Below are 227,309 nucleotides of genomic sequence, written 5' to 3'. Positions count from 1 at the left end.
AGGCGTAGCAGATATCGTCGGCAGCCTCCATCAGGTACACCAGCGGATGGCGTGCCCAGCGTTGCTCCTCGAGCTGCGGCAGGCCCAGCTTGCGTGCGATCTGCTCGAGCAACGGCAGCTCGCTCTGATAGCTGCCGAACTTGTGCTTCTTGTAGCCCAGGGCATCGGCGTGACGCGAACTCCACGGGTATTTAAGGTAGGTGCCGAGGGTGGCGTAGGTCAGCCTGGTACCGCCATCGAACTGGTGATACTCCAACTGTGTGAGCACCCGAAAGCCCTGCGCATTGCCTTCGAAATTGAGAAAGTCAGCGCGTTGCTCGTCGCTCATGCCGTCCAGCCAGCCGCGACCTGCCGCCTGCTGAAACCAGGAGCGGATCGCGTCTTCGCCAGAGTGGCCGAACGGCGGATTACCGATGTCGTGGGCCAGGCAGGCCGACTGCACGATCATGCCCAGGTCGCTTGGCTCGCACCAGGCCGGCAGCTCGTCGCGCAAGGTCTCGCCCACACGCATGCCGAGTGAGCGGCCGACGCAGCTCACTTCCAGCGAATGGGTCAGGCGGGTATGAATATGGTCGTTGCTCGACACCGGGTGGACTTGAGTCTTGCGTCCAAGCCGGCGAAACGCACCGGAAAAGATGATCCGGTCGTGGTCCTTGTGGAAGGGACTGCGCCCTAGTTCCTCAGGGCTGTACAGGGCCTTGCCCAGGCGCTCACGGGTTAGCAGGGTATCCCAGTCCAATGCTCGCTCTCCGATCGGATAATCGCCATAGCTTCAGGGTAGCGCTGCGCCTGCGCAAGGGGCAGGCGCAGCCGCTGCTAGCGGCGTCGACCGTTGTGCAGGAACAGTCTGGCCAAGGGCAGCAACGTGCCGCCCAGGCGCAGCAAGCGGGTAAGGCCACCACCGCGGGCACCCTTGCCAGTCAGAAAGCCCATCAAAACCACGCCGGCAATGCCCCATAACGGCGCATGCTTGATCCCCAGCCCTTGCTGCACAGAGCTACCTATGCCGCGCAGGCGACGGACTGGCTCGAGCAGTTGCGCCGATTCCTGGCGGATTTCCTGGCGGTGCATTTCGAGGCGCAGACGCAACAGCGCCTTGCGCAGCTCGCGCGGATTACGCGTATTGGGAAGTTCAGGCAGGCTCATGGCAACAGTCGCTCCCGATCCTTGGCAAGCTCCTCAAGTGTGGAGCTGAACGGTGAAGACTCATCGAATACCGCAGCTTTCAGGCGAACAGCGCAGTACAGCGTGGCGAGGCAGTAGAACACGCACAGACCGATGATCCCGGCCAGGCGATAACTGTCCCAGACCAGTACCAGCAGCAGACCAGACAATGCCGACAGCAACAGCAGGGCAAATACCAATGCCATGCCTGCGAACAGCAGCAGCTTCAAGGTACGGCCTTTCTGCTCCTGCAGCTCGATGCCGAACAGCTCGATGTGGCTGTGCAGCAGGCCAAGCACGGCAGCGCCGAGGCGCTTGCCGGTTGCGCCAGTGGAGGCGTCATTTTCCATGAAGTTACCTCAGCGGCGATTGGCCAGCAGCCCGATCAGCAGGCCGACACCTGCAGCAATGCCGATAGCCTGCCAAGGGTTTTCCTGGACATAGGCTTCGGCTTGAACAACCGCCTCCTGACCGCGGGCGCGCACCGATTCCTGAGTCACCTGCAGGTTGGCACGAGCCTCTTCGAGGCGCGCATGGATCTGTTCGCGCAATTCGTCAGCCTGATCACCCGCCAGATTGGCCGTGTCCGCCAGCAGCCGCTCGGTGTCGCGTACTAGCGCCTGGAAGTCAGCCATCAATATCTCTTGAGCATTCTTTGCCGATTTGCTGGCCATTGGGTCTCTCCCTGTTTAGGTATGTGGATAATTCGAGTGATGGCTGTTGTGAAGGTTCACTGCAGTTGCTGGTATGGCGTTTGCTAAGTGTTTGTTAAGTATTGGGGCGTGCCCGCAGCGGCTGCGACGATTTCGCGCATCACGTCTGCACATACCGATAAACCTTAACCCAATCCACGACAAACCCAAGAAAAAACCACGCACGTTCCGCCAGGCCTCACCAGAACAGGGCAGCGGGGCGGGCACCGATTCGGTGCAGGGATGCCGGTTCTTGAACTGTCATGGTGCCTTTTTCAGCAGGTCTGCCAACTTCATGGAAAACACCCACAGCGCAATGGACTCTCTGGTCCACGGTTCCAACACGCTTTTCTTACTGATGGGCGCCATTCTGGTGCTGGCGATGCATGCCGGTTTTGCCTTTCTGGAAGTAGGTACGGTTCGCCACAAGAATCAGGTCAACGCACTGTCGAAGATCCTCAGCGACTTTGCCATTTCGGCGCTGGTGTACTTTTTCGTCGGTTACTGGGTTGCTTATGGGGTGACCTTCCTGCAGCCGGCAGCGACGCTGGCCAGCGATCATGGCTACGCCTTGGTGAAGTGCTTTTTCCTGATCACCTTCGCAGCGGCCATTCCCGCGATCATCTCCGGCGGCATCGCCGAACGTGCCCGCTTCGCACCGCAGTTATGCGCGACAGCGCTGATTGTGGCGTTCGTCTACCCGTTCTATGAAGGCATTGTGTGGAACGGCAATTTTGGCTTGCAGGACTGGCTGCAACAGCGCTTCGGTGCGCCGTTTCACGACTTCGCTGGCTCGGTGGTAGTGCATGCCATGGGCGGCTGGCTGGCCCTGGCAGCGGTGTTGCTGCTTGGCGCACGGCGTGGGCGTTATCGCGACGGGCGACTGATCGCCTTTGCTCCCTCGAGCATTCCGTTTCTCGCGCTGGGCTCTTGGATCCTGATCATCGGCTGGTTCGGCTTCAACGTCATGAGCGCGCAGAGCCTGCAAGGGATCAGTGGCCTGGTGGCGATCAATTCGCTGATGGCAATGGTGGGCGGCACCCTGGCAGCGCTGCTGGCCGGGCGCAATGACCCAGGCTTTCTGCACAACGGTCCGTTGGCTGGGCTGGTGGCGGTCTGTGCCGGCTCCGACCTGATGCATCCACTTGGCGCGCTGCTCACCGGCGTAGTGGCGGGTGGGCTGTTCGTCTGGTGTTTCACCGCTGCGCAGAACCGCTGGAAAATCGACGACGTTCTCGGCGTCTGGCCACTGCATGGCGTTTGCGGTGTGTGGGGCGGCATCGCCTGCGGGATCTTTGCCCAGCCGAGCCTGGCTGGCCTGGGCGGGGTGAGCATGATCAGTCAACTGATCGGCAGCCTCGGCGGTGTACTCGTGGCATTGACCGGTGGCCTGGTCGTGTATGGCTTGCTCAAGGCTACGCTGGGCTTGCGTCTGAGCCATGAGCAGGAGTTTCAGGGGGCAGACCTGTCGCTGCATCGAATTGGTGCCACCAGCCAGGATTGACGCGTGCGGGCTGGACTTTACAATAAGTCCACCTCTCCATTGTGCGCAGGCCCGCCATGCTTCCGGAATGCCAACTGCTGGGCACCCTTGGGTGCCACCTGTGCGAAGTCGCCGAAGCCGTGCTGATGCCATTCGTCGAGTGTGGCCTGCTGGTGGAGTTGGTCGATATCAGCGAGCAGCAGGCCTTGTTCGAGCGCTATGGATTGATCATCCCGGTGCTGCGTCGGTGCGATTCAGGCGATGAGTTGCATTGGCCGTTCGATAGCGAACAGGTGGTGGCTTTCCTCCGGTAATGATCGCACCAGCGGCGGCGCGTCCCTCGTGTGCAAACCTGTGTGGTGACAGATGATCGGCCCTGGCCCGCCATGAGCGAGCCTTGCCATCAGCCACGCAGAGGTCCGTGATGTTCATCACCCCCCACTTCACGCTAGCCGAAATGACCGCTTCCAGCACAGCAGCGCTTGCAGGTCTGGATAACACGCCGCCACCCGCGGCGTTGACGAACCTGGGCCTGTTATGCGGCGTACTCGAGCAGGTGCGTAGTCTGCTCCAGGTGCCACTGACGATTACCAGCGGCTTTCGTAGCCAGGCGCTCAACCAGAAGGTCGGCGGCACAGCGCAAAGCGCTCATGTACTGGGGCTGGCGGCTGACTTCACGGCTTTGAACATTCCCGCACGCCAAGTTGCAATACGGATTCGCGACAGTGACGTCATATTCGATCAGTTGATTCTCGAGTTCGACAGCTGGGTCCACCTGGCTGTCTCGATCGAGCATCCACGCCGTCAGATACTGACTATTCAACGAGGCGGCGGCTACCTACCGGGCGTCGTCTGACAACGCCTGCCATTTGACGAAAGCCGGAACAACTTCGTATGCTGTATATAAATACAGTATCAGGGTGGAGCGATGCTCAATGTCGAGCAACTGAAATACAGCATCAACAGGATGGCGCCCGAGCGTGTAGCCGACGCCGTTCTGGAGCTGCGTCTCGAGGGCCTGGTCACGGATGACCGGACGCCCTTTGGCAAGGTCCACTTCAATACCTGCTTCGCTGAAGTCGAGGCGTTGTTTCAACGGGCCGGTTTTCACCGAGCGCTGGATGTCGTCGGCTATCAAGGCCTGGTTTATGCGCTGTACGATCCTGGTCGCTGGGACGCCGTGCAGGTACTGCGCTGGCTCAAGGTGCGCTGCGAGACGGCCGAAGCTGGCTGAGCCGCAGGCCATCGGTGATAATGCCGGCTTACTGACTGCCTGAGCCTGACATGAGCGCACCTTTCGATCCCGCACATCAACAAGCCAGCACGGTGTGCCTGCCGCCTGGCGAGTGGAAGACGGTGCTTGATTGCTTGTGTGAGCACTTCAAGGCGATTGATCGCGAGCAATGGCTTGACCGTTTTGCTCGCGGTCGGGTGCTGGACGCTGAAGGGCGTGCAATCGGCGCAGATTTGCCTTACCGACGCGGCATGCGCCTGCATTATTTTCGTGAAGTGGCCAACGAGAAACCGATCCCGGTGCACGAATCGATTGTGCACATGGACGAGCACCTGGTCATCGCCGACAAGCCGCACTTTCTGCCGGTGACGCCCACAGGCGAATACGTCGAGCAGACTTTGCTCCGTCGGCTCATCCGCCGGCTGGGCAACCCGCACCTGGTGCCCTTGCATCGCATTGACCGGCATACGGCAGGACTGGTCATGTTCTCGGCCAACCCTGAGACCCGCAGCGCCTATCAGCGCCTGTTCCCCGAACGGCGTATCGACAAGCAGTATCAGGCGATTGCCGCTGCACTGCCTGAACTCGACTTCCCGCTGGTGCGACGCAGCAGGTTGGTGCACGGCGAACCGTTTTTCCGCATGCACGAGGTCCCCGGCGCAGAGAACAGCGAGACGCTGGCGCATGTGATCGAGAAAAATGGTGATTGCTGGCGCTATGGCCTGTCGCCGGTAACCGGCAAGACCCACCAGTTGCGCGTGCACATGGCCGCGTTGGGGGCGGGCATCTGCAACGACCCGTTTTACCCGCAGCTGCAGGCGGTCGAGGATGACTATCAGCGGCCCTTGAAACTATTGGCGCAGAGCCTGCGCTTTGCCGATCCGCTGGACGGCAGCGAGCGCTGTTTCGAAACGCGGCTGGCGCTGGACTGGTAAACGGCCGTTACCGCAGGTTCCCCAGCGATAACGGCTCCGTCAGCACATCAACGGTTGAAGCGCTCCACCAGTGAGTACTGAGTCCCCGCCGTGCCGGTCAGCTCTTCGCTGAGCAAAGCCGAGTGCTGTGCTTGTTCGGCGGTTTCGTCAGCAAGGCTGGCAATGGTGCTGATGTTGCGGCTGATTTCGTCAGCCACGGCGGTTTGCTCTTCGGTTGCCGCTGCGATCTGGGTCGCCATGTCGGTGATATTGGCCACTGCTTCGCTGATGCCGATCAGCGCCTGATCCGCTTCCATAACCCGGGCAACGCCTTCCTGCGCCTGGCGATGGCCACTTTCCATGGTCAACACGGCGCTGCTGGCCGTCTGTTGCAGCTTGGCAATAAGGCCGTGGATCTGCCCGGTGGATTCGGCAGTGCGTTGCGCCAGCTGGCGCACTTCATCAGCCACCACGGCAAAACCGCGGCCCATTTCGCCGGCGCGGGCGGCTTCGATGGCCGCGTTCAAGGCCAGCAGGTTGGTCTGATCGGCAATGCCTTTGATCACATCGACCACGCCGCCGATCTCGTCGCTGTCCTTGGCCAGTTGGGTCACGGTCTGCCCGGTTTCGCCGACTGCGGTGGACAAGCGAGCAATGGCCTCGCGGGTCTCCCCGGCGATCTGCCGGCCCTGGCTGGTCAGGCGATTGGCTTCCTGGGTGGCATCGGCAGTGCGCTGCACGTGATTGGCAACTTCCTGGGTGGTCGCGGCCATCTGGTTGACGGCAGCTGCGACCTGCTCGGTTTCTACCCGTTGGCGTTCCAGGCCCGATGAGCTCTGGTGAGCCAGGACATCGGACTGACGCGCCTGATCGCTCAGGTGTTCGGCGCTGTCCTGCAAGCGAGTCAGGCAGGTTTTCATCCGCGCGTCCTGGCTGAGCATGGCCATCTCAAGACGCGCCTGTACGCCGCGGCTGTCGGTGTACATCTGCGCGATGAGCGGGTCGGAGGTGGTTTGCTCAGCCAGACCGAGCAGGCGCTTGAGGCCGCGTTGCTGCCAGCTCAAACCGAGCAGGCCCAACGGTACCGACAGGCCGGCGGCGAGGGCGAAGCCCCAGGAATGGCCCAGCCAGTTGCCGATCAGGAAGCCGACCTGGCTGACCAGAATGAACGGCAGCCAGTCTTGCAGCACCGGCAGCCAGCGGTCGCGGCGAGGGATCGCCGACTTGCCCTGGTTGAGGCGCTGGTACAGGCCTTCGGCACGGCGAATCTGTTCAGCGGTAGGTTTGACCCGCACCGATTCGTAACCGACTACCTGGTTGTTGTCGAAAATCGGCGTTACGTAGGCGTTGACCCAGTAATGATCGCCGCTCTTGCAGCGGTTCTTGACGATACCCATCCACGGCAGGCCTTGCTTGAGGGTCTGCCACATGTGGGCAAACACTGCTGCGGGGACATCGGGGTGGCGGACCAGATTATGCGCAGCGCCGATCAATTCCTCGCGTGAGAAACCGCTGATTTCGACGAAGGCATCGTTACAGTAACTGATCACACCTTTGGCATTGGTGGTGGAGATCAACCGCTGTTGGGCAGGGAAAGTCCGTTCTCTCTGGGTAATCGGCTGGTTGTTACGCATGGCTGCTCGGTCCGCAAGGCTTTCCATGGCTATCGGCATGGCTGCGGTTTTATTGAATGATTATTTAACCAGCGGCGGGCGAGAGAAGGGGCGCAATGCGCCCCTGGGTTGATGAGATGGCGATCAGCTGGCGATCAGTTGCCGCAGCACATAGTGCAGAATGCCGCCTGCCTTGAAGTACTCGACCTCGTTGAGGGTGTCGATCCGGCACAGCACCTGGATGTCCTGTTGCTCGCCGTGTTCACGGTGGATGCGCAGGGTCAGGGTCATGCCCGGGCGGATCTGCGCGTCGCTCAAGCCGAGGATATCGATGCGTTCAGTGCCGGTCAGGTTCAGCGTCTTGCGGCTGTCACCTGCCATGAACTGCAAAGCCAGCACGCCCATGCCGATCAGGTTCGAGCGGTGAATGCGCTCGAAGCTCTCGGCCAGCACTGCTTTGACCCCGAGCAGGTTGGTGCCCTTGGCTGCCCAGTCGCGGCTGGAACCAGTGCCGTATTCCTGCCCGGCAATCACCACCAGCGGAGTACCTTCGGCCTGATAACGCATGGCGGCATCGTAGATCGAGAGTTTTTCACCGCTGGGCACGTGCACGGTGTTGCCGCCTTCTTCGCCGCCGAGCATCTCGTTGCGGATGCGGATGTTGGCGAAGGTGCCGCGCATCATTACCTCATGGTTGCCGCGGCGCGAGCCATAGGAGTTGAAGTCTTTGGGCTGCACGCCTTTGTCGCGCAGATAGCGACCGGCAGGGCTGTCGGCCTTGATGTTGCCGGCAGGGGAGATGTGGTCAGTGGTGACCGAGTCTCCGAGCAACGCCAACACACGGGCCTGCTGAATATCAACGATCTCGGGCAGCGCCCCGCCGATGTCCTCGAAGAATGGCGGGTGCTGAATGTAGGTCGAGTCAGCCTGCCAGACATAGGTTGCCGCTTGGGGCACTTCGATGGCCTGCCATTGTTCATCGCCGGCGAATACTTCGGCGTATTCCTTGTGGAACATCGCGGTATCGACCTTGGCTACCGCATCGGCGATCTCCTGCTGGCTCGGCCAGATGTCGCGCAGGTACACCGGCTGGCCATCTTTGCCGACGCCCAATGGTTCTTGGGTGAGGTCGACGCGCACACTGCCAGCCAGCGCGTAAGCCACCACCAAGGGTGGCGAGGCCAGCCAGTTGGTCTTGACCAAGGGATGCACCCGGCCTTCAAAGTTGCGGTTGCCCGAGAGCACCGAGGCGACGCTCAGGTCAGCGGTGCCGATGGCCGTTTCAATAGCTTCATCGAGCGGCCCGGAGTTACCGATGCAGGTGGTGCAACCGTAGCCGACCAGGGCAAAACCCAGTTGGTCGAGATATGGGGTGAGGCCGGCAGCATTGTAGTAATCGGTGACGACCTTGGACCCAGGCGCCAGCGAGCTCTTGACCCAAGGCTTGCGGCTCAAACCCTTCTCGATCGCCTTCTTCGCCACCAGACCGGCGGCCATCATCACGCTGGGGTTGGAGGTGTTGGTGCAGGAGGTGATCGCGGCAATCACCACCGCGCCGTCGCGCAGGGTGTAGTTCTGGCCTTCGTGGCTGTAGTCGATCTGCCCGGTCTGGTCGGCATTGCCCACTGCAACGCCACCACCACCTTCGCTCTCGAGCCGGCCGACTTCCTTGGTGGCAGGTTTGACCTGCAGCTTGAGGAAGTCATCGAAGGCCTGGCTGACCTGACCCAAAGCGACCCTGTCCTGCGGCCGTTTCGGGCCGGCCAGGCTGGCTTCCACGGTGTCCATGTCGAGCCCCAGGCTGTCGCTGAACAGTGGCTCCTGGCCTGGCATGCGCCATAGGCCCTGGGCCTTGCAATAGGCTTCGACCAGGTCGACCGTGGCTTGTGGCCGGCCTGACAGGCGCAGGTAGTCGAGGGTCACCTGATCCACCGGGAAGAAACCGCAGGTGGCGCCGTATTCCGGCGCCATGTTGGCCAGCGTCGCGCGGTCGGCCAAGGGCAATTCGGCAAGGCCGTCGCCATAGAACTCGACGAACTTGCCGACCACGCCTTTCTTGCGCAGCATCTGCGTGACGGTCAGCACCAGGTCGGTTGCAGTGATGCCCTCGCGCAGCTTGCCGGTGAGCTTGAAGCCAATCACTTCGGGGATCAGCATCGACACTGGCTGGCCAAGCATGGCTGCCTCCGCCTCGATGCCGCCCACGCCCCAGCCAAGTACACCGAGGCCGTTGATCATGGTCGTGTGCGAATCGGTGCCGACCAGGGTGTCGGGGAATGCGTAGACCTTGCCGTCTTCCTCGCGGGTCCAGACGGTGCGGCCGAGGTATTCCAGGTTGACCTGGTGGCAGATGCCGGTACCCGGTGGCACCACACTGAAATTATCGAACGCATTCTGGCCCCAGCGCAGGAAGGCATAGCGCTCGCCGTTGCGTTGCATTTCGATATCGACGTTTTGTTCGAAGGCATCGGCGCTGGCGTAGCGGTCGACCATCACCGAGTGGTCGATGACCAGGTCCACGGGCGACAGCGGATTGATCCGCTGCGGGTCACCACCGGCCTTGGCCATCGCCGCGCGCATGGCTGCCAGGTCGACCACGGCCGGTACGCCGGTAAAATCCTGCATCAATACCCGGGCAGGGCGGTACTGGATCTCGCGGTCGGAGCTGCGCGTGTCCAGCCACTGCGCCAGCGCCTTGAGGTCGGTGCCGGTGACGGTCTTGCCGTCCTCCCAGCGCAACAGGTTTTCCAGCAGGACCTTGAGCGACATCGGCAGGCGTTGCAGTTCGCCTAGCTGCTGTGCGGCTTCGTCGAGGCTGAAGTATTGATAGGCGCGGTCGCCTACCTGCAGGGTCTTGAGGGTGTTCAGGCTATCGAGCGAGGGCATTGCCAACTCCTTCTGCGCCGGTGCCCGGCCTCTTGTGCATGCCGGTGTCACCGCTCTGAATAGGTCCGCACGGCACGGACCTGGCTGAGTAGTCAGGTTAGGCCGAAATTGCGGCCATGACCCTGTACTGGACAGGCGGGGCATGTCGCTGGTTCCGATCTTCCTTTATCATCGCCGCCGTGCCGGTGCGTGTTGTGCGCTGGATCAAGGCTGACGATCGCCGTCAGCGATGTGGAGTGACAAATGAATACCCTGTTCATGCATTGCCGGCCTGGTTTCGAAGGCGAGGTCTGCGCCGAAATCAGCGAACACGCCGCCCAGCTTGGGGTGGCCGGCTATGCCAAAGGTAAAGCGCAGAGCGCCAGTGCCGAGTTCGTCTGCAGCGAGCCGGGTGCCGCCGAGCGCCTGATGCGTGAACTGCGCTTCGACAAACTGATCTTCCCTCGCCAATGGGCGCGTGGTGAATTTATCGAGTTGCCCGAAACCGACCGCATCAGCGTGTTGCTCGAGCATCTGGCAGCGCTGCCGGTCGCCGGCAGCCTGTGGCTGGAGGTGCTTGATACCAATGACGGCAAAGAGCTGTCGACGTTCTGCCGCAAGTTCGAAGGGCCGTTGCGCAAGGCTTTGGAGAAGGCTGGCCGGTTGGTCGAAGACGCTCAGCGGCCGCGCCTGTTGTTGAGCTTCATCAGTGGTCGACGGGTGTTTGTCGGCCTTGCCGAAGCGGACAACTCGGCGCTGTGGCCAATGGGCATTCCGCGCCTTAAATTCCCCCGCGAGGCGCCCAGCCGTTCGACCCTCAAGCTGGAAGAGGCGTGGCATCAGTTCATCCCGCGCGATCAGTGGGAAGAGCGTTTGCAGGATGACATGACCGGTGTCGACCTGGGTGCCTCACCGGGTGGCTGGACCTATCAGCTGGTCAAGCGCGGCATGCTGGTTACCGCGATCGACAACGGGCCGATGGCCGAAAGCTTGATGGACACCGGCCTGGTGCAGCACCTGATGGCCGATGGCTTCACCTGGAAGCCCAAGCACACCGTGGACTGGATGGTCTGCGACATCGTCGAAAAGCCTGCGCGCAGTGCGGCCTTGATCGAGACGTGGCTGGGCGAGGGCTTGTGCCGTGAGGCGGTGGTCAACCTCAAATTGCCGATGAAGCAGCGCTACGCCGAAGTCCGGCGCCTGCTGGACCGCATCGAAGCGGGCTTCAAGGAGCGCAAGATCAGGGTCTCGATCGCCTGCAAGCAGCTCTATCACGACCGCGAAGAAGTCACCTGCCATTTGCGCCGGCTTGACCTCAAACCGCGCAACACGCACGGCTGAGGCTCTGCCGGGATCAACGCTTGCCGAGAATTTCGCCGAGCTTGTCCGGCCGTGGTGCGCCTTGCTGACTTTGCAGGCGGCCTTGCGCGTCCTGGTAGAAGATCGCCGGGGTTGCCGATAGGCCGAGTTCTTCCATCACCGCCAGGTTGCTGTCGAGCTGTTGCTGGACGCTCTCGGGGATCTTGTCCAGCGCCTTGAGGGTGCTGGCCTTGCCAGAACTCTCGTGCTGCAGCAGGGCCTTGGCTGGGTCCTTGGCGGCCAGCAGGGCTGCCGATTTGCCTGGGCTGTCTTCACGAATGATGCCGACCATGATGTGCCGCAGCTGCACCTTGCCAGACTCGACCCACGGCCGTGCCTGCTGCCAGAACATGTTGCAGTAGGGGCAGTTCGGGTCGCTGAACAGGTAGACCGTGCGCGGTGCATCGGCTTTGCCATCGGCAATCCACGCCGACTTTTCCAGCTTTGCCCAGATCGCCTTGCTCATCGGCGCATAGACCAGTTTTTCCAGTGGTTCAGCGCTCAGATCCTGGCCTTGCTCGTCAAACAGGCTGCCGACCAGCACATGCTTGCCGTCTGGTGTGAGATACAGGGCAATACCGTTGTTCTGGTACTCGGCTGCGTAGCCACGCATACCGTCTGGAGCGGCGAAGCTGCCCTTGATCACGGCGCCCTTGGCCTGCAGTTGCTGGATGGCCTTTGGCAGTTCTTCGGCCTGCAGCAAGGGCGCGGCGAGCAGAGCGAGGGTCAATGGCAGGAGTGCGGTCAAACGCATGTCAATTTCCTTTTGCAGCGGAGGCGGGCACATCGTCCCGCTCGAATGATTGCAGCGCGTGGCTCAGGCTGGCCCGGGACAGCTCGCCCAGGTGGCTGCCGACCAGCCTGCCGTCGGCGCTGTAGAACAGGGTGGTGGGCAAGGCCATCGAACCGACCCGTTGGGCCAGTTGGCCAGCGCCGTCGAACAGCACATGGGTCAGACTGAGGCCGGTGGTAGCAAGAAAGGTGCTGACGTTTTCCGGGGTTTCCCCTTGGTTGACGAACAGGAAAGTCACGTGTGGGTATTCGTGCTGGGCCTGTTGCAGCACCGGCATCTCGCGCCGGCAAGGCGGGCACCAGGTCGCCCAGATATTGATCACAAGTGGCTTGCCGCGGTAGTCGTGCAGCGCCATCGACTGGCCACTGGCGGTGCGCAAGGTCAGCTGCGGCAGCTCGGTGCCCTTGCTGTACAGGTGGCTGCCCAGGCTGGCCAGCACCCAGAACACACCGCCGCTGGCCAGCGCCCAGCCCAGCGGCCGGCGCAGGCCGGGTTGGCGCCAGCCCTGCCAGAGGGTGCCGAGCACGATCGCCAGCAAGCCGCCCCAGAGCAAGAAGCCGCCATCGCGGATATCGATGATCTGCAGCAGCTCATCGCGGTACATCGGCCAGTAGGCAAGCACGAAGGTCACGCGTGCACCCAGTACCCCCAGCAAGAACAGGTTGAATAGTGCCGACTCCGGGCTCTGGCCACCACGTCGGGCGACGGCCCAGCCAACCACGCAGGCAATCGCCAGCGCCGCCAGCATCAGCAGATGGTTCAGGGCCATGGTCAATGGCCCGAGGGTCACGCTCAGCATCAGCCTTGGCTCCTTGTCTGTGCCCAGTGTTGCAAGAATGTCGCCGCGTCGACTTCACCGGTGATGCGCCGGGGGCGGCGTTCGTCACCCTCTGGGCCGATCCAGATCAGGCTCGGTGGGCCCGGTACCTTGTAGTGTTGCAGCAACTCGCGACTGGCTTGCGAGTCAGCGGTGACATCCAGCCGTAGCAGGTGCACACCGGCCAGGCTGGCTTGTACATCAGCGCGAGCGAAGACTTGTTTCTCCATGACCTTGCACGACACGCACCAGTCGGCATAGTAGTCGACCAGCACCCACTGGCCACGGGCCTTGGCGGCTTGCAGTTCGCGTTGCAGGTCCTGCGGCTGGCTGACGGTGATGAAGGCGTCTTCGGTTTTACCCGCTGAGCTTGGCGCACCGGCGGTAAACGGATGCAGCGGCTGCCATAACTCGCTGCCACCAGCAGCGGCGCCCACCAGCAGCAGGCTACCCCACAGCGCGCCGAGCAGTGGCAGCACGCGCAGCGCCGGCAAGTGCTGCAGTGCGGGCCAGGCGGCCCAGGCCAGGGCAATCAGCCAGCTGCCGGCCAGACCCAGCAGTAGAGGCGCTGGCAGCAAGCCGCGGAGGGTGTACAGGGCCATGGCCAGGAAGACAAAGCCAAACAGGCCCTTGACCCGGTTCATCCAGGCGCCGGGGCGCGGCAGGAAGCGGTTACCGAGGGTGACCAGCAACAGCAGTGGCACGCCCATCCCCAGGCCAAGGCTGAACAGCACCAGAGCGCCTTGCACGACATCGCCGCTCTGCGCGATATACAGCAGTGCACCGGCCAGCGGCGCGGTCATGCATGGACCCATCAACAGCCCGGACAACGCGCCGAGCAGGGCTGCACCGTACAGGTTGCCACCGCGGGTGCCCTGGCCGGCCCGGTCGAGGCGGTCGCGCACGGCGACAGGCAATTGCAGCTCGAAGGCGCCGAACATTGGCAGCGCCAGCAAAATGAACAGTCCCGCCAGGCTGCCGAGCAACCACGGTTGCTGCAGCCAGGCTTGCAAGCTGGCGCCCAGCAGTGCGGCGATCACACCCAGTGCGGCGTAGACCAGAGCCATGCTCAGTACATAGACGCCCGCCAGCAGCCAGCCGCGGCGAGCGCTGGCGCCGTTGCCCAACACCAGCCCGGCCAGGATCGGCAGCATGGGCAGCGAGCAGGGGGTAAAGGCCAGCAGCAGCCCCAGGCCAAAGAACGCCAGCAGGCCCCAGGCCAACTGGCCCTGCTGCAGATCACTTGCCAGCGCCTGGTCATCCGCCTGGCCTGCGCTCGTAGCAGGCGTGCTGCCGCCAAGGTCGATAACGGTGGTTTGCGGCGGGTAACACAGGCCAGCGTCGGCACAGCCCTGCCAGCCCAGTCGCAGCTGGCCACTGGCCGTCGCCGGGATCAGCAGCTCAAGCTCGCTGCGGTACACCGCACTGTCACCGAAGAATTCATCGTGATGGTTGAGTGCCGCTGGCAGCGGCGGGTGCTGCGTTGCATCCAGGCCGTCGAATTTCAGCCGCTTCTGGTACAGGTAATAGCCGTCCTTGATTTGAAACTGCACGCGCAGTTCGCCTGACGGCAAGCGCTCATGGGTGAGCATGAACGCCTGTTCCACCGGGAGAAAGTCAGGCTTGACCTCGAATGGATTGGCCAGCAATGGCCCGCTCATGAAGAATGTCAGCAGCAACAGAAAAACGCGCATGTCTGGGCCTTGGCAGTGCAGAAGAATGGCCATGCTGGATTGGCCTGATTAACCGAGGGTTAACCCGGTCCTACACGGGCCGTCCTACAGCCAGGCGCAGGCGACTAATCCATCCGCACAGTCCATAATCCTGACTTAATCAGGCCATGGCGCAATAGCTCATCGCCTATTGGAGATTGACCATGCACGTACTGCTCTGCGAGGACGACGACCTGATCGCCAGCGGCATCTGCGCCGGGCTTACCGCCCAGGGCCTGACCGTGGATCGGGTTGCCAGTGCCTCGGCCGCCCGCGCGCTGCTGCAGGCGGCACAGTTCGACGTGATGATTCTCGATCTTGGCTTGCCTGACGAAGACGGCCTCAAGTTGCTACGGCGGCTGCGCCAGCAGGGCGAGAGCTTGCCGGTGCTGGTACTGACCGCCCGCGATGCGATCACCGATCGCGTCGCCGGCCTTGAGGCGGGCGCCGACGACTACCTGCTCAAGCCGTTCGACCTGCGCGAGCTGGCGGCGCGCCTGCACACCTTGCTGCGGCGCATGGCCGGGCGCGCAGTGAACATGATCGAGCACGGGCCGCTGCGCTACGACCCGAGTAGCTGCGAAGCCTATCTGGGCGACCAGCCTGTTGACTTGTCCCGGCGTGAACAGGCGCTGCTGCAGGCACTGCTGCAGAACAAGGGGCGGGTGCTCTCCAGTGAACAACTCAAAGACTGCGTCTACGGCTTCAGCGATGAAGTCGAGAGCAATGCCCTCAACGTGCATATCCATCACCTGCGGCGCAAGCTGGGCAACGGCATTGTCGAGACCGTGCGCGGCCTCGGTTATCGGCTGGGCCCGGCGCAGGTGCCCGCACCATGAGCCTGCGTGTACGCCTGTCGCTTATTCTGGGCAGCGCCTTCATCGTCATCTGGGCGCTTGCCGCGGCCTGGATGCTGCGCGACCTGCGCCAGCAGATGATGTTCTCCCTTGACCAGCGCCTGGTGGCCTCCGCGCGGATGGTTGCCGGGCTGATCGACCAGTTGCCCCAGCCCCTGGCGGGCAAGGGTGAAGAAACTCGCTTTGCCGCTGACCAGCTCAGCGTGCCGGATGGCATGGCCTGCCAGGTCAGTTCGCTGCGCGGCGAGATCATCGCCAGCAACCACAAGCACGAAGGCACCATGGACGACCAGTACAGCGGCTTTCGTGACCAAACCATCGACGGTGCAAGCTGGCGCACGTTCACCTACCACCGCGGTGATATCCGCATCACCACGGCGGACCGCCATCAAGAGCGCGAGGCGCTCAATCAATCGATCCTGCTGGCGGCTTCGGCACCGGTGCTGATGGCCTTGCTGGGCAGCCTGGGCTTGTTGTGGATCGGTCTGGGCAAAGGGCTGGAGCCGATCAATCGGATCCGCGATGCGTTGCGCAAGCGTCGTGTCGACAGCGTCGAGCCGCTGCAGGTCAGTGGTATACCGAGTGAACTGCAGCCGTTGGTGGAAACCCAGAATCAGCTGTTCCAGCGCATCGCCCAGACCCTTGAGCGCGAGCGGCGCCTGACCGACGACGCTGCCCATGAGCTGCGCAGCCCGCTGACCGCGATCAAGACGCACCTGCAGGTGGCACGCATGACCGACGGCGCCGTACGCGAGCAGGCACTCGAGCACGCCGAGCAGGGCACCGACCGCATGCACCGCACTCTTGAGCAGTTGCTGATGCTGGCGCGGGTCGAGGGCAGCCTGTCGTTTGACGACGGGGTGCAGTGCACTGCCGAGCAAGTGGCGCGCCAGGCCGTGCAGGATGTCGGCGCCGGTGACAGTCGGCGGATCACCGTACGCCTGCCGCAGGACGCCACCGAGGTTTACCTGAGCATGCCCGGCCCGCTGGCGGTGGCGGCCTTGCGCAACCTGCTCGACAACGCACTGCGCCATGGCGGTGATGCCGCCGTGGAGCTGGAAGTGCAGATGGCCGACGGCCAGGCCGGGTTCCTGGTGCGTGACCATGGCCCGGGCATCAGCGCAGGCGATTTGCAGCACATGACCGAGCGTTTCTGGCGCAACAGCCAGAGTGGCGGCTGCGGCCTGGGCCTGGCGATTGTGCAGGCGATTGTCCAGCGTTGTGCCGGCAGCCTGCGCTTTGACAGCCGCAGCGATGGTTTGCGGGTTTGGCTGCAGGTGCCGACTCGGGCGGACAACTGAGTTTGCCGGCGGCGCCTTGGCCTGGGTTGGCCCAGGCGCAAAATGTTTGTAAATCCGTGACGGGCTGAAGCGTATTTCAAGCGATGCCACCTTTCGCTTGCAAGGGACTCTTCAATGTCGACCGCTTCCAGCCTTGCCCAGATCCTGCCGCTTGCCACGCCGCAGCCGTTGTATGAATTCGCCGAATCACCGTTGCTGCTGCGCCAGCAGCAGCAGGAGTCCAATGCGCGCAGCTATCCGCGGCGGATTCCGCTGGCGCTCAAGCGCGCCCGCGGGATCTATGTCGAGGACGTCGAAGGGCGGCAGTTCATCGACTGCCTGGCCGGGGCCGGTACCCTCGCGCTGGGCCACAATCACCCGGTGGTGGTGGCGGCGATCCAGCGTGTGCTGGCCGATGAACTGCCCCTGCATACGCTCGACCTGACCACACCGGTGAAGGACCGCTTTGTCCAGGACCTGTTTGCCATTCTGCCCGAAGCCTTGCGGCGTGAGGCGAAGGTCCAGTTCTGTGGCCCGACCGGCACCGACGCGGTGGAAGCTGCGCTGAAACTGGTGCGCACGGCGACCGGTCGCAGCACGGTGCTGGCGTTCCAGGGTGCCTACCACGGCATGTCGCAGGGGGCGCTGAGCTTGATGGGCAGCGTCGGGCCCAAGCAACCGCTGGGCGCGTTGCTGGGCAACGGTGTGCAGTTCATGCCGTATCCGTATGACTACCGTTGCCCGTTTGGCCTCGGCGGTGCCGCAGGCGTGCGCGCCAACCTGCATTATCTGGAGAATCTGCTGCTTGACCCGGAGGGCGGCGTGCCGCTGCCGGCAGCGGTGATCCTCGAAGTGATACAGGGCGAGGGCGGCGTGATCCCGGCCGATATCGAATGGCTGCAGGGCGTGCGGCGCATCACCGAGCAGGCTGGTGTGGCGTTGATCGTCGACGAGATCCAGAGCGGCTTTGCCCGCACCGGCAAGATGTTTGCCTTTGAACATGCCGGCATCGTGCCGGACGTGGTGACCCTGTCCAAGGCGATTGGCGGCAGCCTGCCGTTGGCCGTGGTGGTCTATCGCGACTGGCTCGACACGTGGAAACCGGGCGCCCATGCCGGCACCTTCCGTGGTAATCAGATGGCCATGGCGGCGGGCTCGGCAGTCATCGACTATTTGCTCGAGCATCGCCTGGCAGACCACGCCGAGGCCATGGGCCAACGTCTGCGTGGCCACCTGCAGCAGTTGCAGCGCAGCTACCCGCAGCTTGGCGATATCCGCGGGCGTGGCCTGATGCTGGGCGTCGAGCTGGTCGAGCCGAATGGGCCACTCGACACCCGCGGGCATCCGCCGGTGGCCCGCGAGCTGGCGCCGAAGGTGCAGCGCGAGTGCCTCAAGCGCGGTCTGATTCTCGAACTCGGCGGTCGGCATGGCGCAGTGGTGCGCTTCCTGCCTCCACTGATCATCACTGCCGAGCAGGTCGACGAGGTCGCGCAGCGCTTTGCCGAGGCCTTGCAGGCTGCGCTGGGGAGCTGCGGCTAATTCGCCGAAAAGGCGTCGAGGATGGTTCTGGGGGCGGGCTTGAGCGACAATGGTCGGCCATTCACGGAGTAGCCCATGACCGATTACACCCCCGACGCCGTCCTCGACGCCAGCGGCCTGAACTGCCCGGAGCCAGTGATGATGCTGCATCAACAGGTGCGCGCACTGGCTGCCGGCGGCCTGCTCAAGGTCATCGCCACCGACCCGTCGACCCAGCGTGACATCCCCAAGTTCTGCACCTTCCTCGGCCATCAGTTGCTTGAGCAGCAGGAACAGGCTGGCACTTATCTGTATTGGATTCGCAAAAAGGCCGATTGAGCCGCGCTGGATCGCGCCCGGCGCAGGGCCTACACTGCGGGCCCCTGACAGGAGAGCGCCATGCTGATAGTTGCCGACGAAAACATCCCGCTGCTCGACGCGTTTTTTGCCGGATTCGGCGAGATCCGCCGCTACCCTGGCCGCAGCATCGATGCTCAGTGCGTGCAAGATGCCGACGTGCTGCTGGTGCGCTCGGTAACCGATGTCAATCGGCAACTGCTGCAAGGCAGCAAGGTCGGCTTTGTCGGTACCTGCACCATCGGCACCGATCACCTGGATCTGGACTACTTCGCCGAGGCCGGTATCCGCTGGAGCAGCGCCCCGGGCTGCAATGCCCGGGGCGTGGTCGACTATGTGTTGGGCAGCCTGCTGACCCTGGCCGAGCTCGAGGGTGAAAACCTCGCCGAGCGGGTCTATGGCGTGGTCGGTGCCGGGCAGGTTGGTGAGCGTCTGGTACGGGTGCTGCATGGCCTGGGCTGGAAAGTACTGGTGTGTGACCCACTGCGACAGGCGGCGGAAGGCGGCGATTTCGTCAGCCTCGATCGCGTGCTCGAGCAGTGTGATGTGATCAGCCTGCACACTCCGCTGCAGCGCGACGGCGAACACCCCACCTGGCACTTGCTCGGCGCCCCGCAACTGGCGCGGTTGCGCCCGGGCGCGTGTCTGATCAACGCCAGTCGCGGGCCGGTGGTGGATAACCAGGCGCTGCGTGAGTTGCTGCTGCAGCGCGACGATCTGCACGCGGTCCTGGATGTGTGGGAGGGTGAACCTCAGGTTGACCTGCAACTGGCCGACCTGTGCACGCTGGCGACGCCGCACATTGCCGGTTACAGCCTCGACGGCAAGCAGCGCGGTACGGCGCAGATCTATCAGGCATTTTGCCAGTGGCGCGGCGTGCCGGCGCCTGTGCAGTTGGCCGATCTGCTGCCGGAACGCGACCTGGTCCAGATAGAGCTGAATGCGGCCAGTGATCCGGCCGTGGCCTTGGCGACGGTCTGCCGAGCAGTTTACGACCCGCGCCGCGACGATGCCGACATGCGCCGTAGCTTGAGCGAGGATCCGATCGAACAGCGAGCAACCTTTGACCTGCTGCGCAAGCATTACCCCGTGCGCAGGGAAATCGAAGGGTTGGCAGTGAAGGTGTGCGGCGAGTCGGCGCAGTTGGCGCAGATGATCAATGCGCTGGGGGCGGTTCTGGTTTAGCCAGTAGTGTAGTAAAGCAGGGGCCGCTTGGCGGCCCCAATCCAGCCCGCGCAGCGCTCAACTAGCTAACTGAGCGCCACGCTGCTGTGATCCAATCAATTCTTCTCGGCAAGCGCCACTCGGCTTTTTTCCAGCTCTTCACACGCTTGTTTGATCATCTCAGGGGTAATTGCCACTTCGCGGCCCTGGTCGTCGATGATCGAGCCGCAAATCGGCTGCGGTTGCGCTTGCTGGTTGGCGTGCGTTTCACTGTGCTGCTGCATGTGCTGTCTCCTCATCAGGTTCAAACCAAGCCTATCCACGGGTCGTGACTGGCGTATGACATTGTCTGTGCCGCCACGACTGCTCTAGTCCAACAGAAAGCTCGGCAAAGCTCCACCAGCACTTTAGAACCATAAGCTATTGCTACTGTGCTCTGCTGTGCTGGCCAATGGCATGTCCTTTTCTGCGATCCTGACAACCGCTGCAAAGTTCAGCCTGTGCAGATGGATGGTAGGCTTGCTGCTTCTTCGCCTGAATGATCTGAGTCATGACCGAACCTGTCTCCTCACGTCAGCGCCGCGCCTTGCGCCTTAGCTGGCGGTTTCTGCGTCCCTACCGCAAGCAGGCGGTACTGGCACTGCTGGCGCTGGTCGTCACCGCTGCGATCACGTTGTCGATGGGCCAGGGCATTCGCCTGCTGGTCGATCAAGGCTTCATGACCGGTTCTGCGCACCAGCTCAACCAGACCCTCGGCTTGTTCATGTTGCTGGTGCTGGCACTGGCGATCGGCACGTTCAGTCGCTTCTACCTCGTGTCGTGGATCGGCGAGCGCTGCGTGGCCGATATCCGCCGCGCCGTGTTCGACCACCTGGTCGGCCTGCATCCGGGCTTTTTCGAGGACAACCGCAGTTCGGAAATCCAGTCGCGGCTGACCGCTGACACCACCTTGTTGCAATCGGTGATCGGCTCGTCGTTGTCGATGTTCCTGCGCAACGCCTTGATGGTGATTGGCGGCGTGGTGTTGCTGTTCATCACCAACCCCAAGCTCACCAGCATCGTCGTGCTGGCACTGCCGCTGGTGCTGGCGCCGATCCTGTTGTTTGGCCGACGGGTGCGTAGCCTGTCGCGGCAGAGCCAGGACCGGGTCGCCGATGTCGGCAGTTATGTCGCAGAGACCCTCGGCCAGATCAAGACCGTGCAGGCTTACAACCACCAAAACCTCGACCGTGAACGGTTTGCCGACACGGTCGAGGCGGCCTTTGATGTGGCGCGGCAGCGGATTGCCCAGCGGGCCTGGCTGATCACGCTGGTCATCGTGCTGGTGCTCGGCGCTGTCGGGGTAATGCTCTGGGTGGGCGGCATGGACGTGATCGCCGGGCGTATCTCCGGTGGCGAGCTGGCCGCATTCGTGTTCTACAGCCTGATCGTCGGCAGCGCGTTTGGCACCCTCAGCGAGGTGATCGGCGAGCTACAACGCGCGGCTGGGGCGGCAGAGCGGATCGCCGAGTTGCTGGCAGCGCAGAGTACGATCCTGCCGCCGGCGCTGAGCGCGGGCCTGGCCAACCCGCGCGCCAGCGGTCGCATCGAGCTGCGCGAGGTGCGCTTTGCCTACCCGTCGCGGCCGACCGTGGCGGCGCTCGATGGCCTTAGCTTACTGATCGAACCGGGCCAGACCTTGGCGCTGGTTGGTCCGTCCGGCGCCGGCAAGTCGACGTTGTTTGACCTGTTGCTGCGTTTCTATGACCCGCAACAAGGCAGCATCCTCCTCGATGGCCAGGCATTGACCAGTCTCGACCCACTGTTGTTGCGTAGCCAGTTCGCGATGGTGGCGCAGAACCCTGCGCTGTTTCGCGGCTCGGTTGAGGCCAATATTCGCTATGGCCGCCCCGATGCCAGCTTCGCCGAGGTGCAGGCCGCGGCCCGCGGGGCGCATGCCGAGGAGTTTATCCAGCAGCTGCCGCAGGGTTATCAGACCTTGCTTGGGGAAGGCGGGGTCGGCTTGTCCGGTGGTCAACGCCAGCGCCTGGCGATTGCCCGGGCGCTGCTGGTGGATGCGCCGATCCTGTTGCTCGACGAAGCCACCAGTGCCCTCGACGCCCAGAGCGAGCACCTGATCCAGCAGGCGCTGCCCACGCTGATGGCGGGCCGTACTACCCTGGTAATCGCGCACCGCTTGGCCACCGTGCAGCATGCTGACCGCATCGCGGTGATCGACAAGGGCCAGATTGTGGCGGTGGGCAGTCATCGCCAGTTGATCGAAGAAAGCCCACTGTATGCGCGGTTGGCGCAGTTGCAGTTCACCTCGAGCTGAAATTGGAGGCACGTCGCTGATCTGTCACATTTCTGTAGCAATGGCCTGAGACTATCTGCCTCAGCGTAAGTGCTCGACCTGGCTGCTATCGACTGATGGCAGCTTTTTTTTGCCCTGCGAACGAGGACATGGATGTCTGTCGTGGTGCTGCCTGCAGCGCCGTTTTCTTCTCTCCTTGTTCTCGAGACCCGCATGTTGCGTACATCCCTTCGCGTGCAAATTCTCTCTCTGCTGGGCGGCAGCCTGATCGCCATGCTGCTGATCGCGCTGGTTTGCTTCCAGTTCCTGTCGTCTAGCGTGCGCAGCTATGCCGAGCTGGTCGATGGCCCATTGCGCGCGTCACAGTTGATCGACGAGGCCAATCTGCAATTCAAGATCCAGGTGCAGGAGTGGAAGAACGTGCTGCTGCGCGGCCGCCAACCGGCCGAGCTGGACAAGTACTGGCAACAGTTTCAGAGCCGCGAGCAGCAGGTGCAGAGCCTGCTGGCGCAGTTGCTGGCAGACAGCGATGGCGAGCTTACGGCGCCACTGCGCCAGCTGCGCGACAGCCATCGCCAGTTGGGCCAGGCCTACAGCAAGGGGCGTGAGGCGTTTCTGGCCGCCGGCGGTGACCCGGTGGCAGGCGATGCGGCGGTCAAGGGTGTCGACCGCGCCGCCAGTGAGCAGATGAGCGCGCTGGTCGAGCAACTGCGCAGTGAGGCCCGCGAGCGTGCGGCGATCATCAATGACAGCGCCCAGCGTACCGTGTGGATCGGTCTGCTGGTCATGCTCGGCTCAGCCATATTGGTGGGGTTGCTCAGCCTGTGGCTGGTCAACCGCAGCCTGATCGAGCCAATCCGCCAGTTGATCGACTACGTGGCCCAGCTCAGCCAAGGACGTTTCGCCGCCCGCGTTGATGATCGCCGTAAAGATGAGCTCGGGCGCCTGGCGCGTGCGGCAAATACCTTGCGTGATTTTCTTGCCGAGACCATCGGCCGGCTCAAGGACAACGCCGAAGAACTGGAAGGCGCCAGTGGCCAGTTGCGCAACCTTGCCGGCGACATGGCGCGGGGCACCCAGGATCAGTTCCAGCGCACCGATCAGGTGGCCACGGCCATGCATGAAATGTCGGCGACTGCGCAGGAGGTCGCGCGCCATGCTGCCCAGGCCGCCCACGCTGCCGACGATGCCGATCACAGTGCCCAGGCGGGCGAGCAGGTGATGCAGGCAACCATCGAGACCATTGCCGGGGTCAACCGCGAGATTGCCGGTACCGCTGCAGTGATTCGCGACCTGGAGCACGACAGCACGCGCATTGGCAAAGTGCTTGAAGTCATCCGCGGGATCGCCGAACAGACCAACCTGCTGGCACTCAATGCCGCGATTGAAGCGGCGCGTGCCGGAGAGGCCGGGCGCGGATTTGCCGTGGTCGCCGATGAAGTACGCAGCCTGGCCCAGCGCACGGCGGCTTCGATTGCCGAGATCAATCAGATCATCGACGCGGTGCAATCAGGAGCGGTGGAGGCGGTCAAGGCGATCGAGAGCGGCCAGCGGCGCAGCGAGGAGGGCGCCGAACAAGTCCAGCATGCGGGGCAGATGCTGCAGCGGATTACCCAGGCGGTCGAGGCGATTCGCGATATGAATCGGCAGATTGCAACGGCAGCCGAGGAACAGACCAGCGTGGCCGAGGACATCTCGCGCAACTTGATCGAAATCACCCGCATCGCCACGGCCAATCAGCAGGCGGTCGAGCATACCGAGCAGGCTGGGCAGCGTTTGCATGGATTGTCCGGGCAGTTGGGGCAGGTGACGGCGCGGCTGGGGGTGTGAACTTTGTTCGACTCAGAATTGCCGGGGCCGCTACGCAGCCCTTTCGCGACACAAGGCCGCTCCTACGCCGACCGCGTATTACCTGAATGCGCGGTCTCTGTAGGAGCGGCCTTGTGTCGCGAAAGGGTCGCGTAGCGGCCCCAGCGATTTAGCATTAGCGCAGATCAGAGCTCTTTGACAGTACGAACCTGATCTTTATTGATGCGGGTACGCTTGCCGTCAAGCTGCTCGATTTCATAGAAGCCGGAATCGTCGTCATAGCTTGGAGTATCTACCGCCTGAATTTCGCGGCCGTCGTTCAAGGTGATCACGGTTGGCGAAGCACAGCCGGCGAGGGCGCCGAGGCCAAGTGCAAGAATAAAGGCGGGAAGGGTCCGTTGAATCATCGTGTTTCTCCTGTCGATGGTGCTTGATGGTTTTATGACGCGGTGTGTCCGCGCAAGTTCCTCAGCCAGTGCAGCATAGTCACAGCAGGCTGACATTGACCGAGAACAAGCGTCGCGTTCGGCGCTGTGCGGGCTGTGATATAACAGGCGCCATCTTCTTCCTTCCCTGCGCTGGAGCCCCCATGAAAGCCAAGGTAGACACCCCGTTCGTGCCGCTGAACATTGCCGTGCTCACGGTCAGCGATACCCGCACTTTTGAAACCGACACCTCTGGCCAGGTGTTCGTCGACCGTCTCACCGAGGCTGGTCACCAATTGGCCGCGCGGGTGCTGCTCAAGGATGACCTGTACAGGATTCGCGCTCAGGTTGCGACTTGGATTGCCGACGACCAGGTGCAGGTGGTGCTGATCACCGGCGGTACCGGCTTCACCGGCCGTGACAGCACGCCCGAGGCGGTCGCCTGCCTGCTGGATAAACAGGTCGATGGCTTTGGCGAATTGTTCCGGCAGATATCGCTTGCCGACATCGGCACCTCGACCGTCCAGTCCCGGGCCTTGGCTGGTCTGGCCAATGGCACGCTGGTGTGCTGCCTGCCGGGCTCGACCAATGCCGTGCGCACCGGCTGGGACGGCATTCTTGCCGAACAGCTCGACGCGCGTCATCGCCCGTGCAACTTTGTCCCTCATCTGAAGCAGGCAGCGGCCTGTGACAGCCGTGGTTGAACCCGCCCCAAGCCGGCCATTGATGCCGGTCGAAGAGGCCCTGCAACGCCTGCTGGCCTTGGCCGAAGCTGCGCCAATCAAGGACACCGAGTGGGTTGCCTTGGCGGCCGCTGAAGGCCGCGTGCTGGCCACCGAGCTGGTGGCCGCACTGGACCTGCCGCCCTGGCCGAACAGCGCCATGGATGGCTACGCCCTGCGCCTGACCGATTGGCACGGCGAGCCGCTGGCGGTCAGCCAGCGGATCTTTGCCGGGCATGCGCCGCAGCCGCTCCAGGCCGGGACCTGCGCGCGGATTTTCACCGGCGCGCCGCTACCTGAGGGCGCCGACTGTGTCGAAATGCAGGAAAACGCCCAAGTGCTGGATGACGGCCGGGTAACCTTCAGCGAGCCGTTGCGGGTGGGCCAGAATGTTCGTCCGCAGGGCCAGGAAACCCGCGTTGGCGAGCAGGTCATGAGCGCTGGCACTCGGCTTGGGCCGATTGAACTTGGCCTGGCGGCGACGCTTGGGCATGCGCGCCTCGAAGTGGTGCGCAAGGTGCGCGTGGCGCTGCTGTCGACCGGTGACGAACTGGTCGAGCCGGGTTTGCCCCTGGGGCCGGGGCAGATCTACAACAGTAATCGTCGCCTGCTCGCCAGTTGGCTGCAACGTCTGGGCTGCGAAGTGGTCGATGCCGGTATCCTGGCTGACGACCTGCAACTGACCCGCGACTGCCTGGCGCGGTTGGCTGACGTCGACCTGATTCTTTCGACGGGCGGGGTTTCGGTAGGCGAGGCTGATTATCTCGGTATCGCCCTGCGTGAAGCCGGTGAGCTGGCGCTGTGGAAGCTGGCGATCAAGCCCGGCAAACCGCTGACCTTTGGCCATTATCGCGGTGTGCCGGTGATCGGCTTGCCTGGCAACCCGGCCTCGACCCTGGTCACCTTTGGCCTGCTGACGCGACCTTATCTATTGCGTCGCCAGGGCGTGGCAAATGTCACGCCGCTGCAGTTCAGCGTGCCAGCCGGCTTCGATTGGCCCAAGGCCGGGACGCGCCGCGAGTACCTGCGCGCCCGTATCGAAGACGGCCGCGTGCGCATTTACCAGAACCAGAGTTCGGGTGTGCTGCGCAGCGCGGCGTGGGCTGAAGGTCTGGTCGAAGTGCGCGAAGGCAGCACCCCGCAACAGGGCGACAACGTCAGTTTCATCCCCCTCAGCGAACTACTTGGCTGAGCGCCTCAGAATCACCGCCGCTGGCGCTGGGGCGGTGCTTGGCAGCGTCTGGGTCAAGCGCGTGTGCACGCTCTCCAGCTGCTGCGCGACGACGCTCCAGTCATGCCGCTGGCGGGTGAACTGGCGGCCGCTTTCGCCCAGCTGACACATCCGCCACGGCTGGTTGAGCAACTGGGTGATCTGCAACGCCAACTGGCCGCTGTCATCGCTGCCCAGGTAATGCTCGCCGTTGTTGACCGCCAGTCCCGACACACCCTTGCTGGTAGTGATCACCGGCAGGCCGGCTGCCATGGCTTCGAGAATCTTCACTTTGGAGCCGCCGGCATACCGTAGCGGGGCAAAAAACAGCGCGGAGCGGCGCTGCAGTTCGCGCAGGTCGGGGCGGTAGCCGATCCATTCGATACGCGGGTCGTTCCAGTGCAGCTTCCAGCTCGCTGGCAGGGCATGCCCGGCAATCGCCAGGCGCACGGCGGGGTTGCTCAGCCACACCTGCGGCAGGATTTCTTCCAGCGCCCACTCGATAGCCTCGAGGTTGGCGCCATACTCGAAATTGCCGACAAACAGCAGGCGCTGACTGTGCGCGGCGGGGCGCACCTGTTCGAAGTAGTCGCAATCAACGCCGTTGACCACTACATTGACCGGCCGGCCGCTGATCTGGCTGATCAACTCGGCATCATGCGGGCTCACCGCGACCACCTCCGAGGGCTGGCGCAGCACCCGCTGCTCCCAGCGCCGGTAGCGCCAACGGTCGAATGCGTTCAGAGGCCTGAGCCACAGCGGCAGGCGGTCGTGACAGGCCGCACCCATCACCGACTCCAGCGTGTGTTCGCTGAGCATGTAGGGCAAGCCGCGGGCCTGCAGAGCTTTTTCGAAGGGCTGAAAGCTATAGCTGTGCTCGATCTGGATAACATCCCAGGGCTCGTCCAGCAGTTGTTCGAACTGATGACGCAGGGCAGGAGCCAGGCCATGGATGATCGCCCGCATGGGGTAATCGATGATCGGCGAAGCAAGCAGGTTGAGTGGGCTGTGCAACGCGCGCCTGGGCAGCACGATCAGGCGCTCGAGCAGGGGTTCAAGGGCAGTGCGGGCGGCGTCGCCGAGGGGCACCTTGGACTGCACCAGCAAGGTAATCCGGTGACCACGCTGCGCCAGTTCGCGCAGCAGGTGGTATTGCCGGGTCTTGCTGCCACTGGTGGTTGGCCAGGGCAGGTAGGGCAAAGTCCAAAGTATGCGCATCGCCCCAAATCCTCGCTGACGGTTGGGTCATGGATGGCAAGGCACGCCCGCACAGGTTCAGCCGATGGCGGCTTCTTCCGGGACGCGTCCGTAGATATCAGTAAAGCGCACGATGTCGTCTTCGCCCAGATACTCGCCGCTCTGCACCTCGATCATCACCAGATCGATCACCCCCGGGTTGGTCAGGCGGTGGGTACGGCCTGGCTTGATGAAGGTCGACTCGTTGGTGTCGAGCAGGAACTCTTCGTCACCGTTGGTCACGCAGGCCATGCCACTGACGATGATCCAGTGCTCGCTGCGGTGATGGTGCATTTGCAGCGACAGCGATTCGCCGGGGCGGACCATGATCCGCTTGATCTTGAACCGCGCACCTTCCTCGAGGATGGTGTAGGTGCCCCATGGCCGGGTCACGGTCCGGTGCAGGCGATAGGCTTCGTGGCCCTGGCGCTTGAGCTGCTGGGCGATGATCTTGACTTCCTGGCTGCGCGCCGCATCGGCGATCAGCAGCGCATCGGGGGTGTCGATGATGATCAGGTTGTCCAGGCCCACGCCGCCGACCAGACGCCGCGGCGAGTCGATGTAGCAGTTGCTCACATCATGCAGTACGGTCTCGCCATTGGCGTAGTTGCCCTGAGCGTCGGTCTGGCGCAGTTCGCGCACTGCTTCCCAGCTGCCGATATCGCTCCAGCCCAGCTCGCACGGTACCACTGCAACCTGGCTGGAGCGCTCCATCAACGCGTAGTCGATGGAGATGTCCGGCGCCAGAACGAACGTGTCCGGGTCCAGTTCTACCTGAAGGGCACGCTCACCTTGTTTGCTGACGCTCTGCTCAAGGCAATGGGCGACGGTTTCCAGCACCTCGGGCGCGTGGGTCTGCAACTCGCGCAGCACGGCGTCGACGCGCAGGCAGAACATGCCGGCGTTCCACAGGTGGCGGCCGCCGTCCAGGTAGGCCTGAGCGGTCGCGGCGTCCGGTTTTTCGACAAAGCGTGCGACCTTGTACGCGCGCTCACCCAATGTCTCGCCTTGCTCGATATAGCCAAAGCCGGTTTCAGCACGGCTGGGCAGCAAGCCGAAGGTGCTCAACCAGCCGTCATGGGCGAGCTGGGCCGCTTGGGCGACCGCTTGTTCGAAGGCTTGGATGTCTTCGATCAAATGATCTGCCGGCAAGATCAGCAGCAGACTATCCTCACCATACTGCTTGGCGCAGTGCAGCGCGGCGGCAGCGATGGCCGGCGCAGTGTTGCGGCCACATGGCTCGAGAATGAAGTCCAGCGCGACATTGAAGCTGTTGACCCGGTTGTATTCATCCTGGGTGCGGAACAGCACGTCGCGGTTGGTCACTGTCAGCACGCGCTCGACACCCGGCAGGGCGCTGGCACGCACGAAGGTCTTCTGCAGCAGGCTTTCACCATCGGCCAGGCGCATGAACGGTTTGGGCATGGCTTCACGGGAAACCGGCCACAATCGGGTGCCGGCACCGCCAGCAATGATGCAAGGGATCAGAACGCTCATTATCACAGCCTCGAAGCGGGGGCGCTGAGGGCAGCGCGATCAAAGGGACTTCGCCATAAACTCAGGCGATCTGTCAGATGTACGGCGAGGCAATAAGTCAAAAAACCGACATTTATTAGCGGCATCCTCCGTGATGGCCAATTATTTGTCGATGATGCGCTTGCTCGCGCCGGCTTTCAATGGCATTTGTGTTAAACCCGCTTATTTTCTGACGCAAGCGCTCTTTGTATGCAGCAATTTGCCCTCGGCCATGGTCGAGATTGGGATAGGTATTTTTGCGGAGTGGAACGGATGAGCGAGCGCAAGGCGATGTTGGTGCTGCATGGCAAGCAAGCCATGAACGAGGATGTCAGAACCGCTGTGGGCACCATGCGCGAGCAAGGCTGGCAGCTGGATGTGCGCTTGACCTGGGAGGGCGGCGACGCCCAGCGGCTGGTCACTGAAGCCCTGGCAGCAGGGTACAGCCACATCATCGCCGGTGGTGGTGATGGCACCCTTCGCGATATCGCCGAAGCCATGGGCCTGGCCGCGACACAGGCCAGCCTGGTGCTGCTGCCACTGGGCACTGCCAATGACTTCGCCAAAGCGGCCGGAATACCGCTGGAGCCAGCCCAGGCGCTGGCCTTGCTGGACCAGCCCGCACGCGCCATCGACCTGGGGCGGGCCGGTGATCAGTTGTTTCTGAACATGGCTACTGGCGGCTTCGGCAGCCAGGTCACGGCCAACACTTCCGAGGACCTCAAGAAAGTCCTGGGCGCAGCGGCCTACTTGTTTACCGGGCTGTCGCGCTTCAGTGAGCTGCAGGCCGCTGCAGTCGAGCTGACCGGGCCGGATTTTCACTGGCAAGGCGATGTGCTGGCGTTGGGTATCGGCAATGGCCGCCAGGCCGGAGGTGGGCATGAGCTGTGCCCCGAGGCGCTGGCTGACGACGGCCTGCTCGATATCGGCATCTTGCCCGCACCGCAGGAGGTGGTCGGTGCGCTGAAAGAGCTGATCGGTGGTGAGGGCTTGTACGTGCGCGCGCGCCTGCCGTGGGTCGAAATAAAAAGTGCGCAGGGGTTGGATATCAACCTGGATGGTGAGCCGATGCACGGCGAAAGTCTGCGCTTCGAAGCCGTCCCGGCAGCACTGCGTGTGCACCTGCCAGCCGATTCGCCGTTGCTCAGTCGTCCAGGCTGATGATCTTCTCGCGCACGGCAAACAGCACCAGGCCTGCGACGTCGTAGATCTGCAGGCGCTTCATGATCTGGGAGCGATGGGTCTCCACGGTCTTGATCGACAGGCCCAGGCCGCCGGCTATTTCCCGAGTTGATTTGCCGCGTACGATCAAGCGCAGGATTTCCAGCTGGCGTGCAGTGAGGTTAAGTCGGTCGTTGATGCTTTGGCGGCTGTTCTGCGCGCGCAGCAAGGCCTGGTTGATCACGGTGTGAGCGATCGCTGGGCTGAGATAGCGTTCATCCCCACGCAAGGCGCTCAGCGCCTGCTCCAGTTCAACAGCGCTGGTGTCCTTGAGCAAGTAGCCATGCGCACCGCATTCGAGCGCACGCATGATCAGCTCCGGATCAGTGTGCATCGACAGAATCAGTACTTTGCAGGGATGACCGCTGGCACGCAGTTGGGTCAAGGCGTCAAGGCCGCTGGTAGAGCGCATGGAGATATCCAGCAGGACGATGTCCGGCTGCAGCTGTTCGACAAGCGCGTTGAGCTGGCCGCCGTCATCCGCTTCACCAACCACCGTATAGCCAGCGATGTCCGCCACGAGCGCGCGCACCCCCGCGCGAATGAGCGAATGGTCATCGACCAGAAGTAATCTACAGGTCATGGCTGGCAAAGGTCCTGGCGCGTTCTTGAGTGCGGGCTGGCCACGGCAGCATGGCCTCGATGCGGGCGCCCCGTCCCGGTTGGCTGTACACGCTCAGGCTACCGTGCAACGCGCGGGCGCGTTCATGCATGCCGGCCATACCGCGCTGACCGGCCGCAGCCGGATCGCTGTTGGGGATGAATCCGCAGCCGTCATCCTCGATGGTCAAGGCCAGCCCCGCAGCGGTGCGCTGCAACTGCACCCGCAGATTGCGCGCGCTGGCGTGGCGCAGCATGTTGGTGACAGCCTCCTGGGTGATGCGAAACGCAGCCATGCTGATGTCATCGTTGATCCCGGTCAGGCGCTGTTTGCACTCCAGGCTCCACTGCACCTCGCTATCGTTCAGCGTGCGCAGCAGGTGCTCGCGCAGGCTGGCTTCCAAGCCGAGGCTTGCCAGCTGGCGCGGATTAAGCAGGGCGGCAACATCACGCACGCTGTTCAAGGCCTCATCCAGGGTGCTGCGCAAGCTGCTGGCATGGCTCAGCAGCTCACTTGGCAGGCGCCGCTGGAGCCAGTCCAACTGCAGCTTCGCTGCTGTGAGCAATTGGCCGATATCATCATGCAATTCACGGCTCAGACGCTGGCGTTCGTTCTCCTGGACCTTGAGCATGCGCTCGGCCAGTTCTGCGGGGCGCAGGCTGATCGAGCGGGCCCACTGGTGCCATTGCCAGGCGGCGCCAAGCAGGGCCGCCATCTGCAGCAGGATCAGGCCGATCGGCATCGGCAAGGCTTTTACGTGCAGTGCCACGTTAGCGCTCAGTGATGCCACGCATAGCGCTGCGGTCGTCCAGCGCGCCACGGCGCTGCGAGAGCAGTGGCGCGGGGTAAGATTCAAACGTGGGAACATAAATTGGAAAGCCACTGAGTTAATGCTATTGGAGGCCTTGCACGTGTCTAGTCAGCGGCTTTGGCGTCCTGCTCACAATCAATTAAAAGCATCTGTTCAATTGACGGCTATCTGCATGGGCTGCATTCATTGGCGCGCATGGTATCACTTAAGTTGTGTTTGGTCGCCTTGCTCAGGGGTCTCAAACCGCCGTATTCACGGGCTCAAAACTATCTGGCCGGGTCTGGCATAACTATCAAAAAGCCAGCATTGGCGAGTGCGTGCATAATCGAGCACTGCAACTAACGACTATTACTCAAGCGGCCAGTCGGAACTTGCCAAGTGTCTGGCTGATAAATACAGCTTGATTGACTTAGTTGCAGACGAATGCCGAACTTACTGTACGTTTGGCGGTGATTCCGATGGCGACCTGGCTGACCCTTGCAGGGCGCTGGCCAGATCATCCAGAAGCACTGCCTGCTCGCTGCGGTCCAGGTTCAGTTGTCCGGTTTGGGCATCGACCAGCTCCAGTTGCCAGTCCAGCAGGTTGAGGCAGGCTTCGACTGCCGGCAGTGCTGTGCTATGCAGGTGTCGCTGGCCGCAGGCAGGTGCGAGCAGATGGTGCAGGGCGGAGCTGTAGTGGGCGACCTCGTCAAGGCCCAGTTGCTCGGCGCGCTTGGCCAGCTTGGTGAGGGTGTCGTTGAGGCACCGGCAGGCATCTGGATCATTGTCGATCAGTTGCAGGTGTAGCAGGCACTCCTGCGCCTGGCTCAACAAGCGCTGTGCATCCCGCAGGAATTCCGGCAGCTCGGCGCCGGGCGGCACGCAGCTATCCATCCTGAGCCTCCAGCACGGTGGGCTGGAGCGGGCTGGGCAACACCGAAACGATTGCTAGCAAAAGCCTGACTCCATTCATGCAATGAGAATGGCGTCACATTAATGGCTAATGGATATCGCGAACATCAGGTTAGGCCTGATTGCGGCATAGGGGAAACCCTGAGGGGCGTTGCTGGTTACGCCGCCCTAACAGGTGTTGCTGAAAGTGTCGAAGCAGTAAAGCATGATGGTAAAGTGATATCAATCGCCTGGTCTGGATTTGCTGACGAGGGTCAAGCTGCCGGTTTACCCGCCGATACAGAGCAGATGATTACATTTTCCCGATACGCGCCTGGGGGCTTCCAATGGCTGGCATTCTCGACACTGTAGACCAACGTACGCAACTGGTAGGTGAGAACCGCCTGGAAATCCTGATGTTCCGTCTGGCGGGCCGTCAGTTGTTCGCCATCAACGTGTTCAAGGTGCAGGAAGTGCTGCAACTGCCCAAGTTGACCTTGATGCCGCAGCGTCATGCTTATGTGTGTGGGGTGGTCAACCTGCGCGGGCAGACCTTGCCGGTGATTGACCTGTCCCAGGCGATTGGCATGCGCCCGCTGCAACCAGGCCCGGACAGCACCATCATCGTCACCGAATACAACCGCTCGGTGCAGGCGTTTCTGGTCGGCGGTGTCGATCGCATCGTCAACATGAACTGGGAAGCCATCATGCCGCCGCCGACCAGTGCCGGTCGCCAGCATTATTTGACGGCGATCACCAAGGTCGAAGAACAGTTGGTCGAGATCATCGACGTCGAGAAGGTGCTGGCCGAGATCGTGCCGTACAACGCCAAGGTGTCCGGCGACAAGCTTGCCGATCCGGTACTGGCCAAGGCGCGCGGCCGCGAGATATTGCTGGTCGACGATTCCACCGTGGCCTTGGCGCAGTTGCGCGATACCTTGTCGCAACTGGGCGTAAAACTGCATGTGGCCAGCGATGGCCTGAAGGCCTTGCGCATGCTCAAGGCCTGGGCAGATGCCGGTGAAGACCTGTGTGAAAAACTGCTGATGATTTTCACCGACGCCGAAATGCCGGAAATGGACGGCTACCGCCTGACCACCGAGATCCGTAGCGATCCGCGTCTGCGTGGCCTGTACGTAGTGCTGCATACCTCGTTGTCGGGTAGCTTCAACGAGTCGATGGTGAAAAAAGTCGGCTGTGACAACTTCCTGTCCAAATTCCAGCCAGACCGTCTGGTAGAGGTGGTGCGGCAGCGCCTGATGCTTGATCACGCGCCGGCCTGATACCTGCACGCGTCCTGCTGGGTATAAGCTAGGCGTTTTTGCACTGGCATGAGGCGGGCAGGGATGTTTGTAAGTGAGTTGTATCGGTATCCGGTGAAGTCGTGTCGGGCGCAAAGCCTGCAGGCCTCGCCGGTAGGTCTGCTCGGCCTGGAAGGCGACCGCCGCTGGCTGGTGGTAGAGGAGGGCAACGGACGCTTCCTGACCCAGCGCGCCTGGCCACTGCTGAGTCAGCTCAGTGCCACGGTCGCTGCCAGTGGTGATCTGCTGCTGGAGACGCCAGGGCAGGCACCGCTGCTGGTCGCCGTGCCGGCGGACGACGAAGACTTGCGCGGTGTGACCATCTGGCGCGACACCTTGCGCGTGCCAGACGCAGGCGACGCTGCTGCGCTGTGGTTGAGCCAACTGCTCGGCAAGCCGGTGCGGCTGGTGTATTGCCCCGAGCCGCGCGCGCGTTACCTGCCCAGCGGCTATGGCTTGAACAGCGACCGTGCGGCGTTTCCGGATGGCTTTCCGTTGCTGCTGATCGGCCAGGGATCACTGGATGAGCTGAGCCGGCGGGTTGGCCGGGCGATGGAGATGCTGCGTTTCAGGCCCAATCTGGTGGTGCAGGGCAGCGCAGCGTTTGCCGAAGACGGCTGGAAGCGGATCCGCATCGGTGCGCTGACTTATCGCATCCTCAAACCGAGCGTTCGTTGCATATTCACTACCCTTGACCCGCACACGGGCGAGCGCAGTGCTGACCGCGAACCGCTGGCCACCCTGAAGACATTTCGTGAGCGTGACGGCGATGTGCTGTTCGGGCAGAACCTGGCGGTGGATGGGCCGGGTGAGATTGCCGTGGGCATGCCGGTAGAAGTGCTGGAGTAAGCCGCCAGCTCAAGCCCGCTGCAGCCGATGGCAGCGGGCTTGAGCTTAGGGTGGCTCGATTACATGTCGTCGAAGTAACGCTCGTGCCAGTCCACCAGCGGCTGCGGTGCATTGAGCTTTTGCCCGTAGATCACCGAGTACGACAGCACGTTCTGCACATACTGGCGGGTTTCATCGAACGGGATCGACTCGACCCAGACATCGAAGCTCAAGTGCTTGGCGCCTTTGAGCCACTGCCTCACGCGCCCTGGCCCGGCATTGTAGGCGGCCGATGCCAGCACCCGATTGCCGTTGAATTGACCATGTACCTGGCTCAGATAGGCGGCGCCGAGCTGGATGTTCTTGTCCGGGTTGAGTACCTGGGCCGGTGACGCCAACGGGATGCTGAACTTGCGTGCAGTCTCCTTGGCGGTGGCTGGCATCAGTTGCATCAGGCCGCTGGCGCCCACCGGCGAGCGAGCGTCTTCCATGAAGGCGCTTTCCTGGCGGGTGATGGCAAACACCCAGCTGGAGTGGAGGCCGCGGACCTTGGCTTCGCGCACCAGGGTGTCGCGGTGCGCCATCGGGAAGCGAATATCCAGGTCGTCCCAGTACTGCGCCTGGCTGATGGTGCGAATCGCCGGGAAGTACCAGCGCAGGTCGTAGGCCAGGCGGGCCTGGGCGACCATTTCGTCGCGGTTGAAGTGGCGGCTGACGTGGTACCACTCGCGGCGGCCCTCGACGATCTGGCCGCGGGCATGGAATTCCAGTGCGCGGCGCACGCCCGGGGTGTTGCGCACCTTGTTGACCAGCTGCGGGCTGAGCACCAGCGGTTTGTTGTTCAGCTGGTAGGGCGTCTGCACCCGATCTGCGGCAAGGAAGCCATAGAAGTCACGCTCACGCGCGACCGCTTTGTACAGCAACGGGATCTGCGCATTGTTCGGCTGTGCCAGTTCCAGGCTGCGCGCCTGCCAATAGCGCCAGCGGCTGCTGGCGGCCAACTCCTGCGGCAGGCGCTTGGTCAGCTCGTAGGCATCTTCCCAGCGGCCCAGGCGCAGCAGCAGGCGCAGGCGCCATTCGCTGACGGTGTTGTCCCGCAGCTCCGGATCGTAACGGGTCATCAGGTCGAGCGCGCGCGGGTCGTAGCGGCGAGCCAGGGTCAGGCCGATCTCGCGGGCGATGGCAACCTTTTCGTCGCGCGAGAAATGCATGCGCTGGGCATAGTCATCGAGCAGCGCCATGGCCCGCTCGGGGTCCTGGCGTGCCAGCCGGCGCAGGCCTAGGCTGACCACGTCGGACATTGCCTCGTTGACCGGGGTGAAACGCGACGGCTGGTTGAGCAGCTCGGGCTTCTGCGCCACATCGATCAGCAATTGGCCCTGGGGGGCGAGGGTGGTCAGGGTCTTGACCAGATTGTTCGCCAATGGGTAGTTGCGCGCCTGTGCGGCCAGTTTGGCTCGCTCCCAGCGCCTGGCTTCGGTGAGCTGACCCTCGGCCGCCCACATCGCAAACAGCGTGTCACACGCAGCAGGTTGAGATTTGCCCACGTTCCACAGCTTGGCAGCGCTGGCAAAGCCTTCGGCGCGTTTGCCGGTGCTGAGCTGGTACTGGCCGTTGATGCAGTCCAGCTCGGTGAAGTTGAGCTTGGGATCGTAGTACTTGGCGAAGGTGGCCCACTCGCCGCGCTCGGACAACCAGCGCAACCAGCGCAGTTTCATCCAGTTGGCTTGTGGCAGGTCGCCGTGCTGGGCCAGAAAACCCTCGATCTCTTCGTTGCTGGCGCTCTTCAGGCGAGCAGTGAGTTCGTCGTACGCCAGATACGGGGTCAGTGGATAGTCACTGAGGGCCTGCGAGTAGCGCAGGTAGGGACCTTTGTCGCCCTTGGCCAGGGCGCGTTTGGCTTCGTCGTAGTACTGACGCTGCTGGCTAAGGTCGATGGCCTGTGCCGCACTCGTGGTGGCGGCAGTCAGCAGCAGGCATGAAGCAATCTGTAACAGGCGGCTGCGCATGATACGTCCGGGCAGTTGAACCATGGGAAAGTGACGGCGGTGCCAGCACTGTTGTATGGCGTTAGCTTAGCCGGTTGCCGGCTACCGGCGAAAGCACTGCGGTTAGATCGGGGTGTTATCGGCGACCGGATATCGCAAAGCCTTGATACACACGCTGACTTAGTGCTGGCGAGGGTCAAGTCAGGTAGAATACGCGCCCAGTTTTTGGAGATGATCATGACCCTGCTCAAATTAAGCGATGTGTCCCTTGCATTCGGCGCGATGCCGCTGCTGGACAAGGTTTCCTGGCAGATCGCCCGAGGTGAGCGGGTGTGCATCATCGGCCGCAACGGTACCGGCAAGTCGAGCATGCTGCGCCTGATCAAGGGCGAGCAAAAGCCTGATGACGGCTCGGTCTGGCGCGCACCCGCGCTGAAAATCGGCGAGCTGCCGCAGGAACTGCCGGTGGCCGACGAGCGGACTGTGTTCGACGTGGTCGCGGCTGGCCTGGACGGCGTAGGCGAGCTGCTCGCGCAGTATCACCACCTTAGCCAGAACATCCATAACGACGAAGATCTGGACAAGCTCATGCACGTCCAGCACGAGCTCGAAGCGCGCGATGGCTGGCGTTTGCAGCAAGTGGTCGACAGCACCCTGAGCCGCTTGCAGCTACCTGCCGACAAGACCCTGGCCGAGCTCTCCGGTGGCTGGCGTCGCCGTGTGCTGTTGGCCCAGGCGCTGGTTTCCGAACCTGACCTGCTGCTGCTCGATGAGCCAACCAACCACCTGGACATCGGTGCGATTGCCTGGCTGGAAGAAGCCTTGAGCGGCTTTGGTGGCGCGGTGCTGTTCATCACCCACGACCGTTCCTTCCTGCAAAACCTGGCCAACCGCATCCTTGAACTGGACCGCGGTGGGCTGATCGACTGGAACGGCGACTACGCCAGCTTCCTGGTGCACAAGGAAGCCGCGCTGGCGGCCGAAGAGACCGCCAACGCGCTGTTCGACAAGCGCCTGGCCCAGGAAGAAGTGTGGATTCGCCAAGGCATCAAGGCCCGCCGCACCCGTAACGAAGGCCGCGTGCGTGCGCTCAAGGAGCTGCGCGTCGAGCGTGGTGAGCGCCGTGAGCGTCAGGGCAAGGCCAACATCCAGATCGACACCGCGGAAAAATCCGGGAAGCAAGTGATGCTGCTGGAGAACGTCAGCTTCTCGCACCCGAACGGGCCGATGCTGGTCAAGGACTTTTCCATGGTCCTGCAGCGTCAGGATCGGATTGGCCTGCTCGGCGCCAACGGTACCGGCAAGACCACCCTGCTCAAACTGATGCTGGGTGACTTGCAGCCGACGTCGGGCAAGGTCGAGAGCGGCACCAAGCTGGAAGTGGCCTATTTTGATCAGATGCGCCACCAGCTCGACCTGGAAAAGACTGTCATCGAGAACCTCGCCGAGGGGCGCGACTTCATCGAAATCGACGGCCAGAACCGTCACGTGCTGAGCTACCTGGGCGACTTCCTGTTCAGCCCGCAGCGTGCCCGGACGCCGGTCAAAGCCTTGTCCGGAGGTGAGCGTGCGCGTCTGCTGCTGGCCAAGCTGTTCAGCAAGCCTGCCAACCTGCTGGTGTTGGACGAACCGACCAACGACCTCGATGTGGAAACCCTCGAGCTGCTCGAAGAAGTCCTGTGCAACTACAAGGGCACCGTGCTGATGGTCAGCCACGACCGGGCCTTCCTCGACAACGTGGTGACCAGCACCCTGGTGTTCGAAGGCGGCGGCAAGGTTCAGGAATACGTCGGCGGCTACGAAGACTGGATCCGTCAGGGCGGCTCGCCGAAGCTGCTGGGCGTCACCGAAAGCAAGGGTGGCAAGTCCGAGCTCAACAGCGCCGTGGTCGAAAAGGCTGCCGATGTGGCCGCGCCAGTTGCTGCTGCACCGGTAGAGGCGAGCAAGAAGAAGCTCAGCTACAAGCTGCAGCGTGAGCTGGAGGCGTTGCCAGGGCAGATCGACGTGATCGAGAAAGCCATGGCCAAGCTTCAGGAAGAAGTGGCTTCGGCGAACTTCTACCAGCGCCCGATCGGCGAGACGTCCGAGGTGCTGGCCAAGCTCGAGAAGCTACAGGGCGAGCTGGATGTTCTGGTCGAGCGCTGGGCAGAGCTGGAAGGCTAAGCGGCCATCAGCCATCGCGGGGTTGCCCGCGATGGCGTCAGTGCATTTTTCAGTCTTTCTTCAGCAGGCGTACTGCCAGCACATCACACGGCGCGCCGTGCAGCACATCGTTGGCGGTGGAGCCTAGCAGCAGCGCCAGGCCGTGGCGACCGTGGCTGCCGACCACGATCAGGTCGCACTTCTGATCCTTGGCCAACTGGTGGATTTCCTGGCGCGGCTGGCCGTAGACCAGGTGCGAGTCACCCCGGTTGATATCCGGGTACTTGTTGAACAGGCGATCCATGCGTTCCTTGGCCTGGTCGAACTGCTGTTGCTGCAGCTGCGACAGGTCCATCGGTACGTCGCCGCCAAAGGCCATGGCCATCGGTTCGACGATATGCACCAGCGATACCTTGGCGCCGCTCGCCGAAGCGATTGCCTTGGCGCGCTTGATCACCGGATCGCATTCTTCGGTGAGGTCGACAGCGACCAGAAGATGTTCGTAGGACATTGGAGGTGCTCCTGACAATCGCGATAGTAGAAGTATGGTCGCTTTGTGGCGGTTTACCGTGAAACCTGGCTAACCAGCTCATTTGCAACGCTTTATGGGATCTACAGATATGACGGTATGGCTGGTGGTGTCAATCCTTGCGCTGATTCTCAGCCCACTTGCCTGGCTGCGTCCATCACGCAAACAGAGCGAGCAGATGAGCCTGCGCCTGGCCGGCAGGCGCATTGGCCTGGCCATGCAGTTGGCGCCGCAGCAGTGGCCGCACTGGCTCGAACAGCAGCCGCCGAGCCCGTGCCCGCAGTACCATCGGCCGCGGCGCAAGGGCCGGGATGACTGCTGGGCGTATTGGCAGGTCAGCCCTGGGGTGTGGTGGAACAAGTGGCGTGAGGCCTGCGAAGATCCGCGCCTGGCCAAGGCCTTGGCGGTGTTGCCGGGCAATGTCTACATGATTGAAGCCACCACGCAAATGGTTGCCCTGTACTGGGGCGAGCGCGGTGATGAATCTGTGTTGCAGAACATTGCGCAAACCCTCGAAGACCTCGCTTAACCCTTCGTAACGACATCGCGGGGCACCCCTGCCGATCCGCCACCCATGCTCAGGTGGCGGATCGGCAGGGGTGCCCCGCGATGCGTTCTGCTGCCGCAGAAAGGCCAGGCAGGCCGGGATACTTTGCTTGCGAGAGTGACTATAGCCTGCCGCAGCCTGCTGCGCAGTTTTTGCCGGGTGCCTGGCGCAGCTTCTGCTGCCCGCCAAGGGCTTATCGCTGGCATGAATGGCTGGCGATCACTGTCATCAAGGTTGATACCTAGTCGCTACAAAATGACCGGAAAGTCGCGTTTTCACCTCCTCAGGGAGGATTTGACAACGCCGACCTTTTCGGAGAATGTGTGCGTACCCAAATCAAACGGGCGTATGAATTGAGCGTTTGTATGTTGCGCCGTTCATGCCAATCCCGACTATCGCGCTGACGGGTGTGCCTGACCAAGCCGCTGTTGTGACAGGGTTTAGCCAGCGTCCGGCGTGTACAGTTTAGCTTCCATATCGTGGAGATCAGTTGATGATTTACGAAGGTAAAGCCATCACGGTTAAGGCTCTTGAAAGCGGCATCGTCGAACTGAAGTTCGACCTCAAGGGTGAGTCCGTCAACAAGTTCAACCGCCTGACCCTGGACGATCTGCGTCAGGCCGTGGCCGCCATCAAGAGCGACGCCTCGGTCAAGGGCGTCATCGTCAGCAGTGGCAAGGATGTGTTCATCGTCGGCGCCGACATCACCGAGTTTGTCGACAACTTCAAGCTGCCCGAGGCCGAGCTGGTCGCTGGCAACCTGGAAGCCAACCGCATCTTCAATGATTTCGAAGACCTCGGCGTACCTACTGTTGCTGCGATCAACGGCATCGCACTGGGTGGCGGCCTGGAAATGTGCCTGGCAGCTGATTACCGGGTGATGTCCAGCACCGCCAAGATCGGCCTGCCGGAAGTCAAACTGGGCATCTACCCAGGCTTTGGCGGTACCGTGCGCCTGCCGCGCCTGATCGGCTCGGACAATGCCATCGAGTGGATTGCCTCGGGCAAGGAAAACCGCGCCGAAGACGCCCTCAAGGTTGGCGTCGTTGATGCCGTGGTCACCCCGGAGCTGCTGCAGGCTGCAGCGCTGGACCTGATCAAGCGGGCCATCAGCGGTGAACTGGACTACAAGTCCAAGCGCCAGCCCAAGTTGGAAAAACTCAAGCTCAACGCCATCGAGCAGATGATGGCCTTCGAAACCGCCAAAGGTTTTGTTGCCGGCCAGGCCGGGCCGAACTACCCGGCGCCGGTCGAAGCGATCAAGACCATCCAGAAAGCCGCCAACTTCGGTCGTGACAAAGCGCTGGAAGTGGAAGCTGCAGGCTTTGCCAAACTGGCCAAGACGCCCGTCGCTGCCAGCCTGATCGGCTTGTTCCTGAATGACCAGGAGCTCAAGCGCAAGGCCAAGGCGCACGACCAGATCGCCAATGACGTGAAGCAGGCTGCCGTACTCGGCGCTGGCATCATGGGCGGTGGTATCGCCTATCAGTCGGCGGTCAAAGGCACCCCGATCCTGATGAAGGATATCCGCGAGGATGCCATCCAGCTGGGCCTGAACGAAGCCTCCAAGCTGCTCGGCAATCGTGTCGAGAAGGGTCGCCTGACCCCGGCGAAAATGGCCGAGGCGCTCAATGCGATTCGCCCGACCTTGTCCTACGGCGACTTCGCCAATGTCGACATCGTGGTCGAAGCTGTAGTCGAGAACCCCAAGGTCAAGCAAGCCGTTCTGGCCGAAGTCGAAGGTCAGGTCAAAGAGGACGCGATTCTCGCCTCCAACACCTCGACCATCTCCATCAACTTGTTGGCCAAGGCCCTCAAGCGTCCGGAGAACTTCGTCGGCATGCACTTCTTCAACCCGGTGCACATGATGCCGCTGGTGGAAGTGATCCGTGGCGAGAAGTCCAGCGAAGTGGCCGTGGCCACCACCGTTGCCTATGCCAAGAAAATGGGCAAGAACCCGATCGTGGTCAATGACTGCCCAGGCTTCTTGGTCAACCGCGTACTGTTCCCGTATTTCGGCGGCTTTGCTCGCCTGGTCAGCGCCGGTGTCGACTTCGTGCGCATCGACAAGGTCATGGAGAAATTCGGCTGGCCAATGGGTCCTGCGTACCTGATGGACGTGGTCGGCATCGACACCGGCCACCACGGCCGCGACGTCATGGCCGAAGGCTTCCCGGACCGCATGAAGGACGATCGCCGCACCGCCATCGATGCCTTGTACGAAGCCAAACGCCTGGGCCAGAAGAACGGCAAGGGCTTCTATGCCTACGAGACCGACAAGCGCGGCAAGCCGAAAAAGGTTGCCGACGAGAGCGTGCTCGAAGTGCTCAAGCCGATTGTCTTCGAGCAGCGTGAAGTCAGCGACGAGGACATCATCAACTGGATGATGATCCCGCTGTGCCTGGAAACCGTCCGCTGCCTGGAAGACGGCATTGTCGAAACCGCAGCCGAGGCCGACATGGGCCTGGTCTACGGTATCGGCTTCCCTCCCTTCCGCGGTGGTGCATTGCGCTACATCGACTCGATCGGGGTTGCCGAGTTCGTCGCCCTGGCTGACCAGTACGCCGACCTGGGGCCGCTGTACCACCCCACCGCGAAGCTGCGCGAAATGGCCAAGACCGGCCAGCGTTTCTTCAACTGAGCGCCCAACGAGTTAGAGCGAGAGTATTGATATGAGCCTGAATCCAAGAGACGTGGTGATTGTCGACTTCGGTCGGACCCCGATGGGTCGTTCCAAGGGTGGCATGCACCGCAACACCCGCGCCGAAGACATGTCGGCGCACCTGATCAGCAAGTTGCTCGAGCGCAACGACAAGGTCGACCCGAAAGAAGTCGAGGACGTGATCTGGGGCTGCGTCAACCAGACCCTTGAGCAGGGCTGGAACATCGCCCGCATGGCCTCGCTGATGACCCAGATTCCGCACACCTCGGCGGCGCAGACCGTCAGCCGCCTGTGCGGCTCGTCGATGAGCGCACTGCACACAGCTGCCCAGGCGATCATGACCGGCAACGGTGACGTATTCGTCATCGGCGGTGTCGAACACATGGGTCACGTCAGCATGATGCACGGTGTCGATCCCAACCCGCACATGTCCTTGCACGCTGCCAAGGCCTCCGGGATGATGGGCCTGACTGCAGAGATGCTCGGCAAGATGCACGGCATCAGCCGCGAACAACAGGATGCTTTCGCCGTGCGCTCGCATCAGTTGGCGCACAAGGCCACGGTCGAGGGCAAGTTCAAGGACGAGATCATCCCGATGCAGGGCTATGACGAGAATGGCTTCCTCAAGGTCTTTGACTTCGATGAAACCATTCGTCCGGAAACCACCCTCGAAGGCCTGGCCTCGCTCAAGCCTGCGTTCAACCCCAAAGGTGGTACCGTCACTGCCGGTACCTCGTCGCAGATTACCGATGGCGCTTCGTGCATGATCGTCATGTCCGGTCAGCGCGCCATGGACCTGGGCATCCAGCCGCTGGCGGTGCTTCGCTCGATGGCGGTGGCCGGTGTCGACCCGGCTATCATGGGTTACGGCCCGGTGCCTTCGACGCAGAAAGCGCTCAAGCGTGCCGGTCTGAGCATGGCCGATATCGACTTCATCGAGCTCAACGAAGCCTTCGCTGCACAGGCCCTGCCGGTGCTGAAAGATTTGAAAGTGCTCGACAAGATGAATGAGAAGGTTAACCTGCACGGCGGCGCCATTGCCCTGGGTCATCCGTTTGGTTGCTCCGGTGCGCGAATTTCCGGCACCTTGCTCAACGTCATGAAGCAGAATGGCGGTACCCTCGGCGTCGCCACCATGTGTGTCGGCCTGGGCCAAGGCATCACCACTGTCTTCGAACGCGTCTGATCGCGGCGCAAGACAGCAGCCGGGGCCATGTGCCCCGGTTTTTGTTTTTTACAGGATTTATCACGAGGGTCAGCAACATGCACATACAGCCAGGCGTGTACCGGCATTACAAAGGGCCTGAGTATCGTGTGTTCGGCGCAGCCCGCCATTCTGAAAGCGAAGAGTGGATGGTGTTCTATCAATGCCTGTATGGTGATTACGGGCTGTGGGTGCGACCCTTGGCAATGTTTGTCGAATCGGTCGAAGTTGACGGCGAGCAGGTCCCGCGCTTTGCTCTGGTCACGGCCGAGGAGGGGCGTTTTGGCCCGTCCGAACAGGCCAGCGGTTAGTCGAGCGCGCTTGACCTGACCCTGTAGCCACTATATATAGCGGTGCCGCGTGCGGCACCTGACGCGATTTTTAATTTTCAGATTCAGGAATACACCGATCCATGGGCAAATCGCTGGTCATTGTGGAATCCCCGGCCAAGGCCAAGACCATCAACAAGTACCTGGGCAACCAGTACGTGGTGAAGTCGAGTATCGGCCACATCCGTGACCTTCCCACCAGCGGTTCGGCCAGCGCCAGTAAGGAGCCGGCGGCCAAACGTGGCAAGGCAGCTGCGGCTGAGGCACCGGTACTGACGCCGAAAGAAAAGGCTCGCCGCCAGTTGGTCTCGCGCATGGGTGTCGATCCGGACGCTGGCTGGAAAGCCAAGTACGAGATCTTGCCCGGCAAGGAAAAGGTCATCGAAGAGCTGCGCCGCCTGGCCAAAGATGCCGACACCATCTATCTCGCGACCGACTTGGACCGCGAAGGGGAGGCAATCGCCTGGCACCTGCGTGAAGCCATTGGTGGTGATGACACCCGCTACAAGCGCGTGGTGTTCAACGAGATCACCAAAAAGGCCATCCAGGAGGCGTTCTCGCAGCCAGGTGAGCTGGACATCAACCGGGTCAACGCCCAGCAGGCGCGGCGCTTCCTCGACCGTGTGGTGGGCTATATGGTCTCGCCACTGCTGTGGTCGAAGATTGCCCGTGGCCTGTCTGCCGGCCGTGTGCAGTCGGTAGCGGTCAAGCTGGTGGTCGAGCGTGAGCGCGAGATTCGTGCGTTCAACCCGGAAGAGTACTGGGAAGTACACGCCGACCTCGGCACCGCCAAGGACGCCAAGGTCCGCTTTGAAGTAGCGCGCGAGAAGGGTGAAGCCTTCAAGCCGCTCAACGAAGCCCAGGCCATGGCTGCCCTGGATCAGCTCAAGTCGTCGAGCTACACCGTCGCCAAGCGTGAAGACCGGCCGACCAGCAGCAAGCCGTCGGCGCCGTTCATCACTTCGACCCTGCAGCAAGCGGCGAGCAATCGCCTCGGCTACGGCGTGAAGAAGACCATGATGATGGCCCAGCGTCTGTACGAAGCCGGCTACATCACCTACATGCGTACCGACTCGACCAACCTCTCGGCCGATGCCGTGGAAATGGCCCGCAGCTACATCGAGCGCGAGTTCGGCAAGCAGTACCTGCCGGAAGCGCCGATCGTCTACGGCAGCAAGGCCGGCGCACAGGAGGCGCACGAAGCGATTCGTCCGTCCGATGTGGCGACCCATCCAAGCAAGCTGACTGGCATGGAACGCGATGCCGAGCGCCTGTACGAGCTGATCTGGCGCCAGTTCCTGGCCTGCCAGATGCCACCCGCGCAGTACCTGTCGACCAGCGTTACGGTCAAGGCCGGTGACTTCGAGCTGCGCGCCAAGGGCCGCATCCTCAAGTTCGACGGTTACACCCGCGTCCTGCCGCAGCAGAGCAAGCCAGGCGAAGATGACGTGCTGCCTGAGATGGGCCAGGGCGAAGTGCTCAAGTTGATCAAGCTTGATCCAAGCCAGCACTTCACCAAGCCGCCAGCGCGCTTCACCGAAGCCAGCCTGGTCAAGGAAATGGAAAAACGCGGTATCGGTCGCCCGTCGACCTATGCAGCGATCATTTCCACCATCCAGGATCGCGGCTACGTCACCCTGCACAACCGCCGCTTCTACTCCGAGAAGATGGGCGACATCGTTACCGAGCGGTTGTCCGAGAGCTTCTCCGACCTGATGGACTACGGCTTCACCGCCGGCATGGAAGAGAACCTCGACGACGTCGCCCAGGGCGAACGTGACTGGAAAAACGTACTCGACGAGTTCTACGGCGATTTCAGCAAAAAGCTGCAAACCGCTGAGTCTCCCGAGAACGGCATGCGCGCCAACCAGCCGACCATGACCAACATCGCCTGTAAGGAATGTGGCCGGCCAATGATGATTCGTACCGCCTCTACCGGCGTGTTCCTCGGTTGCTCGGGTTATACCCTGCCGCCGAAAGAGCGCTGCAAGGCGACCGTCAACCTGGTGCCCGGCGACGAAATCGCCGCGGACGACGAGGGTGAGTCCGAATCGCGCGTGCTGCTCGGCAAGCACCGTTGCCCGATCTGCGCCACGGCGATGGATGCCTACCTGCTGGACGAGAAGCACAAGCTGCACATCTGCGGTAACAACCCGGATTGCGTTGGCTACGAAATCGAGCAGGGCAGCTACCGGATCAAGGGCTACGAAGGTCCGAGCCTTGAGTGCGACAAGTGCGGCAGCGAAATGCAGCTCAAGACCGGCCGTTTCGGCAAGTTCTTCGGTTGCACCAACCCGGCCTGCAAAAACACTCGCAAGCTGCTCAAGAACGGCGAAGCAGCGCCACCGAAGATGGACAAGGTGGAAATGCCTGAGCTCAAGTGCGAGAAGGTCGATGACACCTACGTGCTGCGTGACGGTGCCTCGGGCTTGTTCCTGGCGGCCAGCCAGTTCCCGAAAAACCGCGAAACTCGCGCGCCATTGGTGAAAGAAATCATCCCGCACAAGGATGAGATCGATCCCAAGTACCACTTCCTCTGTGAAGCGCCTGCCAAGGATCCAGACGGTCGCCCGACCGTGATCCGCTACAGCCGCAAGACCAAGGAGCAGTACGTGCAGTCCGAAGTTGACGGCAAGCCGACCGGTTGGAAGGCGTTCTACGACGGCAAGGCCTGGAAGGTCGAAGACAAGCGCTGATCCGGCGCCGCAGCACCTGCGCGGGGCAAGCCCGCTGTTGTGTCCTCAGGGTGAGGCGCAGCAGCAGGCTTGCCCCGCGCTGCTTTTGCGCTAGCGGCTTTTGTGCTTGCGAGAGTGCCCGGCGATAGCTGAAACTTGCTGATCGCCACGCTGCCCTCAGGAGGCCAACCGCCATGGCCCAGGAACTCTATACCCGCACCAACCAGAAACTGTTCTTCGCCGGCCTCGCGCTGGAGTCCATGGCCAAGGCTGAGCAAAGCCAGGCCATGAACGCCCAGGGGCTGGTGCAGGCTGAGCGCGAAGCGGCGCAGTTTCATCTATACGGTGCGCTGCTTGGGTTATGTCACGAAATCGCCGGCTTCTACCGCCTGCCGCAAGCGGGCGCTGCTCGCGCTGAACAGCTACTGGACGCCGAAGTGCTGGCCGGCATGGCCATCCCGGAGTTGGCCGAGCTGATCGAACTGGCAGACAATCGGCAAACCTGGCTGGCGCAGATGTTGACCGCTTATGCAGATTTGTTCCGACCACCTGTCGCGAAAAAAACCGCTAAAACTGACGTCACCCAGCCGTTGATTCAGGCCATCAACCTCGACGAGCCCGAGCAGCCTGCGCTTTCGCGGGCAGAGCTCGAGCAGTGGCGGAGCAATTTGAAAGACCTGGCCAGGCGCTTTCGTGATGCGTTGAGTGAGTGCTGAGCAGGCACTTGGCTGGTACAATGCTCGCCTTTCGTGGAGAACAGCCTTTTATGTCGACGTCCTTTCTTGAAATTGTAGAGTTGCCTGATGGCCGGATCGAGCTGCGTCGCGCCGAAGATGAAGGCTCATTGGTAACCCTGGATTTCTCCGAGGACGCCAAGGTGTTTTTGCAGGGTCAACACGTCGAAGTGGCCAAGGCCATGCTCAGCGTCGGCGTGCAAATGGCTGGCAAGCTGGTGGAAGGCGAGTTGGAGCGTGACGAAGGGCCGCGCGTTCTGCACTGAGTAGTGCCAGTCCCCTACACGATCACGATGAGAACAGGCGAAGCCTGAACATCAGCCGAGGCGGATGTTCAGGCTTTGTGCGTTTCCGACCGTGGCGGCGCGGATCAGCTGCTGACGCAGGGTGACATTGAGGCTACCCAGCCAGCTGACTACGGTATGGCTGTGGCCCATGCGCAGGGCTTCGCAGGTGAGCTGCAAGGCGCTTTTGTTGCTGCTGGGGTGCAGCAGCAGAATGCGCTCGCGGTTGAGCCCGGCATCGCGCAGCCAGGCCTGGGTCAGGCTGGTCGGCGGGGCGATCAGCGTCAGCCAGCGCGCATCCACTTCTTCGCTCAGGTCGCGCAGTACCGGCGCCAGCAGGCTTTGGCAATGTCCCGGCGCACCGCGCAGGGCCAGTTCGCTGAACCGCTCGGGGTCGCTGTTTTTTTGCCGTGCCTGGGCGCTGGCCTTGAGGCCAGGTAGCACCGGTTCGGCCAGAAACGCTTCGAATAATGGCAACTGAATTGACTGCGGTACGTGGATTGCTTGCTGCATGACGCCTCCTGGATCAGCGACGAATGACGCCGACGCTCAAGCCCTCGATCACCAAGTCCTGTTGCTTGAGGTCGACTTCGATCGGGGCAAATTCGGGGTTCTCGGCCATCAACCAGACCTTGTTGCCTTCACGCTTGAAGCGCTTGACGGTGACTTCGTCGCCAATGCGTGCGACCACGATCTGGCCATTGCGTGCTTCGCGGCAGGTATGCACGGCCAGCAGGTCGCCGTCGAAGATACCGACGTCCTTCATGCTCATGCCGTGTACGCGCAGCAAGTAGTCAGCGGGCGGGTGAAAGAAGGTCGGGTTGATGTTGCACGACTGCTCGATATGCTGTTCAGCCAGGATCGGCGCACCGGCAGCGACGCGGCCAATGATCGGCAAGCCGCTCTCTTCGGCCTTGGCTTCGTGGCCAGGGATGCGAATGCCGCGGGACGCGCCCGGAGTCATCTCGATGGCGCCTTTGCGCGCCAGGGCCTTGAGGTGTTCTTCAGCGGCGTTGGGCGACTTGAAGCCCAGCTCCTGGGCGATCTCCGCGCGGGTCGGCGGATAGCCGTTGTCGTCGAGGCAGCGTTTGATGAAAGCCAGGATTTCGGCTTGGCGTGGCGTCAGTTTCAACATGGCGATCGCTCTGTCTTTTTATACAGTGACTGGGATTATATACAGTAGAAGGCTGGCTGCAAGCATCTTGCCGCAGAAGATGCTCGGACTGACGCACGGCGTGGCCTGCAGCTCTGCACGCGAGGCTGTGTTTTAATGGCGACCGGTGAGTCAGCCAACCTTGACAGATAGAAGCCTGAAACGTATGTTTCAAACAACTGTTTGTCAGGCCCCCACCCCGGAGTAGCGAGTAGTCATGGCCCAATCGGAAACCGTTGAACGCATTCTCGATGCTGCCGAGCAGCTATTCGCGGAAAGGGGGTTCGCGGAAACCTCGTTGCGCCTGATCACCAGCAAGGCTGGCGTCAACCTCGCAGCGGTGAACTACCACTTCGGCTCGAAAAAGGCGCTGATCCAGGCGGTCTTCTCGCGCTTCCTCGGGCCGTTCTGCGCAAGCCTTGAGCGTGAACTCGAGCGCCGCCAGGGCCGGCCGGAACTCAAGCCGAGCCTTGAAGAGCTGCTGGAGATGCTCGTTGAGCAAGCGCTGGTGGTGCAGCCGCGCAGCAATAATGACCTGTCGATCTTCATGCGCCTGCTCGGCCTGGCGTTCAGCCAGAGCCAGGGCCACCTGCGCCGCTACCTTGAAGACATGTACGGCAAGGTGTTCCGCCGCTACATGCTGCTGGTCAATGATGCCGCGCCGCGTATCCCGCCGATCGAGTTGTTCTGGCGGGTGCACTTCATGCTTGGCGCGGCGGCGTTCAGCATGTCCGGGATCAAGGCCTTGCGCGCTATCGCCGAAACCGACTTTGGTATCAACACCTCGATCGAGCAGGTCATGCGCCTGATGGTGCCGTTCCTCGCAGCCGGTATGCGTGCCGACAGCGGCGTCACCGACCAGGCCATGGCTGCCGCGCAACTGCGCCCGCGCAGCAAGACCAGCCCTGCTGGCACGCCGGCCAAAGCCTGAACCGGCACTGGCGCGTGGGCACAGGCTTCGCAGATAATTCACTGCACGACATTCCCTGAAGGACTTTTCATGACTGCCAGCCTGCAAGGCTCCCTGATGATCGACATCGCCGGTACCTGGCTGACTGCCGAGGACCGGCAGTTGCTGCGCCAGCCTGAAGTAGCTGGCCTGATCATCTTCGCCCGCAATATCGACAGCCCGCGCCAGGTGCGTGAGTTGTGTGCGTCGATTCGGGCGATCCGGCCTGACCTGATTCTGGCTGTCGATCAGGAGGGCGGGCGCGTGCAGCGCTTGCGTCAGGGCTTTGTGCGCCTGCCGGCCATGCGCGCGATAGCCGACAACCGCAATGCCGAGTACCTGGCCGAGCAATGTGGCTGGTTGATGGCCACTGAAGTGCTGGCGGTCGGTCTGGACCTGAGCTTTGCGCCGGTGCTCGACCTTGATCACCAGCGCAGCGCAGTGGTTGGCAGCCGCGCCTTCGAAGGCGATCCGGAGCGGGCCACGCAACTGGCCGGCGCGTTCATCCGCGGCATGAACTCAGCCGGCATGGCTGCCTGCGGCAAACACTTCCCGGGGCATGGTTGGGCCGAGGCCGACTCGCACGTGGCCATCCCCACCGACGAGCGCAGCCTCGAGCAGTTGCGTCAGGCTGACCTGGTGCCGTTCACCCGCCTGCGCGGTCAGTTGGCTGCGGTCATGCCCGCGCATGTGATCTACCCGCAGATCGACAATCAGCCTGCTGGCTTCTCGCGCCGCTGGTTGCAGGACATTCTGCGTGGCGAGCTGGGCTTTACCGGGGTTATCTTCAGTGACGACCTGTCGATGGCCGGTGCGCATGTGGTCGGCGATGCCGCCAACCGGATCGAAGCGGCCTTGAGCGCCGGCTGTGACATGGGCCTGGTGTGTAATGACCGGGCCGCGGCAGAGCTGGCTTTGAGTGCAGCGCAGCGGCTTAAGGTCAAGCCTTCGCCACGGGTTGCCGGCATGCGCGGGCAAGGTTTTGCCAGCACCGATTATCGCCAGCAGCCACGCTGGCTGGAGGCGCTTGGCGCTTTGAAAGAAGCACAGTTGATCGACTGAACAAATGCCGAGCTGACCTAGGTGACAGGTCAGCCCGGCTCACCTAACGGCTGCGCTTGCCCGGCAGCGGCGCGAACAGCGCTTCAATCTCTTCATCACCCAGACGCCACTGGCCGCTATGGCCGCCATCGAGCAGGCCGGCGGCGAGTGCTGCCTTCTCTTGCTGCAGCAACTGAATCTTCTCTTCGACGGTACCGCGAGTGATCAGCTTGTAGACGAACACTGGTTTGTCCTGGCCGATCCGGTAGGCACGGTCGGTCGCCTGGTTTTCGCTTGCCGGGTTCCACCATGGGTCATAGTGGATCACCGTATCCGCGGCGGTCAGGTTGAGCCCGGTGCCGCCGGCCTTGAGGCTGATCAGAAACACTTCGCTGTCACCCTGCTGGAACTGCTGCACCGGTGCGCGCCGATCGCGAGTGTCGCCGGTCAGCAGGCTGTAGCGGATGTCACGCTTGATCAGCTCCTGCTCGATCAGCGCCAGCATTGAGGTGAACTGGGAAAACAACAGGACCCGGCGGCCTTCGCTGAGTAACTCTTCGAGCATCTGCAGCAGGCTGCCCAGCTTGCCCTTGTCGGCTTGATTACCCTTGCTCTCGACACTCTTGACCAGGCGCAGGTCGCAGCACACCTGGCGCAGCTTCAGCAGGGCATCGAGAATCACGATCTGGCTGCGTGCTGCGCCGTTACGGGCAAGTTCGTCGCGGACCTTCTTGTCCATCGCCACCCGCACCGCCTCGTAGGTGTCGCGCTGGGCGTCGCTGAGCTCGACCCAGTGCACCATCTCGGTCTTGGCTGGCAGCTCCTTGGCCACCTGCTCTTTGGTACGACGCAGCAGGAACGGGCGAATGCGCCCAGCCAGGTGGGCCAGGCGGTCCTGATCGCCGTGGCGCTCGATGGGGGTGCGGTATTCCTGATTGAAGCGTTTGCTGTCGCCCAGCCAGCCGGGCATGAGGAAGTGAAACAGCGACCAGAGCTCGCCGAGGTTGTTTTCCATCGGCGTACCGGTCAGGCACAGGCGCTGGCCTGCCTGCAGCTCGCCGACGGCGACGGCGGCCTTGCTGGTGCTGGTCTTGATGTTCTGCGCTTCATCCAGCACCAGCGTGTGCCAGTGCTGCCCGCGCAGCTGCTCTATATCGCGCGGCACCAGCGCGTAGGTGGTCAGGACCAGGTCGTATTGGTCAAGGCTGGCGAAGTGCTTGCTGCGCGCCGGCCCATGCAGGGCCAGCACGCGCAGGTCGGGGGCAAAGCGCTGAGCTTCGTCGATCCAGTTGGGGATCAAGCTGGTCGGCATCACCGCCAAGGCTGGCTGCAGCAGGCGTCCATGTTGTTTCTCCAGCAGCAGATGGGCGAGGGTCTGCAGAGTCTTGCCCAGGCCCATGTCGTCGCCCAGAATCCCGCCTGTGCCGATCTCGCGCAACGCCTGCAGCCAGTTCAAGCCCTGTTGCTGGTACGGGCGCAGGGTGGCGTTGAGCGCGAGCGGCGGCTCGACCTGGATATCCCGTGCATCGCGCAGGCGCCGGCCGAGGCCGCGCACGTGCTCGCCGCCTTCCCACAGCAGCGGCATGTGTTCCATGTCGCTCAGGCGCGCGGCATCGGCGCGGTCCAGGCGCAGCGCCGGGCCGCCTGCATGTTCATGCAGGTACAGCTCGCCGAGGGTCGCCATCACGGCCTTGATCCGGCCATAGGGCAGGGCAACGCGCAGCGGCGGGCTATCGAGGCGGCCGCGGTTGAGGTCCAGCAGCAAGTGCTCATCGTCACCGCGCCGGGCCAGTTCGCTGGGGCGCAGCATTTCCGGATTGCTGCGCAGCAGTTGCAGCACGATCGGCAGCAGGCTGTGACGCTGGCCATCGACAACGATGCCCAGCTCAAGGTCGAACCATTCGTGGCCAGGCGCTTCGTCGACGCTGGCGTACCAGTCTTCGACCTCCTGCAAGTTGAAGGCAAAGTCGCGGTGCACATCGATGTGCCAGCCGGCCTCACGCAGGCGCGGCAAGCCGTCGCGGGCAAATGTCAGCCACGCTTCGTCGTCGGCAAGCTGATGCATGTCGCCGGCACTGTCGGGCAACGCTTTGCTTTGCCGGGTGGCCAGCTTGAAACCCAGCTCGCGCAGGGTCTTGCGCATGGCTTGCTCGGCCTGTGGCTGACGGCGGATGCGCTGGCTGGTGGCGCCAACCAGGCGGGTCAGGGGCTTGTCGTCGTTGCCGATTGCCAGCACGCCGTCGTAGTCGAACGCCAGTGCGGCGCGGTGTTGCATCTGCCGCTGCATGCGCCCGGTCTTGGGCGTGTAAGCGCTGAACTCGAGGCTGCCCAGGGTCAGGCGCGGGGTCGGCTGGATATCTTCGAGCAACTGCTGCTTGACCTGGGTCGGGGTCGGCACTTGATGGTTGAGGGCGTTGAGCTTGTGACTCAGCGGCACTACCAGATGCTCGGGTACCGGTGGTGCCAGTGACAGTTGCAGGGCTATATGCGGGTCGAGTGAGTGGCTGACACGGCCAATTTCACCGGCGCGTACATCCAGCCAGAACAGCGGCGCCAGTGCCAGCACGAACAGCTTCTCCTCGCCGCTGAACCAGCTGCCGCAATAGGTGGCGTCGCTCTGGCGCACCCAGCGGAACTCGGCCTCGCGTTCCGGGCCCTGGCGCAGCAGTGGTCGGTCGTCGCTGTACAGGACGCGGCCGGTGTCCAGTGCGCGCTGCAGCAATTCGCCGCCTTCCTGGCCTTTGAGTGCGTAGCCGCGGTCCTGGCCGTAAGGGATGTTCTGTCCATTCAACTGGCGCAGGATGCGCAGGTCTTCAGCTGTGACGAAGCGCGGCGTGTCATACAAAAAGTCATACAGCGACTGCACCCGGCTGAAGCGCAGGCCACGCTCATCGTCGGTGCCTTTGCGCACGCGCAGGCTGCAGCTGCGGTCTTCATGGAGTACCAGCTGATAGCAGACCATCCGCCCGCGTTTGTCATCTGCGCCGAGGCTGACGGTGGCCGGTTGCTGCATTCCTTGCAGCCAGTGCTGTAAATGATGGGGCAGGGCGTCGCTTTCAGCCGGCGCGCTGCTGTCGAGCAGGGCGAACAGCACCGCAGCAAAGTGCTTGCAGTTCTCTCTGACCGGGCACGAACAGTGGCCGCGCACATGGCACTGGCCAGCTGCCGCAGTGATGAAAATGCGCTGGGTATAGATGCCGCTGCCGCTACCGCGACAGGTGGCTTCAATCCGCGTGTCGTCATGGTCGAGGATCTGTACCCGGTCTTCTTCGGCGTAGCGCTGGCCGCGTTGCAAAACCGCAGCGGAGAAGGCGCGTTTCCAGCTGATGTTGCTGCGCACCAGGGCGACTGCGTCGGAGGTCACGGTGTCACTGCTCCATCATCTCCGGAGTCATCTCCGGCAGTTTGCGCGCGCCGACAGGTGCGACCTTGAGCAGAAGTGCCAGGTGGCCACCGTCGAGGAAGGTCAGCTGGCCGCTTTTCATGTTGCGATTGCTCTGCTGGAAATGCTCGCTGCGCAGCACGTTACCGTTGCCATCGAGCTGGTTGACCCAGAAGCTCGCCTGCACGGCGATGAAGCGGCCGTCGGCCAGGCTCAGGTTGCCCTCGATCGGGAAGTGACCGAACTGCTGCTCGCCAGCGCCCAGAGCAATGCTGCTGGGCTCGCTGCCGAGTTGTTGCTGCCAGGCCTTGTGCAGCAGCACGGTGTAGCTCGGCGTGGCCTCGAGGCGGGTCGCTTCGTCGGTCAGCACCGGTGGCCGTTCGGCTTCCTTGCTCAAGCGCGGCGCGCCGGCGCGCCAGTCTTCCGGGGCGAACTGGCTGGTCACCGCCGGCACATCGTTTTGCCGCACCAGCAGCATTTCCACCTGATACAAGCCATCAGCAAACGCCGTCGGCGCACACAGCGTCAACAGCAAGGTCAGGCAACGAATGGCACGCATGTAACTTCCTTCAAGCAGGCTGTGGGGTGAGGCGCTCGAACAGCGCCTCCACGGTATTGAAGCGTTCTTCCGGGCGTTCCATCGGCACCAGGAAGCGGAACTGGGTAGCGCCTTCGAACTTGTAGCGTTTGGGCTGGCCCTGGATCAGCTTGATCAGGGTCAGCGGGTCGACCGGGGTCTCGGCTTCGAATTCGATCTTGCCGCCGTTGGGGCCGCCGTCGACTTTCTTGATGCCGAGTTTTTCGGCCTGCAGCTTGAGCAGGGTGATGCGGATCAGGTTCTTGGTTGGCTCCGGCAACAGGCCGAAACGGTCGATCATCTCGACCTGCAGGTCCTTGAGGCCTTCTTCGTCGGCCGCCGAAGCGATGCGCTTGTACAGGATCAGCCGCGCATGCACATCGGGCAGGTAGTCTTCCGGGATCAACGCCGGCAGGCGCAGGTTGATTTCCGGGCCGCCGCCAAGCGGTTGTTCCAGGTTTGGCTGATTGCCCTTGCGGATCGCCTTGACTGCGCGTTCGAGCATTTCCATGTACAGGGTGAAACCGACTGCCTGGATCTGGCCGCTCTGGCCATCGCCAAGCAACTCGCCGGCGCCGCGGATTTCCAGGTCGTTGGTGGCCAGCACGAAGCCGGCACCGAGGTCCTGAGTGTTGGCAATCGCCTCCAGGCGTTTTTCGGCGTCGCTACTGACCTTCTGCCGGGCAGGGGTGAGCAGGTAGGCATAGGCCTGGTGGTGGCTACGGCCAACCCGGCCGCGCAGCTGGTGCAGCTGGGCCAGGCCGAATTTGTCGGCGCGCTCGATGACGATGGTGTTGGCGCTGGGCACGTCGATACCGGTTTCGATGATGGTCGAGGCGATCAGCACGTTGAAGCGCTTGTGGTAGAAGTCGCTCATGACCTGTTCCAGCTCGCGTTCGCGCATCTGCCCGTGGCCGATGCCGATGCGCGCTTCAGGTACCAGTTCGGCGAGGTCGGCGGCGCACTTCTCGATGGTCTTGACGTCGTTGTGCAGGTAATACACCTGGCCGCCACGCAGCAGTTCGCGCAGTAGAGCTTCCTTCACCGTGCTGTTGTTCTGCTCCATGACGAAGGTGCGCACCGACAACCGGCGCGCCGGCGGGGTGGCGATGATCGACAGGTCGCGCATGCCGGCCACGGCCATGTTCAGGGTGCGCGGGATCGGCGTGGCGGTCAGGGTGAGGATGTCGACTTCGCTGCGCAGGGCCTTGAGCTGCTCTTTTTGCCGCACGCCAAAGCGGTGCTCTTCGTCGATAACTACCAGACCGAGGTCTTTGAAGCGCACGTCATCCTGCAGCAGCTTGTGCGTGCCGATCAGGATGTCGATCTTGCCCTCGGCCAGATCGGCAGCAGCAGTGGCGATGTCCTTGGCCGACTTGAAGCGGCTCATCACTTCGACGGTTACCGGCCAGTCGGCAAAGCGGTCGCGGAAGCTGTTGTAGTGCTGCTGGGCGAGCAGGGTGGTCGGTACCAGTACGGCCACCTGGCGGCCGCTGTGCACGGCGATGAATGCCGCGCGCATGGCCACTTCGGTCTTGCCGAAGCCGACGTCGCCGCAGACCAGACGGTCCATCGGCTTGGCAGCGAGCATGTCCTCGCGCACCGCGTCGATGGCGTTCTGCTGATCGGGTGTTTCCTCGAACGGGAAGCCGGCGCTGAAGGTGGCGTAATCGGCTGCAGGATCGGCAAAGGCATAGCCCTTGCGTGCGGCGCGACGGGCATAGATGTCGAGCAGTTCGGCAGCCACGTCGCGGACCTGCTCGGCAGCCTTGCGCTTGGCCTTCTGCCAGGTTTCCGAGCCGAGCCGGTGCAGCGGCGCCAGGGCGTCATCGCTGCCGGTGTAGCGGGCGATCAGGTGCAGGTTGGCGACCGGCACGTACAGCTTGGCGTTCTCGGCGTACTCAAGGGTGAGGAATTCGGCGGCCTGGCCGTCGATTTCCAGTGTGGCCAGGCCCAGATAGCGGCCGACCCCGTGATCGATATGCACCACCGGTGCGCCTTCGCGCAGCTCGGTGAGGTTTTTGATCACCGCATCGTTGGCCGCCTCGCCGCGCTTTTCGCGGCGTCGGCGCTGCATCACGCGCTGGCCGAACAACGGGCTTTCGGCGATCAACGCCAGTGCCGGGTCGTCCAGCAACAGGCCGTAGTCGAGCGGTGCGATGGTGATCGCCAGGCGCTCTTTGCCGGTAATGAAATCGGTCCAGCCGTCAACGGTCTGCGGGCGCAGCTTGAGCCGTTCGAGCAGCTCCAGCAGCACTTCGCGGCGGCCGGCAGATTCTGCAGTGAACAGCACCCGGCCCGGGAACTGCTCAAGAAATGCCGACAGTGCCGCCAGGGGTTGATTGGCCTTGGCTTCGATGGCCAGGTTGGGCAGCTCGCGCGCCGGGAAGCTCTGCCGGCCAGCGCCGGGTTCGAGGTCGTCACTGCTGACCACCACGCGCGGCCACTGCTTGAGGCGGGCAAAGCAGTCTTCCACTGGCATGAATAGTTCAGCCGGCGGCAGCAGTGGTCGGGTCAGGTCGCCGCGGCGGTCTTCATAACGCCCGCGCACGTCGTTCCAGAAATGCTCGGCAGCCTGCTCGACGCCGGGCATCGAGAACACCTGGGTGTCAGCCGGAAGGTAGTCGAACAGTGTCGCGGTTTCTTCGAAGAACAGCGGCAGGTAGTACTCGATGCCGGCCGGGATGATCCCGCTGGCGAGGTCCTGGAAGATCGCGCTGCGGCGAAAATCCACGTCGAAGCGCTCGCGGAAACGTGCCTTGAAGCGGGTGACTTCTTCCTTCTGCATCGGAAATTCGCGTGCCGGCAGCAGGCGTACCGATTCGACCTTGTCGATCGAACGCTGGGTCTCTGGATCGAAGGTGCGCAAGGTCTCGATTTCGTTGTCGAACAGGTCGATCCGAAACGGCAGCTTGCTGCCCATCGGGAACAGGTCGATCAGCGCGCCGCGCACGGCAAATTCGCCATGCTCGTAGACCGTGTCGACGCAGCGATAGCCGCTGGCTTCGAGGCGGCTGCGCATCTGCTCGACATCGATGGTCTGGCCGACGTCGAGGACCAGGCTGCTACCGAGCAGAAAGCGCGTTGGCGCCAGGCGGTGCAGGGCGGTGGTGATCGGCACCACAAGAATGCCGTGGTCCAGCTCCGGCAGCCGGTACAGGCTGGCGATACGCTGCGAGATGATGTCCTGATGCGGCGAGAACAGATCGTATGGCAGGGTTTCCCAGTCGGGGAACGGCAGCACCGGCAGGTCCGGGGCAAAGAAGCGCAGCTCCTGCTCGAGACGGTCGGCGGCCTGGCTGTCGGCGGTCAGCAGCAGGGTAAAGCGCCGGGCGCCACTGGCGGCCTCGGCGATGGCCAGGCTGAGGGCGGCACCGGGCAAGTTGCCCCAGGTTTGTTTGCCGGCCTGGGCCGACAATTGCGGTAAGCGCAGAACTGACACGGGAGAATGCACTCCAAGCGTTGCGGCAAAGAGGTCGATTGTACCGACGCCGGTGCCAGCTGTCAGGCTCGCGAGGGCTCAAGCAGCGGTGTGCAGCGTTAACGACAGGCGCTCATTGCTCGATACGCCGTGGGGCGTCATAATGTAGCCCCTTTTTTCTACCCCTACATGTGGAAGGTTCCCGTGACTCAGAAGCCCGACCAGTGTCTTGGTGAGTGGATTGATCGTGAAGCTTTGGCTGAAGCCATGATCCCGCTTATCGGTCAGCTCTACCGCAACAACAATGTGGTGAGCTCGATCTATGGCCGTAGCCTGATCAACCGTTCGGTGATCTCGATCCTCAAGGCGCACCGCTTTGCGCGTCACCGTCAGACCGACGAGACCGAACTGTCTGTCCACGAGACGTTCCCTTTGCTCAAGGCGATGAGCGAGCTGAAACTGGGCGCCGCTTCGGTCGACCTGGGCAAGCTGGCCAACAAGTTCAAGCTTGAAGGCAATGGCCGCAGCGCCGAGCAGTTCGTCCGCGAAGAACTGGCCGACGTGGTTGGTCAGCAAAACGTTTCGGCGCGCAAGGGCACCGACGTCGTGCTGTACGGCTTCGGTCGTATCGGCCGTCTGCTGGCACGCATCCTGATCGAAAAAACCGGTGGTGGCGACGGCCTGCGTCTGCGCGCCATCGTTGTCCGCAAGGGTGCTGAAAACGACCTGGTCAAGCGCGCCAGCCTGCTGCGTCGTGACTCGGTGCATGGCCCGTTCGATGGCACCATCACCATCGACGAAGCCAACAACACCATCACCGCCAACGGCAACCTGATCCAGGTTATCTACGCCAAGAGCCCGAGCGAAGTCGACTACACCCAGTACGGCATCAAAGATGCGCTGATCGTCGACAACACCGGTGTATGGCGTGACGCCGACGGCCTCGGCCAGCACCTGGCATGCCCAGGCGCTGCCCGCGTGATCCTCACCGCACCTGGCAAAGGCGCGCTGAAGAACATCGTGCACGGCATCAACCACGGTGAAATCAGCGCTGATGACAAGATCATCTCCGCGGCTTCCTGCACCACCAACGCCATCGTGCCGGTGCTCAAGGCAGTCAACGACAAGTTCGGCATCATCAACGGCCACGTCGAAACCGTTCACTCGTTCACCAACGACCAGAACCTGATCGACAACTTCCACAAGGGCAGCCGTCGTGGCCGCGCCGCGCCGCTGAACATGGTCATCACCGAAACCGGTGCTGCCACCGCCGCTGCCAAGGCGCTGCCTGTGCTCAAGGGCAAGCTGACCGGCAACGCGATCCGCGTACCGACGCCGAACGTGTCCATGGCCATCCTCAACCTGAACCTCGAAACCGGCACCAGCCGCGAAGAGATCAACGAGTACCTGCGCCAGACCGCGATGCACTCCGAGCTGCACAAGCAGATCGACTACGTCAACTCGCAGGAAGTGGTTTCGACCGACTTCGTTGGCTCGCGCCACGCCGGTGTGGTTGATGCTGAAGCGACCATCTGCAACGAAAACCGTGTTGTCCTGTACGTCTGGTACGACAACGAATTCGGTTACAGCTGCCAGGTAGTGCGCGTGATGGAAGACATGGCCGGGGTCAACCCGCCAGCCTTCCCGCGCTGATCCGCCGATAGCGTTGTTTTGCTGATTTTGGGGCTGCTTTGCAGCCCTTCGCGGGTGAACCCGCTCCCACAGATAGCCGCGATCCTGTGGGAGCGGGTTCACCCGCGAAGGGCCGCAAAGCGGCCCCATTGCTTAACTGATGGGCATTCGGCCGCCTCACGCAGGCGTGCTTGCCACGATATGTAGTGAAGGCAAAATTCGCCTACGACGCGACCAAGGGTTAATGTGCGCGGCGTTCCCGCTTGATTAGACTGCACCCGAATTTTTCCATGGCGCCGCGGCGACATGATCGCGCCCCGCGGCCAACCGGCCGGCGGGCCAGTTTTGAAGGAGTACGCATGGCTGTCTACAACTACGACGTAGTGGTGCTGGGTTCCGGCCCGGCCGGAGAAGGTGCGGCAATGAACGCCGCCAAAGCAGGGCGCAAGGTGGCGATGGTCGATAGCCGTCGCCAGGTTGGCGGCAACTGCACCCACCTGGGCACCATCCCGTCCAAGGCACTGCGTCACTCGGTGCGGCAGATCATGCAGTTCAACACCAACCCGATGTTCCGTGCCATCGGCGAGCCGCGCTGGTTCTCGTTCCCGGACGTGCTCAAGAGCGCCGAGAAGGTGATTTCCAAGCAGGTCGCTTCGCGCACCGGCTACTACGCCCGTAACCGCGTCGATGTATTTGTCGGTACCGGCAGCTTTGCCGACGAGCAAACCGTCGAAGTGGTCTGCGCCAATGGCGTGGTCGAAAAGCTGGTGGCCAAGCACATCATCATCGCCACCGGTTCGCGCCCGTACCGCCCGGCTGACATCGACTTCAACCACCCGCGTGTGTACGACAGCGACACCATCCTCAGCCTCAGCCACACCCCGCGCAAACTGATTGTCTACGGCGCTGGCGTGATCGGTTGCGAGTACGCCTCGATCTTCAGCGGCCTGGGTGTACTGGTCGAGCTGGTCGACAACCGTGGGCAGTTGCTGAGCTTCCTCGATTCGGAAATCTCCCAGGCACTGAGCTACCACTTCAGCAACAACAACATCACCGTGCGTCATAACGAAGACTACGAGCGGGTCGAAGGCCTCGACAACGGCGTGATCCTGCATTTGAAGTCGGGCAAGAAGATCAAGGCCGACGCCTTGCTCTGGTGCAACGGCCGTACCGGCAACACCGACAAGCTGGGCCTGGAGAACATCGGCATCAAGGTCAACAGCCGTGGCCAGATCGAAGTCGACGAAGCCTACCGCAGCACCGTGCCGAACATTTATGGCGCCGGTGACGTGATCGGCTGGCCGAGCCTGGCCAGTGCCGCCCACGACCAGGGCCGCTCGGCAGCGGGCAGCATCGTCGACAATGGCAGCTGGCGCTTCGTCAACGACGTGCCGACCGGGATCTACACCATTCCCGAGATCAGCTCGATCGGCAAGAACGAGCAGGAGCTGACCCAGGCCAAGGTGCCGTACGAAGTCGGCAAGGCATTCTTCAAGAGCATGGCGCGTGCGCAGATCGCCGGTGAGCCGCAAGGCATGCTGAAGATCCTGTTCCATCGCGAGACCTTGCAGATCCTTGGCGTACACTGCTTTGGTTACCAGGCCTCGGAGATCGTGCACATCGGCCAGGCGATCATGGATCAGCCGGGTGAGCGCAATACCCTGAAGTACTTCGTCAACACCACCTTCAACTACCCGACCATGGCCGAAGCCTATCGCGTAGCGGCCTACGACGGTCTCAACCGGCTTTTTTGAGCGGCTCCGACCGGTGGCCTGAGCCGGTCGGGGAGCTCGGTTTCAATCCTACCCAAGGGTGGTCTTGGCCAAACCGGGAAAGTCTGTAATCAGGCTGTCAGCGCCAAAGTCGGCGAGTCGGCGCATCAGTGCTGGCTCGTTGACCGTCCATACCGACACGTGCAAACCCTGGCGCTGTGCCTTGATCAGGCGCTCGGGAGTGCATAGCGTCCAGTTCAGGGCGAGCATCTGGCAGTTGTAGTTCTGCGCGACCTTCAGTGGGTCGAGCCAGGCATATTCCGCCACCAGTCCACGCGATACATCCGGCACCAGCTCAACCGCAGCGCTGAGCACTTCACGCGAGCTTGAGGTGATGGTGACCTTGTCGAGCAGGCCATATTGCTGCGCCAGCTCACGGATGGCCAGCACGGTGCTGGCGGCGCGGGTGCGCGACGCGCTTTTGACCTCAAGCTGCCAGTGCTCGAATGCGCATTTCTCGAACAGCTCTTCAAGCCGTGGAATAGGGCAGGGCTGTACATGGCCGGGGCCGCCGGCACGGGCGTCATAGGTGGTCAGGTCAGCGGCGCTGTGCTCGACCACCTTGCCGCGGCGGCCAGTGGTGCGCTTGAGTGTCGGGTCGTGGATCACCATCAGCTGGTTGTCGGCCGACAGGTGCAGGTCCAGTTCACAGCGATTGACGCCGTGCTCCAGGCACTGACGGAAGCTGGTCAGGGTGTTTTCAGGTGCTTCGCCCTTGGCGCCGCGATGGCCGTAGATCAGGGTCACGTTCGTTCCTTCAAATCAATAAGAGCGGAGCTCAGGAGGCGGGGTCGTTCTGTTCCAGTGCCTGCCGACGTTGCTGTTGCTGGCGCTGCAGGATATACCGCGCCAACAACTGGCGCTGGGCGTCGGTCATGTCGGTGAATTCGGTGCCGACTTCATAGTCGCCGCCGGGGCGAGCGTCGCAGTGGGTAACCCGGCCGCGCAGCAGCAAACCGTGGGCGCGGGGCATCAACACCATCTTGACCTTGACCCGGGTGCCGGCGGCGATCGCGCTGGTCTGGCTGAACTCGATGCCGCCCTCGGAGAGGATCACCCGATGCGGTGCGCCGATCTCGCCGAGCAGGCTGTGCGCGACCACTGCGCTGAGCAGGTCGAGGCGTTTGTTCTGGGCCCGTAAAAACGCCGCCAGGGTGCGGTCCTTGTCGCTCAACTGGCGCAGCAGATGTTGCGATTCAAAGTCCGACAGATGCAGTTCGCTGAGCAGGTTGAACAGCGGCGAATCATCCTGCAACAGTTCTGGCTCCAGGGCCTCAGCCGCGCTCAGCGGGGTGATTTCCAGTGCGATCCTGTCTTCGATGCGGTAGTATTCGCGGCGATCTTCATCGTCTATTGTCGTCATGGCGAACCCAAGGTTACGGCGGTGGTCCGAGTGTAAAGCCGCCGTAGGCGCCTCGCCACAAGGACGTTCCCTTTCATCCGAACAAGCCCCGACATGTTCAGACCTCTTTTCGTATTTATTGGTACTCGCTACACCCGTGCCAAACGCCGCAACCATTTCGTCTCGTTCATTTCCCTGACCTCGATGATCGGCCTCGCCCTGGGCGTGGTGGTGATGATCGTGGTGCTCTCGGTGATGAATGGCTTTGACCACGAGATGCGTACCCGCGTGCTTGGCATGATCCCTCACGCCACGCTTGAGAGCGGCCAGCCGATCAATGATTGGCCTGCCCTTGCTCAACAAGTAAAGCAGAATCCACAAGTCGTGGCGGTCGCGCCCTTCACCCAGATGCAGGGCCTGCTGACCTTCGATGGCAAGGTCAGCAAGGTGCTGCTCAACGGTATTGATCCTGCGCGTGAGCGAGAGGTGTCGATCATCGACAACTTCATCCGCGAAGGCAGCATCGACAAGCTGGCGCCGGGCGAGTGGGGCATCATGATCGGCGACAAGGCCGCGGCCAAACTGGGTGTCAAGGTCGGTGACAAACTGACCTTCGTGGCGCCAGAGGTCAGCGTCACGCCCGCGGGCATGTTCCCGCGCATGAAGCGCTTCACCGTGGTCGGCACCTTTCATGTCGGTGCGGGCGAGATCGACGGCTTCCTGGGCTTGACCAACATCGCCGACCTGTCGCGCCTGCACCGCTGGAAAGCGGATCAGGTGCAGGGCCTGCGGCTGAAATTCGACGACCTGTTCGAAGCCCCGCGCGTGGCCTGGAGCATCGCCCAGCAGTTGGGCGAGCAGGAGTTCTACTCGCGTGACTGGACCCGCACCCACGGCAACCTGTATCAGGCTATCCGCATGGAGAAGGCGATGATTGGTCTGCTCCTGCTGCTGATCGTGGCGGTGGCGGCGTTCAACATCATTTCGACCCTGGTGATGGTGGTCAATGACAAGCGCGGCGACATCGCCATTCTGCGCACCCTGGGCGCTACGCCTGGGCAGATCATGGCCATATTCATGGTCCAGGGTACGGTGATCGGCGTGGTCGGCACCTTGATTGGTGCGGTGGTTGGCATTCTCGCAGCGCTCAATGTCAGCGCAGCGATTGCCGGCATCGAGAAGCTGATCGGGCACAAGTTCCTCAACGCCGATGTGTACTTCATCGACTACCTGCCTTCGCAGATCATCGCCCAGGACGTGTGGATGGTCTGCGGCGCGGCATTGATCCTGAGTTTCCTCGCCACCCTGTATCCGGCCTGGCGTGCGGCGCGCACCCAGCCTGCAGAGGCGCTACGTTATGAGTGAGTCGCGCATGAGTGATAAAGCCGTTCTGAGTTGCCGCAACCTGGGCAAGTCCTACGACGAGGGCCCGGAGTCGGTGCAGGTGCTGGCCAATCTGCAGCTTGAACTGCTGCCGGGTGAGCGGGTGGCGATTGTCGGCAGCTCCGGTTCCGGCAAGAGTACCTTGCTCAACTTGCTGGGCGGCCTCGACACGCCGAGCCAGGGCAGCGTGTGGCTGGCTGGCGAAGAGTTGTCGGCACTGGGCGAGCGCGCCCGTGGCCTGCTGCGCAACCGTGCGCTGGGCTTCGTGTATCAGTTTCACCACCTGCTGGCCGAGTTCACGGCGCTGGAAAACGTGTGCATGCCGCTGCTGATCGGACGCACGCCGATCCCGGAAGCGCGCGAGCGTGCCGAGGCCTTGCTCAAGCGAGTCGGCCTCGGCCATCGCCTGAGCCACAAACCGGCCGAGCTGTCCGGTGGTGAGCGCCAGCGTGTGGCGATCGCCCGCGCTCTGGTCAATCGGCCGGGGCTGGTGATGCTCGATGAGCCGACCGGCAACCTCGACCATCACACTGCGCAGGGCATTCAGGAACTGATGCAAGAGCTTTCCAGCTCATCGCGCACTGCGTTCCTGGTGGTGACCCACGACCTGAGCCTGGCGCGGCAGATGGATCGCGTGCTCAAGCTGGAAGATGGCCACCTGGTGGCGATCTGAGTCGACTGCCCGGGGTGGAATGATCCACCCCGCAACTTTTGTTCATTGGGTGTTCTCGTACATGTTCAGACCCTTGCCCTTGTTCATCGGTGCTCGCTACACCCGTGCCAAGCGCCGCAATCACTTCATCTCGTTCATCTCGATGACTTCGATGATCGGCTTGTCCCTGGGCGTGCTGGCCATGATCGTGGTGCTGTCGGTGATGAACGGCTTCCAGCGCGAAATGAGCTCACGCATTCTTGGCCTGGTGCCGCATGCGAGCATCCTTGGCGCGCAGCCGCTGAGCGACTGGCGCAGTGTGGCTGACGCAGCGCTGAAGAACCCGGCAGTGGTCGCTGCGGCGCCGGTAACCGAAATGGAAGGCATGCTCTCGTACAAAGGCGCGATGCAGCCGATTCAGGTCAGCGGGATCGAGCCGGCCGAAGAGGGCAAGGTGTCGATAGTCGGCCAGCATATCGTCCAGGGCGCGTTGCAGGATCTGGTCCCGGGTGAATACGGGGTGGTGCTCGGCGAGCTGACGGCGCGGCGCTTCCGGCTCAACACCGGTGACAAGCTGACTTTGATCGTGCCGGAGATCAGCAAGGCCCCGGGTGGTATCACGCCACGCATGCAGCGCCTGACCGTGGTCGGCATCTTCAAGGTGGGTGCCGAGCTGGATGGCTCGCAGGCTTATATCAACGTGGCCGACGCCGCCGAGATGCAGCGCTGGGCGCCGGGCAGCGTGCAGGGCGTGCGGCTCAAACTTCAGGACCTGTACGCGGCGCCGCAGGTGTCCAAGGCCATCGCCGGGCAGTTGGGCGATGCCTACCACGCCGATGACTGGTCGCACACCCAGGGCAGCCTTTTCAGCGCCATGAAGATGGAAAAGACCATGATCGGCTTGCTGCTGATGATGATCATCGCGGTGGCGGCGTTCAATATCATCGCCACCCTGGTGATGGTGGTGAACGACAAGGGCGCGGATATCGCCATCCTGCGCACCATTGGCGCCACGCCGATGCAGATCATGGGCACCTTCATGGTTCAGGGCAGCTTGATCGGTGTGGTCGGCACGCTGATTGGCGGGGTGCTGGGGGTAATTGCGGCGATCAACGTGAGTCAGATCGTTGGCTGGCTGGAGCGGGTCAGCGGCCAGCACATCTTCACCTCCGATGTGTATTTCATCAGCAGCTTGCCTTCGCAGTTGCAGTGGGGGGATGTGCTGATGATCTGTACGGCGGGCTTGGTGATGAGCTTCCTGGCGACTGTGTATCCGGCTTACCGGGCTTCGCAGATCGAGCCGGCTATGGCATTGCGTTACGAGTAAGGGCGGCGTTGGTATCTTTGGGGTCGCTGTGCGGCCCCTTGCCGAAATCAATCACAAACCGCGTCCATCCTGCTTCGCACTCCACCTGAATCCCGCCACCATGGGCGAGGACGATCGAACGGGTAATTGCCAGGCCCAGCCCGGCGTGCTCAGCGCCTCCTTCGGCCCGTGCCGAATCCCCGCGGTAGAATCGATCAAACAAGCGCTGCGCAGCCGCTGCTTCAATCGCCACACCGGTATTGGCGACCGTAACTTGCCCTCCAGCTTGTAAGCCCACCTTCACCACGCCACCTACTCCAGCAAACCGCAGCGCATTTTCCAGCAAGTTGGAAAACGCCCGCCGCAACATCTGCCGATCGCCCTCGATCACCAGCTCACCCTCGCGGAGCAGGGTCACTCCAGTGTCCTCAGCCAGAGGCGCGTAATACTCCAGCAGTGCATCCACTTCCGAGGCAAGGTCCAGCACCTGCTGTTCTGGCACCAGCAGGCCGTGCTCAGCCTTGGCCAGGTAGAGCATGTCGTTGACCAGCTGCGCCATCCATTGCAGCTCCTCAAGGTTGCCATGCAAGGCCTCGCGATATTCGTCCAGGCTGCGTGGGCGGGTTAGCGTTACCTGAGTGTGGGTCAGCAGGTTCGACAACGGCGTGCGCAGTTCATGGGCGATGTCCGCGGAGAACGCCGACAGCCGTTGAAACGCATCGTCCAGCCGCTGCAGCATGGCATTCATGCTTTCTGCCAGCTGAGCCAACTCCTCGGGCATCTGCGCCACTGGCAGACGTGTGGTCAGCGAACGAGCGTTGACGCTCGCCGCCACCGCGCCGATCTGGCGCAACGGGCGCAAGCCGCGGCGTACCGCCCAGGCGCCGAGCAATGCCGTGGCCAGTGCCGACAGACCCACCGTTAGCCAGATCAAGCGCTGCATGCTCTGCAAGAAGTGCTGGTGATGGGTGATGTCGAGCAGCACGGTCAGTTGCGGTGACTGTGGGTCATGCTCGATCAATGGCGCCGACAAGCCGCGATAGTCGACGCCGCCGGCCTGCAGTGTCTTCAGTTGTGCAGACTGGTTGGCATCGGGCAAACCTGGCCGGCTTTCGAACCAGGCTTCGCCCGTGCCGCTGCTGATGCGCAGTGCGACATCGGTCTGGAGGTTGAATTGGCTCCGTAGCTCGGGGAGCCTGTCGACTACCTGCCGCCGTGTCTGGAGACCGGTAAGTTGCTCGCGTAACTGCGTCAGGCGAGTGTCGAGCAGCTGCTCATCCAACTCGATGAAATGCTGCTCGCTGGCTTGGGTGAAGAGCACGCCGGCGCCAAGCGAAACCGCCGCGGTACAGGCAGCAAACAGCAGAGCGAGGCGGCTGCCGAGGGATATCCGGCGCATCAGTCCTGGCGCTCTTCGAGTACATAACCCATGCCACGCACCGTGTGTATCAGCTTGCTGGCGTGACCGTCGTCGATCTTCAGCCGCAGCCTGCGGATGGCCACTTCGATGACGTTGGTGTCGCTGTCGAAGTTCATGTCCCACACCTGCGAGGCAATCAACGACTTGGGCAGCACCTCGCCCTGACGGCGCAATAGCAATTCCAGCAGGGCGAACTCCTTGGCGGTGAGGTCGACGCGCTGGCCGGCACGCTCGGCGCGGCGGCGGATCAAGTCCAGGCGCAGGTCTGCCAAGGCCAGGGTGGTGTCCTGCACCCCGGCGCCGCCTCGGCGCAGCAAGCTGCGCACGCGGGCCAGCAGCTCGGAGAAGGCGAACGGCTTGACCAGATAGTCGTCTGCGCCCAGTTCCAGGCCATGCACGCGGTCCTCCACAGCGTCGCGGGCGGTGAGGAACAATACTGGGGTGGCGAGCCCTGCCTGGCGTACCGCCTGCAGAATCTGCCAACCGCTGCGGCCTGGCAGCATCACATCAAGAATCAGCAGGGCATGATCGCCGGTCAGCGCCAGGTGCAGCCCGGTTTCACCGTCGGCGCTGAGCTCGCAGGCAAAGCCGGCCTCGGTGAGGCCTTGTTGCAGGTATTGGCCAGTCTTGACCTGGTCTTCGACGATCAGCAGTTTCATCAGGTTTTTGCGTCGGTCAGGGAGTAGTGGAAATGATACGTGACGAACCCGCTCTCAAGCCAAGCTGACAAAGTTGTAATCTTGCGGTCAGCCAGTTGCCAGCTGCGCCAGCCCAGAGTGGCACGCCATTGCCGTCATTATCGGAGTAGATATGAAACACCTGTTCATCGCCGCTGCCTTCGCGCTGTTCAGCACGTCGGGCTGGGCTGACGCCGAGCACACCAGCTTCGCTTTCGGTGAGCCAGCGCCAGCGGCCAAGGCCACTCGCACGGTTGAGGTGGTGCTCAAGGACATCGCCTTTGAGCCCAGCAGTTTGCAGGTCAAGGCCGGCGAGACCGTGCGTTTCGTGCTGATCAACCAGGGCCAGTTGCCCCACGAGTTCAACCTGGGCGACAAGGCCATGCACGCAGAGCATCAGAAACAGATGGTGGCGATGCAGGGCAAACTGTTCACCGGGGGCATGGATCACAGCCAGATGGGCCATGGTGAACACGGCCACGACAGCGGCAACACCGTGCTGCTGCAGCCTGGCCAGCGCGGTGAGCTGACCTGGACCTTCCGTAGCGCTGCGCCGATCGAGTTTGCCTGCAACGTGCCGGGGCATTATCAGGCCGGGATGGTCGGGCCGCTGACCATCGAGTGAGTTCGGACCCAAGGCGGGCTGCAAAACCGGTAAACTGGGCGCATCCGTTTTTTCCAGGTCCTGACCATGCATCCCGCTGCCGAAGACTCTCCGCTGGGTAAATCCAGTGAATACATTGCAACCTACACCCCGTCGCTGCTGTTCCCGATTCCGCGCCTGGCCAAGTGGGCCGAGCTCGGTGTCAGTGGCGACGCCCTGCCGTGGCAGGGCGTTGATTACTGGAACTGCTTCGAGCTGTCCTGGCTGTTGCCGTCCGGCAAGCCGGTGGTGGCCATCGGTGAGTTCGCCATCCCGGCACAGTCACCGAATATCATCGAATCGAAGTCGTTCAAGCTGTACCTCAACTCGCTTAACCAGACAGCCTTTGCCAGCAGCGCTGAGCTGCAGGCTTGCCTGGAGAAAGACTTGTCTGCCGCTGCGGGCGCGCCGGTGACGGTGCGCGTGCGCAGCCTGGCAGAAGTGCAGAGTGAAGGTGTAGTGGCATTGCCTGGGGTGTGCATTGACGAACTCGATGTCGCGATCAGCAACTACGAGCAACCGCAGCCGCAACTGTTGCAGTGCGATTCAACCCAAGTAGTGGAAGAGACGGTGCACAGCCACCTGCTCAAGTCCAATTGCCCGGTGACGGGCCAGCCTGACTGGGGCACGGTGGTAGTCAAGTACAAGGGCCTGGCGCTGGATCACGCCAGCTTGCTGACGTATCTGGTGAGCTTCCGCCAGCACGCTGACTTCCATGAGCAGTGCGTCGAGCGGATCTATCTGGACCTCAAGCGCTTGCTGCAGCCTGAGCACCTGACGGTGTACGCGCGGTACGTGCGTCGCGGTGGGCTGGATATCAACCCGTACCGCAGCACCGGGCCGATCAGCCCGCAAAACCTGCGTCTGGTTCGGCAGTAATAGTGGGCCGACGGGGCACATGAGTGCCGCGTCGGCCCCGCCTGATTCAGATGCCCATGCTGTGCAAGCTGTTGGCGATGTTGCGCAGCGTGGCGGTGAGGTCGGGGTGGGCCACCTCGAAGCGCTCGACGGCGAGGTTGACGCCGTCGACCAGGTTGGTGTCCTGGGTGGCTTCTTCCAGTTTGATCTGCGCCTCGATCTGTTGCATCAGGCTGTGCAGGTTGTCGCGCTCTTCCAGCGTGAGCGGCGGGTTGCGATCCAGTTGATCGCGCAGGCTATCGAGCTGCTCTTGCAATTCGCGGGCAGGCATCAGGTGTTCTCCCTCTATGACTTGGCAAAGCATGGACCTCGGCCATTGGGCAAAGGTTCGCGCATGCCTCAAGCGTAATCCACTCGCCACGGCTTTGCATGATCCGCGTCAAGCCGCCTGTATCAGGGTTTTTCACCTTTGCGGCGGCGTTGGGCGATATCTGCCAGGCACGGTTGTAGCGCTTCCAGATGATCGATCACCGAATGCGCGCCGAGCCTGAACAGCTCAAGGGTGGCCTTGCCGCGATTCGCTTGCTGGTCTTGGGCGGTCATCGCCTGCCAGCGCTTCGACGAGGCCTCGCAGCGGGGGCTGCATGCCGCCAGGCCGATAGTCCACAAACCGGCTTTGAGCGCAGATTCAAGCAAGCGCGGATCACCGCTGACCAGCACGCTGCCATCGAGCTTCGCGCTGTTGAGCTGCATCAGCGCCTGCCAGCAGGCATTCGGTGCCGGCCAGGGCAGGGAAGGGGTCGAATGCCCCGGCAGCCAGCTCGGCAGCATCCTGGTCAATGACTCGCCGGTGCCGGGCTCATCCAGCCAGATGCAAGGCACCTGCTGGCTGTGCAGGTCAGCCAGCATGGCCAGCGCGCCAGGCGCTGGCGCAGATACGTCATTGGCGGTTTCCACCAGGCAGCCACGCAGCCCGAAAAGCACAGCGGTGAAGGCGGGTGCGTCGTGCATGGCAACTTCCCTGAAAATAGTCAGACTAAGTAGCGACTGTTACACGTAGATGACGTAGCAACAGTTACTAACAAAATATCGAGCAATACTCAGCGAAGCTGTTTATCAGCCGTCGACGCTTTATACTGTCGCCCAAACTCAGCAGAGCAAACGCGCATCTGCGACCGTGAATCTTGATGGAGAAACATCTATGCATAGGATCGGCGCCAGTGTGATCGAGCGAATCACCCAGGCCTGTGTCTGCGCCAGTCTGTTGCTGGCGCCCGTGGCTGCTACGCAGGCAGCTACCGAAGAAGATCCCTGGGAGGCGGTCAATCGGCCGATCTTCCGGTTCAACGATACGATCGACACCTATGCATTCAAGCCGTTGGCCCAAGGCTATCAGGCGATCACCCCGCAGTTCGTCGAAGACGGCATTCACAACGTCTTTCGCAACATCGGCGATGTCACCAACCTGGCCAACAATATTCTGCAGCTCAAGCCCCACGCTGCTGGCGTCGACACTGCCCGCTTGATCGTCAACACCACCTTCGGTATTGGCGGCCTGTTCGATGTGGGTACCCGCATGGGCCTGCAGCGCAACGACGAAGACTTCGGTCAGACCCTCGGTTACTGGGGCGTCGCAAGTGGCCCCTACGTGGTCATTCCGCTGCTCGGCCCGAGCACCGTGCGTGACGGCCTGGCCAAGTACCCGGACAGCTACACCAAGCCGTACCGCTACATCGATCATGTACCGACCCGCAACACGACGCTGGGGGTAGACCTGGTTGACACCCGTGCCAGCCTGCTCTCGGCTGAAAAGCTGATCAGTGGCGACAAGTACGTGTTCATCCGCAACGCCTACCTGCAGAACCGCGAGTTCAAGGTCAAGGATGGCGAAGTCGAAGACGACTTCTGAATTCGGGTAGCTGGGGCTGCAAAGCAGCCCCAAAGCTGGGTCCGCAACGGGCCTTGCGACCATCCATCGGGTTACCTCAAACACATTTCTTATAACTACCAGCAATTTGCCAAACGCTGTGTAATCAAGCCGACTCGCGCATGCTTGAAACCCCCGGCGGATGGGAGTACCGTCTGCGCCTGACAGGGCACCTCTGCTGTTGCCGGACAAGGGTTCTTGTCCTACAACTCTATAGGTAGAGCAGCCAAACAGTATTCCAGTAGTGATAGGCGCAATTGCGACGATCCTACGCAAACCTAATCCGGCGCCGTTCGCCCACATGCAGAAAACCAGTGCAACGCTGCTGATTATCGATGACGACGACGTGGTCCGTGCGAGCCTCGCCGCGTATCTCGAAGACAGCGGCTTCAGGGTCCTCCAGGCCGGCAATGGCCAGCAGGGGCTTCAGGTCTTCGAACAACACCAGCCTGATCTCGTGATCTGCGATCTGCGCATGCCGCAGATGGGCGGCCTTGAGTTGATCCGTCGGATCAGCGAAGTGGCCCCGCAGTTGCCGGTGATCGTGGTGTCGGGTGCCGGTGTCATGAGCGACGCTGTCGAAGCTCTGCGCCTGGGCGCTGACGATTACCTGATCAAGCCGCTCGAGGACCTGGCAGTGCTGGAGCACTCGGTGCACCGTGCGCTTGACCGTTCGCGCCTGCTGGTCGAAAACCAGCGCTATCGCGACAAACTGGAAACCGCCAATCGCGAGCTCGAGGCCAGCCTGCACCTGCTGCAGGAAGACCAGACCGCAGGGCGCCAGGTGCAGATGAACATGCTGCCCGAGAGCCCGTGGGTAGCCGGCGAGTTCTCCTTCGAGCACCAGATCATCCCGTCGCTGTACCTGTCGGGCGACTTTGCCGACTACTTCCGCGTGGATGAGCGGCGTATCGCATTCTATCTGGCCGACGTATCCGGCCATGGTGCGTCGTCGGCGTTCGTGACCGTACTGTTGAAATTCATGACCACCCGCCTGATGTTCGAATTCAAGCGTGGCGGCAAGATGCGCGATTTCAAGCCTTCGGAAGTTCTCAGTCACATCAACCGTGGCCTGATCAACTGCAAGCTGGGCAAGCATGTGACCATGGTCGGTGGCGTCATCGACGAAGACACCGGCCTTTTGACCTACGCCGTCGGCGGCCACCTGCCAATGCCGGTGCTGTATACCCCAGAGCACACGCGCTACCTCGAAGGCCGCGGCTTGCCGGTGGGGTTGTTCGAAGAAGCCACCTATCAGGATCTGGTGGTCGAGTTGCCTGCGCAGTTCAGCCTCAGCCTGATGTCGGACGGTATTCTGGACCTTTTGCCCGGTAACACGCTCAAAGATAAAGAGCTTGCGTTGCCGGAGATCGTCAAAGCAGCAGGGGGTAGCCTGGATGGGCTGCGCCAACGTTTCGGATTGGCTACGCTTGGGGAGATGCCGGATGATATCGCCCTATTGGTGTTAAGCAGGAACCTTCAATGAGTACCGGTAGAATCCAGTTCGCCGAGCAAAGCGGTACCTTTGTACTGAAGTTTGTCGGTGAAGTACGCCTGACCTTGTGTTCGGCTTTGGATGCGACGATCGAGAAAATCTTCACTGCGCTGAATTTCTCGGCCATCGTCATCGATCTGACCGAAACCGAAAGCATCGACAGCACCACACTGGGGCTGTTGGCCAAATTGTCCATTCTGTCCCGGCAGAAGGTGGGTCTGTTGCCGACCGTGGTCACTACCAATCCGGATATCTCGCGCTTGCTGCAGTCGATGGGTTTCGATCAGGTGTTCAACATTGTGGGTCGGCCGATCCCCTGCCCAGAGTGCCTGACCGACCTGCCGTCGCAAGACCAGAGCGAAGAGGTTGTACGCTCCAAGGTGCTTGAAGCACACCGCATCCTCATGGGCCTGAACGACTCCAATCGTGAAGCCTTCCATGACCTGGTCAGCGCGCTCGAGCGCTCCTGAGCCTCGACTGCGGTGCACTGATCACCGCAGCCGCTCACTGATCGCGCAAGAACTCATTAGCCTCTGAACCATCCGCATTGAGCTGGAACACCCGCTCTGGCTGGCCGTCAGCGGTGAAAAACACCTGCCCCAGCCCCGCGCTGTTCCACAGCCGCTCGCCGGCCTTGCTGCGGCTCGGCAGGCGTGGTGCGACTTCCATCAGGCGCCGCTTGGTAAACCAGTTCAGGGGCGAGCGCGGCGAATACAGCCAGCGGTTGAGCCGATCAAGCACATCCAGCAAACGCTGCGGAAACTGGTTCTTGATGCCGCTGCTGGTGACCTGCCACAGGTGCGGGTTGTGCTGGCGATGGCGGATCATCACTTCATAGACAAACGAATAATGCACGTCGCCTGACAGCACCACGTAATGCCCCGGGGTGCGCGAGTGGCGGAAGATATTCAGGATGACCTGCGCCGCGCCGCGGTGCGCCATCCAGTTTTCAGCGTCGACCAGCAGCGGATAACCCAGCCAGCTGAACACCCGCTGCACCGCCTCGATCAGCTTGACGCCGAAGATCGGCGCCGGTGACACGATGATCGCCGAAGGGTGGTCAAGCAATGCCTGCTGCAGCTCGCACAGCGCTTCCCAGTCGAGCAGGCCAGAAGGCTTGCTCAGGCTGTTCTCGCTACGCCAGCGCCGGGTGCGGGTGTCCAGCACCAGTAGCGGCGGAGTGGTCGGCAGGCTGAACTGCCAGCCCTGAAAGCGCAGCAGTTCGCCAATCAGTGCATCCTGCGCTTGCTTGGCCAGATGTTGCTCGGCCAGGCTGCAGTACTGCTCCAGCAGTGGCGCGCAACTGTCCGGGTCGTTACCCCAGCCCTGGCAGAGCAGGTAGCCGAGCAGGGCATTGCCGATGATCCGCCGCGAGAACGGATGGCCATAAGCGGTCTCCTCCCACTGCGCCGACAGGTTCCAGTCATCGGTGATGTCGTGGTCATCGAAGATCATCAAGCAGGGCAGGTGCGCCATGACCCGAGCGACCCCGCCGAGCCCTGCGGTAAAGCCCTCGATCAGCGGCAGCTCTTCCTGATAGCGCGCCTGGCGCTTGTCGGTCAGCCCCGCCGGCATATCCATCTGCACCAGGCTCCAAGGCGTTGGTGACCACACCAGCAGATACATCGCCATCACCTCGGCGAAGGTCACCAGATGGTTGTCAGCGTTGCTGGAGGAGAAGATCGGCTTGCGCTTGCCGCCAAAGAAGCGCTCACGTAGGGTCTCGTTACCTTCCTGTGCGGGCAGCAGATCGGCGCGGTGGTAATAACAGGCAGGGTGGCCATAGAGCTCGGCGCTGTCAGCGACCAGCGCACCTTCCAGGCTTTCCTCGAACAACCGCAAACGCTCGATCAAACTGTGAATCGCACGCAGCATCGGCCCGGCGACATCGTCGGCGTAAACCTGGTCGCCGGTCATCATCAGTAACGCAGGCCGCTGCTCCGGATTTGGCTTCGCTTGCAGCAAACGGTCGGCGCAGAGCAGGCCGTCGGCCGCCGGGTGATGAGGCTTGCGGCAGGAGCCATGCAGCAGTTGGTCGATGCGCTCACGCAGCACCAGGCTCGGTCGGCTGGCGCCGGGGTAGAGCAGGTGCGGCGCCCAGCTGGCAATGCCTTCGCCCGAATCGAGCAGCAAGTCGTATTCGAGGGCCACGTCAAACGGCAGCGCGGTGTCGAAATGGATATCCAGCAGGTGGATAAAAGCCGACCTGCCGATGGGCACGGTCTGGCAATTAATCTGAGCAGTGACACCGGGGTGTTCAAGGACGAAGTCCAGCTGCAGCGGTTGCGATCCAACCAGCCAGATTGCCAGGCGCCGAGGCTCCAGGCGGCGCAGTACCGGGCCAGCGAGGACAAGGGGTAACGATTCGGGGGAGGGCGTCATCGACAACTCAACAGCTCGGTCAAGCCGGGGATTATCTCACAGGCAAAAAAATGGCGGAAAATGCTCGGCATTTCCCGCCTGTTGCTTACGCGCAGATTTGTATCAAGCCTTGTCGGCCATCAGCGCTTCCAGCTTCTCCTGATCGCGGGCGAACTGGCGAATACCCTCGGCCAGCTTCTCGGTGGCCATGGCGTCTTCGTTCATCGCCCAGCGGAACTGGCTTTCGTTCAGCTGCTGCTTGGCTTCACCGGCATTGCCAGGCTTGAGGATGCGCGGCAGCTCGCCGTGGTCTTCGCTCAACTGCTGCAGCAGCTCGGGGCTGATGGTCAGCCGGTCGCAGCCGGCCAGATGCTCGATCTGGCCGATATTGCGGAAGCTCGCGCCCATCACCACGGTGTTGTAGCCGTTGGTTTTGTAGTAGTCGTAGATGCGGGTTACCGACTGCACACCCGGATCATCAGCGCCGACATATTCTTTGCCGGTGCTCTTCTTGTACCAGTCGTAGATACGCCCAACGAATGGCGAAATCAGGAATACCCCAGCGTCGGCACAGGCCTGCGCCTGAGCGAAGGAGAACAGCAGGGTCAGGTTGGTCTGGATGCCTTCCTTCTCCAGCTTCTCGGCAGCACGGATACCTTCCCAGGTCGACGCCAGCTTGATCAGCACCCGATCACGGCCAACACCGGCTGCGTCATACAGCGCAATCAGTTGGCGCGCCTTGGCCAGCAGCGCATCTTCGTCAAACGACAAGCGCGCATCGACCTCGGTCGAAATCCGCCCCGGGATGACTTTAAGGATCCCGCTACCTACCGCTACCGAGAACTTGTCACAGGCAAGGCCAACATCGCCTTTGGCATCCGCCTTCACCTGCTTGAGCAAGTCGGCATAGCCAGCAATACCAGCAGCCTTGAGCAATAGCGAAGGGTTGGTGGTGGCATCTTCCGGCTGCAGCCGGGTGATGGCATCCAGATCGCCAGTGTCGGCGACCACGGTGGTGAACTGCTTGAGTTGTTCCAGCTTGGAAGTCATGGCGTGCTCTGTCCTGTGCAATGGCTCGACATTACCCGAGCCCGGAGCAGCGCTCAAGGGGCGTCAGGGCAGGCCGAGCATGCCCCTCGTGAAATAGCGCGAAACCTTGATCAGGCAGGGCCAATTACGATGGGCGGCGGGTTAGCTCAGGGGACGACGGCGAACCGCAGCCCCAGCGCTGAAGAAAGTGTGCACGTTCGAGTCGTAGCCGTGCTCAGGGTTCCATCCATTCCCGCCCAACGGCTCAACGGCCCTGCAGCAGCTCGGCCGCCTGATCCAGCACCGCCAGCGGTTGGTCGGTCTTGTGGATGTCTGCAGACAGCAACTGCCGGAACCGCCGCGCCCCCGGGAAGCCTTGGCCGAGGCCGAGGATATGCCGAGTGATGTGATGCATCGCACCGCCGCTTTCGATGTGCGCGACGATGTAAGGCCGCAGGCGCGCCATCGCCTCGCTGCGGGTGACTACCGGCGCGGTGCTGCCAAATAACTGTTGGTCGACCTCGGCCAGCAAGTACGGGTTGTGATAGGCCTCGCGGCCGAGCATCACACCATCGAAGGTCTGCAGATGAGTGCGGCATTCATCAAGCGTCTTGATACCGCCGTTGAGGATGATTTCCAGGTCGGGGAAGTCGGTCTTCAGCTGCGCGGCAACGTCATAGCGCAGCGGCGGGATATCGCGGTTTTCCTTGGGCGAGAGGCCCTCGAGAATCGCGATCCGCGCGTGTACGGTAAAGCTGTGGCAGCCGGCGTCACGCACCTGACCAACGAAGTCGCAAAGCTCGGCGTAGCTGTCGCGGCCGTTGATGCCGATCCGGTGCTTGACCGTGATCGGCGTGGATACCGCATCGCGCATTGCCTTGACGCAATCGGCTACCAGCGCCGGGTGGGCCATCAGGCAGGCGCCGATCATGTTGTTCTGCACCCGGTCGCTTGGGCAGCCGACGTTGAGGTTGACCTCGTCATAGCCTGCTGCCTGCGCGAGTTTTGCGCAGGCGGCCAAGTCGGTCGGATTGCTGCCGCCGAGTTGCAAGGCGAGCGGGTGCTCGGAGACGTCATGGCGCAGGAAACGGTCGGCGTCGTTGTGCAGCAGGGCGCCGGTGGTGACCATTTCGGTGTAGAGCAGGGTGTGCTGGGAGAGCAGGCGCAGGAAGTACCGGCAGTGGCGGTCGGTCCAGTCCATCATCGGTGCAACGCTGAACCGGCGGGACGGCTCAGGGCGCTTGGTTTGTGGGTTTGAGACTGATTCTAGGGGCATTCTGGTCTACGCATGTCCGTACCATTTCTACGAGTAGGCGCCTTGTTATGACAGCGGAGAGAGCGGTTCCACTTCTGGGCGCGCCGGCTCCGTCGAGATGGCAACAATGAGAGCAAGTAATAAGGCTGACGGATCGGTTAGCTGCATCGCCCTTACCAGCCTGAAAGGATGCCGTAGTCTACCAAGAAGCCCGCAATTTCGCCCGCGATCACCCTGATAGGCTCGAACGAGGCGACTAGAGGTGAAGTGATTACGAAAAATGGCATGTGCGCCCTTGGCAGTTCAAAGGGCAGGAGCAAGCATCCGATCGGATGGGTGCCATATGACTTACATCAGCCGTTTATGGCGGGAAAAACGAGCGGGGATTGATGGCAACCCACGCGGGCTGCCATCTGTGCGTACCTTATTTCCCTTCAATCGCCGCAGCGATAGCGTCATTGAAGGCTGGAATGTCCTTCGGCGTCCGTGAAGTAATCAGGGTCCAGCCATTGGCCTCGCACTGTTTCACCTCAGCATCGACCCAACCTTCAGCCCCGGCATTTTCAAGGTCAAGCCTAACGCTAGGGTACGAGGTGAGGGTCTTGCCCGGAATAACCCCGGCATTGATCAACACCCAAGGGCCATGGCAGATCGCAGCGATCACCTTGCCCGCATCGGCGAACTCCTTCACCAGGCGCTGAGCGTTCTCGTCCAATCGCAGCGTATCGGCATTGACCGTGCCGCCTGGAATCACAAGCGCATCGAAGTCTGCCGCTTTGAGCCCAGCCAGAGCGGTCTGGGACTCGACGGTGCGATCCTTCTCGGTGTCGCCAACGAACGTCTGCGTTGTGCCGCCCTCGCTCGACCCGTGGGTGACTTCCGCACCCTGAGCCTTCAGCGCTTCCAGCGGTTTGACCAGCTCATCGCGTTCGATGCCGGTGTTTGCGGTGATGAACAGTACCTTCTTGCCTGCCAGTTGATTACTCATGGTGGTCTCTCGGTCCTCTCGATCAAGGTGGTGGAAATGGTTCGGTCGGTGCTTTTCCCCGACGCGTAAAAATGGGAGGGCAGGGCGGTTTCGAAAGTTCAGCTGGATTCACGCGGGTGCCAGGTGCGCCTGACTCAAGCGGTGTCGATCTAAGGTCAGAGGCATGCGACGGACGATCATTGGTTGCTCCGCTCTGAAGGGCATTCCCTCAAGGGCTCTGCATTTATCTGAATTTTTGTCTGGCTTGAGATTGCTGGGGCGCGCAGCGCCCCCGACGACCTCACGACAAGTGCAATTTCAGAACACCTCAAAAGGGATGGCTCTACAGGCGGGCTGGACCAAACTGCAGTAATGTACGATGGATTTCGTATGTATACGGGCGTCGCGACGTGCCATTCAGCGACGGCCAGGGCCAGGCGCAAGATATTCTTGTGGGCGTCTGCAGCGGCTGCGAAACCGTGGTGGCGATTCCGCCGCAGTCCACGCCGGCGCAAGCTTGTGTATCTCGCGGTTTGATTCAATCTCAGCTCGGTCGATATGACGCGTGTCTTATTTTGTTTCATATCGGACCTACGTCCTACGTGAATTAATCAGATTTTCGCTCTTCCCTGTAGTCCATTTCCGAATCATCCTATTACCGCCTTTGGGCCATTGCGGTGGTTTCTCTGAGCTTCTAGTCTCGCCCTGTCGCTGCCAAACCTGCGACCGGGCCTGCAAGCTCGAAGATGAAATCCCACCTCCGAAACACTGTTGTGCTCAGGCATGTCAGTGTCCTCGGTCAATGGTGGCTACGTATGGGAGATCTTCGGATCTGCCGGTTTTCTCATCTTCCGGTCTTGCAGACCTGTACGTAGCTGCCACCCATCAAATGCAAGTGGTGACGTGGTGGTCCAATCGTCCAAAGATGAGATCACACCATGATTAAAATCGTCCCCGACCCACCCCATCCCAACTCCCTCCACGCCCTCGAAGACACCCTGATCCAAGCCGCAGATTACGTCCTGTGCGCACTGACGGTGGCCCATCAATCTGCCTTGCTCCTGCCGCGCACGCCCGGCTCGATCATGATGCTGACCATCATGCATGAGCTCGAAACCGCCCGAGCTTTAGTGGATACGGCTCTCACGCAGGTACAGCGCTTCGATGAGCCGACCAAGCCGACGTTGCACTGAATCAGCCAAGCCGGAGGATTGCATATGGATAATGAACCGCTAGACCGCATCGGCAGGCTGGGCTTGACAGTCGGCACAGCGACTTGCCTGGAAGGTGCCATTATGGGCAAGCGGCTGTTTCGGGTAGAAGCGGGTAACTGTTGTGACCACGCCTTGGCGCAGGCATCGGTGTTGATGGATAGCGCCCGTAAGGCCTCGTTTATTGGCGTCATGGACAATGAGCCTGCACTGGTTTGGGCCTCTCATTTTCTTGGTGAAATGGCTAAAGCGCTGATGGATGATGCGCATATGGGCATTAACAGAAACTCTTGAAGGGAGCCCTTCAAGGTATTTGTCGGGCAGAAATTTGGGGGCGCTGTGCGCCCCTTTCGCGACACAAGACCGCTCCTACAGTGACCGAGTAGCGCTATCGGTCATCGCGTCGGTTTCAGGATACGTCTGGTCGCTGGCGCACATCCCTGTACTGGCAGGAGTGCCATGCTGTCAGGATGCCCTCGACGCCAGTGCACGTAGATGCGCGGCCGTGGGCAAGGAGGTGTCCGGCGACCACGCAACCGTGACGTGGCCGGTGCGCCGCAGCAGAACACGTCGGGCGCAGGTATTGCCTGCGCTCGCGACGCCGAGGTCCGCTGTATGCCTGATGAGACGCTTGACCTGCCCGTGATCCAGCGTGTGCTGGATCACCACCGTGAGACCCCCGGCGCGCTGTTGCCGATCCTGCATGCGATCCAGGCCGGCGTTGGGTATATCCCCGATGCCGCCGTGCCGGATATCGCCCATGCACTTAACCTCAGCCAGGCTGAGGTGCGCGGGGTGATCACCTTCTACCATGACTTCCGTACCGCGCCGCCAGCGCGGCATATCCTGCGCCTGTGCCGGGCCGAATCCTGCAAGAGCCGTGGCGCCGAGACGCTGGCGGCGCAGTTGCGCGAGCAGTTGGGGCTGGATGATCACGGCACCAGTGCCGACGGCGCGGTAAGCCTGCGGCCGGTGTATTGCCTGGGGGCCTGCGCCTGTTCGCCAGCGCTGGAACTGGATGGCCAGGTGCATGCGCGGCTGACGCCGGAGCGCTTGAGCGCACTGGTCAGCGGCTGCCTGCAGGAGGTGAAACCATGCTGAAGCTCTTTGTTCCCTGCGACTCGGTGGCGCGTGCAGTGGGCGCCGATCAACTGGCCGACGCGCTCAGCGCCGAGGCGCAACGGCGGCAGGTCGAGGTACAGATTCAGCGCACCAGCTCGCGCGGGCTGTACTGGCTGGAACCGTTGCTTGAGGTGGAAACCGCTGAGGGCCGGCAGGGCTTTGGGCCCGTGGCTGCCGAAGATGTCACGGGCCTGTTCGATGCGTTGACGGCGGCGCCGGCTGAGCATCCGTTGGCGCTGGGCCTGGTCGAGCAGATCCCGTATCTGAGCAGTCAGCAGCGTTTGCTGTTCGCCCGTGCCGGCATCACCCGGCCGCTGTCGCTGGAGGATTACCGCAACCACGGCGGCTTCGAAGGCCTGGCCAAGGCTGCGTTGCTGGAGCAGGCAGAGGTGGTCGCGGCAGTGCTCGATTCCGGCCTGCGCGGGCGGGGCGGCGCGGCGTTTCCGGCGGGGATCAAATGGCGCACGGTGCGCGATGCTCCGGCGGTGCAGAAGTACGTGGTATGCAACGCCGACGAGGGCGACTCGGGGACGTTTGCCGACCGCATGCTGATGGAGGGCGATCCGTTTCTGCTGATCGAAGGCATGATCATCGCCGGCCTGGCGGTGGGTGCCAGCAAGGGCTACATCTACGTGCGTTCGGAATATCCGGATGCGGTCCACGCGCTCAACGAGGCGGTGTTGTTGGCCCGTGAGGCGGGCTATCTGGATACCACCGGTAGCGGTGTGGCGTTCGACCTGGAGGTGCGGGTCGGCGCTGGCGCGTATATCTGCGGTGAAGAAACCGCTCTGCTCGAATCTCTCGAAGGCAAGCGCGGCATCGTCCGCGCCAAGCCGCCACTGCCGGCGCTCGAAGGCCTGTTCGGCCAGCCGACGCTGGTGCACAACGTGCTCACCCTGGCCTCGGTGCCGATCATCATGGCCAAGGGCGCGCAGTTCTATCGCGACTTCGGCATGGGCCGTTCGCTGGGCACCTTGCCGTTCCAGCTGGCGGGCAACGTGCGCTATGGCGGTTTGGTCGAGCGCGCATTTGGCTTGACCTTGCGCGAGCTGGTCGAAGGCTACGGCGGTGGCACTGCCAGCGGGCGTCCGCTGAAAGCCGCTCAGGTCGGCGGGCCATTGGGCGCTTGGGTGCCGCCGAGCCAGTTCGATACGCCGCTGGACTACGAAGCGTTTGCCGCGCTTGGCGCGATGATCGGCCACGGCGGTGTGGTCGTCGCCGATGACACCCTGAACATGGCCAACATGGCGCGCTTTGCCTTGCAGTTCTGCGCTGAAGAATCCTGCGGCAAGTGCACCCCGTGCCGGATCGGCTCGACCCGTGGCATGGAGGTGGTCGACCGCTTGATCGCCAGCAGCGACCCGGCCTACCGCGCCGACCAGGCCAACCTGCTGCACGACCTGTGCGACACCATGCAATACGGCTCGCTATGCGCCATGGGCGGGATGACTTCATACCCCGTGGCCAGCGCCCTCAAGCACTTCCCTGCCGACTTCGGTCTGGCCAGCCCGGAGGCCGCCCAATGATCAATTATTTCGACCCTGCCAGTGATGCCGACCTCGGCACCCCCGCGCGTGAAAGCCAGGTGCAGGTCAGCCTGAATATCGACGGCCGCGCCATCAGCGTGCCCGCTGGCACCTCAGTGATGCGCGCCGCCGCGTTGCTCGGCACCAACATCCCCAAACTGTGTGCCACCGATACCCTCGAAGCCTTTGGCTCGTGCCGCATGTGCATGGTCGAAGTCGACGGCATGCGCGGTTACCCGGCGTCGTGCACCACACCGGTCACCGAGGGCATGGTGGTGCGCACGCAGACGCCACGCCTGGCCGACCTGCGCCGCAATGTGATGGAGCTGTACATCTCTGACCACCCGCTGGACTGCCTGACCTGCTCGGCCAACGGCAACTGCGAGTTGCAGACCGTGGCTGGCCAGGTTGGCCTGCGTGAGGTGCGTTATGGCTACGAAGGCGCCAACCACCTTGCCGACGCCAAGGACCTGTCCAACCCATATTTCAATTACGAACCGAGCAAGTGCATTGTCTGCAGCCGTTGTGTGCGCGCCTGTGAAGACATTCAGGGCACCTTTGCTCTGACCATCACCGGTCGCGGTTTTGACTCGCGAGTAGCGGCGGCTGGCGGTAGCGACTTCCTCACCTCCGAGTGCGTGTCGTGCGGCGCCTGCGTGCAGGCCTGCCCAACCGCAACCCTGACTGAAAAAAGCCTGGTCGAACTGGGCCAGCCAGAACGTGCGGTGATCACCACCTGCGCCTATTGCGGCGTGGGCTGCTCGTTCCGCGCCGAGATGAAAGGCGACCAGCTGGTGCGCATGGTCCCGGACAAGAACGGCGGCGCCAACCACGGCCATGCCTGTGTCAAAGGCCGCTTCGCCTGGGGTTACGCGACCCACCCGGACCGCATCACCAAACCAATGATCCGCAAGCACATCGACGACCCGTGGCAAGAGGTCAGCTGGGACGAGGCGGTGACCTACGCAGCCAGCGAGCTGCGCCGCATTCAGCTCAAGTACGGGCGCGACTCGATCGGCGGCATCACCTCCAGCCGCTGCACCAACGAAGAAGCCTATCTGGTGCAGAAACTCGTGCGCACGGCGTTCGGCAACAACAACGTCGACACCTGTGCACGGGTCTGCCATTCGCCGACCGGTTATGGCCTCAAGCAGACCTTGGGCGAATCCGCTGGCACCCAGAGCTTTGACTCGGTGATGCAGGCCGACGTGATCCTGGTGATCGGTGCCAACCCAACCGACGCGCACCCGGTGTTCGGCTCGCAGCTCAAACGCCGCCTGCGTGAAGGCGCCAAACTAATCGTCATCGACCCTCGGCGGATCGATCTGGTCGACTCGCCGCATGCCCGCGCCGAGCTGCACCTGCAACTGCGCCCCGGCACCAACGTGGCCATGCTCAACGCACTTGCCCATGTGATCGTTACCGAAGGGCTACTTGATCAGGGCTTTATCGATGCCCGCTGTGAAGGGCCGGAGTTCGCTCGCTGGCGCGACTTTGTCAGCCTGCCGGAGAACTCCCCCGAAGCCCTTGGCCCGACCTGTGGCGTACCGGCCGAGCAGATCCGTGCGGCAGCCCGGCTGTATGCCGGCGCTGGCAACGCGGCCATCTACTACGGCCTCGGCGTGACCGAGCACAGCCAAGGCAGCACCGCAGTGATGGGCATCGCCAACCTGGCTATGGCTACTGGCAACATCGGCCGTGAAGGGGTAGGGGTGAACCCGCTGCGTGGGCAGAACAACGTCCAGGGCTCGTGTGACATGGGCTCGTTCCCGCATGAGCTGCCGGGTTATCGGCACATCTCCAACGCCACCGTGCGTGCCGAGTTCGAGCAGGCCTGGGGTGTGACCCTGCAGCCTGACCCAGGTCTGCGCATCCCCAACATGTTCGAGGCGGCGCTGGATGGCAGCTTCAAGGCGCTGTACTGCCAGGGCGAAGACATCGCCCAGAGCGATCCCAACACCCAGCACGTGACGGCCGCGCTGCGGGCGATGGAATGCGTGGTGGTGCAGGATATCTTCCTCAACGAGACGGCCAAGTTTGCCCATGTATTCCTGCCGGGCAGCTCGTTCCTTGAAAAAGATGGCACCTTCACCAACGCCGAACGGCGTATTTCGCGGGTGCGCAAGGTCATGCAGCCGTTGGCCGGCAAGGCTGACTGGGAAGGCACCATGGCCCTGGCCAACGCCCTCGGCTACCCGATGAACTACCGTCATCCGTCAGAGATCATGGACGAGATCGCCCGGCTGACACCGAGCTTCCACAGCGTCAGCTACAGCGAGCTGGAGCGTCACGGCAGCCTGCAATGGCCGTGCAACGAAGCCGCGCCAGACGGCACGCCGACCATGCACATCGACCAGTTCGTGCGCGGCAAGGGCCGCTTCATGCTGACTGGCTACGTGCCCACCGACGAGAAGGTCAACAGCCGTTATCCGCTGCTGCTGACCACTGGCCGCATCCTCAGCCAGTACAACGTCGGCGCGCAGACACGGCGTACCGAAAACGTCGCCTGGCATGCCCAGGATCGGCTTGAGATTCACCCAAGCGACGCCGAAAGCCGCGGCATTGTCGAAGGCGATTGGGTCGGTATTGGCAGCCGCGCCGGGCAGACGGTGCTGCGCGCTCAGGTCAGTACCCGGGTTGCGCCGGGGGTGGTGTACACCACCTTCCACTTCCCCGAGTCGGGCGCCAACGTCATCACCACCGACAACTCCGACTGGGCCACCAACTGCCCCGAGTACAAGGTTACGGCGGTAGAAGTGGTGCGTGTATCGCAGCCGTCGCAATGGCAGCAGCGTTATCAGGCGTTCAGTGACGAACAACGGCGCCTGCTGCAGGAGCGGCGCAACAGCGAGCAACAGGAAACTGCCGAGGTACGCCGATGAGTGTCGACAGCCTGGTCAAGATGGCCAACCAGATCGCCCACTACTTTGACAGCGAGCCCAACCGGACGCTGGCGGTGCAGGGGGTACGCCAGCATATTCACAGCTTCTGGACCCCGCTGATGCGCAAACAGATCGTCGAGTGGATGCAGGCACATCCCGACGAAGGCGTGGACGATCTGGTGCGTGAGGCCCTCGCGGAGGGTTGACCAGAGGAGGCAGGCAGCGGCGTCCAGCCGCTGCCTTCTGCCTAGAACAGCGTTCCTTGCACTGTTTCCAGCACCAGCAACTGGGCACCTTCATTGCGCATGTTGCCTACGTCTTTGCTGACCGCAAACCACTCGAAATCAGCCACCGGCAAGCACTGCTCACGGGCCAGCCGTTCAGCCTGCTCGGCGGGTAGTTGCGGGTCGAGCCAGGCCCGTGCCTGCTCCGGCGCCAGCACCAATGGGCGGCGGTCGTGGATATCGAGCATGCCCTCATCACTGGCCGCGGTGATGATCACGAAGCCATCGCCCTCGTTCGGCTCAAGCCCGGCTTGCACCTGCGCCAACGCCGCCATGAAAATAGGCGCCCGGCTTTTCAAACGGATGAAATACGGCTGCTTGCGCTTGGGGTCGGCCGGGTCGACCACCCATTCATACCAACCATCGGCCATCACCAGTGCCCGGCCTTGCGGCCACAGCGGTTGAAAGAACTTGCCGGTAGTCACCGTCTCGACCCGTGCATTGATCGGCGCTGGGCGTTTGCCGGTGGCCCAGAACGGCGCCCAGCCCCAATGACACGGGTCGATGCGCAGGCCGTCGGCGGCGTTGTGCAGGATCAGTACACGGCTGCCCGGGGCGACGTTGTAGCGGTCGATCGGCACGTTGTCGTAGCCACTGATGACATCCTGCTCGGCGTCCAGCTCACGCAGATAATCGGCCAGGCCTTGCGACTGAACAAAGCGTCCGCACATTGCAGGTCTCCCACTTGTCGAAATTTCCTACGCCGAAATTGACCAAAGCCGTGGCGCCCGATTAACTGTATATCCGTACAGTTTAATTGCAAGGCGTGCCCCATGACTACCATCCTTGGCCCCATCGCAGCCAGCGCAGGCGCGCTGTCACGCTATCTGTTCAGCGTGCCGGCAGGCTTTCCCTCGCCTGCGGCGGACCACATGGAGCAGCCGATCTCGCTGGACGAACTGTTCAACCTGCGCGCGCCGCATATGTACCTGGTGAGAATAGACGGCGACAGCATGCAGGACGCGGGCATCTTCGATGGCGACCTGGTGCTGGTCGATCGCTCGATCGAAGCCCAGCACGGCCATGTGGTGATCGCCGCCGTCAATGGCGAGCCATTGTGCAAGCGGCTGCACAGGGTTGGCCGGCAGGTGGTGCTGCGCTCGGACAACCCGCGCTTTGCCCCGCGGCATATCCTCGAGGGCGACGAGCTGGCGATCTGGGGCGTGGTCACCTTCAGCGTGCGCAGCCACGATCCCAAGGCTTGAGTTCAAGATCGGGCACGCCAGAGTGCATTGAATTGGGTGGTGAAACTCTGGCTCATCAACTCGCGGCGCATCTCCCAATCCGGTGCCGCTGGCACACTGGCCGCGCGCATGGTGCCCGAGCCCCAGCGCCCGTTGATGTCATCCATCACCTGCATCAGGCGATCACAAGTCGGCGATTGTCTGGGGGCGAACAGGTCATCTGAAAACCCCCCCGGTTGGCACAGGTCCATCAACAACACCTCGGCCTTACTGTAGCGAAAGCCTGGGCGAAAGATCGTGCCTACCGCCTCCAGCGCCATGCGCGTAAGCAGCCGTACGTCGTCGGTGGGGTAGGGCAGTTGCACCACTACGCCGCTGGCGTACTTGGCTTCTTCGGGGTTGAACATGCCGGTGCGGATGCTCACCCGCAGCTTGCGCGCCAGCGAGCGTTGCGCGCGCAGTTTCTGGGTGGCGCGCATGACGTAGGTCGCCACCGCCTGCCTGATCGGCTGCAACTCGCTGACCCGCTCGCCGAACATGCGGCTGCAGCAGATTTCCTGGCGCGGCGGCTCCTGCGCCTGCAGTTCCAGGCAGGGCGTGCCGGACAACTCGCGGGCGGTTTTTTCAACTACCACGCTGAACTGCTTGCGCAGGCTCCACGGGTCGGCCTGAGCCAGGTCCCAGGCGCTGCGGATGTTCAGCGCGGTCAGGTGCGCCGCCATGCGCGGGCCGATACCCCAGACGTCTGAGGCCTGGCACTTTTTCAGCACCCAGTCGCGCCGTACCGGGTCGCGCATGTCGTAGACCCCGCCGGTTTGCGCGGTCCAGCGCTTGGCTGCGTGATTGGCCAGCTTGGCCAGGGTCTTGGTACCGGCGATGCCGACCCCGACGGGAATGCCGGTGTGCTTGAGAACACGCTCGCGAATGTCGCGGCCCAGTTGCTCGAGATCGCCAGGCACGCCGCTGAGGTCGGCGAAGGCTTCATCGATCGAGTACACCTCGGTGGCCGGGACCATGCCTTCGATCACCGTCATTACTCGCTGGCTCATGTCGCCATACAGCGCGTAATTGGAGGAGAACGCCACCACGCCGTGACGGCGCAGCACATCCCGCACCTGAAAGTACGGCTGGCCCATCTTTACCCATTGCTTGGCCTCGGCGCTGCGGGCAATGACGCAACCGTCGTTGTTGCTCAGTACCACGATCGGCGTGCGTACCAGGTCGGGGCGGAACACCCGTTCGCAGCTGGCGTAGAAGCTGTTGTTCTGGGGCTTGCGAAGAGTTAGGAGAAAAGTATCATCCTGCCAACATATTAGAAATCGCTTTGTTTAAGCGCTGTTGGAGGAAAGAGATGGAGTTGCTTCGGGCCACTGAGTCCTTGGTGATAGGAGGTCGTCCATACCCTGGATTCCCGATCTTGCTGTGGGACACCATGGCTAGTTGTGTGCACGCGAACGAGTTTATGCGCCACTATCTCCTCCGAGGAGCCATAGGATCTAAGAAGTCTTGGCCAAGCACGGGGCGTGCTTTATACGACTATTTCAGCTTCCTCCAGGCGCACGAACTCGACTGGCAGGATGTAGATCGAGGTGAGGCCAAGAGCATAGTCGTGGGCTACCGGGATTACTGCTTGGTAGAGTGTCAGTTGGCACGTTCTACCACCCGCCAAAGGCTCCATTATGTGTGCAAGTTCTACGAGTTTGCTCAGCGCCAGGGATGGGTGAGCAAGCTGCCGTTCGGACTTGAGGAGCGGAAAATAAATGGCGAGTCAGGTTTTCTGGCTCACGTTGCTGCCAATGGTGGAAAAGCACTGGTGAACGACATCATGCCCGTGAAGCACCGAGTGCTGCCCAAATTTCTCAGCATGAACGAGATTAAGGCGCTGCTGGCAGAAGCAGAGAATCTGCATCACCGAATGATGATCCGCCTGGGTCTTCATACTGGGCTGAGGCGGGAAGAAATCGCATCTTTTCCCTTGTCCTATGTCTTCGATCCCGACAAGGCCGGCAAATCTGAGCGAAACATTAGGATTCATCTCGATCCGCAAGATGGTAGCGGTATGCGCACCAAGGGGAGCAAGCCGCGTGAGATTTACATCAGTCGGCGTTTCCTCATGGAGCTCCATCGATACGCAGTGCAAGTTCGTGGTGAGCGGGCTTCGCTGACCCATAACCAGCACAAACCATTGTTTCTGAATCAGCTTGGTGAGCCCTACGCCGATGATGGAAAGCGCATTGAGCGCATTGTCCGTGACATTGGAAAACGAGCGAACCTCAGAGTACATCCGCACATGCTTCGCCACACCTATGCAACTCATACGCTGGTCGCTCTTCAGCGCAATGGCCGAGAGGTGGAGCCGCTCGTGTTCTTGCAGCGGCAACTCGGTCACAGCTCCATCCAAACGACGATGATATACCTGCACCTGATCAATGAACTCGCTGACAACGCGGTACTGGCTTACGATGACGAGCTTGCAGATGGCATGGACGCAGTTTAATGGGTAAGCGAAAGATCTTTGTTAAGACCGACCTCAGCGTGCCCCAGGTGGAACATAGTCGTGACTCAGTGGGTGCAGTTTTCGTACTTCCTGAAGCGCTTCCACCTACAACTACGAATGTCGATTTTGGGAGGAACCCTACCGGCTCTAGAAACTACGATTTCGCGTCGTGGTACGGGGCTGGTATCGATTCAATCACCTATGCCTGCCAGCGACAGATTGAGCGATATCTCGCCAAGCAAGACAGCGAAATCGAGCCGAGTACCGTAGCGAGCATCTGTAAAGGTGGCCTACGTCACTTTCTCAATTTTATGACTCTGCGAGCCACTGCGCTTGAGCGTGAGCTAGTGCTTGGAGACATTAATCGCTCCTTAGTCGACGATTTTCTCGGGCACCTCGCGGGCCTTGGCATCGCTACCCTCAGTCAGCGAAGTCACTACACGTCTGCGAAATCCGTCCTGAACGCGCTAGGTAGCAGAGGGATAATTTCTCTGATCACCTCAGGGGACGACGCAACCTTCCCAAGAAATCCCTTCCCAAGTAGTGGTAGAAGCAAAGGGGAAACGTCACTGCCCAAGCGCCAACGGCAGGCGTTTGCTTCAGCATTGAAGCAAGCAGTTGCACCGATATGGAAAGATGACGCTGTACTAAGTGGTGAGCTTTTGGCCTACGTACTGTTGACCATCGCACTGCATACAGGGCGCAACTCCACCCCTCTTCTAGAGATGGGGCGCGACTGCTTGCGGGCGCATCCCAAAGACGGCAGTGTATTTTTGGTTTTGTGGAAGCGCCGTGGACACACCACAAACAAGGTTGCTCTACGAACAGAAAGCGCTGACGAACGCCTCCTTGAATCTACTCCGACCATCAGAACCAATATTGAGCGCCTGATCCGCCGAGTCCTGACCCTTAGTGAATCACTACGGCCAGAAGCGCCTGACAGCATCAAAGATCTTGTATGGCTCTACCGCGTACAGCGAGGGCCAGGGCTTGGCAGCATTATTGAATTGACAGACGGGGCGCTGAAGGTAGCGACCAGAAAACTGGTAACCGACTACAAGCTTATTGACACAGATGGTAAGCCGCTTCGCATCAATATCTCACGCCTGCGCAAAACGTTTGCCAATCGAGTATTTGAATTGCTAGATGGCGATTTGACGACGACGTCAATCGCGCTCGGAAATACGCCTCAGGTGGCCGACAGAAATTATCTAGCACCGAGCACTGAAGCAAGGCGCAACTGGCGCTTCATGGGAGAGATCTTGGTGCAGGAATTACTCAGCCGGACTATAGGCGCAACATACCAAAAAACTCCCATGGGCCAGTGCGAAGACCCAGTAAATGGTCAGTACGCGCCAAAACGCCAGGGTATCGCGTGCTTCTCATTTCTCAACTGCCTACGTTGCAAGCACTACGCGATTACTGGCGAGGATTTGCACCGACTATTCAGTTTCTATTTCCGAGTATTTGCGGAGCGTGTACGGATGGGGAAACGGCGTTGGAGTCAGCAATACGCCCACATTCCCAGATTGATAGACGACTATATTATCGCCGAAGGCCTGCGGCGAGGAGCCTTCAAACCAGAAGCTGTCGAGGCAGCCCGCGAACAAGCTCGCCTAAGTCCGCATCCCTTCTGGTCAGTGGATGTCCTAGATAGCCTTGAGATTTTCTCGTGAGTGCGCATATTGCTGACGCGCCGCAGTGGGGCGAGTTGGGACTGCAGCCAGGGGATGCTCGCGAACTCTCTGTGAACGAACGTGAAGCACTCATCATTAGCGCCATCCGGGTAGGAAGCGATTGGGTCATCCTCAGTCGATACCGTGACATGACTTGGCGGTTAGAGGGGTTCACCAGCAACGTGCCAGACGGTGTACGGGAGATCGACTTCGGTCGCGTCCCCATTGAATTTGTTCTGGTGATGAAGTCCGTCATGTATCGGTATCTACGCCGTGGCCGTGCCGGACAAAAACGCCCATCGGCAAGTACAGTGCGCAACGTTTTTGAAAACAGCCTGCCGTTTTTGCGGCACATAAGCACGTGCAAGATCGATCACTTCGGTGCGATAACACCAATGATCTGTGCAAATTATGTCTCTGAGTGCCGGGCTATCCGTCAAACACGGCGAAGCAAGGGAAAACCCTTATCTGCCAGTGCGCTTGAACGGCGCTTTTTGGCTGTGGAAGCCCTCTACGATCTGAGCCAATACACCCACGACCCAATACCTAGAAACCCTTGGCCTGATACGTCGGCGCGCGCAATGTCGGGGGGCCGTTCGCGGAGCGAAGAGGCCGGCAAGACCCCATTATTACCCGACGATGTATTTTGCGCTCTATTCGAGAAGGCCCATGAGCAGGTTCGGCGTGGTAATGCCTTGCTCGACATCTACGATGATCTAGAGCGCGTCTCTGCGGAGCGTCATGGGCAAGTAACCAGAAGCATTCAAGAGGCGAAAACTCGTCGACTTGTTGCTCTTGGCTGGGGCGAAGGGCTTGGGGAGTTCAACCAAGCGATCCAGAGCCTCAGAACTGCATCTTACATTGTCATAGCTAGCACTTCCGGCTGCCGAAACCATGAGTTGGCGAACGTTATGGCCGGAGCTCACCACAGCACTGAAGACGATGAAGGCACCGTCTACCATTGGCTTCGCTCAACGTCGGAAAAAACCGACGCGGGCCTCCATGATTGGATGATTCCTGAAAGCACAGTATCTGCGGTGCGCCTAATGGAGCGTTGGGCAGCTCCCTACCAGGCGATGATTGCTGACGAAATCGCGAGGCGATGCAGCGTCAATCCGGCTGACCCGCAAATCACCGAAGCGCAAAAGCATAGGCACGCGCTCTTTCTGGGCGTAACTTCCACGAAAAACAACCTAGTCAGAACTCTCTCGGGCTCGTCCTGGAACAGGTGTCTGAAAGCCTTCGCAAAGAGTTGTGGCCTTAGTTGGAATCTCGCGAGCCACCAATTCCGCCGAAAATTTGCCAACTACGCTGCGCACAGCAAATTCGGCGACCTGCGCTACCTCCGAGAACACTTCGCTCATTGGTCGATGGATATGACGTTAGGTTACGCCATGGATCAGGAATGGGGTCAGCATCTCGATATCGAGCTTTTTGAAGATATCCAGTTCGAACTCGAGGACATCAAGTCTGGTGTGGTTAGCGGCTGGTTGGGTAAGTCACCTCTAGGGGGCGGTTACGGAAGATCAATCAAGCAATGGCACCGAGATCCTAAAAATCTCGCCATTTTCAAAAGCCATGCCTCGATGGTTAAGTCGATTGCCGAGAGCACCTCGATCCGAAGTAATGGCCACTCCTGGTGTACTGCTGATGATGACGGTTGCGTCGGCAATACAATGGAAAGAACGCGCTGTAGCGGCTGCGACAGCTCTGTGATTGGTGTCCAGCATGCTGGGGTCTACCAAGGACTCTTCGATAACCTAAAAGGATTGTTGGATTTTAAAGACATCGGCGAAGGTGGCCGCCAGCGCGTTCTGCGTGATTTGGATCGCTGTCGGAATGTACTGGAACAGCTTGAATTTAAACCGGAGATCGATGACGAATGAAAACAACACGCAAGACATCCGACAGTCGTGAACGAGATCTGCGTCTTGCGTTAGCTCGTATTCAACGTGGCCGAGCCCATACAGGTGAGTCCAAAGTCACTATTGCCGCAGTAGCTCGTGAGGCCGGAGTCTCAACGGCGTTGATCCATAACCACTACCCGAATGTGGCCGAGGCAGTCCGCGAAGCTCAGGGCCGTTCTAGTCGCGCCCAACGTGACGTAAAGCATCAGGATCTCATAGCGGAACGCGAGAAAAATAAACTGCTCCGCCAAGAGCTCGAAGAGCTACGCCTGAAAACCGCTGACCTCGCCTCGATTAATGAAGTTCTGATGGCAGAACTGCGACCCCTAAAAGCAAGGAGCGGTGACCTTAAAATAGTAGCCCTGCCCTCCCATAAAACGTGACCCACAGATTAAACGGTCTGTAATTTTTGTTCCGAGCCGCCAGATGCGAAATTGCACTTCACTTGACCACCTGTTTGCATTCGACCTGACCACAGATTGCATCGGATTTGACCAGCACGCTTCGTGGCCGTGACCGACAGAGAACGGCCAAAAGCAGCCTTTCGATAATGGCTCTGTACAATTGGACTGATATGGGCTTGCGAGAATCACCCTTGAGCTGCGCATCGCCGCCATTTCGTAGGAGACGCCGAATCGGTTGTGAAATCTCCTCTCGTAGACCTCAAGCCGTTTGCCGATGCGCCCATGATGGTGGGCGGTTATCTGACCACCATCATCGCCGCCATGATCCCGCCCCTGTGGCACAAGCTAATGACACCCAAGGTGTTGGCCTGGGACCGCCACTACGCCAGTGCCGAAGAGCGCGTGCTGGCGCGCGAGGCCAATGCCCGCAGCGGCATTGCGCAACTGATGACAGCAACAGCGCCTTAGCCCGGTTCTGCGCGGAATCTGCGCCCTGCGGCTTCCAGTCCCGCCAGGGCGAAGTGGTACAGGTGCTCGACGGTTTCTTCGCGCGGCAGTGCGCTGATTTCCTGAATAGGGCCGGGAATATTGCGTTGCCCAATCAGTAGCATCAGGCAAGGCGCGACAACGCTAAGCAGGCAGCGCAGCAGGGCAGGGTTGCCCATGGGAATACCGGTGAGCTGCGCGACGAGGCCCAGGATCAGCGACACCTTAATCGGCACCTCCGACTGCATCAGCACCTGCAGGTGCGAGGAGGGCGCAAAAAATTCCGAGGCCAGCACGGTGAGGTGCCAACTGTTGGCGTCGCCCATTGTTTTGGGCACCAGTTGTTCAAACAGGCTTCTAAGTTTTTCCGATGCCGGCAGCTCGCTTTCTGCGATGTGCTGCAATGCGGTCACATCCAGAACGCGGCGGTGCGCTTCCACCAGCACGGCCTGATAGAGCCCGTCGCGTCCGCCGAAGTGGTAATTGATGGAAGCCAGATCCACCTCAGCCTTGGCCGCAATGGCCTTGCTGGTGGTCTCGGCAAAGCCTGCCGTGCCAAACAGCGCCCCTGCCGCCTCCAGAATTCGAGCGCGGGTAACTTCGCCGTCGATACGCGCGGCGCGGGGACTTTTACTCATCTAGCCTTTCCATCAAACAACCCAGGATCCGGTGATAGTGCTTGAGTTTTAGTTTAAATTCAATTTAACCTAGGCTGTCTTTACCTCCCTGTCGCTCTCATGTCTCGTGGAAATACACCATGAAAAAACTGCCAGTCATCCTCGTGGTCCTTGGCGTTGTAGCCCTGGCGTTCTGGGCCGGGCTGCAGTTCAGCTCGGGCAAAAAAGACGACGGCCTGGTGCTGCATGGCAACGTCGATATTCGCCAGATCTCGCTGGCCTTCGATGGCAACGGCCGCATCGCTTCGCTAAGCGTCGATGAGGGTGAGGGGGTGCACAAGGGCGATGTGGTGGCTGTTCTCGATACCCGCACGCTCGAATTGCAAGCCGAGCAGGCGCAGGCGCAGATCGAGGTGCAGCAGCAGAATCTGAAGCTGCTGCGCAGCGGTTCACGGCCCCAGGAAATCGCCCAGGCGCGCAGCCGCACACTGGCGGCGCAGGCCGATGCCACGCGTGCGGCGCAAGACCTGGCGCGCCTGCAAGGCATCGCCGATTCCACCAAAGGCCGTGGCGTCAGTGCCCAAGACCTCGATCGCGCCAAGAGCAGCGTGCAAGTGGCGCGGGCCACGGTAGCTGAGCGCCAGGAGGCCCAGCGCCTGACCGAAATCGGCCCGCGCCAGGAAGAGCTAGCCGGTGCAGAGGCTCAACTGAAGGCCTCGCAAGCGCAGTTGGCGCTGTTGCAACACCAGGTTGAGCAAGGCCAACTCAAAGTACCTGCCGATGCCGTGGTGCGTTCGCGGTTGCTGGAACCGGGCGACATGGCCACCCCGCAACGCCCGGTGCTGGCATTGGCATTGACCGAGCCCAAGTGGGTGCGCGTGTACGTCAACGAGCCGGACCTTGGCCGCGTCAAACCCGGCATGAATGCCAGCGTGTTTACTGATGCCTCTCCTGACCGGGCCATCGCCGGCACGGTGGGTTATATCTCCTCCGTGGCCGAGTTCACCCCCAAAGCCGTACAAACCGAAGAGCTGCGCACCAGCCTGGTGTACGAAGTGCGCGTGCTGGTTAAGGACCCCGACAACGCACTGCGCCTGGGCCAACCGGCCACCGTCAAGTTGGCCACTGGCGCCGTGCAATGACCGACGCCGCCATTACCGTTGCGGCCAAGGGTTTGCGCAAAACCTTCGAAGCGCCGGGCGGTGGCCCGTTGCATGCGGTCAACGACATCGCGCTGACCGTGCGCGCGGGCGAATTGACGGCGCTGGTTGGGCCCGATGGCGCGGGGAAAACCACCCTCTTGCGCATGATGGCCGGGCTGCTAAAGCCCGACGCCGGCAGCCTGCACGTGCTGGGTATCGATGTGTCGGCGCAGCCACAGACGGTGCAAGACCGCATCAGCTACATGCCCCAGCGTTTCGGCCTGTACGAAGATTTAAGCGTGGAGGAAAACCTCAACCTCTACGCCGATTTGCATGGCGTGCCGCAGGCGGTTCGCCGCGAGCGTTTCGCCCGCATGTTGGAGATGACCGACCTCACGCGGTTCACCGATCGCCCGGCCGGCAAACTGTCCGGCGGTATGAAACAAAAGCTTGGCCTGGCCTGCACCCTGGTGCGCTCGCCCGATTTGCTGTTACTCGACGAGCCGAGCGTGGGCGTCGACCCGCTGTCGCGCCGCGACTTGTGGAAAATCGTGCAGCAGCTGGTGGATGACGAAAACCTCAGCGTGATTATCAGCACCTCATATATGGATGAGGCAGAGCGCTGCGCCAACGTATTCGTGATGCACGAAGGCAACATTCTGGCCGAGGGCACGCCTGCGGCGCTGACGCAAAAAGCCCATGGCTTGACCTACGTGGCGACACCCCCGGCAGGCATGCCGGCGCGCGACCTGCAGGCGCGTTTGCTCGACGCCCGCGACGCGATAGTCGATGCCGTGCCCAAAGGCGGCGCTGTGCGCTTTATCCGCCAGACCGACACCGACGGCCCTGCGCTGGAAACAGTGCTGGTCGGGGTGGCCTACCAGCAACGGCAACCTGAGCTCGAAGACACCTTCATGATGATGCTGCGTCAGCATCACGAAAGCGCGCAGGCGACGCCGGTACCTGAAGCAGCGAACCTGGCTGAACATGCGAGCGCCGGCACCGCGACCCGCAAAACCGATGGTAAACCCGCCATTGAGGTGCAAGATCTGGTGCGCACGTTTGGTGATTTCACCGCCGTCGCCAGCACCTCGTTTGCAGTGGCGCGCGGCGAGATATTCGGTCTGCTCGGCCCCAATGGCGCTGGCAAAACCACCACCTTTCGTATGCTTTGCGGGCTGCTGCCGGCCACCAGTGGCCAACTGCAAGTGGCCGGGTTGAACCTGCGCAACGCCCGCACCGAGGCCCGTGCGCGCATCGGCTACGTATCACAAAAATTCGCCCTGTACGGCAACCTCACAGTGCTGGAAAACCTCGAATTTTTTGGCGGTGCCTACGGCCTGCGTGGCGCAGTGCTGCAGCAGCGCATCGCCGCCACCCTCGAGCAATTCGAGCTCAAAGCAAAAGCCGTCAGTGGCCTGCTGCCAGGCGGTTACAAGCAGCGGCTGGCCATGGCCACTGGCCTGCTGCATGAACCGGAAATCCTCTTTCTCGACGAACCCACCAGCGGCATCGATCCCCTGGCCCGGCGTGCCTTCTGGCGCACCATCACCGCGCTGGCGCAGAGCGGCGTGACCATCATCATCACCACGCACTTTATGGAAGAGGCCGAGTACTGCGACCGCATCGCCATTCAGGATGCCGGCAAGATGCTTGCGCTTGGCACCCCGAGCGAGGTGCGCGAGCAGGCCGGTGGCGCTGCCGGCAACGACATGAACAGCGCATTTATCGCCATCGTGGAACAAGGCCGCGCCGCCAGCCGCCCGACAACCGAGGGCGCGCACCCATGAGCACCCGTGCATCAGGTTTCAGCAGCCGGTTTACCGCGCTGCTGCGCAAGGAAGTGCGGCAGTTGCTGCGCGACAAAAGCAACTTGGCAGTGGGCTTGCTGTTGCCGTTGGCGCTGATTCTGCTGTTTGGCTACGGCCTTTCGTTCAACGTGGAAAATGCGCCGGTCGCGCTGGTGCTGGAAGACCATTCGGCCACCGCCCGTGACGTGGCGGCGGGGCTTGAGGGCTCGAAGTACTTGGCGCCGGTGTGGGTGGCCGATATGCCCGAAGCCGAGCGGATGCTACAGGCTGGTGAAGTGGACGGCATTGTGCGCATCCCGCTGGATTTTTCTCGGCGTCTGGCGGCTGGCGATGCGCGTATTCAGTTGATGCTCAACGGCGTCGACTCCACGTCCGCATCGATTATCGAAGGCTATGTCAGCGGCGCCATTGGTGGCTGGGCGCAGCAGCAGGCTGACCGTGCTGGCAACAAACCCGCAGCTGGTGGCAGCGTGGAAGTGGTGCAACGCATGTGGTTCAACGAAACCGGTGAAAGCCGCTGGTACCTGGTGCCAGGCTTGATCGTGCTGGTGTTGACGCTAATTGGTGCATTCCTGACCTCGCTGCTGATCGCCCGCGAATGGGAGCGCGGCACGTTGGAGTCGCTGTTTGTCACGCCGGTGCGGCCACTGGAGTTGGTGCTGTCCAAACTGGCGCCGTACCTGGTGATCGGTGCCATCGACTTGGTGATGTGCTTGCTGGCCTCGTCGTTTTTATTTCATGTGCCGATACGCGGCTCGCTGGTCATTATCGTGCTCAGTTCGATGCTTTACCTGACGGTGTCGTTGCTGCTGGGTTTGTACATTTCCGGCGCCACCCGTAACCAATTCCAAGCCAGTCAGATGGCGCTGCTCACCAGCTTTATGCCCGCCATGATGCTGTCCGGTTTTGTCTTCGACTTGCGCAACGTGCCGGTGGTCATTCAGGTGATTAGCCAACTGTTGCCGGCCACGCACTTTATGGCCTTGATCAAAACCCTGTTTCTGGCGGGCGACCACTGGCCGACCATCGTGCGCAGTTGTGCCGTTCTTAGCCTCTATGCGCTGGTGCTCACCTGGGCCACCACGCGCACCTTGCGCAAAACACTGGAGTGAGCCGATGAACGCGTTTTTAGCGAGCCTGGCGCAGATCGGTGCGCTGGTACGCAAGGAGCTGATCGCCCTGGTCAAAGAACCGGCCAGCCGCGTGGTGCTGATCGGCCCGGCGCTGGTCCAGGCGCTGCTGTTCGGTTACGGCGCCACCTATGACCTCAACAGCGCGCCCTACGCGGTGCTGGACCAAAGCCACGGGCAGGCGTCTACCGAACTGTTGGCGCGGCTGGACGGCACCGGTGTATTCAAGCGGGTCGCCACGCTCACCAGCCCGGCGCAGATCGCCACGGTGATCGATGACGGCAAGGCGCTGATGGTGTTGAGCATTCCGTCCGACTTCCAGCAACGCCTGGCGAGCCAGCAGCGTGCGCCGCTGCAAGTGATTTTGGACGGTCGCAATTCCTCGTCCGCCGGCCTGGCGGGCGGCTATGTGGGTTCCATCGTCGCCGACCTCAATGGCTCATTGGGCGGCGCTGCGCCGGGTATCACTATTGAGCGGCGCGCCTGGTTCAACCCCAACCTTGAGTCGCAATGGAACCTGATGCCGGCGCTGATTGCCTCGTTGAGCATGCTGCAAACGCTGCTGCTCGCGGCACTGTCGGTGGCCCGCGAGCGCGAGCAGGGCACCTTTGACCAGTTGCTGGTTACCCCGCTAACGCCGATGCAGATTCTGCTGGGCAAAGCCGTGCCGGCGATTGGCATAGGGCTCTTGCAATCGACGATTATTTTTCTGGTGATCCGCTTCTGGTTTGACGTGCCCATGACCGGCTCGGTGGCCTTGCTTTATCTCGGCCTGGTGACCTTTACCGTGGCGGCAGTGGGCCTGGGGCTTTCGATTTCGGCGGTGTCGCTGACCATGCAGCAGGCAATGCTTTACACCTTTTTGCTGATCATGCCGCTGATGCTGCTCTCGGGCCTTCTCACCTCGGTGAAAAACATGCCGGTGGTATTGCAGATCGCTACCTACATCAACCCGCTGCGCTTTGGTACCAGCATCGTGCGCCGGGTGTACCTCGAAGGCGCGACGCTCGCCGATGTAGGGCTCGATTTTATTCCCTTGCTGCTGATGGGCGCCGTCACGCTGCCACTGGCAGCCTGGCTGTTTCGCAACCGACTTTCCTGATTCAGGTGCCTGCCATGTCCGACTCTCAGCTGTTTGTTTATCGCCCTGCACGCCTGGCCCTGCTGGTGTGCGCCGTGGCGCTGAGTGCCTGCGCCGTCGGCCCCGACGTGGTCAAACCCACGGCGGCGGCGCCGGACGACTGGACCACCTGGAGCAGCGCCGACCCTTCGCTGCGCGCGTCTGCCGGTGTGACGCAAGCACCCCACGCCGCGTGGTGGAAAGCATTCGCCGACCCGGTGCTGGACCGTTTGCAGACGCAAGCTGTACAAGCCAGCCCCGACCTCAAGACCGCCTCGTTACGCTTCGCACAAGCGCGGGTGCAGCGCAGTACCGTCTCCGCGCAGCGCCTGCCGGAAGTCGGCGTTAGCGGTTCGGCCACCCGCCAACGGCAAAGTGAAACCGGCGCCGGCACCCGCTTGATCGACGCAATAGGCACCGGTAGCAACGCCGACGACCTGAAAAAGCTGCTCGCCGAACCCTTCACCCTGTACCAGGCTGGTTTCGACGCCTCGTGGGAGTTGGACTTGTGGGGCCGCATCAGCCGCTCCGTCGAGGCGGCTGATGCCGATATCGCGCAGCAAGCCGCCTTGCTTGAGTTGGCCCGCCAAAGCCTGGCCAACGACGTGGCGCGTAATTACTTCGAGCTGCGCACTACTCAGCGCCAGATCCGCCTGGCCCGTGACGACATCGCCGCGTTGGATGAGCAGGTAGAAATTCTGTCTGCCCGAGTGCAGGGCGGGGTGCTCGACCACCTCGACCTCGAGCGCCAACGCGCCGAGCAAGCGGCGCTTAAAGCCCAATTGCCAGCCCTGCTGGCGCAAGAAAGCGCCAGCGCCAACCAACTCACGCTGCTGCTGGGTGAGCGCCCTGGCGCCTTGCATGACCAGCTACTGCCAATCGAAGAAGACCGCCCCAGCACTATGCCCGACCTGACCCTGGGCCTGCCCTCGGAAGTGGCGTTACAGCGCCCGGATATTCGCGCCGCCGAGGCCGCGCTGACTAGCGCAACGGCGGATATTGGCGTGGCACAGGCAGCGTTGTACCCGAGCATTCGCCTGGGTGCGAAGTTTGGTTATGAGTCGTACCTGAGCGGGGAATTCAGCGACTGGGGCAGCCGCACCTGGTCGATCGGGCCCAGCCTGGACCTGCCGCTGTTCGACCACGGTCGGCGCAAAAGCGTGGTGCAACTGCGCGAGCTGCAACAGCAGGAAGCGGCTGTGACTTACCAACGCACTGTGCTCAAAGCCTGGCAAGAAATCGACGACGCGCTTAGCGCCTACAGCGCCGAGCAGCAACAGGCGCAGCAACTCGACCTGCAGGTGAAAAGTGCCGGTGAGGCCTATTCATTGGCGCAGGCCCGCTATCAGGGCGGCACGATCGACTTCAGTTCGGTGCTCGACAGCCAGCGCAGCTACTTGCAGGCGCGGCGCAGTCTGGTGGCGAGTGAGGGGCGGTTGCGCACGCGCTTTGTGACGATCAACAAAGCGATAGGATCCCCGTTACAGGCGACCGGCCGGGGCTCCGAGCAGGCCCGATAAGCTACGTCGGTTCTCACTGAAAAGTAACGCGCGGTAAAGGCCACGAATGCGCCCGGCGCCTGTCGCGGTCTAGGCGTTACTGCGATTAATACACGCTTCAGCGGGGGCGTGAATTGCCCGTACTTTTGTTGGCGTTCAAACACCGCTTGCGGCGCAAGCGTTCTCTTCCTTGGATGGCCGCTTTTGGCCGTTTACCGTCCTGGCGAACGGCTGCTTTGGGTCGTCTTCTGCCGGTCATGATCAAGAAGCGTGCTGGTCGAATCCGGCCCAAAGGACTGGTCAGGTCGAATGCAAACGGGCGGGCAAGTCTGTGCAACTACCCAGCCAGAAACTCGATTGCCGCGTGGAGTCCTGCCATGCCCCTCCATGCCTGATCCTTGGAACCACATGGATAGCGGATGGGCAGAGCCCGATTAACGTGGTCGACACCACCTCAAAAACAAAAAAACGTGAAAAAAGTTACCTAGCCTAACCGCCTGTATTTTCTAGAAAAAATCGTATCTAACTGTTAGCAAAGCCCCGGAACTGTTGCAGTCGATCAGGGCGAATACGGGTGAGGTGGCGGTTGGCATGGCGGCTGGCTTTTTGCTGTATATGCATACAGTAAACAGCTGCAGTTTGGGACGGTCAAGTTGGCCGCGACCGCCGGCCCGGCGACGTTGGTAAAGTTGACTGATGGATCAACACCAATCGCCGGTTTAATTGTGTACAGGAGATTAGCTAAAGATATAGATCCGTGCGGCCGAAACAGTGTGAGTAGCAGGTCGCCACTACTGCCCAGCAGCGGCCATTTGCCCCCGCCCTACATGGATGGTCGTGACAGTGAAAATAAAAACCAAATTGATCCTTGCCTTCGTCTCGGTAGCCTTTATCCCAGTCAGCGTGGTCGGGGTTATATCGGTGCTGAATATCCGCGCCGATGCACTTGAACAGTTTGTCGATGGCAGCACGCGGGAAATCCGTCAGATAGACGGCAACATGCGTCAGTTCTTTGATGCAACTACGCAAAACGTCGATCAACTGTCCGCTGATCCTGTATACACTTCAGTAAGTACTTTAAAACAGTACACCAGTACCGACGCCGCCAGTCAGCCAATGCCGGCTGCGGCGCAGCAGGTCATTGATCAATTCGCCCGCTATGGTTCGACTCACCCGGCCGCGGCGATTCTGTCCATCGGCCTGGAAGACGGCAGTTACGCGAAATGGCCGGATGATCCCAAGCTTGCCAACTACGATCCGCGCACGCGGCCTTGGTACAAGGCGGCCATGGCCAGCCCGAACAAGACCGTGCGCACCGCTGCCTATTACTACGACAAGGACGATGTGGCGCTGGTCGGCACTGCGCGGGCATTGCTCGATGACGCCGGCAAGCCCAAGGGTGTGTTCGTCGTCAGCGTCTCGCTGAAAAACCTCACCGAGCTGATCAAGAGCATCAAGCTCGGCAACAGCGGCTACGTGATGCTGGTCGAAGACGGCACGGTGCTGGTCGACCCACGCGACGCCAGCCACAGTTTCAAGCAGCTCAAGGACCTTGGCGAGCCTTACGCGCATCTGGCAGCGACCGCGCAGGGCTCGACTGAAGTCGAGATCGATGGCGTCAACTACATGGCCAACGTATGGACTTCTCCAGGCCTGGGCTGGCGCTTTGTCGGCCTGATCGAGAAGCAGGAAGTGATGGCTGCGGCCACGCGCATGAGCTATCTCACGGCAGTCATCGTCATCTTGCTGGCGCTGGTATTTGCGGTGATCGCGGCGGCGTTCTCCAAGCTGATCGTCAAGCCCATCGGCCAGGTCAGCACCGGCTTGCAGTCGATCGCCGAAGGCGAGGGTGACCTGCGCCGAGATCTGCAGGTGCAGGGCAAGGATGAAACAGCTGAGCTGGCCGGCTGGTTCAACAAGTTCTTGGCGGCGATTCGCCAGCTGATCCAGCGCATCGGCGCTGCGTCGAGCAATCTTGAGGACGCTTCGCGGGTCAATAGCGAGGTGGCGAGCAATATGAACGAAGCCGCCGGGCGTCAGCGCGAAGCAGTCGAACTGGTGTCCACTGCATTCAACGAGATGGTCGCCACCGCCAACGAAGTTGCGCGCTCGTGCAGCAGCGCTGCCGATGCTGCCGAAAACGGCCACCGCCGTGTCGCTGAGGGCAAGCAGCAGATCGAGCAGACCACCGACAACGTCAACCGCCTCGGCATGCGCTTGAGCGAGTCGTCTCAGGCGATGGTCGAGCTGGAGCAGGGCAGTCGCAGCATCAACCAGATCCTCGGCACCATCCGCGCCATTGCCGAGCAGACCAACCTGCTGGCGTTGAACGCTGCGATCGAAGCTGCCCGCGCCGGTGATCAGGGCCGCGGCTTTGCCGTGGTGGCCGATGAAGTGCGCGCGCTGGCCAAGCGTACCGCTGACTCCACGGGCGAAATCGACCTGCTGCTCAATACCCTCGGCAGCAAGACTGCAGAGGTCTCGGAGAAGATGGACAGCTGCCTGGATCTGTCGCGGGCCAGCGTGTCGTCGATCGAGAGTGCGCGCGACAGCTTTGAAGGGATCCAGTTGTCGGTCAACGAAATCCGCGACCAGAACCTGCAGATTTCCGCAGCGGCGGAGGAGCAGCACAGCGTTGCCGAAGAGATCAACCGGCATATTCAGCAGATCTATGACGAAGCGCAGCTGGTCGAGGGCCTGGCCAGTTCGGCGCAGGCTGACTCCGGGCGGTTGTCGCAGCTGTCGCAGGAGTTGAATGGGTTGGTTGGGCGGTTCAAGTCCTGACAGCTAGGGCCGTATATTGGCTTGATAATTAGGCCTGCCATTTGGGTTTCGAGGCTGCTGTGCAGCCCCTTTCGACTGGATTGCCGCCCCGCCAAGGGGTTTCACGTGGCAGGGTATCAGTGGCGATTCTGCAGCACCTCTCGAAACACGTCCGGGCGAGAGGCCGCGATATATAGCAGCGAGCGAGCCGCACCAGAAGGCGCTCGACGCCCTTGTTCCCACTCCTGAAGGGTTCGAATCGAAACACCCAGCAGCTCTGCGAATTTAAGCTGCGATAGCCCCGTCTTGTTACGCGCCTCAGCGGCTTCAGTCACTTCAACCTGATGCACTGCGCCGTAGCGGCCGGCTTTCACATCGCGGATCGACTGCAGTAATTCTTCGCCGATGTCGCGCTTGGCGTCCCGAAGCATGAGCTCTGTCTCACTCAACGGCATGGTCCAGCTCCTTCATGATCTTGCGCAGCACATGCGCAGGTATATTTTCTACAGCGCTTTTGCAGTACACGAGCAGTGTAACCAGCGCACCGTCAGCGAGTTGGGCCGTGTAGATGACTCTGACCGCGCCCCGTTTCCCTTGCCCATCCATGCTCCAGCGCACCTTGCGACACCCACCAGAACCGGCGATCACGACGCCAGCTTCTGGATCCGCAGCAAGGTACGCCATAAAAGCTCCATGCTCTTCGGCGGTCCAGTAATCCGGCCACTGCCTGGAGAAAAGCGGCGATTCGATAATGGTCAGCATACCTCATCCCTACGTCTTTGACGTAGGGATAGTGGGAGGTACAACACTGGCGAGGGAAGGTCGATGTTGTATCGAGCAGTTGCTCGGCCTTGGATCGCAGCAGGCCGGCAACCTGCGCAAGTTCCCCACCCAATCTGTAAATTTCGTAAATAAGATTTAAAGTCATTTGAGAATCGTTATATTCCACATCCCTATTGGCCCCCCAAGTACTGCTTGAGAGGCCGGAGGGTGTGGGCTCTTCGGTTTCCTGGTCGGGGTTGGCATTTGCCCATGATCAGGAGATGTGTCGATGCAATCCAGAACCTCACCCAATGGCCTGGCCCTGGCTTTTGTTGCCTTGGCTACACCAGCACTGCTGGTCGCGCCGGCTCACGCCGACGAGCAGCAAGACGCCGAGGTGCTGGACGTCCCGCTAGACAGCAATGCACTGATCATCCAGGACACTCTGGTTACCGCTGAACGTGAGGCGCGTCAGGCGCTCGGTTCGTCGATCATTACCGAAGAAGACATCAAGCGCCGCCCGCCCGCCAATGACCTGTCCGACATCATCCGCCGCGAGCCTGGGGTCAATCTGACCGGCAACAGCGCCAGCGGCGCGCGTGGCAACAACCGCCAGATCGACCTGCGTGGCATGGGCCCGGAAAACACCCTGATCCTGATCGACGGCAAGCCGTCCAATGCGCGCAACGCAGTGCGCTACGGCTGGAACGGCGACCGCGATACCCGTGGCGAGACCAACTGGGTGCCGGCCGAAGCGGTCGAGCGCATCGAGATCCTGCGTGGCCCGGCGGCGGCACGTTACGGCTCCGGGGCCATGGGTGGGGTGGTCAACATCATCACCAAGCGCCCGACCGATGAGTTCAAGGGCAACGTCAACGTCTACACCCAGCTGCCGGAAGACAGCGCCGAGGGCATGAGCCGGCGGACCAACTTCAACCTCAGCGGTGGCCTGACCGAAAACCTTGGCTTCCGTCTGTTCGGCGGCCTGGCCAAGACCGATGCCGATGACCTCGACATCAATGCCGACGCGGCCAACAGTGCCCTCGTGGGCGGCCGCGAAGGTGTGCGCAACAAAGACATCAATGGCCTGCTGAGCTGGAAGCTCAACGACGAGCATCGCCTCGAGATGAGCAGCGGTTACAGCCGCCAAGGCAACATCTACGCCGGCGACACCATGAACAGCAACGGCGGCGGCAACGTTGATCTGATCTCCAGCCTGTACGGCAAGGAGACCAACATCATGCAGCGCAGCACCTACGACCTGACCCACCTGGGCGACTTCAGCTGGGGCACCAGCAAGACCGTGCTGGCCTACGAGTACGTGCGCAACTGGCGCCTCAACGAAGGCCTCGCCGGTGGCCCGGAAGGCGCGATCAACGACAGTGGCGCGGCTATGTCGCGGCTGCGCAACACGCGCCTGACCAGTGAGGTCAACCTGCCGTTCGCCATGGGCAGCACCGAACACGTGCTGACCCTGGGCGGCGAATACCTGTACGAGAGCCTCAACGACCAGGGCTCGTTCCGCCCGCAGAGCTTCGATCCGAGCGGCAACGGCGGCGATGCGATCAGTGGCTTTGATCGCAGCAACTCGAAGATGACTGCCAAGAGCTACGCGCTGTTCGTCGAAGACAACGTCATCATCGGCGACACCACCGTCACCCCCGGGCTGCGCCTGGATCACCACGAAGCCTTCGGTGACAACCTCAGCCCAAGCCTGAACCTGTCGCACAAGCTGACCGAGGCGCTGACCGTCAAAGGCGGCATTGCCCGTGCCTACAAAACGCCGAACCTGTACCAGTACAACTCCAACTACCTGCTGTACAGCCGCGGCAACGGTTGCAGCGTCGGCCAGACCAACTCCGGTGGCTGCTACCTGCAGGGCAACAGCGACCTCAAGCCGGAAATCAGCGTCAACAAGGAAATCGGCCTGCAGTACGACCGCGGCACCTGGCGCACCAGCGCGACGTACTTCCGTAACGACTACCAGAACAAGATTATCGGTGGCACCGACGTGATCTATGCGATCAACAGTGGTCGTCGCGTGACCCAGTGGGAAAACGCCGGCGAAGCGCGGGTCGAGGGTATCGAGGGCAACTTCTTCATCGAGCTGAGCCCGGCGCTCGACTGGAACACCAACCTTACCTGGATGCTCGACAACGACAACCGTGAAACCGGCGAGCCGCTGTCGGTGATCCCCGAGTACACGGTCAATACCACCCTCGACTGGCGCGCCACCGACAAGCTGTCGTTCCAGCTCGCCGGCACCTACTTCGGCAAGCAGAAATCGCCAAGCTACAACTACCGCACCCAGCAGGACTACGACCTGGAAGCACAGCAGGATGTGGAAGCCTACGGCCTGGTGGATATCAGCACCGGCTACAAATTCAACCAGAACTACGATGTGCGCGTGGGCGTGAACAACGTCTTCGACAAGCAGATCCTGCGCGGCGGCAACGCCAGCAGCTCCGGCGCCAACACCTATAACCAGCCTGGGCGCGCCGTGTTTGCCTCGTTGAACATTTCGTTCTGATCGATCGGCACAAGGACCTTCTGATGAGCGAAACCCCAACCTGGCTGCGCATCCTCTCGCGCAGCGGCGCAGCCCTGTTGGGTGGCTACGCCTTCAGTTACGCCAGCACCGCCTGCCTGGCGCGGATCCTGCCGCTGGCGCCGGCGGACGCGGTGATCGTCGCCACGCTGCCGGCGTTCGTCTTCTATACCCTGGCGATTCTCTGGGCCTTCGCCAGCCGTGACGCGCTGCGGGCCTGGGCGCCACTGGCGCTGGCGGTGCCGTTGGCGTTGATTGGCTTCTGGCCGCAGGCGCTGCGGTGGCTGGCATGAAAAACACCTTCACTCAATCGATGGCCTGGCTGCACACCTGGGCCGGGCTGATCTTTGGCTGGCTGCTGTTCGCGATCTTTGTCACCGGCACCCTGGCGGTGTTCGACAAAGAGCTCAACCACTGGATGCAGCCAGAAATCCCGGCAAGTACAGTATCCCAGGCCGATGCCGCCAAGCGCGCGATCAGCTACCTGCAACAGCACCAAGCCAACGCCGGCAACTGGGGTATCAGCTTGCCGACCGAACGCTCGCCGGGCTTGAGCGTCTCCACCGGCGATCGCCGCCACGGCGTGGTGGTGCCGCTCGACCCGAACAGCGGCGAGCCGCTTGCCGTGCGTGACAGCGTCGGCGGCAACTTCTTCTTCCGCTTCCACTTCACCCTCGACCTGCCGCGCAACTGGGGCATCTTCGTGGTCGGCGCGCTGGCGCTGGTGATGCTTGCGGGATTGATCACCGGCATCGTCATTCACAAGAAGATCTTCAAGGAATTCTTTACCTTCCGCCCCGACAAAGGCCAGCGCTCGTGGTTGGACTTTCACAACGCCAGCGCGGTGTTGCTGCTGCCGTTTCACTTGATGATCACCTACACCGGCCTGGTGATTTTCATGATGATCTATATCCCCGCAGGCGTGGACGCCGTGTTCGAGGGCGACAGCCGGGCCTACTTCCAGGCCCAAGGCAATGCCCGTGTGGAACAACCGCGACGGCTGGCCAAGACGCCCGCCGAGCTGGTCGAACTGGCGCCGCTGCTGGCCCAGGCCGAAGCTCGTCTCGGGCCAATTGGCAGCATTGGCATTCGTAACCCGAACACCGCCGCGGCGCTGATCGAAGTGCGGCCGGTGCTGGGTAACCGCATCGCGCTGACCAAAGGCAATGCAATGGTGTTCGACGGTGTCAGCGGCAAGCTGCTCAGCGACGTCCCTGAACTGCGCCCGGCGCCGCTGACTCAGCGGGTCATGGCCGGGCTGCATTTTGCGCAGTTTGGTGGCTACCCGATGCGCTGGCTGTACTTCATCTGCGGCTTGATCAGCTGCGCAATGATCGCCAGCGGGCTGGTGCTGTTCTGCGTCAAGCGTGGGCGCAAATATGCCGCTGCCGACAGCCGTGCCGATGCGGCGGCGCGACGTTGGTATCGCGTGGCTGAAGTGTGCAACGTCGGCTTTATCAGCGGCCTGATGGTCGCCTGTGTCGGCTTGCTGTGGGCCAGCCGACTGTTGCCAGCGGAGCTGGCGCAACGTGAGGCGTGGGAAGTGCGGGCGTTCTTTGGCCTGTGGCTGCTGGCGTTGCTGCATGCCGGCGTGCGCCCTGCCAAACAGGCATGGGTCGAGCAGTTGGCACTTTGCGCCGTGCTGTGCGGTGGTCTGGGTGTGCTGGGTATCTTTGCCGGCGGCGTCGACCACCTGCGCCTGGGTGTCGAGGTCACGGGCCTGGTGTTGGGTATTGGCCTGGCCTTGGCGGCATGGCGTGTGGCGTGCCCCAAACCGGTGGTGGTCAAGCCGCGCGCGGCGCGCACAATGGAGGCCAAGGCATGATCAGTCTGGTGACGGGTAGCCTGCTGTTTGCCTATGCCGGCATGCTCGGTTTGTGTCAGGGGCTGGAGCGCCATTACAAGCAGGTGTGGCAACGGTCACCGTCGCCAGCGCTGCGCCTGAGCCTGCGCGCACTGGGCTGGCTGGGGCTGCTGTTGAGCTTGCTGCTGTGCGCGCAGGCCTGGGGCTGGGCGATGGGCGCGGTGGCCTGGTTTGGGGTGATCTCGCTGGCAGCGGTGGTGCTGGTGCTGCTGCTGCCGTACTGGCCCAGGTTCGCCGTAGCGCTGGTGGCGGCAATACCGGCGTGGGGCGTGCTGCACCTGTTCGGTTGATCAGGCCAGCACGCCGCAGTCCTGCAGCCAGTGCTCGAAGCACTCAAACGTAGCGATGGCGGCGGCCACCGTCTGCGGGTGACTGGCGGCAGGCTGGTCGAGGCGCTGCAGGAAACTGCGCCAATGCGCGCCGGTCAGCGGCCCGTACACGTCGAGAAAGCGCGCGCCGTGGTCGCCGTCGATCCCCAGGCGCTCGGCCATCGCCCGCTTGAGCACCTGACCGCCGAGGGTCGAGCCTTCGATCACATACATCACGCCGAGCACGCTGGCTTCATCGGCAGTTGCCGGCAGCGCCTCGCAGCGGGGCAGGGCGGCAACCTCTGCGCGGCTCAGGCCCAACGCCAGAAGGTCATGTTCGAGCACTGTGGTCTTGGCCCGCTCGCTGCCTTGATGGTCTGTCAGTAGCGCTTGTAGCGGGGCATGGAAGCCATAGTAAGCCTGCATCAGCCGTCGATAGGCAGGCAGGTCGAAGTCATCACGGAAAAACGGCAAGCGGGCTTCCAAGCGCTGGTGGCAGGCTTGGGTACCTGCGCGCAGTGCGAGCAGAAGCGGACTGGGGGTGTGGGGCATTGGCGGCTCGGGTAAAAGGGTATGGCATCTAGACAGCATCCTACCGCAAGGTAGCGGTGGCAGCGTAGTATCAGCGCGCCTGAAGCCTGCGTTGGAGGACACCGGTGAAAGCTGTTCGCTTGACCTTGATCTGCCATGGACTGACCGATGCCCAGCGGCTCGGCCGTATGGCTTGCCCTGATGATGCGCTGGTTGCGCTGCCTTCTGCCGCTGAACTGATGGCTGATTACACGCAGGTATTGTCAGCGCCCGAGCGCCGTACCCTCGACACCGCCGGTGTGCTGGGCGATCAGGTGATGAGCGAGCCGGCCTTGGCCGACGCTCATCTGGGTCGCTGGCAGGGATTGACGCTGAAGCAGTTGCAGCGCGAGCAGCCGGATGCGCTGGCGCAGTGGCTGAGCGATCCCCATAGTGCCTCCCACGGCGGCGAATCCCTGGCTCAGCTGAGCGAACGAGTGGCCGCCTGGCTTGCGGCGTTCAACAGCCCAGGCTCGACCTTGGCAGTGACTCATCCTCAGGTGATCAGGGCTGTGCTTGGGCAACTGCTCGACTGCCCGCTGGCTGCCCTGCAGCGCATCGATGTACTGCCCCTGGCAAAACTACAGCTGAGCTTCAACGGGCAGTGGCGAGTGCGTCTGCTGTGACCTGACGCAAATCCTGGCAACGCCCGGTTGCACTTGGCGGCGCATCTGCAATGATCGTCAGGCCCGTTCAGGGCACCTCAAGGACTGCACAGGAATCAGCATGATGCACGTAACCCTCCCATGCCGGGCAGCCCTGCTCGGCCTCGCGTTGCTGCCGAGCCTGGCCGTAGCGGCTGGCCCGGAACCAGTACCGGTATATCGGCAGATCAAGGACTGGATCGTTGGCTGCGACAACACCCGCGCCTGTACCGCCGTCGCCGCAGCGCAGGAAGATGCCAATTCGCTGTGGCTGGTGGTGCACCGCGAGGCTGGTCTGAACGGTGCGCTGAGCCTGCGCGTGGTCGGCGGCGCTTCCTGGGACTCGCCACCGCTACTCGACGGCCAGCCATTGACGGCCAGCTGGCACAAGCAGCGCGACGAGTATCAGACCGTCCTGCAGGTGGATGGTGAGGCCGGCGCCGCGCTCGTGCGCCAGTTGCGCAACGGCGAGCGCCTGACAGCGGCCAGCAGCGACGGCGAGTTGCAGGCATCGCTGCAGGGCATCAGTGCGGCGCTGCTGCTGATCGACTCGGTGCAGGGCCGTATCGGCCACGCCAGCGCGCTGGTGCGCCCCGGCACCGCCGCAGATGCCAGCGTGCCGCCAGCACCCACCATGGCCAAGCTGCCGCCGTTCACCGCAGCGCCCGCGCTGGACCCTGCGCAGGCCACCCAGATGCGCAGCGCGGTCATGGCCAAAGCCAAGGCCGATGGCGATGTATTTGATCAAGAGGGTGTGCGCAGCCTCGAACTACAGCCACTCGACAGCCAGCACGCGCTGGCCCTGATCAGTTCGGAATGCGGCGCCTACAACTGTTCGTACACGCTGTACCGGGTTGGCCGTGCAGCGCCTTACGTGATCAGCGAGCTACCGTTCGAGGCGCCGGCAAGTGAGGTGGTCGACAGCCGCTTGACCGGCTATGTCGCGTTCGATTCGAACAGCGGCGAGCTGTACGGCTTCGACAAGGGCCGCGGGATTGGCGACTGCGGTGTCAACGAGATCTGGCGCTACGACGGTGAGCGCATGCGCTTGCTCAGCCTGGCCAAGATGGACCGCTGTGCGCAGGTTTCTTCAGAGTATTGGCCGGTGCTGTGGCGTGCCGGCAAGTAACGGCAAGGGCTGCGCTGCAGCCCCGGAAGAAGGTCAGAACGCCAGCTTGTAACCGATCAGCAGCAGCATCGCCGCCAGGCATGGGCGCAGGACGTTGTCGGAGATGCGCCCGCTGAGGTGGCTGCCCAGGTAGATGCCCGGCAGCGAGCCCAGCAACAGATAACCGAGCAGCGACCAATCCATGTTGCCCATGCCGGCATGGCCAAGGCCCGCGACCAGCGTCAGCGGCACGGCGTGAGCGATCTCGGTGCCGACCAGGCGGCGGGTAACCAGGAACGGGTACAGCAGGAACAACGCTACCGTACCCAGGGCACCGGCGCCGATCGAGGTCAGGGTCACCATCACGCCGAGGATCACCCCGGTGAACACGGTCAGGCCGTTGAGGGTGCGATCGCTGAGGTGATAGTGGTCGCCGGCATGGCGGCTGGCAAAGGCCTGCAGGCGCGATTTGAACAGCAGCGCCAGCGCGGTCAGGATCAGCACCACAGCCAGGCCTTGCTTGATCACCGCATTCAGCGCCGAGGTGTCGGCATGCAGCGTGCTGAGGAACCACAGGGTTAGCGCCGCCGCAGGCACACTGCCCAGGCTGAGCCAGCCGGTGATCTTCCAGTCGATGTTCTTGTTGCGCCCGTGCACCCAGACGCCACTGGCCTTGGTAATAGCAGCATAGAGCAGGTCGGTGCCCACGGCAGTTGCAGGGTTGACGCCAAACCAGAGCAGGATCGGCGTCATCAACGACCCGCCGCCAACGCCAGTCATGCCAACGATGAAACCTACGATTAGCCCTGCAATGGTGAAACCGAAAGAACCTACATCCATACGTTACTCGACTGCCCAACTTGCCCGTGATCGGATGAGCGCAAGCATATAGGTAGTTGATATAGCCAAATAGATTTGTTGGTTATTAGGTTATAACCGGGTGCGGGAGGGTGTTGCGGGCAAGCCCCGCGCCGTAACTGGCGCGGGGCTTTGTTACGCGGGGCTGGATCAGATACGGAAACTGCCGACCAGCTGCTTCAGACGCCCAGCCTGCTGGCTCAGCGCATCGCAGTGCTGCAGGGTCTCGTTGAGGTTCTGCACGCCTTGCTGGTTGAGGGTGTTGATCTGGGTGATATCCAGGTTGAGGCTCTCGACCACGGCAGTCTGCTCTTCGGTGGCGGTGGCCACCGACTGGTTCATACCGTCGATTTCACCGATCCGCTGCGTGACACTGGCCAGCCGCTCACCGGCCTTGTTGGCGACCTGCACGGTCTGCTCACTCGACACCTGGCTGGCGTTCATGGTGTGCACCGCCTCACGCGAACCGACCTGCAGGCTGGTGATCATGCGGTGAATCTCTTCTGCCGACTCCTGCGTACGGTGGGCAAGGTTGCGCACCTCGTCGGCAACCACGGCAAAGCCACGGCCGGCTTCACCGGCGCGGGCAGCTTCGATGGCCGCGTTGAGCGCGAGCAGGTTGGTCTGCTGGGAAATTCCCTTGATCACATCAAGGATCTTACCGATGTCGTCAGTGCTGGTGTTGAGGATTTCGATCTGCTCGCACGACTCACTGATTTTCAGCGACAGTGCGGTCATCGCCGTGATGGCATCGTCGACCACCTGGCGGCCGTCATGGGCCTGGTCGCTGGCGCCGCTGGCGTGTTGCGAGGCGTCGGCGGCGTTGCGGGCAATTTCCTGGGTCGCGGCACCGAGCTGATTGATCGCTGCCGCGACGCTGTTGGTGCGCATGCTTTGCTCTTCCGAGCCGCTGATCGAGGCATTGGAGGCACTGACGACTTTTTCCGAGAGGTCATGGACCAGGCGGGTCGCCGAGGACACCTCGCTGATGGAAGCATGGATGCGCTCGACGAAGCGGTTGAACGAGGTCGCCAGTTCGCCGAACTCGTCCTGGTTCTGCACGGTGAGGCGGCGGGTCAGGTCGCCTTCGCCTTCGGCGATGTCGCGCATGGCGCGGCCCATGGTGGTCAGCGGGCGCATCAATACCGGGATCAGCAAACCGAGCAGACCGGCGATGGCCGCTACGGCAACCAGCATGGCAATGATTGCCGAAGTGCGGAACTGGCTTAGCGCGGCATAGGCCTTGTCCTTGTCGATGGACAGGCCGATATACCACTTGGCCGACGGCAGGCCGTTGATCGGGGCGAACGAGATCAGCCGCTCCTGGCCATCGAGCACCACGTCCTGCATGCCCGGCTCGACGCGCAGGTTGGCGGCAGGGTAGATGTCCTTGAGGTTTTTCATCACCTGGGTCTTGTCCGGGCTGACGATCACCTGGCCGTCGCGGTCGGCCAGAAACGCATGGCCGATGCCGCCGAAGTCGACCGAGTTGATGATCTCGACCAGGGTGTCGAGCGACAGGTCACCGCCGATTACACCGAGCAGTTGGCCGTCGGCCTTGGCTTTGACCGGGGTGGCAATGGTCACCACCAGGCCGCCGACGGCACTCTGGTAGGGCGGCGTCAGCAGGGTCTGGCCGGCGCTGACAGCGGCGCTGTACCAGGGACGCTGACGCGGGTCGTAGGTGTCGGGCATCTTCTCGTCAGGGCGCTGGGTGAATACGCCATTGGTCTGGCCCAGGTAGGTGAAGAGGAAGTTGCGGGTGTACGAAGGCTGGCCGATCAGTCCGGCCAGGTTATTGCCAGCACCTTGCTCGGCAATGTCTTCAGCGAGGTTTTCCAGCACCAGGATGCGTCCACTCATCCAGTTTTGCACGCTGCTGGCAGTCAATGCGCCGGCCTGCTGCACCGACGATTCCAGGTTCTGGCGAATCGTACTGCGCTGCAGGTAGTCGTTGTAGAGGGTAAACAGGGCAAATGCCAGCACCACGACACCGCAGGCACTGAGGAGAATCTTGTGGCGGAACTTCAGGTTCATGTTTCGAGACCTTGAGCCATGTTGAGAGGACGCCGGGCGCTTGTGACGCGATGACGGCTTACTTGATTTCTATCGGCTCAAGCCGGACAAAACTGATAGGCCAGTGCGGCTTTATTTAGTGCACGGCGACGGACGGTGAGCGTCGGCTGGTCTGCCCATGCTGCAGTGCCTTGCGGCTAACGCTCAGTCAGCAGCTCGACCAGCATTCGCGCGCCCTGCGCCAGCGGGTGCTGTTTGCTCCAATAAGCATGCACGGGCAGCTCCAGGGCGTTCTGGGTATTGCCGAAATCCAGCTGCAGCAAGCGCCCGGCGGCGACCAGTGGGGTGACTCGAGAGGCCGGGAAGTCACCCCAGCCCAAGCCTGCTTCGACCATCTGTAGGGCCAGATCGAGGCTGTTGCTGCGCCAGTGTGCGGCGCCGATCAGCGTGCGTGGATCAGCCAGCGGCAGCTCGCTGCTGCAGACCAGAATCTGGCGCACATTGACCAGGTCTTCGAGGTAGCGGATGCGCTTGCCGTTCAGGGCCGGATGATGCGGTGCCAGGGTTGCCAGTAGCGACTCCTTGCCGATGTTGTGAAAGCTGCGACGCGAGTCGACCTTGAGCTCGGCAAACGCCAGGCACAGGCTCACCCGTGCACTGTCGAGCAAGTGCAGGGCCTCATCCTGCGGCGCGCTGATCAGCTCAACGTCGAGCAGCGGGTAGCGTGCGCTCAAGGTCGCAATGGCTTGCAGCAGGGGTTGGTGGTCGATGTCCGGCACCACCGCAATGGCCAGGCTGCTTTCCAGCCCTCCGGACAGCTCCAGCGCATGCACCTGCAAGCGGCCCAGCTGGTCGCCGATCAGCCGTGCATGAGGCTCGAGTGCCAGTGCTTGCGGGGTAGGGCGGGCCTCACGCGGGCCTCGCTGAAACAGCGGGTAGCCAAGCTCGGCTTCGAGATTGCCGATTGCCATGCTCACCGCCGATGGCACCCGGCGCAAGGCGCGGGCGGCGGCCGAGAACGAGCCGTGGTCGAGGACGGCGAGAAACAGCTGGATCGTGTCGCTGGAAAAATTCATGGTCGGTCAGGCTCCTGTCAGCAAAGCTGATAGCAGCTGACTTTTCCTGTCAAGTCTGCTGAAGCATCCTGCGCGCCTTCGGTGAACGCAAGACGTGAGGTAACGCTGTGCAAGGTGTCAAACGCAAACTGGTCTACGTGACTTTCTATGAGCTGATCGGCCTGTGCATGTCGACACTCGGCCTGGCTTATCTGTCCGACACCCAGGCGTCACATACCGGGCCGCTGGCGGTGATGATCACCACCATCGCGATGCTCTGGAACCTGATCTACAACAGCCTGTTCGAGTACTGGGAGGCGCGCCAGAGCAAGCGCGGGCGCAGCGTGGTGCGGCGGCTAGCGCATGCCATCGGTTTTCAGCTGACCCTGGTGATATACCTGATCCCGCTGATTGCCTGGTGGCTGGACATGACCTTGCTCGAAGCACTGGTGGTGGATCTCGCGTTCATTATCTTGGTGCCGTGCTACACCTTTGCCTACAACTGGGCATTCGATCGCCTGTTCGGCCTGCCCACCTCGGCCATGGCTACTGCTTGAGCAGCAGGCCATCCTCGATCTGCCCCGACAGGTAATACACCCCGGACATCGCCCCACTCTGGCGGTTGTCCATCAGCTCGCGCCACTCCTGGTTGAGGGCAACGTTGAGGATCACCCGCAGTTGCTCGACCATCTGCGGTTGCTCTTGGTCGTGGCTGATCATCGCGATGCCGGTAGCGGCTACCGAGATCAACGCCCCGGCGGCCTTGCCCACCGCCGCTGCCACCGCACTGGCAATACCGCGTGGGGCGAGGGTGGCGCTGAGCTTTTCACTGGCGCGAGTGGCCACAGACGACAGGCCGAGCTGGGTCTGGCTGGCGAGTTTGGCTGCCTGTTGATTGAGGTGCTGGCGCAGCGCAAGCCAGGCTGGTTGCTGCGCCAGGGGTTTGGCTCTGAGCAGTTGATAGAGGCTGGCATCCCGCGCAGCGGGTGGGCCCAGTGCGATTGCCTTTACCCGCGTGAGGCGTTGGCTGAGCTGGTCGGGCGGGGCGTTGTAGCGCTGGATGATGGCCGTCAGTTGCTGGGCAAACAGTTGCAGGTACAGCTCGCTGGCGCGGTCACGGATGGCTTCGGGGTTGATCTCCCGTGCCACCGGCTCGAGTACGCGCTGGTGATACTGCTCCTGCAGATACAACGCCAGGCGCTTCTCGGGTGGCTCGGCACCGTTGCCGCTGTTCATCTTGTACCAGGCGACTTTCAGGGTCAGCCACTGCTGCGTCCAGTAGCCGGTGAACCACGGGATGAAGTCGCTTTCGGTGCGTTTCTGCACCTCGTCCTTCCATACTCGCATCGAGCGCCGCGCATAGTCGTTGGCCGAGCCGGTGGCAGCCAGCGAGGCGTTGATCAGTTCGCGATCGACCTGCTGCCAGGCGCCGACACTCAGAGCGACCGGGGGCGGCGCAGTGGGCCGCTTGCCGGCACAGCCGCCTACCGCCAGCACCAGGCAGAGCAAGAGCAAGCCACCACGCGCATTCATGCCGGCGCCTCCTTGTGAAGAGGCTGAGGGGATCAGCTGATTATAGGTAGGCAGCGGCCCCGCGGCAGTTTTTGCTAAAGGCTGTGGTCCTGGCCGAGATCGAGCTTGGCTTCGAGCCGGTCCAGATGCTCGTGCATCAAGGTCAGCGCCGCGCTGCTGTCGCCACTTTCGACGGCATCGATGATCGCGGCGTGTTCTTCCCAGGCGCAGTGGTCGCAGCAGGGTGACTCATAGCGGGCGATGATCAACGAAGTCATCGGCACCAGGCCATTGAGAAAGCGCGCCAAGGGTGCGTTGGCGGCCATCTGCGCAAGCTTCAGGTGGAACTCGCCGCCGAGGCGGATCGCCGTGCAGCGCTCGCCCTGTTCATGGTGCTGGCGCTCGCGCTCGACCAGTTGCCGTAGTTGCCGGATCTGATTGGGGCGGGCCCGTTGGGTCGCCAGGGTGATCAGGGTGGTTTCGGCCAGGCGGCGGGCGCTAAGCACTTGCCGCGCCTGTTGCGGGTCGGGTGCGGCCAGGTGCGCGGTATGGCTTGGACGCTGCACCACCACTTGCTGATCGGACAAGCGCCCAAGCACCCGCCGGATCACCGTGCGGCTGACGCCAAAGGCGTCGCCCAGGGCCTGTTCCGGCAGTGCACTGCCAGGTGGCAGGCGCTGTTCGAGGATGGCGTCGAACAAGCGGGGGTAGATCTGCTCGGCAGAGAGGCGGGTCTCGCCGGCGCCGAGCAGGGCAGGCAGGGGCTGGGCGGCGTGGGCGCAAGCGGTCATGGTCGCTCTCCTGGAGTCATGGGCCGGGGTGTTCGTCCGGGATATTCAGTTCGATACCCATGCGCAGGCCTTCCTGGAGGATGTGCCGACGCATCTGGGCACTGGCCTGGGCGCTGTTCTTGTCACGGATGGCACGCACCACGGCTTCGTTCTCACGCAGGCGCGCAGCCAGGTGCTCGGGCGAATTGCGCAGCATGTCGGCGCTTTGCTTGAGGGCATTGCCGGTCTGTTGCACCACGCTCTGGAAAATCGGGTTGGTGGTCAGGGCAAACAGCTCCTGATGGAAGGCGATGTAGGCGTTGACGCCAGCTTCGCTGTCGCTGGCGTCTAGCGCCTCGCGCATGTCCATCAGGGTCAGGCGCAGTTGGCCTATGTCCTGGCTGTTAGCCGACTGCGCGACCAGGCCGACGATAAACGGCTCAAGGGTGTAACGCAGTTCGAGCACGTCGGCCAGGCTGGCAGCGCCGACGGCGTCGCCGACCGGCTCCTGCGCTGCGGCGGCGTCAGCGTCCAGGACCAGCACTCCTTTGCCCGGTAGCGAGCGCACCAGGCCGAGGGTTTCGAGGACGGTTACCGCTTCGCGCAGGCTCGGCCGGCTGATGCCCATCTGTTCGGCCAGCTCGCGCTGGCCGGGCAGCATTTCACCGCTGCGCCACTGGCCGCGGGCCAGCGCCTGGCGCAGTTTTTCCACTACTGATGTGACCACGGTCGATGAACTGATCATGGGTCGTTTCCTGATAAAAGTTGCATAACGCTCCTGAAACAGGCCGGCATCGCTGCCGGCCTGTATCAATCAGAACTCCTGTTGATGGGCGATGGGTTGTTTGCGCGGCTGGTGGGCAAAGCCCGGTTTGCCGCTGAGCACGTTGTTGGCGCGCTCCAGGTCGATGTCTTTTTCCCAGCGGGCGATGGCCACGGTGGCGACGCAGTTGCCGATCAGGTTGGTCAGGGCGCGACCGATACCCATGAACCAGTCCACTGCCAGCACCAGCACCAGGCCAACCACCGGGATCGCCGGCACTGCGGTCAGCGTGGCTGCGAGGATCACCAGTGCCGAGCCGGGGATGCCGTGGGCGCCTTTGGAGGTGACCAGCGATACCAGCAAGATGGTCATCAGGTCAGTCATGGCCAGCGGCGTGCCGGTGGCATTGGCGATGAACACGATGGCCAACGTCAGGTAGATCGAGAAACCGTCGAGGTTGAACGAGTAGCCGGTAGGGATCACCAGGCCAACCGTCGAGCTACCGATACCGAGGTGCTCGAGCTTGCGCATGATCTGCGGCAGTACAGCGTCGGACGAAGCGGTGCCCATGACGATGGTCAGCTCTTCACGCAGGTACTTGATCAGTGGCAGCAGGCGCAGGCCCGACAGGCGCATCACGGTGCCGAGCACGACCAGCACGAAGCCGGCGCAGGTCAGGTAGAACAGCGCGACCAGGCCGCCCAGGTGGTGCAGCGACTCCAGGCCATATTTGCTGGTAGTGAAAGCGATCGCGCCGAACACGCCAATCGGTGCCAGGCGCACGATCATGCCCATGATGCGGAAGATCACGTGGCTGAGTTCGTTGATCAGGCGCGAAATGCCTGACGCGGCTTCACCAACCAGGTTCAGGGCACTGCCGAACAGCACCGAGAACAGCAGCACCTGCAGGATGTTGTTGTCGGCGAAGGCGCCGATGACCGAGGTCGGGATCAGGCCCATTAGGAAGGTGGCGGTGCTGTGCACCTGCTGGCCGCGGTCGGCGAGGCCATTGGCGTCGGCAACAGACAGTTGATCCAGATGGATGTTGGCGCCGCTACCGATGCCGGTACTGAAGGCGAACACCAGGCCGATGACCAGGGCAATAGTTGTCAGTACCTCGAAGTAGATCACCGACTTGAGGCCGATGCGCCCGACCTTTTTCAGGTCGCCGGCACCGGAAATGCCACTGACCACCACGCAGAACACGATCAGGCCGATGAGCATCTTGATCAGCTTGATAAAGCCGTCGCCGAGGGGTTTCAACTGGAGGGAGACCTCAGGGAAGCTGAGGCCGCAAACGATACCAAGGACCAGCCCTAGCACCACCTGAAGGAAAATCGAACGCGAGCACCACTTAAGCATGGGAGGAGTCTCAGATCGGTGTCCTTGCTTCGATGGAGCAGCGGGCCAAAGAGCGCAGGACTTAATTATTGTGGTCTTACCGGTTTGTTCAGTGCCCGATCATAAAACCGCGAAATTTCCTACATTGCAAGTGAATTTGGCCTGACCGGTCTGACCAGTTGCGAGCTATCGCATCTGGCCGCTCTGGCGCGGGAAATTACCTGTGCAAGCGCTCGAGCCAGAGCAATTTGCTGTGCAGGGTGCGGCAGATGCCGCTTGAACCCAAACGGCGCTAGCCAGTGCGCTGATGCTTTGGCCTCATTTCCATTCTCGGCATGGACACGTAGAATCCGCCGCTTTTGCTTGAGCGGCCGCCTGATCTGTATGGATGAAGCGGTTCAAGCGCTGGGCCAGGATGGCATATGGACGATAACTACCGCGCGGCCGTGGACGCGGCCGCGATTTTTTCCGAAGCCGACCTGAGCGGGCGTATCACCTACGTCAACCAGCAGTTTTGCAGCATCTCCGGCTACAGCCGGGAGGAACTGCTCGGCGCCAACCACCGGATCCTCAATTCGGGCCTGCACGAGCCTGAGTTCTTCCTCGACATGTGGCGCGCGCTGGTGGCCGGGCAGGTCTGGAAAGGCGAGATCTGCAACCGTGCCAAGGACGGTTCGTTGTACTGGGTCGACAGCACCATGGTGCCGTTGATTGATCCGGCGTCGGGCAAGGTTCGCAAGTACGTTTCGATTCGCTTCGACGTGACCGAAAAGCGCCAACTGCTGCACACCCTGCAGTGGCGGGTTGGACACGATGTGTTGACCGGGCTGCCCAATCGCGCCTACCTGTCCGATCTGCTCAATCAGGCCCTGGCCTTTTCTCGCAGAGAGAACATTCCGTTGGCCGTGTGCATGCTTGATCTGGACCGGTTCAAGGCGGTCAACGACGGCTACGGGCATGCCGCGGGTGACCGGTTGCTGGTGGAAGTGGCGAGCCGTCTGCAAAAGATCTTGCGCGCAGGGGACTCGGTGGCGCGGCTGTCAGGGGATGAGTTTGTGCTGATCCTGCGCCATGTAAAGGACAGTGACCAGCTGCATGCTGGCCTGCAGCGCATCCTCGATGCCCTGGCGGCGCCTTATCCGTTACGCGAGCAGACCGTGATCGTCAGTGCGAGCATCGGCGTTACCCTGTTTCCGCAGGATGACGAGGATGCCGACACCCTGGTGCGCCATGCCGATCAGGCCATGTATGTCGCCAAGCAGCGCGGGCGCAACCGTTACCACCTGTTCGACGTGACGCAGGAGCTTGAACTCAAGGCCACTCACCAGACCGTGGCGCGGGTTCGCCAGGCCCTGCATGACGGTGAGCTGTGCCTGCATTACCAGCCCAAGGTGAATATGCGCAGCGGGGAAGTGCTGGGCTTTGAAGGGCTGCTGCGCTGGCAGCACCCGCTCAACGGAATGGTGATGCCTGGAGATTTTCTGCCATTGGTCGAGCAGACCGACCTGATCGTCGAACTGGGCGAATGGGTGATCGAGCAGGCCTTGAGGCAATTGCAAAGCTGGCACACGCAAGGTCATCAATGGTCGGTCAGCGTCAACATCGCTGCGCGTCATTTGCAGCGCGCTGATTTTGCCGAGCGTCTGGAGCAATTGCTGGCGCGCCATGCCTCGGTCGATCCGGCGCTGCTGGACCTGGAGATCGTCGAGTCGGTCGCCATCGAGAATATCCAGCACGTCAGTCAATGCCTGGCGGCTTGTCAGGGCCTTGGGGTGCGTTTCTCGCTGGACGACTTCGGTACCGGCTATTCCTCGCTCAGCTACCTGAAGCGATTGCAGGCGCAGACGATCAAGATCGACAAGTCGTTCGTGCGGGACATTTTGCATGATCAGGATGACCTGGCTCTGACCCGGGCGGTGATCGGCCTGGCTCGGGCCTTTGGCCGCGAGGTCATCGCCGAGGGTCTTGAGACTCACGAGCACGGCCTGGTATTGATGGCGCTGGGCTGTGATCTGGCTCAGGGGTATGCGATTGCGCGGCCCATGCCGGCGGCGGATGTGCTGGTGTGGGCGCACGGCTACGTGCAGCCAGAGCAGTGGCCTGGTGGAGTGCTCAAACGTATCTGACGAACTGGGCTCAAAAAAAACGGCACATGAGTGCCGTTTTTTACGCTGTAGCAGCCTTGGCCACCGTTGGCGTTGACCTTATTTATGCAGCTCTTGCGCCGCATACAAGGTGTTTTCCAGCAGGCAGGCGCGAGTCATCGGCCCAACGCCGCCTGGTACCGGCGTAATCCAGCCGGCACGGGGCAGGGCGGTCTCGTAGACCACATCGCCTACCAGCTTGCCGTCTTCCTGGCGGTTGATGCCGACGTCGATGACGATTGCGCCCGGCTTGATCCACTCACCCTTGACCAGGCCCGGCTTGCCCGCCGCAACCACGACCAGATCGGCGCGGCCGACGTGTTCGGCCAGATCTTTGGTGAAGCGGTGAGTGACGGTCACGGTGCAGCCAGCCAGCAGCAGCTCCATAGCCATCGGCCGGCCAACGATATTCGAGGCGCCGACGACTACAGCGTCCATCCCGTACAGGTCCTGGCCGGTGCTTTCCAGCAGGGCCATGATGCCTTTCGGGGTGCATGGGCGCAGCAGCGGGATGCGCTGGGCGAGGCGGCCGACGTTATACGGATGGAAACCGTCGACGTCCTTGTCCGGGCGAATCCGCTCGAGCAGCAGCGAAGCGTCGAGGTGCGCTGGCAACGGCAGCTGCAGGAGGATGCCGTCGACTGCGGCGTCCTCATTGAGCTGGTCGATCAGGTCGGTCAGCGCTTGCTGGGAGGTTTCGCTGGGCAGGTCGAACGCCTGGGAGATAAAGCCGACCTCTTCGCAGTCCTTGCGCTTGTGCGATACATAGACTTGGGAGGCGGGATCGGTGCCGACCAGGATCACTGCCAGGCCTGGCGTGCGCAGGCCTTGCTGGCGGCGCTCCACGACCTGTTGAGCGATCTGCTGGCGCAGGTTGGCGGCGATCGCCTTGCCATCGATAAGGTGTGCAGTCATAGACGCGTGATTAACCATCGAGAAAGAAACAGATAGAATGGCGCATTCTCGCACGACACGGCCCGAGGGCAAAGGCGGGTAGTCGGGCAAATCCTCTAACTCCTTCAATAATTTCGATTTTTTAGAGAAAGGTGTTGACGCTTTTACAGCTCGTCTATAACATTCGGCGCACTTGTCGGGCACAGCCTATCACTGGTTGGCGAAGTCGGGCAGAATGGGTGGTTCGCAGCGTTGCTGCCAGCCCCTGTGAGGTTAGGCAGATTGCTTATGTGCCCGTAGCTCAGCTGGATAGAGCATCCGCCTTCTAAGCGGATGGTCGCAGGTTCGAGTCCTGCCGGGTGCGCCATTAGGCAGCTTAGGCACGCAAGTGATGCAGTAACGTAATGCCGCTATATGGTGGGCGTAGCTCAGTTGGTAGAGCGCCGGATTGTGATTCCGGTTGTCGTGGGTTCGATTCCCATCGTCCACCCCATATTTTTCGAAGGCGCCTTGATTGAACGATCTGGCGCCTTTGATTTAAGTGTTGCATGCGGATGTGGTGGAATTGGTAGACACACTGGATTTAGGTTCCAGCGGCGCAAGCTGTAAGAGTTCGAGTCTCTTCATCCGCACCATGCTTCAAGGTTTCAACGCAGTACCGCACTATGGTGGGCGTAGCTCAGTTGGTAGAGCGCCGGATTGTGATTCCGGTTGTCGTGGGTTCGATTCCCATCGTCCACCCCATATTTATATTAAAGGCGCCTCGATCGAATGATCAGGCGCCTTTTTTTTGCCTTCTTTTCGAGGTGGTCCGTCATTTGGCTGGCGCCGCCTTCGCATGATGCAGGCTGTTGGGGGTGGCTTTCGCGAATAACCTGCTGATTCTATTGGTTTTTTATTCTTGTTGGTCGGTTTCTTGCTAGGTGGGAGGCCTGCCGCTGGTCTACTGGCGCGCCACTCTCGTGCATACAAGGATCAACCATGAAAGTCTGCCATACCAATCGAGACAACTTTTATCGTTTGCTGGGTGCAGTATTCCAGTCGCTTGAAAAGCGCCCATTGGTGGCGGAGCTGGGTGTGCTCCGCGGGGAAAACGCATTGAAGATGTATGCGGCCATGGAGCCGGAACGTATGGTCCTGATTGACAGCTGGAGCGCTGCGGCCAACGATGCCTACAGCCCATTCGACGAGCTGCCGGAGTGGGTCGCACCGGTTGATGCCTACGAGTATTACTATGGCGGCTCTATGCACGACCCGGCGACCTGGGATGCGCTCTATGACGAGTGCGCAGCGAAGTTCGTCGACAAGCCGGAAGTGAGCATGATCCGCGCCGATACCATCAGTGCCATCGACAAGGTCCGCCAACAAACCGGCATTCATCAGTTTGACCTGGTGTATGTCGATGCCAATCATCAGTACGAATACGTCCTGCGCGATATGATGCGCTATCAGGAGTTTCTCGGTGAAGATGGCATCATGATGCTCAATGATTGCTGCCACAGCGTCATGGGCACCAAGCAGAATCTGGGTGTTCTCGAGGCGTTGGGCAGTTTCATGAAGCGCACCGACTTCATCCCTGTCGCAGTCACCAATACGGATTGGTCGGACGTGATTCTTGTGCGCCGCAATTCCAAGCTGGTGCAATTGTTCGATGTGGCGCTGACCAACTCCGACGTGCCCTATGTAGAGATCCCACATCAGCTGATTACAGCGGCACGTGTAGTCTACGGCGCGCAGCGTCATAACATCAGTTTCGTCTGATCGCGACCATTATTGCCGCAAAGGTCTTGGGCGGCCCCTGCTGATTGGGGCTAGCCCGCAGGTGCACCTCGTCGGGCCACTCGTGCTCGGCGTCTGCAGCTCTGGACGCGCTTTGGCACGCTGCGCTGGTGACAATTCAGTAAAAGCTGATAGATTTCAGCTGGTTGAATTGCGGCCAGCTGCCGCCAGAGGAAATACCCGATGATAGCCAAAGAAGCTCGCCAGGCGCTGGCACTGCAACGCTTTGCCGAGGCCAATCCGCAGATGCTCGAAGAGATCCGCGAATTGAGCCCGCGCGAGCAGGCTCAGCAGATCCAGTGGGCCTTTGATGATGCAGCGCAGGAGCAGGGCATCGAGCCCTGGGAACTGACCCTGCAATTGGTCGCTCAGAGCCCTGAGGAACTGCACGCCATGCGTCTTGAGGTGCACCGTGAGGTGGCCGAGGCGTTGGGCATGGAGTGGGATGAGTACTGCGCGTTCAACGAGATCGACCCCGAGCACGGCTGATTGCCGCCGTGTTTGTTTGACAAGGTTTTTCAGTCAGGGGCTGCGGCTGCCTGCGTGCAGCCCTTTATAGATGAGGCCTGGCGCATTTTGCGCAGGGTTTTCCATGAAATCGATCGGCGAGATTTCCCGTCGTCTTGAGTGGGGTGACTTCTGGTGCGTGAGTCACTAGAATGCTTGCCCTTGATTCTGGAGTCGGGCTTTCGCCGGCTAACGTCTGTGCAACGAGGAATATCCATGCAAGTTTCGGTTGAAAACACTTCCGCTCTCGAGCGCCGCATGACCATCGCCGTCCCGGCCGAGCGCGTCGAGACCGAAGTCAACAAGCGTCTGCAGCAGACTGCCCGTCGCGCCAAGGTTGCGGGCTTCCGCCCTGGCAAGGTGCCAATGAGCGTGATCCGCCAGCGTTACGAAGAAGCTGCCCGTCAGGAAGCCTTCGGTGACCTGGTTCAGTCGTCCTTCTACGAGGCTGTGGTTGAGCAGAAGCTGAACCCGGCTGGCGCCCCGGCCGTTGAGCCAAAGTCCTTCGAAAAAGGTAAGGACCTGGAATTCGTTGCCATCTTCGAAGTGTTCCCAGAGTTCACCGTTGCCGGCTTCGACTCGATCAACGTCGAGCGTCTGAGCGCCGAAGTGGCTGATGCTGACCTGGACAACATGCTGGAAGTCCTGCGCAAGCAGAACACCCGCTTTGAAACTGTCGAGCGCGCTGCGCAGATCGACGACCAGGTCAACATCGACTTCGTCGGCAAGGTTGACGGTGAAGAGTTCGCCGGTGGCTCGGCCAAGGGCACCCAGCTGGTACTGGGCTCCGGCCGCATGATCCCAGGCTTCGAAGATGGCCTGGTAGGCGCCAAAGCTGGCGAAGAGCGCGTTGTCAACGTGACCTTCCCAGAGGACTACCAGAACCTCGACCTGGCTGGCAAAGCTGCTGAGTTCACCATCACCGTGAACAGCGTTTCGGCTCCCCAGCTGCCTGAGCTGAACGAAGAGTTCTTCGCCCAGTTCGGCATCAAGGAAACCACCCTGGAAGGCTTCCGCACCGAAGTTCGCAAGAACATGGAGCGTGAACTGCGCCAGGCGATCAAGACCAAGGTAAAAAACCAGGTCATGGACGGTCTGCTGGCCGCCAACCCGATCGAAGTGCCAAAAGCGCTGCTGGAAAACGAAGTCAACCGTCTGCGCGTACAGGCTGTTCAGCAGTTCGGTGGCAACATCAAGCCTGAGCAACTGCCGGCCGAGCTGTTCGAAGAACAAGCCAAGCGCCGCGTCGTGCTGGGTCTGATCGTGGCTGAAGTGGTCAAGCAGTTCGACCTCAAGCCTGACGAAGGCAAGGTTCGCGAGATGATCGAAGAAATGGCTTCCGCTTACCAGGAGCCAGAGCAGGTCATCAGCTGGTACTACAAAAACGACCAGCAGCTGAACGAAGTGCGTTCGGTTGTGCTGGAAGAGCAAGTTGTAGATACTGTCCTGCAGAAAGCGACTGTGACCGACAAATCGGTCTCGTACGAAGAAGCAGTTAAACCAGCACAGGCTCCTGCCGAAGCTGAGTAATCTGCAGCTCTCGTAGGAAACCACCACAAGCCAGCCTTCGCGCTGGCTTGTGCGTATTCAAGCCATGACTATTTGGGAGTGAGTGCAGGACATGTCCCGCAATTCTTATATTCAGCAGAGCTCTGACATCCAGGCCGCAGGCGGTCTGGTCCCGATGGTTGTCGAGCAGTCCGCCCGCGGCGAACGCGCCTATGACATCTACTCGCGCCTCTTGAAAGAGCGGGTGATCTTCCTGGTAGGTCCTGTAGAAGACTACATGGCCAACCTGGTAGTGGCACAGATGTTGTTCCTCGAAGCGGAAAACCCGGACAAGGATATCCATCTCTACATCAACTCACCGGGCGGTTCGGTGACTGCGGGCATGTCGATCTACGACACCATGCAGTTCATCAAGCCGGATGTCTCCACCATCTGCATCGGCCAAGCCTGCAGCATGGGTGCCTTCCTGTTGACCGCGGGTGCCAAGGGCAAGCGTCACTGCCTGCCGAACTCGCGCGTCATGATCCACCAGCCGCTTGGCGGCTTCCAGGGTCAGGCCACCGACATCCAGATCCACGCCCAGGAAATCCTCAGCATCAAGGCCCGTCTCAACGAGCTGCTGGCCTACCACACTGGCCAGGATCTGGAGACGATCCAGCGTGATACTGAGCGTGACAACTTCATGAGCGCGCAGCGCGCGGCCGAGTACGGCCTGGTCGACTCGGTATACGACAAGCGGCAACTGGCGTCCTGATCCTCAGGGCCAGAGCAGGCAGGCGTCAAAAGCGCCTGCCTGCGGACTTGAAAAAGCCCGCAATTGCCTTCATCTTGTGTTGCAAGCCTACCGGATTGGATCGATCGAATGACTGACACCCGTAACGGCGAGGACAGCGGCAAATTGCTTTATTGCTCCTTCTGCGGCAAAAGCCAGCACGAAGTGCGCAAATTGATTGCTGGGCCCTCGGTATTTATCTGCGACGAGTGCGTCGACCTGTGCAACGACATCATCCGAGAGGAGGTGCAGGAAGCCCAGGCCGAAAGCAATGCGCACAAATTGCCTTCGCCGAAAGAAATCAGCGGCATCCTTGACCAGTACGTGATTGGTCAGGAGCGCGCGAAGAAGGTGCTCGCGGTAGCGGTGTACAACCACTACAAGCGCCTGAATCAGCGTGACAAGAAGGGCGACGAAGTCGAACTCGGCAAGAGCAACATTCTCCTGATCGGGCCGACTGGCTCGGGCAAGACGCTGCTCGCCGAAACCCTGGCACGCCTTTTGAACGTACCGTTTACCATTGCCGACGCCACCACCCTGACCGAAGCCGGTTATGTTGGTGAGGACGTCGAGAACATCATTCAGAAGCTGCTGCAAAAGTGCGACTACGACGTGGAGAAGGCCCAGATGGGCATTGTCTACATCGACGAAATCGACAAGATTTCGCGCAAGTCGGACAACCCGTCGATCACCCGTGACGTTTCGGGTGAAGGCGTGCAGCAAGCGCTGTTGAAGTTGATTGAAGGCACCGTGGCTTCCGTGCCGCCGCAAGGTGGTCGCAAGCACCCGCAACAGGAATTCCTGCAGGTTGATACCCGCAATATCCTGTTCATTTGCGGTGGCGCATTCTCTGGCCTCGAGAAGGTCATCCAGGGCCGTTCCACCAAAGGTGGCATTGGTTTTGGTGCAGAAGTGCGCAGCAAGGAAGAAGGCAAGAAGGTTGGTGAATCCCTGCGTGAAGTCGAGCCTGACGATCTGGTCAAGTTCGGTCTGATCCCTGAGTTCGTTGGCCGTCTGCCGGTGTTGGCTACCCTCGACGAGTTGGACGAAGCTGCGCTGATGCAGATTCTGACCGAGCCGAAGAACGCCCTCACCAAGCAGTACGCCAAGCTGTTCGAGATGGAAAGCGTGGACCTCGAGTTCCGCAGCGATGCTCTCAAGGCCGTCGCGCGCAAGGCCCTGGAGCGCAAGACCGGCGCCCGTGGCCTGCGTTCGATTCTCGAAGGCGTGCTGCTCGACACCATGTACGAGATTCCTTCGCAGAAGGAAGTCAGCAAGGTGGTGATCGACGAGAGCGTCATCGAAGGTACCTCGCAGCCGTTGCTCATTTACGAGAACAACGAGCCGCAGGCCAAAGCCGCACCGGACGCCTGATCCAGGCAGCCGTTGTGAAAAATGAAAGGGGCCTTCGGGCCCCTTTCTGCTTTTCCCGCTTAAGTGCTTGTAATTTGAAGGACCTACCCCCACATTAGGTCCAAGCACTATTTCCACCGGATTCGGCCATAAGGCCGCTGTAGAGGCGAAATCATGAAGACAACCCTCGACTTGCCTCTTTTGCCATTGCGCGATGTCGTCGTTTACCCGCACATGGTTATCCCGCTGTTTGTGGGGCGCGAAAAATCCATCGAAGCCCTCGAGGCGGCGATGACGGGCGAAAAGCAGATCCTGCTGCTTGCCCAGAAAAACCCTGCCGATGATGATCCAGGTGAAGACGCCCTGTACCGCGTCGGCACCATCGCCACTGTCCTGCAGCTGCTGAAACTGCCCGATGGCACCGTCAAGGTCCTGGTCGAGGGTGAGCAGCGCGGCGCTGTCGAGCGTTTCAACGAGGTTGATGGGCATGTCCGTGCCGACGTCAGCCTGATCGATGAAACCGACGCCCCAGAGCGTGAGTCGGAAGTGTTCGTGCGCAGCTTGCTGTCGCAGTTCGAGCAGTACGTGCAATTGGGCAAGAAAGTCCCGGCTGAAGTACTGTCCTCGCTCAACAGCATCGAAGAGCCGGGTCGCCTGGTCGATACCATGGCCGCGCACATGGCGCTGAAGATCGAGCAGAAGCAAGAGATCCTCGAGATCGTCGACCTGCAGGCGCGGGTCGAGCACGTGCTGGCCTTGCTGGATGGCGAGATCGACCTGCTGCAGGTTGAAAAACGCATCCGCGGCCGGGTCAAGAAGCAGATGGAGCGCAGCCAGCGCGAGTACTACCTGAATGAGCAGATGAAGGCCATTCAGAAGGAGCTTGGTGATGGCGATGAAGGCCACAACGAAGTCGAAGAGCTGAAAAAGCGCATCGATGCCGCTGGCCTGCCCAAAGATGCCCTGACCAAGGCTCAGGCTGAGCTGAACAAACTCAAGCAGATGTCGCCTATGTCGGCTGAAGCTACCGTGGTGCGGACCTACCTCGACTGGCTGGTGCAGGTGCCATGGAAAGCCCAGAGCAAGGTCCGCCTGGACCTGGCCAAGGCTGAAGAAATTCTCGACGCCGACCACTATGGCCTGGACGAGGTCAAGGAGCGCATCCTTGAGTATCTCGCCGTACAGAAGCGGGTGAAAAAGATCCGTGGTCCTGTGCTGTGCCTGGTTGGCCCGCCTGGCGTCGGCAAGACCTCGCTGGCCGAGTCGATCGCCACTGCTACCAATCGCAAGTTCGTCCGGATGGCCCTCGGTGGCGTGCGTGACGAGGCCGAGATTCGTGGTCACCGGCGTACCTACATCGGCTCCATGCCGGGCCGCCTGATCCAGAAAATGACCAAGGTTGGCGTACGTAACCCGCTGTTCCTGCTTGACGAAATCGACAAGATGGGCAGCGACATGCGCGGCGATCCGGCCTCGGCACTGCTGGAAGTACTCGATCCCGAGCAGAACCACAATTTCAACGACCATTACCTGGAGGTCGATTACGACCTGTCCGACGTAATGTTCCTGTGCACCTCGAACTCGATGAACATCCCGCCGGCGCTGCTCGACCGAATGGAAGTCATCCGTCTGCCGGGTTACACCGAAGACGAGAAGATCAACATCGCGGTCAAGTACCTGGTGCCCAAGCAGGTCAAGGCCAACGGCCTGAAGAAGGACGAGCTGGACATCGATGTCTCGGCGATCCGCGACATCATCCGCTTCTATACCCGCGAAGCCGGTGTGCGTGGCCTCGAACGTCAGATTGCGAAGATCTGCCGCAAGGTGGTCAAGGAGCACAGCGGGCAGAAATCGGTGAAGGTCAAGGTCACCAGCGAGCAGCTCGAGCATCACCTGGGAGTACGCAAGTTCCGTTACGGCCTGGCTGAGCAGCAGGATCAGATCGGTCAAGTGACCGGCCTGGCCTGGACCCAGGTGGGCGGGGAATTGCTCACCATCGAGGCGGTAGTGATCCCTGGCAAGGGCCAGTTGATCAAGACCGGTTCGCTCGGTGACGTCATGGTCGAGTCGATCACGGCGGCGCAAACCGTGGTTCGCAGCCGTGCCCGTAGTCTGGGGATCGCCGCTGACTTCCACGAGAAGCGCGACGTTCACATCCACATGCCTGAAGGCGCGACGCCGAAGGATGGCCCGAGCGCAGGCGTTGGCATGTGCACCGCATTGGTCTCGGCACTGACCCAGATCCCGGTACGCGCCGACGTGGCCATGACCGGCGAGATCACCTTGCGTGGTCAGGTTCTGGCCATCGGCGGGCTCAAGGAAAAGCTCCTTGCAGCGCACCGGGGTGGGATCAAGACGGTGATCATTCCCGAAGAGAACGTTCGTGACCTGAAAGAGATTCCGGACAACATCAAGCAGGATCTTCAGATCAAACCGGTCAAATGGATTGACGAAGTCCTCCAAATTGCGCTGCAATACGCCCCCGAGCCCTTGCCAGATGTGGCTCCGGAGATCGTCGCGAAGGATGACAAGCGCGACAGCGATGCCAAGGAAAGAATCAGCACGCACTAATACGTCTCACGCTGGGGGGCTTTCCTTGACAGTTTTTTCGGGCCCTTGCTATAAAGCGGCACGCTCGTGTCAACAGGCCACCCAGCGCTCGTTTTGCACGCACTAATTTTTACACGCATTAATTACATACTTAGAAACATACTTAAATTAGAGATATAAGGGGACTTAGAGTGAACAAGTCGGAACTGATTGACGCTATCGCCACATCTGCTGATATTTCGAAAGCCACCGCCGGTAAGGCTCTGGATGCAGTGATCGACTCCGTACAGGGCGCTCTGCAAAAAGGCGACGACGTGGTTCTGGTAGGTTTCGGTACTTTCACGGTCAAAGACCGTGCCGAGCGCACTGGCCGTAACCCGCAAACCGGTGCTGCGATCAAGATCGCCGCCGCCAAGGTTCCTGGCTTCAAGCCTGGCAAAGGCCTGAAAGACGCTGTCAACTAAGTCGTCTGTTCAGCCGGCCGCGGCGCTACCGTGGCCAATCGCGTGACGGCGGGACGCAAACGTTCCCGCCGTCACGCTCGCTTCGAGAAGGCGCATCTTCGGATGCGCCTTTCTTCTATCAGGACTCTACCCACGCTCCGCGGTTGACGACGCAGTGGTACAACCGTTTCTGGGGGACGCATGCTGCAGAATATCAGGGACAATTCACAGGGTTGGATTGCCAAGACCATCATCGGCCTTATCGTCGTGCTGATGGCATTGACGGGCTTCGAGGCGATTTTTCAGGCCGCCAGCCATAGCCAGGACGCCGCCAAGGTAAACGGTGAAACCATCAGCCAGAACGAGCTGAGCCAGGCTGTCGATATGCAGCGCCGCCAGCTGATGCAACAGCTGGGCAAGGACTTCGATCCTGCTCTGCTGGACGAAAAGATGCTGCGTGAAGCAGCGCTCAAAGGCTTGATCGATCGCAAATTGCTGTTGGAAGGTGCCAAGGACGCGAAATTTGCATTCTCCGAGGCGGCGCTGGATCAAGTGATCCTGCAAACGCCTGAGTTCCAGGTTGATGGCAAGTTCGATGCAAACCGCTTCGACCAGGTCATTCGCCAGATGGGCTACGGGCGCCTGCAGTTCCGCGAGATGCTCGCCGAAGAAATGCTCATCGGCCAGCTGCGCACCGGGCTTGCCGGCAGCAGCTTTGTCACCGACAAACAGGTCGAGGCGTTTGCGCGTCTGGAGAAACAGACCCGCGACTTCGCCTCGCTGACCTTCAAGGCCAACCCGGCGGCGGTCAAGGTCAGTGATGAAGAGGTCAAAGCGCACTACGACCAGCACGCCAAGGAGTTCATGACGCCGGATCAGGTCGTCATCGACTACATCGAGCTGAAGAAATCGGCGTTCTTCGACCAGGTCAAGGTCGATCCGGCCGAGCTGCAAGCGCTGTACGAGAAAGAGATCGCCAACCTGGCCGAGCAACGCCATGCCGCGCACATCCTCATCGATGTCAACGACAAGGTCAGCGATGCCCAGGCCAAGGCCAAGATCGAAGAGATCCAGCAGCGTCTGGCCAAAGGTGAAGACTTCGCCGCCCTGGCCAAGGAGTTCTCGCAGGACGCCGGTTCCGCTGCCAGCGGTGGTGATCTTGGCTTCGCCGGCCCTGGTGCTTACGACGCCGAGTTTGAAGATGCCCTGTACAAGCTGAACAAGGACCAGGTGTCGCAGCCGGTTCGCAGCGAGTTTGGTTATCACCTGATCAAGCTGCTGGGTGTCGAGGCGCCGCAAGTGCCGACCTTCGCCAGCCTGAAAGACAAGCTGACCCGCGAGCTGAAAACCCAGCAGGTCGAGCAGCGCTTCGTTGAAGTGACCAAGCAACTGGAAGACTCCGCCTTCGAAGCCTCCGACCTGGCCCAGCCGGCTCAGGACCTGGGTTTGAAAGTGCAGACTTCGGCGCCGTTCGGGCGTGAAGGTGGCGACGGCATTACAGCTAACCGCCAGGTCGTCCAGGCCGCGTTCAGCGAGGAAGTGATCGACGAAGGCGCCAACAGCAGCGCCATCGAGCTGGATCCAGAGACCGTGCTGGTGCTGCGTGTCAAAGAACACCGCAAGCCCGAGCAACTGCCGCTGGAGGCCGTCGCGCAACGGATCAGCGAGCACCTGGCCAAAGAGAAGGCGACTGCCGAACTCAAAGCCAAGGCTGACAAACTGATTGCCGGTCTGCGTGACGGTTCGATCGCCGCCGGTGCTGGCCATGACGGTCAGACCTGGAAAGTCCAAGAAGCGGTCAGCCGCGGCCAGGAAGGTATCGACCCAGTCGAGCTGCAGGCAGTGTTCCGCCTGGCCAAGCCTGCCGGCAAGGACAAGCCTGAATACGCCAGTGCCGTGCTCGCCGATGGCAGCCTGGTGGTGGTCCAGCTGCGCGGCGTCAACGAAGGCGCTGCGGCCACCGACGAAGAGAAGCAGCAGATCCGCCGCTACCTCGCTTCGCGTGCCGGTCAGCAGGACTTCGCGGCCTACCGCAAGCAGTTGGCAGCTAATGCCGAGATCACTCGCTACTGAGTTGATCTGCCCAAAACCAGACAGGCCGCTTATGCGGCCTGTCTGGTTTCTGCAGCCTGCAAATGCGCGGTAATCAGCGCCGCTTGCCCTCGTAGATGTCCAGCGTGTCGCGGGCGATTTCCCGGCCCAGGGCGATCAGCTCCGGTGCCTTGTAGAACTCGAAGAACTGGCACACCCGCTTGGGCACGTTGATCAGTACATCTGGCGGGTAGCCGGCAATCTTGTACTGCGCCAGCGACGTCTGCATGACCTCGAAGCTCTGGTTGATCAGGTCGAGCAGGGACGCCGGGCCGACGTTGTCGATGATGAACGAGCCCGCTGCTGAGCGCGGTGCGCCGCCGCTCTCGGGCGCCGCAGCGGGTTGCTGGCCTTCGGGGTTGGCTGCTTCACCCAGCCACGGATTGCTTGCGATCAGGTTCTCGGCAAGCACTGCCTGGTCGATGCGGCTGAGCTGCTCTGCCGGCTTGCGGCGGAACGGCAGGCGCGAGCCCACCGAGCTCATCAGCGCGTCGAAGCGCTTCTTGAACGCGGCGGGGCGCTCGATCACCGGCAACTGGTACTGGTTCTGGTTGGTGGCGTTGAGGTTGACCGCGATGATCAGGTCACAGTGGCTGGAAACCACCGGCACGATCGGCAGCGGGTTGAGAATGCCGCCGTCGACCAGCATGCGGTTGCCCTGCACGACGGGGGTGAACAGGCTTGGTATTGCCGCCGAGGCGCGCATGGCCTGGTGCAGGCAGCCTTCCTGAAACCAGATTTCCTGCTGATTGGTGAGGTCGGTGGCCACCGCCGTATAGGGAATGCGCAGCTGTTCGATGTTGATTTCACCGACAATCTTGCGGATCTGGCCAAACACCTTGTCACCGCGAATAGCGCCGAGACGAAAGCTCACATCGACCAGCCGCAGTACATCCAGGTAATCCAGGCTCTCGATCCAGTGGCGATAGTCATCGAGCTTGCCGGCCGCATAGATACCGCCGACCACCGCGCCCATCGAGCAGCCGGCAATGCAGGATATCTCGTAGCCGCGGCGCTCGATTTCTTCGATCACCCCGATGTGCGCATAGCCTCGTGCACCGCCCGAACCCAGCACCAATGCAACGCGTTTACTCATGTCATTCCCTCGTGGCTGTGCAACCATCCCCGAACAATGCACCCATTGCGCCCTCGGCTTCAATGCAAGCCTTGCTGGACTACGCTGATGAGGGCACTTTTCGCTTGGCCGAGCGTCGAACGGCCACTCCCTTGTGCACTTTGAGGTATTACTGATGAAAGCATGGATCTGCCTGCCATTGATGGTTGTGGCGCTCGCTGGCTGCGCCGGCAAGACGGCCTATCGTGATAGCTGCGCAACCCAGCTGGACGCCGCCTGGAAGGAACTCGACCTGGCCAAGGCCGAAGGGTTTGCGGGCACCGTCAGTTATTCCAAGGCATTGTCGCTGTTGACCGGGGCCAAGACCCAGCAGCAGTTCGAAGGCTTCGAAGGCTGTGCGAAAAAATCCGAGAAGGCCCGCTTCTACATTCGTGAGTCCCGCGCCGGGCGTTGACCAAGGAGCGTTGTATGTCTGCCATGCTTGATCACGTGGTTGCCCAGGTGCTGACCCTGCAGGTGCGCTTGCTCGCCTGCCGCGAGCGGCTGGCGGCTGATGTCGACAGTGAAGCCCTGCACGACCTGCGCACCACCACGCGGCGCCTGCGCAGTTTGCTGCGGCCGCTGCGGGGCTTGCCTGCAGTCGATCAGTTGGAAGATGCCGCGCGGGCACTGGGCGCCCTGACCACGCCGCTGCGTGACCGTGAGGTGCTCGCTGCCGAGTTGCGCGAGCGTGGTCAACAGGACGCTGCCGAGCGGCGCCTGCGGGGCAGGGCGCAGACCTTTGCCACTGTGGCCGCGAGTCCCGAGTTGACGCGCATGCTGGCGATCATCGACGCGTTTCCGGCGTTTCTGCGGGCAGCGGATCGCGAAGGCCTGGTCAAAGGCCTGCAAAAACGCGTCGACAAACGCCTCGGCAAACAGTGGCACAAACTACAGCAGGGGTTACTCGACCCAGCCCACGATCGGCACCGTTTGCGCCTGCTGATCAAGCGGGTGCGCTATGGCGATGAGGCCTACCCACAGCTTGATCATGCCGGCGACAAGTTGCAGCGCCTGCTCAAGCGCGCACAAGGCGATCTGGGCGATTGGCACGACCGTCTGCAGTGGTTGGTGCAGGTACCGCTCGATGCAGCGCTACGGCCCTGCCAGGCGGCCTGGCAGGCTGAGCTTGAGGCCGCTGAGCGGCAAGGCGACCTGACCTTGAAGCGCCTGCACAAGGCAGTGTCACGCCGCTAGGCGCTGGATTGACCGATATGAAGCCTGCATCGGCGAGCGCAGCTGGTTAAGATCGGCTGCAGCTGGGGCGCCTGGCCGCCCCGATTCGATAGCCAAGCCTGCGAGATCGCCATGACCTTCACCCAATTGCTGGCCGCGGTACAACAATCACCAGAAGCCGTCACGGTGCCTGCCACCTGGGCGCAGGGGCGTGCAGTTTTCGGCGGGCTGATGGCTGCCATGGTCTATGAGCGCATGCGCCTGCAACTTGTCGACGAGCGTCCGGTGCGCTCGCTGGCCATCACCTTCGTTGCTCCCGCCGCGGCAGATATCCCGATCAGCTTCGAAGTAGAGGTGCTGCGCGAGGGTAAAGCCGTCAGCACCCTGCTTGGGCGTGCTGTGCAGCAAGGCCAGGTAGTGACGATCGTGCAGGGCAGCTTTGGCGCGGGCCGCTCCTCGCTGATAGATGTTCCTGCGCAGCCCCCGGTCGAGATGAAGGCGCTCGCCGAAGCAGCGCCGGAACTGCCTTATATCAAAGGCGTGACGCCAGAGTTCATGCGCAATGTAGCCTTGCGCTGGACGCTCGGCGGGCTGCCCTTCAGTGGCAACACTTCACGGCAAATGGGCGGCTGGGTGCGTCTGCGGGATGTGCCTGAGGAAGCCGCGACCGAAGCGCATCTGCTGGCCTTGGTCGACGCCTGGCCGCCGAGCCTGCTGCCGCACCTGAAACAGCCTGCGGCGGGCAGCACTCTGACCTGGACCATCGAATTCATTCAGCCCCGGCCGCAACTGAGCACCCATGACTGGTGCCGGTATTGCGTGGACACGGAATACGCCAAGGATGGCTACGGCCATGCCCGCGCGGCGTTGTGGACGGCTGACGGCGAGCTGCTTGCCCTCAGCCGCCAAACCGTCACCGTATTTGCCTAGCGACGATAGCCGTGGCGTTGCAGGCCCAGACCCGCGATCAAGGCGATCAGGCCTACCGCAATCTGGCTCAGGTCCATACTGAACACGCCGGACAGGACCAGCAATGCTCCAAGAACGCCCAACGCTACGGCTAGCAGCAACAGTGCCAGCTCGGCCGGTTGGCGGTGGGCGTGGTGGGCGCCACGCCATTGGCTGGGGTGAAGGTTGAACAGGCGCTTGCTCATGGGCATTTCCTCACAGTCATGCCCAAAGCTTAGTGCTGCGCGATCATTGCGGCCAATCGAGGCTGGCTATGGTGACTATAGCTTGAGCTGACCGATCGCCTTGTTCAGCTCACCGGCGAGGGTTGCCAGCTCGCTGCTGGTGGTCGCCGAGCCGACGGTCTGCTGCACGGTCTGCTCGGTGACATCGCGGATGCTTACCACCGCGCGGTTCATTTCTTCGGCCACCTGGCTTTGCTGTTCGGCAGCCACGGCAATCTGGGTGTTGCTCTCGCGCATCTGCGCAACCGCGCTGGTGATCTCCGCCAGCGACTCACCGGCCTCGCGGGCTTGCTTGACGCAGTCATCGGCCTTGTATGAACTCTCTTGCATGAACTCCACCGCATCGCGGGTGCCGGACTGCAGGGCGCAGACCATGTCGGTGATTTCGTCGGTGGAGCTCTGTACCCGCTTGGCCAGGTTGCGCACCTCGTCGGCGACCACGGCAAAACCACGGCCCAGATCGCCCGCCCGCGCCGCTTCGATGGCGGCGTTCAGGGCAAGCAGATTGGTTTGCTCGGCAATACTATGAATCACCCCAACTACGCCGTTGATCTTCTGGCTGTCTTCCGCCAGCTGACGGATCATTTCGGCGGTCTGCTGCACGCCGCTGGACAGCCCGGAAATCGAATCCTGCACGCGATCGACAACCGCCTGCCCGCTGCCGGCAAGGTTGTCCGCAGTTTGCGACAAATCACGGGTGGCACCGGCATGTTGAGCGATGTGGTGCACAGTCGCGGTCATTTCGTTGATCGCGGTAGCGGCCTGGTCGGTCTCGCTTTGCTGGCCGAGCATGCCGTGGCGTACATCGCTCATGCTCGCTGCCAGGCGCGCGGCGCCGGAGTCGAGTTGCGCTGCAGTGCGCGCTACGGTGCTGACTACCCGGTGATAGGTCGACTGCATGGCGTTGAACGCGCCGGCCATTTGCCCGACCTCATCGCCGCAGGCCAGCGGCACACGCGCCGACAGGTCGCCGGTCTTCTCGACGTGGAGCATGACGTCCTTGAGCGTGTTGAGCTGGCTGAGCAGAAAGCGGATCAGCAGCTGCGACGCACCGAGCATGGCCAGCATCAGGACCATCACGCACACCGCGTAATTGGCGAAGCGATCAATAAACACCTGGCGCAGGCTTGGCGAGTGCGCCAGCAGCGCCAGTTGCTGTTGGCCACGGCTCACGACCTGAGCGCCGCGCAGCGGGTTGTCACCCAATAGCGAGCGATTGGCCAGCTCGACCCAGCCCTGGGCGTTGTTCAGCGCGGGCAGTGGTTGGCCGGCGAAACTTGGCGTTTGCCCGGCTTGCCAGCTGATAAGGTTGGCCAGTTCAGGCAGCGCTTGCCCGGCCGGCCAGGCCGCAAGCAGACGAGCCTGCGCCTGGGCGGTTGCTCGCGCACCTTCGGCCCGGGCCTGCTGCTCGAGCTGCACGGCGTACAGCACCAGCAGCAGGGTGGTGACAAAGGCCACTGCGTTGACGGCCCAGAATTTGTACTTCAAGGAAATATTGCTAAGCCAGGCACCCATCGTATAGGTCTTCTCTGAGTTGAGCGGAAACAGTATTGGCAAGGTGCCATCATTGTTTCCGATTGCTTCAGAGTGAGTCTTGATGTGTGTCAACGAATCCCGGTCGACTTATGCCTCTGCCGGCGCCAGGGCGAAGAACTGGCGCGCGCACTCGGTGGTGTGCCTTGCCGTGTATTCCAGGCTCTCGCCGCGGTGCAAGGCGACCTCACGCAGCACCTCGGGCAAGAACGCAGGCTCGTTGCGGCCGCTTTTCGGTTTCGGCCGCAAGCTGCGCGGCAGCAGGTACGGTGCATCGCTTTCGAGCATCAGGCGACCCACGGGGATGCTGCTGACCAAGGGATGCAGGTGCGTGCCACGGCGCTCGTCACAGATCCAGCCAGTGATGCCGATGTGCAGGTCCAGATCGAGATAGGCGAACAGCGCCGCGCGCTCGCCGGTGAAGCAATGCACCACGGCGGCTGGTAACTGGTCACGGTAGTCCTTCAGGATCGCCAGCAGGCGCTCGCTGGCATCGCGCTCATGCAAAAACACCGGCAGCTGGGTTTCTACTGCCAGGGCCAGATGTGCGTGCAGGGCTTTCTCCTGCTCAGGCCGCGGCGAGAAATCGCGATTGAAGTCCAGACCGCACTCGCCGACTGCCTTTACCCGAGGCTGAGCGAGCAGGTGGCGCAGTTGCCGCTCGCTGTCGACACCCCAGCTCTTGGCATCGTGAGGGTGCACGCCAGCGGTGGTGAACAGTCGATGCCCCGGTTCATCCAGTTGCTGGCACAGCTCCAGCGCCTGTTCGCTGCCTTCCAGGCTGGTACCGGTCACGACCATTTGCACGACGCCTGCCTGCTGCGCGCGCTCGACGATGTCAGCCTCTTTGCCGTGAAAGCTGCTGTTGGTCAGGTTGACGCCGATATCGATCAGTTGCATGGTGCTACCTCGTGCTGCGGGGCGGCCAGCATAGCAAATCCCCCGAACATCGCGAAAAAGCCAAGAACTTCAATGGATTGCCAAGGTCTTTCAGTCTCTGCTGGCGCCGCCGCAGAGGCCTCTTCCCACACCATGGACATGTTTGCCGATGCAGCGATTCCTGCTGATTGTTTCGCTGATGTTCAGCCTGCTCACGGCGGCCGCCGCGCATGCGGCAGTGTCCGGGCCGGCGCAGGCCAGCTCAACCAGCAAGCAGCCGCGCGATCTTGCGCAGGTGCGCAGCAGCAAGGTACTGCGGGTGCTGGTCAACCAGAGCCGCAACAGCTCCGGGGAAATCAAGGGCGAGCCGGTCGGCATCGAATACCATCGGCTGCGCGCGCTGGAGCATTTTCTCAATGGCCGCGAACGCCAGGGTGATCTGATTCAAGTCAAATTGATCCCGCGGGCCAAGGAGCAACTGCTCGGCGCCTTGCAGCGCGGGGAGGGTGACCTGGCAGCGCCGGGCGAGCTGCTCGACCCGGCCCAGGTCAGTGGCGTCGGGGTGAGTGCGCCAGTGCTGGACAAGGTGCCGCTGCTGCTGGTTGGACGCAAGGGCGAGCGCAGCTTCAGTCGGGTCGAGCAGTTGTCCGGGCGCACCATCGCCCTGACCACCGCCAGCGGTGCGGGCGCTGCGATCCAGGCTATCAATCAGCAGCTGGCATTGCGCAAGCGCGCACCGATCAAGATCGAATGGGTAGACCCAACGCTGGCGGTCGAGGATGTGCTGGAGATGGTCCAGGCCGGCATCTATCACCTGACCGTGGTGGAGCGGCCGATCGCGCTGCGCTGGGCGCGGGTGATGCCGCGGCTGCGCGTCGACAGCAAGGTACAGATCGGCCAACCGCAGGCTGTGCGCTGGTACGTCGGTAAAGGCGCTGATCAGTTGCTGGCAACTGTCGACCGCTTTCTGGCCGGCTACCGCGCCCCGGAAAACCAGGACGCCGCATTCGAGCGTATCTACCGGCGCCAGTACCGCGTGCACAATCCGCTGGCCCGCCAGGAGCGCCAGCGCTTGCAGGCGGTGCGTGGGGTGTTGCAGAAGCACGGCGAGGCGCAGCAGATCGACTGGCTCAATCTGGCCGCGCTGGCGTTCAAGGAATCGACCCTCAATCCCGCCGCGCGCGGCGTCGGCGGCGCCCATGGGCTGATGCAGATCACGCCGTCGGCGGCGCAGCGGGTAGGGGTGAGCAACACGGCGAACGTGGATGGCAATGTCCAGGCCAGCGCGCGATATCTGGCGTTGATCCGTCGCAAGTTTTTCGCCAGCCCCCAGCTCAATGAGCGCGAGCGCATGGCGTTTGTGCTGGCGGCGTACAACCTCGGCCCGGAGCGGGTCCAGGCGATGCGTGCCGAAGCGCGCAGGCGCGGGCTCAATGGCAATCAGTGGTTCTTCCAGACCGAGCGCATCGCCATGGAGCAGGTCGGCATGGGCCCGGTCAATTTCGTCAACAGCGTCAACAAGTACTTCCTCGCCTTCAATCGCGAGCGCGCCAGCCTCGAGCGCGTCGCCAGGCGTTGAGCAATCTGGCTGTCACAAGGGCTACACGTACAGCTTGTAAGTTGTCGCGTGTAGCTCTAGCATAACCCTTGCGCCGATTTAAACAGCTACTTGCGGGGCGCAGGAGGCAGCCCGTGCCAGGGCACTCTGAAATACCGCTAAAACGCTGGTTCGGTGACGCCTCCCACCGCAGCCCAGCGGGATTCGCGAGGCGGAGAATTACTCCATGAGTTGTCCACGTACCAGTGTCTGTCTGACCCCTCTGCCTGCCGGCCAGGTATCGCGCACCCCGCGCATTCTACTCAGCGGTCAGCATCAGCCTACCTTGTTGCGCCACCTTGACGGCTTTTCGCGGCGCAAGGGCCAGGCTCGCGCGTTTCTGATCCAGTTCGCTGAAACCTGTGCCTTGCTCAAGCAGTACGCAAGTGATCGTTTTGATCTGGCAGTAATTCAGTCGCCTACGGCGGAGGAGGCCGGCGAGGTGATCGGTCACCTGACGCGGATTGCTCGGCAGGGGCTGATTACCCGGCGTTGAGCGAGTGGGGCTGCAGAGCAGCCCCCAAATCGTCATCCCACCTCATATTCGATACTGGCAATAAACCACACCGCTTCGCCGGTCGGCGTTTGCACGATCACCTCATCTCCTTCCGACTTTTTCAACAGCGCCCGCGCCATCGGTGAGTCGATGGAGATGTAGTCGTTACGTCCGTAAATTTCGTCGTAGCCGACCACTCTGAAGCGTTTGACCTCGCCGGCCTCGTTGTCAATTTCTACCCAGGCACCGAAGAACACCTTGCCCTCTTGTTCGGGGGCATAGTCGACAACGCGGATATCCTCCAGACGCTTGCGCAGGTAGCGGATTCTGCGGTCGATTTCGCGCAGCAGCTTCTTGTTGTACTGGTAATCGGCGTTTTCACTGCGATCGCCAAGCGATGCCGCCCAGGCGACCTTTTGCGTGATTTCCGGGCGATAGGTTTGCCACAGATGATCCAGCTCTGCTTTCAGCGCAGTGTGGCCTGCGCGGGTGATGATGTTGGTTGGCAATGCTGACTCCAAGCACGGTCGAGCTGACTGCTTGCACAAGGCCAGGCTAGCGTTGCCAGGCGTGCAAACGTCGAATTCAATACAGAATTGGGCAGACGCCCAACAGTCACGGAGCCGAGGCTAGCACGCAAGGCTGGCCTCGGTCACACCGGGTGTCGAGCGCTTCTCGTCAGCCCTCGCGCAGCACTGTCAGCGGGCTCGCATTGAGCGCCCGGCGAGTACCAAACACCCCAGCACCGCCAACTAGCAGGGCGCCAATCAACGGCAGCAACAGCAGCCATGGATGTGGGCCCCACTGCAGATCGAAGGCGTAGCGATACAGCGCCCAGCTGATCAACTCGCAGCCCACTGCCGCGAGCACTCCACTGGCGGCGCCGAGCAGGCCGAACTCAATCCGTCGCGCCCGCACCAGCAATGGCCGACCGGCGCCCAGTGCACGCAGCAATGCGCCTTGGCGGATGCGCTCGTCAAGGGTGGCCTGCAGCCCGGCGAACAGCACTGCCAGGCCTGCTGCGAGCACGAACAGCAGCACGTATTCGACCGCCAGGGTGACCTGGGCGAGGATGCTGCGCAGCTGTTCGAGCAGGGCGTCTACCTGGAGGATGGTGGCTGCCGGGAACGCACGTGATAGCGCCACCACTTCCTGATCATGCCCTGGGGCCAGATAGAAGCTGGTCAGGTAGGTGGTTGGCAGGCCTTGCAGGGTGCCCGGCTGGAAGATCATGTAGAAGTTTGGCTGGAAGCTGTCCCAGTGCACGCTGCGCAGGCTGCTGACGCGGGCCTGGCGTTGCTGGCCGGCAATGTCGAAGTTGAGCAGGTCGCCGAGTTTGAGGTGCAGGCTTGCAGCTAGCTCGGTTTCCACCGATACCCCCGGGATGCCGTCACTCGCTGGGGCTGCCTGCCACCACTCACCGCTGACCAGCGCATTACCCTGTGGCAGATCGGCCGCCCAGGTCAGGCTCAGGTCGCGCTGCACAGCGCGTTCGCCGGTGGACTCCTTGCTCACCAGTTGGCGCACCGGCTCATCGTTGATATGGGTCAGCCGGCCGGGGATGACCGGGTACAACGGCGCGGAGATGGCGTTTGCTTCACGCAGACGCTGGGCGAACGGCTCACGGTCATCCGGCAGGATATTCAGGGCGAAATGATTCGGCGCATCCTTTGGCAGCTGCGCTTGCCAGTTGTCCAGCAACTCGGCCCGCAGCAGCGCGACCAGGCCCATCGCCAGCAAGATCAGGCCGAACGCCAGCGCCTGGCCGGCAGCGGCCAACGGGTGGCGCAGCAACTGGCCAAGGCCCAGTCGCCAGGTCAGCGGCGCACCGGCCAGCAAGCGGCGCAGACTGCGCAGGCCGAGCAGGAGCAGGCCGCCGAGGAGCAGGGCGGCAATCAGGCCGCCACCGAGCAGGGCAAAGGTCAGCAACAGGTCCAGGCTCAGCCGCCACATGATCAGGCCAAGGGCGAACAGCGCTGTGCCATACACCAGCCAACTGCTGGCTGGCACGGGCAGCAGGTCACGGCGCAATACTCGCAGCGGTGGCACTCGGCCCAGCGCGGCCAGCGGCGGCAAGGCGAAGCCGGCCAGTGCCACCAGCCCGGTGGCGATACCGGCCAATGCTGGGGTGAGGCCACCCGGCGGGATGGTGCTCGGCATCAGCCCATCCAGCAGGCGGAACAAGCCCAGCTGTGCCAGCCAGCCAATAACCGCTCCGGCCAATGCCGCGACCAGGCCCAGGGCTGCCAGTTGCACACAGTACAGGCCCAAGGCCTGGCGCCTGGACAAGCCCAGGCAGCGCAGCAGGGCGCTGGCGTCGAGGCGGCGTGCGGCATAACGGCTGGCCGACAGCGCCACGGCTACCCCAGCGAGCAACACTGCGACCAGGCTGGCCATGTTCAGATAACGCTCGGCCTTGCCCAGTGCGCCGCCGATCTGGCGATTGCCATCGCGGGTGTCGCGCAGGCTCTGGTTGGCCGCCAGGGTTGGCTCCACGGTCTGGCGATAGCGGCTCAGCGTCTCGGCCTCGCCACGCCATAGGTCGCGGTAGGTCACTCGGCTGCCAGGCTGGATCACGCCAGTGGCCTGCAGGTCGTCGAAGTTGATCAGCACCCGCGGCGTCAGGCTGTAGAAGTTGTTGGCGCGGTCGGGCTCGTAGGTCAGTACCCGGCTGATGCGCAAGCTCTTCATGCCGACGTCGATGCTGTCACCCATGGCCAGGCCCAAGGCTACCAGCAGGCGCGGTTCGACCCAGGCCTCGCCAGGCGCCGGGCCGCCGCCTGGGCGTTCTTCGGCAAACGGCGCGGCGGCGCTGCGCAGTTCGCCGCGCAGTGGGTAGGCGGCATCAGCGGCTTTGATGCTCGACAGCTGGATACCGGCGTCGGTGCCGACCACGCTGGTGAACTCCACGACCCGCGCATGGCGCAAGCCCAGCTCTGTGCCGGCACTGATCTGCGGATCGCTTGCCGCCGAGCTGCCTTGCAAGACCAGGTCGGCGCCGAGGAATTCGCTGGCGCGCAGTTGCATGGCGCCGTTGAGGCGGGCGCCGAAGTAGCCGATGGCGGTGCTTGCCGCCACTGCCACCAGCAGGGCGAAGAACAGCACACGCACTTCACTGGCGCGAACATCGCGCAGCAGCTGGCGCAGGGCCAGGCTGCACAGGCGCAGCAACGACAATCGTCTCATCACGGCTCCAGGGGTGCGACCAGACGGCCAGCGTCCAGGCGGATCAGGCGGCGGCAACGTTTGGCCAGACGCTCGTCATGGGTGACCAGCACCAGGGTGGTGCCGCGCTCCTTGTTCAGTTCGAACAGCAGGTCGCTGATGCGTTCGCCGGTGTGGCTGTCGAGGTTGCCGGTTGGCTCGTCGGCGAACAGCACCGCCGGCTGCGCGGCGAACGCGCGGGCAATCGCCACCCGTTGCTGTTCGCCGCCGGAGAGCTGGCGCGGGGTGTGGGTCAGGCGCTGGCCCAGGCCGACCCGCTCGAGCAGGCTGCGTGCCACCTCGCGGGCATCACCACGGCCATCGAGCTCCAGCGGCAGCATGACGTTCTCCAGCGCGTTGAGGCTGTCGAGCAACTGGAACGACTGGAACACAAAGCCGACGTGCTCGGCCCGTACCCGCGCGCGCTGGTCTTCATCCAGCGGGCCGAGATCCTGCCCGGCCAGGATTACGTTGCCTGCGCTGGGCCGGTCGAGGCCGGCGAGCAAGCCGAGCAGGGTGGATTTGCCCGAACCGGACGCACCGACGATGGCCAGGCTGTCGCCTTTGGCCAGATCCAGGTCCAACGCGTGCAGGATGGTCAGGTCGCCTTCCGTGCTGGGGACCACTTTGCTAAGGTTCTGCGCAACGAGAATGCTTTGATCCATGGAGAATCCAATGCGAGCGTGGTGGTTGAGTGCGGGTCTGGCCTTGTGTTGCCTGGCTCAGAGCGCGACGGCGGGGACACTGCTGGTTGTCGGCGATAGTATCAGTGCCGGTTTTGGCCTGGATACCCGCCAGGGTTGGGTTTCCCTGTTGCAGCAGCGGCTCGAGGCCCAGGGCAATGATGCCAAAGTGGTCAATGCGTCGATCAGTGGCGATACCAGCGCAGGCGGCCAGGCGCGGCTACCAGCGCTGCTCGCAGCGCACAAGCCAGAGCTGGTGATCATCGAGTTGGGCGGCAACGATGGCCTGCGTGGGCAGCCCCCAGCGCAATTGAAACAAAATCTTGCGTCGATGATCGAGCGCTCCCAGGCCAGCGGGGCCAAGGTGGTGCTGTTGGGCATGCGCTTGCCGCCCAATTACGGCCTGCGCTACACCACGGCCTTTGCCCAGGTGTTCGAAGAGTTGGGTGCTGATAAAAAGGTGCCGTTGGTGCCGTTCTTTCTTGAAGGCGTGGGCGGGGTACCTGAGCTGATGCAGGCAGATGGCATTCATCCGGCGCAGGCCGCGCAGGAGCGTCTGCTGGAAAATGCCTGGCCGGTGATAAAACCCTTGCTGTGACGCTTTAAACGGGGGCCGCTTTCGGATAATGTTGCGCCCCCCGTTTCGAGACCCCCCGATGCCGCGTCCTGCCTGGTCCCTGTATGCCTATCAACTGATCGAGCCTGATGATCAGCTGGACCTGTTCGCGTGTCAGGAAGTCCGCGTGCATCTGGTAGCTCGCCAACTTGAGTTGGGCGCGCCGGTAGACCGCACCCTTTGTGGTGGTTTACTGCCGGCTCAGCCGCGCTGGTCGGTGGTGCCGCGCTCGATCCAGCGCGATAACCGCCTGTGTACGTTGTGCCGGGCCATCCTCGATGCCCAGCGGCGCGGAACTCGTCCCGTCTGGCCACAGCTGTGAACGGCCGCGTGGAACCGTAGCAGCCTTTCATCATCTGAAATGTATGCAGCCACTGCCCGTCTCCCGCTTGCGCCGGGGCGGGTGTACAATCGACCGTCTTGATCTACCTTCGAAGGATTCTCCGGATGTTGCCGCGCATTCCCGCCGTCACCCGTCGCCTGTCCCTGGCTGCCCTGCTGGTAGCGGGCCCCGCCTGCGCGCTGGAACTGCCACTGCCGCCGCCTGGTGAGGACGTCGTTGGTCAGGTGCAGACCATCAAAGCCAAGTACGAAGACACCTTCGCCGACATCGGCACCGCCAACGACCTCGGCTACCTCGAGATGATCGCGGCCAACCCGGGTGTCGACCCGTGGCTGCCGGGTGCCGGCACCGAGATCATCCTGCCTACGCGTTATGTGCTGCCGCCTGGCCCCCGTGAAGGGGTGGTGATCAACCTGGCCGAATATCGCCTGTACTACTACCCGAAAGGGCAGAACGTGGTGCATACCTATCCGCTGGGTATCGGTCGCGAAGGCTGGGGCTCGCCGATCGCCAACACCAAGATCACCGCCAAGACGCCGAACCCGACCTGGACGCCGCCGGCCTCGATCCGCGCCGAGCATGCCGCCGATGGCGACATTCTGCCAACCGTGGTGCCGGCCGGGCCGGATAACCCGCTTGGGCCGTTCAAGTTCACCCTGGGCGTGCCGGGTTACCTGATCCACGGTTCCAACAAGAAGTTCGGCATTGGCATGCGCACCAGCCACGGTTGCTTCCGCATGTTCAACAACAATGTGCTGGAGCTGTCGAAGATGGTTCCGGTGGGTACCCCGGTGCGCATCATCAACGAGCCGTACAAGTTTGGTGTTAGTGCCGGCAAGGTGTATCTGGAAGCGCACACGCCGCTGGATGATCATGGTAATCCGTCGGTGGTCGACAAGCACACCGCAGTGATCAATGCCCTGCTCAAGCGCGAAGACCTGGCCAACAACCTGCGCATGAACTGGGACATGGTTCGCGATGTTGTCGCCGCCGAAGATGGCATGCCGGTGGAAATTGCCGTGCCGGTGGCAGGGCAGGCTGGCGCACCGATGGTGTCGAGCATTCCCGAAGAGCTGCAGTAACTCGCAGTGCGTTGCCCGAAGGCCTGCCGCGTGCAGGCCTTTTTGTTGCCTGAGACTTTTGTTTTCCCAGAAAAACCTGGGCAATAAAAAAGCCGACCCACGAGTGGGTCGGCTTCACAACAATCCGTGAGGATTATTACTTGCGGCTGGCTTTGTCCAGCATACGCAGAGCGCGCTCATTGGCTTCGTCAGCAGTTTGCTGAGCCTTCTGAGCAGCAGCCAGAGCGTCGTCAGCCTTACGGTAGGCTTCATCGGCACGGGCTTGAGCGCGAGCGGCTGCGTCTTCGGTAGCAGTCAGGCGAGCTTCGGTTTCTTTGGATACGCTGCTGCAACCGGTAGCCAGAACAGCGGCCAGGGCGAGAGCAGAGAATTTCAGAACGTTGTTCATCGTGTTCCCCTTCAAGGATCTTCTAGTCAAAAGAGCCATCTCTCAAAAAAGAGAAACTGGCCGGCGTACATAGTACCCATTACTTGTAGTAAGTAAACTGACGGAGCGCAAGAACTGTGAAAAAAATGCCGCTTTATAGGGGCTTGGCGGCGCATCTCGGGGTTTTCCCCAATATGGCCGCCGGCGCATGCAAGCACTTGTAGCACCAGAACTTTTTTGTTGAACTAAAGGTGACTTCAGCGGTCTTTCAGCGTCATACCAGAACATCATCCGGATGCTCTTGTGAGTGGGCCAGCGGTGTGTACCGCTGTTTGCTCATCGCTGACTAAGCGCGCTGAAAACTTGAGCAATCCTGCCACGGGCGCCTACTATTTGTAGGTGCCAGAAATGCCGAACGTGCAGGGAACCCTGTGGTCGAAGGGGGCATGAGGGGGCGTAGAGTTTCTCCGCCGGATACATCAATCGGGTAAGGTATGGGTCTGCCGACGAGACCTGCGAGGAGTAGTGATGAGCGAAGCGCTGACCATCCACCATGACCAGGCCGGTCATCAGTTCGAGACCAATGTGGACGGTCATCGTGCCTACCTCACCTACATGGATCTGGGTAAGCAAACGCTGGATATCTACCGTACCTTCGTACCCAACGCCCTGCGCGGTCGCGGTATCGCAGCGGCGCTGACCCAGCAGGCACTGCAGTATGCCGAACAGATGGGCTATACGGTCATCCCGTCCTGCTCGTATGTCGAGCGCTACATGGAGCGTCAGCAGCGCCACTCGAGCAAGGCTTGAGTCGCTGACTGCGGACACAAAAACGCCGGGCAATGCCCGGCGTTTTGCTGTCTGGCGTCAGCCGCGTTTACGCTGCGGCAGCACATCCTTGAGCTTGCTGTGCATGCTGCGCACTGCCTTCTCGGTCGCGCTCCAGTCAATGCACGAGTCGGTCACCGAAACACCGTACTGCAGGTCGGCGAGGTCTTTGGGAATTGACTGGCAGCCCCAGTTCAGGTGGCTCTCGACCATCAGGCCGATGATCGACTGGTTGCCCTCAAGGATCTGGTTGGCGACGTTTTCCATGACCAGTGGCTGCAGTGCCGGGTCCTTGTTGGAGTTGGCGTGGCTGCAGTCGACCATGATATTGGCCTTGATCTTGGCCTTGGCCAGATCCTGCTCGCACAGCGCAACGCTGACCGAGTCGTAGTTGGGCTTGCCATTGCCACCACGCAGCACCACGTGACCATAGGCGTTGCCTTTGGTGGTGACGATGGACACGCCGCCTTCCTGGTTGATGCCAAGGAAGCGGTGCGGCTTGGAGACCGACTGCAGGGCGTTGATGGCCACGGTCAGGCCGCCATCGGTGCCGTTCTTGAAGCCGACTGCCGAAGACAGGCCCGAGGCCATTTCGCGGTGGGTCTGGGATTCGGTGGTGCGTGCGCCGATCGCCGACCAGCTGATCAAATCCTGCAGGTACTGCGGCGAGATCGGGTCGAGCGCTTCGGTAGCCGTTGGCAGGCCCATTTCCGCGAGGTCCAGCAGCAGCTTGCGGCCAATGTGCAGACCATCCTGGATCTTGAACGAGTCATCCAGGTACGGGTCGTTGATCAGGCCTTTCCAGCCGACAGTGGTACGCGGCTTCTCGAAGTACACGCGCATCACCAGGTACAAGGTGTCGGAGACTTCAGCAGCGAGCACCTTGAGGCGTTCGGCGTATTCGTGGGCGGCTTTGATGTCGTGAATCGAGCAGGGGCCGATCACCACGAACAGGCGGTGGTCCTTGCCGTCGAGAATATTGCGCACCACTTCGCGGCCGGCAGTAACGGTCTGCAGGGCCTTGGCGCTGAGAGGGATTTCCTTCTTGAGCTGATCAGGGGTGATCAAGGTCTCGTTGGAGGCAACGTTTAGGTCATCGATCGGTAAATCAGCCATCGTGTTACTCGTCAGGTCACGGGTGCCGGCCGCCAACAATCCCCGTGCGGCCCAGCAGCAGATTGTTCGCAGCGGGGAGGCCGAACCTTAGCGCGTTACAGGGGTCGCGACAATGGGCTGAGCCCAGGTAATAAAGGGTGCGAGTGCAATCAGATGACAGCTGGTGCCACAAGATAGCGGCATGCGCGGGCAACTATGGCAGCGGCGTAGCTGGATGGCACGGCGTCCGGGCGCGGCGCTGCTAAGCTGAAGTTGCTCTGCCTTGGCGGCAGGGCAGGAGGCCGAATGATTCGTTCCATGCTGTACGCCACCGACCTTGGGGTTTATGCGCCGTTTGTCATGCAGCATGCCTTGGCGCTGGCGCGAACCTTCAATGCGCAGCTTTATGTGATTCATGCAGTCGAGCCGATGGGCCAGTTTGCCGAGTCGTTGCTACAGAGTTATCTGGATGAGCAAACCCTGGATCAGTTGCACAGTCAGGGTGTCAACACGGTCATGGCCAACATTGAGCAGAGGGTGCTGGCCAGTTTTCGTGAGGAGCTCGGCGAGGACGCCGATCTGGCGGTGATCCAGGCGGTAAGGGTGCGCCAGGGCGACCCTGCGCAGGTCATTCTCGAGCAGGCCCAGCGCTTGAGCGTTGACCTGCTGATCTTCGGCAGCCATACCCACGGGGCAGGGGTCGATGTGCCCATCGGGCGCACAGCGGTGCGGCTGTTGCAGTTGTCGTCGGTGCCGGTCTACATGGTGCCTCTGGCCCAGCATCTGGGGCGTAGGAAATTGTGAAATGCGGCGTAGGACATTTCCTGCTCATGTAACAAAATAGTTCTAGATTTATTACATTAGCCACTAATATAGTTATATATCGTCGCTGCCTGCTGCTGGTGACTTACCGCAGAACCGAGGGAAACCTATGAAGCTTCAACAACTGCGCTACATCTGGGAAGTGGCGCACCACGACCTCAACGTCTCCGCAACAGCGCAGAGCCTGTATACCTCGCAGCCGGGGATCAGCAAGCAAATCCGTCTGCTCGAGGATGAGTTGGGCGTCGAAGTTTTTGCACGCAGCGGCAAGCACCTGACCCGCGTTACTCCAGCCGGCGAGCGCATCATCAACACCGCTGGCGAGATCCTGCGCAAGGTTGAAAGCATCAAGCAGATCGCTCAGGAATTCTCCAACGAGAAAAAGGGCACGCTGTCGATCGCCACGACCCACACCCAGGCGCGTTACGCGCTCCCGCCGGTGATCAGCAGCTTCATCAAGCAATATCCGGATGTGTCCCTGCACATGCACCAGGGCTCGCCGATGCAGATCGCTGAAATGGCCGCTGACGGTACCGTCGATTTCGCCATCGCCACCGAGGCGCTGGAGCTGTTCGGCGATCTGATCATGATGCCTTGCTACAAGTGGAACCGCTGTGTGGTGGTGCCGCAGGGACATCCGCTGGCCAAGCTGCCGAAGCTGACCCTGGAAGCGGTTGCCGAATACCCGATCGTGACCTACGTGTTTGGATTCACTGGCCGCTCCAAGCTGGACGAGGCGTTCAACCATCGCGGCCTCACCCCGAAAGTGGTGTTCACCGCAGCCGATGCCGACGTGATCAAGACTTACGTGCGCCTGGGGTTGGGTGTGGGCATCGTGGCTGGCATGGCGGTCGATGCCAAGCTCGACAGCGACCTGGTGGCACTGGATGCCAGCGAGCTGTTCGAAGCCAGCGTGACCAAGATCGGTTTCCGCCGCGGGACCTTCCTGCGTGGCTTCATGTGCGACTTCATCGAGAAGTTCGCCCCGCACCTGACCCGTGAAGTAATGGCCAAGGCGATTCAGTGCCATAACAAGCAAGAGCTTGAAGAGCTGTTCAACGGGGTTGAGCTGCCGGTGCATTGATCTGCGCTATCAGGGGCTGCCAAGCAGCCCCGATCCAGGCGCCCTGCACTACGCCTTGGAAATGATATTCCCCGCGTGCAACCCACACTCCTTCTGCGTTGCCTCTTCCCACCACCAGCGGCCTTCGCGCTCATGCTGGTTGGGCAGCACCGGCCGTGTGCACGGCTCGCAACCAATGCTGATGAAGCCGCGCTCATGCAGGCTGTTGTACGGCAGCTCGAGCATGCGGATATAACCCCACACTTCTTCACTGCTCATCTGCGCCAGCGGATTGAACTTGTACAGGGTGTGCTCGGGCGTTGAAAACGCGGTGTCGATTTCCAGTGCGGCAACCTGGCTGCGGGTGCCAGGGCTCTGGTCGCGACGCTGGCCAGTGGCCCAGGCGCTGACTGTGGCCAGCTTGCGGCGCAGCGGTTCGATCTTGCGAATCCCGCAGCACTCGCCATGGCCGTCCTTGTAGAAACTGAACAGGCCTTTCTCTTTGACCAGCGGCTCGAGCTTGGCCCGGTCGGGGCTGAGGATTTCGATTGGCAGGTTGTACTGCTCGCGGACCTGATCGATAAAGCGGTAGGTCTCCGGGTGCAGCCGACCGGTATCCAGGCTGAACACCTTGACCTGCTTGTTGAGCTTCCAGGCCATGTCCACCAGCACCACGTCTTCGGCGCCGCTGAAAGAGATCCACAGGTCATCGCCAAAGTGCTCGAAGGCGAGTTTGAGAATGTCCTGGGGGGACTTGCTGGCGTAACTTGCAGCCAGGGTGGCAACGTCGAAGGCTTGGCTCATCAGGCGGTTTCCATCGGGTTTATGGCGCTGTGCGCTCGTAGTCGGCAAATGGTAACAAAAATTGGCAGGACGGACTGCTTGTGATGCCCCGCGCCGCAGCTCAGAGCCTTTGCAGGGTCTGCAACAATACCCGCACCTTGGCGATCGATTCTTCGTATTCCGCCTCCCAGTGCGAGTCTGCCACCACCGCGCCGCCGCCCCAGCAGCAGGCCTGACCATCCTTGATCAGCACGCTGCGAATGGCGATCGAGCTGTCCATTTCGCCGCGTACATCGATGTACAGCAGCGAGCCGCAGTACAGTGCGCGGCGGGTGGGTTCCAGTTCGTCGATGATCTGCATGGCGCGGATCTTCGGTGCGCCAGTGATCGAGCCGCCAGGGAAACTATCGCCGAGCAGGTCGAGCGAGTCCTTGCCTGCGGCCAGGCGGCCAGTGATGCTGCTGACCAGGTGGTGCACGTTGGGGTAGCTCTCCAGGCTGAACAGCTCGGGTACCTTGACCGTGCCGGTCTCGCAGGAGCGCCCCAGGTCGTTGCGCAGCAAGTCGACGATCATCAGATTCTCTGAGCGGTCCTTGCTGCTGGCAAGCAGCTCGGCGGCGTTGCGTGCGTCTTCCGTCGGGTCGCTGGAGCGCGGCCGGGTGCCCTTGATCGGGCGGGTTTCCACTTCGCCCTGGCTCACTCGCACAAACCGTTCCGGCGAGAAGCTCAGCAGGGCACTGCCATCTGCCAACTGCTGGTAGCCAGAGAACGGCGTAGGGCAAGCCTTGCGCAGCGCTTGATAAGCGGCCCACGGGTCACCCTGGCAGGGCGCACGAAAACGTTGGGTCAGGTTGATCTGGTAGCAGTCGCCGGCTTTGATGTACTGCTGCACGCGATCAAACGCCTGGCGATAGTCGTCGGGCTGCAGATCGCCGCGCATCGGCGCGAGCAGGCTGAACGTGCCGGGCGCAGCCTCGGCTGCGGTGCTGAACAGCGCGATCAGCAGCTGCTGCTCGCCTGGCGCAAGGCTTGGATGAAACACCAGTTGGCTGGTGCCCAGCAGGTGATCGCTGACCAAGGCCCAGGCGTACAAACCCAGTTGCGCGTCAGCCAGGCCGAGGTCGTCGCGAGCCTGGTTCGGTAGCTGCTCGAGGCGGCGGCCAAAATCATAGCTGAGGTAGCCGATCAGGCCGCCAGCGAAGGGCAGTTCGACGTCGTCCGGCAGCTCGGCGCGGCCTAGCCGGCTGAGGTTGGCGCGCAGCCGTTGCAGATACGCCCGGCCATCTTCATCGGCTTGGATTTGCAGCTGCTCGACTGGCCAGGCGCTGAGCAGATCGTAGCGGCCGCGCTCAGCACCGGGGCGGGCGCTGTCCAGCAGGATCGCGCCCGGCGCCTGGCGCAGGCGAGCGAACCACACGGCCGGGTCGGCCTGATAGGGCAGGGGGTGAAGCGTACAGGTCGGCATGCGAATGAACAGCGCTGAAAAAACGAGGAGGCGATTGTAGGCTGCTGATGCCGAGCGGCCTAGTCCCGGCTGCGACATCCGCAGCCTGGGTAGCGCAGTGGAGCTGCTCGCAGCCCCATGCGCAGGCACTACTCAGTTGTGCGAAGGGACGTGGCCAAACAAGCTTTGCGCAACCCGCACGCGCTGCTCGGCATCTTCGCTGATGCCGTCTTTGGCCAGCGCTTCGATATGCGCTTCGATGGCATGGGTACGCTGGGTCAGGCCGCAGTCGTTGGCGATCTGGATATTCAGGCCCGGGCGGGCGTTGAGCTCGAGAATCAATGGCCCCTTGTCCTGATCCAGCACCATGTCGACGCCGATGTAACCCAGCCCGCACAGCTCGTAGCAGCCGGCGGCGAGCTTCATGAAACCGTCCCAGTTGGGTAGCTGTACACCGTCTACCGAGTTGGTGGTGTCCGGGTGCTTGCTGATGATGTTGTTCAGCCAGGTACCGCGCAGGGTGACGCCGGTGGCGAGGTCGACACCGACGCCGATGGCGCCCTGGTGCAGGTTGGCCTTACCGCCCGACTGGCGGGTAGGCAGGCGCAGCATGGCCATCACCGGGTAGCCCATCAGGACGATGATGCGGATGTCAGGCACACCTTCATAGCTGATGCTCTTGAAGATCTGGTCCGGCGTTACCCGGTACTCGATCAGCGCCCGGTCACGGTGGCCGCCAAGCGAGTACAAGCCAGTGAGGATGCTCGACACCTGGTGTTCGATTTCCTCGTGGCTCATGATCTTGCCCGACACTGTGCGGTAGCGGTCCTCGAAGCGGTCGGCGATGACCAGGATGCCGTCACCGCCCGCGCCCTGAGCGGGCTTGATGACGAAGTCGCTACGCCCGCCGATGATCTCGTGCAGCTTGTCGATCTGCTTTTCGGTCTCGATCACGCCATACATTTCCGGCACATGGATGCCGGCCGCGATGGCGCGTTCCTTGGTGATGATCTTGTCGTCGACGATCGGGTACAGGTTGCGCTTGTTGTACTTGAGGACGTAGTCCGCGTTGCGCCGATTGATACCCATGATGCCCCGGGCCTCCAGGGCTTTCCACGTCTTGATCAGTCCGAACATCAGGCGTCAGCCTTCTTCAGGAATGCCTTGAAGCGCACCAGCTCGGTCAGGCGGTAGCCGCGGTAGCGACCCATCGCCAGCATGAAGCCCACCAGAATCAACAGCACCGCAGGGAAGGTGAAGACGAAGTACACCAGCTCCGGGACCATCATCAGCAGGTGCGCCAGCGAGGCGGCGAACAGGGTGCCGATGGCAACTTTCATGGCATGGCCACCGCCACGTTCTTCCCAGGTGATCGACAGGCGTTCGATGGTCATGGTCAAAATCACCATCGGGAACAGCGCCACCGACAGGCCGCGCTCAAGGCCCAGCTTGTGGCTGAACAGGCTGATGGCAGCGATCAATACCACGACAAAGGTCAGCACCACCGACAGCCGCGGCAGCATCTGCAACTTGAGGTGCTCAAGGTATGAGCGCAACGACAGGCCCAGGGCGGTAATCACGGTAAACAGGATGATGCCGAAGCCCAGCTGAGTCTCGCGGAAGGCCAGGGCGATCAGCACCGGGGTAAAGGTACCCAGGGTCTGGAGGCCGATCAGGTTGCGCAGCACCAGGATCACCAGCACGCCAATCGGGATCATGACCATGATCATGAACGTCTGCTGGGTTTGCAGCGGCAGGCTGTACAGCGAGTATTCGAGGAAGTCGGCGTCGGTGTTTTCGTCGGTCAGCTTGGCCAGGCGGATGGCATTCATCTCGCTGTTGTTCATGCTGAAGGTGACGTTGGCCTTCTTGCCGCCATCGACGGTGATCAGGTTGTCATCGCCGGTCCACCACAGCAGGCGATCGCTGGGCAGGCCTTGCTCGCCGGTGTCCGGGTTGAAGTACAGCCAGTCGTTGCCGTTGAAGCTGCGCAGCCACAGTTCAGGCGATTGCGGGGTGTCGGCAATCAGGCGAATGGTGTGGACCTTTTCCATCGGTACGTGGGCGATGGACAGCAGCAGGTCGATGACCTTGGCCTTGTTCATGGCCGAGGTGTCGCCGGCCAACAGCAGCTTGACGTTGTCGTCGTTGAGGTTGTTGACCCGCTTGATGGTCTCGCCGACAAAGGTTTCGACGTCGGCCGAGTGCTGGCGAATCGGCGCCATCAACGCTTCGGCAGCAATCTTCTCAGGCCCCTCGACAGCTTTGCTGTCACGGAAGGTCGGGCCTTTGATGGCGATCTTCTCGTTGCTGTAGCGCTTGGTCAGCACCAGGCGGTAGTACAGGGTCTGATTGCCATTGGCGCGGCGCGCCGACCAGGTCACCTTGCGGTTGCCATCGGCGCGGTTGACGCTGACGCCGTAGTTGTTGGAGATGAAGCTCTCGTTGAGGCTGACGTAATCGCGGCTCAGCGGCGGCACGAACATCTGCACCTTGACTGGATCCTTGGCACTGGCGACGAACTCGACCTTGGCGTCGATGTTCCACAAGTCGTCGGTTTCGTCTTCGGTCATCGGGATGCCGAGGAAGAAGATCTGATAGGCCGTGACCGCCACGCCCAGCAACACCAGCACGGTGATGAGGACTTTGAGGTGAAGGGTGAGAGAGCGCATCGGGATTACTCTGCTTTGGGAGCGTCGGTGGCACAGGCAGGTTTGCCGGCCGCGTATTTGAGGCTGGGGTCGACCAGCGCGTCGAAGTCTTTCAAGGCCTCGGAGCCGATCAGCAGCGGGAACTGGAACGTGCTGCGATCGGTAAGGTTGACTTCGATGGTGCGCAGGGCTCGGCCCATGCAAATGTTCAATTCGATAACCGGGCGGGCAGTGTAGGCCTTGCCTTCGTCGGCATTGTAATCACCGGCACGCCGCTTGATCTTGCTGACCCGGGCCAGTGGCCGCTCGATCGGGTGCGAGTGAGCGCTATCGATGGCCAGGTAGAAGCGCACCCAGCTCTCGCCGTTGCGCTTGAAACGCTTGATATCACGGGCACTCAGCGAGGCTGTCTTGGCGCCGGTATCGAGCTTGGCCGCAACCTCGAGGTCGAGGTCATTCAAGTGGGCGTACTCGTTCAGGCCGTACACGGTCTTCTCGGCTGCGTGGCCGAAGGTCGGCAGCAGGGCAAGGCAGAACAACAATAGAACGGGTGTAAGTCTCATAAATCCTGGCGCGGTGCTGTGCTGGGTTCAGGGCAAGGCGACTGGCCAAGCATCCTTTTGATCTGTCGACACTTATACAAATGACTACACAAATGACATACGACGACAGGCGGACTGTTGATGCCCCCTCAGGGAAGCGCGGCATTCTACCACGGCGACGTCTTGACGCCAGCGCGTCGCAATCTGACAGTGCTGACGCGCTTTAAGTTCGCCGTTAGACGATTGTCGACAATGTGCATTTTGGCTTTGACTATTCGAGTCGGTTTAGCTAGTTTTGTGGCTATTGAAGATCAAGGTGTCGACAATATGCTGGAACTCAGCCAAGCCCCGCCGACCATAGTGGAAGAAAGCGAGACGCTTTCGGAAAACGTCTTCCGGCGTATCCAGGCTGCCATCGTCAAAGGCGAAATCGCCCCAGGCAGCAAGATCTCCGAGCCGGAGCTGGCGCGCACCTACGGCATCAGCCGGGGCCCATTGCGCGAGGCCATCCATCGCCTCGAAGGCCAGCGCTTGCTGGTGCGGGTGCCGCATGTTGGTGCTCGCGTGGTATCGCTGAGCCACGCCGAACTGATCGAACTGTACGAGATCCGCGAATCGCTCGAGGGCATGGCCTGTCGGCTGGCCGCCGAGCGCATGAGTGCGGCCGAGATCGACGAACTGCGCCGGGTGCTCGACACCCACGAGCGCGATGCCGCGTTCCAGGCCGGGGTGGGCTACTACCAGCAGGAAGGCGACTATGACTTCCACTACCGCATCATTCAGGGCAGCGGCAACCAGACCCTGGTGCAGATGCTCTGCGGCGAGCTGTACCAGCTGGTGCGCATGTACCGCATCCAGTTTTCCGCCACGCCTAACCGCCCGCATCAGGCTTTCGCCGAGCATCACCGCATCCTCGATGCGATTGCCGACCGCGACGGCGAGCTGGCCGAACTGCTGATGCGCCGCCATATCGGCGCCTCCAAACGCAATATCGCGCGCCACTATGAAGGCGTAGACAACAACAGCCCACGAGGTGAGTCATGACTGTGAAGAGCACGCCAGGCCAACGTTTCCGCGACGCGGTTGCCGCTGAACATCCTTTGCAGGTGGTCGGCGCGATCAACGCCAACCACGCGTTGCTGGCCAAACGCGCCGGGTTCAAGGCCATCTACCTGTCCGGTGGTGGCGTCGCCGCCGGCTCGCTTGGCCTGCCAGACCTGGGTATCACCGGTCTGGATGACGTACTCACCGACGTGCGGCGCATCACCGACGTCTGCGACCTGCCGTTGCTGGTGGATGTCGACACCGGCTTTGGCGCTTCGGCATTCAACGTGGCGCGCACCGTGCGTTCGATGAACAAGTTCGGCGCCGCGGCCATTCATATCGAAGACCAGGTTGGGGCCAAGCGTTGCGGCCACCGGCCTAACAAGGAGATCGTCACCCAGCAGGAGATGGTCGACCGGATCAAGGCCGCCGTCGATGCGCGCCTGGACGACAGCTTCGTGATCATGGCGCGCACTGACGCGCTGGCAGTAGAGGGCCTCAACGCCGCGCTGGACCGCGCCGCCGCCTGTGTCGAGGCGGGGGCTGACATGATCTTCCCCGAGGCGATCACTGAACTGGCAATGTACAAGACCTTTGCCGAGCGCGTGCAGGCGCCGATCCTGGCCAACATCACCGAGTTCGGCGCTACCCCGCTGTACACCACCGAACAGCTGGCAGCGGTCGACGTGTCGCTGGTGCTGTACCCGCTATCGGCGTTCCGCGCCATGAACAAAGCAGCGGAAAACGTCTACACCGCACTGCGCCGCGATGGCACTCAGCAAAACGTCATCGACACCATGCAGACTCGCATGGAGCTCTACGATGCCATCGGCTACCACGCCTTCGAGCAGAGCCTCGATGAGCTGTTTGCCCAGAAAAAAGGCTGACACTCAGTTAGCAGTCGCCCGGATTAGCCAGCAATTCCATAACAAGTTCAATAAAGGAGAAGCCCCATGGCCGAAGCAAAAGTACTCAGTGGCGCAGGCCTGCGTGGCCAGGTGGCCGGCCAGACCGCGCTGTCGACCGTTGGCCAGGCCGGTGCCGGCCTGACCTACCGTGGTTACGATGTGCGTGACCTGGCAAAGCATGCCGAATTTGAAGAGGTCGCCTACCTGCTGCTGTACGGCGAGCTACCCAGCAAAGCCGAAGTCAACGACTACAAGCGCAAGCTCAAGGCGCTGCGTGATCTGCCTCAGGCGCTCAAGGAGGTGCTTGAGCGCATTCCCCGTGATACCCACCCGATGGACGTCATGCGCACCGGCTGCTCGATGCTCGGCACGCTTGAGCCGGAGCTGACCTTCGACACCCAACAGGACAAGACCGATCGCCTGCTCGCGCTGTTCCCGGCGATCATGTGCTACTGGTACCGCTTCAGCCACCATGGCGTGCGCATCGACTGCAACAGCGATGAAGACACCCTCGGCGGGCACTTCCTGCAACTGCTGCACGGCAAGAAGCCGAGCGAACTGCATGTGAAGGTGATGAACGTCTCGCTGATTCTGTACGCCGAGCATGAGTTCAACGCTTCGACCTTTACCGCCCGGGTCTGTGCCTCGACCCTGTCTGACCTGTATTCCTGCGTTACCGCGGCGATCGGCTCGCTGCGCGGCCCACTGCATGGCGGCGCCAACGAAGCGGCGATGGCCTTGATCGAGCGCTTCCAGAGCCCGCAGGAAGCGACCGCCGAGCTGCTGCAGATGCTCGAGCGCAAGGACAAGATCATGGGCTTTGGCCATGCGATCTACAAAGAGTCCGACCCGCGCAACGAGGTGATCAAGGGCTGGGCCAAACAGCTCGCTGATGAAGCCGGCGACACCGTGCTGTATCCGATTTCCGAAGCGATCGACAAGACCATGTGGGAGCAGAAGAAGCTGTTCCCCAACGCCGACTTCTACCATGCCTCGGCGTATCACTTCATGGGCATTCCGACCGAGCTGTTCACGCCGATCTTCGTCTGCTCGCGGCTGACCGGCTGGGCGGCGCATGTGTTCGAGCAGCGTGCCAACAACCGGATCATTCGCCCGAGTGCGGAGTATGTCGGGGTCGAGCAGCGTGAGTATGTGCCGATAGAGCAGCGTTGAGGCTGCGGGTGTCGGGGGCTGCTCTGCAGCCCTATCGCGACACAAGGGCGCTCCTACAGTGGACTGCGGTGCTTTTGTAGGAGCGGCCTTGCGTCGCGAAAGGGGCGCTCAGCGCCCCCAGCTTTACCAACCAATACCGTGAGCCTGATAACTATATGAACAGCACCTTCCGCAAGGCCCTGCCAGGCTCCGGCCTGGACTATTTCGATGCCCGCGCAGCGGTCGAGGCGATCAAGCCCGGCGCCTACGCAGGTCTGCCGTACACCTCCCGCGTACTGGCCGAAAACCTGGTGCGCCGCTGTGATCCAGCCACCCTCAATGCCTCGCTGGAGCAGTTGATCGAACGCAAACGCGATCTCGACTTCCCCTGGTTCCCGGCGCGGGTGGTGTGCCACGACATTCTTGGCCAGACCGCCCTGGTCGACCTGGCAGGCCTGCGCGACGCGATCGCCGACAAGGGCGGCGACCCGGCCCAGGTCAACCCGGTAGTGCCCGTGCAACTGATCGTCGACCACTCCCTGGCCGTCGAGTGCGGTGGCTACGATCCGCAGGCTTTCGAGCGCAACCGCGCCATCGAAGACCGGCGCAACGAAGACCGCTTTCATTTCATCAACTGGACCAAGAAAGCCTTCAAGAACGTTGATGTGATCCAGCCCGGCAACGGCATCATGCACCAGATCAACCTGGAGAAGATGTCGCCGGTGATCCACAGCGAGCGCGGCGTAGCCTACCCGGACACCTGCGTCGGCACCGACAGCCACACCCCGCATGTCGATGCACTGGGCGTCATCGCCATTGGTGTGGGCGGCCTTGAAGCCGAGAACGTCATGCTCGGTCGCGCCTCGTGGATGCGCCTGCCGGAAATCGTCGGCGTCGAGCTGACCGGCCGCCTGCAGCCAAACATCACCGCCACCGACCTGGTTCTGGCCCTGACCGAGTTTCTGCGCAAGCAGAAGGTGGTCGGCGCCTATCTGGAGTTCTACGGTGAGGGCGCCCGCGCGCTGACCTTGGGCGACCGCGCCACCATCTCCAACATGGCTCCGGAATACGGTGCCACTGCGGCGATGTTCGCCATCGACCAGCAGACCATCGACTACCTGCGCCTGACCGGCCGCGAAGAGCAGCAGGTGCAACTGGTCGAGAACTACGCCAAAGTCGCCGGCCTCTGGGCCGACAGCCTGGTCGACGCGGTTTACGAGCGTGTCCTCAGCTTCGACCTGTCGAGCGTGGTGCGCAACATGGCCGGGCCATCCAACCCGCATGCCCGCGTGGCCACCAGCGAGCTGGCCGCCAAGGGCATCGCCGGGGCCTGGCAGGATGTGCCCGGGCAGATGCCGGACGGCGCCGTGATCATCGCTGCCATCACCAGCTGCACCAATACCAGCAACCCGCGCAACGTGATCGCCGCCGGCTTGATCGCCCGCAACGCCAACCGCCTTGGGCTGACCCGCAAGCCGTGGGTCAAGTCGTCGCTGGCGCCGGGTTCCAAGGCGGTCAAGCTGTACCTGCAGGAAGCCGGGCTCGAACATGAGCTGGAGCAACTGGGCTTTGGCATCGTCGCCTTCGCCTGCACCACCTGCAACGGTATGTCTGGCGCGCTCGATCCGGTTATCCAGCAGGAGATCATCGACCGCGACCTGTACGCCACCGCGGTGTTGTCGGGCAACCGCAACTTCGACGGGCGCATCCACCCGTACGCCAAGCAGGCGTTCCTCGCCTCGCCGCCGCTGGTGGTGGCCTACGCCATTGCCGGGACCATCCGCTTCGATATCGAGAAGGATGTGCTGGGTGTGGTCGACGGCAAGGAAATCCGCCTCAAGGACATCTGGCCCAGCGATGCCGAGATCGATGCCGTGGTCGGTGCCGCGGTCAAGCCCGAGCAGTTCCGCAGTGTGTACATCCCGATGTTCGCCATCGAAGAAGACACCGGGCCCAAGGTCCCGCCGCTGTACGACTGGCGCCCGATGAGCACCTACATTCGTCGCCCGCCGTACTGGGAAGGCGCCCTGGCCGGTGAGCGCAGCCTGCGCGGCATGCGCCCGCTGGCGGTGCTGCCGGACAACATCACCACTGATCACCTGTCGCCGTCGAATGCGATCATGCTCGACAGCGCCGCCGGTGAATACCTGGCGAAGATGGGCCTGCCCGAGGAAGACTTCAATTCCTACGCAACCCACCGCGGCGATCACCTGACTGCCCAGCGCGCCACCTTTGCCAACCCCAAGCTGTTCAACGAAATGGTGCGCAAGGCCGATGGCAGCGTGCAGCAGGGTTCGCTGGCGCGGCTTGAGCCGGAAGGGCAGGTGGTGCGCATGTGGGAAGCGATCGAAACCTACATGCAGCGCAAGCAGCCGCTGATCATCGTTGCCGGTGCGGATTACGGCCAAGGCTCGTCACGCGACTGGGCCGCCAAGGGCGTGCGCCTGGCCGGGGTCGAGGCGATCGTTGCCGAAGGCTTCGAGCGCATTCACCGCACCAATCTGGTCGGTATGGGGGTGTTGCCGCTGGAGTTCCAGGCCGGCACCGACCGCAACACCCTCGGCCTCGATGGCAGCGAAAGCTACGACGTGCTCGGCCGGCGCACCCCGCGGGCGACCCTCACCCTGGTGGTCACCCGCCGCAACGGCGAGCGCCTCGAGGTACCGGTGACCTGCCGCCTGGATACCGCCGAAGAGGTTTCCATCTACGAAGCGGGCGGGGTGCTGCAGCGCTTCGCCCAGGATTTCCTCGAAGCTACCGCCTGAGTACCGGGGCCGCTGTGCGGCCCTTCGCGGGTGAACCCGCTCCCACAGGGTTTGCGCGGTGCCTGTGGGAGCGGGTTCACCCGCGAAGGGGCGCGCAGCGGCCCCGGCTAGACCGCAGAATTCATAGGACTCAATCATGACCTACGCACCGCAGATCAAAATCCCCGCCACCTACTTGCGTGGTGGTACCAGCAAAGGCGTGTTTTTCTCCCTGCAAGATTTACCGGAGCGCGCTCGCCAGCCCGGGCCTGCCCGGGACGCGCTGATCCTGCGCGTGATTGGCAGCCCCGACCCATACGGCAAGCAGACCGACGGCATGGGCGGCGGCACTTCGAGTACCAGCAAGGCGGTGATCGTCTCGACCACTACCAAGCCTGAGCACGACGTTGATTACCTGTTCGGCCAGGTCGCCATCGACAAGGCGTTTGTCGACTGGAGCGGCAACTGCGGAAACCTCTCGGCAGCGGTCGGCTCGTTCGCTATTAGCAGCGGCTTGGTCGACCCAGCGCGCATCCCGCACAACGGCACTGCCACGGTGCGTATCTGGCAGGCCAACATCAGCAAGACCATCATTGCCCACGTGCCGATCAGCAACGGCGAAGTGCAGGAGACCGGTGACTTCGAGCTGGACGGGGTGACGTTCCCTGCTGCCGAAGTGCAACTGGAGTTCGTCGAGCCGGCCGCCGATGATGAAGGCGGTGGTGCGATGTTCCCCACCGGTAACCTGGTTGATGACCTGGAAGTGCCAGGGGTTGGCACGTTCAAGGCGACTCTGATCAACGCCGGCATCCCGACCATTTTCCTCAATGCGCAAGACCTCGGTTACAGCGGCACCGAATTGCAGGATGCGATCAATGCTGACCCGCAAGCGCTGGCGCGCTTCGAGACCATTCGCGCCTATGGCGCACTGCGCATGGGCTTGATCAGCAACCTCGAGCAGGCCCGCGAACGTCAGCACACCCCCAAGGTGGCCTTCGTCGCGGCACCGGCTGCTTATGCTGCGTCCAGTGGCAAAGCGGTCGCGGCGGCAGATATCGACCTGCTGGTGCGCGCGTTGTCGATGGGCAAACTGCACCACGCCATGATGGGTACTGCAGCAGTCGCCATCGGCACCGCAGCCGCTATCCCCGGTACGCTGGTCAACCTGGCTGCAGGCGGTGGTGAACGCACTGCGGTGTGCTTTGGGCACCCGTCCGGGACATTGCGCGTCGGTGCCGAGGCGCGCCAGGTAGACGGCCAGTGGACCGTGACCAAGGCCATCATGAGCCGCAGTGCTCGCGTGTTGATGGAAGGCTGGGTGCGGGTGCCGGCGGACAGCTTCTAGCCACATCGCTGTGCACCGGCTTCGCCCAAGCTGAACGGCAACAAAAGCACCGCATAAAAAAGCCCCGGCATCACTGCCGGGGCTTCTTTTTTACCGCGCTAGGCGCTTGTTGCAGGTATTAGACCTGAACAGCCGGGATCTTGGCGCTTTCCGCAGCGTCACGGAACTCGGCGATCTGGTCGAAGCTCAGGTAGCGGTAGACGTCGGCAGCCATGCTGTCGATGTCTTTGGCGTACTGCATGTACTCTTCGATGGTCGGCAGCTTGCCGATGATCGAAGCCACTGCTGCCAGCTCGGCCGAAGCCAGGTAGACGTTGGTGGCATCGCCCAGACGGTTAGGGAAGTTACGGGTCGACGTGGAAACCACGGTCGAACCGGTCTGCACACGTGCCTGGTTACCCATGCACAGCGAGCAACCTGGCATTTCCATGCGCGCGCCAGCTTTGCCGTAGATGCCGTAGTAGCCTTCTTCGGTCAGCTGGTGAGCGTCCATCTTGGTTGGCGGAGCCAGCCACAGACGGGTCGGAATACCGCCCTTGACCTTCTCCAGCAGCTTGCCAGCAGCGCGGAAGTGACCAATGTTGGTCATGCACGAGCCGATGAACACTTCGTCGATCTTCTCGCCCTGTACCGAAGACAGCAGGCGGGCGTCGTCCGGGTCGTTCGGCGCGCAGAGCACAGGCTCTTTGACGTCGGCCAGGTCGATTTCGATGATCTCGGCGTATTCGGCATCGGCGTCTGCAGACAGCAGCTGCGGGTTGGCCAGCCAGGCTTCCATGGCTTGCGCACGGCGCTCCATGGTCCGCGCATCGCCGTAGCCTTCGCTGATCATCCAGCGCAGCAGGGTGATGTTCGACTGCAGGTATTCGGCAACCGCTTTTTCCGGCAGCTTGATGGTGCAGCCAGCAGCAGAGCGCTCGGCGGAAGCGTCGGACAGCTCGAACGCTTGCTCGACAGTCAGCTCGTCGAGGCCTTCGATCTCCAGGATGCGACCCGAGAAGGCGTTGATCTTGCCTTTCTTCTCGACGGTCAGCAGGCCTTGCTGAATGGCGTAGTACGGGATCGCATGGACCAGGTCACGCAGGGTGATGCCAGGCTGCAGCTTGCCCTTGAAGCGAACCAGGATCGACTCTGGCATGTCCAGCGGCATCACGCCGGTGGCAGCGGCGAAGGCGACCAGGCCGGAACCGGCCGGGAACGAGATGCCGATCGGGAAGCGGGTGTGCGAGTCGCCGCCGGTGCCGACGGTGTCAGGCAGCAGCATGCGGTTCAGCCAGCTGTGGATGATGCCGTCGCCAGGACGCAGCGACACGCCGCCACGGGTGCGGATGAAATCCGGCAGGGTGTGGTGGGTGGTGACGTCGATTGGCTTCGGGTAAGCCGCGGTGTGGCAGAACGACTGCATGACCAGGTCAGCCGAGAAGCCCAGGCAGGCGAGGTCTTTGAGCTCGTCGCGGGTCATCGGGCCAGTGGTGTCTTGCGAACCCACGGTGGTCATCTTCGGTTCGCAGTAGGCGCCTGGACGTACGCCCTGGCCTTCTGGCATGCCGCAGGCACGGCCAACCATTTTCTGCGCCAGGGTGAAGCCCTTGCCAGTATCGACCGGTGCGTCCGGCAGTTTGAACAGGTCGGTTGGACCCATGCCCAGCTCGGTGCGCGCCTTGTCGGTCAAGCCACGGCCAACGATCAGCGGGATACGGCCGCCAGCACGGACTTCGTCGAGCAGGACTGGCGTCTTCAGTTCGAAGGTGGTGACCAGCTCGTCGCTTTCGTGACGGCGTACTTCACCTTTGAACGGGTACACGTCGATGACGTCGCCCATGGCCAGGTTGCTGCAGTCGAATTCGATTGGCAGGGCGCCGGCGTCTTCCATGGTGTTGTAGAAGATCGGAGCGATCTTGGTGCCGAAGCAGAAACCGCCAGCGCGCTTGTTCGGCACGTTGGGGATATCGTCACCGAAGAACCACAGTACCGAGTTGGTTGCCGATTTACGCGACGAACCGGTACCGACCACGTCACCGACGTAGGCGACCGGGAAGCCTTTGGCGCGCATGGCTTCGATCTGCTTGAGCGGACCGACCGAGCCTGGTTGCTCAGGCTCGATGCCGTCACGGGCCATTTTCAGCATGGCCAGGGCGTGCAGCGGGATATCAGGGCGCGACCAGGCATCCGGGGCAGGGGAGAGGTCGTCGGTGTTGGTTTCGCCAGGCACCTTGAACACGGTCAGGGTGTACTTTTCGGCAATTTCAGGGCGCTTGGTGAACCACTCGCCATTGGCCCAGGACTCCAGCACAGCCTTGGCGTGGGCGTTGCCCGCCTTGGCTTTTTCGGCGACGTCATGGAAAGCATCGAACATCAGCAGGGTGTGCTTGAGCTGTTCGGCCGCGACGGCAGCCAGTTCGGCGTCGTCCAGCAGCGCGACCAAAGTCTCGATGTTGTAGCCGCCCTGCATGGTGCCGAGCAGCTCGGTGGCATGCTTGCGGTCGAGCAGTGGCGAAGTGGCTTCGCCCTTAGCGATGGCCGAGAGGAAACCGGCCTTGACGTAGGCAGCTTCGTCAACGCCTGGTGGTACGCGGTTGGTGATCAGGTCAACGAGGAAGGCTTCTTCGCCGGCTGGCGGGTTTTTCAACAGTTCGACCAGGCCTGCAGTCTGTTCGGCGTTCAGCGGCTGGGGCACGATGCCCAGGGCTTTACGCTCTTCGATATGTTTGCGGTAGGCTTCAAGCACAGTTATTACCCTCATCAGTGGTCCCTAAAGGGAGTCCGGGACGCTCATCCAGAATTCAACGCGGCCATGCGCAATACGGCTTCGTGAGCCGTCCAGCCAGGCGTGCGGAAAATCCTTGCAGAAGCTGTTTTCAAAGTTTTACGCCTGTAGAACGGAGCGCTGATGAGGGGTTGGCGCGGCGCATGCGAGGGCTGCATGGGCCGGCCAACACCGTTCTACCGGATTAACTGTGCTTCGTGACGCTTTGAAAACAGCTTCCAACGGACATTGTTGCCTTGAAAAGGCGGGTTGATTCTACGGCAAAAACTGAACAAAAGTAAGGCGCGGGATGCGACTTTAACAAGTGACCCTGGTTATACAAAGGGCTAACATGGAGCCGTGTGCCACCGCCAAGCTGTTGTCTGTTCATGTCCAATCAGTCCATCAAAACCCCGTGCGTCGGGCTCTGCTCGACCGTCTACGGCGACCTTGTATGCCGCGGCTGCAAGCGCTTTCATCATGAAGTGATCCACTGGAACGGCTACAGCGAGGAGGCCAAGCGGGCAGTCTGGCTGCGCTTGGAGCAGTTGCTGGTGCAAGTGATGATGGCCAAGCTTGAAGTGTTCGACAAAGACTGCTTGCGCCAGCAACTGGAGCAGCGTTCGATCCGCTTCGTCGTGCAGCAGTCAGAGTACTGCTGGGCCTATCAATTGATTGCCAGGGGCGCGCGGATGATCCGTGACCTTGAGGCCTATGGCATGGCGCTGTTGCCTGAGTTTCGTGGCTGGGATCTGCCACAGTTGCGCGACGCCATCGACCGGGAGTTCTTCCTGTTGTCCGAAGCACATTACCAGCGCTACATCGCACCGTCGTTTCTCAAGGACGTGCTGGGGTAGCCTTCCAGATGCCGCGCGGCGCCAGCAGTCCTTAGCGTTCATCGCTCCTTCAAGCTGGAGTGACGTGATGAGCAGCCTTGTATTCATGCCTGAACTGAGTTTTACCGCCCGCTGCCGCTGGCAACTTGCAGATTATGTTTCGACCCCTGCGGTATGGGAGGACGGCGACGACCTGTCCCGGCCGCTCTGGACCGAGTTCGATACCTGGAATAGCGACAGCGGCTGGTTGATAGCGAGCCGCAATTATGACGGAACACGGCCAGATTCATTTCCGCCGGACGAATGGCAGGGTGAAGATTTACGACAATCGCTCGGTGTCGATACCTTCTGGTTCGGCACCTATCGCCATGCGCTGGGCTACGTCTACGAGATCCGCCCGGCCTATACTGGCCGCAACGGCGACCAGTATCCCAGGCTCAACTACTGGTTGGACGTGAGCAGGAGCGGCTATCTGGGTTTTTACCCTACAGACGCCAAAGCTGGAAGCCTGACCGATAAAGAAGGGGTAATAGCCCTGAAAGATCCGATCGGTGTCGCGCCGGTGGTAAAACTGCCGGTAGACACGCAGATTGATCTCGACTTGCCGCTCTACAAACTCAGAAAGGGCTTGAAGACGCCGCTCTGGCACATCGCATGCCTGAATCCGGAGCGCTTGGTGGAGGGCGGTCTGCACCTGAACCTGTCTCTCTATGGCGGCCTTGAAGCTGTCAAGGTGCGCCGACTGGTAGAGAACGGGCAAGGGTATCTGAATACAGGCCGCGGCAGGCCGGGTGTGTTGCTGATGTGTATCGACAACCCATGCGTGCCGCCGCACCCGAAACCCTCGATAGAGTGAAACCGCCTACGCGCCGCTGTACTCGCAGCCGCTGGTGCAGGTTTCGTGAATACGCACCTTGGACAGTTCTGGCAGCAGCGGTTTCACCTGCTGCCAGATCCACACCGCGATCACTTCGCTGGTGGGGTTTTCCAGGCCAGGAATGTCGTTCAGGTAGTTGTGGTCGAGCTGCTCGTAGATCGGCTTGAAAATCGCCTTGATCTCGGAGAAGTCGCGGATCCAGCCAGTATGCGGGTCAAGCGGGCCGGTCAGGTGCAGGGCAACCTTGAACGAGTGGCCGTGCAAGCGGCCGCATTTATGACCAGGCGCGACATTGGGCAGGCGATGGGCCGATTCGAAGGTGAACTCTTTGAAAATTTCCACGGGGTAGTAACTCTGTTGCAAGCGAGAATGGCGGCGATTCTACCAGCATGGCCGCAGTGAGTGGTTGTGCCTGTGTGGTCAGCTGCCCGGTGGCGCTTGCGCACCCACTGCAACAGTGCTCGAGGCATGCGCTATCATGCCCGCGAGCAATTTCAGGTTGGCTTAAGGAGCCGTGGTTAATCTTAACCCCGTAGACAACTTGCATATCCCGATGGAGAGATACTCATGAAAACTTTGACTGCCCTGTTCACTGCTGCTGCCCTGTCTGTTGCTGCCACCGCTGCCCTGGCCGACGTGCCGGCGCATGAAATCAGCGCCCTGGAAAAAGCCGGCACCGTGCAGCCATTGCAGAAACTGGCCGAGACTGCCAAGGCCAAGCATCCTGGTTCAACCATCACCGACTCCGAGCTTGAAAACGAATACGGCCGCTACATCCTCAAGGTCGAACTGCGTGATGCGCAGAACGTTGAATGGGACGTTGATCTGGATGCCAAGACCGGCGAAATACTGAAAAACGCCCAAGACAAATAATGAGCCCGCTATCGCGCACGCCGCGCTACCTGGCGCTGGCCCTGATGGCCGTGTGTTCACTGGCGCTGGCGCGTGATCTTGACCAGGATGAAGCCCTCGCGCTGCGGCAAAAGGGCATCATCCTGCCGCTTGAGCATCTGCTCGACTCTGCCCTGGGGCGTTACCCCGGGGCACGTCTGCTTGAGGCAGAGCTTGAAGAAAAACATGGCCGCTATGAATACGAGGTCGAGCTGCTGACCCTTGAAGGGGTGGTGCGCGAAATCAAGCTGGATGCTCGCAGCGGTGTGCTGCTCAAAGACGAGGAGGACGACTGAATGCGCCTGTTGCTGGTCGAGGATAACGTGCCGCTGGCCGATGAGCTGACTGCCGGCCTGCAGCGTCAGGGCTATGCCGTCGACTGGCTGGCAGACGGCCGTGATGCGGTCTATCAAGGCCAGAGCGAGCCCTACGATCTGATCATTCTCGACCTTGGCTTGCCCGGCTTGCCGGGATTGGAAGTCCTCGCCCAGTGGCGTGCAGGCGGGTTGGCCACGCCAGTGCTGATCCTGACGGCGCGCGGCTCGTGGGCCGAGCGCATCGAAGGCTTGAAGGCCGGCGCCGACGATTACCTGAGCAAGCCGTTCCACCCTGAAGAGCTGCAACTGCGCATTCAGGCACTGCTGCGCCGCGCGCGCGGCCTGGCCAATCAGCCCAAGCTTGAAGCAGCCGGCCTGCACTTGGACGAAAGCCGCCAGTGTGTCAGCCGCGAGGGTGTCGATGTGCAACTGACCGCGGCGGAGTTTCGCCTGCTGCGCTACTTCATGCTGCATCCCGGCCAGGTGCTGTCCAAGGGGCATCTGGCCGAGCACCTGTATGACGGCGAAACCGAGCGCGACTCCAACGTGCTTGAGGTGCACGTCAATCACCTGCGGCGTAAACTCGGCCGCAGCGTCATCGAAACCCGTCGCGGGCAAGGTTATGTCTACGCCGGCAGCACGCCGTGAAGTCGATCCAGGCACGCTTGAGTGTTGGCCTTATCGCCGTATTGGTAGTGATCGGGCTGGCCTTTGCACAGTTGACCCTGTGGCTGTTCGAGGCCGGCCTGCAGCGTTACCTCGAAGTCGGTTTGCGCAAGGAAAGCGAGAACCTGCTAGTGGCGCTGGTGCGCGGCCCGGATGGTCTGCAGCTGGACGAGCGGCGCATCTCGGCGGCCTACCAGCGGCCGTTTTCCGGGTATTACTTTCGCATCGACTTCGAGCAGGGCAGCTGGCGATCTCGCTCATTGTGGGACCTGGACATGCCCAAGCCGGCCAAGCCGGGACTCGAAGATACCCATGTACTAGGTCCTGAAGGCCAACAGTTGCTGGCCCTGCGTGCTGACTATCGGCGCCTGGGTCAGGACATCTCGATCAGCGTCGCGCAGGATTATTCACCAGTACGCCAGGGCTTTCAGCGCATGCAGCAGATCGGCTTGGGCATGGGCCTGATCGCCCTGGTGCTGGTGCTGGTATTGCAGCGCATCACTGTTACCCGCTCGCTCCGGCCATTGGAGCGAGCCCGCCAGCAGATCGCGCAACTGCAGCAAGGTCAGCGCTCACAGCTGGATGCCGAAGTACCCAGCGAGCTGCAGCCGCTGGTCGATCAAGTCAACCATCTGCTGGCCCACACTGAAGACAGCCTGCGCCGCTCGCGCAATGCGCTGGGCAATCTTGGCCATGCGTTGAAAACGCCGATGGCGGTTCTGCTCAGCCTGGCCTCCAGCGAGCGCTTGCGCGATTTGCCTGAGGTACGCACGCAAATGCGCGAGCAGCTCGAACAGATCCAGCAGCGTCTGGAACGTGAACTCAACCGTGCGCGGTTGGCGGGCGATGCTCTGCCCGGCGCGCAGTTTGATTGCGATGCGGAGTTGCCAAGCCTGCTGGCAACCTTGGGCATGATTCATGGTGAAGGTCTGCTGCTCGAAAGCGATACGCCCGCCGGACTGCTGCTGCCTTGGGACCGCGAGGACCTGCTCGAGCTGCTCGGCAACCTGCTCGACAATGCCTGCAAATGGGCTGACAGTGAAGTTCGCCTGGGTATCGCCACGAGCGCCACCGGTTATCAGTTATGGGTGGATGATGACGGCCCGGGCATTCCTGAGGAAAAACGCGTGCACGTGCTCGAGCGAGGTTCGCGGCTGGACGAGCAGGTCAATGGTCACGGCCTGGGCTTGGGTATCGTGCGCGATATCGTCGACGCCTGGGGTGGCGCCATCTCCCTGCAGGAAAGCCCTCAAGGCGGCCTGCGAGTGAGCATCGAGCTGCCCGGCAAAGGCCGCTGAACGGCCTACGCTGATGCTGCAAAATTATTGAGCCCAAACCGCATTATTTTGAATTTGCCCCACAATAGTGCGCGCGGCACACTCTTGCTCTGAAATGGCTCATCCCGGCCAAGTTGAAGAGCACGTTCTGCCGATGTCTGCCTCGCGTCCCGAACCCCTGTTGCAGCGCCTGATGCCGGCGCCCCTCAATATTCCTCCCAAAGAATGGCTGCGCGCAGGCGTCGGTGCCTTGCTCGGCCTGTGCCTGGCAGGTTGGCTATGCAGCCTGGCCTATGGTCCCTCCATTGCGCTGCATTTGCTTGGCCCTCTGGCGGCAACAGCCGTGCTGGTTTTCGCCGTGCACGCCGGGCCGCTGGCGCAGCCGTGGTCGGTGCTGGGCAGCTACGCGCTGGCGGGCGTAATCGGCTTGGTCATGCGCCAGCACCTGGGCAGCGAGCTGTGGGTGGCTGGCGCTGCGCTGGGCTTGTCGTTGTTGGTCATGTGCCTGCTGCGCTGCCTGCACCCGCCGGGCGGCGGAGTAGCGGTCAGCGCGGTACTGGCCGATTCCGGGCTGGTCGCCATGGGCGATCATCTGCTCGAGCCAATCATGCTCAATGCGCTGGTGCTGGTCGCAGTGGCGGTGGTCTACAACCGGCTGACCGGCGTGCGCTATCCCAAGCCTGGCTTGCCGCGCAAGGATCTGCACCACACCCACGACCCAGTGCCCAGCGCCCGGGTAGGTTTCAGCAGCGACGACCTCGATCAGGCTCTGGAAGACATCGGCGAGTACGTTGACGTCAGCCGTGACGAGCTTGAGCGTATTCTTCTGGCCACTGAACAGCATGCCTTGCAGCGCAGTCTAGGTGGTATCACCGCGGCTTCGGTGATGTCCCGCGATGTGCAATTTGCCAGCCCGCAGACCACGCTGGAGCAAGCCTGGCAGATGCTCGCCAGCCACCACCTGAAGACGCTGCCAGTACTGGCGGAGGGGCGCCTGGTCGGCATCGTCAGCCTCAGTGATGTGCTGACGGCGGCCATGGCGCGGGCGCGGTTCAGCTGGCGTGGGCTGTGGCGGCGCAGGCCGGTGGTGCTGGAGCAGGTGATGAGCCGGCGGGTGATCAGTGTCAGTAGCCAGCACCCGCTGGAGCGTCTGCTGCCATTGCTGTGCGAGCAAGGCTTGCACTGCCTGCCGGTACTCGATGACGGCAAGCTGGTCGGGGTGATCACCCAGACCGACCTGATTGCCGGTCTCAAGCGCCAGTTGCTCAACCACAGCACGCTTGCTTCAGATGAGCGGGTCCCAGCGTTGTGACCAGTCACTGACGCCCGCTGCGACCTGCCGGCGCAGCACGCCGAAGGCCTGCTGCAAGGCGGCGCTGTCGTGCTTGCGGGTGTACACCAGAAAAGTCGGGTAGGTGAATTCCGGCGCTTGCGGCACCCGCTCGAACACGCCGCTGTCCAGATAAGCCTGCACCACCCGTGTACGGAAATAACCGCTGCCACCGTGCTCGAGAATGAACTGCAAGGCCAGCGGGCCGAGGTTGAAGCTCAGCGCTGGGCGGGCACAGTCGGGCAGGGCGGCATCATGCTGGCGGCGAAACGTCTCGCCCCAGTCGATATACACATAAGGCTCTGGCCGTTCTACGTGGCGGATGCGCACCAGTTTTTCTTCCATCAACTGCTCCACCTGCAGGCCAGGCCCGTAGATGGGCTGATAGACCAGCGCAGCATCGAGCAAGCCGCGCTCGACCTTGCGCAGCAACGATTCGCCGTCGCTGACCTCGCTGCGGATGGCATGGCTGGGCATCTCGCGGTACAGCGCACTGACCCAGTCGAGCAGCAGCGGGTTGCCCAGGCTGGTTTCGCCGCCCAGGTGCAGCAGCTGCTGACAACCCTGCGGCAGCGGCAGGTCACGGCGGGCGGCCTCCCAGGTTTCCACCAGTTGGTGGGCGTAGGTGACGAAGGCTTCGCCGTCTGCGGTCAGGCTGGCGCCGCTGCGGCTGCGGACAAACAGCTGGCAACCTAGCTGCTGCTCAAGACGCTGCACCCGCGCGGTGATTGCCGTCTGCGACACGCACAGGCCCTCGGCGGCGGCGACCAGGCTGCCGCAGCGCACAATCTCCAGAAAGGTGCGTGCCTGTTCGATATCCATGCTGTGCTCATTGATCAAGGTGATGGCTATTCTAGAGCCTTGCTCGCTGCTTGGCGCGTATCAAAAGCGCCGCCTTGATAGCGCCTGCTGCTGCGAATTTGCAGGTCGGTTATGGACTTTAGTCCCATGGCAGGTGCGTCAGGCAGGTCCATACTGCAGGCTCGCCCTTCAATAACAACAAGTATCGGGTTGCGACTGACATGACCTACCAGCACAGCTACGCCCGTTCCATTTCCGACCCTGTGGCCTTCTGGGCCGAACAGGCCGACCAGCTGGCCTGGTACCACAAGCCGCGCCAGACCCTGATCAACAACACCGACGGCAGCCATTGCTGGTTTGCCGACGGGCGCCTGAACAGCTGCTACCTGGCCCTGGATCACCAGATCGAACAAGGCCGTGGCGAGCAGACCGCGTTGATCTACGACTCGCCGGTAACCGCCACCCAGCAGCGTTTCAGCTACCTTGAGCTGCGCGATGAAGTTGCGCGTCTGGCCGGGCTGCTGCGCGAGTTGGGCGTGCGCAAGGGCGACGGTGTCGTCATCTACATGCCGATGGTGCCGCAGGCGGCCATGGCCATGCTCGCCTGCGCGCGGATTGGCGCAGTGCACTCGGTGGTGTTCGGCGGTTTTGCCGCCAACGAGCTGGCCCTGCGTATCGATGATGCCAAGCCGACCCTGGTGCTCACGGCCTCCTGCGGGCTGGAGTTTGATCGGGTCATCGAATACAAGCCGCTGATCGATCGCGCGCTGCAACTGGCCACCCATCAGCCCCGCCACGTGCTGGTGCTGCAGCGGCCACAGGCCAAGGCCGCGCTGCAGCCTGGGCGTGACCTGGACTGGCAACAGGCACTGGTCAACGCGCAGTCTGTGGCGCCGGTCGAGCTCAGTGCAACCGACCCGCTATATATCATGTACACCTCCGGCACCACCGGCAAACCCAAGGGCATCGTCCGCGAAAACGGCGGCAACGCGGTCGCCTTGAGCTACACCATGCGCCATATCTATGGCATGCAGGCGGGCGATGTCTGGTGGGGGATTTCCGATGTGGGCTGGGTGGTCGGTCACTCGCTGATCGTCTACGGGCCGCTGATGACCGGTTGCACCACGGTGTTCTATGAAGGCAAGCCGATCCGCACCCCGGACGCCGCCGCGTACTGGCGGGTGGTCGAGCAGTATCAGGTGAATGCCTTGTTCTGCGCGCCGACGGCGATGCGCGCGATCCGCAAGGAAGACCCCCAGGGCGAACTGCTCGCCGGGTATGACCTGAGCTCCCTGCGCCAATTGTTCCTGGCCGGGGAAAAGCTTGATTCAAGCACCCATCAATGGCTGGAGCAGGTCACCGGCAAGCCGGTGCATGACCACTGGTGGCAGACCGAAACCGGCTGGCCGGTGACCGCACCCTGTGTCGGCCTTGAAGGCAGCGCCGCACGCCCCGGGTCGAGCAACCGCGCAGTACCGGGCTACCACGTGCAGGTGCTGGACGACGACGGGCATTTGCTCGGGCCGAATCAACAGGGCGCGATCGTCATCGCCCTGCCGCTGCCGCCGGGCTGCAGCCAGACGCTGTGGGGTGATCATCAGCGCTATCTGCAGGCGTATCTGCACACCTATCCGGGCTACTACCATACCGGTGATGGCGGCTACCTGGACGATGACGGCTTCGTCTACATCATGGGTCGCACCGATGACGTCATCAACGTCTCTGGGCATCGGTTGTCTACCGGCGAAATGGAAGATCTGGTCGCCCGCCATGCAGCGGTTGCCGAGTGCGCGGTGATCGGTGTGCACGACGACATCAAGGGCCAGGTGCCGTTGGCGTTGGTGGTACTCAAGGACGGCGAAGAGCTAGCCGAGCAAAAATTGCAGGCTGAACTGGTTGCCAGTGTGCGCGAGCAGATCGGTGCGCTGGCATGCTTCAACCGGGTGCGGTTGGTCAAGCGCTTGCCCAAGACACGCTCCGGCAAGATTCTGCGCGCGGTGCTGCGCAAGATCGCTGACGGTCAGGCCTATGTACCACCGTCAACGCTGGATGACCCGGCTGTGCTTGGCGAAATCGAAGCGGTGCTGGCCGATCTGCCCCGCGCAGGTTAAAGCACAGTCGTGCCGACCTGATGCAGCTGGCCGAGACGGCTGCGGCTGCGCATCAGGTCGGCAATGGCGCCACCCAGGCTCTGCTCGAGCGGATAGCGGCCAATCAGCACCAGCTCGCAGTCTTGGTCGTACAGCACATCGACCAGGTTGACGAAGCGTTGCTGCGCTGCGAGCGAACATTCGGCCAGGTCTTCCAGGTCGTCGATGATCCAGCGATCGTAACGGCTGGCCAGCTCTAGATAATCCACCACCGCCGTGGCCTGCTCGCACAGATCGACAAAGCTGAAGTGCACCTGTCGATCCTGGCTGGCCAGGGCGCGCAGCGGGCGGTGATTGATGTCCAGGGTCAGCGGCTGGGTTTCAGGCAGCGCCAGGGCCAGGCGTTGCTCAGCTGTGCCGGGCCAGACGTAGTGGCCCTGAGTAAAACGCTGGTGCGCGCGGTTGGCCGGCAGGCTGCGAAAGTCGACGTCGCCGCCCACTTCCAGCACCAGCATGCGGCTGTTGATCAGGCGGATCACTGGCAAGAACCGCTCATGGTAAAGCGGGTTGGGCAGCAGGCCTTCGGGGGCATAGTTGGAGGTCAGGACGACAAATACATTGCGCTCGAACAGCGCGCTGAACAGCCGGGTGAGCAGCATCGCATCGCCGATGTCGTGCACATGGAACTCGTCGAAGCACAGCACCTGGCAGTCGCCAATCAGTTCATCCAGGGTCGCCGCCATGGCATTGTCGGCGCCGCGATGGCGGTGCATGCCCTGATGCAGACGAGCGAAGAAATCGTGGAAGTGCAGGCGCAGCTTGGCCTCAACCTCCAGCGCCTGGTAAAAGCCATCGAGTAGCCAGCTCTTGCCGCGGCCAACCGATCCATACAGATACAAGCTGCGCGCCTGGCCATCAGCCAGCGCGGCAAGCTGTTGCGTCATGCGCTCGATAACCCGGCGTTGGCCTTCGCTCAAGCTATAGCCGCGCTGCCTGGCCTTGTCCTCGAAGTAGCTCAACAGCTGGCAGTCGCCTTGCGCATCGGTACGCGAGCGGCGGCGCAAGTGGCGAAGCGGCGTGGGAATCCAGGCAGACAAGCGGGTGGTCCTCGCAGGCGGGGCAGGGCGGTTAGCGCCCTCAGTGAGTGACCATTTTCGCCGCAGGCACCGCTGGCAGGCAATCTTCCCGGCGAGTAGCCAGGCGATTGTGGGCGACTACCGACCGGTCAGTGACCACTGGCAGTGGTCATGCGCCACTGCCAAATGAACAGCCTCAGTCCTCGCGCTTGAGCTGACGATCAATCATGTACTTGATCGACAAACGACGTTCCTTGAGGCGGTGCAGGTCATCATCGCTGGTATAGCCCGCCGAGATGGCCTCGGCAGCCAGCACCTGGTTGTCGATATCGACGTACTCGTCGAGCAGGCGATCAAGGGTCTGATCCTGCTGGCGGCGCTGCTGAACGATTTCGCGGGGGTAGTGCAGGTCTTGGTACAGGTCATGGGAAACTGGCATGGCGCCCTCCTTGTAAGCGCTGGGTTACTTGACTATTGGGCAGGGCTGCAGGGATTTGGTTTTTTAGCTGGACGAGCTTTGCCGACAGGCGGTCATACAGCGGCTGGCGCCTGACTAACTTGCTGTTTTTTTGAGATTTTTTTTAAAAGAGGGGTTTTCATGGTCAAGGATTGTTGTTAAAGTGCCGCGCATTCCCCGACAACAACTCATGTTGTCAGCCACGGGAATTGTCAGAGCGACAGTGCATCGCACTCGTTGCATCAGATACAGGGGCGTCGCCAAGCGGTAAGGCAGCAGGTTTTGATCCTGCCATGCGTTGGTTCGAATCCAGCCGCCCCTGCCATTATCTTCCTCGCTTTACCCTCTCTCTATTCCCGCGCAATCCACCAACGCTACCCATCCGTATTGCAGTTGCTGAGCAACGGCCGAGCGCGGTGCTCAGACCGCGCCCAGCAAATCGTCCAGGGTTTTCGCCAGCAGTTGATCCTGTACCGGTTTCTGAATGACCACACTGTCGCCCAGCTCGAAGCCTTGCAGCTCGGCATAGCCCGTGAGAATCACCACCGGCAATTGCGGGAAGCGCTCACGCGCCGCCAACGCGAGCTGCGCGCCGTTGAATTCGGGCATGGCAAAGTCTGTCAGCAGCACATCGACGTGTTCATCGAGCAAGCACAGGGCCTGCTCGCCACCGTGCGCCTGGCGTACCTGATAACCGTGCGAGCGCAGTAGCTCGCCGATCATGTCGCGGACCAGGTGATCATCGTCCACCAACAGCACGGTGCGATCACGGCCCTCTGCCGAGAGGGCTGGCGCCGCAGGCGCCGCGGGTGGTTCGAAGGCTACAGGCTGCTTGACCGCAGGCAGGTAGACCGACACCAAGGTACCCTGGTCCGGCGCAGTATCGATAGACACGCCGCCGCCCGATTGTTTGGCGAAGCCGAACACCTGGGCCAGGCCAAGGCCCGAGCCTTTACCGATGTCCTTGGTGGTGAAGAATGGCTCGAATACCTTGCCGACTACCTCTTCACTCATGCCGCAGCCGGTATCGCGAATCGACAGCATCACGTACTCGCCAGGCTCCGGGTCTTCCGGTCGCTGGGCGCGTTCTGTGATCAAGGTATTGCGCGTCGACAGGATCAGCTGGCCGCCATCGGCCATGGCGTCGCGGGCGTTGATCGCCAAGTTGAGAATGATCATCTCGGTCTGGGTCGGGTCAGTCAGTGCCTGCCACAGGCTGGCATCCAGATCCAGGCGTACCGAGACATTGCCGCCCAAGGTGCGTCGCAGCAGCTCTTCCAGGCCGGTGAGGGTCTGGTTGAGGTTCAGCGGCACAGGCTCGAGCCGCTGGCGCCGGGAGAATGCCAGCAACTGTGAGGTCAACTTGGCACCGCGCTCGCCAGCCTCGCGGATGTGCTTGAGGCGGCTGCGGGCCTTGTCGTAATTCTCTTTCTGCAGGTCACGCTCAAGGAAACTCGCGCCGGTCAGAATCACCGTCAGCAAGTTGTTGAAGTCGTGCGCGACCCCGGCAGTCAGCTGGCCGACTGCCTCCAGTCGCTGCATCTGCTGCAGCGCAGCTTCGATACGCTCGCGCTCATCGATCTGCTCGCGCAGGCGCATGTTGGCCTCGGCCAGGCCCATCGACGATTCGCGCTCACTGGTGATATCGCGGGCGACCACATAGAGCAGGGTGTCCTCGGGCACGATCACCCAGGACAACCAGCGCTGTTGGCCGCTGGCATGTTGAATCCGCCCTACAAAGCGGGCACTGGTGCGGCCCTGGCCGAGGGCGGCCAGCTCAGCGAGAAAGGCTTCCTGATCCGGCTCGGGTAGCAGCTGCAGCAGGGTGGTCTGGCTCAGGCGTTCACGCGAGATGCCCAGGCTGACTTCCCAGGCTGGGTTGAGCGCGACCGGGGTCAGGTCTCTGTTCAGTACCGCCAGCAAGTCCTGGGACAATTCCCATGAGCGATCGCGCTCCCGGGTACGCCGCTCGACCCGCTCGCCGAGCATCTCGTTGAGCTGCTTGAGCGCTGTGGTCGCCTGACGTTGTTCATGAATGTCCTGCAATACGCCGGAAAAGCGCACGCAGCGGCCGTCGACGAATTGGGTCTGGCCGCTCGAGAGCAACCAGCGCGGCTCGAGGCCGTCACGCTGATTGATACGAAACTCGACCCGGAAGTGACCGCCTGCCTGGGGCTGCATGACCTGCTCGACAGCGTCACGAACCAGCGCGACGTCTTCGGGATAGATGCCTGCGTAGAACACATCCAACGACATCTGAGTGTCGACAGGCAGGCCAAACAAGGTCTTGCAGCGGTCATCCCAGAGCAGCAGATCTTCCTGCGGGCGATAGTCCCAAGTACCCATGCCCGCAGCATCGATGGCAAACCGGGCGCGCGCCTCAAGCTCGGCCAGCGCTTCCTCCGCGCGGCGGCGGCGATGGCGCTCCTGCACTTCGGTCAGCGCCCGGCGCACGGCCTTGGGCAGCAGCGGCAGGTTCTTCTTCAGGACATAGTCGGTGGCGCCAAGGCGGATCATCTCCACCGCGTGCTCTTCACCATAAATGCCAGAGAGGAAGATGAACGGCACATCTGGCGCCAGCCGCTGAGCAATCGCCAGCACCTCGGTGCCGGACGAGCCAGGCAACACGCAATCGCACAGGATCAGGTCAAAACGGCCGTGGTGCAGCGCATGCTCGACGCCAATATGGTCGAACACCAGTTGCGACTCGATGTGCAGCCCGCTGCGCTCCAGGCGCAATAAGGTCAGCTCGGCATCCATCGAACTGTCTTCGACCATCAGTAGCTTGAGCGGGCCTGACAACATGCTAGTTGGACTCAATTGTTACCACGCCGAGTCAGCCGCAACGAGCCAGGCGGCGGTTCATTGAGGACGGCCCAGAAGATCCCCAGATCGGAGATGGCCGTGACAAATTCCTTGAACTCGACCGGCTTCACCACGTAGGCATTGACCCCGAGCTCATAGGCGCGCAGCAGATCGGGTTCTTCCCGCGAGGAGGTCAGCATCACCGTCGGGATGCTGCGCAGCTCAGGGGTTTCGCGCACTGCCTTGAGCACCTCCAGGCCATCCACCTTGGGCAGTTTCAGGTCGAGCAGAAGTACGGCCGGGTTGCCATCGTCGCGGTCGGCGTAACCGTTGCGGCGCAACAGGTAGTCGAGGGCGTCGGCGCCATCGCGCAGTACGATGACTTCGTTGGCCAGCTGGCTGCGCTCCAGCGCGACAAGCGTCAACTCCAGATCCCTGGGGTTGTCTTCGACCAACAAGATCGGTTTTAGCATGATATGTACGTTACCTCAGGTGTTCGATGAATGGCGCGGGAGGGCGAAATGGAACGACGCTCCCTGGTTGATCTCGCCGTCAGCCCATACACGGCCGTCGTGACGTTCGATGATCCGGCGCACGCTGGCCAGGCCGATGCCGGTGCCTTCGAAGTCTTCCATGCGGTGCAAGCGCTGGAACACGCCGAACAGCTTATTGGCATAGGCCATATCGAAGCCGACGCCGTTGTCGCGTATATAGATTTCAGTCTCGTGCGGGTGTTGCTTGGCGCGGATCTCTATACGCGCAGGATCGCGGCCTCGGGTGTACTTGATCGCGTTGGCGATCAGGTTATGCAGTGCCATGTTGATGAACGCCGGGTCGGCGATCACCTTGGGCAGTTTTTCCACGTCCCAGATGATTGTACGGCCGGCAAAATCCGGTGTCAGCTCGTTGCGAATGGTGTCGACCAGGGCGTTCAGGTCGACATCCGACATGCGCAGGGCAGAGCGGCCCATCTGAGAGAAATTGAGCAGGTTGTCGACAAGTGTGCCAGCAAAGTGCGCGGCTTCTTCGATGTGCTTGAGGAAGCGCTGGCCGCGTTCGCTGAGGTTCTCGCTTTCGACTTCGGTGAGCAGTTCGGTGTAGCCGGCGATGTGCCGCAGCGGTGCGCGCAGATCGTGCGACACGCTGTAGGAAAACGCTTCGAGTTCCTTGTTCGACTGGCGCAGCTCACCGGCCAGTTGCGCCAGCTCTTCGGCTTTGCGCAGCACGATCCCCAGTACGGCTATGCGAAGTTCGGCCACGCCTTCGATGATCAGCGGGTCCCAAGATTCGCTGTAACCGCCAACGTCTTCCTGCCAGCGCTCGAAGCTGTGTCGCGGGTTGAGGTCGCCCGCGGCGCTGATGGCTTTTTCCGGGCGCCCGGCCCAGTTGACCGTGCGTACCTGCTCGGGGCGGAACCACACCAGATAGTGCGAGTGGATCTGCGAAATCGCCACCGCCAGCACACCGCCAACGTGCTTGGCCAGCTCTGGTAAGTCCTGGATGTCGCGGCGCACGTTGTCGGTGCTGAACACCGACTCGGCGTCTTGCTGCGACAGCCAGTGGACCAGCGCATTGACCTGCGCAGCGGGCGGCGTCACGCCGATCAGGTCGCAGCGCTCGGCACTGATGATCGCCGCGCCAGTGGCACCGGCAAAGTCCAGCAGGACCTGAGGCAAGGCCTTCAAACCAGCACTGACGCTGTCGTGGTCGGCCATCGAGGCCAGCATGCGCACGATGCGCTGGCGCATGTCGAGCATGGTCTGGGTGCCGGTGTGCGCTTCACGGGATTCGATCTGCAGCGACAGCACGCTGGCCAGCAGCTCGCAGGCCGTGCGAGTGGGCAGGTCGACGGCATGCGGCTGGTCGTGATGGCAGGAGATCAGCCCCCACAACTTGCCGTCTACCACGATCGACAAAGAGGTCGATGCCAGGGTGCCCATGTTGCGCATGTACTGTAGGTGCACCGGGGATACCGCGCGCAACGCCGCATAGCTCATGTCCAGCGGCTTGCCGGTGCGCGGGTTGCTGTGGGGGTACAGCGGCGAGGCAATGTAGTTGGCATCTTCGATGACCCGAATCCGATTGACTCGGTACAACTCGCGGGCCTGGCGTGGAATATCGGAGGCCGGGAAGCACAGGCCCAGATAGCTCGGATAGCCGGGGTCGGCGACCTCGGCAAGTACCTCGCCGTTGCCTTCGGCATCGAAGCGGTAGGCCTTGACCCTGCCAAAGCCGGTAATGCGTTTGATCTGCATGACCGACTGCTGCAACAGTTCGACGATGCAACTGACATTGTGCACGCTGCCGACGAAGGCGCGTACCAGCGGGTAGTAATCGCCATGCCCGGACGGGCCGCTGGCCGTGCGGATCGGTTCGAATTCGGTGATCAGGACCTGGTCGTGACGATGCACCAGCACGCGCATGTGGCTGCAGTCTGGGCTGGGCTGGCGTAGTTCAACGTCGCCGATATGAAACGGGAATACCTCATCGACCGGCAGATACTGCATCTGTGCACGCAGGTCGAAACTGTCGCTGATCAGATCGGCGAAGGTGCGCCCAAGCAGCTCGGGCGCCGCAGACCCAAGCCAGCGCTCAGCGTTCTCGCTGGCTTGCAGCACGCACAGGTCCTGCTCGTCGAGTACCAGCATGAAACCCTGCGGCTGGATGCTGCCGGGGACCTGAATAGGCTCCTGGGCGCAGCGCTCGACAGCCTGGTCGAATGCGGTGGGGGCAGTTGTCAAAGCGGTACTCCTGGTGATTCTGTCCTCGCCCGGCGAAAAGCGCATGGCATAGGCTGTTGCTGCTGCAAAAGTATCAGATTGTCGGCTGCTTTGCCGGCATATGGCCATTTGAGGTGTGATTAGTTCAGGGGTTCGCCGGTTGGATTACAAAAATAGCGTGCAGTGCCGTGAAAGGTGCCGAACGGGTGGCCTTTAACGCGGCAAATAGCCACCTAAGCCATTGTTGTTAATGCCAATGAAGGGTAGGGCAAACCCGGCGGGATCAGACTGCGCTGCTACCCTCAAGGTCATAGCCTGGAAACAGGGCCTGAAACAGGGATAGTGCGGTGGAAGTACGCGGAGTGGCCATGTGGTCGGGGCTGTTGTTGAGCGTGAACAGCCTGGCGGCGGACTTTCTGGTCGAGGTGCGGGTGCAGGTCGAGCGTGGTTGCATGCTGGTCAACCAACCCCGCGATGCGGCAGCGCAAGCATTGGGCCAGATCGACCTGGGCAGCGCAGCACGCCTTGACGGCGCCGCTGCGCCGCTGACAGGCGTGCTGCTCAGCCCTCGGCCACCACGGCTCGAATGCAACCCGGACACGCCTTATCAAATCCGCGTCGACGGCGGTCTGCATGGCGGCGTAGGCGAGCTGCGCTTCCTGGCCAGCGCGGATGCGCAAGCCAGGCCCATTCCCTATCGGCTTTACAGCGACGCAGGCTGGCGCCAGCCGCTGAGTGTTGGCAGCGCACAATCGGCGCGGGTTCCAGACAGTGGCTCGGTCGAGTTGCCGCTGTATGCGCGCATCGACAGCCTGGCCTGGGTGCCACGGCCTGGCCTGTACGCCGACTTGTTGAAAGTCACGGTCACCTGGTAGGGGCATCGCCATGAGCAAGGAGGCTACGTCATGAGTCGCACCAGCATTCTGCTCCTGAGCCTGGGCCCGCTGCTGCTGCCAGGCGCCGTGCATGGCAGCACCACCGGGGTTATCGAAGCGCGCCTGGTGATCCGTGCCGCGTGCCAGATCAGCAGCGATCAGCCACCGGCGACGCTGGGTACGCCAGGGGTCATGGACTTTGGTTCGCGCGGGCCGAGCTGGCAGGAGCCGTTGCAGGGCAAGGTCGACGAAATCGCAGGCGATGGTGGCCTGCAGATCAGTTGCACGCCGTCGGTGCGCGCCTTCAGCGTGCGCATCAATGCTGGCCAGAACGGTGGCGATGGGGTGCGCCGGCTGAGCAACGGTCGCGAGATGATCCCTTACCAACTGGCGGTCGATCCCAGCGGCAACAGCCGTTACCCGGTAGGCCAGGCGCGCACCTTCACCGTCAACAGCAGCCAGCAGATCCCGATTCCGATCTACGGCGTGGTCATCGCGCAGCCGCGCGCGCTGCCCGCCGGGCTTTACCGCGACACCCTCAGCGTGACCCTGGACTGGTAACACCCAAGGAGAATCCGATGCGCACACACCTCACCTGCTCAGTACTCGCCGGCCTCGCCCTGGCGCTGGCGTCCCAGGCTCAGGCAGCCACCGTGACCGGGACCATCAACTCGACCCTGACCCTGATCGCCGCCTGCCAGGTCAACGGCAGTGCCGGTACCTCCGGGGTCAACTTCGGTAACCTCAACTTCGGTACTCAGGACGCCTTGTTCGGTACCGCCAATGCCCAGGTCATGGGCCCGGGTGGCGGCGCCATGAGCATCCTCTGCTCGAATGGTACCGGGGCGTCAATTCGCGTGCGCGCCGGCGCTCATGATGGCTTGTCGACGGGAGGCACGCGGGCGCTGGCCGACGGCAATGGCAACTTCGTGCCGTATGACTTCTATACCGATGCCGGACACACCGTGCCGCTGGCCATCGACGGCAGCATCGCCGTGCCGACCAGTACCGGCGCTGCCCAGACCGTCAACCTGTACGGCCAGGCCAAGGGCAAGGCTGGCCTGCCGGCGGGCACCTACACCGACACGGTTGCCGTCGAGCTGACGTTCTGAGCCATGAATCGCTGGGTTCGCGCAACCACGGCGGGGCTGGGCCTGGTGCTGGCGTTGCCGTTGGATGCAGCGACCACCAGTACCTTTCAGGTCAGCGCGCAGGTCGTGGCCGGCTGCCTGGTGGTGGGCGGGGTGAGCGCTTACGGCAGCCTCGACTTCGGCACGCAATCAGCCCTGTCCAAGGCCAGCGTCAGCGCAGCGCTGGGTGGCAGCACGGTGAGCTTTCAGTGCACGCCGGGGGTGGCATTGAGCATGGCCTTGGACGGTGGCCAGAACAACAGCGGCGGGACCCGCAACCTGAAGCGCAGCGGTGGTACGCAACTGCTCGCCTACCAGCTGTATCGCGACGCCGGCTTCAGTCAGAGCCTTGCAATCGGCCAGGTGACGTCGGTCAGCTACAGCGACCCGACGGCGATCAAGCTGCCGGTTTACGGTCGCACGCAGCTGCCGGGGACATTGCCGGCAGGTACCTATACCGATGTCGTGCAGGTCACGGTGACCTGGTGAACGCAGGGATTAACACAACAAACCAAGGAGAATGGCATGGGGGCAGGCGCGAAGTGTGCGCAAGCAATAGTCGTTGGCTTGCTGCTGGCCAGTCAGCTAGCGGCGGCGGCAACCTCGGTGCTGATCTGGCCAATTGACCCGGTGCTGGAGGCAGATCAGAAGGCGGGGGCGCTGTGGCTGGAAAACCGCGGCACTACGCCGGCCAACCTGCAGGTGCGTGTATTTGCCTGGCGCCAGGGCGGCTTTGAGGAGCAGTTCCAGGCCCAGCGCGAGATTATCGGCAGCCCGCCGGTGGCGAATATCGCGCCGGGGCAAAAGCAGCTGATCCGGCTGACCCGTACCGGCAGCTCGCCAGCCGGTCAGGAGCAGGCCTACCGCATCATCATCGACGAAATCCCCTCACCCTTGCCGGTCGATGCCAGTACTCAGGCACCGACGGCAGCGATCCGCCTGCAGATGCGCTACTCGGTGCCGTTGTTCGTGTATGGCGAAGGCCTGTGGGGCAAACCCGACCCGGAAGGCAAGCGCAGTGCCGATGGAGTCGGCAAGCCGCAGCTGAGCTGGCGCGCGGTCAATGTGCAGGGCAAGCCCTTCGTCGAGCTGCGCAACAGCGGCCCGGTCCACGCGCGCCTGACCGACGTAGTGCTGCAGCAGGCCGGCCAGGACAAGCCGGTGGTTGAAGGCCTGCTTGGCTATGTGCTGCCCGGCGCCAGCATGCGTTGGCCAGTGCCCGCAGTCCCCACCGCAGCGAGTGTGCTCAAGGGCCGGGTCAACGGACAGGACGTGGCCCAGGCCATCAGCCCGGGCAAGTGAAACTTCGATGAATCGACGTCAGGGGCCACGGAGGACCCGACAATGGCTGGAAGCCGTGTGTGAAATGGCTGTCGTGGATGGCCCATCAGGTGTGCCTGGGCTTGCTGCTGGGGCCACAGCTGGCGCTGGCCAACGGCCTGCCGCCGCCACCGAGCGAGAGCAGCGCGGTCACCGATGCCACGCTGTACCTCGACCTGCTGGTGAACCAAATGCCCAGGGCTGAGCTGGTGCCCGTGCAGCAACGCGCCGGGCGCTTGTTTATCGCCAGTGAGGTACTCACTGCAGCGGGCATCAGCCTGCCGGGGGTTACTCAGGGTGAGGTGGCGCTGGATGCCTATGCCGACCTGCATGCCGACTACGACAGCGCCAACCAGCGCCTGCTGTTGCAGGTACCCGCTGCCTGGTTGCCGCTGCAGCGGGTTGGCGAGCGCGGCCTGTATGCGGCCAGCGACGCCCGCAGCAGCTTCGGCGCGCTGCTCAACTACGACGTCTACCTGAATGACACCGATGAGAGCGGCACCTACCTGGCCGCCTGGAACGAGCTGCGTCTGTTCGACAGCTGGGGCACGTTCAGCACCACCGGCCAGTGGCGCCAGGCCTTCAACAGCGCACCGCAGGCCGATACCCGTCAGGGATTTCTGCGCTACGACACGACCTGGCGCTATACCGACGAGCAACGCCTGCTGACCATCGAGGCCGGTGACCTGGTCACCGGCGCCTTGCCCTGGACCAGCTCGGTGCGGCTCGGCGGCCTGCAGCTGTCGCGTGATTTTGCCGCTCGCCCGGACCTGGTCACCTACCCGCTGCCGGCCTTTGCCGGCGAGGCGGCGGTGCCGACGTCGCTGGACCTGTTCATCAACGGCTACAAGGCGAGCACCACCGACCTGCAACCTGGGCCATACACCCTGACCAACGTGCCGTTCATCAACGGTGCCGGCGAAGCGGTGGTGGTGACCACCGACGCCCTCGGCCGCCAGGTGTCGACCACGCTGCCGTTCTACGTCACCAGCAGCCTGCTGGGCAAAGGCCTGAGCGACTTTTCCCTGGCGGCCGGCAGCCTGCGCCGCGACTACGGCGTACGTGATTTTGGCTACGGCACAGGCGTTGCCAGCGCCAGCCTGCGCCACGGTGTCAGCGACAGCTTTACCCTCGAGGGCCATCTGGAGACCGCCGAGACCCTCGCCCTCGGCGGCCTGGGTGGCAATCTACGGCTGGGCAATTTTGGCGTGCTCAATGCGGCGTTGGCGCAAAGCCGTTTCGACGGCGAGCAGGGCCAGCAGGTTGCGCTGGGGTATCAATACAACAGCCAGCGCCTCGGTTTCAGTTACCAGCGCCTGCAGCGCCATGGCGACTACGCCGACCTGTCGCGGGTCGACACGCCCTACACGCAGCTGTCCAGGCGTAGTGAACAGGTCACCCTGAGTCTGAACCTTGAGCGCTATGGCAGCCTCGGTGCCGGCTATTTCGATGTGCAGGCCGCAGACGGCTCGCGTACCCGTCTGCTCAACCTTAGCTGGAGCCGCTCGTTGTGGGGCAATAGCAGCTTGTACCTGTCGGCCAACCGCGAGATCGGCGAAAGCCAGTGGGCCATGCAGGCGCAGCTGGTGATCCCGTTCGACCTGCATGGCAACCTGGCCCTGAGCATGGAGCGCAGCCAGGATGGCAGCCGCCAGCAGCGGGTCAACTACAGCCGCGCCGTGCCGGTGGGTGGCGGTGTCGGTTTCAATCTCGGTTATGCCGATGGCGACCGCGAAGCCTATCGCCAGGCTGACGCGACCTGGCGCCTGCAGTCGGTGCAGTTGCAGGCTGGCACCTATGGCAGTAGTGACGCCATGACCCGCTGGGCCGACGCCAGCGGTTCGCTGGTATGGATGGACGCCGGCCTGTTTGCCGCCAACCGGATTGACGATGCCTTTGTAGTTGTCAGCACCGACGGTTACGCCGATGTCCCGGTGCGCTACGAGAATCAACTGGTCGGCCGCACTGACCGCAATGGCCACTTGTTGGTGCCTTACAGCAGCGGTTACTACCGCGGCAAGTATGAGATCGATCCAATGGAGCTGTCGGCCGATGTGCTGGCACCGCAGGTCGAGCAGCGGGTCGCCGTGCGCCGGGGTAGCGGCTACTTGCTGGAGTTCCCGCTTAAGCGGGTGCTGGCGGCGAGCATCGTGCTGGTCGACGCGCAGCAGAACAACCTCAAGCTGGGTAGCCGGGTGACCCATCAGCAGAGCGGCAGCCTGGCAGTGGTCGGCTGGGACGGCCTGGTGTATCTGGAGAACCTCTCGGCGCACAACACCCTGCAGGTCGAGCTGGCCGAGGGCGGCCAGTGCCAGGTGGCCTTTGATCTGCCGGAAGGGCAGGGGCCGGTGCCGTTGATTGGCCCGCTGGTGTGTCAATGAGCCGCTTTGCAGGGGCAGTGGCGCTGCTCGCGACGGTGATGGCGGCGCCGGCCTGGGGCCTGTGCAATGTGATCGATACCCTGCCGGCGAGCTTCGGCACGGTCAATTCGACCCTGGTGCGCGGCACTGTGCAAAGCGCCTCGAGCACCAATGCCGGTTTGCAGTGCACCGGCTCTTTGCTCAGTCTGCTGAGTTCGGGCGATCACTTCTACGCAACCATCACCTCCAGCACCAGCGGGCTGGTTGGGCCAACCGGTGATGTGATCCCTTACACCTTGTATGCCAACAACAGCACGAGCTTTCCGATCACCCGTGGCGTGGCGTTCGACTTCGCCCGCAATGGCATCCTCGACCTGCTTGGCCTGCTCAATGGCACCACACCCAAGACCGTGCCGCTGTATGTGAAGACCAACCTGGGTGCCAACGTTGCTGCGGGCCTGTACCAGGAAACCCTGACCATCGCCTGGGTCTGGGACTACTGCTCTGGCATCAGTGCCGGCACGATTTGCCTGGGCCGCGATAGAGGCAATGGCAGCCGCACCCTCAACGTCAGCCTGACGGTAAGCAATGACTGCCAGATCACCACCCCGAACATTGTCTTCAACAGTGCGCCGGTGGTCAGTGCGTTTACCACGGTCAATCAAAGCATCAACATCTCCTGCACCAAGGGCAGCAACTACACCGTTGGCCTGGATGATGGGGTAAATCCGGCTGGCGGCCGTCGACGGATGAAATCACCGGCCAATAACTATCTGGCCTATGACATTTTCAAGAGCGCCGGCAGCGAGCGCTGGGGCTCGCTGAATACAGCTAGGCGTGCCAGTACCGATGCCAACGTCAACCCGGGCGCAGGCACTGGCACCGGTAGCCAGATTTTCAACTACAACGCGCGGGTCTACAGCGATCAGTCGACGCCGCCGGCTGCGACCTACAGCGACAGCGTGATTCTGGATGTGCAGTTCTAGCTAGCGTAGATCACGGGCGATTTTCGCCAATGTCTCCAGTACCGCACCGGCCAAGTCCTTTGAGCGCTGTCCAGACCAGCCCGTCTGCACATTGGGCGCGTCGTCGTGGTCCTTGAAGGGCATCTCCAGGGTCAGCGACAGGCAGTCGTACTGTTGCCCGACAGCGTTGCAGGCCAGGGTCATGTTGGCCTGAGCAGGCTGGTCGCGGGTATAGCCGTGGGTGGTCTGAAAGTCTGCGGTGATGCTGCACAAGGTGCTGCGGAACTGCTCCTCGAGTTTCGCCAGGCGCGGGGTGTAGCCTGGGTTGCCTTCGCAGGCGGCGGTGAACACGTGGGGGATCTCTTCGTCACCGTGCACGTCGATAAATGCATCGACGCCGTATTGCTTCATCTGTGCCTGGGCAAACAGCACCTCGGGGCTGGTGTCGACACTGGCTGACTGCCAGGCACGGTTCAGATCCTGGCCCTTGAAGTTGGTACGCAGATGGCCGAGGAAGGCGCCGTCCGGGTTCATGTTCGGGATCAGGTACAGGTCGGCTTGAGCGAGCAATGCCTGAATCTGCGTATCGTTGGCTTCGAGGCGTTCGATCACGCCCTCCATGAACCACTCGGCCATGTGCTCGCCCGGGTGCTGCTGGGCGATCAGCCAGAGCTTGCGCTTGCCGGGCGCACCGTCACCAGCGCGCAACAGGGGGATATCACGGCCCTGCACGCTGCGTCCATGGGCCAGCAACTCGACTCCCGGCAACTGCTGGGCGCGGTCGATCAATTGATTGTGGCGGGCACGCGAGTAGGGCTCGAAGTAGGCGAACCAGGCCTGCGGCTGGGTGGCCTGCAACTCAAAGTGCAGGGCCTCGCCGTCGAAGCGACTGGGGACGCGGAACCACACCTGCTGATCATACGAGGCCACGGCCTGATAACCGCTCCAGGCATTGGGATAGGAAGACTGGCTGGCGTTGTCGAGGCTGAACCGGTGAGTGTGGCCAGGCGTCAGGCCATCTACCTTGAAGTGAAACCACTGGAAGTGGTCACTGTGGCTGTCCGGGCGAATGGCCAGATGCACCTGCTCTGGATTGCTGGCGTCGAGCACCTGAATATTGCCGGAATCGAAAGCGCAGTCGATGGTTACAGCGGGCGACGTCACGGTCATTGCCAGGCTCCTGTGGCTTTTTTTGTGACGGTTACTCTACACCGCTCGCAGCGCCGGCTGGGACTGCAAATGTGTTGCCGGTTGGCAGGGGGGTGTTTCATTGAGTGTCGGCATTGCTCGGCAACGCAGCCAGGCCGCGCTTGGCTCAAGGGCTGGGTTTACTCACGCCCAGTACGCCATTGCCAGCAGGGCGGCCAGGCCCAGGCCGGCCGCGATCGAGCAACCGCCCAGTGACAGCGCTGCCTGACCATGCCGGTACCAACCGTCTTGCCCCAGTTGACGTGCCGGGGCGAGCAGGCGGCGCCAGTGCAGTTCGGTCTGGTGGAAGGCCTGCAAGTGCTCGTCGGCGGCGTCCAGCCAGCGGCGGAAGTCGATCCGCTCGCTGGCACTGACCTGTGGGTTTTGCAGGCGCACATACCAATGGCCGGCGGCGCTGGCAAAGCTGTCAGACCGAGCCTGAGTGCCCTGCAACGCTTGATGCATGTGGCGTTCGACGGCGTGTACGCTGAGATCGAGGCGCTCGGCGATGGCGGCGAACGGCAGTTGTTCGAGGCGGCTGAGCAGAAATACTTGTTGCACCCGCCGCGGTAGACGGCGCAGACGGTGCAGCAAGGCGTCTTCATCAGTTTGGCTGTGCAGGTGCTGTTCAAGGGGCAGCAGGCGGGTCATGGGTGGCTCCTTGCTCAGGTGTAGGGGTGGGGGCATCTTCCCTGACGCGCGAACAGCTTAATCGTAACGAGATTGATTCTCAAGTGCTGTTTGCGTAAAAGGCTGTTACATCCATTCACCTGTGGAAACACTTTTGCTATGATCGCGGCCATAAAGCGGTACCCATCTTCATTAGCCTGAAGACCAAAAAAAAGACCCGGCAAAAAGCCGGGTCAAAAACCGTGATTAGCCTGATGAGGAGATAATCTGAGAGTCCGACCTAAGGTCTCCAGGTTATCCAGCGGGTCTCGCGACCTGCTGAGTGCAATAATAATCGTTATCATTTGCCAGTCAAACGATATTTGTTGAAATCGGTAAAAAAATTACCTGCACTCCTCATCCTGTCCCGGCAATCGGGGCCATTGCCGTTACCTGGCGTTCACGTTCTTCTCTTATCTGTCGTCCGTCATCACTGCCTTTTTGTGCTCGAGCAGTGACCTTGCCATGTTCACCATATGCATCAGCGCCAGCGTCACCTCGCGGGTCATGCCGTCCTGGTGGGTGGCGGTTTCATGGGCCGTTGCCGCCGCGCAGCGCAGCAGGGCCAGCGCATGGTCATGGGCTTCGCCAATGGAAACCCCGGGCTGCAAGGTCCACACCTTGTTGTCCAGGTTGGGCCGCGGCGGGGTGGGGTTGAGGTAGTAGTCGAGCGCGCGGCGCGCAGCTTCACTGTCCAGATCTGTTTCGTCTTTTTTCATGGGGTTTCATCCTGATACCGGGAACGGCGCTGTGGGAAGGACTCTGCCTGATTCTAATACCTAATGTATTTGTGTGCTTTCAAGGAAATACTACCTTATGTGTATTGAGCGCCTAGAGGCAGTCCGTATCGTGCCAGCGATGAATATGGATAAATGGATTGCCCTCATCCGTGACCGGATGGAGGAGCTCGACATCTCGCAGGAACTGCTCGCCGAACGCGTTGGCGTGTCCCAGGGCAGCATTGGCCACTGGCTGTGCAAACGCCGGCAACCACGGGTCGATTCGATGAACAAGGTGTTCGTCGAACTGGGCATGCCGCACTACCACGTCAGCCTGCAGTTGCAGGTGGCCGGGCAGATCGGTGAAGAGCGCGTGCGCTATGCCGTCGACGACAGCGTCGAAGATGAAGACTGGACCAAATACATAGTGTGCTTTCGTTACCCGCTGCTGACGTGGGATGCACTGGGCAGCGAGGTGGTAGCCGAACCTGCTGCCTTCGAGCAGACCGACTATCTGGCCAAGGGCAACGCCTGGTGGCTACCGGTTGAAAACGATGCGATGAGCGCAGTCAGTGGCAAGAGCGTTGCCGAGGGCATGCTGGTGCTGGTTGACAGTGGCGTCGCCGTGGAGCCAGGGCGTTTGGTTGTGGCCCGCCAACCTGGCAAATCGGCGATCTTCCGCCAGCTGACGGAGGAGGGTGGCCAACGCTACCTGAAGGCGCTAAATGGCAGTTACCCAACGCTGGTGTGCGAAGAGGGCTGTGAATTCCTTGGTGTCGTGGTGCGCGTGCACGGCATCTTCTGATCGGCGTACTCCGTGGCGCCGCAAAGCGGGCCACGGAGCACGCACAGGCGTTACTCCAGCTCGACCAGTACCGCGCCCTCAGCGACCATGTCACCTTCTTCGCACAGCAGCGCTTTGACCGTACCCGCCTGGGCGGCGCGGATGCTGTGCTCCATCTTCATGGCCTCCAGCACCACCAGCGCAGTGCCGGCCTCGACCGCCTGTCCAGGCGCGACGAGCACCCGCACGATGCTGCCGTTCATGGGCGCACTCAGCCCACCGTGCTGGCTGTTGCTGGCCTCGGCTTCGGCAATCGGGTCGTAGGCGCTGACGGCATGCATGTCGCCGTCCCAGTGCAGGTACAGGGTGGCGCCACGACGAATCGCCAGATGGCGCCGGCGCACGCCGTCCAGATACTGGCACAACTGCTCCCCCTCAAGGCGCAGGGTCGACGGCGCGCTGGCCTGCAGCGTCACCGCTTGAGCCTGCCCGCCGCTGTGCAGGTGGACGCTGCTCTGGCTAGGCAGGCCCAGGCGCAGGCCAGTGCGTGCCGCCCACGGTGAGTCGGCATCATCTTCACGAACCCGCGTGGCTTCGCTCTGCAGCCAAGCCTGTGCTGCGGCTTCCCAGAACTGCGCGGGCAGCTCACCAGCTGCCGGCAGCAATGCCTGCTGATGCCGGGGGATGAAGCCGGTATCCAGCTCGGCCGCAGCGAACGCCGGGTGCGCCAGGATCCGCCGCAGGAAGGCGATATTGGTCTTGACTCCGCCAATAGCGAATTCGTCGAGCATCGCCAACAAACGTAGACGCGCCTGCTCGCGGTCTTCACCCCAGGCAATCAGCTTGCCCAGCATCGGGTCATAGAACGGTGACACCTGGTCCCCTTCACTGACGCCGCTGTCGACCCGGCGGCCTTCGCCCGGCGCCGACTCGCGGTACAGCGCCAGGCGCCCGGTGGCTGGCAGAAACTCGTTGGCCGGGTCTTCGGCATACAACCGCACTTCAATCGCGTGGCCGCGCAGCGGCACCTGCGCCTGCGTGATCGGCAGCGGTTCGCCGCGGGCCACGCGGATCTGCCAGGCGACCAGATCGAGCCCGGTAATCGCCTCGGTGACCGGGTGCTCGACCTGCAGCCGGGTATTCATCTCCATGAAGAAGAACTCGCCGCGGGCATCGAGCAGAAACTCGACCGTGCCGGCGCCGACATAGCCAATTGCCTGTGCAGCGCGCACGGCAGCTTCGCCCATGGCTTTGCGTAGCTCCGGCGCCAAGCCGGGCGCTGGCGCTTCTTCGACGACCTTCTGATGGCGGCGCTGGATCGAGCAGTCGCGCTCGTTCAGGTACAGGCAGTTGCCGTGCTGGTCGGCAAACACCTGGATCTCGACGTGGCGCGGCTTGAGCAGGTACTTCTCCACCAGCATCTGCGCATTGCCGAACGAGGCCTGCGCTTCACGCTGAGCCGAGGCCAGCGCGTCGGCCAACTGGCTGACCTCTTCCACGACCTTCATGCCCTTGCCGCCGCCGCCGGCACTGGCCTTGAGCAACACCGGGTAGCCGATGCGCTCGGCGGCTTCGCGGAAGGTCTGCAGATCTTGCGCAGCGCCGTGGTAGCCGGGCACCAATGGCACGCCCGCGGCTTCCATCAGCGCCTTGGCCGCCGACTTGCTGCCCATGGCGTCGATGGCGCTGGCCGGTGGGCCAAGGAAGATCAGCCCGGCCTGCTCGATGGCTCGGGCAAAGCCGGCGTTCTCCGACAAAAAGCCGTAGCCTGGGTGGATCGCCTGGGCGCCGCTGGCTTTGGCTGCTGCCAGCAGTTTAGTGATATCGAGATAGCTCTCGGCAGCCTTGCTGCCCCCCAGATCAACGCGGATATCGGCCTCGCGGGCGTGCAACGCGTCGCGGTCGATGGCGCTGTGCACGGCGACAGTGGTCAGGCCCATGGCTTTGGCGGTGCGCATCACCCGACAGGCGATTTCGCCGCGGTTGGCAACCAGCAAGGTAGTCAGGGTGGCGTGGCTCATGGGCGTGCTTCCTTGTCGGTGGGTTGCCAGTCGGGGCGGCGCTTGTCGAGGAAGGCGCGCAGGCCCTCCTGGCCCTCGGCGCTGACGCGGATGCGGGCAATGCTGTTTTCACAATAACGGCGTACTGCCGGAGTCAGCTCGCCGTGGCCCACCTCACGCAGCAGGTCCTTGCTGGCGCGCAGTGCCTGCGGGCTGTTGAGCAGCAGATTGTCGACCCAGGCCTCGACCTGCTGATCGAGTTGTTCCGCTGGGTAGGCTTCAGCCAGCAAGCCCAGCTGCTGCGCTCGCACGCCACTGAAGCGTTCGGCTGTCAGCGCATAACGGCGAGTGGCACGCTCGCCGATGGCCTTGACCACGAATGGGCTGATCACCGCCGGTGCCAGGCCGATGCGCACTTCCGACAGGCAGAACTGCGCATCCTCACTGCCGATGGCCATGTCGCAGCAACTGATCAGACCCAGGGCGCCACCAAAAGCGGCACCTTGCACCACGGCCAGGGTAGGCAGCTTGAGGTTGTACAGGTTGTACATCAGGTCGCCCAGTTGGTGGGCGTCGTCCAGATTGGTATTGAAGTCGAGCTGCGCCGATTGCTGCATCCAGGCCAGGTCGGCGCCGGCGCTGAAGTGCCGGCCTCGGCCGCGCAGCAGCACGAAGCGCAAGCTTGGGTCGGCGCCGAGGCGGTCAACGGCGACGATCAGTTCGCGGATCATCTGCGCGTTGAAGGCGTTGTTCTTGTCGGCCCGGTTCAGCCACAGGGTGGCGAAGCCGCGTGGGTCCTTGATCAGTTCAAGGGTGCTGTAGTCGCTCATTGGGTCACATCCGGAAGATGCCGAAACGGCTCTGTTCGATCGGTGCATTGAGTGCGGCAGACAACGCCAGGCCCAGGACATCTCGGGTTTGCGCTGGGTCGATGACGCCGTCGTCCCACAGCCGCGCGCTGGAATAGTAGGGGTGGCTCTGGCGCTCGTACTGGTCAAGAATCGGCTGCTTGAGCGCGGCTTCGTCGGCACTGCTGAACAGCGCGCCGGCGCGTTCGCTCTGCTCGCGCTTGACCTGGACCAACACCCCGGCCGCCTGTTCGGCGCCCATCACGCCAATCCGTGCGTTGGGCCACATCCACAGCATGCGCGGGTCATAGGCGCGGCCGCACATACCGTAGTTGCCAGCGCCAAAGCTGCCGCCGATGATCACGGTGAATTTCGGCACCTGGGCGCAGGCCACCGCCGTCACCAGCTTGGCGCCGTGCTTGGCGATGCCGCCTTCTTCGTACTTCTTGCCGACCATAAAGCCGGTGATGTTCTGCAGAAACAGCAGCGGGATGCCGCGCTGACAGGCCAGTTCGATGAAGTGCGCGCCTTTTTGCGCGGCCTCGGCAAACAAGATGCCGTTGTTGCCCAGGATCGCCACCGGGTAGCCGTGCAGGTGGGCGAAGCCGCACACCAGGGTGGTGCCGAACAGCGCCTTGAATTCATCGAAGACCGAGCCGTCGACCAGCCGCGCAATTACCTCGCGCACATCGAACGGTTGCTTGGCGTCGGCCGGCACCACGCCATACAGCTCGTCTGCGCTGTACAACGGCGCAACCGGTGCGCGGCATTGCAGACGGCCGAGCTTGTGCCAGTTGAGGTTGGCCACGCTGCGCCGGGCCAGGGCCAGGGCGTGTTCGTCGTTGTCGGCGTAGTGGTCGGCAACGCCACTGATGCGGCAGTGCACGTCGGCGCCGCCCAGTTCCTCTGCGGTCACTACTTCGCCGGTGGCGGCTTTGACCAGCGGCGGCCCGGCGAGAAAGATCGTCGCCTGCTGGCGGACCATGATCGCCTCGTCAGCCATCGCCGGCACGTAGGCGCCGCCGGCGGTGCACGAGCCCATCACTACGGCGATCTGGGGGATGCCCAGGGCGCTCATGTTGGCTTGGTTGAAGAAGATCCGACCGAAGTGTTCGCGGTCCGGGAACACCTCATCCTGGCGCGGCAGGTTGGCGCCGCCGGAGTCGACCAGGTAGATGCACGGCAGGCGGTTCTGCAGGGCGATGGTCTGCGCGCGCAGGTGTTTTTTCACCGTCAGCGGGTAATACGAGCCGCCTTTGACCGTGGCATCGTTGGCCACGATCATGCACTCGACGCCCTCGACCCGACCGATGCCGGCGATCACGCCAGCGGCGGGCACGTCTTCGCCGTACACCTCGTAAGCGGCCAATTGGCCGATTTCAAGAAACGCTGAGCCAGCGTCGAGCAGGCGGTCGATACGCTCGCGCGGCAACAGCTTGCCCCGCGCGGTGTGCCGCTCCTGGGCCTTGGCGCCGCCGCCCTGGCTGATCTGGGCGAGCAGGCTGCGCAGCGCCTGAATCTGTTCGAGCATGGCCGCGCTGTTGTCGGCAAACTCGGCAGAGCGCGGGTTGATCTGGGTGTGCAGAATAGCCATGGGCGCGGGTCCTTGTGCTCAGCGGGTTTCGTTGAACAGTTCGCGGCCGATCAACATCCGGCGGATCTCGCTGGTGCCGGCGCCGATTTCATAGAGCTTGGCATCGCGCAGCAGGCGGCCTGCCGGGAACTCGTTGATATAGCCGTTGCCGCCCAGAATCTGGATCGCCTCCAGCGCCATCTGCGTGGCGCGCTCGGCGCTGTAGAGGATCACCCCGGCGGCGTCCTTGCGCGTGGTCTCGCCACGGTCGCAGGCCTGCGCCACAGCATATAGATACGCCCGGCTGGCATTGAGTTGGGTGTACATGTCGGCGATCTTGCCCTGGATCAGCTGGAACTCGCCGATGCTCTGGCCGAACTGCTTGCGGTCATGGATGTACGGCACCACCAGGTCCATGCAGGCCTGCATGATCCCGGTCGGGCCGCCGGAGAGCACTACGCGCTCGTAGTCGAGGCCGCTCATCAACACGCGCACGCCGCCATTGAGCTGGCCGAGGATGTTCTCCGCCGGCACTTCGACGTTGTCGAAGAACAGCTCGCAGGTGTTGGAGCCGCGCATGCCCAGCTTGTCGAACTTGCTGCTGCGCGAGAAGCCCTTCCAGTCGCGCTCGACGATGAACGCGCTGATGCCATGGGCACCCTTGTCCAGGTCGGTCTTGGCGTAGATCACGTAGGTGTTGGCATCCGGGCCGTTGGTGATCCAGGTCTTGCTGCCGTTGAGTACGTAGTGATCGCCGCGCTGTTCGGCGCGCAGCTTCATCGACACCACGTCGGAACCGGCATTCGGCTCACTCATCGCCAAGGCACCGACATGCTCGCCGCTGAGCAGCTTGGGCAGGTACTTGAGCTTTTGCGCGTGGCTGCCGTTGCGGTTGATCTGGTTGACGCAGAGGTTGGAGTGGGCGCCGTAGGAGAGGGCCACCGAGGCCGAGCCACGGCTGATTTCTTCCATCGCCACGACGTGGGCCAGATAGCCCAGGCCGGCGCCGCCGTATTCTTCCGGCACGGTGATACCGAGCAGGCCCATGTCGCCGAACTTGCGCCACATGTCGGCAGGGAACAGGTTGTCCTGGTCGATCTGTGCCGCGCGCGGGGCCAGTTCGGCAGCGACGAAGGCGCGGACCTGGTCGCGAAGCATGTCGATGGTCTCGCCGAGGGCGAAGTTCAGGCTGGGGTAATGCATGCTTGGGTACCTTTATTGTTCTTGAAACCATCACGCCCTGTGCAGGAGCGGCCTTGTGTCGCGAAAGGCCCGCAAAGCGGGCCCAGCAATCTCGGCGGCGAGGCTGCAATCTGGGGCCGCTACGCAGCCCTTTCGCGACAAAAGGCCGCTCCTACACGGTGTGGTGCGGGTTGACGTTAACGTAAACCTGCGGCCAAGGGCTGTCAATCACGGCATCACCTTTACGTAAACGTTAGTCTGCCTGTGGAGGCTTTCCAAGCGTCTGAGCCATCAAAAAGGGCCGCAAAGCGGCCCTCGGGATATCACACCACAACAAACATAAACAGGCTCAGCGCGCCTGTTGACTATGCTCAAACCTTGACCGGCGGTTCCTCACTCGGCGGATCGCCCACCGTAGGCGGCATGGTCGGCTTGATCGGCAACTCATCCGGATCATCCTGCGGCACCGGCGGCGGCAAGCTTGGATCGTCGATGTTCGGATCGGGTGTCTCCGCCGGGATTGGAATGTTCATGGCCTGACCTCGCTGGGTAAATGAGGGATGCAAAGGCTTTGAACCACGCCTGCGCCATTTGCTCATTTTTTTTTGAACCCCCCACGCGTTCGACGGCTCTGAACCCTTACCGCCTCAAGCCCACAGGGAGCAAGGTCCGATGTCTCGCAACGAGCCCTTCGAAAGCGTGCCCATGGCCAATGACCACCCGGATCAGGCGATCAGCCTGGCCCAGGCGTTGCTGGCGCCGCGTCTGGTCATTGAAGACACCGCACCGGTACTCGACGGCGGCACCTTTGCCGCCAAGGCCATCAGCGGCCAGCCGGTGACGGTCAGCAGCAAAGTCTACAGCGACGGCCATGATCGGCTGATGGTGCTGCTGCACTGGCGTGAAGCGCGCAGCCGCGAGTGGCACAGTGTGCCGATGGAGGACGCCGGCAATGATCTGTGGCTTGGGCAATTCACCCCGACTGGATTGGGCCTGCACCTGTTCATCATCGAAGCCTGGATCGATCCGTACGCCACCTACTGCTACGACCTGGAAAAGAAATTCAACGCTGCGGTCGAGATCAAGCTGGAGTTGGAGGAGGGCCGCCTGCTGTTGGGCAAGGGCGCCGAGCGCACGGACGGCGCCTTGCGCGAGCAGATTCTGACGCTGCAATCGCGTCTGGCCGAGCTCGATGAGCAAGCCCAGGTTGCATTGCTGCTCGGCGAAGATGCGGCGCGCCTGATGGCCGAGGCCGAGCACCGCAGCTACCTGACCCGCAGTATCGAATTCCCTCTGGACGTCGATCGCCCGGCGGCGCAGTTCGCCAGTTGGTATGAGCTGTTCCCGCGCTCGATCACCGATGATCCGGCGCGCCACGGCACTTTCAACGACGTCCATGCGCGCCTGCCGATGATCCGTGACATGGGCTTTGATGTGCTGTACTTCCCGCCGATTCACCCGATTGGCCGCAGCCACCGCAAAGGCCCCAACAACTCACTGCAGGCCGGCCCTGATGACCCGGGCAGCCCGTATGCGATCGGTAGTGCCGATGGCGGTCATGACGCCATTCACCCGCAGCTGGGCAGCCGCGAAGACTTCCGCCGGCTGGTGGCTGCAGCCGCCGAGCACGGCCTGGAAATCGCCCTCGACTTCGCCATTCAGTGCTCACAAGACCACCCCTGGCTGGTCGAGCACCCCGGTTGGTTCAGCTGGCGCCCGGACGGCACCATCCGCTATGCGGAAAACCCACCGAAGAAATACCAGGACATCGTCAACGTCGACTTTTATGCCGCCGACGCCGTGCCCTCGCTGTGGCTGGCGCTGCGCGATGTGGTCATCGGCTGGGTCGAGGAGGGGGTCAAGACCTTCCGCGTCGACAACCCGCACACCAAACCGCTGCCGTTCTGGCAATGGCTGATCGCCAATGTGCGTAGCCAGTACCCTGACGTATTGTTTCTTGCCGAGGCCTTCACCAAACCAGCGATGATGGCCCGGTTGGGCAAGGTCGGCTATGCGCAGAGCTACACCTACTTCACCTGGCGCAACAGCAAGCAGGAGCTGCAGGAGTACTTCGAGACACTGAACCAGCCGCCATGGAGCCACTGCTACCGGCCGAATTTCTTCGTCAACACGCCGGACATCAACCCATTCTTCCTGCAGCGCTCGGGCCGTGCCGGCTTTCTGATTCGCGCCGCGCTGGCGACCATGGGCTCAGGGCTTTGGGGCATGTACTCAGGCTTTGAACTGTGCGAAGCGGCGGCGATTCCGGGCAAGGAGGAATACCTCGATTCGGAGAAGTACGAGATCCGCCCACGCGACTTCACCGCACCCGGCAACATCATTGCCGAGATCGCCCAGCTCAACCGCATCCGCCGGCAAAACCCGGCCTTGCAGACGCACCTGGGCGTGGCGTTCTTCAACTGCTGGAACGACAACATCCTGTACTTCGCCAAGCGCACCGCCGACCGCGAAAACTACATTCTGATCGCGATCAACCTGGACCCGGACAATGTCCAGGAGGCGAACTTTGAACTACCACTGTGGGAACTGGGCCTGGATGACAACGCCGACACCTACGGCGAGGACTTGATGAACGGCCACCGCTGGACCTGGCACGGCAAGACCCAGTGGATGCGCATCGACCCGAGCTATCAGCCGTTTGGTATCTGGCGTATCAGCGCCGCGCAGTAGCCTTGATCTCGTACAGGAGTCGCACATGGCCAAGCGTTCACGCCCGGCAGCTTTTATCGATGACCCGCTCTGGTACAAGGATGCGGTGATCTACCAGCTCCACATCAAGTCGTTTTTCGACGCCAACAATGATGGCATCGGTGATTTTGCCGGGCTGATCAGCAAGCTCGATTACATCGCCGAGCTGGGCGTCAACACGCTGTGGCTGCTGCCGTTCTACCCGTCGCCGCGGCGTGATGACGGCTATGACATTGCCGAGTACAAGGCAGTGCACCCGGACTACGGCAGCATGGCCGATGCCAAGCGCTTCATCGCCGAGGCGCACAAGCGCGGTCTGCGGGTGATCACCGAGCTGGTCATCAATCACACCTCCGACCAGCACCCGTGGTTCCAGCGCGCGCGCCATGCCAAGCGTGGCAGCAAGGCGCGGGACTTCTACGTGTGGTCGGATGACGACCAGAAGTACGACGGCACGCGGATCATCTTCCTCGATACCGAGAAGTCCAACTGGACCTGGGACCCGGTTGCCGGGCAGTACTTCTGGCACCGCTTCTACTCGCACCAGCCAGACCTCAACTTCGACAACCCGCAGGTGCTCAAGGCCGTAATCGATGTAATGCGCTACTGGCTCGACATCGGCGTCGACGGCCTGCGCCTGGACGCGATCCCGTATCTGATCGAACGCGATGGCACCAACAACGAGAACCTGGCTGAAACCCATGTAGTGCTGAAAGCCATCCGTGCCGAGATCGACGCCAACTACCCGGACCGCATGCTCCTGGCCGAGGCTAACCAATGGCCGGAAGACACCCGGCCGTACTTTGGCGAGGGCACTGGCGACGAATGCCACATGGCGTTCCACTTCCCGCTGATGCCGCGCATGTACATGGCCCTGGCCATGGAAGACCGCTTCCCGATCACCGACATCCTGCGCCAGACGCCCGAGATCCCGGCGGACTGCCAGTGGGCGATCTTCCTGCGTAACCACGATGAGCTGACCCTGGAGATGGTCACTGACCGTGAGCGCGATTACCTATGGAATTACTACGCTGAAGATCGCCGCGCCCGGATCAACCTGGGCATCCGCCGGCGCCTGGCGCCGCTGCTGCAGCGTGACCGCCGGCGCATCGAACTGCTGACCAGCCTGCTGCTGTCGATGCCCGGTACGCCGACCCTGTACTACGGCGATGAGCTGGGTATGGGCGACAACATCTACCTGGGCGACCGCGATGGCGTACGCACGCCGATGCAGTGGTCGCCGGACCGCAACGGTGGTTTCTCTCGCGCCGACCCGCAGCGGCTGGTGCTGCCACCGGTGATGGATCCGCTCTACGGCTACCAGACGGTCAACGTAGAGGCCCAGGCCCACGACCCGCATTCGCTGCTCAACTGGAACCGGCGCATGCTCGCCGTGCGCAAGCAGCAAAAGGCCTTCGGACGCGGCAGCATGAAGACCCTGACGCCGAGCAACCGGCGCATCCTCGCCTACATCCGTGAGTACACCGATGCCAACGGCAACAGCGAAACCATTCTCTGCGTGGCCAACGTGTCTCGCGCCGCGCAGGCGGCCGAGCTCGACCTGTCACAGTACGTCGATAGGGTGCCGGTGGAGATGCTCGGCGGCAGTGCCTTCCCGCCGATAGGCCAGTTGCCGTTCCTGTTGACCTTGGCGCCTTACGGCTTCTACTGGTTCGTCCTCGCCTCGCGCGAGCGCATGCCCAGCTGGCATGCCGAACCTGCAGAAAGCCTCCCTGAACTGACCACATTGGTGCTGCGTAAACGTATGGAAGAGCTACTTGATGCCCCCGCACGAGACGCCCTGGAAACTTCGGTACTGCCGCAATACCTGCCCAAGCGGCGCTGGTTTGCCGGCAAGGAAGCACCGATTGACCAGGTTCGGCTGAGCTACGGCGTCCGCCTGGCTACGGCCACCACGCCGGTGTTGCTGGCCGAGCTGGAAGTGCTCAGCAATGGCGTGACCACCCATTATCAATTGCCATTCGGCCTGCTGCCTGAAGACCAGATCCACAGCGCGCTGCCGCAGCAACTGGCCTTGTCGCGCGTGCGCCGGGGCAGTCAGGTTGGCCTCATCACCGACGCCTTCGTGCTCGAGCCGTTCATCCGTGCGGTGCTGCGTAACTGCCAGGACGGCACCGTGTTGCCTTATGAGCATGGCGAGTTGCGCTTCCAGGCGACTGACCTGCTGGCGCCGCTTGGGCTGGATGAAGACAGCCCGGTGCGCTACCTGAGTGCCGAGCAGTCGAACAGCTCGGTGGTGATCGGCGATTGTGTAGTACTCAAGCTGATCCGCCGGGTCAATCCGGGTATTCACCCCGAGCTGGAAATGAGCGCCTACCTGACCGCTGGCGGCTTTGCCAATATCTCGCCGCTGCTGGCGTGGGTCAGCCGAGTGGATGCGCAGAAAGAGCCAAATCTATTGATGATCGCCCAGGGCTACCTGAGCAACCAGGGCGATGCCTGGGCCTGGACCCAGAACACTCTGGAGCGCGCGATCCGCGATGAAATGGAGCCCACCCGTACCGACGCTGAAGCGCACACCGATGCCCTGACCGAGCTCAACGGCTTTGCTGCACTGTTCGGGCAGCGTCTGGGTGAAATGCACCTGCTACTGGCCACGCCGACCGAGGACGAGGCGTTCGCGCCACGCGCCAGCAGCGCCGACGACAGCGCCCGTTGGGGCGAGCAGATCAGCGCCGAACTGACCCACGCGCTGGACCTGCTGGCGCAGCACCGCGATAGCCTCGACAGCGAAAGCCAGGCCTTGGTCGACGACCTGCAGCAACAGCGCGACGGCCTTGCCAAGCGCGTCGAGGAGCTGGCTCAACAGGCCCAGGGTGGCTTGCTCATGCGCGTGCATGGTGACCTGCATCTGGGCCAGGTGCTGGTAGTGCAGGGCGACGCTTACCTGATCGACTTCGAGGGCGAGCCGGCCCGGCCGCTGCAGGAGCGCCGCGCCAAGCACAGCCCGTACAAAGATGTCAGCGGCGTGCTGCGCTCGTTCGACTATGCTGCTGCGATGATTCTGCGCAGCGACTCGGCAGTAGACCTGTCCGACGCCGCGCGGCAGGCCCGGCAGCGGGTTGCCCGGCAGTACCTGCACCAGTCGCGTCACGCCTTCGTCGAAGCCTATGGCCTGGCCACTGCCGCCATGCCCCACGCCTGGGAGCAGGCCGATGGCGAGCGCGCGGCACTGGAGCTGTTCTGCCTGGAAAAGGCTGCTTACGAAATTACTTATGAAGCCGAAAACCGGCCAAGCTGGCTGGCCGTGCCTTTGCATGGTCTGCATGGACTGATCAGTACCTGGGGAGAGTCATAAATGAACGCAATCAAGCGTGACAACGGCGGCCTTCGGCAACGGGACATCGACGCCCTGGCCCGCGCCGAGCACGCCGATCCATTTGCCGTGCTCGGCCCGCACCCGGACGGTGCGGGCGGCCAGTTCGTGCGTGCTTTTTTACCGGCCGCGCTGAGCGCCAAAGTCATTTCGCGCAGCGATGGCAGCGTGCTTGCCGAGATGCAACAGGGCAGCTTGCCCGGCCTGTTCAGCGCCCACATGGCGCAGCCGCAGGACTATCAACTGGCAATCAACTGGGCCGGTGGTGAACAGGTCACCGAAGACCCGTACAGCTTCGGCCCGCAGCTGGGCGACATCGACATGCACCTGTTTGCCGAAGGCAATCACCGTGACCTGGCCGGGCGTTTTGGCGCCCAGCCAATGCAGGTCGACGGCGTCGACGGCGTGCTGTTCTCGGTGTGGGCGCCGAACGCCAAGCGGGTCTCGGTCGTCGGCCATTTCAACAACTGGGACGGCCGCCGCCACCCGATGCGCCTGCGCCATGGCGCCGGGGTCTGGGAGTTGTTTGTGCCGCGCCTGGGCGTTGGCGAAACCTACAAGTTCGAAGTGCTTGGCCAGGATGGTGTACTGCCGCTCAAGGCCGACCCGTTGGCACGCGCCACCGAGCTGCCGCCCAGCACTGCCTCGAAAGTGGCCGGCCCGTTGGGCCACGAATGGCGCGACCAGGACTGGATGGAGCAACGCGCCCAGCGCCATGCCTACAACGCGCCGCTGTCGATCTACGAGCTGCACGTGGGCTCGTGGCAGTGCGAGCTGAATGACAGCGGTGAAGTAGCCCGACTGTATAACTGGCGTGAGCTGGCCGAGCGCCTGGTGCCCTATGTGCAGGAGCTGGGGTTCACCCACATCGAGATGCTGCCGATCATGGAGCACCCGTTCGGGGGCTCGTGGGGATACCAGCCGCTGTCGATGTTCGCACCGACGTCGCGCTACGGCACTGCCGAAGATTTTGCTGCCTTCATCGACGCCTGCCACCAGGGCGGTATCGGCGTGATTCTCGACTGGGTGCCGGCGCATTTCCCGACCGATGAGCACGGCCTGGCGCGCTTTGACGGGACTGCGTTGTATGAGTACGAAAACCCACTGGAGGGCTTCCATCAGGACTGGAACACGCTGATCTACAACCTCGGCCGCAACGAGGTGCGCGGGTTCATGATGGCCTCGGCGCTGCACTGGCTGAAGCACTTCCATATCGACGGCCTGCGCGTCGATGCCGTGGCCTCGATGCTCTATCGCGACTATTCGCGCAAGGCCGGCGAGTGGGTGCCCAACCGCCATGGCGGCCGCGAGAACCTGGAGGCCATCGACTTCCTGCGTCACCTCAACGGTGTGGTTGCCCATGAGGCGCCCGGGGCCTTGGTTATCGCCGAGGAATCCACCTCCTGGCCCGGCGTCAGCCAACCGACCCAGCAGGGTGGCCTGGGCTTTGACTACAAGTGGAACATGGGCTGGATGCACGACACCCTGCATTACATCCAGAACGACCCGGTACACCGCAATCACCACCACAACGAGATGAGCTTCGGCCTGATCTATGCCTACTCCGAGCATTTCATCCTGCCGATTTCCCACGACGAAGTGGTGCATGGCAAGCATTCGCTGATCGACAAGATGCCCGGTGACCGCTGGCAGAAGTTTGCCAACCTGCGCGCCTACCTGGCATTCATGTGGATGCACCCAGGCAAGAAGCTGCTGTTCATGGGCTGTGAGTTTGGTCAGTGGCGTGAGTGGAACCACGACCAGCAGCTGGATTGGTACCTGCTGCAGTACTCCGAACACCAGGGCGTCAAACAGCTGGTTGGCGACCTCAACCGCCTGTACCGCGAACTGCCGGCGCTGCACGAGCAGGACTGCCAGCCGCAGGGCTTCCAGTGGCTGATCGGCGACGACGCGCAGAACAGTGTATTTGCCTGGTTACGCTGGAGCAGCAGCGGCGAGCCATTGCTGGTAGTGGCCAACTTCACCCCAGTGCCGCGTGAGGGCTACCGGGTTGGCGTGCCGTTTGCCGAGCACTGGCAAGAGCTGCTCAACACCGACGCACAGGAGTATGCCGGCTCCAACGTCGGCAATCTGGGCGCCGTGGCGACTGAAGCGCTGCCGGCTCATGGGCAGCCGCTGTCGTTGGCGCTGAACCTGCCGCCCCTGGGCGTATTGGTGCTTAAGCCAGCCAACTGAATCCAGTCCGGGCAAGCCGCAGCCTCGCTGCAGCTTGCCCGGATCGGTTCACCAGCGCATCTTCACACCCAGGCTGCCAATCAGCCCATTCAGGTCATTGTCGTCGACGTCGCTGCTGTAGTCGGCGCTGACGAACAGCGCCACATCCGGCGTCATCCGCGCTACCAGCCCCAAGCCAAGTTCGACCGTGGTCGACTTGCGCGAGCTGGAAATCTTGTCGACCTGATCCAGCTGCACGCCATCGGCATTGCTGAAGTCGTACCAGACGTTTGTCCGCAGGTAGGGTTCGACCGGCGTTCCGCGTACATCATAGCGGGCCGACAGTTTGGCCCCGACGCGGCCGCTCCAGTTCGGCTGGCTGTCGAACGCCTGCAACGTCGCCTCCTGCGCCTGGCTACCGGGGAAGAACTGCTGATTGATCAACTGCGCCTGCGGCTCGATCACCCAGCCACCACCCAGACCAATAGGCAAGCCGCCCTCGACCGAGAAGGTCATGGCGTGACCGCTGTCGTCCAGGCGCTGGCCGCTGTCGCTGCGGCCGCTGACGTCGATGCGCGTGCCCATGGCCACGGCATCCAGGTGCCAGCCCTTGTCATTGCTCATGCTCCAGTACACGCCCAGGCTTTCGCCGCTGAGGCTGACTGCATTGCGCTGCTTGTCGCCAAGCAGCGGGCGCATGCCGTTGAACGAGCTCTGCAGGTTGTTCTGGCCGACAAAGATGCCGGCGCGGTGCAGGTTGCCGGCGGATGATTCGCGCACCAGCAGGTCAGGGCCGACGATCAACTGCTGACTGCGGGCTTCGAGCTGATTTTGCGTTGGGGCGCTGCTGCGCGGCAGGCCGGGAAAAAGCTGCGCCCATTGGTTGCCGTCCACGTCAGGCCGGGGCCGCTGCTGACGCTCGCTCAGCCGTTCTGAGAGGGCGCTCAGGGTATTGATGTTCAAGCCGCTGGCGCTGACCGGATCAAGCGCAAACTGCGCCGCAGCCGGTTGCTGCCAGAGGCTGGCGAAGGGTTCGTCGTCCTGCTGATCGAAAGCAAAAGTTTCCACCGGGGTTGCCAGAAGCAGCGACGTGGAAACCGCGTAGAAAACCTGCTCCATCCGTGATGGATGCGCTGTCTTGTTCATGGCGGTTCTCCTCTGTTGTCATTGAATACAGCCAAGGGGCCTGGCCTGTTGTCACGGGCTGTACGGCACACATCAGAGGGCGACCCAAACCAGCACGCAGGGCGTGTTCAACGCGCACGAAGGCGCGCGCCAGAGCGCCCGGCGCGAAATTTTTACTTCAGTTGGTAAGTTCAGCTAAGGAGACCGCAGCGCTTGCGTCAAGAATCTGTGAAGGGCGTGTCGATGAACTGTAAATGGAGGTAAAGGATTGGAATCGTTGAACAATTCAAGGCGCATAGCGAGGATCGCTATTTGCCCTGAATTGGCTATGCCGAAACATTGCTAGCGGCGTGTGACTTTTCGGTGTGTGACCTGCACCTCTGCAGCGATACAGCGCTGCAGAGGTGCATCAGTCATCAGCCCGCACTCAGTCGTCGTCATGCTCCAGCACCATCAGCAGGAACGAACGGCCGGTCACCTCGAAGGTGGTGCCGAACTCCAGCCGCTCAGCCTTGCGCAGCTCAGGTCGGTCGGTGTCGATCAGGCAGTTCCAGTGCTCGCCCTGTGGCACCGAAGGCAGCAGGAACGGCACCGTGTCGTGGTGCGAGTTGACGATCAGCAACACGGTGGCCTCCGAGCCTGGGCGGGCGATGCCGCTGACCTGCGCACGGCCATCGATGAGCATGCCCAGGCAACGCCCGTGCGGATCTTCCCACTGCTCGACGCTCATCTCGTTGCCATCCGGCGCCAGCCAGGTGACATCCTTGACGCCGATCGCTTCGTTGTAATCGCCGACCAGGAAGCGCGAGCGACGCAGCACCGGGTACTTCAGGCGCAGGCGGGTGAGGCGTTTGACGAAGGCCAGCAGTTCGCTGCCTTCTTCGTCCAGGTCCCAGTTGATCCAGCCGATCTCGCTGTCCTGGCAATAGGCGTTGTTGTTGCCGTGCTGGGTGCGGCTGAACTCGTCACCGGCAACGATCATAGGCGTGCCTTGGGCAAGCAGCAGGGTAGAGAAGAAGTTGCGCATCTGGCGCATGCGCAGGGCGGCGATCTCGGGATCTTCGGTCGGGCCTTCGGCACCGCAGTTCCACGACATGTTGTTGCTGGTGCCGTCCTGGTTGTTCTCGTCGTTGTCTTCGTTGTGCTTGTCGTTGTACGAGACCAGGTCACGCAGGGTGAAGCCGTCGTGGGCTGTGATGAAGTTGACCGAAGAATACGGGCGCCGGCCGCGGTTGTTGAACATGTCGCCGGAGGCAGTCATGCGCGCGGCAAAGTCGGCCAGCTGGCCTTCGTCGCCTTTCCAGAAGCTGCGCACCGTATCGCGGAAGCGGTCGTTCCACTCGGCCCAGCCCGGCGCAAAGTTGCCGACCTGGTAACCGCCTGGGCCGCAGTCCCACGGCTCGGCGATCAGCTTGACCTGGCTCAGCAGCGGGTCCTGGCGGCAGGCGACGAGGAAGCTGTGGCGCTCGTTGTAGCCATCATGGTAACGGCCGAGGATGGTCGCCAGGTCGAAGCGGAAGCCGTCCACGCGCATCTCGCCGGCCCAGTAACGCAGCGAGTCGGTCACCAGTTGCAGCACGCAGGGGTGGCTCAGGTCGAGGGTGTTGCCGGTGCCGGAGTCGTTGATGTAGTAGCGCTTGTCATCCGGCATCAGGCGGTAGTACGAGGCATTGTCGATACCCCGCATCGACAGCGTCGGGCCTTGCTCGTTGCCTTCGGCGGTGTGGTTGTAGACCACATCGAGGATCACTTCCAGGTCGGCGTTGTGCAGGTGCGCGACCATCTCCTTGAACTCGGCGATCTTGCCGCTGGCCAGGTACGCCGGGTGCGGCGCGAAGAAGGCGATGCTGTTGTAGCCCCAGTAGTTGCTCAGGTCTTTTTCCAGCAGGTGCTGGTCGTTGACGAAGGCGTGGATCGGCAGCAGCTCGATCGACGAAACGCCCAGATCCTTGATGTGCTTGAGCAGATCATCGTTGGCCAGGCCGGCGAAGGTGCCGCGCAGCTCTTCCGGCACCGAAGGGTGGCGCATGCTGATGCCACGAGTGTGGGCTTCGTAGATGATGGTCTGATCCCACGGCACCTGCACCCGGTGGTCGCGGCCCCAGGTAAAGGCCGGGTCGATGACCTTGCACTTGGGCACGAACGGGGCGCTGTCACGCTCGTCGAACGACAGGTCGCCATCGGGATGGCCGATGGTGTAGCCGAACAGCGCTTCGGACCACTTCAGGGTGCCGACCAGCTGTTTGGCGTAGGGGTCGATCAACAGCTTGTTAGGGTTGAAACGATGACCGTTCTGCGGCTCGTACGGGCCGTACACACGGTAGCCGTAAACCAGCCCCGGGTGGGCGTCTGGCAGGTAGCCGTGATAGATCTCGTCGGTGTATTCAGGCAGCTCGATACGCTCGAGCTCGTGCTCACCGCTGGAATCGAAGATGCACAGTTCAACCTTGGTGGCGTTGGCCGAGAACAAGGCGAAGTTGACGCCTAGGCCGTCCCAGGTAGCACCGAGGGGGAAGGGCATGCCCTCGCGAATGCGCGAGGGAGCAACGGAGCGGGTTTTCTTTTGGGCACGGGGGCTCATGGCAGACCTCGATGGCAAGGGGAATGGGTGGACAAAGGTGTTCGTACGGCGGGTAGCTCATGCCAGCCCCGGCGCCGCTGCAAACTTGCTTTGCAGGACGGCGCCGGGGTGCTGGAGGCGTTGAGCTCAACCGCTACGTAATTGTTGCGTGTCAGCTGCCGGCAGGTTTCTTTGCAGTGCGAGGCTTCTTCGCGGCGGCTGGTTTTTCTGCTGCGCTGGCGGCAGGTTTGGCCTGTGCTGCTTTGCTCTGGGCGGCGCTGGGCTTTGGCTGCGCGGCAGCTTTGGGCTCGGCAGCGGCCTTGGGCTTGGCTGCAGGTTTTTTACGAGGCTCGGCCTGGGGCGAGCTGGCTTCCGCTTCGACGAGCTTGCGGGCCATTTCCCAATGGCGTTCCTCATGACCCTCTGGCTTGCCTTCGGACTCCCAGATTTCGTAGGCAAACTGGCGAATACGCTTTTCGTTGGCACTCATCATGACGCTCCTGATACTCAAGATTGTTGTATCAACAGATTGACCGGGCATTGCGCCAATACCTCGCGCAAATTCAGCGCTCTAGTAGGGCTGACCGCGCGGCTGGCAAAAAGTCCAGTCCAATGTGCAGTGGACTCGGCAAACGGCAGAATCAGCTGTGTGTTGCCCCAGTTCTGCGCTGGGATCAACGGTGTGCTGGCAGTGCCCAGCAAGCTGCTGGCCAGGCGCGGCACCACCACGATGGCGCGCTCGCCCGCGGCAACACGGGCAAACGCGAGGACCTTGTCGGCATGTTCGCCCTGTACCTCCAGCGGCAGGTAGTCACCACGGCGGAACAGCTGCGGGTGCGCCATGCGCAGGTCCAGCACCTCGGCGATCAGCGCCTGTTTGATGCGCCCATCGCGCCATTGCCCAAGCAGCTCGGCCAGTGGCGTGCTGGCATCCAGCGTGGCCCGTCTCAGAGCGTAGTCGACCGGGCGCCGGTTGTCCGGGTCGACCAGGCTGAAGTCCCAGTACTCGTTGCCTTGGTACAAGTCTGGCACGCCCGGAGAGGTCATCCGCAGCAGGGTCTGGACCAGGCCGTTGAGTGCGCCTGGGCAGGCCAGCGCCTGTGCAGCTTCGGCCAGCGAGTTGCGCAGTTGCTGGTGATCACGCTCCAGCAATAGGCCATCGACAAACGCCGCCGAGGCGGCCTCGTAAGCCTCGTTTGGAGCACTCCAGGCGCTGCGCAGTTTGGCTTCGCGCAGGGCTTTTTGCTGCCACTGGCGGATGCGCTCGGCGTATTGCTCCAACGCGCTCTGATCGTTCAGGTCAAGGTGCAGCGGCCAGCTGCCGAGCAGGGTCTGATACAGCATCAGCTCGTCGCCCGGGCTGGGTGCCGGGCCATCGTCCAGCGTCTCGCGCAGCGGCTCGGCCAATTCGCGCCAATGCTCGACACGGCCCGCCAGCCATGGCCCGCGTTCGCTGAGCACGGCCAGCCGAGCACGGCAATCTTCTCCGCGTTTGTGGTCGTGGGTGGCGGTGGCCAGCAGGTTGTCCGGGAAGTCACGCAAGCGCCGCTGCGCTTCTTCATGGAACGCCTCGGGCGGTGCGCTGAAACGCTCGGCTTCAAAGCCAACGTCATTGCGCGACAACAACCGCGCCGAGCGATAGAAGGCCGTGTCCTCGACCGCTTTGGCGGCGCTGGGCGCGGTCAGTTGCTGGAAGCGCACGCAGGCATGACGCAGCTGCTTGCGCGCGCGGCCCGGTGGCAGACTGCGCCAGCGCTGGCCGCCGAGCCACTGCTCAAGCTGGGTCAGCAGCGGCCAGTCGGCTTCACTGAGGGTCTGCCGGGCAGCGAGCAAGGCCTGCTGGAAGAACACTTCGTCTTCGGCAGGACGGCCGAGGGCGTTGATGTAGGTGCGGTACACCGAGTAGTGCTCGACCAGCGCCTGCAAGGCGCGGCGAATCGCGCCGAGGGTCAGGTCGCGGGTCATCAGGTCGTCGCGGGCCACTTGCAACAAGGCCTGCGCCACCGATTCGCAGTCGCCGGCCAGGCTCGCGTTGAGCACCAGTCTGCGCGCCTGGCGGACTTCTTCCTCGAACTCGGGGCGTTCGCTGACTTCGCGCCAAAGCTCGGTCAACGGCGCCTCACCGGCCGGGTCGTGCTGCACCAGCGACACCTGGTTCATGAACTCGTAACCGGTGGTGCCGTCGGTCAACCAGTCCTGATGCAGGTGCTCGTCGACGCCGAGGATTTTCTCGACGTAGATCGGGAAGTGCTCCACGGCGGCTTCAACTGGCCGGGCGGCGAGCAGGCTGTCGACCCGTCGGCGCAGTTTGCGGCAGTAACCACGAGGGTCGGCCAGGCCATCGATATGGTCGATGCGCAGGCCATCGACCAGGCCGCGTTCGATCAGCTCGAACAGCTTCGCATGAGTTGCCTCGAACACCACCGAACGCTCAACGCGCAGGCCGCCCAGTTCATTGATGTCGAAGAAGCGCCGCCAGTTGATGTCGTCGGCAGCGGTGCGCCAGCTGGCCAGGCGGTAGCTCTGCCGTTCGAGCAGCTCGTGCAGGCGATGGAAGCCTTGCTCGCTGCTGCTGCCGAAGGCGACCAAGGCTGGCTCCAGCGAGGTGCCGGCGTTGACCCGGCGGGCCAGTTCGGCGTGCAGCGCCTGGGCGTCGATCAGCGGCTGCGCCGAACCGCGCAAGGCAGTGAAGTGCTGGGCCAGGTCTTGCAGCTGTGGAATGTGGCTGAGGATCTGGCCGTAATCGGCCGGGCAGATCGGGAAGCGGTGATCGTAATGAGCAACCTCGAGCACGCCGGTCGTGGCATCGAAGGTCAGTGGCAGTTCGCCGTTCTGCAGGGCCTGGCCATAATCGCTGCCGAGAAACGGCAGCAGCAGTTGACCGGCCAGCAGCGGATCGGCGGAGTGCCACTGGATGTCGAAGAATTCGGCGTAGGGGCTGCGTCGGCCCCAGGCCAGCAGGCTCTGCCACCAGGGGTTGTCGGCGCCACCGACGGCCATGTGGTTGGACACGGTGTCGAGAATGAAGCCCATGCCGTGCTGGCGCAGTGCGGCAATCAGGCGCAGCAAAGCTGCCTCGCCACCCAGCTCCGGGTTGATCTGGGTCGGGTCGACCACGTCATAGCCATGACGTGACCCGGCGCGGGCCTTGAGGATCGGCGAGGCGTACACATGGCTGATGCCCAGGCGGGCAAAATACGGCACCAGCGGCACTGCATCGTCAAGGGTGAAGTCGCTGTGCAATTGCAGGCGCACAGTGGCGGTCAAGGCTTTCATCGGTCACGCTCCCAAGCTTGCTCGCGGGCTTGCGCCAGCAGTTCCAAACGCCGTGCAGCGTCTTCGTCATCGAGTAATTCAGTTACAGGCTTGGCAAAACGCCGCCGCCAGTTGGGGTGGCCTTCGGTAGTGCCGGGCAGGTTGGGCTGCTCATCGCTGCCAAGCAGGTCTTCCAGCGGGATCAGCACCAGTGGCGCGCGGGTATGGCCGACAAAGCGGATAGCCGCGTCAATCAACTCGTCGTTACCGGGCAGCGGGCCGTAGTTGCTTTCCAGCAGGCTGCGCAGGCCGTCGCACTCTTTTTGCCGGTCGTGACGCCAGTGCAGCTCGGCGGTGGCATCGAGCAGCTGCAGGCGATGGCTCCAGTCGATATCGCGGCTTTGCAGCCAGCCGGCGAGGGGCGCCAGGTCATGGGTGCCGGTGGTGGCCATGGCGTCGTCCGGCCAGTCCAGTACCGCCTTGAAGTGGCCGGTGGAGTGCTGCTCGAAAGGCAGTACGCGCATGCCCAGCAGGGCCTTGCTCGCCAGGGTTTCGCGCAGGCCGTCGGGCACGGTGCCAAGGTCTTCGCCAAGGATCACCGCCTCGTGCTTGACCGACTCCAGCGCCAGCAGGCGCAGCAGGTCGTCGAGCGGGAAATTCAGGTACGCGCCTTCGCTGGGTTTGGCGCCGTTGGGAATCAGCCACAGCCGGCGCAGGCCCATGACGTGATCGATGCGCAGGCCGCCGGCATGTGCCAGGTTGGCCCGCAGCATTTCGATGAAGGCGCGGTAGCCGTTGCGCTTGAGGCCTTCCGGGGAGAACGCACTGATGCCCCAGTCTTGCCCGGAGCGATTGAGGATATCCGGCGGTGCGCCGACGGTCAGGCTGGCCAGCAGTTCATCCTGCCGGCTCCAGGCCTGGCTGCCGGCGCCGTCGGCACCCACGGCGAGATCGGCGATCAGGCCGATGGCCATGCCGCCGGCAACTGCCGCCTGGTGCGCGCGTTGCAGGCTGCGCTCGGTCAGCCACTGGCAGAAGGCATGGTATTCGACCCGCGACGGATGTGCGGCGGCCAGCGCTTCGACTTCAGGGTGGTGAGGGTCTTGCCAGGCCGGCGGCCAGTTACGCCAGTCGCCGCTCATGCCCTGAGCGACGGCTTCGGCCTGCAGCAGCTCAAAACGGCAGTGCAGCGTGAGCGGCTCGCCGGCGGCGGCGCAGAAACTGTCAAAGTCCTCACGTAGCGGATGATTGCCCTGATTGAAGTCTTTGTAGAGCGCTTCCAGTACGCGCTGTTGCGCGTCGGCGGCCACCGGCCAGTTGACCAGCGGCTCCTGCTCCAGTGCATCGAGGGTTGGCTGCAACAGGCAGGATTCCACAGCTAGGCGCACCGCACGCTCACCGAGCACCGTGGCGGGGCTGGCGTAGAGGCTGTTGAGCTGCAGCCGGCTGGAAGGCGAGTAGGGGCTGAAATGCTGCTGATCGGCCAGGCTCAAAGCATGGATGGGGCTGATCGCGATGGCGTCGGCACCGCGCTCGGCAGCGCTGCGGGCGAGTTGCTCCAAGGCCATGCAATCGCCGTAACCGCCGCCACCTTCCCGGCGCAGGCTGTACAACTGAGCGGCCAGGCCCCACAGCCGCGCAGGCGGCTCGTCAACGGCTTGTTCAAGGCTGTAACAGCGCGGCGGGCAAACCGCCACGGTGAACTCGCGCTGCTCGATCTGCAGTTGATGGTAACCAAGTGGCAGGGTGCCCGGCAGCCGCGCCTGCTCGTCCAGTTGCAGCTCAAGCGGGTCGCCGTTTTCCAGCACGCACTGCACAGCGCTGCCCGCCGGGAAGTAATGCACCAGCGACAGTGCCTGGTCGACCTCGCAGGTCAACAGCGGCGGCAGGTGCTCGCCGTCTTCGGCGTGTTCCAGATCACGCAGGCTGGCAGTGCTCGCGGCATCATCGTCAGCAGGGTGGCCGAGGCCGGCCAGGACCTGGCGCAGGACCTCGTCACTGACCTGCTGCGGGCGGTTGTTGGCGTCTATCCAGTCTCGGGCCAGGCCGGCCCGAGCGGCCAATTGGTGCAGGGGCGAGTCGCTCATGAAGGTTCCAGGCCAGAAGGGATCAGGCTGACCACGCAACTGTGCGCGGTCAGGGAAGTGTCAGGGTGGGCATCGGCGCCGGTGTCGAACAGGCGCCAGCGGGCGGTGGGCAGGTTGGCGTTGACGGCAGTGCCGCCCAGATTGAGGTCGATGCGCAGCTCGCTGCCGTTGCCCAACTGCCAGCGCGCGCTGACGGCCTTGTCGCCGAGCACTTCGCAGCCCAGTGCGCGGGTGCCGGGCAAATGCGGGACGATATGCCGAGCGCGCAGTTGCAGCAGTTGCTGGTACAAGCCGTGCCAGCCGGCCAGTACTTGCTGGCCATCAAGCCGTGAGGCGTTGAAGGTCGCGGCGGCGTTCGGGTCGGGGATCTTGGCGCGGGTATCGGGGTTGGCAAATGCGGCGAAGTGGGCAAACTCGCCGCGGCGCCCCTCACGTACTGCATCGGCCAGTTCGTCATGGAAGTCGGTGAAGAACACGAACGGCTGGCAGCTGCCTTCTTCATCGCCCATGAACAGCAACGGGATCATCGGCGACAGCAGCAACAACCCGGTTGCGGCACGCAGCGCCTGCGGCGGACAGAGGCGTGTCAGGCGCTCGCCCATGGCGCGGTTGCCGATCTGGTCGTGGTTCTGCAAAAACAGCACGAACGAGGTCGGCGGCAGATGCCCGCTGGGTTCACCACGCGGGGTGCCGTGGCGAGTGTTCTGCCCCTGGAACACGAACCCCTCGCTCAGGCAGCGAGCGAGCTTTTCAACTGGACGGTCCTTGTAGTCTTCGTAATACCCTTCCACTTCGTCGGTCAGCAGCACGTGCAAGGCGTTGTGGCCATCGTCGTTCCACTGCGCGTCGAAGCCCTGTTCGAGCAGGTCGGCCTGATTGTGCTCGTTTTCCAGTACCAGCCAGACCTGTCGGCCCGGTTCTACTGCAGCACGGACCCGGGCGGCCAGCTCGACCAGGAAATCCGGTTGGTCTATAGCATGCACCGCATCCAGGCGCAGGCCGTCAATGCGGTAGTCACACAGCCACATCAGAGCGTTCTGGATAAAGTACTCGCGCACCTCGGGCTTGCGAAAATCAATCGCGGCGCCCCATGGCGTCTGCCGGTCTTCACGGAAGAACGGGTCAGCGTAGGCGTGCAGGTAGTTGCCGTCCGGGCCGAAGTGGTTGTAGACCACATCGACCATCACCATCAGGCCGTGGCCATGGGCTTTATCAACCAGTGCACATAACTGCTGCGGGCTGCCGTAAGTGTGCTGCGCAGCGAACGGCAGCACGCCGTCGTAGCCCCAATTACGCTCGCCTGGGAACTGCCCCAAGGGCATCAATTCGATGGCAGTTACGCCCAGCTCAGCCAGCCGCGGCAGTTGCCCGGCGACCCCGGCATAGCCATCCAGCAGGCCGACGTGCACTTCCTGGATAACTGCTTCATGCCAGGGCCGGCCCTGCCACGGGTGCAGCCAGGGGTAGGCAGCAAGGTCGACCAGTTGGCTGGGGCCATGTACGCCCTCGGGCTGATAGCGCGAGGCCGGGTCGGCCACTTCCAGTTCAGCGTTGACCCGATAGCGATAACGGCTGCCGGGCGGGCAGGCGACATCGATGCTGAACCAGCCATCGCTGTCACGCTGCATATCGATTTCAGGTTGGTCTTGCAGTTGCAGGCTCACGCTGCGCGCATCCGGCGCCCAGAGGGCGAAGCGCGCGGACGTGGCGTCCAACATATGTGCGCCATGTCTGTGCATCTTCGAAGCTCCGATCAGTAATTGCTCAGCTGGACCTGTTTGACCAGATCTTCATAAAGGTGCGCATAGGGTTCGACCGCCTGACACCAGTTGAATGGCTGGGTCATCGACAGGCAGCGCATGGCATGCAGCAGGTCTTTCTTGCCATAGATATAGAAGGCGCGGCTCAGCGCCTCGCGATAGCTGTCTACGGTGGATTCGTTGAACAGGAAACCGGTGACGCCATTGTCGATGGTGTCGGCCAGGCCGCCGGTATTGCGCGCCACCGGCAGCGAACCGAAGCGCTGGGCGTACATCTGGCTCAAGCCGCAGGGTTCGTAACGCGATGGCATCAGCAGGAAATCGCTGCCGGCGAACATGCGCCGGGCGTCGGTCTCGTTGAAGCCAATGCGCACGCCGATCCGGCCTGGGTGACGCAGGGCAAGCTCGCGCATGGCCTGTTCTTCTTCCGGCTCGCCGCGGCCGATGATCGCGATCTGGCCGCCTTGCTCGACGATGAAGTCGGCAACGGCCAAGGTCAGGTCCAGACCTTTCTGGAACACCAGGCGCGAGACCACCGCGAACAGCGGGCCGTCGGATGGCTCGAGTTCGAACAGCTCGCGGACCTGCGCGGCATTGCGCGCCTTGCCGTCCCAGTCGTTGATGCTGAAGTTGTGCACCAGGTGCTTGTCGGTCGCCGAATCCCAGCTTTCGTCGATGCCGTTGGGAATGCCGCCAAGCAAGCCCTGTTGCGCCTTGCTGGCAAGGAAGCCGTCCAGGCCACAACCGAACTCGGGGGTGGTGATTTCCTTGGCGTAAGTGGCGCTGACCGTGGTGATGTGGCTGGAATAAGCCAGGCCGGCCTTGAGGAACGACAGCTTGCCGTAGAACTCCATGCCTTCCTGCTGCATGGCATGATCAGGGATCGCCAGCTCCGGGCTGCAGCCACGGTTGTACACGCCCTGATAGGCCAGGTTGTGGATGGTGAACAGAGTCGGTGTCTTCAGACCGCGCCAGTGCATGTACGCCGGTGCCAGGCCAGCCGGCCAGTCGTGGGCGTGGACCAGCTCCGGGGTCCAGTGTGCCAGGCCCTCGCCAGCAGCGATTTCTGCTGCGGCCAAGCCGAGGCGGGCGAAGCGAATATGGTTGTCCGGCCAATCGCGCCCGTTGTTGGCGCCGTAGGGCGAGCCTTCACGCTCATACAGTTCCGGGCAGATCAGCACATAGATGACCAGGCCATCGGGCAGGTCCATACGGCCGATCTTGCACGGCGGCAGAGCAGCGTGGCCGCCGAGTTCGCCAACGATATGGATCGGGTAGTCGCTGTCGACCACCTGCGGGTAGCCGGGGATCAGCACCCGTACATCATGCAGGTGAGCCATGGCCCGCGGCAGTGCGGCCGAAACGTCGCCCAGGCCGCCGGTCTTGACCAGGTCGGCGAATTCCGAAGTAACAAAGAGAACCTTGCGCTTGTTCGGGTTGTTCTGGCGCTCGGCACCAGGTGCCTTGCCTGCCGTCCCGCGCTCCATCTGCAGCGGCTCGCGGTTGTTCGGGTTGAAAGTACTTGCGTGTGGCTCGACAGCGGCACTGATCATTCTTCTCTCCATCCCTAATCTGGTCGGGTGGCTGGCACCCGTCGCATTGCTTCGTGTTGGGTTCTCTCTGGTCTAAACGGTGTAGTGCTATCCATGCTCGTGATCGTGCGCGCGGGCACTGCGCAATCGGCATACTTGCCAAAGGCGGTCGATCGGTCTGGGATGGCTTGACCAGGGCTGGTTTTTTCCCTCGCCTGGCCTACTTACTTGCTGACCCACCGCCGTTTTGAAAAGTTCGACTTATTTGCGTCACTTCAAGAAAGAGCAAATGGCGGGCCGGAATTTGAGTGTAGGAGAGTAGGTGATAAAAAGGTGACCCGCCGGTCACTTTCGTTATGAGGCGGGCCAGACGCAAACGTTGGCGTCTGTAGCGAGGTGTAAATGGCGAAGATCTCGACCATTTACGACAGTTTCATGTCATGGATGCAATGCGCCAGCGGGGTGCGCCTTGGATCTGGCGCACCGTGTTGGTGCGCCGCTTTGGGGTGATGTCGGTCGGTCAGTAGCGACGTGTGCTCATCAGTTCGTCGAGCACGCGCGGGGCAACACGAAATGGCGCCGACATATGGTCTTCGCCTGGCTCGATCTGGAAATCACTGCGCAGGCCGTACTGCGACAGCTGCTCCAGACGCAACTGCAGCGAGCGCGCGTCCTGGATCTCCTGGGGCATCTCGCGATCACCAATCAGCAGGCTCAGGCTGCTGTGGGTAAGGTCGATCTGACCGGCATGGGCACGCTGGGTGAACGTGCGCTCGTGTTCCAGCAAGTAGCGGTCCCGCCACCACAGGCTGGGGCTGATTGCCACGGCATGCTGAAACAGCGCCGGGCGGGTGAACAGGGTATACACCGCGAACATGCCACCAAACGAATGCCCGACCAGGCTGCGTTGGTCTTGATCGACCTTGAAGCGGCTGTTGACCTCAGGCATCAGCCGCTTTTCGATGAAATCCAGAAACACGTCCTGGCCGCCCTGCGGCGGCACGTTGCGTTCGGCCGGTTGCGGCGGAGACAGGTCGAAGGCGCGGCGCTCGAAGTCCAGCGGGGTGTCACTGGGATAACCGATCGCCACCAGAATCGAGCCGCGCAAGCGCTCCTGCGCGCGCTTGGCGGCGTGGAAGGCCGGGAAGTACGCGTTGCCGTCGAGCAGGTAGATCACCGGATAGCCACCGGTCCACGGCACATCGCCTTCCGGCAGGCTGACCATGATCCGGTACTCGCGGCCTTCGGCGCTTTTCATCGTCCATTGTTCGGTGCCGTCCAGTGTCACCGGCGCGGCGTGTGCCAGCCCGGCAAACAACAGGGCGCTCAGGTAAATCCACAGTGTGCGCGTCATCAGTGTTCTCCTTACCAGCGATAGCTGAGGCTGGTGACCAGGCTGCGTGCCTCGCCGCGATAGCAGTAACCCTGCTGGCAATTGATGTAGCGCTTGTCGAGCAGGTTGCGCGCGTTGAAGCCCAGGCGCACGCCGTCCAGGTCGCCGGCAAAGTCGTAGTGCACGCCAGCGTCGACCAGGGTGTAGCCCTCGTTCTTCTGGGTGTTGGCGGCATCGCCGAAGTTGCTGCCGGTGTAGCGCGCACCCGCGCCCAGGCCGAGGCCGAACGGCAAGCGGTAGTCGAGCCACATCGAGGCCAGATGGCGTGGCACGTTGAGCGGTTGCTTGCCCTGGTTGCCGTCGTTGCTCTTGGTCACCTCGGCATCGTTGTAGCTGTAGCTGGCAGTCAGCTTGAGGCGCTCGCTCAGGTCGGATACCGCTTCCAGCTCCAGGCCCTTTGAGGTCTGCTCACCGGTGGCAATGCTGCGGGTCGGGTCGGCCAGGTCGCGGGTCAGTACGTTTTGCTGGGTCAGGTGGTACAGCGAGGCGGTGAGCACGGTCGAGCTGCCCGGTGGTTGGTACTTCACGCCCAACTCATATTGCTCGCCTTCGGTGGCCTTGTAGGGGCTGCCATCGGGCTGGCTGCTGCTCTGTGGCAAAAACGAGGTGGCATAGCTGACGTAGGGCGCGACACCGTTGTCGAACAGGTACAGCGCGCCGATCGAGCCGGTGGTGGCCGCGTCGTCGTCCTTGCGCTTGCTGCCGGCGAGGTGATTGCTGCGGCGTACATCTACCTTGTCACGGCGCAGCCCGGCCGACAGGCGCCAGCGGTCGATCTCGATCTGGTCTTGCAGGTACAGGCCGCTGCGGTGCTCCAGGCCGTCCTCGTCGGCCCAGGCCGTGTTCGGGCGCGCAACCGGCTGATGGTAGTCGGGCGCGTAGCGATCGATCGAAGGCCCGGGGCCCATGGCGTACAGCAGGTCGGTTTCAAGCAGCGCGTAGTCCCAGCCGCTGACCAGGGTGTGTCGCAGGTTGCCGGTGTCGAAGCGACTGACCAGGCGGGTGTCGGTCGACAGCGAGGTCATGTTTTCGTAGACGCCGACGGCTTGTCGATCGAGCACCGAGCCACGCTCCTGGAAGGGCTGCATGTACTGGTTGGTGGTGTCGACCTGGCCGTAGCGCAGGTTCTGCTGGAAGGTGAAGGTGTCGTTGAGGGTGTGCTCGAACTCGTAACCCAGGGTCCACTGGCGCTGTTCGAGTTTGTCGAAGTATTCATCGCCCTGCCAGAAGTTGCTCAGGTGCTCGCCTTGCTGGTAGAGCATCGGTGAACCGGCGGTTTCACGCTCCTGGTATTGGGCGAGCAGGGTGAGACGGGTGTCGGGGTCGATCTGCCAGCTCAGCGAGGGCGCGATCAGGCGCACGTCGTTGTTCAGTTGCTCGATGTAGTTTTCTGCATCGCGGTAGACGCCGACCACGCGGTAGAGCAGGTCGCCTTGTTCGTCCAGGCGCCCGCCGAGGTCGAACTGGCCTTGTTGGTGGTTATAGTTGCCGGCCTGGATCTGCACTTCGTTGCGTGCGTCCAGGCTCGGGCGTTTGCTGACCCTGTTGACCATGCCGCCGGGGCTGATCTGGCCGTACAGCACCGAAGCAGGGCCTTTGACCACTTCGATGCGTTCCAGGTTGTAGGCTTCGGTCTGGTACAGCGACAGCCAGCCGCTGCCAGGTTGGCGCAGGCCGTCGAGGAAGTCGGCGGACATGGTGGTTTCGAAACCGCGCACGCTGATCATGTCAAAGCGCGGGTCCAGGCCCGAGCTGCCCACACGCACGCCGGCGGTGTAGGCGACGGCGTCTTCGACGCGGTCGACCTTGCGGTCGGCGATCTGCGCGGCGGTGACGACACTGACGCTTTGCGCGGTTTCGAGGATCGGGCGGTCGGTCTTGGTTGCGCTGCTGGCGTTGCTGGCGTAGTAGCCGCTGACCGGGGCGAAGGCGCTTTGGCTTGCGTTGGCGTCGATGTTGGTGGGATCGAGCTGCAGGCTGGTGTCGGTCGCGGTGGGCAGGATGACGTAGCCGGATTGGGTTTTGTGCGGGCTAAGGTTGGTGCCCTGGAGCAGGCGGGCGAGGGCTTCGTCGAGCGTGCCGCCTGGCTGGGTGCCTTGGGTTGTGAGGTTTTGAACGGTTTGTGGGGAGAAGGAGAGGGTGATGCCCGAGCGTTCGGCGAAGGTGCTCAGGGCTTGGGCCAGCTGACCTGGGGGGATGGCTGGCGCGGTTTTTTCGGCGGCGCTGGCGCTGCTGGCCAAGAGGGTCAGGGCCAGGGCCAGGGCGGTGGGGAGGTTGCTGCTGTGGGGTGGCATTGGGGTGGTCCGTTGAAGGGGATATCTTTGCTAACCGGATGAGGTGGGGAAGTCCGACAGTTTTTTCTCGCGGCTTCGGTTATTTGTGGTTTGTCCTCTGTCTCGTGGGCTTATCCGTTTTCTGTGGTGGCTGTTAGGGCCCCTTTCGCCCTTACGGCGAGTCACTTTTTTGGCAAACGCCCCAAAAAAGTAACCAAAAAAGGTCTTGGCTCCACATCCGGCCCCTTCGCTGCGCTGCGGGGTTCCCTCGCTTCGGTCTTGCTCCCGGGAGGACCGCGCTGTACGGCCCATCCTGGGCCGCAGCGCTTGCCGGCCATCCATGGCCGTCACCTCCCTTCGCAAGACCTGCGCTCGGCCTCCTGAGTCGCCGGTGGATCAAGATCAAGATCAAGATCAAGATCAAGATCAAGATCAAGATCAAGATCAAGATCAAGATCAAGATCAAGATCAAGATCAAGATCAAGATCAAGATCAAGATCAAGATCAAGAGCACGCCTCGCTGCGCTGGCGCAGATCAAGGGCGGGGCCGCAAAACGGCCCCAGCTTTTGACCTTCGCTTTTGATCTGCGCCAGCGCAGCGAGGCGTGCTCTTGATCTTGATCTACCAGCGACCTCAGGAGGCCGAACGCAGGCATTGCGAAGGGAGGTGCCGGCCATGGATGGCCGGCAAGCGCTGCGGCCCAGGATGGGCCGTACAGCGCGGTCCTCCCGGGAGCTATGCCGGAGTGAGGGGACCCCGGAGCGCAGCGCAGGGGCCGTATGTGGGAGCGAGCCCTTTTTTGGTTACTTTTTTGGGGCGTTTGCCAAAAAAGTGACTCGCCGTAAGGGCGAAAGGGGCCCGCACTGCCACAACAGAAAATGGATAAGCTCACAAAACAAGCAGCAAACCACAAACCACAGATCAAACCGCCACAACCCGAACCCACCACCGCGTCCGCTCCACCACCCTGACCGGCAACAACCGCTCGATATTGCCCAACAACCCCTCAGGGTCATCCAAACGAAACACCCCACTCAATCGCAGCCCGGCAATCCCCGCATCACACCCAAGCCACCCAGCCCGATACCGCCCAGCCTCGGCCAAAAACTCCCCAAGCCCCACATCACTGGCAACCAACACCCCCCGACTCCAACCAAACGGATCGATCCCCACGCCTACCAACGGCCTGACCCCTCCGCCATCTACCGCCACCCCATCCCCCGCAGCCAACTGCTGCACCCCGCCAGCCCCGCGCACCAGCACTTGTCCGCGCGCCACATGCACCTCAGTGAACCCAGCCTGCTCCCGCACCACCGCCCGCGCTCCGCGCCCTTCACAACTGGCGAAGCGGCAACCGACAACCCAGCTAGGCCCATCCAGCAACACTTCACCCGAACGCAGCAGCACCCGCCCAGCTTCGATATCCACTGCACTGTCAGTGTTCAACAGCACCTCACCACCAGCGGCCATCGGCACCCGTCGACGCTCCCCGGTAGCCGTGGCAAAGTCACTCCGCCAGCCAGGTGCGGTATGGCTCAACAGCAACGCGCCACTGCCAACCGCCAAACCCACCCCAAGCAACGACAGCATCCGCCGTCGACCCACATCTACCTCGGCCCGCCGTAACACGGCCGAGGTCTGCGCTGCATCCGGTAACCGCCCAGGGTCAAACTGACCAGCCAACTGGCCCAAGCGCAGCCAGGCCAACTCATGCCGGCCATCGCGCTGCCGCCACGCCATTAGCTGCGCCTGCAACTCGGGGTGGTGCGGCTGATCGCGCAGGCGCATCTGCCACTCGATGGCCTTGCACACGATCGCCTCCGGCAACCGCTCCGCGCTGGCGCTCACAGGGCGTCCTCAAAGCACACCCGATAGCAGTGGAGCAGGGCGCTGGCTACGTGTCGCTCGGCCGTACGGCTGGAAATACCCAACTGCACGGCCACTTGCACGTGGGTCAGGCCGCTCAGTTGGTAAAGCAGGAATGCCTCACGCACGGCCGGCTTGAGGCCGTCGAGCATTTGCGCGATGCGCTCCAGACATTGCAGCGCTTCATGGCGGACTGCAGGGGATGGGAAACTGGCCTCTGGCTGCAGGGCCAGGGTCTCAAGGTAGGCGCGTTCCAGTGCATCACGGCGCCAGTGATCGATCACCAGGCCGCGGGCGATGCGGGCCAGCAATGCCCGCGGGGCGCGGTCGCTGATTGGCTGGTTACGCACCAGCAAACGCACGAACGTGTCCTGCGCCAGGTCGGCAGCCTGCTGCGAGCAGCCCAGCGAACGCCGCAGCCATGCCTGCAGCCAGCTGCGCTGGGTGCCGTAGAGAACATCAAGAGGGATGATCGAATCTGTTTCATGCAGCGACATGCGACGCCCCTGGCAGACAGGCACAGTTGAATTGAGGACCGGGCGCAAGATAAAAGCGAATGGTTCCCAATTCAACTTATTTATTGTCTGCTGCGCAGCTCTTTTGGCGCCCGCCTGCCGTGCCCTGCCAAGCCTGGTACAAGCTTCAGTCAGCAGGCAGCAGCGAGGAATGATGATGGCTGATCAGCCACTCGCTGCCGGTCCAGTCGTAGGTAAAGGTATAGCGAGCGGCCACTTGCTTGCCGGTCGCCGCAAAATCGAATGTGTACAGCCCGGCCAGTGACGCCTGGTTGCAACCGATGCTGACATGGTGACTATCGAGCCTGCCGGATGGGCGGTCAGCAAGGAAATGCTTGAAGTAGTCAACACGCTCGGCAGTGCTCAGCCGCGGCAGACTGGACACCGTGGGTAGCAACAGCGCGTCTACTGCATACAGCCTGGCCACGGCCGCGGGATCACCGCTCTGCAAGCTGGCATTCCATTGGCTGAACAGCGACAGCACGTCATCGTCGGCAACGGGCTGGCACTCTTTGGTTGCCGCGGTCGCGTATGCAGGCAGGCACAGGAAAGCTACAGATAGGTAAAGGCAGGGGCGGTTCATGCTGAAACTCCTTGGAAGCAGGCCGCCGGGTGGGCCTGCGAGGCTTCCAAGGTAGAAACAACTACGTGCGATAAATGTAGGTAAAGGGTCTCAGCTAATGAGGGACTTTTCGCTGTTTTTGCCCTGCTCAAGCTGCAGGCTCAACTGTGCGACCTGTTGCAACAGCAGGTCACGCTCTTCCTTCAGACGACGCAGTTCATCACGGCGAACGGAAACAAAAAGGGTCTGGACAGGAGTGTTTTGCATCAAGGTACCCATTGCACACCTCGCAATTGGCTAGTGACATTCTAAGCGTAGCCGCTCATACGGCGCGCATTCTGAATTCTTTCTGCGAGCTTGGGAACTTTTTTGTTTATGGTTGTCAGGCCGTTCGTCGCTGAACCCTTTGCCGATGAGCTGGACTAATCTGAAAACCTGAAACGCCTTGTTAACTATTTCTGAGGGGAGCGACGCCACATGCAATTGGGAATCGTCGGGCTGGGCCGCATGGGCGGCAATATTGCAAGACGG

The 227,309-nt window shown here is 62.3% G+C and carries 197 protein-coding genes, 5 tRNA genes and 3 pseudogenes (2 of these 205 running past the window's edge); 114 read left to right on the top strand and 91 right to left on the bottom strand.

All coding sequences use genetic code 11. The features are described 5' to 3' along the window. From AC58X1_RS07470 to AC58X1_RS07455, 4 genes are all read right to left on the bottom strand, one after another. Window positions 1-739: the 5' portion of a deoxyguanosinetriphosphate triphosphohydrolase gene (locus tag AC58X1_RS07470; protein WP_101321290.1), read on the bottom strand. It extends 593 nt beyond the left edge of the window; the window shows 739 of its 1,332 coding nt (coding positions 1-739); the start codon lies at window positions 737-739; the stop codon falls past the left edge of the window. 77 nt (window positions 740-816) lie between these two features. Beyond that, window positions 817-1,146, bottom strand: a complete 330-nt coding sequence (locus AC58X1_RS07465; protein WP_101321288.1) for a hypothetical protein — start codon at window positions 1,144-1,146, stop codon at window positions 817-819. After that, on the bottom strand, window positions 1,143-1,514 hold the full coding sequence (locus AC58X1_RS07460; RefSeq protein ID WP_101321286.1) for a phage holin family protein: 372 nt from the start codon (window positions 1,512-1,514) through the stop codon (window positions 1,143-1,145). Before AC58X1_RS07460 ends, AC58X1_RS07465 begins: the two co-directional genes overlap by 4 nt. A 9-nt stretch (window positions 1,515-1,523) precedes the next feature. Further along, entirely contained in the window at window positions 1,524-1,838 is a 315-nt protein-coding gene (locus AC58X1_RS07455; RefSeq protein WP_101321284.1) for an ElaB/YgaM/YqjD family protein, read from the bottom strand. A gap of 313 nt (window positions 1,839-2,151) precedes the next feature. Here AC58X1_RS07455 and AC58X1_RS07450 point away from each other — a divergent pair, with 313 nt between their 5' ends. From AC58X1_RS07450 to AC58X1_RS07430, 5 genes are all read left to right on the top strand, one after another. After that, window positions 2,152-3,360: an ammonium transporter gene (locus tag AC58X1_RS07450; RefSeq protein WP_150570721.1), complete on the top strand. Its 1,209-nt coding sequence runs from the start codon at window positions 2,152-2,154 to the stop codon at window positions 3,358-3,360. Between the two features lie 56 nt (window positions 3,361-3,416). After that, window positions 3,417-3,653, top strand: a complete 237-nt coding sequence (locus AC58X1_RS07445; protein WP_150573146.1) for a glutaredoxin family protein — start codon at window positions 3,417-3,419, stop codon at window positions 3,651-3,653. Window positions 3,654-3,763: 110 nt separating this feature from the next. Continuing rightward, on the top strand, window positions 3,764-4,195 hold the full coding sequence (locus AC58X1_RS07440) for a D-Ala-D-Ala carboxypeptidase family metallohydrolase (RefSeq protein WP_150573147.1): 432 nt from the start codon (window positions 3,764-3,766) through the stop codon (window positions 4,193-4,195). 72 nt (window positions 4,196-4,267) lie between these two features. Next, window positions 4,268-4,573 carry a transcriptional regulator gene (locus AC58X1_RS07435; protein WP_150570724.1) on the top strand — a complete coding sequence of 102 codons (306 nt, stop codon included), beginning with the start codon at window positions 4,268-4,270 and terminating at the stop codon, window positions 4,571-4,573. 50 nt (window positions 4,574-4,623) lie between these two features. Further along, window positions 4,624-5,508 carry a pseudouridine synthase gene (locus tag AC58X1_RS07430; protein WP_101321272.1) on the top strand — a complete coding sequence of 295 codons (885 nt, stop codon included), beginning with the start codon at window positions 4,624-4,626 and terminating at the stop codon, window positions 5,506-5,508. Between the two features lie 47 nt (window positions 5,509-5,555). Here AC58X1_RS07430 and AC58X1_RS07425 read toward each other — a convergent pair whose 3' ends face one another. After that, the gene (locus tag AC58X1_RS07425; protein WP_150570726.1) at window positions 5,556-7,121 is read right to left on the bottom strand and encodes a methyl-accepting chemotaxis protein; all 1,566 of its coding nucleotides are present in this window, start codon (window positions 7,119-7,121) and stop codon (window positions 5,556-5,558) included. 123 nt (window positions 7,122-7,244) lie between these two features. After that, window positions 7,245-9,986, bottom strand: coding sequence for an aconitate hydratase AcnA (gene acnA, locus AC58X1_RS07420; RefSeq protein WP_497428584.1), 2,742 nt, complete (start codon window positions 9,984-9,986; stop codon window positions 7,245-7,247). Window positions 9,987-10,229: 243 nt separating this feature from the next. On the opposite strand from acnA, the gene rlmM reads away from it, so the two are divergent. Then, on the top strand, window positions 10,230-11,306 hold the full coding sequence (gene rlmM / locus AC58X1_RS07415) for a 23S rRNA (cytidine(2498)-2'-O)-methyltransferase RlmM (RefSeq protein ID WP_497428583.1): 1,077 nt from the start codon (window positions 10,230-10,232) through the stop codon (window positions 11,304-11,306). A gap of 13 nt (window positions 11,307-11,319) precedes the next feature. On the opposite strand, the gene dsbG is transcribed toward rlmM, so the two are convergent. From dsbG to dsbD, 3 genes are read right to left on the bottom strand one after another with little or no spacing between them, the layout of a single operon-like run. After that, window positions 11,320-12,078: a thiol:disulfide interchange protein DsbG gene (gene dsbG, locus AC58X1_RS07410; RefSeq protein ID WP_101321264.1), complete on the bottom strand. Its 759-nt coding sequence runs from the start codon at window positions 12,076-12,078 to the stop codon at window positions 11,320-11,322. A 1-nt stretch (window position 12,079) separates the two neighbouring features. Beyond that, window positions 12,080-12,916: a TlpA family protein disulfide reductase gene (locus tag AC58X1_RS07405; protein WP_101321261.1), complete on the bottom strand. Its 837-nt coding sequence runs from the start codon at window positions 12,914-12,916 to the stop codon at window positions 12,080-12,082. Continuing rightward, window positions 12,916-14,628: a protein-disulfide reductase DsbD gene (gene dsbD, locus AC58X1_RS07400; protein ID WP_497428582.1), complete on the bottom strand. Its 1,713-nt coding sequence runs from the start codon at window positions 14,626-14,628 to the stop codon at window positions 12,916-12,918. Before dsbD ends, AC58X1_RS07405 begins: the two co-directional genes overlap by 1 nt. A gap of 182 nt (window positions 14,629-14,810) precedes the next feature. Here dsbD and AC58X1_RS07395 point away from each other — a divergent pair, with 182 nt between their 5' ends. From AC58X1_RS07395 to pdxB, 5 genes are all read left to right on the top strand, one after another. Then, on the top strand, window positions 14,811-15,485 hold the full coding sequence (locus tag AC58X1_RS07395; protein WP_101321259.1) for a response regulator: 675 nt from the start codon (window positions 14,811-14,813) through the stop codon (window positions 15,483-15,485). Next, window positions 15,482-16,804 (top strand): ATP-binding protein, encoded by a 1,323-nt coding sequence (locus AC58X1_RS07390; RefSeq protein WP_103438045.1) that lies wholly within the window; start codon window positions 15,482-15,484, stop codon window positions 16,802-16,804. The genes AC58X1_RS07395 and AC58X1_RS07390 overlap by 4 nt, the downstream gene beginning before the upstream one ends. 114 nt (window positions 16,805-16,918) lie before the next feature. Then, a complete protein-coding gene (locus AC58X1_RS07385; protein WP_181087653.1) occupies window positions 16,919-18,322 on the top strand; it encodes an aspartate aminotransferase family protein in 1,404 nt (467 codons plus the stop codon). Between the two features lie 75 nt (window positions 18,323-18,397). Then, window positions 18,398-18,640, top strand: a complete 243-nt coding sequence (tusA, locus tag AC58X1_RS07380) for a sulfurtransferase TusA (RefSeq protein ID WP_101321253.1) — start codon at window positions 18,398-18,400, stop codon at window positions 18,638-18,640. Between the two features lie 60 nt (window positions 18,641-18,700). Then, complete coding sequence (gene pdxB, locus AC58X1_RS07375) at window positions 18,701-19,843, top strand: 4-phosphoerythronate dehydrogenase PdxB (protein WP_497428581.1); 1,143 nt, start codon at window positions 18,701-18,703, stop codon at window positions 19,841-19,843. Window positions 19,844-19,938: 95 nt separating this feature from the next. Here pdxB and AC58X1_RS07370 read toward each other — a convergent pair whose 3' ends face one another. Further along, the gene (locus tag AC58X1_RS07370) at window positions 19,939-20,106 is read right to left on the bottom strand and encodes a PA1571 family protein (RefSeq protein ID WP_178080784.1); all 168 of its coding nucleotides are present in this window, start codon (window positions 20,104-20,106) and stop codon (window positions 19,939-19,941) included. 266 nt (window positions 20,107-20,372) lie between these two features. On the opposite strand from AC58X1_RS07370, the gene AC58X1_RS07365 reads away from it, so the two are divergent. The 3 genes and pseudogenes from AC58X1_RS07365 to AC58X1_RS07355 all read left to right on the top strand — a co-directional run bounded on the left by AC58X1_RS07365 (window position 20,373) and on the right by AC58X1_RS07355 (window position 23,945). Further along, the gene (locus tag AC58X1_RS07365) at window positions 20,373-22,136 is read left to right on the top strand and encodes an ABC transporter transmembrane domain-containing protein (protein WP_497428580.1); all 1,764 of its coding nucleotides are present in this window, start codon (window positions 20,373-20,375) and stop codon (window positions 22,134-22,136) included. A 132-nt stretch (window positions 22,137-22,268) separates the two neighbouring features. Further along, window positions 22,269-23,012, top strand: a pseudogene (locus tag AC58X1_RS07360) (methyl-accepting chemotaxis protein); the annotation flags it as partial. Window positions 23,013-23,177: 165 nt separating this feature from the next. Beyond that, window positions 23,178-23,945: a methyl-accepting chemotaxis protein gene (locus tag AC58X1_RS07355; protein ID WP_375139929.1), complete on the top strand. Its 768-nt coding sequence runs from the start codon at window positions 23,178-23,180 to the stop codon at window positions 23,943-23,945. Window positions 23,946-24,109: 164 nt separating this feature from the next. On the opposite strand, the gene AC58X1_RS07350 is transcribed toward AC58X1_RS07355, so the two are convergent. Further along, a complete protein-coding gene (locus AC58X1_RS07350; RefSeq protein ID WP_150570734.1) occupies window positions 24,110-24,331 on the bottom strand; it encodes a YgdI/YgdR family lipoprotein in 222 nt (73 codons plus the stop codon). 182 nt (window positions 24,332-24,513) lie between these two features. On the opposite strand from AC58X1_RS07350, the gene moaB reads away from it, so the two are divergent. Together moaB and AC58X1_RS07340 are read left to right on the top strand one after the other, a co-directional pair. Further along, window positions 24,514-25,053, top strand: a complete 540-nt coding sequence (gene moaB / locus AC58X1_RS07345) for a molybdenum cofactor biosynthesis protein B (protein ID WP_497428579.1) — start codon at window positions 24,514-24,516, stop codon at window positions 25,051-25,053. Window positions 25,054-25,075: 22 nt separating this feature from the next. Then, window positions 25,076-26,263 carry a molybdopterin molybdotransferase MoeA gene (locus AC58X1_RS07340; protein WP_497428777.1) on the top strand — a complete coding sequence of 396 codons (1,188 nt, stop codon included), beginning with the start codon at window positions 25,076-25,078 and terminating at the stop codon, window positions 26,261-26,263. On the opposite strand, the gene AC58X1_RS07335 is transcribed toward AC58X1_RS07340, so the two are convergent. Both AC58X1_RS07335 and AC58X1_RS07330 read right to left on the bottom strand, forming a co-directional pair. Continuing rightward, entirely contained in the window at window positions 26,252-27,499 is a 1,248-nt protein-coding gene (locus tag AC58X1_RS07335; protein WP_150570735.1) for a glycosyltransferase family 4 protein, read from the bottom strand. The two genes, AC58X1_RS07340 and AC58X1_RS07335, sit on opposite strands and share 12 nt — an antisense overlap. A gap of 57 nt (window positions 27,500-27,556) precedes the next feature. Further along, complete coding sequence (locus tag AC58X1_RS07330) at window positions 27,557-29,014, bottom strand: mannose-1-phosphate guanylyltransferase/mannose-6-phosphate isomerase (RefSeq protein WP_497428578.1); 1,458 nt, start codon at window positions 29,012-29,014, stop codon at window positions 27,557-27,559. Between the two features lie 291 nt (window positions 29,015-29,305). On the opposite strand from AC58X1_RS07330, the gene yegS reads away from it, so the two are divergent. Further along, a complete protein-coding gene (gene yegS, locus AC58X1_RS07325) occupies window positions 29,306-30,193 on the top strand; it encodes a lipid kinase YegS (RefSeq protein ID WP_497428577.1) in 888 nt (295 codons plus the stop codon). On the opposite strand, the gene AC58X1_RS07320 is transcribed toward yegS, so the two are convergent. The 3 genes from AC58X1_RS07320 to AC58X1_RS07310 all read right to left on the bottom strand — a co-directional run bounded on the left by AC58X1_RS07320 (window position 30,177) and on the right by AC58X1_RS07310 (window position 32,538). Continuing rightward, window positions 30,177-30,836 carry a response regulator gene (locus tag AC58X1_RS07320; protein WP_101321230.1) on the bottom strand — a complete coding sequence of 220 codons (660 nt, stop codon included), beginning with the start codon at window positions 30,834-30,836 and terminating at the stop codon, window positions 30,177-30,179. The two genes, yegS and AC58X1_RS07320, sit on opposite strands and share 17 nt — an antisense overlap. Continuing rightward, on the bottom strand, window positions 30,826-31,722 hold the full coding sequence (locus AC58X1_RS07315; RefSeq protein WP_150570737.1) for a sensor histidine kinase: 897 nt from the start codon (window positions 31,720-31,722) through the stop codon (window positions 30,826-30,828). Before AC58X1_RS07315 ends, AC58X1_RS07320 begins: the two co-directional genes overlap by 11 nt. A 375-nt stretch (window positions 31,723-32,097) precedes the next feature. Next, on the bottom strand, window positions 32,098-32,538 hold the full coding sequence (locus tag AC58X1_RS07310; RefSeq protein WP_259072443.1) for a histidine kinase: 441 nt from the start codon (window positions 32,536-32,538) through the stop codon (window positions 32,098-32,100). Between the two features lie 344 nt (window positions 32,539-32,882). Here AC58X1_RS07310 and AC58X1_RS07305 point away from each other — a divergent pair, with 344 nt between their 5' ends. Beyond that, complete coding sequence (locus tag AC58X1_RS07305) at window positions 32,883-33,818, top strand: chemotaxis protein CheV (RefSeq protein ID WP_101321223.1); 936 nt, start codon at window positions 32,883-32,885, stop codon at window positions 33,816-33,818. 63 nt (window positions 33,819-33,881) lie between these two features. Next, window positions 33,882-34,685 (top strand): MOSC domain-containing protein, encoded by an 804-nt coding sequence (locus tag AC58X1_RS07300; protein ID WP_188036425.1) that lies wholly within the window; start codon window positions 33,882-33,884, stop codon window positions 34,683-34,685. A 59-nt stretch (window positions 34,686-34,744) separates the two neighbouring features. Here AC58X1_RS07300 and AC58X1_RS07295 read toward each other — a convergent pair whose 3' ends face one another. After that, entirely contained in the window at window positions 34,745-36,673 is a 1,929-nt protein-coding gene (locus tag AC58X1_RS07295; RefSeq protein ID WP_497428576.1) for a transglycosylase SLT domain-containing protein, read from the bottom strand. 216 nt (window positions 36,674-36,889) lie between these two features. On the opposite strand from AC58X1_RS07295, the gene AC58X1_RS07290 reads away from it, so the two are divergent. Further along, entirely contained in the window at window positions 36,890-38,815 is a 1,926-nt protein-coding gene (locus AC58X1_RS07290) for an ATP-binding cassette domain-containing protein (RefSeq protein WP_101321216.1), read from the top strand. A gap of 49 nt (window positions 38,816-38,864) precedes the next feature. Here AC58X1_RS07290 and AC58X1_RS07285 read toward each other — a convergent pair whose 3' ends face one another. Further along, window positions 38,865-39,305, bottom strand: coding sequence for a universal stress protein (locus AC58X1_RS07285; protein WP_101321214.1), 441 nt, complete (start codon window positions 39,303-39,305; stop codon window positions 38,865-38,867). Between the two features lie 109 nt (window positions 39,306-39,414). Between AC58X1_RS07285 and AC58X1_RS07280 the strand changes: the two genes are divergently transcribed. From AC58X1_RS07280 to AC58X1_RS07250, 7 genes are all read left to right on the top strand, one after another. Beyond that, a complete protein-coding gene (locus AC58X1_RS07280; protein WP_259072448.1) occupies window positions 39,415-39,852 on the top strand; it encodes a hypothetical protein in 438 nt (145 codons plus the stop codon). A 511-nt stretch (window positions 39,853-40,363) separates the two neighbouring features. Next, window positions 40,364-42,511 (top strand): fatty acid oxidation complex subunit alpha FadB, encoded by a 2,148-nt coding sequence (gene fadB, locus AC58X1_RS07275; protein WP_220634072.1) that lies wholly within the window; start codon window positions 40,364-40,366, stop codon window positions 42,509-42,511. Window positions 42,512-42,542: 31 nt separating this feature from the next. Further along, a complete protein-coding gene (gene fadA, locus AC58X1_RS07270; RefSeq protein WP_101321208.1) occupies window positions 42,543-43,718 on the top strand; it encodes an acetyl-CoA C-acyltransferase FadA in 1,176 nt (391 codons plus the stop codon). Between the two features lie 77 nt (window positions 43,719-43,795). Further along, window positions 43,796-44,047, top strand: coding sequence for a DUF1653 domain-containing protein (locus tag AC58X1_RS07265; protein WP_101321206.1), 252 nt, complete (start codon window positions 43,796-43,798; stop codon window positions 44,045-44,047). Window positions 44,048-44,148: 101 nt separating this feature from the next. Continuing rightward, window positions 44,149-46,761 carry a type I DNA topoisomerase gene (topA, locus tag AC58X1_RS07260; RefSeq protein WP_401182344.1) on the top strand — a complete coding sequence of 871 codons (2,613 nt, stop codon included), beginning with the start codon at window positions 44,149-44,151 and terminating at the stop codon, window positions 46,759-46,761. Between the two features lie 173 nt (window positions 46,762-46,934). Continuing rightward, entirely contained in the window at window positions 46,935-47,456 is a 522-nt protein-coding gene (locus AC58X1_RS07255) for a DUF6586 family protein (RefSeq protein WP_101321202.1), read from the top strand. A gap of 50 nt (window positions 47,457-47,506) precedes the next feature. Continuing rightward, on the top strand, window positions 47,507-47,740 hold the full coding sequence (locus AC58X1_RS07250) for a hypothetical protein (RefSeq protein WP_101321200.1): 234 nt from the start codon (window positions 47,507-47,509) through the stop codon (window positions 47,738-47,740). 51 nt (window positions 47,741-47,791) lie between these two features. Here AC58X1_RS07250 and sulA read toward each other — a convergent pair whose 3' ends face one another. Together sulA and lexA are read right to left on the bottom strand one after the other, a co-directional pair. Beyond that, on the bottom strand, window positions 47,792-48,271 hold the full coding sequence (sulA, locus tag AC58X1_RS07245; protein ID WP_101321197.1) for an SOS-induced cell division inhibitor SulA: 480 nt from the start codon (window positions 48,269-48,271) through the stop codon (window positions 47,792-47,794). Window positions 48,272-48,284: 13 nt separating this feature from the next. Continuing rightward, window positions 48,285-48,893, bottom strand: coding sequence for a transcriptional repressor LexA (gene lexA, locus AC58X1_RS07240; RefSeq protein WP_101321195.1), 609 nt, complete (start codon window positions 48,891-48,893; stop codon window positions 48,285-48,287). 235 nt (window positions 48,894-49,128) lie between these two features. On the opposite strand from lexA, the gene AC58X1_RS07235 reads away from it, so the two are divergent. After that, on the top strand, window positions 49,129-49,842 hold the full coding sequence (locus AC58X1_RS07235) for a TetR/AcrR family transcriptional regulator (RefSeq protein ID WP_101321193.1): 714 nt from the start codon (window positions 49,129-49,131) through the stop codon (window positions 49,840-49,842). A gap of 81 nt (window positions 49,843-49,923) precedes the next feature. Then, window positions 49,924-50,922, top strand: coding sequence for a beta-N-acetylhexosaminidase (gene nagZ, locus AC58X1_RS07230; protein ID WP_178080835.1), 999 nt, complete (start codon window positions 49,924-49,926; stop codon window positions 50,920-50,922). Between the two features lie 43 nt (window positions 50,923-50,965). On the opposite strand, the gene AC58X1_RS07225 is transcribed toward nagZ, so the two are convergent. The 3 genes from AC58X1_RS07225 to mfd are packed head-to-tail and all read right to left on the bottom strand — an operon-like array spanning window position 50,966 to window position 58,302. Continuing rightward, window positions 50,966-54,265, bottom strand: coding sequence for a DEAD/DEAH box helicase (locus tag AC58X1_RS07225; protein WP_497428575.1), 3,300 nt, complete (start codon window positions 54,263-54,265; stop codon window positions 50,966-50,968). A gap of 4 nt (window positions 54,266-54,269) precedes the next feature. Next, window positions 54,270-54,842 (bottom strand): CsiV family protein, encoded by a 573-nt coding sequence (locus tag AC58X1_RS07220; RefSeq protein WP_497428574.1) that lies wholly within the window; start codon window positions 54,840-54,842, stop codon window positions 54,270-54,272. A gap of 10 nt (window positions 54,843-54,852) precedes the next feature. After that, window positions 54,853-58,302, bottom strand: a complete 3,450-nt coding sequence (mfd, locus tag AC58X1_RS07215) for a transcription-repair coupling factor (protein WP_150572385.1) — start codon at window positions 58,300-58,302, stop codon at window positions 54,853-54,855. Between the two features lie 168 nt (window positions 58,303-58,470). On the opposite strand from mfd, the gene AC58X1_RS07210 reads away from it, so the two are divergent. Both AC58X1_RS07210 and sthA read left to right on the top strand, forming a co-directional pair. Further along, the gene (locus AC58X1_RS07210) at window positions 58,471-59,934 is read left to right on the top strand and encodes a glyceraldehyde-3-phosphate dehydrogenase (protein ID WP_101321182.1); all 1,464 of its coding nucleotides are present in this window, start codon (window positions 58,471-58,473) and stop codon (window positions 59,932-59,934) included. Window positions 59,935-60,272: 338 nt separating this feature from the next. Beyond that, on the top strand, window positions 60,273-61,667 hold the full coding sequence (sthA, locus tag AC58X1_RS07205; RefSeq protein WP_101321180.1) for a Si-specific NAD(P)(+) transhydrogenase: 1,395 nt from the start codon (window positions 60,273-60,275) through the stop codon (window positions 61,665-61,667). Window positions 61,668-61,715: 48 nt separating this feature from the next. Here sthA and AC58X1_RS07200 read toward each other — a convergent pair whose 3' ends face one another. Continuing rightward, window positions 61,716-62,432, bottom strand: a complete 717-nt coding sequence (locus AC58X1_RS07200) for a glycerophosphodiester phosphodiesterase (RefSeq protein WP_101321178.1) — start codon at window positions 62,430-62,432, stop codon at window positions 61,716-61,718. Window positions 62,433-62,463: 31 nt separating this feature from the next. Then, complete coding sequence (locus AC58X1_RS07195) at window positions 62,464-63,048, bottom strand: PilZ domain-containing protein (protein WP_101321176.1); 585 nt, start codon at window positions 63,046-63,048, stop codon at window positions 62,464-62,466. 93 nt (window positions 63,049-63,141) lie between these two features. Between AC58X1_RS07195 and AC58X1_RS07190 the strand changes: the two genes are divergently transcribed. The 3 genes from AC58X1_RS07190 to AC58X1_RS07180 all read left to right on the top strand — a co-directional run bounded on the left by AC58X1_RS07190 (window position 63,142) and on the right by AC58X1_RS07180 (window position 66,389). Then, window positions 63,142-64,392 carry a lipoprotein-releasing ABC transporter permease subunit gene (locus AC58X1_RS07190; protein ID WP_101321174.1) on the top strand — a complete coding sequence of 417 codons (1,251 nt, stop codon included), beginning with the start codon at window positions 63,142-63,144 and terminating at the stop codon, window positions 64,390-64,392. 7 nt (window positions 64,393-64,399) lie between these two features. Then, a complete protein-coding gene (lolD, locus tag AC58X1_RS07185; protein WP_178080783.1) occupies window positions 64,400-65,083 on the top strand; it encodes a lipoprotein-releasing ABC transporter ATP-binding protein LolD in 684 nt (227 codons plus the stop codon). Window positions 65,084-65,144: 61 nt separating this feature from the next. Next, window positions 65,145-66,389, top strand: a complete 1,245-nt coding sequence (locus AC58X1_RS07180; protein ID WP_497428573.1) for a lipoprotein-releasing ABC transporter permease subunit — start codon at window positions 65,145-65,147, stop codon at window positions 66,387-66,389. Here AC58X1_RS07180 and AC58X1_RS07175 read toward each other — a convergent pair. Both AC58X1_RS07175 and AC58X1_RS07170 read right to left on the bottom strand, forming a co-directional pair. Beyond that, the gene (locus tag AC58X1_RS07175; protein WP_497428776.1) at window positions 66,367-67,770 is read right to left on the bottom strand and encodes a heavy metal sensor histidine kinase; all 1,404 of its coding nucleotides are present in this window, start codon (window positions 67,768-67,770) and stop codon (window positions 66,367-66,369) included. The two genes, AC58X1_RS07180 and AC58X1_RS07175, sit on opposite strands and share 23 nt — an antisense overlap. Then, on the bottom strand, window positions 67,767-68,447 hold the full coding sequence (locus AC58X1_RS07170) for a heavy metal response regulator transcription factor (RefSeq protein ID WP_181107921.1): 681 nt from the start codon (window positions 68,445-68,447) through the stop codon (window positions 67,767-67,769). The genes AC58X1_RS07175 and AC58X1_RS07170 overlap by 4 nt, the downstream gene beginning before the upstream one ends. A gap of 151 nt (window positions 68,448-68,598) precedes the next feature. Between AC58X1_RS07170 and AC58X1_RS07165 the strand changes: the two genes are divergently transcribed. Both AC58X1_RS07165 and queF read left to right on the top strand, forming a co-directional pair. Beyond that, on the top strand, window positions 68,599-69,090 hold the full coding sequence (locus AC58X1_RS07165; protein WP_181107922.1) for a cupredoxin domain-containing protein: 492 nt from the start codon (window positions 68,599-68,601) through the stop codon (window positions 69,088-69,090). A 66-nt stretch (window positions 69,091-69,156) separates the two neighbouring features. Continuing rightward, a complete protein-coding gene (queF, locus tag AC58X1_RS07160) occupies window positions 69,157-69,987 on the top strand; it encodes an NADPH-dependent 7-cyano-7-deazaguanine reductase QueF (RefSeq protein WP_101321166.1) in 831 nt (276 codons plus the stop codon). A gap of 46 nt (window positions 69,988-70,033) precedes the next feature. Here the strand turns inward: queF and AC58X1_RS07155 are convergent, their stop codons facing one another. After that, window positions 70,034-70,297, bottom strand: coding sequence for a DUF4404 family protein (locus AC58X1_RS07155; RefSeq protein WP_101321164.1), 264 nt, complete (start codon window positions 70,295-70,297; stop codon window positions 70,034-70,036). Window positions 70,298-70,419: 122 nt separating this feature from the next. Next, complete coding sequence (gene pcrP, locus AC58X1_RS07150; protein WP_497428572.1) at window positions 70,420-70,977, bottom strand: HAD superfamily inactivated hydrolase PcrP; 558 nt, start codon at window positions 70,975-70,977, stop codon at window positions 70,420-70,422. Window positions 70,978-71,167: 190 nt separating this feature from the next. Between pcrP and AC58X1_RS07145 the strand changes: the two genes are divergently transcribed. The 3 genes from AC58X1_RS07145 (at window position 71,168) to rssC (ending at window position 73,858) form a co-directional block, all read left to right on the top strand. Next, window positions 71,168-71,875, top strand: coding sequence for an MlaA family lipoprotein (locus tag AC58X1_RS07145; RefSeq protein ID WP_101321158.1), 708 nt, complete (start codon window positions 71,168-71,170; stop codon window positions 71,873-71,875). A 319-nt stretch (window positions 71,876-72,194) separates the two neighbouring features. Beyond that, window positions 72,195-73,379, top strand: a complete 1,185-nt coding sequence (gene rssB, locus AC58X1_RS07140; RefSeq protein WP_181107924.1) for a two-component system response regulator RssB — start codon at window positions 72,195-72,197, stop codon at window positions 73,377-73,379. Beyond that, window positions 73,376-73,858 (top strand): anti-sigma factor antagonist RssC, encoded by a 483-nt coding sequence (gene rssC, locus AC58X1_RS07135; RefSeq protein ID WP_101321154.1) that lies wholly within the window; start codon window positions 73,376-73,378, stop codon window positions 73,856-73,858. Before rssB ends, rssC begins: the two co-directional genes overlap by 4 nt. Window positions 73,859-73,892: 34 nt before the next feature. On the opposite strand, the gene AC58X1_RS07130 is transcribed toward rssC, so the two are convergent. The 4 genes from AC58X1_RS07130 to AC58X1_RS07115 all read right to left on the bottom strand — a co-directional run bounded on the left by AC58X1_RS07130 (window position 73,893) and on the right by AC58X1_RS07115 (window position 79,021). Further along, on the bottom strand, window positions 73,893-75,770 hold the full coding sequence (locus tag AC58X1_RS07130) for an alkaline phosphatase D family protein (RefSeq protein WP_497428571.1): 1,878 nt from the start codon (window positions 75,768-75,770) through the stop codon (window positions 73,893-73,895). A gap of 102 nt (window positions 75,771-75,872) precedes the next feature. After that, window positions 75,873-76,799 (bottom strand): transaldolase, encoded by a 927-nt coding sequence (gene tal / locus AC58X1_RS07125; RefSeq protein WP_101321150.1) that lies wholly within the window; start codon window positions 76,797-76,799, stop codon window positions 75,873-75,875. Window positions 76,800-77,043: 244 nt separating this feature from the next. Further along, window positions 77,044-78,054, bottom strand: coding sequence for a tRNA dihydrouridine(20/20a) synthase DusA (gene dusA / locus AC58X1_RS07120; protein WP_447733194.1), 1,011 nt, complete (start codon window positions 78,052-78,054; stop codon window positions 77,044-77,046). A gap of 403 nt (window positions 78,055-78,457) precedes the next feature. Then, window positions 78,458-79,021: a type 1 glutamine amidotransferase domain-containing protein gene (locus tag AC58X1_RS07115; protein ID WP_150570753.1), complete on the bottom strand. Its 564-nt coding sequence runs from the start codon at window positions 79,019-79,021 to the stop codon at window positions 78,458-78,460. A gap of 917 nt (window positions 79,022-79,938) precedes the next feature. Here AC58X1_RS07115 and AC58X1_RS07110 point away from each other — a divergent pair. The 6 genes from AC58X1_RS07110 to AC58X1_RS07085 all read left to right on the top strand — a co-directional run bounded on the left by AC58X1_RS07110 (window position 79,939) and on the right by AC58X1_RS07085 (window position 85,947). Beyond that, window positions 79,939-80,193: a hypothetical protein gene (locus tag AC58X1_RS07110; protein ID WP_101321129.1), complete on the top strand. Its 255-nt coding sequence runs from the start codon at window positions 79,939-79,941 to the stop codon at window positions 80,191-80,193. Between the two features lie 24 nt (window positions 80,194-80,217). Further along, window positions 80,218-80,505: a DUF3077 domain-containing protein gene (locus AC58X1_RS07105; RefSeq protein WP_150570754.1), complete on the top strand. Its 288-nt coding sequence runs from the start codon at window positions 80,218-80,220 to the stop codon at window positions 80,503-80,505. 321 nt (window positions 80,506-80,826) lie between these two features. Further along, on the top strand, window positions 80,827-81,312 hold the full coding sequence (locus AC58X1_RS07100) for a formate dehydrogenase subunit gamma (protein ID WP_101323072.1): 486 nt from the start codon (window positions 80,827-80,829) through the stop codon (window positions 81,310-81,312). Then, on the top strand, window positions 81,306-82,859 hold the full coding sequence (locus AC58X1_RS07095) for a formate dehydrogenase beta subunit (RefSeq protein WP_497428570.1): 1,554 nt from the start codon (window positions 81,306-81,308) through the stop codon (window positions 82,857-82,859). Before AC58X1_RS07100 ends, AC58X1_RS07095 begins: the two co-directional genes overlap by 7 nt. Then, window positions 82,856-85,741, top strand: a complete 2,886-nt coding sequence (gene fdhF, locus AC58X1_RS07090) for a formate dehydrogenase subunit alpha (RefSeq protein WP_150570757.1) — start codon at window positions 82,856-82,858, stop codon at window positions 85,739-85,741. Before AC58X1_RS07095 ends, fdhF begins: the two co-directional genes overlap by 4 nt. Beyond that, entirely contained in the window at window positions 85,738-85,947 is a 210-nt protein-coding gene (locus AC58X1_RS07085; RefSeq protein WP_101321121.1) for a formate dehydrogenase subunit delta, read from the top strand. The genes fdhF and AC58X1_RS07085 overlap by 4 nt, the downstream gene beginning before the upstream one ends. A 41-nt stretch (window positions 85,948-85,988) precedes the next feature. On the opposite strand, the gene AC58X1_RS07080 is transcribed toward AC58X1_RS07085, so the two are convergent. Further along, on the bottom strand, window positions 85,989-86,696 hold the full coding sequence (locus AC58X1_RS07080; RefSeq protein WP_150570758.1) for an SOS response-associated peptidase family protein: 708 nt from the start codon (window positions 86,694-86,696) through the stop codon (window positions 85,989-85,991). Between the two features lie 102 nt (window positions 86,697-86,798). Here AC58X1_RS07080 and AC58X1_RS07075 point away from each other — a divergent pair, with 102 nt between their 5' ends. After that, window positions 86,799-87,230, top strand: coding sequence for a LexA family protein (locus tag AC58X1_RS07075; RefSeq protein ID WP_497428569.1), 432 nt, complete (start codon window positions 86,799-86,801; stop codon window positions 87,228-87,230). A gap of 2 nt (window positions 87,231-87,232) precedes the next feature. Here the strand turns inward: AC58X1_RS07075 and AC58X1_RS07070 are convergent, their stop codons facing one another. Next, entirely contained in the window at window positions 87,233-88,522 is a 1,290-nt protein-coding gene (locus AC58X1_RS07070) for a Y-family DNA polymerase (RefSeq protein ID WP_497428775.1), read from the bottom strand. A gap of 104 nt (window positions 88,523-88,626) precedes the next feature. Between AC58X1_RS07070 and AC58X1_RS07065 the strand changes: the two genes are divergently transcribed. From AC58X1_RS07065 to AC58X1_RS07045, 5 genes are all read left to right on the top strand, one after another. Then, the gene (locus AC58X1_RS07065) at window positions 88,627-89,706 is read left to right on the top strand and encodes a tyrosine-type recombinase/integrase (protein WP_318181422.1); all 1,080 of its coding nucleotides are present in this window, start codon (window positions 88,627-88,629) and stop codon (window positions 89,704-89,706) included. Continuing rightward, window positions 89,706-91,382: a site-specific integrase gene (locus tag AC58X1_RS07060; RefSeq protein WP_056791207.1), complete on the top strand. Its 1,677-nt coding sequence runs from the start codon at window positions 89,706-89,708 to the stop codon at window positions 91,380-91,382. Before AC58X1_RS07065 ends, AC58X1_RS07060 begins: the two co-directional genes overlap by 1 nt. 71 nt (window positions 91,383-91,453) lie before the next feature. Further along, window positions 91,454-93,268, top strand: coding sequence for a site-specific integrase (locus tag AC58X1_RS07055; RefSeq protein ID WP_224786438.1), 1,815 nt, complete (start codon window positions 91,454-91,456; stop codon window positions 93,266-93,268). Continuing rightward, window positions 93,265-93,672: a TetR family transcriptional regulator gene (locus tag AC58X1_RS07050; protein ID WP_150570760.1), complete on the top strand. Its 408-nt coding sequence runs from the start codon at window positions 93,265-93,267 to the stop codon at window positions 93,670-93,672. Before AC58X1_RS07055 ends, AC58X1_RS07050 begins: the two co-directional genes overlap by 4 nt. A gap of 258 nt (window positions 93,673-93,930) precedes the next feature. Continuing rightward, the gene (locus AC58X1_RS07045) at window positions 93,931-94,161 is read left to right on the top strand and encodes a hypothetical protein (protein ID WP_056791198.1); all 231 of its coding nucleotides are present in this window, start codon (window positions 93,931-93,933) and stop codon (window positions 94,159-94,161) included. Here AC58X1_RS07045 and AC58X1_RS07040 read toward each other — a convergent pair. After that, window positions 94,158-94,817, bottom strand: coding sequence for a TetR/AcrR family transcriptional regulator (locus AC58X1_RS07040; protein WP_056791196.1), 660 nt, complete (start codon window positions 94,815-94,817; stop codon window positions 94,158-94,160). The two genes, AC58X1_RS07045 and AC58X1_RS07040, sit on opposite strands and share 4 nt — an antisense overlap. 119 nt (window positions 94,818-94,936) lie before the next feature. Between AC58X1_RS07040 and AC58X1_RS07035 the strand changes: the two genes are divergently transcribed. The 6 genes from AC58X1_RS07035 to AC58X1_RS07010 all read left to right on the top strand — a co-directional run bounded on the left by AC58X1_RS07035 (window position 94,937) and on the right by AC58X1_RS07010 (window position 104,282). Beyond that, complete coding sequence (locus tag AC58X1_RS07035; RefSeq protein ID WP_056791193.1) at window positions 94,937-95,938, top strand: HlyD family secretion protein; 1,002 nt, start codon at window positions 94,937-94,939, stop codon at window positions 95,936-95,938. Further along, window positions 95,935-97,728: an ATP-binding cassette domain-containing protein gene (locus AC58X1_RS07030; RefSeq protein WP_056791191.1), complete on the top strand. Its 1,794-nt coding sequence runs from the start codon at window positions 95,935-95,937 to the stop codon at window positions 97,726-97,728. The genes AC58X1_RS07035 and AC58X1_RS07030 overlap by 4 nt, the downstream gene beginning before the upstream one ends. After that, window positions 97,725-98,861 (top strand): ABC transporter permease, encoded by a 1,137-nt coding sequence (locus AC58X1_RS07025; RefSeq protein ID WP_056791187.1) that lies wholly within the window; start codon window positions 97,725-97,727, stop codon window positions 98,859-98,861. The genes AC58X1_RS07030 and AC58X1_RS07025 overlap by 4 nt, the downstream gene beginning before the upstream one ends. A 4-nt stretch (window positions 98,862-98,865) precedes the next feature. Continuing rightward, window positions 98,866-99,981: an ABC transporter permease gene (locus AC58X1_RS07020; protein WP_056791185.1), complete on the top strand. Its 1,116-nt coding sequence runs from the start codon at window positions 98,866-98,868 to the stop codon at window positions 99,979-99,981. A 14-nt stretch (window positions 99,982-99,995) separates the two neighbouring features. After that, window positions 99,996-101,519 (top strand): efflux transporter outer membrane subunit, encoded by a 1,524-nt coding sequence (locus tag AC58X1_RS07015; protein ID WP_150570762.1) that lies wholly within the window; start codon window positions 99,996-99,998, stop codon window positions 101,517-101,519. A gap of 822 nt (window positions 101,520-102,341) precedes the next feature. Further along, complete coding sequence (locus AC58X1_RS07010; protein WP_259072474.1) at window positions 102,342-104,282, top strand: methyl-accepting chemotaxis protein; 1,941 nt, start codon at window positions 102,342-102,344, stop codon at window positions 104,280-104,282. Window positions 104,283-104,398: 116 nt separating this feature from the next. On the opposite strand, the gene AC58X1_RS07005 is transcribed toward AC58X1_RS07010, so the two are convergent. Further along, complete coding sequence (locus AC58X1_RS07005) at window positions 104,399-104,716, bottom strand: helix-turn-helix domain-containing protein (RefSeq protein WP_150570764.1); 318 nt, start codon at window positions 104,714-104,716, stop codon at window positions 104,399-104,401. Then, window positions 104,703-105,023, bottom strand: coding sequence for a transcriptional regulator (locus AC58X1_RS07000; protein WP_188036404.1), 321 nt, complete (start codon window positions 105,021-105,023; stop codon window positions 104,703-104,705). Before AC58X1_RS07000 ends, AC58X1_RS07005 begins: the two co-directional genes overlap by 14 nt. A gap of 289 nt (window positions 105,024-105,312) precedes the next feature. On the opposite strand from AC58X1_RS07000, the gene AC58X1_RS06995 reads away from it, so the two are divergent. From AC58X1_RS06995 to AC58X1_RS06980, 4 genes are read left to right on the top strand one after another with little or no spacing between them, the layout of a single operon-like run. Then, window positions 105,313-107,553, top strand: coding sequence for a TonB-dependent siderophore receptor (locus AC58X1_RS06995; RefSeq protein ID WP_150572396.1), 2,241 nt, complete (start codon window positions 105,313-105,315; stop codon window positions 107,551-107,553). A gap of 23 nt (window positions 107,554-107,576) precedes the next feature. Then, window positions 107,577-107,864, top strand: coding sequence for an iron transporter (locus tag AC58X1_RS06990; RefSeq protein WP_101321110.1), 288 nt, complete (start codon window positions 107,577-107,579; stop codon window positions 107,862-107,864). Further along, a complete protein-coding gene (locus AC58X1_RS06985) occupies window positions 107,861-109,396 on the top strand; it encodes a PepSY-associated TM helix domain-containing protein (protein WP_188036401.1) in 1,536 nt (511 codons plus the stop codon). Before AC58X1_RS06990 ends, AC58X1_RS06985 begins: the two co-directional genes overlap by 4 nt. Beyond that, a complete protein-coding gene (locus tag AC58X1_RS06980) occupies window positions 109,393-109,725 on the top strand; it encodes a DUF3325 domain-containing protein (RefSeq protein ID WP_220634047.1) in 333 nt (110 codons plus the stop codon). The genes AC58X1_RS06985 and AC58X1_RS06980 overlap by 4 nt, the downstream gene beginning before the upstream one ends. Here AC58X1_RS06980 and AC58X1_RS06975 read toward each other — a convergent pair whose 3' ends face one another. Next, window positions 109,726-110,295, bottom strand: coding sequence for a biliverdin-producing heme oxygenase (locus tag AC58X1_RS06975; protein ID WP_150572398.1), 570 nt, complete (start codon window positions 110,293-110,295; stop codon window positions 109,726-109,728). Between the two features lie 104 nt (window positions 110,296-110,399). On the opposite strand from AC58X1_RS06975, the gene AC58X1_RS06970 reads away from it, so the two are divergent. Next, window positions 110,400-110,939, top strand: coding sequence for a histidine phosphatase family protein (locus AC58X1_RS06970; protein ID WP_497428568.1), 540 nt, complete (start codon window positions 110,400-110,402; stop codon window positions 110,937-110,939). A gap of 100 nt (window positions 110,940-111,039) precedes the next feature. Beyond that, window positions 111,040-112,086, top strand: coding sequence for a DUF1176 domain-containing protein (locus AC58X1_RS06965; protein ID WP_497428567.1), 1,047 nt, complete (start codon window positions 111,040-111,042; stop codon window positions 112,084-112,086). A 33-nt stretch (window positions 112,087-112,119) separates the two neighbouring features. Here the strand turns inward: AC58X1_RS06965 and AC58X1_RS06960 are convergent, their stop codons facing one another. The 3 genes from AC58X1_RS06960 to AC58X1_RS06950 form a co-directional block, all read right to left on the bottom strand. Continuing rightward, window positions 112,120-112,905: a sulfite exporter TauE/SafE family protein gene (locus AC58X1_RS06960; protein ID WP_101321097.1), complete on the bottom strand. Its 786-nt coding sequence runs from the start codon at window positions 112,903-112,905 to the stop codon at window positions 112,120-112,122. Between the two features lie 168 nt (window positions 112,906-113,073). After that, window positions 113,074-114,960: a methyl-accepting chemotaxis protein McpA gene (gene mcpA / locus AC58X1_RS06955; RefSeq protein ID WP_150570771.1), complete on the bottom strand. Its 1,887-nt coding sequence runs from the start codon at window positions 114,958-114,960 to the stop codon at window positions 113,074-113,076. A 176-nt stretch (window positions 114,961-115,136) separates the two neighbouring features. Further along, window positions 115,137-116,015: a LysR family transcriptional regulator gene (locus tag AC58X1_RS06950; RefSeq protein ID WP_497428566.1), complete on the bottom strand. Its 879-nt coding sequence runs from the start codon at window positions 116,013-116,015 to the stop codon at window positions 115,137-115,139. A gap of 107 nt (window positions 116,016-116,122) precedes the next feature. On the opposite strand from AC58X1_RS06950, the gene AC58X1_RS06945 reads away from it, so the two are divergent. Continuing rightward, entirely contained in the window at window positions 116,123-116,551 is a 429-nt protein-coding gene (locus tag AC58X1_RS06945) for a PACE efflux transporter (protein ID WP_497428565.1), read from the top strand. A gap of 1 nt (window position 116,552) precedes the next feature. On the opposite strand, the pseudogene AC58X1_RS06940 reads toward AC58X1_RS06945, so the two are convergent. The 4 genes and pseudogenes from AC58X1_RS06940 to AC58X1_RS06925 all read right to left on the bottom strand — a co-directional run. Beyond that, window positions 116,553-117,527 (bottom strand): annotated as a pseudogene (locus AC58X1_RS06940) (hypothetical protein); the annotation flags it as partial. A gap of 74 nt (window positions 117,528-117,601) precedes the next feature. Further along, complete coding sequence (locus AC58X1_RS06935) at window positions 117,602-118,297, bottom strand: GntR family transcriptional regulator (RefSeq protein WP_101321089.1); 696 nt, start codon at window positions 118,295-118,297, stop codon at window positions 117,602-117,604. Between the two features lie 16 nt (window positions 118,298-118,313). After that, window positions 118,314-119,021, bottom strand: a complete 708-nt coding sequence (locus tag AC58X1_RS06930) for a FadR/GntR family transcriptional regulator (RefSeq protein WP_101323070.1) — start codon at window positions 119,019-119,021, stop codon at window positions 118,314-118,316. A gap of 69 nt (window positions 119,022-119,090) precedes the next feature. After that, window positions 119,091-120,401: a C4-dicarboxylate transporter DctA gene (locus tag AC58X1_RS06925; protein WP_101321087.1), complete on the bottom strand. Its 1,311-nt coding sequence runs from the start codon at window positions 120,399-120,401 to the stop codon at window positions 119,091-119,093. Between the two features lie 401 nt (window positions 120,402-120,802). Between AC58X1_RS06925 and AC58X1_RS06920 the strand changes: the two genes are divergently transcribed. Further along, window positions 120,803-122,506: a putative bifunctional diguanylate cyclase/phosphodiesterase gene (locus AC58X1_RS06920; protein WP_101321085.1), complete on the top strand. Its 1,704-nt coding sequence runs from the start codon at window positions 120,803-120,805 to the stop codon at window positions 122,504-122,506. Between the two features lie 78 nt (window positions 122,507-122,584). Here AC58X1_RS06920 and folD read toward each other — a convergent pair whose 3' ends face one another. After that, window positions 122,585-123,439, bottom strand: a complete 855-nt coding sequence (gene folD, locus AC58X1_RS06915) for a bifunctional methylenetetrahydrofolate dehydrogenase/methenyltetrahydrofolate cyclohydrolase FolD (protein WP_101321083.1) — start codon at window positions 123,437-123,439, stop codon at window positions 122,585-122,587. A gap of 269 nt (window positions 123,440-123,708) precedes the next feature. Here folD and AC58X1_RS06910 point away from each other — a divergent pair. From AC58X1_RS06910 to AC58X1_RS06855, 12 genes are all read left to right on the top strand, one after another. Next, window positions 123,709-123,785: transfer RNA gene (locus AC58X1_RS06910), tRNA-Arg, on the top strand. Between the two features lie 50 nt (window positions 123,786-123,835). Beyond that, window positions 123,836-123,911: transfer RNA gene (locus tag AC58X1_RS06905), tRNA-His, on the top strand. A 57-nt stretch (window positions 123,912-123,968) separates the two neighbouring features. Then, window positions 123,969-124,053: transfer RNA gene (locus AC58X1_RS06900), tRNA-Leu, on the top strand. A 33-nt stretch (window positions 124,054-124,086) separates the two neighbouring features. Continuing rightward, window positions 124,087-124,162: transfer RNA gene (locus AC58X1_RS06895), tRNA-His, on the top strand. A 237-nt stretch (window positions 124,163-124,399) separates the two neighbouring features. Next, window positions 124,400-125,179, top strand: a complete 780-nt coding sequence (locus AC58X1_RS06890) for a class I SAM-dependent methyltransferase (protein ID WP_150572403.1) — start codon at window positions 124,400-124,402, stop codon at window positions 125,177-125,179. 201 nt (window positions 125,180-125,380) lie between these two features. Next, a complete protein-coding gene (locus AC58X1_RS06885) occupies window positions 125,381-125,686 on the top strand; it encodes a DUF6388 family protein (protein WP_150569837.1) in 306 nt (101 codons plus the stop codon). Between the two features lie 234 nt (window positions 125,687-125,920). After that, window positions 125,921-127,234 carry a trigger factor gene (gene tig / locus AC58X1_RS06880; protein WP_103437967.1) on the top strand — a complete coding sequence of 438 codons (1,314 nt, stop codon included), beginning with the start codon at window positions 125,921-125,923 and terminating at the stop codon, window positions 127,232-127,234. Between the two features lie 91 nt (window positions 127,235-127,325). Next, on the top strand, window positions 127,326-127,967 hold the full coding sequence (gene clpP, locus AC58X1_RS06875) for an ATP-dependent Clp endopeptidase proteolytic subunit ClpP (protein ID WP_101321077.1): 642 nt from the start codon (window positions 127,326-127,328) through the stop codon (window positions 127,965-127,967). A gap of 108 nt (window positions 127,968-128,075) precedes the next feature. Further along, on the top strand, window positions 128,076-129,359 hold the full coding sequence (gene clpX / locus AC58X1_RS06870; RefSeq protein WP_101321075.1) for an ATP-dependent Clp protease ATP-binding subunit ClpX: 1,284 nt from the start codon (window positions 128,076-128,078) through the stop codon (window positions 129,357-129,359). A gap of 153 nt (window positions 129,360-129,512) precedes the next feature. Beyond that, a complete protein-coding gene (gene lon, locus AC58X1_RS06865; protein ID WP_101321072.1) occupies window positions 129,513-131,909 on the top strand; it encodes an endopeptidase La in 2,397 nt (798 codons plus the stop codon). Between the two features lie 170 nt (window positions 131,910-132,079). Continuing rightward, a complete protein-coding gene (locus AC58X1_RS06860) occupies window positions 132,080-132,352 on the top strand; it encodes an HU family DNA-binding protein (protein ID WP_101321070.1) in 273 nt (90 codons plus the stop codon). A 180-nt stretch (window positions 132,353-132,532) separates the two neighbouring features. Further along, window positions 132,533-134,404: a SurA N-terminal domain-containing protein gene (locus tag AC58X1_RS06855; RefSeq protein ID WP_181108118.1), complete on the top strand. Its 1,872-nt coding sequence runs from the start codon at window positions 132,533-132,535 to the stop codon at window positions 134,402-134,404. 73 nt (window positions 134,405-134,477) lie between these two features. On the opposite strand, the gene AC58X1_RS06850 is transcribed toward AC58X1_RS06855, so the two are convergent. Beyond that, the gene (locus AC58X1_RS06850; RefSeq protein ID WP_101321066.1) at window positions 134,478-135,518 is read right to left on the bottom strand and encodes a patatin-like phospholipase family protein; all 1,041 of its coding nucleotides are present in this window, start codon (window positions 135,516-135,518) and stop codon (window positions 134,478-134,480) included. Window positions 135,519-135,672: 154 nt separating this feature from the next. Between AC58X1_RS06850 and AC58X1_RS06845 the strand changes: the two genes are divergently transcribed. The 3 genes from AC58X1_RS06845 to AC58X1_RS06835 all read left to right on the top strand — a co-directional run bounded on the left by AC58X1_RS06845 (window position 135,673) and on the right by AC58X1_RS06835 (window position 137,642). Continuing rightward, entirely contained in the window at window positions 135,673-135,951 is a 279-nt protein-coding gene (locus AC58X1_RS06845; protein ID WP_101321064.1) for a hypothetical protein, read from the top strand. A gap of 14 nt (window positions 135,952-135,965) precedes the next feature. Continuing rightward, a complete protein-coding gene (locus AC58X1_RS06840) occupies window positions 135,966-136,733 on the top strand; it encodes a CHAD domain-containing protein (protein WP_150569839.1) in 768 nt (255 codons plus the stop codon). A gap of 111 nt (window positions 136,734-136,844) precedes the next feature. Next, on the top strand, window positions 136,845-137,642 hold the full coding sequence (locus AC58X1_RS06835) for an acyl-CoA thioesterase (RefSeq protein WP_150569840.1): 798 nt from the start codon (window positions 136,845-136,847) through the stop codon (window positions 137,640-137,642). Between the two features lie 2 nt (window positions 137,643-137,644). Here the strand turns inward: AC58X1_RS06835 and AC58X1_RS06830 are convergent. The 3 genes and pseudogenes from AC58X1_RS06830 to AC58X1_RS06820 all read right to left on the bottom strand — a co-directional run. Next, a pseudogene (locus AC58X1_RS06830) lies at window positions 137,645-137,866 on the bottom strand (terminase); the annotation flags it as partial. Between the two features lie 75 nt (window positions 137,867-137,941). Further along, window positions 137,942-139,420, bottom strand: coding sequence for a methyl-accepting chemotaxis protein (locus AC58X1_RS06825; RefSeq protein ID WP_497428564.1), 1,479 nt, complete (start codon window positions 139,418-139,420; stop codon window positions 137,942-137,944). Window positions 139,421-139,528: 108 nt separating this feature from the next. Next, window positions 139,529-140,338 carry a TatD family hydrolase gene (locus AC58X1_RS06820; protein ID WP_259072498.1) on the bottom strand — a complete coding sequence of 270 codons (810 nt, stop codon included), beginning with the start codon at window positions 140,336-140,338 and terminating at the stop codon, window positions 139,529-139,531. 148 nt (window positions 140,339-140,486) lie between these two features. On the opposite strand from AC58X1_RS06820, the gene AC58X1_RS06815 reads away from it, so the two are divergent. Continuing rightward, a complete protein-coding gene (locus AC58X1_RS06815; protein ID WP_150569843.1) occupies window positions 140,487-141,896 on the top strand; it encodes an MltF family protein in 1,410 nt (469 codons plus the stop codon). 205 nt (window positions 141,897-142,101) lie between these two features. Further along, window positions 142,102-142,410 (top strand): hypothetical protein, encoded by a 309-nt coding sequence (locus AC58X1_RS06810; RefSeq protein ID WP_181087586.1) that lies wholly within the window; start codon window positions 142,102-142,104, stop codon window positions 142,408-142,410. Between the two features lie 32 nt (window positions 142,411-142,442). Here AC58X1_RS06810 and greB read toward each other — a convergent pair whose 3' ends face one another. The 3 genes from greB to AC58X1_RS06795 all read right to left on the bottom strand — a co-directional run bounded on the left by greB (window position 142,443) and on the right by AC58X1_RS06795 (window position 146,279). Continuing rightward, window positions 142,443-142,919 (bottom strand): transcription elongation factor GreB, encoded by a 477-nt coding sequence (gene greB / locus AC58X1_RS06805; RefSeq protein ID WP_101321050.1) that lies wholly within the window; start codon window positions 142,917-142,919, stop codon window positions 142,443-142,445. A gap of 169 nt (window positions 142,920-143,088) precedes the next feature. After that, window positions 143,089-145,596 carry an ABC transporter permease gene (locus tag AC58X1_RS06800; RefSeq protein WP_220634041.1) on the bottom strand — a complete coding sequence of 836 codons (2,508 nt, stop codon included), beginning with the start codon at window positions 145,594-145,596 and terminating at the stop codon, window positions 143,089-143,091. Further along, entirely contained in the window at window positions 145,596-146,279 is a 684-nt protein-coding gene (locus AC58X1_RS06795) for an ABC transporter ATP-binding protein (RefSeq protein WP_101321046.1), read from the bottom strand. Before AC58X1_RS06795 ends, AC58X1_RS06800 begins: the two co-directional genes overlap by 1 nt. 10 nt (window positions 146,280-146,289) lie before the next feature. Between AC58X1_RS06795 and AC58X1_RS06790 the strand changes: the two genes are divergently transcribed. From AC58X1_RS06790 to AC58X1_RS06780, 3 genes are all read left to right on the top strand, one after another. Beyond that, window positions 146,290-146,895, top strand: coding sequence for an arylesterase (locus AC58X1_RS06790; protein WP_178080780.1), 606 nt, complete (start codon window positions 146,290-146,292; stop codon window positions 146,893-146,895). Between the two features lie 58 nt (window positions 146,896-146,953). After that, window positions 146,954-147,235, top strand: coding sequence for a hypothetical protein (locus AC58X1_RS06785; protein WP_101321041.1), 282 nt, complete (start codon window positions 146,954-146,956; stop codon window positions 147,233-147,235). 125 nt (window positions 147,236-147,360) lie between these two features. After that, window positions 147,361-148,338 carry a L,D-transpeptidase family protein gene (locus AC58X1_RS06780; RefSeq protein ID WP_497428563.1) on the top strand — a complete coding sequence of 326 codons (978 nt, stop codon included), beginning with the start codon at window positions 147,361-147,363 and terminating at the stop codon, window positions 148,336-148,338. 136 nt (window positions 148,339-148,474) lie between these two features. On the opposite strand, the gene oprI is transcribed toward AC58X1_RS06780, so the two are convergent. Then, complete coding sequence (oprI, locus tag AC58X1_RS06775; protein ID WP_003259780.1) at window positions 148,475-148,726, bottom strand: outer membrane lipoprotei OprI; 252 nt, start codon at window positions 148,724-148,726, stop codon at window positions 148,475-148,477. A 507-nt stretch (window positions 148,727-149,233) separates the two neighbouring features. Between oprI and AC58X1_RS06770 the strand changes: the two genes are divergently transcribed. Continuing rightward, a complete protein-coding gene (locus tag AC58X1_RS06770; protein WP_101321037.1) occupies window positions 149,234-149,515 on the top strand; it encodes a GNAT family N-acetyltransferase in 282 nt (93 codons plus the stop codon). Between the two features lie 57 nt (window positions 149,516-149,572). Here AC58X1_RS06770 and AC58X1_RS06765 read toward each other — a convergent pair whose 3' ends face one another. Beyond that, window positions 149,573-150,649, bottom strand: a complete 1,077-nt coding sequence (locus AC58X1_RS06765; protein WP_150569846.1) for a 3-deoxy-7-phosphoheptulonate synthase — start codon at window positions 150,647-150,649, stop codon at window positions 149,573-149,575. A gap of 285 nt (window positions 150,650-150,934) precedes the next feature. Here AC58X1_RS06765 and AC58X1_RS06760 point away from each other — a divergent pair, with 285 nt between their 5' ends. Together AC58X1_RS06760 and cysB are read left to right on the top strand one after the other, a co-directional pair. Beyond that, window positions 150,935-151,432, top strand: a complete 498-nt coding sequence (locus AC58X1_RS06760; RefSeq protein ID WP_101321033.1) for a universal stress protein — start codon at window positions 150,935-150,937, stop codon at window positions 151,430-151,432. Between the two features lie 127 nt (window positions 151,433-151,559). Then, window positions 151,560-152,534, top strand: coding sequence for an HTH-type transcriptional regulator CysB (gene cysB / locus AC58X1_RS06755; protein ID WP_101321031.1), 975 nt, complete (start codon window positions 151,560-151,562; stop codon window positions 152,532-152,534). Between the two features lie 48 nt (window positions 152,535-152,582). Here cysB and AC58X1_RS06750 read toward each other — a convergent pair whose 3' ends face one another. The 5 genes from AC58X1_RS06750 to rloA all read right to left on the bottom strand — a co-directional run bounded on the left by AC58X1_RS06750 (window position 152,583) and on the right by rloA (window position 157,954). After that, entirely contained in the window at window positions 152,583-153,317 is a 735-nt protein-coding gene (locus AC58X1_RS06750; RefSeq protein WP_101321028.1) for a phosphoadenylyl-sulfate reductase, read from the bottom strand. Window positions 153,318-153,417: 100 nt separating this feature from the next. Then, the gene (gene pabB / locus AC58X1_RS06745; RefSeq protein ID WP_497428562.1) at window positions 153,418-154,761 is read right to left on the bottom strand and encodes an aminodeoxychorismate synthase component I; all 1,344 of its coding nucleotides are present in this window, start codon (window positions 154,759-154,761) and stop codon (window positions 153,418-153,420) included. A 132-nt stretch (window positions 154,762-154,893) separates the two neighbouring features. Further along, a complete protein-coding gene (locus AC58X1_RS06740; protein WP_101321026.1) occupies window positions 154,894-155,877 on the bottom strand; it encodes an alpha-L-glutamate ligase-like protein in 984 nt (327 codons plus the stop codon). Then, window positions 155,877-157,412 carry an osmotic stress tolerance membrane protein RloB gene (gene rloB / locus AC58X1_RS06735; protein WP_101321024.1) on the bottom strand — a complete coding sequence of 512 codons (1,536 nt, stop codon included), beginning with the start codon at window positions 157,410-157,412 and terminating at the stop codon, window positions 155,877-155,879. Before rloB ends, AC58X1_RS06740 begins: the two co-directional genes overlap by 1 nt. Before the next feature lie 5 nt (window positions 157,413-157,417). Next, window positions 157,418-157,954: a retropepsin-like aspartic peptidase RloA gene (gene rloA / locus AC58X1_RS06730; protein ID WP_101321022.1), complete on the bottom strand. Its 537-nt coding sequence runs from the start codon at window positions 157,952-157,954 to the stop codon at window positions 157,418-157,420. A 306-nt stretch (window positions 157,955-158,260) separates the two neighbouring features. Here rloA and AC58X1_RS06725 point away from each other — a divergent pair, with 306 nt between their 5' ends. The 5 genes from AC58X1_RS06725 (at window position 158,261) to prpF (ending at window position 165,126) form a co-directional block, all read left to right on the top strand. Continuing rightward, entirely contained in the window at window positions 158,261-158,977 is a 717-nt protein-coding gene (locus AC58X1_RS06725) for a GntR family transcriptional regulator (protein WP_497428561.1), read from the top strand. After that, complete coding sequence (gene prpB / locus AC58X1_RS06720; protein ID WP_401182439.1) at window positions 158,974-159,864, top strand: methylisocitrate lyase; 891 nt, start codon at window positions 158,974-158,976, stop codon at window positions 159,862-159,864. The genes AC58X1_RS06725 and prpB overlap by 4 nt, the downstream gene beginning before the upstream one ends. Window positions 159,865-159,930: 66 nt before the next feature. After that, window positions 159,931-161,058, top strand: coding sequence for a bifunctional 2-methylcitrate synthase/citrate synthase (prpC, locus tag AC58X1_RS06715; RefSeq protein WP_497428560.1), 1,128 nt, complete (start codon window positions 159,931-159,933; stop codon window positions 161,056-161,058). 155 nt (window positions 161,059-161,213) lie between these two features. Then, on the top strand, window positions 161,214-163,802 hold the full coding sequence (gene acnD, locus AC58X1_RS06710; protein ID WP_150569850.1) for a Fe/S-dependent 2-methylisocitrate dehydratase AcnD: 2,589 nt from the start codon (window positions 161,214-161,216) through the stop codon (window positions 163,800-163,802). 136 nt (window positions 163,803-163,938) lie between these two features. Then, window positions 163,939-165,126 carry a 2-methylaconitate cis-trans isomerase PrpF gene (gene prpF, locus AC58X1_RS06705; RefSeq protein ID WP_181108132.1) on the top strand — a complete coding sequence of 396 codons (1,188 nt, stop codon included), beginning with the start codon at window positions 163,939-163,941 and terminating at the stop codon, window positions 165,124-165,126. A gap of 118 nt (window positions 165,127-165,244) precedes the next feature. Here prpF and acnB read toward each other — a convergent pair whose 3' ends face one another. Then, a complete protein-coding gene (acnB, locus tag AC58X1_RS06700) occupies window positions 165,245-167,854 on the bottom strand; it encodes a bifunctional aconitate hydratase 2/2-methylisocitrate dehydratase (protein WP_220634178.1) in 2,610 nt (869 codons plus the stop codon). Window positions 167,855-168,261: 407 nt separating this feature from the next. Here acnB and AC58X1_RS06695 point away from each other — a divergent pair, with 407 nt between their 5' ends. Continuing rightward, the gene (locus AC58X1_RS06695; protein WP_101320998.1) at window positions 168,262-168,729 is read left to right on the top strand and encodes a DUF1289 domain-containing protein; all 468 of its coding nucleotides are present in this window, start codon (window positions 168,262-168,264) and stop codon (window positions 168,727-168,729) included. Between the two features lie 67 nt (window positions 168,730-168,796). Next, window positions 168,797-169,564: a hypothetical protein gene (locus AC58X1_RS06690; protein ID WP_497428559.1), complete on the top strand. Its 768-nt coding sequence runs from the start codon at window positions 168,797-168,799 to the stop codon at window positions 169,562-169,564. A 6-nt stretch (window positions 169,565-169,570) separates the two neighbouring features. Here the strand turns inward: AC58X1_RS06690 and queD are convergent, their stop codons facing one another. Then, on the bottom strand, window positions 169,571-169,927 hold the full coding sequence (queD, locus tag AC58X1_RS06685; protein ID WP_101320994.1) for a 6-carboxytetrahydropterin synthase QueD: 357 nt from the start codon (window positions 169,925-169,927) through the stop codon (window positions 169,571-169,573). Between the two features lie 225 nt (window positions 169,928-170,152). Here queD and AC58X1_RS06680 point away from each other — a divergent pair, with 225 nt between their 5' ends. The 5 genes from AC58X1_RS06680 (at window position 170,153) to AC58X1_RS06660 (ending at window position 174,048) form a co-directional block, all read left to right on the top strand. Further along, window positions 170,153-170,458: a PepSY domain-containing protein gene (locus tag AC58X1_RS06680; RefSeq protein WP_103437942.1), complete on the top strand. Its 306-nt coding sequence runs from the start codon at window positions 170,153-170,155 to the stop codon at window positions 170,456-170,458. After that, on the top strand, window positions 170,458-170,772 hold the full coding sequence (locus AC58X1_RS06675) for a PepSY domain-containing protein (protein WP_101320990.1): 315 nt from the start codon (window positions 170,458-170,460) through the stop codon (window positions 170,770-170,772). The genes AC58X1_RS06680 and AC58X1_RS06675 overlap by 1 nt, the downstream gene beginning before the upstream one ends. Further along, window positions 170,773-171,441, top strand: coding sequence for a response regulator transcription factor (locus AC58X1_RS06670; protein ID WP_101320987.1), 669 nt, complete (start codon window positions 170,773-170,775; stop codon window positions 171,439-171,441). Then, window positions 171,438-172,757, top strand: a complete 1,320-nt coding sequence (locus AC58X1_RS06665; protein ID WP_497428558.1) for a sensor histidine kinase — start codon at window positions 171,438-171,440, stop codon at window positions 172,755-172,757. Before AC58X1_RS06670 ends, AC58X1_RS06665 begins: the two co-directional genes overlap by 4 nt. A gap of 133 nt (window positions 172,758-172,890) precedes the next feature. Continuing rightward, a complete protein-coding gene (locus AC58X1_RS06660; RefSeq protein ID WP_150569855.1) occupies window positions 172,891-174,048 on the top strand; it encodes an HPP family protein in 1,158 nt (385 codons plus the stop codon). On the opposite strand, the gene AC58X1_RS06655 is transcribed toward AC58X1_RS06660, so the two are convergent. Next, window positions 174,022-174,888 carry a LysR family transcriptional regulator gene (locus tag AC58X1_RS06655; protein WP_101320981.1) on the bottom strand — a complete coding sequence of 289 codons (867 nt, stop codon included), beginning with the start codon at window positions 174,886-174,888 and terminating at the stop codon, window positions 174,022-174,024. The genes AC58X1_RS06660 and AC58X1_RS06655 overlap by 27 nt on opposite strands. Before the next feature lie 200 nt (window positions 174,889-175,088). Between AC58X1_RS06655 and AC58X1_RS06650 the strand changes: the two genes are divergently transcribed. Continuing rightward, entirely contained in the window at window positions 175,089-176,978 is a 1,890-nt protein-coding gene (locus tag AC58X1_RS06650) for a propionyl-CoA synthetase (RefSeq protein ID WP_497428557.1), read from the top strand. Here AC58X1_RS06650 and zapE read toward each other — a convergent pair. Together zapE and AC58X1_RS06640 are read right to left on the bottom strand one after the other, a co-directional pair. Further along, complete coding sequence (gene zapE, locus AC58X1_RS06645; RefSeq protein ID WP_497428556.1) at window positions 176,975-178,054, bottom strand: cell division protein ZapE; 1,080 nt, start codon at window positions 178,052-178,054, stop codon at window positions 176,975-176,977. The two genes, AC58X1_RS06650 and zapE, sit on opposite strands and share 4 nt — an antisense overlap. A gap of 175 nt (window positions 178,055-178,229) precedes the next feature. Further along, window positions 178,230-178,472, bottom strand: coding sequence for a DUF465 domain-containing protein (locus AC58X1_RS06640; protein WP_101320974.1), 243 nt, complete (start codon window positions 178,470-178,472; stop codon window positions 178,230-178,232). 268 nt (window positions 178,473-178,740) lie between these two features. Between AC58X1_RS06640 and AC58X1_RS06635 the strand changes: the two genes are divergently transcribed. After that, window positions 178,741-178,815: transfer RNA gene (locus tag AC58X1_RS06635), tRNA-Gln, on the top strand. Window positions 178,816-178,910: 95 nt separating this feature from the next. Here the strand turns inward: AC58X1_RS06635 and AC58X1_RS06630 are convergent. The 3 genes from AC58X1_RS06630 to AC58X1_RS06620 are packed head-to-tail and all read right to left on the bottom strand — an operon-like array spanning window position 178,911 to window position 184,036. Beyond that, complete coding sequence (locus tag AC58X1_RS06630; RefSeq protein WP_497428555.1) at window positions 178,911-181,295, bottom strand: hybrid sensor histidine kinase/response regulator; 2,385 nt, start codon at window positions 181,293-181,295, stop codon at window positions 178,911-178,913. An 11-nt stretch (window positions 181,296-181,306) separates the two neighbouring features. Beyond that, complete coding sequence (locus AC58X1_RS06625) at window positions 181,307-181,768, bottom strand: response regulator (protein WP_101320970.1); 462 nt, start codon at window positions 181,766-181,768, stop codon at window positions 181,307-181,309. Between the two features lie 15 nt (window positions 181,769-181,783). Further along, window positions 181,784-184,036: an ATP-binding protein gene (locus AC58X1_RS06620; RefSeq protein ID WP_401182481.1), complete on the bottom strand. Its 2,253-nt coding sequence runs from the start codon at window positions 184,034-184,036 to the stop codon at window positions 181,784-181,786. A gap of 347 nt (window positions 184,037-184,383) precedes the next feature. On the opposite strand from AC58X1_RS06620, the gene AC58X1_RS06615 reads away from it, so the two are divergent. The 7 genes from AC58X1_RS06615 (at window position 184,384) to AC58X1_RS06585 (ending at window position 190,686) form a co-directional block, all read left to right on the top strand. Continuing rightward, window positions 184,384-184,890, top strand: a complete 507-nt coding sequence (locus AC58X1_RS06615; RefSeq protein ID WP_188036386.1) for a Csu type fimbrial protein — start codon at window positions 184,384-184,386, stop codon at window positions 184,888-184,890. A gap of 30 nt (window positions 184,891-184,920) precedes the next feature. After that, the gene (locus AC58X1_RS06610) at window positions 184,921-185,451 is read left to right on the top strand and encodes a Csu type fimbrial protein (protein WP_101320964.1); all 531 of its coding nucleotides are present in this window, start codon (window positions 184,921-184,923) and stop codon (window positions 185,449-185,451) included. A gap of 17 nt (window positions 185,452-185,468) precedes the next feature. After that, window positions 185,469-186,002: a Csu type fimbrial protein gene (locus AC58X1_RS06605; protein ID WP_103437931.1), complete on the top strand. Its 534-nt coding sequence runs from the start codon at window positions 185,469-185,471 to the stop codon at window positions 186,000-186,002. A 3-nt stretch (window positions 186,003-186,005) separates the two neighbouring features. Continuing rightward, on the top strand, window positions 186,006-186,509 hold the full coding sequence (locus tag AC58X1_RS06600; RefSeq protein WP_150569860.1) for a Csu type fimbrial protein: 504 nt from the start codon (window positions 186,006-186,008) through the stop codon (window positions 186,507-186,509). 36 nt (window positions 186,510-186,545) lie between these two features. Then, complete coding sequence (locus AC58X1_RS06595) at window positions 186,546-187,322, top strand: fimbrial biogenesis chaperone (protein ID WP_497428554.1); 777 nt, start codon at window positions 186,546-186,548, stop codon at window positions 187,320-187,322. Window positions 187,323-187,399: 77 nt separating this feature from the next. Beyond that, window positions 187,400-189,721, top strand: coding sequence for a fimbria/pilus outer membrane usher protein (locus tag AC58X1_RS06590; protein WP_497428774.1), 2,322 nt, complete (start codon window positions 187,400-187,402; stop codon window positions 189,719-189,721). A gap of 38 nt (window positions 189,722-189,759) precedes the next feature. After that, on the top strand, window positions 189,760-190,686 hold the full coding sequence (locus tag AC58X1_RS06585) for a Csu type fimbrial protein (RefSeq protein ID WP_497428773.1): 927 nt from the start codon (window positions 189,760-189,762) through the stop codon (window positions 190,684-190,686). On the opposite strand, the gene AC58X1_RS06580 is transcribed toward AC58X1_RS06585, so the two are convergent. From AC58X1_RS06580 to AC58X1_RS06570, 3 genes are all read right to left on the bottom strand, one after another. After that, window positions 190,687-191,835 carry a M14 family metallopeptidase gene (locus AC58X1_RS06580; protein WP_497428553.1) on the bottom strand — a complete coding sequence of 383 codons (1,149 nt, stop codon included), beginning with the start codon at window positions 191,833-191,835 and terminating at the stop codon, window positions 190,687-190,689. 162 nt (window positions 191,836-191,997) lie between these two features. Next, complete coding sequence (locus AC58X1_RS06575) at window positions 191,998-192,504, bottom strand: FecR/PupR family sigma factor regulator (protein ID WP_497428552.1); 507 nt, start codon at window positions 192,502-192,504, stop codon at window positions 191,998-192,000. Window positions 192,505-192,935: 431 nt separating this feature from the next. Next, window positions 192,936-193,241, bottom strand: a complete 306-nt coding sequence (locus tag AC58X1_RS06570) for a DUF6124 family protein (RefSeq protein ID WP_101320948.1) — start codon at window positions 193,239-193,241, stop codon at window positions 192,936-192,938. Window positions 193,242-193,338: 97 nt separating this feature from the next. On the opposite strand from AC58X1_RS06570, the gene AC58X1_RS06565 reads away from it, so the two are divergent. Further along, complete coding sequence (locus AC58X1_RS06565) at window positions 193,339-194,046, top strand: LexA family transcriptional regulator (RefSeq protein ID WP_259072536.1); 708 nt, start codon at window positions 193,339-193,341, stop codon at window positions 194,044-194,046. Window positions 194,047-194,096: 50 nt separating this feature from the next. Here AC58X1_RS06565 and AC58X1_RS06560 read toward each other — a convergent pair whose 3' ends face one another. The 5 genes from AC58X1_RS06560 to AC58X1_RS06540 all read right to left on the bottom strand — a co-directional run bounded on the left by AC58X1_RS06560 (window position 194,097) and on the right by AC58X1_RS06540 (window position 200,161). Beyond that, window positions 194,097-196,046, bottom strand: coding sequence for an acetyl/propionyl/methylcrotonyl-CoA carboxylase subunit alpha (locus AC58X1_RS06560; RefSeq protein ID WP_497428551.1), 1,950 nt, complete (start codon window positions 196,044-196,046; stop codon window positions 194,097-194,099). Further along, window positions 196,043-196,855: a gamma-carboxygeranoyl-CoA hydratase gene (locus AC58X1_RS06555; RefSeq protein ID WP_497428550.1), complete on the bottom strand. Its 813-nt coding sequence runs from the start codon at window positions 196,853-196,855 to the stop codon at window positions 196,043-196,045. Before AC58X1_RS06555 ends, AC58X1_RS06560 begins: the two co-directional genes overlap by 4 nt. Before the next feature lie 4 nt (window positions 196,856-196,859). Further along, a complete protein-coding gene (locus AC58X1_RS06550) occupies window positions 196,860-198,467 on the bottom strand; it encodes a carboxyl transferase domain-containing protein (protein ID WP_181087559.1) in 1,608 nt (535 codons plus the stop codon). A gap of 18 nt (window positions 198,468-198,485) precedes the next feature. Continuing rightward, window positions 198,486-199,649: an isovaleryl-CoA dehydrogenase gene (locus AC58X1_RS06545; RefSeq protein ID WP_101320936.1), complete on the bottom strand. Its 1,164-nt coding sequence runs from the start codon at window positions 199,647-199,649 to the stop codon at window positions 198,486-198,488. Between the two features lie 350 nt (window positions 199,650-199,999). After that, window positions 200,000-200,161 (bottom strand): hypothetical protein, encoded by a 162-nt coding sequence (locus tag AC58X1_RS06540; RefSeq protein WP_181003808.1) that lies wholly within the window; start codon window positions 200,159-200,161, stop codon window positions 200,000-200,002. Window positions 200,162-200,300: 139 nt separating this feature from the next. Between AC58X1_RS06540 and AC58X1_RS06535 the strand changes: the two genes are divergently transcribed. From AC58X1_RS06535 to glgB, 3 genes are read left to right on the top strand one after another with little or no spacing between them, the layout of a single operon-like run. Continuing rightward, window positions 200,301-202,319, top strand: a complete 2,019-nt coding sequence (locus tag AC58X1_RS06535; RefSeq protein WP_497428549.1) for an alpha-1,4-glucan--maltose-1-phosphate maltosyltransferase — start codon at window positions 200,301-200,303, stop codon at window positions 202,317-202,319. 25 nt (window positions 202,320-202,344) lie between these two features. Continuing rightward, on the top strand, window positions 202,345-205,656 hold the full coding sequence (gene treS, locus AC58X1_RS06530; protein WP_101320932.1) for a maltose alpha-D-glucosyltransferase: 3,312 nt from the start codon (window positions 202,345-202,347) through the stop codon (window positions 205,654-205,656). Beyond that, window positions 205,657-207,870, top strand: a complete 2,214-nt coding sequence (gene glgB, locus AC58X1_RS06525; RefSeq protein ID WP_150569869.1) for a 1,4-alpha-glucan branching protein GlgB — start codon at window positions 205,657-205,659, stop codon at window positions 207,868-207,870. It abuts the gene before it with no gap. A gap of 48 nt (window positions 207,871-207,918) precedes the next feature. Here the strand turns inward: glgB and AC58X1_RS06520 are convergent, their stop codons facing one another. From AC58X1_RS06520 to AC58X1_RS06455, 14 genes are all read right to left on the bottom strand, one after another. Beyond that, complete coding sequence (locus AC58X1_RS06520) at window positions 207,919-208,995, bottom strand: autotransporter domain-containing protein (RefSeq protein ID WP_188036331.1); 1,077 nt, start codon at window positions 208,993-208,995, stop codon at window positions 207,919-207,921. 406 nt (window positions 208,996-209,401) lie between these two features. Continuing rightward, entirely contained in the window at window positions 209,402-211,555 is a 2,154-nt protein-coding gene (glgX, locus tag AC58X1_RS06515; protein ID WP_101320926.1) for a glycogen debranching protein GlgX, read from the bottom strand. A gap of 151 nt (window positions 211,556-211,706) precedes the next feature. Next, window positions 211,707-212,027 (bottom strand): DUF2934 domain-containing protein, encoded by a 321-nt coding sequence (locus AC58X1_RS06510; RefSeq protein WP_101320924.1) that lies wholly within the window; start codon window positions 212,025-212,027, stop codon window positions 211,707-211,709. A 14-nt stretch (window positions 212,028-212,041) separates the two neighbouring features. Continuing rightward, a complete protein-coding gene (locus tag AC58X1_RS06505; RefSeq protein ID WP_497428548.1) occupies window positions 212,042-214,810 on the bottom strand; it encodes a malto-oligosyltrehalose synthase in 2,769 nt (922 codons plus the stop codon). Beyond that, window positions 214,807-216,876 (bottom strand): 4-alpha-glucanotransferase, encoded by a 2,070-nt coding sequence (gene malQ / locus AC58X1_RS06500; protein ID WP_497428547.1) that lies wholly within the window; start codon window positions 216,874-216,876, stop codon window positions 214,807-214,809. Before malQ ends, AC58X1_RS06505 begins: the two co-directional genes overlap by 4 nt. Then, entirely contained in the window at window positions 216,873-218,615 is a 1,743-nt protein-coding gene (gene treZ, locus AC58X1_RS06495) for a malto-oligosyltrehalose trehalohydrolase (RefSeq protein WP_181087550.1), read from the bottom strand. Before treZ ends, malQ begins: the two co-directional genes overlap by 4 nt. Before the next feature lie 14 nt (window positions 218,616-218,629). Beyond that, window positions 218,630-220,189 (bottom strand): glycogen synthase GlgA, encoded by a 1,560-nt coding sequence (glgA, locus tag AC58X1_RS06490; protein ID WP_101320916.1) that lies wholly within the window; start codon window positions 220,187-220,189, stop codon window positions 218,630-218,632. Window positions 220,190-220,688: 499 nt separating this feature from the next. Further along, on the bottom strand, window positions 220,689-221,522 hold the full coding sequence (locus tag AC58X1_RS06485) for an alpha/beta hydrolase (RefSeq protein WP_188036326.1): 834 nt from the start codon (window positions 221,520-221,522) through the stop codon (window positions 220,689-220,691). A gap of 11 nt (window positions 221,523-221,533) precedes the next feature. Continuing rightward, on the bottom strand, window positions 221,534-223,855 hold the full coding sequence (locus tag AC58X1_RS06480) for a TonB-dependent siderophore receptor (RefSeq protein WP_497428546.1): 2,322 nt from the start codon (window positions 223,853-223,855) through the stop codon (window positions 221,534-221,536). Window positions 223,856-224,181: 326 nt separating this feature from the next. Next, window positions 224,182-224,490 (bottom strand): hypothetical protein, encoded by a 309-nt coding sequence (locus tag AC58X1_RS06475; protein WP_497428545.1) that lies wholly within the window; start codon window positions 224,488-224,490, stop codon window positions 224,182-224,184. 266 nt (window positions 224,491-224,756) lie between these two features. After that, window positions 224,757-225,683, bottom strand: a complete 927-nt coding sequence (locus AC58X1_RS06470) for a DUF4880 domain-containing protein (RefSeq protein ID WP_497428544.1) — start codon at window positions 225,681-225,683, stop codon at window positions 224,757-224,759. Beyond that, on the bottom strand, window positions 225,680-226,198 hold the full coding sequence (locus AC58X1_RS06465; protein WP_497428543.1) for a sigma-70 family RNA polymerase sigma factor: 519 nt from the start codon (window positions 226,196-226,198) through the stop codon (window positions 225,680-225,682). The genes AC58X1_RS06470 and AC58X1_RS06465 overlap by 4 nt, the downstream gene beginning before the upstream one ends. Before the next feature lie 145 nt (window positions 226,199-226,343). Next, the gene (locus AC58X1_RS06460; RefSeq protein ID WP_101320905.1) at window positions 226,344-226,799 is read right to left on the bottom strand and encodes a DUF4440 domain-containing protein; all 456 of its coding nucleotides are present in this window, start codon (window positions 226,797-226,799) and stop codon (window positions 226,344-226,346) included. 90 nt (window positions 226,800-226,889) lie between these two features. After that, a complete protein-coding gene (locus tag AC58X1_RS06455; protein WP_178080778.1) occupies window positions 226,890-227,057 on the bottom strand; it encodes a DUF6026 family protein in 168 nt (55 codons plus the stop codon). Window positions 227,058-227,255: 198 nt separating this feature from the next. Here AC58X1_RS06455 and gnd point away from each other — a divergent pair, with 198 nt between their 5' ends. Continuing rightward, window positions 227,256-227,309, top strand: partial view of a phosphogluconate dehydrogenase (NAD(+)-dependent, decarboxylating) gene (gnd, locus tag AC58X1_RS06450; RefSeq protein WP_497428542.1) — the 5' end (the start) only. 930 nt of this gene lie beyond the right edge of the window; the window shows 54 of its 984 coding nt (coding positions 1-54); its start codon is at window positions 227,256-227,258; the stop codon falls past the right edge of the window.

The organism is Pseudomonas sp. PGPR N4 (genome assembly GCF_059693665.1).
The sequence above is the reverse complement of the archived record's forward strand: the minus strand, read 5'-3'. Positions and strand labels throughout refer to the sequence as shown.

What these genes read in the sequence shown, in the direction of transcription:
- AC58X1_RS07110 (WP_101321129.1), top strand. Translation starts at nt 79,939, where the DNA reads ATGATTAAAATCGTCCCCGACCCACCCCATCCCAACTCCCTCCACGCC.
- AC58X1_RS07330 (WP_497428578.1), bottom strand. Translation starts at nt 29,014, where the DNA reads ATGAGCGTTCTGATCCCTTGCATCATTGCTGGCGGTGCCGGCACCCGA.
- AC58X1_RS06575 (WP_497428552.1), bottom strand. Translation starts at nt 192,504, where the DNA reads ATGACCCGCCTGCTGCCCCTTGAACAGCACCTGCACAGCCAAACTGAT.
- AC58X1_RS06480 (WP_497428546.1), bottom strand. Translation starts at nt 223,855, where the DNA reads ATGCCACCCCACAGCAGCAACCTCCCCACCGCCCTGGCCCTGGCCCTG.
- AC58X1_RS06950 (WP_497428566.1), bottom strand. Translation starts at nt 116,015, where the DNA reads ATGAATTTTTCCAGCGACACGATCCAGCTGTTTCTCGCCGTCCTCGAC.
- AC58X1_RS07435 (WP_150570724.1), top strand. Translation starts at nt 4,268, where the DNA reads ATGCTCAATGTCGAGCAACTGAAATACAGCATCAACAGGATGGCGCCC.
- AC58X1_RS07280 (WP_259072448.1), top strand. Translation starts at nt 39,415, where the DNA reads ATGACGGTATGGCTGGTGGTGTCAATCCTTGCGCTGATTCTCAGCCCA.
- glgX (WP_101320926.1), bottom strand. Translation starts at nt 211,555, where the DNA reads ATGAGCCCCCGTGCCCAAAAGAAAACCCGCTCCGTTGCTCCCTCGCGC.
- AC58X1_RS06650 (WP_497428557.1), top strand. Translation starts at nt 175,089, where the DNA reads ATGACCTACCAGCACAGCTACGCCCGTTCCATTTCCGACCCTGTGGCC.
- AC58X1_RS07020 (WP_056791185.1), top strand. Translation starts at nt 98,866, where the DNA reads ATGAACGCGTTTTTAGCGAGCCTGGCGCAGATCGGTGCGCTGGTACGC.
- AC58X1_RS07290 (WP_101321216.1), top strand. Translation starts at nt 36,890, where the DNA reads ATGACCCTGCTCAAATTAAGCGATGTGTCCCTTGCATTCGGCGCGATG.
- acnA (WP_497428584.1), bottom strand. Translation starts at nt 9,986, where the DNA reads ATGCCCTCGCTCGATAGCCTGAACACCCTCAAGACCCTGCAGGTAGGC.
- queF (WP_101321166.1), top strand. Translation starts at nt 69,157, where the DNA reads ATGCATCCCGCTGCCGAAGACTCTCCGCTGGGTAAATCCAGTGAATAC.
- tusA (WP_101321253.1), top strand. Translation starts at nt 18,398, where the DNA reads ATGACCGATTACACCCCCGACGCCGTCCTCGACGCCAGCGGCCTGAAC.
- AC58X1_RS06920 (WP_101321085.1), top strand. Translation starts at nt 120,803, where the DNA reads ATGGACGATAACTACCGCGCGGCCGTGGACGCGGCCGCGATTTTTTCC.
- treZ (WP_181087550.1), bottom strand. Translation starts at nt 218,615, where the DNA reads ATGCACAGACATGGCGCACATATGTTGGACGCCACGTCCGCGCGCTTC.
- AC58X1_RS07195 (WP_101321176.1), bottom strand. Translation starts at nt 63,048, where the DNA reads ATGACGACAATAGACGATGAAGATCGCCGCGAATACTACCGCATCGAA.
- AC58X1_RS06625 (WP_101320970.1), bottom strand. Translation starts at nt 181,768, where the DNA reads ATGCTAAAACCGATCTTGTTGGTCGAAGACAACCCCAGGGATCTGGAG.
- moaB (WP_497428579.1), top strand. Translation starts at nt 24,514, where the DNA reads ATGAAAGCCAAGGTAGACACCCCGTTCGTGCCGCTGAACATTGCCGTG.
- AC58X1_RS07235 (WP_101321193.1), top strand. Translation starts at nt 49,129, where the DNA reads ATGGCCCAATCGGAAACCGTTGAACGCATTCTCGATGCTGCCGAGCAG.
- AC58X1_RS06670 (WP_101320987.1), top strand. Translation starts at nt 170,773, where the DNA reads ATGCGCCTGTTGCTGGTCGAGGATAACGTGCCGCTGGCCGATGAGCTG.
- AC58X1_RS06825 (WP_497428564.1), bottom strand. Translation starts at nt 139,420, where the DNA reads ATGGGTGCCTGGCTTAGCAATATTTCCTTGAAGTACAAATTCTGGGCC.
- AC58X1_RS06890 (WP_150572403.1), top strand. Translation starts at nt 124,400, where the DNA reads ATGAAAGTCTGCCATACCAATCGAGACAACTTTTATCGTTTGCTGGGT.
- AC58X1_RS07350 (WP_150570734.1), bottom strand. Translation starts at nt 24,331, where the DNA reads ATGATTCAACGGACCCTTCCCGCCTTTATTCTTGCACTTGGCCTCGGC.
- AC58X1_RS07210 (WP_101321182.1), top strand. Translation starts at nt 58,471, where the DNA reads ATGTGGAAGGTTCCCGTGACTCAGAAGCCCGACCAGTGTCTTGGTGAG.
- AC58X1_RS07190 (WP_101321174.1), top strand. Translation starts at nt 63,142, where the DNA reads ATGTTCAGACCTCTTTTCGTATTTATTGGTACTCGCTACACCCGTGCC.
- AC58X1_RS07430 (WP_101321272.1), top strand. Translation starts at nt 4,624, where the DNA reads ATGAGCGCACCTTTCGATCCCGCACATCAACAAGCCAGCACGGTGTGC.
- lexA (WP_101321195.1), bottom strand. Translation starts at nt 48,893, where the DNA reads ATGTTGAAACTGACGCCACGCCAAGCCGAAATCCTGGCTTTCATCAAA.
- AC58X1_RS06995 (WP_150572396.1), top strand. Translation starts at nt 105,313, where the DNA reads ATGCAATCCAGAACCTCACCCAATGGCCTGGCCCTGGCTTTTGTTGCC.
- AC58X1_RS07385 (WP_181087653.1), top strand. Translation starts at nt 16,919, where the DNA reads ATGTCGACCGCTTCCAGCCTTGCCCAGATCCTGCCGCTTGCCACGCCG.
- AC58X1_RS07050 (WP_150570760.1), top strand. Translation starts at nt 93,265, where the DNA reads ATGAAAACAACACGCAAGACATCCGACAGTCGTGAACGAGATCTGCGT.
- AC58X1_RS06520 (WP_188036331.1), bottom strand. Translation starts at nt 208,995, where the DNA reads ATGAACAAGACAGCGCATCCATCACGGATGGAGCAGGTTTTCTACGCG.
- AC58X1_RS07100 (WP_101323072.1), top strand. Translation starts at nt 80,827, where the DNA reads ATGCCTGATGAGACGCTTGACCTGCCCGTGATCCAGCGTGTGCTGGAT.
- AC58X1_RS07370 (WP_178080784.1), bottom strand. Translation starts at nt 20,106, where the DNA reads ATGCAGCAGCACAGTGAAACGCACGCCAACCAGCAAGCGCAACCGCAG.
- AC58X1_RS07315 (WP_150570737.1), bottom strand. Translation starts at nt 31,722, where the DNA reads ATGTTCCCACGTTTGAATCTTACCCCGCGCCACTGCTCTCGCAGCGCC.
- oprI (WP_003259780.1), bottom strand. Translation starts at nt 148,726, where the DNA reads ATGAACAACGTTCTGAAATTCTCTGCTCTCGCCCTGGCCGCTGTTCTG.
- AC58X1_RS06675 (WP_101320990.1), top strand. Translation starts at nt 170,458, where the DNA reads ATGAGCCCGCTATCGCGCACGCCGCGCTACCTGGCGCTGGCCCTGATG.
- AC58X1_RS06980 (WP_220634047.1), top strand. Translation starts at nt 109,393, where the DNA reads ATGATCAGTCTGGTGACGGGTAGCCTGCTGTTTGCCTATGCCGGCATG.
- acnD (WP_150569850.1), top strand. Translation starts at nt 161,214, where the DNA reads ATGAACAGCACCTTCCGCAAGGCCCTGCCAGGCTCCGGCCTGGACTAT.
- AC58X1_RS07310 (WP_259072443.1), bottom strand. Translation starts at nt 32,538, where the DNA reads ATGGATAGCTGCGTGCCGCCCGGCGCCGAGCTGCCGGAATTCCTGCGG.
- dusA (WP_447733194.1), bottom strand. Translation starts at nt 78,054, where the DNA reads ATGCCCCTAGAATCAGTCTCAAACCCACAAACCAAGCGCCCTGAGCCG.
- AC58X1_RS06935 (WP_101321089.1), bottom strand. Translation starts at nt 118,297, where the DNA reads ATGACCGCTTGCGCCCACGCCGCCCAGCCCCTGCCTGCCCTGCTCGGC.
- rlmM (WP_497428583.1), top strand. Translation starts at nt 10,230, where the DNA reads ATGAATACCCTGTTCATGCATTGCCGGCCTGGTTTCGAAGGCGAGGTC.
- lon (WP_101321072.1), top strand. Translation starts at nt 129,513, where the DNA reads ATGAAGACAACCCTCGACTTGCCTCTTTTGCCATTGCGCGATGTCGTC.
- AC58X1_RS07455 (WP_101321284.1), bottom strand. Translation starts at nt 1,838, where the DNA reads ATGGCCAGCAAATCGGCAAAGAATGCTCAAGAGATATTGATGGCTGAC.
- AC58X1_RS07155 (WP_101321164.1), bottom strand. Translation starts at nt 70,297, where the DNA reads ATGCCTGCCCGCGAATTGCAAGAGCAGCTCGATAGCCTGCGCGATCAA.
- AC58X1_RS06600 (WP_150569860.1), top strand. Translation starts at nt 186,006, where the DNA reads ATGAATCGCTGGGTTCGCGCAACCACGGCGGGGCTGGGCCTGGTGCTG.
- prpC (WP_497428560.1), top strand. Translation starts at nt 159,931, where the DNA reads ATGGCCGAAGCAAAAGTACTCAGTGGCGCAGGCCTGCGTGGCCAGGTG.
- AC58X1_RS07365 (WP_497428580.1), top strand. Translation starts at nt 20,373, where the DNA reads ATGACCGAACCTGTCTCCTCACGTCAGCGCCGCGCCTTGCGCCTTAGC.
- AC58X1_RS06845 (WP_101321064.1), top strand. Translation starts at nt 135,673, where the DNA reads ATGAAAGCATGGATCTGCCTGCCATTGATGGTTGTGGCGCTCGCTGGC.
- AC58X1_RS06695 (WP_101320998.1), top strand. Translation starts at nt 168,262, where the DNA reads ATGTCCAATCAGTCCATCAAAACCCCGTGCGTCGGGCTCTGCTCGACC.
- AC58X1_RS07165 (WP_181107922.1), top strand. Translation starts at nt 68,599, where the DNA reads ATGAAACACCTGTTCATCGCCGCTGCCTTCGCGCTGTTCAGCACGTCG.
- AC58X1_RS06615 (WP_188036386.1), top strand. Translation starts at nt 184,384, where the DNA reads ATGTGGTCGGGGCTGTTGTTGAGCGTGAACAGCCTGGCGGCGGACTTT.
- yegS (WP_497428577.1), top strand. Translation starts at nt 29,306, where the DNA reads ATGAGCGAGCGCAAGGCGATGTTGGTGCTGCATGGCAAGCAAGCCATG.
- AC58X1_RS07075 (WP_497428569.1), top strand. Translation starts at nt 86,799, where the DNA reads ATGACTACCATCCTTGGCCCCATCGCAGCCAGCGCAGGCGCGCTGTCA.
- AC58X1_RS06485 (WP_188036326.1), bottom strand. Translation starts at nt 221,522, where the DNA reads ATGACGCGCACACTGTGGATTTACCTGAGCGCCCTGTTGTTTGCCGGG.
- AC58X1_RS07340 (WP_497428777.1), top strand. Translation starts at nt 25,076, where the DNA reads ATGCCGGTCGAAGAGGCCCTGCAACGCCTGCTGGCCTTGGCCGAAGCT.
- AC58X1_RS07130 (WP_497428571.1), bottom strand. Translation starts at nt 75,770, where the DNA reads ATGACGCCCTCCCCCGAATCGTTACCCCTTGTCCTCGCTGGCCCGGTA.
- AC58X1_RS06505 (WP_497428548.1), bottom strand. Translation starts at nt 214,810, where the DNA reads ATGAAAGCCTTGACCGCCACTGTGCGCCTGCAATTGCACAGCGACTTC.
- AC58X1_RS06740 (WP_101321026.1), bottom strand. Translation starts at nt 155,877, where the DNA reads ATGTTCGGACTGATCAAGACGTGGAAAGCCCTGGAGGCCCGGGGCATC.
- rssB (WP_181107924.1), top strand. Translation starts at nt 72,195, where the DNA reads ATGCAGAAAACCAGTGCAACGCTGCTGATTATCGATGACGACGACGTG.
- AC58X1_RS07295 (WP_497428576.1), bottom strand. Translation starts at nt 36,673, where the DNA reads ATGCGCAGCCGCCTGTTACAGATTGCTTCATGCCTGCTGCTGACTGCC.
- AC58X1_RS07250 (WP_101321200.1), top strand. Translation starts at nt 47,507, where the DNA reads ATGTCGACGTCCTTTCTTGAAATTGTAGAGTTGCCTGATGGCCGGATC.
- AC58X1_RS07145 (WP_101321158.1), top strand. Translation starts at nt 71,168, where the DNA reads ATGCATAGGATCGGCGCCAGTGTGATCGAGCGAATCACCCAGGCCTGT.
- malQ (WP_497428547.1), bottom strand. Translation starts at nt 216,876, where the DNA reads ATGAGCGACTCGCCCCTGCACCAATTGGCCGCTCGGGCCGGCCTGGCC.
- sthA (WP_101321180.1), top strand. Translation starts at nt 60,273, where the DNA reads ATGGCTGTCTACAACTACGACGTAGTGGTGCTGGGTTCCGGCCCGGCC.
- tal (WP_101321150.1), bottom strand. Translation starts at nt 76,799, where the DNA reads ATGACTTCCAAGCTGGAACAACTCAAGCAGTTCACCACCGTGGTCGCC.
- AC58X1_RS06800 (WP_220634041.1), bottom strand. Translation starts at nt 145,596, where the DNA reads ATGAGACGATTGTCGTTGCTGCGCCTGTGCAGCCTGGCCCTGCGCCAG.
- AC58X1_RS06850 (WP_101321066.1), bottom strand. Translation starts at nt 135,518, where the DNA reads ATGAGTAAACGCGTTGCATTGGTGCTGGGTTCGGGCGGTGCACGAGGC.
- glgB (WP_150569869.1), top strand. Translation starts at nt 205,657, where the DNA reads ATGAACGCAATCAAGCGTGACAACGGCGGCCTTCGGCAACGGGACATC.
- AC58X1_RS06770 (WP_101321037.1), top strand. Translation starts at nt 149,234, where the DNA reads ATGAGCGAAGCGCTGACCATCCACCATGACCAGGCCGGTCATCAGTTC.
- mcpA (WP_150570771.1), bottom strand. Translation starts at nt 114,960, where the DNA reads ATGAACCTGAAGTTCCGCCACAAGATTCTCCTCAGTGCCTGCGGTGTC.
- AC58X1_RS06630 (WP_497428555.1), bottom strand. Translation starts at nt 181,295, where the DNA reads ATGTTGTCAGGCCCGCTCAAGCTACTGATGGTCGAAGACAGTTCGATG.
- AC58X1_RS06965 (WP_497428567.1), top strand. Translation starts at nt 111,040, where the DNA reads ATGATGCACGTAACCCTCCCATGCCGGGCAGCCCTGCTCGGCCTCGCG.
- AC58X1_RS07180 (WP_497428573.1), top strand. Translation starts at nt 65,145, where the DNA reads ATGTTCAGACCCTTGCCCTTGTTCATCGGTGCTCGCTACACCCGTGCC.
- AC58X1_RS07220 (WP_497428574.1), bottom strand. Translation starts at nt 54,842, where the DNA reads ATGCGTGCCATTCGTTGCCTGACCTTGCTGTTGACGCTGTGTGCGCCG.
- AC58X1_RS06780 (WP_497428563.1), top strand. Translation starts at nt 147,361, where the DNA reads ATGTTGCCGCGCATTCCCGCCGTCACCCGTCGCCTGTCCCTGGCTGCC.
- clpP (WP_101321077.1), top strand. Translation starts at nt 127,326, where the DNA reads ATGTCCCGCAATTCTTATATTCAGCAGAGCTCTGACATCCAGGCCGCA.
- rloA (WP_101321022.1), bottom strand. Translation starts at nt 157,954, where the DNA reads ATGAGACTTACACCCGTTCTATTGTTGTTCTGCCTTGCCCTGCTGCCG.
- AC58X1_RS07105 (WP_150570754.1), top strand. Translation starts at nt 80,218, where the DNA reads ATGGATAATGAACCGCTAGACCGCATCGGCAGGCTGGGCTTGACAGTC.
- AC58X1_RS06680 (WP_103437942.1), top strand. Translation starts at nt 170,153, where the DNA reads ATGAAAACTTTGACTGCCCTGTTCACTGCTGCTGCCCTGTCTGTTGCT.
- AC58X1_RS06930 (WP_101323070.1), bottom strand. Translation starts at nt 119,021, where the DNA reads ATGATCAGTTCATCGACCGTGGTCACATCAGTAGTGGAAAAACTGCGC.
- AC58X1_RS06660 (WP_150569855.1), top strand. Translation starts at nt 172,891, where the DNA reads ATGTCTGCCTCGCGTCCCGAACCCCTGTTGCAGCGCCTGATGCCGGCG.
- treS (WP_101320932.1), top strand. Translation starts at nt 202,345, where the DNA reads ATGGCCAAGCGTTCACGCCCGGCAGCTTTTATCGATGACCCGCTCTGG.
- AC58X1_RS06765 (WP_150569846.1), bottom strand. Translation starts at nt 150,649, where the DNA reads ATGGCTGATTTACCGATCGATGACCTAAACGTTGCCTCCAACGAGACC.
- AC58X1_RS06985 (WP_188036401.1), top strand. Translation starts at nt 107,861, where the DNA reads ATGAAAAACACCTTCACTCAATCGATGGCCTGGCTGCACACCTGGGCC.
- AC58X1_RS06610 (WP_101320964.1), top strand. Translation starts at nt 184,921, where the DNA reads ATGAGTCGCACCAGCATTCTGCTCCTGAGCCTGGGCCCGCTGCTGCTG.
- pdxB (WP_497428581.1), top strand. Translation starts at nt 18,701, where the DNA reads ATGCTGATAGTTGCCGACGAAAACATCCCGCTGCTCGACGCGTTTTTT.
- AC58X1_RS06560 (WP_497428551.1), bottom strand. Translation starts at nt 196,046, where the DNA reads ATGAGCCACGCCACCCTGACTACCTTGCTGGTTGCCAACCGCGGCGAA.
- AC58X1_RS07080 (WP_150570758.1), bottom strand. Translation starts at nt 86,696, where the DNA reads ATGTGCGGACGCTTTGTTCAGTCGCAAGGCCTGGCCGATTATCTGCGT.
- AC58X1_RS06820 (WP_259072498.1), bottom strand. Translation starts at nt 140,338, where the DNA reads ATGCAACTGATCGATATCGGCGTCAACCTGACCAACAGCAGCTTTCAC.
- AC58X1_RS07035 (WP_056791193.1), top strand. Translation starts at nt 94,937, where the DNA reads ATGAAAAAACTGCCAGTCATCCTCGTGGTCCTTGGCGTTGTAGCCCTG.
- fdhF (WP_150570757.1), top strand. Translation starts at nt 82,856, where the DNA reads ATGATCAATTATTTCGACCCTGCCAGTGATGCCGACCTCGGCACCCCC.
- AC58X1_RS06475 (WP_497428545.1), bottom strand. Translation starts at nt 224,490, where the DNA reads ATGCCTGCGTTCGGCCTCCTGAGGTCGCTGGTAGATCAAGATCAAGAG.
- AC58X1_RS06555 (WP_497428550.1), bottom strand. Translation starts at nt 196,855, where the DNA reads ATGAGCGACTACAGCACCCTTGAACTGATCAAGGACCCACGCGGCTTC.
- AC58X1_RS07265 (WP_101321206.1), top strand. Translation starts at nt 43,796, where the DNA reads ATGCACATACAGCCAGGCGTGTACCGGCATTACAAAGGGCCTGAGTAT.
- AC58X1_RS07170 (WP_181107921.1), bottom strand. Translation starts at nt 68,447, where the DNA reads ATGAAACTGCTGATCGTCGAAGACCAGGTCAAGACTGGCCAATACCTG.
- AC58X1_RS07005 (WP_150570764.1), bottom strand. Translation starts at nt 104,716, where the DNA reads ATGCCGTTGAGTGAGACAGAGCTCATGCTTCGGGACGCCAAGCGCGAC.
- AC58X1_RS06855 (WP_181108118.1), top strand. Translation starts at nt 132,533, where the DNA reads ATGCTGCAGAATATCAGGGACAATTCACAGGGTTGGATTGCCAAGACC.
- AC58X1_RS07450 (WP_150570721.1), top strand. Translation starts at nt 2,152, where the DNA reads ATGGAAAACACCCACAGCGCAATGGACTCTCTGGTCCACGGTTCCAAC.
- AC58X1_RS07095 (WP_497428570.1), top strand. Translation starts at nt 81,306, where the DNA reads ATGCTGAAGCTCTTTGTTCCCTGCGACTCGGTGGCGCGTGCAGTGGGC.
- AC58X1_RS06750 (WP_101321028.1), bottom strand. Translation starts at nt 153,317, where the DNA reads ATGAGCCAAGCCTTCGACGTTGCCACCCTGGCTGCAAGTTACGCCAGC.
- AC58X1_RS07085 (WP_101321121.1), top strand. Translation starts at nt 85,738, where the DNA reads ATGAGTGTCGACAGCCTGGTCAAGATGGCCAACCAGATCGCCCACTAC.
- AC58X1_RS06760 (WP_101321033.1), top strand. Translation starts at nt 150,935, where the DNA reads ATGATTCGTTCCATGCTGTACGCCACCGACCTTGGGGTTTATGCGCCG.
- AC58X1_RS06990 (WP_101321110.1), top strand. Translation starts at nt 107,577, where the DNA reads ATGAGCGAAACCCCAACCTGGCTGCGCATCCTCTCGCGCAGCGGCGCA.
- AC58X1_RS06540 (WP_181003808.1), bottom strand. Translation starts at nt 200,161, where the DNA reads ATGAACATTCCAATCCCGGCGGAGACACCCGATCCGAACATCGACGAT.
- AC58X1_RS06605 (WP_103437931.1), top strand. Translation starts at nt 185,469, where the DNA reads ATGCGCACACACCTCACCTGCTCAGTACTCGCCGGCCTCGCCCTGGCG.
- AC58X1_RS06785 (WP_101321041.1), top strand. Translation starts at nt 146,954, where the DNA reads ATGCCGCGTCCTGCCTGGTCCCTGTATGCCTATCAACTGATCGAGCCT.
- rssC (WP_101321154.1), top strand. Translation starts at nt 73,376, where the DNA reads ATGAGTACCGGTAGAATCCAGTTCGCCGAGCAAAGCGGTACCTTTGTA.
- AC58X1_RS07030 (WP_056791191.1), top strand. Translation starts at nt 95,935, where the DNA reads ATGACCGACGCCGCCATTACCGTTGCGGCCAAGGGTTTGCGCAAAACC.
- AC58X1_RS06585 (WP_497428773.1), top strand. Translation starts at nt 189,760, where the DNA reads ATGGCGGCGCCGGCCTGGGGCCTGTGCAATGTGATCGATACCCTGCCG.
- AC58X1_RS07305 (WP_101321223.1), top strand. Translation starts at nt 32,883, where the DNA reads ATGGCTGGCATTCTCGACACTGTAGACCAACGTACGCAACTGGTAGGT.
- AC58X1_RS06960 (WP_101321097.1), bottom strand. Translation starts at nt 112,905, where the DNA reads ATGGATGTAGGTTCTTTCGGTTTCACCATTGCAGGGCTAATCGTAGGT.
- AC58X1_RS07060 (WP_056791207.1), top strand. Translation starts at nt 89,706, where the DNA reads ATGGGTAAGCGAAAGATCTTTGTTAAGACCGACCTCAGCGTGCCCCAG.
- dsbD (WP_497428582.1), bottom strand. Translation starts at nt 14,628, where the DNA reads ATGCGCGTTTTTCTGTTGCTGCTGACATTCTTCATGAGCGGGCCATTG.
- AC58X1_RS07040 (WP_056791196.1), bottom strand. Translation starts at nt 94,817, where the DNA reads ATGAGTAAAAGTCCCCGCGCCGCGCGTATCGACGGCGAAGTTACCCGC.
- AC58X1_RS07255 (WP_101321202.1), top strand. Translation starts at nt 46,935, where the DNA reads ATGGCCCAGGAACTCTATACCCGCACCAACCAGAAACTGTTCTTCGCC.
- AC58X1_RS06725 (WP_497428561.1), top strand. Translation starts at nt 158,261, where the DNA reads ATGCTGGAACTCAGCCAAGCCCCGCCGACCATAGTGGAAGAAAGCGAG.
- AC58X1_RS06885 (WP_150569837.1), top strand. Translation starts at nt 125,381, where the DNA reads ATGATAGCCAAAGAAGCTCGCCAGGCGCTGGCACTGCAACGCTTTGCC.
- folD (WP_101321083.1), bottom strand. Translation starts at nt 123,439, where the DNA reads ATGACTGCACACCTTATCGATGGCAAGGCGATCGCCGCCAACCTGCGC.
- AC58X1_RS06460 (WP_101320905.1), bottom strand. Translation starts at nt 226,799, where the DNA reads ATGAACCGCCCCTGCCTTTACCTATCTGTAGCTTTCCTGTGCCTGCCT.
- AC58X1_RS06655 (WP_101320981.1), bottom strand. Translation starts at nt 174,888, where the DNA reads ATGGATATCGAACAGGCACGCACCTTTCTGGAGATTGTGCGCTGCGGC.
- AC58X1_RS06580 (WP_497428553.1), bottom strand. Translation starts at nt 191,835, where the DNA reads ATGACCGTGACGTCGCCCGCTGTAACCATCGACTGCGCTTTCGATTCC.
- AC58X1_RS06840 (WP_150569839.1), top strand. Translation starts at nt 135,966, where the DNA reads ATGTCTGCCATGCTTGATCACGTGGTTGCCCAGGTGCTGACCCTGCAG.
- pabB (WP_497428562.1), bottom strand. Translation starts at nt 154,761, where the DNA reads ATGCCGACCTGTACGCTTCACCCCCTGCCCTATCAGGCCGACCCGGCC.
- AC58X1_RS07395 (WP_101321259.1), top strand. Translation starts at nt 14,811, where the DNA reads ATGCACGTACTGCTCTGCGAGGACGACGACCTGATCGCCAGCGGCATC.
- AC58X1_RS06455 (WP_178080778.1), bottom strand. Translation starts at nt 227,057, where the DNA reads ATGGGTACCTTGATGCAAAACACTCCTGTCCAGACCCTTTTTGTTTCC.
- AC58X1_RS07320 (WP_101321230.1), bottom strand. Translation starts at nt 30,836, where the DNA reads ATGACCTGTAGATTACTTCTGGTCGATGACCATTCGCTCATTCGCGCG.
- AC58X1_RS07460 (WP_101321286.1), bottom strand. Translation starts at nt 1,514, where the DNA reads ATGGAAAATGACGCCTCCACTGGCGCAACCGGCAAGCGCCTCGGCGCT.
- AC58X1_RS06595 (WP_497428554.1), top strand. Translation starts at nt 186,546, where the DNA reads ATGGGGGCAGGCGCGAAGTGTGCGCAAGCAATAGTCGTTGGCTTGCTG.
- AC58X1_RS07465 (WP_101321288.1), bottom strand. Translation starts at nt 1,146, where the DNA reads ATGAGCCTGCCTGAACTTCCCAATACGCGTAATCCGCGCGAGCTGCGC.
- AC58X1_RS07405 (WP_101321261.1), bottom strand. Translation starts at nt 12,916, where the DNA reads ATGCTGAGCGTGACCCTCGGGCCATTGACCATGGCCCTGAACCATCTG.
- topA (WP_401182344.1), top strand. Translation starts at nt 44,149, where the DNA reads ATGGGCAAATCGCTGGTCATTGTGGAATCCCCGGCCAAGGCCAAGACC.
- AC58X1_RS06510 (WP_101320924.1), bottom strand. Translation starts at nt 212,027, where the DNA reads ATGATGAGTGCCAACGAAAAGCGTATTCGCCAGTTTGCCTACGAAATC.
- cysB (WP_101321031.1), top strand. Translation starts at nt 151,560, where the DNA reads ATGAAGCTTCAACAACTGCGCTACATCTGGGAAGTGGCGCACCACGAC.
- prpF (WP_181108132.1), top strand. Translation starts at nt 163,939, where the DNA reads ATGACCTACGCACCGCAGATCAAAATCCCCGCCACCTACTTGCGTGGT.
- lolD (WP_178080783.1), top strand. Translation starts at nt 64,400, where the DNA reads ATGAGTGATAAAGCCGTTCTGAGTTGCCGCAACCTGGGCAAGTCCTAC.
- glgA (WP_101320916.1), bottom strand. Translation starts at nt 220,189, where the DNA reads ATGATCAGTGCCGCTGTCGAGCCACACGCAAGTACTTTCAACCCGAAC.
- AC58X1_RS07115 (WP_150570753.1), bottom strand. Translation starts at nt 79,021, where the DNA reads ATGAGTAATCAACTGGCAGGCAAGAAGGTACTGTTCATCACCGCAAAC.
- tig (WP_103437967.1), top strand. Translation starts at nt 125,921, where the DNA reads ATGCAAGTTTCGGTTGAAAACACTTCCGCTCTCGAGCGCCGCATGACC.
- fadA (WP_101321208.1), top strand. Translation starts at nt 42,543, where the DNA reads ATGAGCCTGAATCCAAGAGACGTGGTGATTGTCGACTTCGGTCGGACC.
- AC58X1_RS06570 (WP_101320948.1), bottom strand. Translation starts at nt 193,241, where the DNA reads ATGAAAAAAGACGAAACAGATCTGGACAGTGAAGCTGCGCGCCGCGCG.
- sulA (WP_101321197.1), bottom strand. Translation starts at nt 48,271, where the DNA reads ATGCAGCAAGCAATCCACGTACCGCAGTCAATTCAGTTGCCATTATTC.
- AC58X1_RS06810 (WP_181087586.1), top strand. Translation starts at nt 142,102, where the DNA reads ATGAGTTGTCCACGTACCAGTGTCTGTCTGACCCCTCTGCCTGCCGGC.
- AC58X1_RS07440 (WP_150573147.1), top strand. Translation starts at nt 3,764, where the DNA reads ATGTTCATCACCCCCCACTTCACGCTAGCCGAAATGACCGCTTCCAGC.
- AC58X1_RS07000 (WP_188036404.1), bottom strand. Translation starts at nt 105,023, where the DNA reads ATGCTGACCATTATCGAATCGCCGCTTTTCTCCAGGCAGTGGCCGGAT.
- AC58X1_RS07025 (WP_056791187.1), top strand. Translation starts at nt 97,725, where the DNA reads ATGAGCACCCGTGCATCAGGTTTCAGCAGCCGGTTTACCGCGCTGCTG.
- AC58X1_RS06565 (WP_259072536.1), top strand. Translation starts at nt 193,339, where the DNA reads ATGTGTATTGAGCGCCTAGAGGCAGTCCGTATCGTGCCAGCGATGAAT.
- AC58X1_RS06790 (WP_178080780.1), top strand. Translation starts at nt 146,290, where the DNA reads ATGCGAGCGTGGTGGTTGAGTGCGGGTCTGGCCTTGTGTTGCCTGGCT.
- fadB (WP_220634072.1), top strand. Translation starts at nt 40,364, where the DNA reads ATGATTTACGAAGGTAAAGCCATCACGGTTAAGGCTCTTGAAAGCGGC.
- AC58X1_RS06925 (WP_101321087.1), bottom strand. Translation starts at nt 120,401, where the DNA reads ATGCTTAAGTGGTGCTCGCGTTCGATTTTCCTTCAGGTGGTGCTAGGG.
- AC58X1_RS07390 (WP_103438045.1), top strand. Translation starts at nt 15,482, where the DNA reads ATGAGCCTGCGTGTACGCCTGTCGCTTATTCTGGGCAGCGCCTTCATC.
- prpB (WP_401182439.1), top strand. Translation starts at nt 158,974, where the DNA reads ATGACTGTGAAGAGCACGCCAGGCCAACGTTTCCGCGACGCGGTTGCC.
- AC58X1_RS07445 (WP_150573146.1), top strand. Translation starts at nt 3,417, where the DNA reads ATGCTTCCGGAATGCCAACTGCTGGGCACCCTTGGGTGCCACCTGTGC.
- AC58X1_RS07285 (WP_101321214.1), bottom strand. Translation starts at nt 39,305, where the DNA reads ATGTCCTACGAACATCTTCTGGTCGCTGTCGACCTCACCGAAGAATGC.
- AC58X1_RS06815 (WP_150569843.1), top strand. Translation starts at nt 140,487, where the DNA reads ATGCAGCGATTCCTGCTGATTGTTTCGCTGATGTTCAGCCTGCTCACG.
- AC58X1_RS07015 (WP_150570762.1), top strand. Translation starts at nt 99,996, where the DNA reads ATGTCCGACTCTCAGCTGTTTGTTTATCGCCCTGCACGCCTGGCCCTG.
- AC58X1_RS06690 (WP_497428559.1), top strand. Translation starts at nt 168,797, where the DNA reads ATGAGCAGCCTTGTATTCATGCCTGAACTGAGTTTTACCGCCCGCTGC.
- AC58X1_RS06545 (WP_101320936.1), bottom strand. Translation starts at nt 199,649, where the DNA reads ATGCATTACCCCAGCCTGAACTTCGCCCTCGGCGAGACCATCGACATG.
- AC58X1_RS06535 (WP_497428549.1), top strand. Translation starts at nt 200,301, where the DNA reads ATGTCTCGCAACGAGCCCTTCGAAAGCGTGCCCATGGCCAATGACCAC.
- AC58X1_RS07425 (WP_150570726.1), bottom strand. Translation starts at nt 7,121, where the DNA reads ATGCGTAACAACCAGCCGATTACCCAGAGAGAACGGACTTTCCCTGCC.
- AC58X1_RS07335 (WP_150570735.1), bottom strand. Translation starts at nt 27,499, where the DNA reads ATGCGCATACTTTGGACTTTGCCCTACCTGCCCTGGCCAACCACCAGT.
- AC58X1_RS06795 (WP_101321046.1), bottom strand. Translation starts at nt 146,279, where the DNA reads ATGGATCAAAGCATTCTCGTTGCGCAGAACCTTAGCAAAGTGGTCCCC.
- AC58X1_RS06465 (WP_497428543.1), bottom strand. Translation starts at nt 226,198, where the DNA reads ATGTCGCTGCATGAAACAGATTCGATCATCCCTCTTGATGTTCTCTAC.
- AC58X1_RS06640 (WP_101320974.1), bottom strand. Translation starts at nt 178,472, where the DNA reads ATGCCAGTTTCCCATGACCTGTACCAAGACCTGCACTACCCCCGCGAA.
- AC58X1_RS07355 (WP_375139929.1), top strand. Translation starts at nt 23,178, where the DNA reads ATGGCGCGGGGCACCCAGGATCAGTTCCAGCGCACCGATCAGGTGGCC.
- AC58X1_RS06975 (WP_150572398.1), bottom strand. Translation starts at nt 110,295, where the DNA reads ATGCCCCACACCCCCAGTCCGCTTCTGCTCGCACTGCGCGCAGGTACC.
- AC58X1_RS07300 (WP_188036425.1), top strand. Translation starts at nt 33,882, where the DNA reads ATGTTTGTAAGTGAGTTGTATCGGTATCCGGTGAAGTCGTGTCGGGCG.
- dsbG (WP_101321264.1), bottom strand. Translation starts at nt 12,078, where the DNA reads ATGCGTTTGACCGCACTCCTGCCATTGACCCTCGCTCTGCTCGCCGCG.
- AC58X1_RS06550 (WP_181087559.1), bottom strand. Translation starts at nt 198,467, where the DNA reads ATGGCTATTCTGCACACCCAGATCAACCCGCGCTCTGCCGAGTTTGCC.
- AC58X1_RS06835 (WP_150569840.1), top strand. Translation starts at nt 136,845, where the DNA reads ATGACCTTCACCCAATTGCTGGCCGCGGTACAACAATCACCAGAAGCC.
- pcrP (WP_497428572.1), bottom strand. Translation starts at nt 70,977, where the DNA reads ATGCACGACGCACCCGCCTTCACCGCTGTGCTTTTCGGGCTGCGTGGC.
- clpX (WP_101321075.1), top strand. Translation starts at nt 128,076, where the DNA reads ATGACTGACACCCGTAACGGCGAGGACAGCGGCAAATTGCTTTATTGC.
- rloB (WP_101321024.1), bottom strand. Translation starts at nt 157,412, where the DNA reads ATGCGCTCTCTCACCCTTCACCTCAAAGTCCTCATCACCGTGCTGGTG.
- AC58X1_RS06590 (WP_497428774.1), top strand. Translation starts at nt 187,400, where the DNA reads ATGGCCCATCAGGTGTGCCTGGGCTTGCTGCTGGGGCCACAGCTGGCG.